Source organism: Pseudomonas sp. PvP027 (genome assembly GCF_017833005.1).
Lineage (GTDB): Bacteria > Pseudomonadota > Gammaproteobacteria > Pseudomonadales > Pseudomonadaceae > Aquipseudomonas > Aquipseudomonas congelans.
Window position 1 is genome coordinate 807,403 of sequence record NZ_JAFIBK010000001.1, and the last position, 230,686, is coordinate 1,038,088.

At 59.1% G+C, this 230,686-nt stretch carries 188 protein-coding genes, 1 tRNA gene and 3 pseudogenes (2 of these 192 running past the window's edge); 79 read left to right on the plus strand and 113 right to left on the minus strand.

Annotated elements, in window-relative coordinates:
- Together JOE33_RS03075 and JOE33_RS03080 are read left to right on the plus strand one after the other, a co-directional pair.
- A protein-coding gene (locus JOE33_RS03075; RefSeq protein ID WP_054992975.1) for a TonB-dependent siderophore receptor crosses the window boundary here: on the plus strand, positions 1-858 show its 3' end. 1,254 nt of this gene lie to the left of the window's left edge; the window shows 858 of its 2,112 coding nt (coding positions 1,255-2,112); its start codon lies beyond the left edge, outside the window; its stop codon occupies positions 856-858.
- Positions 859-911: 53 nt separating this feature from the next.
- Complete coding sequence (locus JOE33_RS03080; RefSeq protein ID WP_096102323.1) at positions 912-1,640, plus strand: DUF4198 domain-containing protein; 729 nt, start codon at positions 912-914, stop codon at positions 1,638-1,640.
- A 97-nt stretch (positions 1,641-1,737) separates the two neighbouring features.
- On the opposite strand, the gene JOE33_RS26035 is transcribed toward JOE33_RS03080, so the two are convergent.
- Both JOE33_RS26035 and JOE33_RS03090 read right to left on the minus strand, forming a co-directional pair.
- Positions 1,738-2,352 carry a GAD-like domain-containing protein gene (locus tag JOE33_RS26035; protein WP_187626256.1) on the minus strand — a complete coding sequence of 205 codons (615 nt, stop codon included), beginning with the start codon at positions 2,350-2,352 and terminating at the stop codon, positions 1,738-1,740.
- Positions 2,349-3,839: a polymorphic toxin type 15 domain-containing protein gene (locus JOE33_RS03090; protein WP_187626257.1), complete on the minus strand. Its 1,491-nt coding sequence runs from the start codon at positions 3,837-3,839 to the stop codon at positions 2,349-2,351. Before JOE33_RS03090 ends, JOE33_RS26035 begins: the two co-directional genes overlap by 4 nt.
- A 218-nt stretch (positions 3,840-4,057) precedes the next feature.
- Between JOE33_RS03090 and JOE33_RS03095 the strand changes: the two genes are divergently transcribed.
- The 9 genes and pseudogenes from JOE33_RS03095 (at position 4,058) to JOE33_RS03135 (ending at position 14,673) form a co-directional block, all read left to right on the plus strand.
- The gene (locus JOE33_RS03095) at positions 4,058-5,038 is read left to right on the plus strand and encodes an IS5 family transposase (RefSeq protein WP_105223850.1); all 981 of its coding nucleotides are present in this window, start codon (positions 4,058-4,060) and stop codon (positions 5,036-5,038) included.
- A 216-nt stretch (positions 5,039-5,254) separates the two neighbouring features.
- Positions 5,255-5,455: pseudogene (locus JOE33_RS03100) on the plus strand (DUF4198 domain-containing protein); the annotation flags it as partial.
- A 276-nt stretch (positions 5,456-5,731) separates the two neighbouring features.
- The gene (purU, locus tag JOE33_RS03105; RefSeq protein WP_010436655.1) at positions 5,732-6,598 is read left to right on the plus strand and encodes a formyltetrahydrofolate deformylase; all 867 of its coding nucleotides are present in this window, start codon (positions 5,732-5,734) and stop codon (positions 6,596-6,598) included.
- Positions 6,595-7,497 carry a bifunctional methylenetetrahydrofolate dehydrogenase/methenyltetrahydrofolate cyclohydrolase FolD gene (gene folD / locus JOE33_RS03110; protein WP_187625799.1) on the plus strand — a complete coding sequence of 301 codons (903 nt, stop codon included), beginning with the start codon at positions 6,595-6,597 and terminating at the stop codon, positions 7,495-7,497. The genes purU and folD overlap by 4 nt, the downstream gene beginning before the upstream one ends.
- Positions 7,479-8,720, plus strand: coding sequence for an FAD-dependent oxidoreductase (locus JOE33_RS03115; RefSeq protein ID WP_054992978.1), 1,242 nt, complete (start codon positions 7,479-7,481; stop codon positions 8,718-8,720). Before folD ends, JOE33_RS03115 begins: the two co-directional genes overlap by 19 nt.
- A gap of 13 nt (positions 8,721-8,733) precedes the next feature.
- On the plus strand, positions 8,734-9,039 hold the full coding sequence (locus tag JOE33_RS03120) for a sarcosine oxidase subunit delta (RefSeq protein WP_010436663.1): 306 nt from the start codon (positions 8,734-8,736) through the stop codon (positions 9,037-9,039).
- Complete coding sequence (locus tag JOE33_RS03125) at positions 9,036-11,942, plus strand: 2Fe-2S iron-sulfur cluster-binding protein (protein WP_187625800.1); 2,907 nt, start codon at positions 9,036-9,038, stop codon at positions 11,940-11,942. Before JOE33_RS03120 ends, JOE33_RS03125 begins: the two co-directional genes overlap by 4 nt.
- A 3-nt stretch (positions 11,943-11,945) precedes the next feature.
- The gene (locus JOE33_RS03130) at positions 11,946-12,518 is read left to right on the plus strand and encodes a sarcosine oxidase (protein WP_187625801.1); all 573 of its coding nucleotides are present in this window, start codon (positions 11,946-11,948) and stop codon (positions 12,516-12,518) included.
- 214 nt (positions 12,519-12,732) lie between these two features.
- Positions 12,733-14,673 (plus strand): methyl-accepting chemotaxis protein, encoded by a 1,941-nt coding sequence (locus JOE33_RS03135; protein ID WP_096125880.1) that lies wholly within the window; start codon positions 12,733-12,735, stop codon positions 14,671-14,673.
- Between the two features lie 224 nt (positions 14,674-14,897).
- On the opposite strand, the gene JOE33_RS03140 is transcribed toward JOE33_RS03135, so the two are convergent.
- Positions 14,898-15,794, minus strand: a complete 897-nt coding sequence (locus tag JOE33_RS03140; protein ID WP_239986385.1) for a LysR family transcriptional regulator — start codon at positions 15,792-15,794, stop codon at positions 14,898-14,900.
- 107 nt (positions 15,795-15,901) lie between these two features.
- Between JOE33_RS03140 and JOE33_RS03145 the strand changes: the two genes are divergently transcribed.
- The 3 genes from JOE33_RS03145 to JOE33_RS03155 all read left to right on the plus strand — a co-directional run bounded on the left by JOE33_RS03145 (position 15,902) and on the right by JOE33_RS03155 (position 17,845).
- A complete protein-coding gene (locus tag JOE33_RS03145) occupies positions 15,902-16,777 on the plus strand; it encodes an MBL fold metallo-hydrolase (protein WP_187625803.1) in 876 nt (291 codons plus the stop codon).
- 122 nt (positions 16,778-16,899) lie between these two features.
- Positions 16,900-17,298 (plus strand): hypothetical protein, encoded by a 399-nt coding sequence (locus JOE33_RS03150; RefSeq protein ID WP_032614647.1) that lies wholly within the window; start codon positions 16,900-16,902, stop codon positions 17,296-17,298.
- A gap of 61 nt (positions 17,299-17,359) precedes the next feature.
- Complete coding sequence (locus JOE33_RS03155) at positions 17,360-17,845, plus strand: GNAT family N-acetyltransferase (RefSeq protein WP_032614646.1); 486 nt, start codon at positions 17,360-17,362, stop codon at positions 17,843-17,845.
- Positions 17,846-17,918: 73 nt separating this feature from the next.
- On the opposite strand, the gene JOE33_RS25975 is transcribed toward JOE33_RS03155, so the two are convergent.
- The 6 genes from JOE33_RS25975 to JOE33_RS03180 all read right to left on the minus strand — a co-directional run bounded on the left by JOE33_RS25975 (position 17,919) and on the right by JOE33_RS03180 (position 26,017).
- Positions 17,919-18,044: a hypothetical protein gene (locus JOE33_RS25975; RefSeq protein WP_003315538.1), complete on the minus strand. Its 126-nt coding sequence runs from the start codon at positions 18,042-18,044 to the stop codon at positions 17,919-17,921.
- Between the two features lie 55 nt (positions 18,045-18,099).
- Positions 18,100-19,587 (minus strand): chemotaxis protein CheW, encoded by a 1,488-nt coding sequence (locus JOE33_RS03160; RefSeq protein WP_187625804.1) that lies wholly within the window; start codon positions 19,585-19,587, stop codon positions 18,100-18,102.
- On the minus strand, positions 19,584-21,710 hold the full coding sequence (locus JOE33_RS03165) for a PAS domain S-box protein (RefSeq protein ID WP_209924034.1): 2,127 nt from the start codon (positions 21,708-21,710) through the stop codon (positions 19,584-19,586). Before JOE33_RS03165 ends, JOE33_RS03160 begins: the two co-directional genes overlap by 4 nt.
- A 770-nt stretch (positions 21,711-22,480) precedes the next feature.
- A complete protein-coding gene (locus tag JOE33_RS03170; RefSeq protein ID WP_187625806.1) occupies positions 22,481-24,151 on the minus strand; it encodes an amidase in 1,671 nt (556 codons plus the stop codon).
- An 88-nt stretch (positions 24,152-24,239) separates the two neighbouring features.
- Positions 24,240-24,872, minus strand: coding sequence for an ANTAR domain-containing protein (locus tag JOE33_RS03175; protein ID WP_003407311.1), 633 nt, complete (start codon positions 24,870-24,872; stop codon positions 24,240-24,242).
- Positions 24,869-26,017 (minus strand): transporter substrate-binding domain-containing protein, encoded by a 1,149-nt coding sequence (locus JOE33_RS03180; RefSeq protein WP_004412535.1) that lies wholly within the window; start codon positions 26,015-26,017, stop codon positions 24,869-24,871. The genes JOE33_RS03175 and JOE33_RS03180 overlap by 4 nt, the downstream gene beginning before the upstream one ends.
- Before the next feature lie 728 nt (positions 26,018-26,745).
- Between JOE33_RS03180 and urtA the strand changes: the two genes are divergently transcribed.
- The 11 genes from urtA to JOE33_RS03235 all read left to right on the plus strand — a co-directional run bounded on the left by urtA (position 26,746) and on the right by JOE33_RS03235 (position 36,655).
- Positions 26,746-27,927: an urea ABC transporter substrate-binding protein gene (gene urtA / locus JOE33_RS03185; RefSeq protein WP_032614641.1), complete on the plus strand. Its 1,182-nt coding sequence runs from the start codon at positions 26,746-26,748 to the stop codon at positions 27,925-27,927.
- 66 nt (positions 27,928-27,993) lie between these two features.
- Positions 27,994-28,896 carry an urea ABC transporter permease subunit UrtB gene (urtB, locus tag JOE33_RS03190; protein WP_003432973.1) on the plus strand — a complete coding sequence of 301 codons (903 nt, stop codon included), beginning with the start codon at positions 27,994-27,996 and terminating at the stop codon, positions 28,894-28,896.
- A gap of 1 nt (position 28,897) precedes the next feature.
- Complete coding sequence (urtC, locus tag JOE33_RS03195) at positions 28,898-30,040, plus strand: urea ABC transporter permease subunit UrtC (protein WP_010430657.1); 1,143 nt, start codon at positions 28,898-28,900, stop codon at positions 30,038-30,040.
- Entirely contained in the window at positions 30,037-30,774 is a 738-nt protein-coding gene (urtD, locus tag JOE33_RS03200) for an urea ABC transporter ATP-binding protein UrtD (protein ID WP_003367067.1), read from the plus strand. The genes urtC and urtD overlap by 4 nt, the downstream gene beginning before the upstream one ends.
- Positions 30,775-30,776: 2 nt before the next feature.
- Positions 30,777-31,466, plus strand: coding sequence for an urea ABC transporter ATP-binding subunit UrtE (gene urtE / locus JOE33_RS03205; RefSeq protein WP_003432976.1), 690 nt, complete (start codon positions 30,777-30,779; stop codon positions 31,464-31,466).
- A gap of 22 nt (positions 31,467-31,488) precedes the next feature.
- Positions 31,489-31,929, plus strand: coding sequence for an urease accessory protein UreE (ureE, locus tag JOE33_RS03210; RefSeq protein WP_032614639.1), 441 nt, complete (start codon positions 31,489-31,491; stop codon positions 31,927-31,929).
- A complete protein-coding gene (locus JOE33_RS03215; RefSeq protein WP_054992991.1) occupies positions 31,926-32,657 on the plus strand; it encodes an urease accessory UreF family protein in 732 nt (243 codons plus the stop codon). The genes ureE and JOE33_RS03215 overlap by 4 nt, the downstream gene beginning before the upstream one ends.
- A 33-nt stretch (positions 32,658-32,690) precedes the next feature.
- The gene (locus JOE33_RS03220; RefSeq protein ID WP_096130922.1) at positions 32,691-33,386 is read left to right on the plus strand and encodes an urease subunit beta; all 696 of its coding nucleotides are present in this window, start codon (positions 32,691-32,693) and stop codon (positions 33,384-33,386) included.
- 3 nt (positions 33,387-33,389) lie between these two features.
- Positions 33,390-35,102: an urease subunit alpha gene (gene ureC / locus JOE33_RS03225; RefSeq protein ID WP_122693856.1), complete on the plus strand. Its 1,713-nt coding sequence runs from the start codon at positions 33,390-33,392 to the stop codon at positions 35,100-35,102.
- 27 nt (positions 35,103-35,129) lie between these two features.
- Positions 35,130-35,801, plus strand: coding sequence for an urease accessory protein UreG (gene ureG / locus JOE33_RS03230; protein WP_010430637.1), 672 nt, complete (start codon positions 35,130-35,132; stop codon positions 35,799-35,801).
- Positions 35,798-36,655 (plus strand): urease accessory protein UreD, encoded by an 858-nt coding sequence (locus JOE33_RS03235; RefSeq protein ID WP_010430634.1) that lies wholly within the window; start codon positions 35,798-35,800, stop codon positions 36,653-36,655. Before ureG ends, JOE33_RS03235 begins: the two co-directional genes overlap by 4 nt.
- 41 nt (positions 36,656-36,696) lie before the next feature.
- Here JOE33_RS03235 and fabF read toward each other — a convergent pair whose 3' ends face one another.
- The 4 genes from fabF to JOE33_RS03255 form a co-directional block, all read right to left on the minus strand.
- Positions 36,697-37,986 carry a beta-ketoacyl-ACP synthase II gene (gene fabF / locus JOE33_RS03240; RefSeq protein WP_122528940.1) on the minus strand — a complete coding sequence of 430 codons (1,290 nt, stop codon included), beginning with the start codon at positions 37,984-37,986 and terminating at the stop codon, positions 36,697-36,699.
- Positions 37,987-37,988: 2 nt separating this feature from the next.
- Positions 37,989-41,108: an efflux RND transporter permease subunit gene (locus tag JOE33_RS03245; RefSeq protein ID WP_187625807.1), complete on the minus strand. Its 3,120-nt coding sequence runs from the start codon at positions 41,106-41,108 to the stop codon at positions 37,989-37,991.
- Positions 41,105-42,208 carry an efflux RND transporter periplasmic adaptor subunit gene (locus JOE33_RS03250; protein ID WP_187625808.1) on the minus strand — a complete coding sequence of 368 codons (1,104 nt, stop codon included), beginning with the start codon at positions 42,206-42,208 and terminating at the stop codon, positions 41,105-41,107. The genes JOE33_RS03245 and JOE33_RS03250 overlap by 4 nt, the downstream gene beginning before the upstream one ends.
- Positions 42,209-42,284: 76 nt before the next feature.
- A complete protein-coding gene (locus JOE33_RS03255; protein WP_032614630.1) occupies positions 42,285-42,899 on the minus strand; it encodes a TetR/AcrR family transcriptional regulator in 615 nt (204 codons plus the stop codon).
- Positions 42,900-42,986: 87 nt separating this feature from the next.
- Here JOE33_RS03255 and JOE33_RS03260 point away from each other — a divergent pair, with 87 nt between their 5' ends.
- The gene (locus tag JOE33_RS03260) at positions 42,987-44,459 is read left to right on the plus strand and encodes an efflux transporter outer membrane subunit (protein WP_187625809.1); all 1,473 of its coding nucleotides are present in this window, start codon (positions 42,987-42,989) and stop codon (positions 44,457-44,459) included.
- Between the two features lie 38 nt (positions 44,460-44,497).
- Here the strand turns inward: JOE33_RS03260 and JOE33_RS03265 are convergent, their stop codons facing one another.
- Complete coding sequence (locus JOE33_RS03265; RefSeq protein WP_010430619.1) at positions 44,498-45,589, minus strand: NADH:flavin oxidoreductase/NADH oxidase; 1,092 nt, start codon at positions 45,587-45,589, stop codon at positions 44,498-44,500.
- 59 nt (positions 45,590-45,648) lie between these two features.
- Here JOE33_RS03265 and JOE33_RS03270 point away from each other — a divergent pair, with 59 nt between their 5' ends.
- Positions 45,649-45,984: a helix-turn-helix domain-containing protein gene (locus JOE33_RS03270; RefSeq protein WP_010430616.1), complete on the plus strand. Its 336-nt coding sequence runs from the start codon at positions 45,649-45,651 to the stop codon at positions 45,982-45,984.
- 279 nt (positions 45,985-46,263) lie between these two features.
- On the opposite strand, the gene JOE33_RS03275 is transcribed toward JOE33_RS03270, so the two are convergent.
- The 17 genes and pseudogenes from JOE33_RS03275 to thrS form a co-directional block, all read right to left on the minus strand.
- The gene (locus tag JOE33_RS03275; protein WP_032614624.1) at positions 46,264-47,886 is read right to left on the minus strand and encodes a methyl-accepting chemotaxis protein; all 1,623 of its coding nucleotides are present in this window, start codon (positions 47,884-47,886) and stop codon (positions 46,264-46,266) included.
- 577 nt (positions 47,887-48,463) lie between these two features.
- Positions 48,464-49,786 carry an MFS transporter gene (locus JOE33_RS03280; protein ID WP_010433508.1) on the minus strand — a complete coding sequence of 441 codons (1,323 nt, stop codon included), beginning with the start codon at positions 49,784-49,786 and terminating at the stop codon, positions 48,464-48,466.
- 83 nt (positions 49,787-49,869) lie between these two features.
- Positions 49,870-50,748, minus strand: coding sequence for an SMP-30/gluconolactonase/LRE family protein (locus JOE33_RS03285; protein ID WP_187625810.1), 879 nt, complete (start codon positions 50,746-50,748; stop codon positions 49,870-49,872).
- A gap of 47 nt (positions 50,749-50,795) precedes the next feature.
- The gene (locus JOE33_RS03290) at positions 50,796-51,728 is read right to left on the minus strand and encodes a 3-keto-5-aminohexanoate cleavage protein (RefSeq protein WP_010433502.1); all 933 of its coding nucleotides are present in this window, start codon (positions 51,726-51,728) and stop codon (positions 50,796-50,798) included.
- 90 nt (positions 51,729-51,818) lie between these two features.
- Entirely contained in the window at positions 51,819-52,607 is a 789-nt protein-coding gene (locus JOE33_RS03295) for an SDR family oxidoreductase (RefSeq protein ID WP_010433500.1), read from the minus strand.
- On the minus strand, positions 52,604-53,326 hold the full coding sequence (locus JOE33_RS03300) for a GntR family transcriptional regulator (RefSeq protein ID WP_054993000.1): 723 nt from the start codon (positions 53,324-53,326) through the stop codon (positions 52,604-52,606). Before JOE33_RS03300 ends, JOE33_RS03295 begins: the two co-directional genes overlap by 4 nt.
- Before the next feature lie 697 nt (positions 53,327-54,023).
- Complete coding sequence (locus tag JOE33_RS03305) at positions 54,024-54,716, minus strand: DUF4225 domain-containing protein (protein WP_187625811.1); 693 nt, start codon at positions 54,714-54,716, stop codon at positions 54,024-54,026.
- 96 nt (positions 54,717-54,812) lie between these two features.
- Positions 54,813-55,307: pseudogene (locus tag JOE33_RS03310) on the minus strand (type VI secretion system tube protein Hcp).
- Between the two features lie 297 nt (positions 55,308-55,604).
- Positions 55,605-55,681: transfer RNA gene (locus tag JOE33_RS03315), tRNA-Pro, on the minus strand.
- Between the two features lie 88 nt (positions 55,682-55,769).
- A complete protein-coding gene (locus JOE33_RS03320) occupies positions 55,770-56,126 on the minus strand; it encodes a MerR family transcriptional regulator (RefSeq protein WP_003315559.1) in 357 nt (118 codons plus the stop codon).
- Positions 56,107-56,409: an integration host factor subunit alpha gene (ihfA, locus tag JOE33_RS03325; RefSeq protein WP_002553164.1), complete on the minus strand. Its 303-nt coding sequence runs from the start codon at positions 56,407-56,409 to the stop codon at positions 56,107-56,109. Before ihfA ends, JOE33_RS03320 begins: the two co-directional genes overlap by 20 nt.
- Positions 56,410-56,412: 3 nt before the next feature.
- Positions 56,413-58,791: a phenylalanine--tRNA ligase subunit beta gene (gene pheT, locus JOE33_RS03330; RefSeq protein WP_187625812.1), complete on the minus strand. Its 2,379-nt coding sequence runs from the start codon at positions 58,789-58,791 to the stop codon at positions 56,413-56,415.
- A 27-nt stretch (positions 58,792-58,818) separates the two neighbouring features.
- Entirely contained in the window at positions 58,819-59,835 is a 1,017-nt protein-coding gene (pheS, locus tag JOE33_RS03335; protein ID WP_003367019.1) for a phenylalanine--tRNA ligase subunit alpha, read from the minus strand.
- A 104-nt stretch (positions 59,836-59,939) separates the two neighbouring features.
- Positions 59,940-60,296: a 50S ribosomal protein L20 gene (rplT, locus tag JOE33_RS03340; protein WP_002553161.1), complete on the minus strand. Its 357-nt coding sequence runs from the start codon at positions 60,294-60,296 to the stop codon at positions 59,940-59,942.
- A 29-nt stretch (positions 60,297-60,325) separates the two neighbouring features.
- Positions 60,326-60,520, minus strand: a complete 195-nt coding sequence (rpmI, locus tag JOE33_RS03345; RefSeq protein ID WP_002553160.1) for a 50S ribosomal protein L35 — start codon at positions 60,518-60,520, stop codon at positions 60,326-60,328.
- 60 nt (positions 60,521-60,580) lie between these two features.
- A complete protein-coding gene (gene infC, locus JOE33_RS03350) occupies positions 60,581-61,132 on the minus strand; it encodes a translation initiation factor IF-3 (protein ID WP_170846037.1) in 552 nt (183 codons plus the stop codon).
- Positions 61,132-63,054, minus strand: a complete 1,923-nt coding sequence (gene thrS, locus JOE33_RS03355; RefSeq protein ID WP_187625813.1) for a threonine--tRNA ligase — start codon at positions 63,052-63,054, stop codon at positions 61,132-61,134. The genes infC and thrS overlap by 1 nt, the downstream gene beginning before the upstream one ends.
- A gap of 349 nt (positions 63,055-63,403) precedes the next feature.
- Here thrS and JOE33_RS03360 point away from each other — a divergent pair, with 349 nt between their 5' ends.
- Together JOE33_RS03360 and JOE33_RS03365 are read left to right on the plus strand one after the other, a co-directional pair.
- Entirely contained in the window at positions 63,404-63,709 is a 306-nt protein-coding gene (locus JOE33_RS03360; protein ID WP_096124784.1) for a hypothetical protein, read from the plus strand.
- Between the two features lie 295 nt (positions 63,710-64,004).
- Positions 64,005-64,217: a cold-shock protein gene (locus JOE33_RS03365; RefSeq protein ID WP_003315566.1), complete on the plus strand. Its 213-nt coding sequence runs from the start codon at positions 64,005-64,007 to the stop codon at positions 64,215-64,217.
- Positions 64,218-64,283: 66 nt separating this feature from the next.
- Here JOE33_RS03365 and JOE33_RS03370 read toward each other — a convergent pair whose 3' ends face one another.
- On the minus strand, positions 64,284-64,625 hold the full coding sequence (locus JOE33_RS03370) for an I78 family peptidase inhibitor (protein ID WP_032614614.1): 342 nt from the start codon (positions 64,623-64,625) through the stop codon (positions 64,284-64,286).
- A 309-nt stretch (positions 64,626-64,934) separates the two neighbouring features.
- Between JOE33_RS03370 and JOE33_RS03375 the strand changes: the two genes are divergently transcribed.
- Positions 64,935-65,129, plus strand: coding sequence for a hypothetical protein (locus tag JOE33_RS03375; RefSeq protein WP_003315568.1), 195 nt, complete (start codon positions 64,935-64,937; stop codon positions 65,127-65,129).
- Positions 65,130-65,151: 22 nt separating this feature from the next.
- Here JOE33_RS03375 and JOE33_RS03380 read toward each other — a convergent pair whose 3' ends face one another.
- From JOE33_RS03380 to JOE33_RS03415, 8 genes are all read right to left on the minus strand, one after another.
- Positions 65,152-66,177 carry a nucleoside hydrolase gene (locus JOE33_RS03380; protein WP_010433473.1) on the minus strand — a complete coding sequence of 342 codons (1,026 nt, stop codon included), beginning with the start codon at positions 66,175-66,177 and terminating at the stop codon, positions 65,152-65,154.
- Positions 66,178-66,359: 182 nt separating this feature from the next.
- Entirely contained in the window at positions 66,360-66,764 is a 405-nt protein-coding gene (gene rbsD / locus JOE33_RS03385; protein ID WP_024639017.1) for a D-ribose pyranase, read from the minus strand.
- Positions 66,761-67,681, minus strand: coding sequence for a ribokinase (gene rbsK / locus JOE33_RS03390; protein ID WP_122528933.1), 921 nt, complete (start codon positions 67,679-67,681; stop codon positions 66,761-66,763). The genes rbsD and rbsK overlap by 4 nt, the downstream gene beginning before the upstream one ends.
- A gap of 30 nt (positions 67,682-67,711) precedes the next feature.
- Positions 67,712-68,728, minus strand: a complete 1,017-nt coding sequence (locus JOE33_RS03395) for a substrate-binding domain-containing protein (RefSeq protein ID WP_010433291.1) — start codon at positions 68,726-68,728, stop codon at positions 67,712-67,714.
- 1 nt (position 68,729) lies between these two features.
- Positions 68,730-69,722 carry an ABC transporter permease gene (locus JOE33_RS03400; protein WP_010433294.1) on the minus strand — a complete coding sequence of 331 codons (993 nt, stop codon included), beginning with the start codon at positions 69,720-69,722 and terminating at the stop codon, positions 68,730-68,732.
- Complete coding sequence (locus tag JOE33_RS03405; protein WP_096131388.1) at positions 69,719-71,272, minus strand: sugar ABC transporter ATP-binding protein; 1,554 nt, start codon at positions 71,270-71,272, stop codon at positions 69,719-69,721. Before JOE33_RS03405 ends, JOE33_RS03400 begins: the two co-directional genes overlap by 4 nt.
- A 53-nt stretch (positions 71,273-71,325) precedes the next feature.
- Positions 71,326-72,285 carry a sugar ABC transporter substrate-binding protein gene (locus JOE33_RS03410; protein ID WP_122693850.1) on the minus strand — a complete coding sequence of 320 codons (960 nt, stop codon included), beginning with the start codon at positions 72,283-72,285 and terminating at the stop codon, positions 71,326-71,328.
- A gap of 183 nt (positions 72,286-72,468) precedes the next feature.
- Positions 72,469-72,693: a YgdI/YgdR family lipoprotein gene (locus tag JOE33_RS03415; protein WP_010433300.1), complete on the minus strand. Its 225-nt coding sequence runs from the start codon at positions 72,691-72,693 to the stop codon at positions 72,469-72,471.
- Between the two features lie 139 nt (positions 72,694-72,832).
- Here JOE33_RS03415 and JOE33_RS03420 point away from each other — a divergent pair, with 139 nt between their 5' ends.
- The 3 genes from JOE33_RS03420 (at position 72,833) to JOE33_RS03430 (ending at position 74,250) form a co-directional block, all read left to right on the plus strand.
- Complete coding sequence (locus tag JOE33_RS03420) at positions 72,833-73,084, plus strand: DUF1654 domain-containing protein (RefSeq protein WP_003416220.1); 252 nt, start codon at positions 72,833-72,835, stop codon at positions 73,082-73,084.
- Positions 73,085-73,088: 4 nt separating this feature from the next.
- Positions 73,089-73,790, plus strand: a complete 702-nt coding sequence (locus tag JOE33_RS03425; protein ID WP_032614603.1) for an endonuclease I family protein — start codon at positions 73,089-73,091, stop codon at positions 73,788-73,790.
- A gap of 223 nt (positions 73,791-74,013) precedes the next feature.
- Positions 74,014-74,250 carry a DUF6555 family protein gene (locus JOE33_RS03430; RefSeq protein ID WP_025990999.1) on the plus strand — a complete coding sequence of 79 codons (237 nt, stop codon included), beginning with the start codon at positions 74,014-74,016 and terminating at the stop codon, positions 74,248-74,250.
- A gap of 74 nt (positions 74,251-74,324) precedes the next feature.
- On the opposite strand, the gene map is transcribed toward JOE33_RS03430, so the two are convergent.
- The 4 genes from map to JOE33_RS03450 form a co-directional block, all read right to left on the minus strand.
- Positions 74,325-75,116: a type I methionyl aminopeptidase gene (gene map / locus JOE33_RS03435; RefSeq protein WP_010433306.1), complete on the minus strand. Its 792-nt coding sequence runs from the start codon at positions 75,114-75,116 to the stop codon at positions 74,325-74,327.
- The gene (locus JOE33_RS03440) at positions 75,113-75,370 is read right to left on the minus strand and encodes a ParD-like family protein (protein WP_032614602.1); all 258 of its coding nucleotides are present in this window, start codon (positions 75,368-75,370) and stop codon (positions 75,113-75,115) included. The genes map and JOE33_RS03440 overlap by 4 nt, the downstream gene beginning before the upstream one ends.
- 87 nt (positions 75,371-75,457) lie before the next feature.
- Positions 75,458-75,655: a hypothetical protein gene (locus JOE33_RS03445; RefSeq protein ID WP_096103502.1), complete on the minus strand. Its 198-nt coding sequence runs from the start codon at positions 75,653-75,655 to the stop codon at positions 75,458-75,460.
- Between the two features lie 102 nt (positions 75,656-75,757).
- Positions 75,758-76,789 carry an Ldh family oxidoreductase gene (locus JOE33_RS03450; RefSeq protein WP_010433313.1) on the minus strand — a complete coding sequence of 344 codons (1,032 nt, stop codon included), beginning with the start codon at positions 76,787-76,789 and terminating at the stop codon, positions 75,758-75,760.
- Positions 76,790-77,062: 273 nt separating this feature from the next.
- Between JOE33_RS03450 and JOE33_RS03455 the strand changes: the two genes are divergently transcribed.
- Together JOE33_RS03455 and JOE33_RS03460 are read left to right on the plus strand one after the other, a co-directional pair.
- A complete protein-coding gene (locus tag JOE33_RS03455) occupies positions 77,063-78,091 on the plus strand; it encodes a FecR family protein (protein ID WP_187625814.1) in 1,029 nt (342 codons plus the stop codon).
- 225 nt (positions 78,092-78,316) lie between these two features.
- Positions 78,317-78,709 (plus strand): hypothetical protein, encoded by a 393-nt coding sequence (locus JOE33_RS03460; RefSeq protein ID WP_010433319.1) that lies wholly within the window; start codon positions 78,317-78,319, stop codon positions 78,707-78,709.
- 33 nt (positions 78,710-78,742) lie between these two features.
- Here the strand turns inward: JOE33_RS03460 and JOE33_RS03465 are convergent, their stop codons facing one another.
- Entirely contained in the window at positions 78,743-78,931 is a 189-nt protein-coding gene (locus JOE33_RS03465) for a hypothetical protein (RefSeq protein WP_003393013.1), read from the minus strand.
- A gap of 246 nt (positions 78,932-79,177) precedes the next feature.
- On the opposite strand from JOE33_RS03465, the gene JOE33_RS03470 reads away from it, so the two are divergent.
- Positions 79,178-80,986, plus strand: a complete 1,809-nt coding sequence (locus tag JOE33_RS03470) for a monovalent cation:proton antiporter-2 (CPA2) family protein (protein WP_010433322.1) — start codon at positions 79,178-79,180, stop codon at positions 80,984-80,986.
- Positions 80,987-81,023: 37 nt separating this feature from the next.
- Here the strand turns inward: JOE33_RS03470 and JOE33_RS03475 are convergent, their stop codons facing one another.
- The 3 genes from JOE33_RS03475 to moaB form a co-directional block, all read right to left on the minus strand.
- Positions 81,024-81,950 carry a glycosyltransferase gene (locus JOE33_RS03475; RefSeq protein ID WP_096125298.1) on the minus strand — a complete coding sequence of 309 codons (927 nt, stop codon included), beginning with the start codon at positions 81,948-81,950 and terminating at the stop codon, positions 81,024-81,026.
- 89 nt (positions 81,951-82,039) lie between these two features.
- The gene (gene glp / locus JOE33_RS03480; RefSeq protein ID WP_122528929.1) at positions 82,040-83,251 is read right to left on the minus strand and encodes a gephyrin-like molybdotransferase Glp; all 1,212 of its coding nucleotides are present in this window, start codon (positions 83,249-83,251) and stop codon (positions 82,040-82,042) included.
- A 6-nt stretch (positions 83,252-83,257) separates the two neighbouring features.
- On the minus strand, positions 83,258-83,797 hold the full coding sequence (moaB, locus tag JOE33_RS03485) for a molybdenum cofactor biosynthesis protein B (RefSeq protein WP_002553131.1): 540 nt from the start codon (positions 83,795-83,797) through the stop codon (positions 83,258-83,260).
- A gap of 75 nt (positions 83,798-83,872) precedes the next feature.
- Between moaB and mobA the strand changes: the two genes are divergently transcribed.
- Together mobA and JOE33_RS03495 are read left to right on the plus strand one after the other, a co-directional pair.
- A complete protein-coding gene (gene mobA, locus JOE33_RS03490; RefSeq protein WP_096126064.1) occupies positions 83,873-84,478 on the plus strand; it encodes a molybdenum cofactor guanylyltransferase MobA in 606 nt (201 codons plus the stop codon).
- Between the two features lie 96 nt (positions 84,479-84,574).
- A complete protein-coding gene (locus JOE33_RS03495) occupies positions 84,575-84,799 on the plus strand; it encodes a YgdI/YgdR family lipoprotein (protein WP_010433334.1) in 225 nt (74 codons plus the stop codon).
- Positions 84,800-84,876: 77 nt separating this feature from the next.
- On the opposite strand, the gene JOE33_RS03500 is transcribed toward JOE33_RS03495, so the two are convergent.
- Positions 84,877-85,767, minus strand: coding sequence for a pseudouridine synthase (locus tag JOE33_RS03500; RefSeq protein WP_187625815.1), 891 nt, complete (start codon positions 85,765-85,767; stop codon positions 84,877-84,879).
- Between the two features lie 185 nt (positions 85,768-85,952).
- Between JOE33_RS03500 and JOE33_RS03505 the strand changes: the two genes are divergently transcribed.
- Positions 85,953-86,807: a shikimate dehydrogenase gene (locus JOE33_RS03505; protein ID WP_187625816.1), complete on the plus strand. Its 855-nt coding sequence runs from the start codon at positions 85,953-85,955 to the stop codon at positions 86,805-86,807.
- A 3-nt stretch (positions 86,808-86,810) separates the two neighbouring features.
- Here JOE33_RS03505 and JOE33_RS03510 read toward each other — a convergent pair whose 3' ends face one another.
- Both JOE33_RS03510 and quiC read right to left on the minus strand, forming a co-directional pair.
- Positions 86,811-87,467 carry a TetR/AcrR family transcriptional regulator gene (locus JOE33_RS03510; protein ID WP_096103509.1) on the minus strand — a complete coding sequence of 219 codons (657 nt, stop codon included), beginning with the start codon at positions 87,465-87,467 and terminating at the stop codon, positions 86,811-86,813.
- Between the two features lie 107 nt (positions 87,468-87,574).
- Complete coding sequence (quiC, locus tag JOE33_RS03515; protein ID WP_096126063.1) at positions 87,575-89,482, minus strand: 3-dehydroshikimate dehydratase QuiC; 1,908 nt, start codon at positions 89,480-89,482, stop codon at positions 87,575-87,577.
- A gap of 634 nt (positions 89,483-90,116) precedes the next feature.
- Between quiC and JOE33_RS03520 the strand changes: the two genes are divergently transcribed.
- Positions 90,117-91,445: an MFS transporter gene (locus JOE33_RS03520; protein WP_096103511.1), complete on the plus strand. Its 1,329-nt coding sequence runs from the start codon at positions 90,117-90,119 to the stop codon at positions 91,443-91,445.
- Between the two features lie 635 nt (positions 91,446-92,080).
- On the opposite strand, the gene JOE33_RS03525 is transcribed toward JOE33_RS03520, so the two are convergent.
- Positions 92,081-92,968, minus strand: coding sequence for a DMT family transporter (locus tag JOE33_RS03525; RefSeq protein WP_010428081.1), 888 nt, complete (start codon positions 92,966-92,968; stop codon positions 92,081-92,083).
- Positions 92,969-93,204: 236 nt separating this feature from the next.
- On the opposite strand from JOE33_RS03525, the gene JOE33_RS03530 reads away from it, so the two are divergent.
- Positions 93,205-94,461 carry an OprD family porin gene (locus tag JOE33_RS03530; RefSeq protein WP_032614578.1) on the plus strand — a complete coding sequence of 419 codons (1,257 nt, stop codon included), beginning with the start codon at positions 93,205-93,207 and terminating at the stop codon, positions 94,459-94,461.
- A gap of 58 nt (positions 94,462-94,519) precedes the next feature.
- Here the strand turns inward: JOE33_RS03530 and pcaC are convergent, their stop codons facing one another.
- The 8 genes from pcaC to JOE33_RS03570 all read right to left on the minus strand — a co-directional run bounded on the left by pcaC (position 94,520) and on the right by JOE33_RS03570 (position 101,552).
- The gene (pcaC, locus tag JOE33_RS03535) at positions 94,520-94,918 is read right to left on the minus strand and encodes a 4-carboxymuconolactone decarboxylase (protein WP_003416189.1); all 399 of its coding nucleotides are present in this window, start codon (positions 94,916-94,918) and stop codon (positions 94,520-94,522) included.
- Positions 94,915-96,276 (minus strand): 3-carboxy-cis,cis-muconate cycloisomerase, encoded by a 1,362-nt coding sequence (locus JOE33_RS03540; RefSeq protein WP_054993018.1) that lies wholly within the window; start codon positions 96,274-96,276, stop codon positions 94,915-94,917. The genes pcaC and JOE33_RS03540 overlap by 4 nt, the downstream gene beginning before the upstream one ends.
- A gap of 24 nt (positions 96,277-96,300) precedes the next feature.
- Positions 96,301-97,650, minus strand: coding sequence for an MFS transporter (locus JOE33_RS03545; RefSeq protein ID WP_032614574.1), 1,350 nt, complete (start codon positions 97,648-97,650; stop codon positions 96,301-96,303).
- A gap of 87 nt (positions 97,651-97,737) precedes the next feature.
- Positions 97,738-98,340: a protocatechuate 3,4-dioxygenase subunit alpha gene (pcaG, locus tag JOE33_RS03550; RefSeq protein ID WP_096139017.1), complete on the minus strand. Its 603-nt coding sequence runs from the start codon at positions 98,338-98,340 to the stop codon at positions 97,738-97,740.
- An 11-nt stretch (positions 98,341-98,351) separates the two neighbouring features.
- A complete protein-coding gene (gene pcaH / locus JOE33_RS03555; RefSeq protein WP_187625817.1) occupies positions 98,352-99,071 on the minus strand; it encodes a protocatechuate 3,4-dioxygenase subunit beta in 720 nt (239 codons plus the stop codon).
- Positions 99,072-99,208: 137 nt separating this feature from the next.
- Positions 99,209-100,129 carry a pca operon transcription factor PcaQ gene (gene pcaQ / locus JOE33_RS03560; protein WP_010428089.1) on the minus strand — a complete coding sequence of 307 codons (921 nt, stop codon included), beginning with the start codon at positions 100,127-100,129 and terminating at the stop codon, positions 99,209-99,211.
- A 52-nt stretch (positions 100,130-100,181) separates the two neighbouring features.
- Positions 100,182-100,424: a glutaredoxin family protein gene (locus JOE33_RS03565; protein WP_010428091.1), complete on the minus strand. Its 243-nt coding sequence runs from the start codon at positions 100,422-100,424 to the stop codon at positions 100,182-100,184.
- Between the two features lie 57 nt (positions 100,425-100,481).
- A complete protein-coding gene (locus JOE33_RS03570; RefSeq protein ID WP_032614570.1) occupies positions 100,482-101,552 on the minus strand; it encodes an acyltransferase in 1,071 nt (356 codons plus the stop codon).
- A 247-nt stretch (positions 101,553-101,799) separates the two neighbouring features.
- Here JOE33_RS03570 and JOE33_RS03575 point away from each other — a divergent pair, with 247 nt between their 5' ends.
- From JOE33_RS03575 to JOE33_RS03605, 7 genes are all read left to right on the plus strand, one after another.
- Positions 101,800-102,114, plus strand: a complete 315-nt coding sequence (locus tag JOE33_RS03575) for a DUF883 family protein (RefSeq protein WP_003315618.1) — start codon at positions 101,800-101,802, stop codon at positions 102,112-102,114.
- Between the two features lie 4 nt (positions 102,115-102,118).
- The gene (locus tag JOE33_RS03580; RefSeq protein WP_002553117.1) at positions 102,119-102,511 is read left to right on the plus strand and encodes a phage holin family protein; all 393 of its coding nucleotides are present in this window, start codon (positions 102,119-102,121) and stop codon (positions 102,509-102,511) included.
- Positions 102,508-102,864, plus strand: a complete 357-nt coding sequence (locus JOE33_RS03585) for a hypothetical protein (RefSeq protein WP_010428094.1) — start codon at positions 102,508-102,510, stop codon at positions 102,862-102,864. The genes JOE33_RS03580 and JOE33_RS03585 overlap by 4 nt, the downstream gene beginning before the upstream one ends.
- 178 nt (positions 102,865-103,042) lie before the next feature.
- Complete coding sequence (locus JOE33_RS03590; protein ID WP_003433027.1) at positions 103,043-104,374, plus strand: deoxyguanosinetriphosphate triphosphohydrolase; 1,332 nt, start codon at positions 103,043-103,045, stop codon at positions 104,372-104,374.
- A gap of 250 nt (positions 104,375-104,624) precedes the next feature.
- The gene (locus tag JOE33_RS03595; protein WP_010428096.1) at positions 104,625-105,017 is read left to right on the plus strand and encodes a response regulator; all 393 of its coding nucleotides are present in this window, start codon (positions 104,625-104,627) and stop codon (positions 105,015-105,017) included.
- A gap of 357 nt (positions 105,018-105,374) precedes the next feature.
- On the plus strand, positions 105,375-106,001 hold the full coding sequence (locus JOE33_RS03600; protein ID WP_003423744.1) for a response regulator transcription factor: 627 nt from the start codon (positions 105,375-105,377) through the stop codon (positions 105,999-106,001).
- Positions 106,002-106,009: 8 nt separating this feature from the next.
- Positions 106,010-109,630 (plus strand): transporter substrate-binding domain-containing protein, encoded by a 3,621-nt coding sequence (locus JOE33_RS03605; protein WP_080009179.1) that lies wholly within the window; start codon positions 106,010-106,012, stop codon positions 109,628-109,630.
- A 93-nt stretch (positions 109,631-109,723) separates the two neighbouring features.
- Here JOE33_RS03605 and JOE33_RS03610 read toward each other — a convergent pair whose 3' ends face one another.
- Complete coding sequence (locus JOE33_RS03610) at positions 109,724-110,068, minus strand: 50S ribosome-binding protein YggL (RefSeq protein WP_003346101.1); 345 nt, start codon at positions 110,066-110,068, stop codon at positions 109,724-109,726.
- A 338-nt stretch (positions 110,069-110,406) separates the two neighbouring features.
- Between JOE33_RS03610 and dacB the strand changes: the two genes are divergently transcribed.
- The gene (gene dacB, locus JOE33_RS03615) at positions 110,407-111,873 is read left to right on the plus strand and encodes a D-alanyl-D-alanine carboxypeptidase/D-alanyl-D-alanine-endopeptidase (RefSeq protein ID WP_010428104.1); all 1,467 of its coding nucleotides are present in this window, start codon (positions 110,407-110,409) and stop codon (positions 111,871-111,873) included.
- A gap of 52 nt (positions 111,874-111,925) precedes the next feature.
- On the opposite strand, the gene JOE33_RS03620 is transcribed toward dacB, so the two are convergent.
- Positions 111,926-114,316, minus strand: coding sequence for a diguanylate cyclase (locus JOE33_RS03620; RefSeq protein ID WP_187625818.1), 2,391 nt, complete (start codon positions 114,314-114,316; stop codon positions 111,926-111,928).
- A 202-nt stretch (positions 114,317-114,518) separates the two neighbouring features.
- Entirely contained in the window at positions 114,519-116,771 is a 2,253-nt protein-coding gene (rlmKL, locus tag JOE33_RS03625; RefSeq protein ID WP_010428108.1) for a bifunctional 23S rRNA (guanine(2069)-N(7))-methyltransferase RlmK/23S rRNA (guanine(2445)-N(2))-methyltransferase RlmL, read from the minus strand.
- A 588-nt stretch (positions 116,772-117,359) separates the two neighbouring features.
- On the opposite strand from rlmKL, the gene JOE33_RS03630 reads away from it, so the two are divergent.
- Entirely contained in the window at positions 117,360-117,575 is a 216-nt protein-coding gene (locus JOE33_RS03630) for a ribosome modulation factor (protein ID WP_002553055.1), read from the plus strand.
- A 144-nt stretch (positions 117,576-117,719) separates the two neighbouring features.
- On the opposite strand, the gene JOE33_RS03635 is transcribed toward JOE33_RS03630, so the two are convergent.
- Positions 117,720-118,751 carry a quinone-dependent dihydroorotate dehydrogenase gene (locus JOE33_RS03635; RefSeq protein WP_010428110.1) on the minus strand — a complete coding sequence of 344 codons (1,032 nt, stop codon included), beginning with the start codon at positions 118,749-118,751 and terminating at the stop codon, positions 117,720-117,722.
- A 252-nt stretch (positions 118,752-119,003) separates the two neighbouring features.
- Here JOE33_RS03635 and JOE33_RS03640 point away from each other — a divergent pair, with 252 nt between their 5' ends.
- Both JOE33_RS03640 and JOE33_RS03645 read left to right on the plus strand, forming a co-directional pair.
- The gene (locus JOE33_RS03640) at positions 119,004-120,215 is read left to right on the plus strand and encodes a CmpA/NrtA family ABC transporter substrate-binding protein (protein ID WP_032614563.1); all 1,212 of its coding nucleotides are present in this window, start codon (positions 119,004-119,006) and stop codon (positions 120,213-120,215) included.
- 14 nt (positions 120,216-120,229) lie between these two features.
- The gene (locus tag JOE33_RS03645) at positions 120,230-120,805 is read left to right on the plus strand and encodes an ANTAR domain-containing protein (protein ID WP_010428114.1); all 576 of its coding nucleotides are present in this window, start codon (positions 120,230-120,232) and stop codon (positions 120,803-120,805) included.
- 59 nt (positions 120,806-120,864) lie between these two features.
- On the opposite strand, the gene JOE33_RS03650 is transcribed toward JOE33_RS03645, so the two are convergent.
- Complete coding sequence (locus tag JOE33_RS03650) at positions 120,865-122,112, minus strand: glycoside hydrolase family 68 protein (protein WP_032614561.1); 1,248 nt, start codon at positions 122,110-122,112, stop codon at positions 120,865-120,867.
- 905 nt (positions 122,113-123,017) lie between these two features.
- Here JOE33_RS03650 and JOE33_RS03655 point away from each other — a divergent pair.
- From JOE33_RS03655 to cobA, 5 genes and pseudogenes are all read left to right on the plus strand, one after another.
- Complete coding sequence (locus JOE33_RS03655; RefSeq protein ID WP_187625819.1) at positions 123,018-124,229, plus strand: nitrate/nitrite transporter; 1,212 nt, start codon at positions 123,018-123,020, stop codon at positions 124,227-124,229.
- Between the two features lie 7 nt (positions 124,230-124,236).
- Positions 124,237-125,898, plus strand: coding sequence for a bifunctional protein-serine/threonine kinase/phosphatase (locus JOE33_RS03660; protein ID WP_122578546.1), 1,662 nt, complete (start codon positions 124,237-124,239; stop codon positions 125,896-125,898).
- Between the two features lie 276 nt (positions 125,899-126,174).
- Positions 126,175-127,374, plus strand: a pseudogene (locus JOE33_RS03665) (FAD-dependent oxidoreductase); the annotation flags it as partial.
- 26 nt (positions 127,375-127,400) lie between these two features.
- Complete coding sequence (locus JOE33_RS03670; RefSeq protein ID WP_209924035.1) at positions 127,401-130,121, plus strand: nitrate reductase; 2,721 nt, start codon at positions 127,401-127,403, stop codon at positions 130,119-130,121.
- 10 nt (positions 130,122-130,131) lie between these two features.
- The gene (cobA, locus tag JOE33_RS03675; RefSeq protein ID WP_032614554.1) at positions 130,132-130,893 is read left to right on the plus strand and encodes a uroporphyrinogen-III C-methyltransferase; all 762 of its coding nucleotides are present in this window, start codon (positions 130,132-130,134) and stop codon (positions 130,891-130,893) included.
- Between the two features lie 87 nt (positions 130,894-130,980).
- Here the strand turns inward: cobA and JOE33_RS03680 are convergent, their stop codons facing one another.
- From JOE33_RS03680 to ppsA, 8 genes are all read right to left on the minus strand, one after another.
- Positions 130,981-132,015: an OmpA family protein gene (locus JOE33_RS03680; protein WP_003392951.1), complete on the minus strand. Its 1,035-nt coding sequence runs from the start codon at positions 132,013-132,015 to the stop codon at positions 130,981-130,983.
- 105 nt (positions 132,016-132,120) lie between these two features.
- The gene (gene sigX / locus JOE33_RS03685) at positions 132,121-132,711 is read right to left on the minus strand and encodes an RNA polymerase sigma factor SigX (RefSeq protein WP_003315686.1); all 591 of its coding nucleotides are present in this window, start codon (positions 132,709-132,711) and stop codon (positions 132,121-132,123) included.
- A gap of 82 nt (positions 132,712-132,793) precedes the next feature.
- Positions 132,794-133,618 carry a mechanosensitive ion channel domain-containing protein gene (locus JOE33_RS03690; protein WP_010428133.1) on the minus strand — a complete coding sequence of 275 codons (825 nt, stop codon included), beginning with the start codon at positions 133,616-133,618 and terminating at the stop codon, positions 132,794-132,796.
- A gap of 2 nt (positions 133,619-133,620) precedes the next feature.
- Complete coding sequence (locus JOE33_RS03695; protein WP_003383654.1) at positions 133,621-133,869, minus strand: crfX protein; 249 nt, start codon at positions 133,867-133,869, stop codon at positions 133,621-133,623.
- A gap of 85 nt (positions 133,870-133,954) precedes the next feature.
- The gene (locus JOE33_RS03700; RefSeq protein WP_122578543.1) at positions 133,955-134,950 is read right to left on the minus strand and encodes a zinc transporter ZntB; all 996 of its coding nucleotides are present in this window, start codon (positions 134,948-134,950) and stop codon (positions 133,955-133,957) included.
- 11 nt (positions 134,951-134,961) lie between these two features.
- Entirely contained in the window at positions 134,962-135,450 is a 489-nt protein-coding gene (gene rraA / locus JOE33_RS03705; RefSeq protein WP_003315690.1) for a ribonuclease E activity regulator RraA, read from the minus strand.
- 98 nt (positions 135,451-135,548) lie between these two features.
- Positions 135,549-136,538, minus strand: coding sequence for an alpha/beta fold hydrolase (locus JOE33_RS03710; protein ID WP_032614550.1), 990 nt, complete (start codon positions 136,536-136,538; stop codon positions 135,549-135,551).
- 189 nt (positions 136,539-136,727) lie between these two features.
- Positions 136,728-139,103: a phosphoenolpyruvate synthase gene (gene ppsA / locus JOE33_RS03715; RefSeq protein ID WP_187625701.1), complete on the minus strand. Its 2,376-nt coding sequence runs from the start codon at positions 139,101-139,103 to the stop codon at positions 136,728-136,730.
- 220 nt (positions 139,104-139,323) lie between these two features.
- On the opposite strand from ppsA, the gene JOE33_RS03720 reads away from it, so the two are divergent.
- Together JOE33_RS03720 and JOE33_RS03725 are read left to right on the plus strand one after the other, a co-directional pair.
- A complete protein-coding gene (locus tag JOE33_RS03720) occupies positions 139,324-140,142 on the plus strand; it encodes a pyruvate, water dikinase regulatory protein (protein ID WP_003347114.1) in 819 nt (272 codons plus the stop codon).
- A gap of 189 nt (positions 140,143-140,331) precedes the next feature.
- Positions 140,332-147,573: a hypothetical protein gene (locus JOE33_RS03725; RefSeq protein WP_187625727.1), complete on the plus strand. Its 7,242-nt coding sequence runs from the start codon at positions 140,332-140,334 to the stop codon at positions 147,571-147,573.
- Positions 147,574-147,634: 61 nt separating this feature from the next.
- Here JOE33_RS03725 and prpF read toward each other — a convergent pair whose 3' ends face one another.
- The 5 genes from prpF to JOE33_RS03750 all read right to left on the minus strand — a co-directional run bounded on the left by prpF (position 147,635) and on the right by JOE33_RS03750 (position 154,509).
- Positions 147,635-148,822 (minus strand): 2-methylaconitate cis-trans isomerase PrpF, encoded by a 1,188-nt coding sequence (gene prpF / locus JOE33_RS03730; protein ID WP_187625702.1) that lies wholly within the window; start codon positions 148,820-148,822, stop codon positions 147,635-147,637.
- 136 nt (positions 148,823-148,958) lie between these two features.
- Complete coding sequence (gene acnD, locus JOE33_RS03735) at positions 148,959-151,547, minus strand: Fe/S-dependent 2-methylisocitrate dehydratase AcnD (RefSeq protein ID WP_187625703.1); 2,589 nt, start codon at positions 151,545-151,547, stop codon at positions 148,959-148,961.
- 69 nt (positions 151,548-151,616) lie between these two features.
- Positions 151,617-152,744, minus strand: coding sequence for a 2-methylcitrate synthase (gene prpC, locus JOE33_RS03740; RefSeq protein WP_187625704.1), 1,128 nt, complete (start codon positions 152,742-152,744; stop codon positions 151,617-151,619).
- A 155-nt stretch (positions 152,745-152,899) separates the two neighbouring features.
- The gene (gene prpB, locus JOE33_RS03745; protein WP_122528656.1) at positions 152,900-153,793 is read right to left on the minus strand and encodes a methylisocitrate lyase; all 894 of its coding nucleotides are present in this window, start codon (positions 153,791-153,793) and stop codon (positions 152,900-152,902) included.
- Positions 153,790-154,509, minus strand: coding sequence for a GntR family transcriptional regulator (locus JOE33_RS03750; protein WP_010429381.1), 720 nt, complete (start codon positions 154,507-154,509; stop codon positions 153,790-153,792). The genes prpB and JOE33_RS03750 overlap by 4 nt, the downstream gene beginning before the upstream one ends.
- A gap of 297 nt (positions 154,510-154,806) precedes the next feature.
- Here JOE33_RS03750 and JOE33_RS03755 point away from each other — a divergent pair, with 297 nt between their 5' ends.
- The 4 genes from JOE33_RS03755 to pabB all read left to right on the plus strand — a co-directional run bounded on the left by JOE33_RS03755 (position 154,807) and on the right by pabB (position 159,279).
- Positions 154,807-155,343: an ATP-dependent zinc protease gene (locus tag JOE33_RS03755; protein WP_003366834.1), complete on the plus strand. Its 537-nt coding sequence runs from the start codon at positions 154,807-154,809 to the stop codon at positions 155,341-155,343.
- Positions 155,344-155,347: 4 nt separating this feature from the next.
- Positions 155,348-156,883, plus strand: coding sequence for an inactive transglutaminase family protein (locus JOE33_RS03760; protein WP_003416135.1), 1,536 nt, complete (start codon positions 155,348-155,350; stop codon positions 156,881-156,883).
- Positions 156,883-157,860, plus strand: coding sequence for an alpha-L-glutamate ligase-like protein (locus JOE33_RS03765; RefSeq protein ID WP_162091523.1), 978 nt, complete (start codon positions 156,883-156,885; stop codon positions 157,858-157,860). Before JOE33_RS03760 ends, JOE33_RS03765 begins: the two co-directional genes overlap by 1 nt.
- A gap of 75 nt (positions 157,861-157,935) precedes the next feature.
- On the plus strand, positions 157,936-159,279 hold the full coding sequence (pabB, locus tag JOE33_RS03770; RefSeq protein WP_122528657.1) for an aminodeoxychorismate synthase component I: 1,344 nt from the start codon (positions 157,936-157,938) through the stop codon (positions 159,277-159,279).
- Positions 159,280-159,311: 32 nt separating this feature from the next.
- Here pabB and thrH read toward each other — a convergent pair whose 3' ends face one another.
- Positions 159,312-159,929 carry a bifunctional phosphoserine phosphatase/homoserine phosphotransferase ThrH gene (thrH, locus tag JOE33_RS03775; protein ID WP_010429370.1) on the minus strand — a complete coding sequence of 206 codons (618 nt, stop codon included), beginning with the start codon at positions 159,927-159,929 and terminating at the stop codon, positions 159,312-159,314.
- A gap of 139 nt (positions 159,930-160,068) precedes the next feature.
- On the opposite strand from thrH, the gene JOE33_RS03780 reads away from it, so the two are divergent.
- Positions 160,069-160,803, plus strand: coding sequence for a phosphoadenylyl-sulfate reductase (locus tag JOE33_RS03780; RefSeq protein ID WP_010429366.1), 735 nt, complete (start codon positions 160,069-160,071; stop codon positions 160,801-160,803).
- Positions 160,804-160,881: 78 nt separating this feature from the next.
- On the opposite strand, the gene cysB is transcribed toward JOE33_RS03780, so the two are convergent.
- The 4 genes from cysB to JOE33_RS03800 form a co-directional block, all read right to left on the minus strand.
- Complete coding sequence (gene cysB, locus JOE33_RS03785) at positions 160,882-161,856, minus strand: HTH-type transcriptional regulator CysB (protein WP_010429364.1); 975 nt, start codon at positions 161,854-161,856, stop codon at positions 160,882-160,884.
- Between the two features lie 151 nt (positions 161,857-162,007).
- The gene (locus JOE33_RS03790; protein WP_032614535.1) at positions 162,008-162,502 is read right to left on the minus strand and encodes a universal stress protein; all 495 of its coding nucleotides are present in this window, start codon (positions 162,500-162,502) and stop codon (positions 162,008-162,010) included.
- 76 nt (positions 162,503-162,578) lie between these two features.
- Positions 162,579-163,499: a 5'-nucleotidase gene (locus JOE33_RS03795; RefSeq protein WP_003406772.1), complete on the minus strand. Its 921-nt coding sequence runs from the start codon at positions 163,497-163,499 to the stop codon at positions 162,579-162,581.
- A gap of 3 nt (positions 163,500-163,502) precedes the next feature.
- Positions 163,503-164,474, minus strand: a complete 972-nt coding sequence (locus JOE33_RS03800) for a putative 2-dehydropantoate 2-reductase (protein WP_010429352.1) — start codon at positions 164,472-164,474, stop codon at positions 163,503-163,505.
- Between the two features lie 232 nt (positions 164,475-164,706).
- Between JOE33_RS03800 and JOE33_RS03805 the strand changes: the two genes are divergently transcribed.
- Entirely contained in the window at positions 164,707-165,783 is a 1,077-nt protein-coding gene (locus JOE33_RS03805; protein ID WP_003315709.1) for a 3-deoxy-7-phosphoheptulonate synthase, read from the plus strand.
- Positions 165,784-165,868: 85 nt separating this feature from the next.
- Here the strand turns inward: JOE33_RS03805 and JOE33_RS03810 are convergent, their stop codons facing one another.
- A complete protein-coding gene (locus tag JOE33_RS03810) occupies positions 165,869-166,156 on the minus strand; it encodes a GNAT family N-acetyltransferase (RefSeq protein ID WP_010429350.1) in 288 nt (95 codons plus the stop codon).
- 461 nt (positions 166,157-166,617) lie between these two features.
- Between JOE33_RS03810 and JOE33_RS03815 the strand changes: the two genes are divergently transcribed.
- Complete coding sequence (locus JOE33_RS03815) at positions 166,618-166,869, plus strand: Lpp/OprI family alanine-zipper lipoprotein (RefSeq protein ID WP_003347084.1); 252 nt, start codon at positions 166,618-166,620, stop codon at positions 166,867-166,869.
- Positions 166,870-167,529: 660 nt separating this feature from the next.
- Here JOE33_RS03815 and JOE33_RS03820 read toward each other — a convergent pair.
- The 3 genes from JOE33_RS03820 to JOE33_RS03830 form a co-directional block, all read right to left on the minus strand.
- Entirely contained in the window at positions 167,530-168,495 is a 966-nt protein-coding gene (locus tag JOE33_RS03820) for a L,D-transpeptidase family protein (RefSeq protein ID WP_003423665.1), read from the minus strand.
- Between the two features lie 112 nt (positions 168,496-168,607).
- Entirely contained in the window at positions 168,608-168,889 is a 282-nt protein-coding gene (locus tag JOE33_RS03825) for a hypothetical protein (RefSeq protein ID WP_003315714.1), read from the minus strand.
- A 56-nt stretch (positions 168,890-168,945) separates the two neighbouring features.
- Positions 168,946-169,551, minus strand: a complete 606-nt coding sequence (locus tag JOE33_RS03830; RefSeq protein WP_010440639.1) for an arylesterase — start codon at positions 169,549-169,551, stop codon at positions 168,946-168,948.
- A 10-nt stretch (positions 169,552-169,561) separates the two neighbouring features.
- On the opposite strand from JOE33_RS03830, the gene JOE33_RS03835 reads away from it, so the two are divergent.
- Positions 169,562-170,245, plus strand: a complete 684-nt coding sequence (locus JOE33_RS03835) for an ABC transporter ATP-binding protein (protein ID WP_003406778.1) — start codon at positions 169,562-169,564, stop codon at positions 170,243-170,245.
- Positions 170,245-172,761, plus strand: a complete 2,517-nt coding sequence (locus JOE33_RS03840; RefSeq protein WP_187625705.1) for an ABC transporter permease — start codon at positions 170,245-170,247, stop codon at positions 172,759-172,761. Before JOE33_RS03835 ends, JOE33_RS03840 begins: the two co-directional genes overlap by 1 nt.
- Before the next feature lie 195 nt (positions 172,762-172,956).
- Here JOE33_RS03840 and greB read toward each other — a convergent pair whose 3' ends face one another.
- From greB to JOE33_RS03865, 5 genes are all read right to left on the minus strand, one after another.
- On the minus strand, positions 172,957-173,430 hold the full coding sequence (greB, locus tag JOE33_RS03845; RefSeq protein WP_010440634.1) for a transcription elongation factor GreB: 474 nt from the start codon (positions 173,428-173,430) through the stop codon (positions 172,957-172,959).
- Between the two features lie 47 nt (positions 173,431-173,477).
- The gene (locus tag JOE33_RS03850) at positions 173,478-173,807 is read right to left on the minus strand and encodes a hypothetical protein (RefSeq protein WP_010440631.1); all 330 of its coding nucleotides are present in this window, start codon (positions 173,805-173,807) and stop codon (positions 173,478-173,480) included.
- 103 nt (positions 173,808-173,910) lie between these two features.
- A complete protein-coding gene (locus tag JOE33_RS03855; protein ID WP_010440628.1) occupies positions 173,911-174,219 on the minus strand; it encodes a hypothetical protein in 309 nt (102 codons plus the stop codon).
- A 244-nt stretch (positions 174,220-174,463) separates the two neighbouring features.
- Positions 174,464-174,898 carry a DoxX family protein gene (locus tag JOE33_RS03860; protein WP_010440626.1) on the minus strand — a complete coding sequence of 145 codons (435 nt, stop codon included), beginning with the start codon at positions 174,896-174,898 and terminating at the stop codon, positions 174,464-174,466.
- A gap of 112 nt (positions 174,899-175,010) precedes the next feature.
- On the minus strand, positions 175,011-176,432 hold the full coding sequence (locus JOE33_RS03865) for a transglycosylase SLT domain-containing protein (protein WP_122578534.1): 1,422 nt from the start codon (positions 176,430-176,432) through the stop codon (positions 175,011-175,013).
- 180 nt (positions 176,433-176,612) lie between these two features.
- Here JOE33_RS03865 and JOE33_RS03870 point away from each other — a divergent pair, with 180 nt between their 5' ends.
- The 3 genes from JOE33_RS03870 to JOE33_RS03880 all read left to right on the plus strand — a co-directional run bounded on the left by JOE33_RS03870 (position 176,613) and on the right by JOE33_RS03880 (position 179,362).
- The gene (locus JOE33_RS03870; protein ID WP_122693813.1) at positions 176,613-177,452 is read left to right on the plus strand and encodes a TatD family hydrolase; all 840 of its coding nucleotides are present in this window, start codon (positions 176,613-176,615) and stop codon (positions 177,450-177,452) included.
- Between the two features lie 84 nt (positions 177,453-177,536).
- Positions 177,537-179,012 (plus strand): methyl-accepting chemotaxis protein, encoded by a 1,476-nt coding sequence (locus JOE33_RS03875; protein ID WP_187625706.1) that lies wholly within the window; start codon positions 177,537-177,539, stop codon positions 179,010-179,012.
- A gap of 107 nt (positions 179,013-179,119) precedes the next feature.
- Positions 179,120-179,362 (plus strand): hypothetical protein, encoded by a 243-nt coding sequence (locus JOE33_RS03880; protein ID WP_187625707.1) that lies wholly within the window; start codon positions 179,120-179,122, stop codon positions 179,360-179,362.
- Positions 179,363-179,374: 12 nt separating this feature from the next.
- On the opposite strand, the gene JOE33_RS03885 is transcribed toward JOE33_RS03880, so the two are convergent.
- The 12 genes from JOE33_RS03885 to kdpF all read right to left on the minus strand — a co-directional run bounded on the left by JOE33_RS03885 (position 179,375) and on the right by kdpF (position 193,832).
- Entirely contained in the window at positions 179,375-180,172 is a 798-nt protein-coding gene (locus JOE33_RS03885) for a thioesterase family protein (RefSeq protein ID WP_187625708.1), read from the minus strand.
- A 119-nt stretch (positions 180,173-180,291) separates the two neighbouring features.
- The gene (locus JOE33_RS03890; RefSeq protein ID WP_010440615.1) at positions 180,292-181,044 is read right to left on the minus strand and encodes a CHAD domain-containing protein; all 753 of its coding nucleotides are present in this window, start codon (positions 181,042-181,044) and stop codon (positions 180,292-180,294) included.
- A 33-nt stretch (positions 181,045-181,077) separates the two neighbouring features.
- Positions 181,078-183,087 carry a DUF3488 and transglutaminase-like domain-containing protein gene (locus tag JOE33_RS03895; RefSeq protein WP_010440614.1) on the minus strand — a complete coding sequence of 670 codons (2,010 nt, stop codon included), beginning with the start codon at positions 183,085-183,087 and terminating at the stop codon, positions 181,078-181,080.
- A complete protein-coding gene (locus JOE33_RS03900; RefSeq protein ID WP_122528665.1) occupies positions 183,084-184,067 on the minus strand; it encodes a DUF58 domain-containing protein in 984 nt (327 codons plus the stop codon). Before JOE33_RS03900 ends, JOE33_RS03895 begins: the two co-directional genes overlap by 4 nt.
- Complete coding sequence (locus tag JOE33_RS03905; protein WP_010440612.1) at positions 184,037-184,954, minus strand: AAA family ATPase; 918 nt, start codon at positions 184,952-184,954, stop codon at positions 184,037-184,039. The genes JOE33_RS03900 and JOE33_RS03905 overlap by 31 nt, the downstream gene beginning before the upstream one ends.
- 504 nt (positions 184,955-185,458) lie before the next feature.
- Positions 185,459-185,737 carry a lipoprotein gene (locus JOE33_RS03910; RefSeq protein WP_003316607.1) on the minus strand — a complete coding sequence of 93 codons (279 nt, stop codon included), beginning with the start codon at positions 185,735-185,737 and terminating at the stop codon, positions 185,459-185,461.
- 96 nt (positions 185,738-185,833) lie between these two features.
- The gene (locus tag JOE33_RS03915) at positions 185,834-186,526 is read right to left on the minus strand and encodes a response regulator (RefSeq protein WP_032614516.1); all 693 of its coding nucleotides are present in this window, start codon (positions 186,524-186,526) and stop codon (positions 185,834-185,836) included.
- A gap of 55 nt (positions 186,527-186,581) precedes the next feature.
- Positions 186,582-189,245 carry a sensor histidine kinase KdpD gene (locus tag JOE33_RS03920; protein ID WP_096102381.1) on the minus strand — a complete coding sequence of 888 codons (2,664 nt, stop codon included), beginning with the start codon at positions 189,243-189,245 and terminating at the stop codon, positions 186,582-186,584.
- Positions 189,246-189,311: 66 nt separating this feature from the next.
- Positions 189,312-189,884, minus strand: a complete 573-nt coding sequence (kdpC, locus tag JOE33_RS03925) for a potassium-transporting ATPase subunit KdpC (protein ID WP_122528667.1) — start codon at positions 189,882-189,884, stop codon at positions 189,312-189,314.
- A gap of 54 nt (positions 189,885-189,938) precedes the next feature.
- Positions 189,939-192,029, minus strand: a complete 2,091-nt coding sequence (gene kdpB, locus JOE33_RS03930) for a potassium-transporting ATPase subunit KdpB (RefSeq protein ID WP_054993937.1) — start codon at positions 192,027-192,029, stop codon at positions 189,939-189,941.
- Between the two features lie 10 nt (positions 192,030-192,039).
- On the minus strand, positions 192,040-193,734 hold the full coding sequence (gene kdpA / locus JOE33_RS03935; RefSeq protein ID WP_122578528.1) for a potassium-transporting ATPase subunit KdpA: 1,695 nt from the start codon (positions 193,732-193,734) through the stop codon (positions 192,040-192,042).
- Between the two features lie 2 nt (positions 193,735-193,736).
- A complete protein-coding gene (gene kdpF / locus JOE33_RS03940) occupies positions 193,737-193,832 on the minus strand; it encodes a K(+)-transporting ATPase subunit F (protein ID WP_003406089.1) in 96 nt (31 codons plus the stop codon).
- Between the two features lie 243 nt (positions 193,833-194,075).
- On the opposite strand from kdpF, the gene JOE33_RS03945 reads away from it, so the two are divergent.
- Entirely contained in the window at positions 194,076-194,339 is a 264-nt protein-coding gene (locus JOE33_RS03945) for a helix-turn-helix domain-containing protein (RefSeq protein ID WP_010432849.1), read from the plus strand.
- 85 nt (positions 194,340-194,424) lie between these two features.
- On the opposite strand, the gene JOE33_RS03950 is transcribed toward JOE33_RS03945, so the two are convergent.
- The 5 genes from JOE33_RS03950 to JOE33_RS03970 all read right to left on the minus strand — a co-directional run bounded on the left by JOE33_RS03950 (position 194,425) and on the right by JOE33_RS03970 (position 211,583).
- A complete protein-coding gene (locus JOE33_RS03950; RefSeq protein WP_245227874.1) occupies positions 194,425-199,140 on the minus strand; it encodes an RHS repeat-associated core domain-containing protein in 4,716 nt (1,571 codons plus the stop codon).
- A 97-nt stretch (positions 199,141-199,237) separates the two neighbouring features.
- Entirely contained in the window at positions 199,238-199,732 is a 495-nt protein-coding gene (locus tag JOE33_RS03955) for a hypothetical protein (RefSeq protein WP_122578526.1), read from the minus strand.
- A gap of 40 nt (positions 199,733-199,772) precedes the next feature.
- Positions 199,773-204,914 (minus strand): hypothetical protein, encoded by a 5,142-nt coding sequence (locus JOE33_RS03960; RefSeq protein WP_187625709.1) that lies wholly within the window; start codon positions 204,912-204,914, stop codon positions 199,773-199,775.
- Positions 204,915-204,968: 54 nt separating this feature from the next.
- Positions 204,969-209,750 (minus strand): hypothetical protein, encoded by a 4,782-nt coding sequence (locus JOE33_RS25720; protein ID WP_240009393.1) that lies wholly within the window; start codon positions 209,748-209,750, stop codon positions 204,969-204,971.
- Between the two features lie 27 nt (positions 209,751-209,777).
- Positions 209,778-211,583 carry a hypothetical protein gene (locus JOE33_RS03970; RefSeq protein ID WP_187625710.1) on the minus strand — a complete coding sequence of 602 codons (1,806 nt, stop codon included), beginning with the start codon at positions 211,581-211,583 and terminating at the stop codon, positions 209,778-209,780.
- Positions 211,584-211,856: 273 nt separating this feature from the next.
- Here JOE33_RS03970 and JOE33_RS03975 point away from each other — a divergent pair, with 273 nt between their 5' ends.
- From JOE33_RS03975 to JOE33_RS03995, 5 genes are all read left to right on the plus strand, one after another.
- The gene (locus JOE33_RS03975; RefSeq protein WP_187625711.1) at positions 211,857-216,935 is read left to right on the plus strand and encodes an RHS repeat-associated core domain-containing protein; all 5,079 of its coding nucleotides are present in this window, start codon (positions 211,857-211,859) and stop codon (positions 216,933-216,935) included.
- Between the two features lie 347 nt (positions 216,936-217,282).
- Positions 217,283-217,834 carry a fimbrial protein gene (locus JOE33_RS03980; protein WP_010432867.1) on the plus strand — a complete coding sequence of 184 codons (552 nt, stop codon included), beginning with the start codon at positions 217,283-217,285 and terminating at the stop codon, positions 217,832-217,834.
- A gap of 107 nt (positions 217,835-217,941) precedes the next feature.
- Positions 217,942-218,703, plus strand: a complete 762-nt coding sequence (locus JOE33_RS03985) for a molecular chaperone (protein WP_096102389.1) — start codon at positions 217,942-217,944, stop codon at positions 218,701-218,703.
- Positions 218,704-218,734: 31 nt separating this feature from the next.
- The gene (locus JOE33_RS03990; RefSeq protein WP_187625712.1) at positions 218,735-221,248 is read left to right on the plus strand and encodes a fimbria/pilus outer membrane usher protein; all 2,514 of its coding nucleotides are present in this window, start codon (positions 218,735-218,737) and stop codon (positions 221,246-221,248) included.
- Between the two features lie 83 nt (positions 221,249-221,331).
- Positions 221,332-222,429 (plus strand): fimbrial protein, encoded by a 1,098-nt coding sequence (locus JOE33_RS03995; protein ID WP_240009394.1) that lies wholly within the window; start codon positions 221,332-221,334, stop codon positions 222,427-222,429.
- 25 nt (positions 222,430-222,454) lie between these two features.
- On the opposite strand, the gene JOE33_RS04000 is transcribed toward JOE33_RS03995, so the two are convergent.
- From JOE33_RS04000 to JOE33_RS04010, 3 genes are all read right to left on the minus strand, one after another.
- Positions 222,455-223,891 (minus strand): hypothetical protein, encoded by a 1,437-nt coding sequence (locus tag JOE33_RS04000; protein ID WP_187625713.1) that lies wholly within the window; start codon positions 223,889-223,891, stop codon positions 222,455-222,457.
- 147 nt (positions 223,892-224,038) lie between these two features.
- Positions 224,039-226,222, minus strand: a complete 2,184-nt coding sequence (locus tag JOE33_RS04005) for an autotransporter outer membrane beta-barrel domain-containing protein (RefSeq protein WP_187625714.1) — start codon at positions 226,220-226,222, stop codon at positions 224,039-224,041.
- 205 nt (positions 226,223-226,427) lie between these two features.
- Complete coding sequence (locus JOE33_RS04010; protein WP_187625715.1) at positions 226,428-228,440, minus strand: hypothetical protein; 2,013 nt, start codon at positions 228,438-228,440, stop codon at positions 226,428-226,430.
- Positions 228,441-228,715: 275 nt separating this feature from the next.
- Between JOE33_RS04010 and JOE33_RS04015 the strand changes: the two genes are divergently transcribed.
- A complete protein-coding gene (locus tag JOE33_RS04015) occupies positions 228,716-229,465 on the plus strand; it encodes a response regulator (RefSeq protein ID WP_010432884.1) in 750 nt (249 codons plus the stop codon).
- Positions 229,462-230,487 (plus strand): HAMP domain-containing sensor histidine kinase, encoded by a 1,026-nt coding sequence (locus tag JOE33_RS04020; protein WP_010432888.1) that lies wholly within the window; start codon positions 229,462-229,464, stop codon positions 230,485-230,487. Before JOE33_RS04015 ends, JOE33_RS04020 begins: the two co-directional genes overlap by 4 nt.
- A gap of 113 nt (positions 230,488-230,600) precedes the next feature.
- On the opposite strand, the gene JOE33_RS04025 is transcribed toward JOE33_RS04020, so the two are convergent.
- Positions 230,601-230,686: the 3' portion of an AI-2E family transporter gene (locus JOE33_RS04025; RefSeq protein WP_003406124.1), read on the minus strand. It continues 961 nt past the right edge of the window; only the last 86 of its 1,047 coding nucleotides appear in the window; its start codon lies beyond the right edge, outside the window — the gene reads right to left on this strand; it ends in the stop codon at positions 230,601-230,603.

Sequence of the window (230,686 nt, forward strand, 5' to 3'; positions counted from 1 at the left end):
CATGTCGAAAGTCGTGCGCTGAACCTGCAGGACCAGATTGTCTTTACCGACAAACTGCGCGGCATGATCGGGGCACGCTACGAACACTTTGATCAACAGGTCGATGATTTCACCACCAACGCCACCTCAGGGCAGCGCCAGGACGCTTTCACTCAGCGCGCCGGACTGCTTTATCAGCTCACCCCGCAGGTAGGCCTGTTCGCCAACGCCTCCACCTCGTTCAAACCCAACAATGGCCTGGATGCCGCCGGCAAAACCTTCGACCCGGAAGAAGGCGTCGGCTACGAGGTCGGCATCAAGAGTGAATTGTTTGACGATCGCCTGAGCACGACCCTCGCCGCCTTTCATATCGAGAAGGAAAACGTTCTCGCCCTGGATCCTGGCACCGACACCAATCGTGCGGTGGGCAAAGCTCGCAGCCAGGGTTTCGACCTGCAGTTTACCGGGCAGGTCAGCGAAGCCATTCGGGTCATCGGTGCCTTCGCCTACATTGACGCCGAAGTGACCAAGGGCGACCAGACCATTCCCACTGGCAGTCGCATCCTCGGCGTCGCCAAACACAGCGGCAGCCTGCTGGGCGTCTATGAGTTCCAGGAAGGCGCATTGCGCGGCTCGGACGTGGGCGCTGCGTACACCTACGTCGGCGACCGCTCGGGGCAGTCGGGCTCTGACTTCGAACTGCCGGCCTACCAGACCGTAGACCTGCTGGCGCATTACAAAGCCAGCGACAACGTCACGGTGGGTCTGAACCTGAACAACATTTTCGATGAAAAATACTACGAGCGCTCCTACAGCAACTACTGGGTCGCGCCTGGCGAACCGCGCAACTTCACGGTCAGCCTGACCCTCAGTCTCTGACGCCCATGACCACCCGATTCACAACACCCCGCTCCCAACAACAAGGATGCATCATGCTTTCAAGCAAACCTTTCCTGGCCCTGGGCCTGCTCGGCGCTTTGTTCGCCAGTCACGTCAATGCGCACGGTCTGTGGACCGAACAGCGTCGCGGCAATATCGAAGTGGTCTACGGTCATGGCGCGGAAGACAATGCCTTCAAGGCACAGAAGGTCAGCGGTGCGTGGGCCTACGACCTGCAGGGCAAAATGATCCCGGTGACGGTACAACGCCTTGAAGACCACGCGCGTCTGGTGCCGCTCAAGCCGCCTGCGGTAATGAGCGTAGCGCTGGATAACGGCATGTGGACGCGCAACGCCGAGAAGAAATGGATCAATGAAGGACGCAGCAAAGTGCCCAACGGCACCGACTCCATCCACACCTTCAAATACAGCGTGGCCATTTATGCCGAAGGCGCGCATCTGCCAGCATTCAACAAGCTGAATTTCGTGATCGTGCCGCAGACCGACCCCTTGAAAGTCGGCGCAGGCAAACCACTGCCGGTGCGCGTACTGATCGACGGCAAACCTGCCGCCGGTATCAAGCTGATCGGCGATTACCGCAGCGCACCGGACGTCGTCAGCGCCGAAACCGATGCACAAGGCCTGGCCAGCGTCATCGTGCGTAATGAGGGGCTGAATGTCATCGCGGCCGAGGTCACGCTACCCGTCAAGGACAACGCCGACATCGCCGAACGCGGCTTGTTTACCTCGCTGACGTTTGTCGGTGAGGCGCATCACGACTGACTGTGTTTTAACAGTGCATCTCAACACGATGAGTATTGAGATGCACTGTGCAGATAGCCCTCTAAAATCAAATATCTTTAAGACGTAAGAGAAACGACTACCGACTCAACTGATGGAGAATAGTCAGATGAACTTCCAGATCAAGTTTCACCAGATTCTGCAGTGTTACGGACCCTCCTAGAACCAACGCTGGCTGAAATCCGTACATCTCGTCGTCATTCAAACGCCCCAGCTTTTGTACCGCGCGCTCAAACAAAGGCATGCCGTCACTATCCTCCATATCGTAATCTTCCGGATCAGACATCGCGAAGAATGATTGAATGGCCTGGTCAGGATCATCGCATGGAACGTCGGCTTCATCCGCCAGTGAAACTATATAATCGCCCGGGCAAGACACGACGATTTTTCTGCCATATTTTTCTCCCCAAGCGTACAAATCACCGAACGCACTTCGTGCGACAACATGATAATTATCAATGCTGGAGAATTTTGTACCGGAAAGCCACATATCTAACAGGTGCTTATAATCATCCGGGTTTACGGTCCAGAACAAACCATCCGCATAACCACACCAGCCTTCGCTGCGCCAGTAATCAAGCAAGACATCCGGCAAAACACCTTTGTATTTCTCTATGACTGACTCCAACGCAGAACGAACCTTTACAGGCTCACCCATTGCCTCAACGAATATTTCAAAACTTTCGTCTCTCACGGCGCAGTTGCTCCCCTTAACACATTAAGCCTTACATTTAATTTCGCACTACCATTACCGTCAAGCATAGCACTTTCAACAGCATCATCCAAGGCACTAAGTCTGCTGGACCAACTTCCTCCTATAGAAGAGTTTACACTTGAGTCCCCCATCCTAACGGGATTCGGATTCAACCAACCGCCCGCAACCATATCCGGTTCATGAAGTGCAGCAACGGTTGACCTTACGTCCTTCGCTCGCGCTTTTGCCTGAATTATCGCCTCCCTGATGTCAACACCTTTTTTTACAAGCGTTTTTTGTATTTTCTCCGCAATCTCTCTTTCCAGCTGCTTGCCCATCCTCCGCTGCATAGCGTCAGCAGCAGGATTTCTACCAAAGCTTTTGTATGAGTCCCTTGCTGACTTGAACTCTTCGGCCGTCATATTGTTGATTGCATCTTGCTGTGCTTTTAACTGAGCACTGTAACTCTTTAAGAACTTTTGTTTCTCCACTGAAGACATTTCTTTAAAGCGCGGATTCTCATAGGGATTGAAGTCTTTTATGTTTAACTCTTCGAGCCTTTCGAGACGATTAGTTTTAGGCTTCGGCTTTGATGGTTCCGCGTCGCCTTCGGCCTGTTTAAAAGTGAACTTAGGTGAGTCTACAGGTTGAAAATCCGGGTGTACTAAAAGTTTCTGTTCGTTTTTGGCCAGCCAGTCTGCAAGCCTACGGTTCGAAATCTCGCTTCGGAGTTTTGCACTGCGCGCTGCTAGACTCTCTACTCCGCTCGTAAGGCCAGATTTAATCTGCCCGCGAGTCAAATATGTCACTATTGCAGTTAACAACAGCGTTACGAACTGCTCCTGCCCTCTCGCTAAAAGCCGAGAAGCTGAATCGATGGCGTACTCCCTACGCGCCCTGGCGCCGCCAGTTGGATCTACACCAACGGATGTTTCCCGATCTGCACTCCAAGCGGTGGTTATACCATCCTGAAGCGTTAATAGACATTCAGGCAGGCCTTTATAAAAATATTCAGCAATCGAATACAAACCCAGCCCGGAAAGAATTAAACTGCCGACTTGAAGCCCTACACCCCCTCCCACTACCAAGCCGGGTCCAGCGCCTGCTCCTAAGAAAAAACCTCCCGCAACACCGCCTACAATCGAGCCGATAGCCACGCTACCACCAAGTATTAAAGCTACCTCTCTCGAAATTTGCACCAGCACATCAACAATTTGATCAATATCAAGATCGACCCAGCGCCTTCTCAGACGCTCTAGAACCATCGGATATGAGTGATTAAGCGCCTCCCTGACCGAATCAATCCGCCCCCCACCCAAATAACCATAAGTTCTATCAAAGCCAGAACTAATACGTCTTGTAAAACCATGCCACTCCGGTTCAGCCTGAGCCCAAGACTGGTGAAACGCTTGATTCAGATCATCAAATTTATCAGTGAGGTTTCTCTCTATCTCATCCCAATGCGGGACATCTTTCAATATCATCATATGCGCAAATTATCCATTGCTAGACTGAAGACCCACATTTCCATGGCTAAATACCGCCTGAACATGATTAATACCTCAAAAAATAATTCAGGGCAAAGACACAGCTATATAAAACCGCTGCCTTCCTGAAAAATGTGAACATATCGATACTCTAGGGAATCTCCGAACAAGTCTTCAAATGTGCTGAAATACGCCTGACCACCTGATCCGAGCCGCCCATGAGCCAGATGAGCTTTTCCGATTTCGAATATGCCGGTAAGCGCAAGCAGACACGCCGCGAACGCTTCCTCGCCGAGATGGATCAGGTCGTGCCCTGGACAGGTCTACTGGGCCTGATCGAACCGTTCTACCCCAAGGCCGGCGGAGGCAGAAAACCTTATCCTCTGGAAACCATGCTGCGCATTCATCTGCTGCAGAACTGGTTCTCCCTGAGCGACCCGGCCATGGAAGAAGCGCTCTACGAAATCACGCCCATGCGCCAGTTTGCACGCCTGACCTTGAGCGCCCCGATACCTGAAGACACCACGATCATGAACTTCCGGCACCTGCTGGAAAAGCATCAACTGGCCCCTGCGATCCTCGCGGTCATCAACGGTTATCTGCAAGAGAAAGGCCTGTCCCTGCGCCAGGGCACCATCGTCGATGCCACCATCATTCATGCCCCTTGCTCGACCAAGAACGAGGAAGGAAAGCGTGATCCCGAGATGCATCAGACGAAGAAAGGTAACCAATACTTCTTCGGGATGAAGGCGCATATCGGCGCCGATGCGGAGTCGGGCCTGGTTCATCATGTTCATGGCACTGCGGCCAATGTGGCCGATGTCACGCAGGTCGCCGAACTGCTCCACGGCGAAGAAAACGCGGTGTATGCAGACGCGGGATACACCGGTGTCGAGAAGCGTGAAGAGCATGAAAATCGTGAGGTCATCTGGCAAATCGCTGCGCGGCGCAGCACGTATTCCAGGCTCAATAAACGCAGCGTGCTCTACAAGGCCAAGCGCAAGATCGAGTACTGCAAAGCTCAGACACGGGCCAAGGTCGAGCATCCGTTTCGCGTAATCAAGCGTCAGTTTGGCTACGTGAAAGTGCGCTTTCGTGGGCTGATGAAAAACACAGCTCAGCTGACCACGCTGTTCGCCCTGTCGAATCTGTGGATGGCTCGAAAACAGCTGATGGGTATGGGTGAGTTGCGCGTTTAACACGGAAAACCGGGCGGAAACGCCCTCAACGCGCGCTGCATCAGGCCATTTTCAGCAAATAGCGCTGGGTGCCGGGCAAATTGCGACTCGCCGCCGCTGCGCAGCAAGTTGATCGGAGCATCCCTAGATAAATTCTTTTATTTTCCCTGGCTCTTAGCTCCTAGCTCCCACAGCTAACGTGGGTACGTCGTTTCGCGACGGCATGTGAGGACAGCACTGATCGGCGATTACCGCAGCGCACCGGACGTCGTCAGCGCCGAAACCGATGCACAAGGCCTGGCCAGCGTCATCGTGCGTAATGAGGGGCTGAATGTCATCGCGGCCGAGGTCACGCTACCCGTCAAGGACAACGCCGACATCGCTGAACGCGGCTTATTTACCTCGCTGACGTTTGTCGGTGAGGCGCATCACGAGTAACCCCCCTTCCTGCTTTCGGAAAACGCCTGCTGCAGGCGTTTTCTGTCTTCAGGAGCGTGAGCCTGAGCTCCGCTCCCCCGGCTGCCTCGCCCCTCCATATTCCCTTTAGTAAACAAAGTTTCCAGAAACCTCTGGACGCTGGATTTCCTTTCGCCTATAAAACAGCCTTCAAGAATATTAAATTCCTGTAGAGAATTTTATTCATCGACGAAACACCTCTGCATCTGACCTTTTTCGCCCTGCGCCAAACTGCCGCCACCCTTCAGAGGACACGCCATGCAACACGAGAAGAACCATTTCATCCTGAAGATCAGCTGCCCGGCGACCTCCGGCATTGTCGCGGCGGTGACTTCCTACCTGGCTGGCAACAGCTGCTACATCGGTGAAATGGCCCAGTTCGACGATGAGTACAGCGGTACTTTTTTCATGCGCGCAGTGTTTCGCTTCAACGATGGTCATGAGGGCGACATCCAGCAGTTGAAAGCCGGCTTCGACGCTGTGGCCAACGACTTTGCCATGCAGTGGGAGCTGCATGACACGCGCCGGCCGATGCGTGTGCTGCTGATGGTCAGCAAGTTCGATCACTGCCTGACCGACCTGCTGTACCGCTACCACAAGGGCGAAATGGACATGACCATCACCGCCATCGTCTCCAATCACCTGGACCTGCGGCCGATGGCCGAACGTGAGGGTATTCGCTTCATTTACCTGCCCGTGACCAAAGAGACCAAGGCTGCGCAGGAAGCCGCGCTGATGAAGGTGGTCGATGAGACCGGCACCGAGCTGGTGGTGCTGGCGCGCTACATGCAGATTCTCTCCGACGACCTGTGCCAGCAACTGGCGGGTCGGGCGATCAATATCCATCACTCGTTTCTGCCGGGCTTCAAAGGCGCCAAGCCCTACCACCAGGCTTACGAGCGCGGCGTGAAGCTGATCGGCGCCACCGCGCATTACGTCACCAGCGACCTGGACGAAGGTCCGATCATCGAACAGGAAGTGCAGCGCGTCGATCACGTCTACCTGCCTGCCGATCTGGTCGCGGCGGGACGCAATAACGAAACCATTGCGCTCTCGCGGGCAGTCAAATATCACCTGGAGCACCGCGTGTTTCTCAACACGGATCGAACGGTGGTGTTCCGATGAGTGCACACATCATCGACGGCAAGGCCGCCGCCGCTCGCGTTCTGCAGCAGATCAGACACGACGTAGAAAACTTGAAGGCCGAAGGGATCGAACCGGCACTGGCGGTCATTCTGGTCAGTAACGACGCGGCCAGTGAAGTCTACGTACGCAACAAGATCCTGCGCGCCGAGGAAGCCGGCATTCGCTCGCTGGAACACCGTCTGCCGGCCGACAGCAGCCAGGCCCGCTTACTGGCGTTGATTGCCGAATTGAACGCCGACAACACGGTGAACGGCATTCTCCTGCAACTGCCCTTGCCCGCTCACCTAGAAGAAAACCGCGTCCTGCAGGCTATAGATCCGGGCAAGGACGTTGACGGTTTTCACAGTGAGAACGTCGGTGGCCTGAGTCAGGGACGCAATGTACTGACGCCCTGCACGCCCAGCGGCTGCCTGCACTTGCTCGAAGAAACCTGCGGCGATCTGAGCGGCAAGCATGCGGTGGTGATCGGTCGTTCCAACATCGTTGGCAAGCCCATGGCCGCCCTGCTGCTGCAAGCGCATTGCTCGGTGACGGTGGTGCATTCCCGAAGTACCGACGCCAGGGCCTTGTGTCAGTTGGCCGACATCGTCGTGGCGGCGGTTGGCCGTCCGCGCCTGATCGATGCCAGCTGGCTCAAGCGCGGCGCGGTGGTGATCGACGTCGGTATCAACCGCATCGAGGACCACGGCCGTAGCCGCCTGGTGGGCGATGTGGATTTCGACAGCGCCAGCGAAGTCGCTGCTGCCATCACCCCGGTTCCAGGCGGCGTCGGCCCGATGACCATCGCTTTTCTGATGAAAAACACCGTGACTGCTGCCCGGCAGCAGGCCCACGCGCAACGCAGCCAATCGGAGGCCGTATGCCTTTCAACCTGTTGAAATACGGGCTCAGCTCGGAGTACCCGGTAGAGGTAGATCTGCCTGCGCCCAAGGAACTCAAGTCCTCCTACGACGTGGTGATCATCGGCGGTGGCGGGCATGGTCTGGCCACCGCTTACTACCTGTCGAAATACCACGGCATCACCAATATCGCCGTGCTGGAAAAAGGTTACCTGGGCGGCGGCAATACGGCGCGCAACACGGCGGTGATTCGCTCCAATTACCTGACCAGCGAAGGCGTGAAGTTCTATGCCGAGTCGGTGAAGATGTTTCAGGGCCTGTCCAACGAGTTCGACTTCAACATCATGTACTCCGAGCGCGGCCAACTGACCCTCGCGCATACCGATGCCACGGTCCGCTCGTTTCGCCAGCGCGCCGAGGTCAACAAGCATTTCGGCGGCCGCACCGAGATGATCGACCGCCAGCAGATCCGCGAACTGGTGCCGAGTCTCAATCTGGACCCCGGCCATCTGCCGGTTCTGGCAGGCCTGTGGCACATCGACGGCGGCACCGCCCGGCATGACGCGGTTGCCTGGGGCTACGCCAAGCAGGCGGCCAAGCGCGGTGTGGAGATTCATCAACTGACCGAAGTGCAGGAACTGGTGATCGAGAACGGCACCCTCACTGCGGTGAAGACCAATCGCGGCACCATCCAGTGCGGATGCGCCGTGCAGGCGGTGGCAGGCATGAGTTCGCAGATGATGAAGAAGGCCGGGATTCGCTCGCCGATTCAGACCTTCCCCCTGCAGGCGATGGTCACTCAACCCTTCAAACCCTTCCTCGACCCGCTGGTGAGTTCGTCCGCCCTGCACTGCTATGTGCAACAGACCAGCCGTGGCGAAGTGGTGTTTGGCGGTGGCTCTGATCCCTACCCGTTGTTCAACAGCCGCTCGACGCTGGACCTAAAGGAAAGCCTGCTGGCCCACGCCATCGAGATGTTTCCGTTTCTGGCCAACGCCAAACTGATGCGCCAATGGGCCGGGATCACCGACATGACCCCGGATTACAGCCCGATCATGGGCCTCTCTCCGGTCAGGAATTACTACCTGGATGCGGGCTGGGGCACCTGGGGCTTCAAGGCGACGCCGATCTGCGGCAAGACCATGGCTGAACTGGTGGCCAGCGGCGGCAAGGTACCCGAGTTGATCAAGCCATTCGCGCTCGAACGCTTCTCGACCTTTCAGCAAGTCAACGAAATGGGCGCAACAGCGGCCAGCCACTGACGGAGAGCGACACATGAAAATCATGACCTGCCCGCTCAACGGGCCGCGCAACATCAGCGAATTCACCTACGGCGGGGAATTCAAACACATGCCCGACCCGCAAACCTGCAGCGACAGCGAGTGGGCCGATTACGTGTTCAACAGTGAGGACACGCTGGGCGTGGTACGCGAGTGGTGGATGCACACCCCCTCCAGCTACTGGTTCCTGGCCGAGCGCCACACCGGCAGCGACGAGATCATCCGCACTTTCGACCCACGAGAACTATTTACCGCACGTATCGACTTCGCCACTCTCGCCTCCAAGGAGATCGCAGGATGACCACCCCAGCCCGCCTGCCCGCGCCCATGGGCCTGCTGATCGATCGCACTCAGCCGCTCACGTTCAGCTTCGATGGCAAAACCTATCAGGGCCTGCAGGGCGACAGCATCGCCAGTGCCCTGCTGGCCAACGGTCGCTTCCTGCTTTCGCGGTCGTTCAAGTACCACCGTCCGCGCGGCCCGCTGACCATGGCCGGACAGGACGCCAACAGCCTGATCCAGTTGCCTCACGAGCCCAACGTAATGGCCGACACCGTTGCCCTGCAGGACGGCTTGCAGGCCTCCGGGCAGAACTTCAGCGGCTCGCTGGACAATGACCGGGACGCGTACCTGGGCAAGTTCTCGAAGTTCATGCCGGTGGGTTTCTATTACCGCTCGTTCTACAAGCCCAAGGGCATGTGGAAAGTCTGGGAACCGATCATTCGCAAGAAGGCCGGCCTTGGCGTGCTGGACCTGACGTTCCAGCCCGAGTACTACGACAAGGCCTACTTGTTCACGGATCTGGCGGTGATCGGCGCGGGACCTGCCGGCATGCAGGCGGCACTGAGCGCCGCAAAAGCCGGCGCCAAGGTGTTGCTGATTGAACAGCAGCCCATCCTCGGCGGCTCGCTGGCCTATGCACGCTTCGATGTCGACGGCCTGCGTGCCGAACAGCTGCGGCGTGAACTGGTCGCTGCGGTAGAAGCGCATGACAATATCGAGGTGCTCAAGCAAGCGACCTGCAATGCCTGGTTCACCGACAACTACCTGCCGGTGATTCAGGGCAAGCGTTTGTACAAGGTGCGCGCCACGCACTGTCTGGTGTGCAGCGGCTCGCTCGATCAGCCGGTGATTTTCCGCAACAACGACCTCCCCGGCGTCATGCTGACCAGCGCCGTACAGCGTCTGATCAAGTTATACGCCGTCAAGCCCGGCAAACGCGCGGTGGTGCTGACCGGCAATGATGACGGTTACCTCGCCGCACTGGATTTGCACGATCAAGGCGTCGACGTGGTCGCAGTTGCCGACATGCGCAGCGGCCCGTCGGACCGGACGCTGCGGCTTGCGCTGGAGAAGCGCGGGATCGTCTGCCACGTGAATACGACGGTTTATGAAGCGCTGCATGAGAAAGGCATGCGCCATGTGAGCGGCGCCGAACTGCGCAAGATCACCGGCCAGGGTCAGGTGTCGAAAAGCGGCTCGCGTGTCGACTGCGATCTGTTGTGCATGTCCGGCGGCTACATGCCGGTCTACCAGTTGTTGTGTCAGGCAGGCGGCAAGCTGGCCTATGACGATCAGCAGGCCGAATTCGCCATCAGTGGCCTGCCGCAGAACCTGGGCATCGCGGGCTCGGTCAACGGTTACCACGCGCTGGACAACGTGCTGGCCGATGCGGCCCATGCCGCCGCCAGCGTGGTATCGGCACTGGGTCTGGAATCGGCTGACGCCCCTGCCCCCCTGCGCAGTGAAGCGCAGGTCAATTTCGCCTGGCCGATTTTCCCGCATCCCGACGGCAAGGATTTTGTCGATTTCGACGAAGACCTTCAGGTACGCGATATCGTAAATGCCACGCGCATCGGCTATCGCGACATCCAGTTGGTAAAACGCTATTCCACGGTGGGCATGGGGCCGTCACAAGGCCGTCACTCGGCACTGCCGACTGCACGACTGGTGGCCGCGTCGACCCAGCGCAGTATCAGTGAAACCGGCGTGACCACGGCCCGTCCGCCCTTCGAGGCAGAGAAGCTGGCACACGTTGCAGGCCGTGCCTTCGATCCGTATCGGCAGACGCCCATGCACCAGCGTCATCTGCAGGCAGGTGCGAAGATGATGCCGGCCGGGATCTGGCAGCGTCCGGCGTTCTATGGCAAACCCTCGCAACGCGATGCCTGCATGCAGCAGGAAGCGCTGCACGTGCGTAACAAGGTCGGCATCATCGACGTGTCGACACTCGGTGGCCTGGACGTGCGCGGCCCCGACGCCGCCGAGCTGCTCAACCGCCTGTACACCTTCGCCTTTCTCAAACAGCCGGTCGGGCGTTCGCGTTATGCGCTGATGACCAACGAGCAAGGCGTGGTCATCGACGACGGCGTTTGCGCGCGCTTTGCCGAACAGCATTTCTATGTCACCGCCACCACCAGCGGTGTGGATCGCATTTATCAGCAGATGCTCAAGTGGAATGCCCAGTGGCGTCTGAACGTGGACATCACCAACGTCACGGCGGCCATTGCTGCGGTCAACCTGGCGGGTCCGGATTCGCGCAAGGTGCTGGAGCAGGTCTGTACCGACCTTGATCTGTCTGCCGCAGGTTTCCCTTATCTTGGCGTGCGCCTGGGCACTGTTGCCGGCATCAAGGCGCGGCTGTTGCGGGTCGGCTTCGTCGGCGAACTGGGCTACGAGATCCACGTCCCCGCTCGTCACGCGCTCAGACTCTGGGATGCGCTTGTCGAGGCTGGCAAGGCATTCGACATGCGTCCGTTCGGCGTCGAGACGCAACGTCTGTTACGTCTGGAAAAAGGTCACGTCATCATCAGCCAGGATACCGACGGCATGACCCATCCGGCAGAGATCGATATGGGTTGGGCCGTCAGCCGGAGCAAGCCTTTCTTTGTTGGTCGCCGCTCGGTGGACATCCTCGAGGCTCAGCCGCAAAAGCGCAAACTGGTTGGCTTCACCCTGCCCAAGGCCAGCCCGCTGCCACTTGAGGGCCATCTGGTGCTCAAGGGCCCGGACATCAGTGGCAACGTGACGTCCTGCGAGTACTCCTCGACTCTGGGCATGATCATCGGCATGGCCTATGCCGCGTTCGACCAGAGCACTCCCGGCCAGCAGATTCCGATCCGCGTCGAAGACGGTGTGGTGGTTCAGGCCACCGTCGTGAAACTGCCCTTCTTCGACCCTGAAAACCAGCGCCAGGAGCTCTGACCCATGACCAGCCTTATCCAGGACCGCCCTGTCGGCGCCAACGCGCGCGCCTTGTGCACACTGCAAGACCTCACCGATCGGCCACGCGTGGGATTTCGTGGTACGCAAAGCGCTGAATACCTGACGGCACGCGGTTTCAACCTGCCCGACGCACCGAACAGCGCCGTCACGCAGGCGGACGGCAGCCATGTCGCACGCCTTTCGCAGACCGAATTCCTGCTGCTGGGCAGCCCGCTTGATAACGGGCAGCGCATTGCCGATGAAGAAGCTCGCTGGGAGCTGGACCACAGCGCCAATTACCTGCTGCCTCGCGAAGACAGCCATGCCTGGCTGCAACTGAGTGGCGCTTGCATCTCCCGGGTAATGTCCAAGCTGTGTGGCGTGGATCTGCGCCCGGAGGCTTTTGCAGCCGGCTCGGTGGCGCAGACCTCGGCGGCGCGCATCAATGTGATCGTCATCAACCTCGGCGTGCAGACCGAACCCTGTTTCCAGATTCTCTTTGATCGGGCTTCACTGGCTTACTTCAAGGATGCGATGCTGGATGCCATGACCGAGTTTGGAGGGCGCTATTTATGAACCCCGGGTTACTGCGTTACTGAGCAAAGGTCGTGTCGTGCTCATAAACGACAACAAGTGTCTGTTACCGCCAAGCCAGTTAAAGAATGCCGGCAAAAAGCCGTTGACCTCTTGGTAGACCATAAGAGTGACCCTCAGCTCAATGCCCCGGGTCGCAGACTGCATACATGCAGCGCCCAACACTTGCGGCAGTAACGGACATCCCGGAGCTCAAATGAATATCAAACAGAAATTGACGTGGGCGTTCGCAGTCATTGCGTGCTTGCCCATACTAGTCGTCGCCGCCATCGTGATCGTAAACCTGCGTGACAAGGCGACCAGTGATTTCGCGGACAGCAGCGCGCGAGAAATTCGCCAGGTCGACAATGCCATGCAGCTGTTTTTCGACGGTATTACGCAGAACGTCAATTACATCGCGGCGCACCCGCTGATCGCCGGGGCGAGCGATGATTTCCGCAACTACATGGGTGCGACGCCTACCGCGCAGTCCGAGAATGACAGGCAGGCGACCGAGCTGTTCGCCAGTATCGCCAAGGCTCACCCAGCCTACTCCTACGTCTCTTATGGTCTGATCAACGGCAGCTACATCATGACGCCGGAAGACCCGAAAATGAGCAACTACGACCCGCGTGTGCGGCCGTGGTACAAGACGGCGATGGCCAATGCCGGCAAGACCGTGCGCAGCGATGCCTATTACTGGGCCAACGACGACGCTGTGCTGGTCAGCACCATCCGGGCGATCCCCAACAAGCTGGGCAACCCTGGCGGCGTGGTCAATATCGACGTATCGCTCAAGCAACTGACCAACATCGTCAAGCAGATCAAACTGGGCGAAAGCGGCTATCTGATGCTGATGGAAAAGAACGGCACCGTGCTGGTCGATCCCAAGCAGCCCGAGCATAACTTCAAGAAACTGGGTGAGCTGGGCGACGGCTTCAGCGAGCTGGCCAAAACTGCCAGTGGTCTGGTCGAGGTCACACTCAACGGCGAGCGTTACATGGCCAATGTGTACTCATCCGAGCAGCTGGGCTGGAACTTCATCGGCCTGATCAAACAGGACGAAGTGATGGCTTCGGCCACCCGCCTGACCTGGTTGATCGGCATCATCGCTGCCGTGCTGGCGCTGGTTTTCGCCATCGTCGGTGCCAGTTTCGCCAGCGTCATCGTGCGCCCGATCCACAGCGTTTCCAGCGGGCTGGAAGGCATTGCCGGTGGCGAAGGCGACCTGACCCAGAACCTCGCCGTGCGCGGCAAGGATGAAACCGCGCAACTGGCAGGCTGGTTCAACAAGTTCCTGACTGCGATTCGCAGCCTGATCCAGCACATCGGCCAGGCCGCGGGGAAGATTCTCGAAGCCTCACACAGCTCGACACGTGTCTCCAACGACATGGCCGAAGCCGCTGGCCGGCAGCGCGAAGCAGTGGACATGGTCTCCACGGCGTTTCATGAAATGGTCGCCACTTCCAATGAAGTCGCCCGCTCCTGCAGCCAGGCCGCCGACTCGGCCGACAACGGTCAGCAACAGGCGCGTGAAGGTCAGCGTCAGATCGACGATGCGGTGCGCAGCGTCGACCAGCTCAGCGAGGAACTCACCCGCTCGGCCAAGGACATGACACAACTGGAAAAGGACAGCGCAGGCATTCAGTCGATTCTCAACACCATCCGCTCGATTGCCGAGCAGACCAACCTGCTGGCGCTCAACGCCGCCATCGAGGCAGCACGTGCAGGCGAACAGGGTCGCGGCTTCGCCGTCGTAGCCGACGAAGTCCGCGCACTGGCCAAGCGTACGTCGGACTCGACCGCCGAAATCGACAACCTGCTGGGCAACCTGGCCAAACGCACGGCGTCGGTGGCGCAGCAGATGCATGCCAGCCTCGACGTCTCGCAGCAATCGGTGACCAAGATCGGGCAGGCACGCAGCAGCTTCGGGCAAATCCGCGAGTCAGTGGATGTGATTCGCGACATGAACACCCAGATCGCAACCGCCGCCGAGGAACAGCATCAGGTGGCCGAAGACATCAACCGGCACATCAGCCAGATCCATGGCGATGCGCAGTTGATCGCCGAACTCTCGGACTCGGCCCGCGCGGATTCCAGAAGTCTGGAGATCCTGTCCAGCGAACTGGACGGTCTGGTGCGCAAGTTCAAGACCTGATAATGCATACGCGGAGCGTGAGAAACGCTAGGTATCCGCACACCCCTATCGTGCCCATGCTCTGCGTACGCAGTGCAGATCTGTGGCGCGGAGCGTTACCCAGGGCATTCCCACGCTGGAGCATGGGAACGATAGGTGTCTGGATGCCCTTCATCGTGCCCATGCTCCGCGTGGGCATGCCGTTCCGGACGCTCTGCGTCCTGTCCGCAGTAGGTGATCTTGTCTCAGGGCTCTGCGCCCTCCCTCTCAAACCACTCAGTCAAAAAAGTCAGAAAAGTGCGCAGCGTTGCCGACTGATGGTGCCTTGAGGTGTAGATGGCGTGTATCCCCAGAGCCCGTGGCTGGTACTCCGGCATCAGGGCGATCAGCTTGCCGCTCGCAATCAGCGGCGCCGCCGAATGCACCGGCTGCAGGCTGATGCCGGCTCCAGCCACTGCGGCCTCCAGCAGCACCACTGAATCGTTGGCACTGAGGTTGCCGCCGACCGGCACACTGAGCGGCAGTTGCTGATGGGTGAACTCCCACAGGCTTTTGCCGAAGTACGAATAGGTCAGGCAGTTGTGGGCAGGCAGTTCCTGTGGCCTGATCGGTGTGCCGTGCACAGCGAGATAGGCTGGAGAAGCACACACCAGCGAAGCGCACTGCCCCAGCGGACGGGCAACTACATTAGGGTCCAGCTGATTGGTGATGCGGATCGCCAGATCGATTCGCTCGCTGACCAGATCCACGGCCTCGTTGCCGATGAGCAGGTCTGCCGAGGTACCGGGATAACGTTGCAGGTAAGCCGTCACCGCTGGCGCCAGAACGGCCAGGGCCAGTGACTGCGAACAGGCGATGCGCAGCATGCCGCGTGGCTCGTCGACGTGCGTATCGGCCGCCAGCGGCACCGCGTCGGCCAACTCGATCAGTTGCTGACAACGCAACAATGTCACTTGTCCGGGTGCAGTCAAGCCGAGCTTGCGTGTGGTCCGGTGCAGCAGTCGCGCTCCGGCCCAGCTCTCCATCTGCGCCAGATAACGCGTGACCATGGCCCGCGACATGTCCAGCGCCTCGGCTGCGGCGATGAGGCTACCCCTTTCGTTGATGGCGATGAATACCCGTGCAGCTATGATCCGATCCACGATTCGTCCGATATAAGCAATCAATAGTTGCCAATACTGAGGCTTTTGTTTCACTTCGGGCAACCTAAGATAATGACCTCAGCCCAGCCCAGACAAAGGTCCTACCCATGTTGCGCACATCCCTACTTGCCCTGTCTTTCGCCGCTCTGCTCCCTCTCGCAGCCCAGGCCGCCGCCCCCTTGGCAATCGAGGTATACAACCCGGCCGAAAAAGCCGTCTTCCCGGTGTCATCCGAACTGATCACCGGCAAACATGATGCGGTGCTCATCGATGCGCAGTTTCAGCGCAACGACGCCGAAGCCTTGGTGCAGAAGATCAAGGCCAGCGGCAAACAACTCACCACGGTCTACATCAGCCACAGTGACCCGGATTACTACTTCGGCCTGGACGTCATCAAAGCCGCGTTCCCCGAAGCGAAGATCGTCGCCAGCGCGCCTACCGTGAAAGCGATCAAGGCTTCGATGCAGGGCAAGCTCGCCTACTGGGGCCCGATTCTCAAGGACAATGCGCCAGCCAGCCTGGTTGTGCCGGAAGTGCTCAAGGGCGACCACCTGACGCTTGAAGGCCAGCCGTTGCAGATCAAAGGCCTGAACGGCCCGGCCCCCGAGCGCAGCTACGTATGGATTCCGTCCCTTAAAGCCGTGGTTGGCGGTGTCGTGGTCTCCAGCGGTATTCATGTCTGGGTCGCGGACACGCAAAGCCCGAAATCGCGTCAGGACTGGCTCGCGACACTCAAAAGCATCGAAGCGCTGAAACCGGCCACCGTGATTCCGGGCCATTACCTGGGCGAGGTCCCGGCAGGCACCCAGGCAGTGACGTTCACCGCCGACTACCTGAAGTCCTTCGAAGAACATGCCGCCAAAGCCAAGGATTCCGGCACCCTGATCGACGCCATGCAGAAAGCCTGGCCGCAACTGGCCGAACCGGCTTCGCTGGAGATGAGCGCAAAAGTCATCAAGGGCGAGATGAAGTGGCCGAATTGATCCGGCACCTATAGGCCCCAGCGGAGCGACGCGAACCATAAGGAGGGGCCAGGCTTTTACATGCGCTGCGCACATGCACTCAGCTATGGTCAGACGCCCATATCAGTCGCTATGCTGCGCCCATGAACGCCCCTCTGAAAATCCGTAACCCCTGCCCGCCCGGCGCTTGCGACTGCAAGCGCGAGCTGCTGGACGCGGAAGATGCAGACCTGCGGATTCTGCTGCTGACCCGCGACGCGGAAAAAACCCTGCTGGATCGCCTGGAGCGTATCGAAAGCCTGGAAGATCTGGAGCACATGCAGCGCAAGATTTCCCAGCAACTGGGCGTGCGTGTCGACGTCGCGCCGGGCTTCAACGAAGTGCGCACCATGCGCGGCATCAACATTGTCGTCGGGGAAAAGGCCGGGCTGTGCCGCAAGACGCGTCAATCGATACCTGCCGCCATCCGCCGCGCGCTGGAGGCACGTCCACAGATCGCCTATCAGTTGCTCAACGCCAACGACCTGCTACGCGACGCCTGACTATCGAGCGCCTGGCGAGTGCGGCTATCATGCTGCGCCCATTAGCCAAGGAGTGCCCTGCGTGTCCCTCGAAATCCGCCCAGCCATTGCCTCTGATGCCAGTCAGATTCTGGCGTTCATCACCGAACTTGCCATCTATGAACGCGCCGGGCACGAGGTCAAGGCCAGTACCTACGATATTCAACGCAGCCTGTTCGCCGACAACGCACCTGCCAAGGCGTTGATGTGCCTGGATGACGGCAAGCCCGTCGGCTATGCCGTCTATTTCTACAGCTACTCGACCTGGCTGGGACGCAATGGTGTGTATCTGGAGGACCTGTATATCACGCCGGAAAAACGCAGCATCGGCGCTGGACGTACACTGCTTCGACATATCGCTCGCGAAGCGGTAGCCCACGATTGTGGCCGCCTGGAGTGGAGCGTTCTGGACTGGAACGAGCCAGCCATCCGGTTCTACGAAGCCATCGGCGCTGCGCCGCAAAGTGAATGGGTTCGTTACCGGATGGAGGGTGCCGGGTTGCTGGACTTCGCCAAGGGCGGCGACTGAAACACAAGGGCCTGATACGAAAACGCCCGGCCTGCAAAAGGCCGGGCGCTTCGGGAAAAGCATTCAACAGCTGTCAGCAAACCCCAGGCGGGATGCCGTCCTTGTTGAAGTCTTTCAGACGTTCCTTTTCCTCCGGCGTCGAATGCGCAGGCACATCGCTTTGCGGTTCCGGTTTTTTCTCGTCTTTCTTGTCAGTCATGGTCGTTGACTCCGCTGGTGGACACTCAAATAAGGCCACGCGCGGAGCATTCGGTTCAGACTGATTGCACGGCGCGGCGCTGATTGACGTTGCATTCCAGTTGCCTGGCCAGGCCCTGCAGATCGAGCAGGGTCGCGCGCCAACTGCGCTCCTGAGTGCCTACGCTGACCAGCGAACGGACCCGGTCATTGACCGAAATGCCCTTGCCGGTATTGGCTTGCCAGCCCTGTTCCAGCATGGCCGGATCGAACTGATTGAACGCGTCAATCGCATCGACACGGTTCACTGCAAAACCAAAGCACAGCCGCTCGCCACGCACGATCAATACCCGCGACGCTTCAACCTGGACCTGCGCCCCTTCGCCCAGCAGGCTGCTCAGACAGATCAGCGGCACCTGTTCGCCGCGCAGATTGAACTGCCCCAGCAAATGCGTTTCCGGCTGCGACAGGCCGATCAGTTGCGGCGGCATGCTCATGATCTCCACGATCTGACTCAGCGGTGCGACGAAGCGGGTCGGCGCATCGAACAACAGGCAGGCGTGGCGCAGCATGGCCTTGGTCACATCATGCGAAGCCTGGGCAGGTTTGACGTCATGCTGGTAAACCTGGGTGTAGCTTTTGACTTCCGGACGCTGCAACAGCATCGGATGGTCAAGCAGTAAGGCCTGCTGCCCCTCCTCCAGGTTCATTACCCCGGCCAGCAACTCTGGATGCGGCAGGCCGTAACCCGGTGCCGCCAACAGGCTGTCCGGATCCTGACGCTGAATGGCGACCATGCGGTCGTAGCCAAACCCGCACACCCGCCCGTCCGGCGCAGTCAACAGCAGTAACTGCGGCTTGGACGTCTGACGCTGATGGTCAAGGCCAAGCACCTCGGACAGATTGAGCGCCGGCACCTTGGTGCCACGCACCGAGGTGACGCCAAAGCAGCAGTCACTGGCAAAATCCGACGCCGTGATCTCGGGATCGTCCACTAACTCGGTCACAACGCTGGCATCGATACAGAAGTTACGGCCGTCGCACTCGAACACCAGGTAGTGCAGCAAGCGGCTCTTGGCGGCCAGCGCCTCGTCCTTGAGCACTTGCGCGTTCGGATCGGCAGCGAACAGTACGCCTGGCAAACCACTCATGAAGGCAAGGTCGAGCTTGTAGATCATCCGCGACTCTTCAGCGCCGAGCAGCAGAGAGGGCAGCAGCCCGACACTGCTGCCAGATGGTCCCAGCGGACTGAACTGAGAATCACGGGCCTTGAGAATGTCGCACACCGCGTCGATCGCCAGCCCGAGGTAACCACCGCCGTACTTGAGAATCGCCACCAGCGGCGTCGGCGAAGACATATCGCCGCCCTCCGCCAGTTGCGCCCGCAGGTCGACCAATGGCACCGGTTTGCCGCGCAAGGTAAACACCCCACGCAGCGCACCCCGGGTCAATGGATGAGGATGCAGATCAGCAGGCCAGTGCACGGCCTCCATCAACGCATCGGCAACCACCGCCAGGTACACACCATTGATCTGCACGACGCCATAGGCATTCAGGCCGCTCATGCAGGCTGTCCGATGGATACCTTGTCCAGAGTTTCGGTGTAGCCGGTCAGGTTGGCTTTATGCAGCTCGACGATCAGTGCTTCCACTTCCTGCGCCGACAGGCGTTGTTTCTCGGTCGCTGTGTTGATCCCGTCGATCGCCTGGGTGGTCTGCATCACGCCTTCCACGATGTGTTCGAAGGCTTCGCCGGCACTGCGCGAAATCTCGTTGCCCGACTCGATCCGGCTGACCGTTTCGAGAATCAGCTTGTTGATTTCCTTGGTCGCACGCGAGGACTTCTCGGCCAGCTTGCGCACCTCGTCGGCCACCACCGAGAATCCCAGGCCGTGCTCACCGGCCCGGGCCGCTTCGATAGCCGCGTTGAAGGCCAGCATGTTGGTCTGGCTGGCGATCTCGCTGATCACCTGAATGATGTCCTGAATGCCCTCGGCGGACTTGGCAATCATGCCCATCGCGTCGGATGCCTTGACCAGCGTCTGCGAACCGGCACTGGCCTGCTCACGCGTCATTCTGGCCAGATCGGTGGCCGTCTCGGTACTTTTTGCGACGTAGGAAATGGCGTTCATCAGTGCTTTCACCGAGTCGCCCATGGCGCGGGTCTTGGCCTCTATCGCCTGTTCCATCTCGACCTGACGGGTAATGTCAGAGGCGAATTTCACCACTTTGAACGGCAAGCCGTCGTGGTCGAAAATCGGGCTGTACGTCGCCTGAATCCAGATCTTCTGCCCGTACTTGCTGACACGCATGAAGCGCCCGGAGTAGAACTCGCCCTGCCCCAGCCCGTGCCAGAATTCACGGTACTCGGTGCCGCGCACGTATTCTTCCTCACAGAAGATACGGTGATGCTTGCCTTTGATTTCCAGCAGGCCGTAACCCAGCGCTTTGAGGAAGTTGGCATTGGCGGTGATGATGTTGCCGGCCATGTCGAATTCGATGACGGCCTGGGCGCGGTCGATGGCATTCACCTTGCCCTGGTCCTCGACGCTGGTTTCCTTGGCCCCAGTCACGTCGAGCGCGAACTTGACGATCTTGTAGGGTTTGCCCTGTGCATCGAAGATCGGGTTGTAAGTCGCCTGAATCCAGATCTCCTTACCGTCCTTGCGCTTGCGCTTGTATTCGTTGGCGTCGTATTCGCCGCGCCCCAGCTTCTCCCAGAGCTCACGATACTGCAGGCTGCTGACGAATTCCTCGGAGCAGAACATGCGGTGGTGTTCGCCGACGATTTCGTCGAGATCGTAGCCGAATACCGCCAGGAAATTGCGGTTGGCGTGCAGCACCTTGCCGGTCAGATCGAATTCGATCACCGCCTGGGAGCGCTCGATGGCCGTCACCTTGCCTGCGGACTCGGCCTGGCGAATGCGGCTCTCGGTGACATCGTTGGCGAACTTCACGACCTTGTAAGGACGACCATCCGGGTCAAAGATCGGGTTGTAAGTGGCGCTGATCCACAGCTCGCGACCGTTCTTGCCGATGCGCTTGTATTCCCCGGAGTCATACTCGCCACGTTCCAGCTTGGCCCAAAAGGCACGGTAGGCCGGACTGTTCAGGTAGTCGTCTTCGCAGAACATGCGATGGTGCTGACCCTGAATCTCGTCCAGACGATAGCCCAGGACCTTGAGAAAGTTTTCGTTGGCGTTGAGCACGCGACCGTTCAGGTCGAACTCGATGATGCCCTGCGAGCGATCAATGGCCGCGACCTTGCCTTCGTACTCGGCATTGGACTTGCGTTGCGCAGTGACGTCCGTGGCGAACTTCACCACCTTGAACGGATTGCCCTGCTCGTCGAACACCGGGTTATAAGTCGCCTGCAACCAGATCTCGCGCCCGTTCTTGCCCAGGCGCTTGTACTGCCCTTCGTCGAAAGCGCCCTTGCCCAGCTTTTCCCAGAACGTTGCATATTCGAGGCTCGACGCATGTTCCGGCGTGCAGAACATACGGTGATGTCGACCCTGAACCTCATCCAGCCGATAGCCGACGCAATCCAGAAAATTGGTGTTGGCCCGCAGGATATTGCCTTCGAGATCGAACTCGATCATCGCCTGGGAACGGTCAATGGCCGTCATCAGCGAGTGAAGATCAAGTTCCAGCCCGGCCCTGTGGGTGCTTTCAATGGTGGTCGACATGTGGAAATACTCTGCGAGTAAGCATCTATGGAAGTATTGTTATGAAGCGCCGGTCTCTGCGAGCCCTGTCAGACACACCGATGAGTGGACTATGAAGGCTGCCGATCAAGCCGGTTAATCGTCTTTCTCAATGCCGTCCATAGCGCAAACTGTCAGTTCATCAGCGACGGATGGAACGACCGATCCCATTTGGCAAATAGCTACAGTATTAACATCGGCATCAAACAGAACAGCTTTAGGGCCACTGGTTAGCCACCATGCACGCAGGCACGCGTTGGCCTAGCCGGTGATCGGCCGAGAGCACCTGGTACACCATTCCTTTAATTGCTTTGAACAACTCGCGGTCATCAGTAGTAGAACCAGATGACGAGAATGACGGCGCCAGTCCAGCCCAGGGTCAGCAAGAAGGAAAGTCCAGCAAGACGCGGATCCATGGAACTCCTGTTCTAGAAGGCTTAGGTAGGCTGAGGGCTGCATACGTAGGCCTATATCGGCCGGATCACCGACATATCAACTATTTTCGTCACATTGGAGCACTGTAGACGAGCAGGTTTTGCCCTGGATCAATTTTTGTTCGTTGCGGGCCGGCCAGGTCCATGAGCAAGTCGTAGACCTAGCCGTGAGGGGCTGATAATCAAGGTCTGGGATGACGTGCAGGTCGTCAGTGCATTCTTCGCACCCGACCTGCTTTACAAGGCGCGGAGTGTGGAGGTGTCACGGATGCATACACACTCACATCGAGTAATGTATGCCCCGTTCAAACGCTGAACTCAAACACCCGGCGGCGTGGGAAACGCTCCGCGAGCGCTTTCATAAGCCTGCGCGACACGCAACGCCAGGGCATCCTTGAAGCGTGGCGCAACGATCATCATGGCGACCGGCAGTCCCTCGGCCAGGCCTGCGGGGACTGACGTGGCCGGGTGGCCGGTCAGGTCGAAAGGTGCAGTGTTGGCCAGCATGTTCAACGCGCTGTGCACGTACTCTTCAATCGGCGCGTCGGCGGCGGTCAATGGGGTGGCCACGAACGGCATGGTCGGCATTACCAGTACGTCGAAGTGCTTGAAAGCTTCATCGTATTGGCGGGTGAGCTCCGGCACCAGCATCCGCGCCTTGGCGTAGTAAGCACCGTGCAGGTTTTTCAGGCTGTAATGCCCGGTGAGCGCCGCGGCACGCACGCTGCTGGACAACGCATTTGCGTGTTCGCGACGTTTGGCGCCGAAGTAACTCATGATGTCGGGATCGTAGTACCCGTCGACGTTCATGCCATAACCGTTGCCTTGCAGCATCTGGTAGGCCGCGCCATCAGTGGCAATGACATTCCACATGTCCAGTGCCACTCCGCGGTGCCAGGGCGCACTGGCGTCACCGACCGTCGCACCGAGACCTTCCAGTTGCGCCACGGCGGCGCGAATCAGTGCATCAACCTGCGGCTCGGACATGCCGGGAATCGCAAACCCCTCACGCAGCAGACCTATTTTCAAGCCCGCAACGCCCTGATCGAGGGTCGCGACGCAGCTGACGGCTGGCGGGTTTTTCTGTCGTGAATCGAGCCCGTCGGCGCCGGCGATCACATCGAGCATGATCGCGCAGTCGCGTACATTGTTAGCCATCGGCCCGACATGGTCGATGGTCCGTTCAATCGGGAAGGCGCCGGTGTAAGGCACCAGGCTGTAGGTGGGTTTGTGTCCGACGATGCCGCTCCAGGCCGACGGCATGCGGATCGACCCACCCTGATCGCCGCCGATGGCCATGTCTACCTCCTGCAGGGCAACCAGCACCGCGCTGCCGCTGGATGAACCGCCTGCGTTGCGGGTCAGGTCCCAGGGGTTTTTCACCGCGCCGGTGGCCGAGGTAAAACTGGCTCCAGAGAAACACAGGTCTTCGCACACCGACTTGCCAACGACCGTCGCACCGGCAGCCAGCAGGCGCTTGACCACCGTGGCGTCTTCGGACGGCACGTAACCAGCAAGGCTCAGCGAGCCATTGGCCATGGGCACACCGGCCACCGAGACGTTGTCCTTGATGACCACCGTTCTGCCTGCCAGCGGGCCGCTGGCAGCACCGGCAATGTGTGTCTTGACGTACCAGGCCCCATGCAGGTTCTCGGCCGCAGCCGGCGTGCTGTGTTCGCGCAACGGCGCAGGCTGGGCGACATGGGCAGCGTACAGGGTATCAATGGCTTCGTAGGAACCCAGAGTTTCGTCTGCAAGACTGAGGAACGACTCCATCTGGCTGTCTGACAGGTCGTATCCATGGTCCTGGGCGGCAATCAGAAAGTCGGCTTTGCTGGGGCGTTTTACGGACATGGTGTTCTCCAGATAACGGTAAGGACAGCCCGGGTTCAGGCAGTCATTGACTGGAGCCGCCTGCGCAGGGCGCACAGGCCTGGGCTCGATCCGGAGGACGTCGTTGTCCGCGCCGGTCGCCACGCGGTGTTCCATACCTGCCAGTTCAGGGCGTATGGCAACCGTCCGCGCAGAAGAGGATCAGGCCCTGGAGGGCCGACACTCGAAGCTTGTCTGCAAGCTGTCAGGAACAGGCTTGTTGAAACAGTTCATGGGCCTTGACCAGCGCCTCGGCGATTTTTTCCACCGGTTCGCGCTTGGCCATTGCCTGATCACGCAACGCGTTGTAGGCGTCCGTCTCGGACAGGCCCTTGGTTTCCATCAGGATGATCTTGGCCTGCTGCACGGTGCGCATGACCGCCATGCGCCCTTCCAGGCGCTTGACGTGTTTTTCCCGTTCCCGCGTCTTGCGGGCCTGGCTGAGGGTGATGGCCAGGGCGGTCAGCAAGCCGAACGACCGGACCGGCGACGGAATCACCGAACAGGCGTTGAGCTGCACCAGCGCCTCGACGATGATCGGGTTTTCATAGGCGATCACAGGAATGATCGGTGGCGTCGAGTGGTGCAGCAGCCAGGGCGTGTTGGTCGACAGGCTCTCCGGCGATACCGCCAGTACGATCACATCAGCCTCGCTGTGCAGACGCTCGGGGATCGGCCATTGCACCCGCACCTGACAACCGATGCGCTGCAACTGAGCGATCAGGTTGCGACCGTCTTCGTCATCGGGATGCATCACCAGCACGCTGATATCGCGCAGGTCCTTGATGCCGCCTGCACTGTCGTTGCGCAAACGTTTCTTGGCGGCACGCAGGGTCATGGACGCCTCCCGGTCAGGCTGGACCAGCCATTGAAGTCAGGCGCCACCGCATAAGGATCGGGCTTAAGCGCTTTCTGACTTTCGTAAAGGATGTCGAACTGCCCGTCGGCATTGGCACGGCCGATCCGCGAGTACAGGTAGGTATGGTGATTGTGCTCATCGATACGCACCCGTCCCTGCGGTGCGTCGTATTCCAGACCGCGCATGGTCTGCAACACACTCTCCACTTCGGTACTGCCTGCACGGGCGATCGCCTTGGCCAGCAGATGGACCTGAAAGTAAGCAGCCTCCCAGCAGCGGTCGGTCACCTGATGCTGGCCAAACATTTCCCGGTACTGGGCGATGCACTGGCGGTTGAGCGGCGTGTCGATCGACTGGAAATAGGTCGCTGCCGAAATGTGCCCGGTGCCCAGATGGACGCCCATCTGCTGAATATCGGTTTCGCTGGTGGTGACACTGGCGATCGGCATGACCGCAGGATCGAAACCGGCATCAGCGTAGGCCTGATACAGGTGCGCCATGGTGTCGCCGACCACTGTCGAAAAGATGAACGAGGGTTTCAGCTCCCTCGCCTTGACCATGAGCCTGGCGAAGTCCTCTGCCCTGGCGTTTTTCAGTGGCAAGTAGTATTCACCCAGCTTGCTGCCGCCCCGCTCGTAAAGCAGGTCGCTCATCAACCGGTTGGTTTCGTACGGGTAGACATACTCGGAGCCGATCATCAGCACGCGACTGCCGAAGTGATCGAACATGTAGCTGCCCAGTGGCACTGCGTTGTGGTTCGGCGTGGCGCCGGTGTAAATGATGTTGCGCGAATACTCGAAGCCCTCGTAGTACACCGGATAGAGCAGCAGTGCGTTGTAGCGTTCGACGACAGGCAATACGGCCTTGCGCGCCGCCGAGGTGTAGCAACCGAAGAAAAACCGCAGGTTCTCTTCGCGAATCAGCGATTCGACATGCATGGCAAACAGCGCAGGCGTGGAATCCGGGTTGCGGGTGATCAGTTCCAGAGGACGGCCATTCACGCCCCCGGCCGCATTGATCTGATGAATTGCAAACTGTGCGCCGCGCATTGTTGAACACTCACCGGCAGCGGTGACGCCGGTATTGGAAAACAGACCTCCTATGCGGATCGACGGGTCAGTCATGCCTATAAACCTTTCACGTGAGATGAGACGCCCGCAGGTGGCCGGGAGCCTGAAAAGAAGACTGAGCGAATAACCGTGGATTCAACGGTGGCTCTCAGGCGGTTGTGCCTGGGGCTGGCGTGACAGCAGTGTCAGGACCAGTCGTGCGAGGGGCCTTCCACACCTGCCGAGAATGGGCGTGTGGCAAGAGACCCTGCGAGGGTGTCAGGCAGGCTCATGCAGGGAGCGGGCCATGCGTGACGCGGCGCGTCGGGGAAAAGCAAATTCGTTGGCGAAGACGGGCGTACATTCTTGGGCTTCATGTCGCCCTGAACAGTGCCTTCGCGAACAAGTTCGCTCCTACAAAAGCACAATATTTCAGTGCCTGAACGAGTACATATCGCGAAAAAAAAGGGGCTTCTGCGTCACGCTTTTGGTGCGCAGGAGCCCTGTTCGCGCCAAAGCGGCGCATGTCGGTTTGTGCGTGCAATTAATGTAGGGGGGCTCTGCCTGTGGGTTTGGAAACGCGCGCAAAGAGCGGTTTCGCCAGTTGGCATTGCCCTTGCTAAGTTCCTCCTGAGACATCGCGCCAGCTGTTTGCCCTACGCCCCTCTCGGCAAGTAGGGAAACACCTCGCGTACGACTGGATCGGACGCAGTTGTCCCGCCAGATTCGGCACAAAAGCCTGACCTCCCGCCCATTGATTTGGCCGGGACGTCGGGCTTTTTTTATTCCTGGGAGATAAGTGAATGCACAACGACAAACGCCGTTTGATCAAGCATGCTCTGTTGCTGGGTGCTATCAGCCTGCTGCCGTTTTCCCTGATCGGTCAGGCGCAGGCGAACGAGGCCGTGAAAGTCGGCATCATCCACTCGCTGACCGGCACCATGGCCATCAGTGAAGCCTCGGTGGTCGACGCAGAAAAACTGGCCATCGAAGAAATCAACGCCAGTGGCGGCGTGATGGGCAAAACCATCGAACCGATCATCGAGGACGGTGCCAGCGACTGGCCGACCTTTGCCGAGAAAGCCCGCAAGCTGCTGGAAAACGACCACGTCGCGGTCACCTTTGGCGCGTTCACCTCGGCCTCGCGCAAAGCGGTGCTGCCGGTCTTCGAGCGCAACAAGGGCCTGCTCTACTACCCGACCTTCTATGAAGGGCTGGAGAAATCCCCGGCCATTATCTACACCGGTGCCGAGGCCTCGCAGCAGACCCTGGCGGCCGTTACCTGGCTGATGGCCAATAAGGGCAAGAGCGTCTATCTGGTCGGCTCCGACTACATCTGGCCACGCACCACCAACAAGCTGGCGCGGGCATCGGTGACCAAACAGGGCGGTTCCATCGTCGGCGAAGATTATCTGCCGCTGGGGGCCATCGAGTTTTCCTCGGTGATCAACAAGATCAAGGCAGCCAAGCCGGACATCGTACTGTCGACCATCGTCGGCGGCTCCAACGTGGCGTTCTACAAACAGCTCAAGGCCGCGGGTATCGACAGCACCAACCAGACGCTGATGGGGCTGGCGATCACCGAAGAGGAAGTCACCGGCATCGGTGCGGAAAACCTCGTCGGCTTCCTGACCTGCATGAGCTATTTCCAGAGCCTGAAAAACCCGGTCAACGAGAAGTTCGTTCAGGCGTTCAAGACGCGCTATGGGCAGCAGCGCGTCGTCGGTGATCCGATGGCGGCGGCGTACACCGCGGTGTACCTGTGGAAAAAAGCCGTTGAGAAGGCAGGCAGTTTCGACGTGCCGAAAGTGATCGCCGCATCCTCGGAACTGACCCTCGATGCGCCTGAAGGCGAGATCAAGGTGCACAAGGACAACCACCACCTATGGAAGCGTGCGCGCATCGGCACCCTCAATGCGCAGGGCCAGGTCGACGTGATCTACGAGTCGGCACCGATCGAGCCCAACCCCTTTCCGAAACTCTGATCCCGGCCCGGGCGCGATCCGCTTCGCGCCCGCTTTCGTCAATGTGCAGCAACAGGTAGCGACGGCATGACTCTCGATACGCTGGTAATGCAAGTCTTCAGCGGGTTCTCGCTGTTTTCCGTGCTGGTGCTGATGGCACTCGGGCTGACCATCGTGTTCGGCCTGATGGGCGTGATCAACATGGCGCACGGCGAACTGATGGCGATGGGCTCATACATGACCTACGTCACCTCAGTGGTGTTTCAGCGCTACTTTCCCGAGCTCATGGGCTGGTATTTCATCATCGGCATCGGGATGGCCTTTGTGGTGACCTTTGCTTTCGGTCTACTGCTGGAGCGCTGCTTCATTCGCTTCATGTACAACCGACCGCTCGACACCCTGCTGGCGACCTGGGGGCTGTCTCTGGTCCTGCAGCAGCTGTTCCGTCAGGTCTTCGGCCCCAAGGAAGTCAGCGTGCCCACCGTGCAGTGGTTGCAGGGCGCATGGAAAATCAGCGATGGGCTGGAACTGCCCCTCAACCGGATTTTCATCATCGGTCTGACCTTCGTGATTGCTGCTGCGGTGTTCCTGTTTCTCTACCGCAGTCGCTGGGGCCTGCGCATTCGCGCAGTGACTCAGAACCGCGCCATGGCCGGTGCGGCCGGGATCAATACCGCGCGAGTCGATTCGGTGACCTTCGCGCTGGGCTGCGGCCTGGCGGGCATTGCCGGCAGTTCGTTCACCATGCTTGCGTCCACCGGCCCGGTCAGCGGTCAGCAGTACCTGGTGGACACCTTCATCGTCGTCGTATTCGGCGGCGTGGAAAGCTTGCTGGGCACCTTCCTTTCGGCGTTCGCCATCGGTCAGACCCAGGTTTCGCTGGAATACCTGACCACCGGTTCCATGGCCAAGGCGATCACCCTGCTGGTGGTCATCGTGCTGCTGTTCTTCCGCCCCAACGGCCTGTTCGCCACGAAAGTGAGACGTTGAGATGAATGACATGACTGAAAAGCCGACGCTCCGGCCGCAGGCCAATGTGTCTGGCCCCGGCAAGCCAGCGGGTGGCTGGTTGACGCTGATTGAGCGCTACAGCCTGATCTGGCTGTCGCTGCTGTTGCTGGTGGCGTTGCCATTGATGCTAGGCGATTTTCGCCTCGGTCTGGCCGGCAAATACCTGAGCCTGGCGTTCTGCGCAGTGGGCATGGTGATGATCTGGGGCTACGGCGGCATCCTCAGTCTCGGCCAGGGGATCTTCTTCGGCCTGGGCAGCTACATGATGGCGATGTACCTCAAACTCGAAGCCACCGCCACGGACGAAGCGGCCAGCGCCCTCGCCGCTTTCTACGGCTCGGCACTGCCGGACTTCATGATCTGGAACAGCGTTGAAGCCCTGCCTTGGTGGTGGAAGCCGTTCGAGTCGGCAACCTTTACCCTGGCAGCGATCCTGATCCTGCCTGCGCTGCTGGCGTTTCTGTTCAGTTATGCCTACTTCAAAAAGCGCGTGGGCGGCGTGTACTTCTCGATCATTACCCTGTCACTGGCCTCGATCATGTCGATCATGATCATCGGCCAACAGGGCTACACCGGCGGCGTGAATGGCCTGACCGATTTCAAGACTGCCTTCGGCCTGAGCCTGCAGACGCCCCAGACGCCCTGGATTCTCTACCTGATCACCACACTGTTGCTGCTGGCCAGCGTCGCGATGTGCGGGTTCATTCTGCGCAGCCGTCTGGGCAAGGTGATCGTGGCGATCCGTGATCGCGAAGACCGGGTACGTTTCTCCGGCTACAACACTGCGCTGTTCAAGGCCTTCATTTTTGCCGTGGCCGCACTGATTTCCGCGCTGGGCGGGGTGATGTTCACCTTGCAGGTCGGGCTGGCGTCGCCCTCGCTGGTGGGCATCATTCCGTCCACCGAGATCGTCATCTACGCCGCGCTGGGTGGACGCCTCTCTCTGGTGGGTGCGGTGTACGGCACGCTGTTGATCGGTACGGCTAAAACCTGGCTGTCGGAAAACTTCGTCAGTTTCTGGCAGTACTTCATCGGTTTCCTGTTCATGGCCGTGGTGCTGTTCCTGCCCACCGGGCTGGCCGGGCTGCTGCAGCGGCTGAGCAACAAGGAGACGCAGTCATGAGCGCGATGTTACTGAGTGTCGAAGACCTGACCGTGTCATTCGACGGTTTCAAGGCGGTCGACAACCTCAATTTCTATGTCGAGGAAAACCAGGTGCATGTGGTGATCGGGCCCAATGGCGCGGGCAAGACCACCCTGCTCGACATGATTTGCGGCAAGACCCGCCCGAGTGCCGGCAGCATCCGCTTCAAGGACCTGCAACTGGCGAACATGATCGAGTACCAGATCACCCGCGCAGGCGTGGGCCGCAAGTTTCAGAACCCGTCAGTCTACGAAGACCTCACCGTGCGCGAAAACCTCGACATTTCCTCGCCGGACAAGCGCGGCATCTTCAACTGCCTGTTCGCCGGCAAGAACGCAGCGCTGAATGCCGAAATCGATCAGACCGCCGAAATGATCTTTCTCAAGGACCAGTTGGGACGCAAGGCCGGGCTGTTGTCCCACGGCCAGAAGCAGTGGCTGGAGATCGGCATGCTGTTGATGCAGCGTCCGGAACTGCTGCTGCTCGACGAGCCCGTCGCCGGCATGAGCGCAGGCGAGCGGGAGAAAACCGCAGGCCTGCTCAAGCTCATCGCCAAGGGTCGCGCGATGGTCATCATCGAGCACGACATGGAGTTCGTGAAATCGGTGGCCGACAAGGTCACCGTCCTGCATCAGGGCAAGACCCTGGCCTACGGCTCGATGGATCAGGTGCAGAACGATCCTCGCGTCATCGACGTCTACCTGGGGCACTGAACATGCTGAATGTCTCTCACCTCAATGTGTATTACGGCGACAGCCACGTGTTGCGCGACCTCAGCCTGGAGCTGGCGGCAGGCGAGTCACTCGCGGTCATGGGCCGCAACGGCATGGGCAAGACCACGCTGCTCAGAAGCCTGGTCGGCATGTTGCCGACGCGCAGCGGCAGCATCACCCTGGCCGGGCAGGAACTGACCGGCAGCAAGAGCTACGAGCGGGTCGCCGCCGGGGTCGGCTTCGTGCCTCAGGGGCGGATGATTTTTCCCTACCTGAGTGTCGAGGAAAACATCCTGACCGGCATGCAGGGTGCGCCCGCCGCGCCGATTCCCGACTACATCTTCGAATACTTCCCGGTGCTGTTCGAGATGCGCCGACGCAAGGGCGGCAACCTGTCCGGCGGCCAGCAACAACAATTGGCCATCGCCCGCGCGCTGGTCTCCAACCCCAAGGTGTTGATCCTCGATGAGCCCACCGAAGGCATCCAGCCTTCGATCATCAAGGACATCGCCAAAGCCCTCAACCTGCTGAAAAAGGAACGCGGGTTTTCGCTGATTGTTTCCGAGCAGGTGTTGTCGTTCGCCATGGCGGTGGCAGACCGCTACCTGATCATCGAAAAAGGCGAATTCGTCCACAGCGAGGTCCGCGAAACCGTCGACCGCGAGCGCATCCTGCGCTACCTGACAATCTGAACAACGCACAGGAGCCATCGCCATGCTGATACTCGACCGCATTCTGGGCCAGGCCAGCGACCCCGCCCTCGCCGACCGCCTGCATGACCTGAGCCACGCCGGTCAGGTCGAAACCCTGAGCCTGTCCGGCAGTGACATTCAGCGCCATCGCCTGCGCCTGGCCAGTGATCGGGGCACCGATTGCGCGATTCGCCTGGAACGCCATCAGCAACTGCGCAACGGCTCGGTACTGATGCTCGACAGTCAACGCGCCATCGTCGTGCAAATGCAGGATCAGGAATACCTCGACCTGCAACCGCGCGACGCGGCCGCCGCGCTGGAACTGGGTTATTTCGCCGGCAACATGCACTGGGCGGTGCGCTTTGCCGGAAACACCTTGCAGATCCCGCTCAACGGTCCGGAAGCTGACTACCTCGAACGTCTGGCGCCCATGCTCGCGGACGGCCGGGTGCAACGCGCATGAACGCCTCGAGCAGCCTGTTGCTGGCCCTGCAGCAGGCCGACAGTTTCTTTCCCGGCGGCGCAGTGGCGTGGTCGTGGGGTCTGGAAACGCTGGTCGCTGACGGGCACCTTGGCCACGGCGAAATCGTCGCGCCACGACGCCGGCAACGGACTGTTCGCCATAGCCGCAGTGCCGAGGTGCACGGCTTCGTCGAAGGCCAGTTGCGCCATCGCTGGAACAGTTTTGATCGAGTGTTTCTGCTCGCCGCCTGGCACGCGGCTGATGACCAGCCAGAGTTGATGGCTCTGGACGCCCGGATCGAAGCGCTGACCCTGGCCGAAGAACTGCGCCAGGGCTCACGACGTGTCGGCCAGGCATTGCTGGGCGTGCATGTCGCGCTGGGCACATCGGGCGCGGCGTCCTATCAGCAGCAGATTCTGGCAGGTCACACACCGGGCCATTTGCCCGTGGTGCAGGGCTTGCTGTGGAACCACCTGGGCATGCACCGCGATCACTGCCAACTGGCTGCCGCGCACGCTTTGTGTACCGGGCTGGTCAGCGCCGCCGTACGGCTCGGGGTCATGGGCCACATCGATGCGCAACGGGTGCTGACCGATATTCAACCGCTGATCACCGAGTTGCTGGCGCAGGAGCCGCCTGAGCCGGACGACGCGTGCGGCTTCACACCCATGGCCGAAATCGCCGTGATGCGTCACGAAACCCAGGACCTGCGCCTGTTCGCCAATTGACCGGCCGTCTACTGACCGCTCTGGAGCCCCCTCATGCTGCTGACCCCTACCGAACTTGAACGACTCACGCTGTACACCGCCGCCGAACTGTCGCGCAAACGTCGCAACAAGGGCCTGCGCCTGAACTTCCCGGAAGCCTCGGCACTGATCGCCGACGAAATCCTCGAAGGTGCGCGTGAAGGTCGCAGCGTCGCCGAGCTGATCGGTTTCGGCTCGACGATCCTCAATACCGATGACGTGATGCCAGGGGTCGCCGAGTTGCTGCCGGTGCTGCAGGTCGAGGGCACGTTTGCGGACGGCACCAAACTGGTCACCGTGCATCAACCGATCCGGCCGGGCCGACTGCCGCTGGCGGTCATGCCCACACCGGGGGAGATTCTTTCACCTGACGGCGATATCCACCTGAACGGCGACCGCCCGACCGCCACCCTGCGCGCGATCAATACCGGCGACCGGCCGGTGCAGATCGGCAGTCACTATCATTTTTTCGAGGTCAACAAGGCGCTGGATTTCCCGCGTGAAAGTGCCTTCGGCATGCACCTGGATATTCCCGCAGGCACGGCGGTGCGATTCGAACCCGGCGAGCTGCGCGAAGTGCATCTGGTGCAGTTTGGCGGTACCGGCGACATCCACGGCTTCAGTGGCCTGACCAACGGCAACCTGCACGATCCGGCCTGCAAGCTCGCAGCGCTGGAACGTGCCCGCGCCCAATACTTCAAGGGGGCCTGAGGCATGGCGACGATGACGCGCAAGGAATACGCCGCCATGTACGGCCCCACGACTGGCGATGCCGTGCGGCTGGGCGACACCTCGCTGCTGGCCGAAGTCGAGTTCGACCACTCGGTGCCCGGCGATGAGTGCCTGCATGGCGGTGGCAAGACGCTGCGCGACGGCATGGGCCTGATGCCCGGGCATGACAGCGCCGACGGTGCCCTCGATATGCTGATCTGCAACGCGCTGATCATCGACCCGGTGATCGGCATCGTCAAAGGCGACATCGGCATCAAGGACGGCAGGATCGTTGCCATTGGCAAGGCCGGCAACCCGCAGATCATGGACGGCGTACACCCGCAACTGATCTGCGGCGTCGCCACGACCGTACGCGATGCCGAGGGCCTGATCGTCACCCCCGGCGGCATCGACGTGCATGTGCATTTCGACTCCGCGCAACTCTGCGATCACGCGCTGGCAGCAGGTCTGACCACGCTGATCGGCGGCTCGCTGGGGCCGATCACGGTCGGCATCGACTGTGGCGGGGAGTGGAACGTCGGCAAGATGTTGCAGGCTGCCGAAGCCTGGCCGATCAACTTCGGCTTTCTGGGGCGCGGCAATTCCAGCAAGCCCGAATCGCTGCTCGGGCAACTGCGTGGCGGTTGTCTGGGGCTGAAGATCCACGAGGACTGGGGCGCCATGCCGGCGGTGATCGACACCTGCCTGAAAGTCGCCGACGAATACGATTTTCAAGTCCAGTTGCACACCGACACGCTCAATGAATCCGGTTTTCTCGAAGACACGCTGGCGGCCATCGGCGACCGCACCATCCACATGTACCACACTGAGGGTGCAGGCGGCGGACACGCGCCGGACATCATCAGCGTCGCTGGCAAAAGCAACTGCATCCCCTCCTCGACCAACCCGACCAACCCCTACACCGTGAACACGTTCGACGAGCACCTGGACATGATCATGGTCTGCCACCACCTCAATCCGGATGTGCCGGAAGACGTAGCGTTCGCCGAATCGCGGGTGCGCCCGCAGACCATCGCCGCCGAGGACATCCTGCACGACACCGGCGCCATTTCGATCCTGGGCTCAGACAGCCAGGGCATGGGCCGTATCAACGAGGTGATCTGCCGGACCTGGCAACTGGCGTCGAAAATGAAAGACCAGCGCGGTCGCCTGCCAGAGGAAAACACAGCGCAGGGCGACAACGAACGGATCAAGCGCTACATCGCCAAATACACCATCAACGCCGCGCGGGTGTTCGGCATCGACAGCTACATAGGTTCTCTGGAGCCCGGCAAGCTGGCCGACTTGGTGCTCTGGCGACCGGCGTTCTTTGGCATCAAGCCGGAACTGGTGGTCAAGGGCGGCTTCATCGTGCACGCCGTGATGGGTGATTCCGCCGCCTCGCTGTACACCTGCGAACCCTTGGTGATGCGCCCGCAATGGGGCGCGTTTGGCGAGGCGAAACAGGCGCTGTCGGTCAACTTCGTCAATCGTCTTGCCGTCGAGGCCGACACCGCCGCGAGACTGGGGCTCAAGAAGCAACTGCTGCCCGCGTTCGGCACTCGCACCCTGCGCAAGTCCGACATGCTGCACAACGATGCCTGCCCGGACATCCGCGTCGACCCGCAGACTTTCGACGTGTACGCCGACGGCGAGCGTCTGCACTGCGAGCCGGTCAGCGAAGTGCCGCTTGCGCAACGCTACATGCTGCGTTGAAACCCTATCCGCACAGGAAACCCGCCAATGAACCAAACCACGAATGCTCCCGCTCCATCTTCCGAACATGCCGCTGCCCACCCGCATCCCGGCGCAGCGCGTGTCGGCATCGGCGGGCCGGTCGGCTCGGGCAAGACACGTCTGCTGGAACAACTGATCCCGCGCTTCATCGCGCGTGGTACAGAGCTGGCGATCATCACCAATGACCTTGCGACCCGTGAGGATGCCGAGCGTGTACAACGCAGCGGGCTGATCGACCCACAGCGGGTTCGTGCGGTGGAAACCGGCGCCTGCCCGCACACGGCCATTCGTGAAGACCCGACCCTCAACCTGCAAATGGCCGATGAGCTGGAAGCGCGTTTCGGCAATCTGGATCTGGTACTGATCGAATCCGGCGGCGACAACCTGGCCTCGACCTTTTCGCTGGATCTGGTGGACTACTGGATTTTCGTCATTGATGTGGCAGGCGGCGACGATATCCCGCGCAAACGCGGCCCCGGCGTTTTGAGCTGCGACCTGCTGGTGGTCAATAAATACGACTTGGCACCCTATGTGGGTGTCGACCTGCCGCGCATGCGACGCGAGTCGGCGCAGGCGCGCAACGGCCAGCCGGTGCTGTTTACCAACTGCAACACTGGCGAGGGCGTCGACGCGGTGGTTGAAGCGATAAGCCGTGCCGTGTTGTTTGACCGCATATGAACGCCCATCAATCGGCACTGCCTGCACAGACCAGAAGCACGGCGCATATTGCCTTCAGCAAGGCGCCTTCCGGGGCCAGCTATGTGTCTCGTCAGGAAGTCGGCTACCCCTTCCATCTGGGGCGTACCCTGACCCTGCCGCAAGACCCGCCCGGCATGGCAGCGGTCTACCTGCAATCGTGCTCGGGAGGCCTGTTCGCCGGGGAACAACTGCACCTGCATCTGCACGCAGGGCCAGGCACACAAGTGCACGTCAGCACCGGCGCTGCGACGGTCGCGCACAGCATGCTCGAGCAGTCGGCGCGGCAGACCGTGACACTGGTCGCCGAACCCGACGCGCTGCTGGAGTACCTGCCGATGGCTACCATCCTGTTTCCACAGACGCGGCTGCACAGCCAGGTGGACGTGACACTGCACCCCGGTGCGCGGGTGCTGCTGTGCGATGCATTCTGCCTGCACACACCTCCTGGCAGCGAAGGGCTGCCCGGCTTTTACCGCGCCGATCTGCAGGTTTATAGCCCGGCCGGAAAACTGCTGGCCGGTGACCGACTGGCAATGACCGGGGCAGACCTGCAACGCCGACTGCCCGGCGTGAGCGGACAACGGCAAGCCTTGGCAACGTTCATGCTGGTGGGTCAGGGTTTACCGGTAGAGAGTTTGAAACGGGCGTTGCGCGAGGCATTGCATGACGTTGCCGATAGCTACCAGGGCGTCAGCGCATTGCCGAACGATTGCGGCGTGTCCGTACGCGTGATGAGCGCCGATGCAGTGGCGTTGCGCAATGCCCTGCACCTGGCCTGGGCATGCGTTCGGCAGCAATTGACAGGACTTGCGCCGCGGGTGCGGCGCAAGTAATCCGCCAGGCGGTTGCAAAGCACTTTCCAGGCTCAAATGACTTACGGCCTGCCTTCCCAGCGACGAAAGAGAACGCTGGCATTGACCCCGCCAAATCCGAACCCGTTTGAAAGGGCATGAACGATCGGGGTCTCTCGGGCGACCATGGCCACCAGGTCAAGCCCTTCGGCAGCCTCATCGGGGTGGGTGAGGTTCAATGTGGGGGGCACGATCTGGTCTCTTAATGCCAGCACCGTGAAAACTGCTTCGACTCCGCCGGCAGCACCCAGCAAATGTCCGGTGGCCGATTTCGTAGAACTGATGGCGACGCCTGATCGAGTGCCGAACAATGAGCGAATCGCAGCCAGCTCACCCTTGTCACCGACAGGCGTGGAAGTGGCGTGAGCATTGATATGCTGCACCTCATCAACCCCTGCGCCACCTTGATGCAGTGCCTGCGCCATCGCCCTGCGGGCACCGCCACCGTCTTCCGGTCCGGCGGTCAGGTGATAGGCATCCGCACTGGTGCCATAGCCTGTCAGTTCCGCCAGCGGCGTCGCGCCCCGCGCCAGAGCATGCTCCAGTGATTCAATGACCAGCAGGCCTGCCCCTTCAGCCATGACGAAACCGTCACGGTCCCGGTCAAACGGTCGTGAAGCTTCTTGCGGTCGACCCGCAAAGCCGGTGGAAAGCGCACGGGCCGCAGCGAAGCACCCCAGGGTGACGCGATCAATGGCGGCCTCGGCACCACCGCAGATTGCAATGTCGGCCTCACCGCTTCTGATCAACCGCGCTGCGTCGCCAATGGCTTGCACGCCGGCTGCGCAAGCAGTCACGGGTGCACCCAGCGGCCCTTTGAAACCATAACGGATGGAAATCTGTCCAGCCGCCATGTTCGCCAGAAAGGATGGCGCAGTGAATGGCGACAGCCTGCGAGGTCCACGGGTATCCGTGACACGCACAGCTTCGGCAATGGCGCCAAAACCGCCAACCCCCGACGCAATAACGGTCGCCGTGCGCTGTTGTTCCACTTCAGAGTCAGGATGCCAACCCGCCTGCGCGAGCGCTTCGTGAGCAGCAACGAGCGCGAACTCGATGAAGCGGTCCATCTTCTTGCGCTCTTTCATCGGGATCACGCTATCCGGGGCGTACCCGGCAACCGGGTCTTCTCCAAGGGTCGGCACCTGACCTGCGACGGAAACACCGGTGCCGTCACTGACGCTGCCCGGCAGCAAGCCAATGCCTGAGCGGCCACCCAACAATCTGTGCCATACCTTTTCGACCCCGCACCCCAAGGGACTGACTATGCCGCAACCGGTTACGACAATCCGCTTTTGGCCATATTGATTCATGATCAGATCCTCTTCATCTCTGTGCCAGTTGAGGCGTGACTGCTGGAGTTTCGGGGCTGCGTTCCTCTATCCGGACGGATTTTGAACCAGATCGAATACATGGCCGGCAGGAAGACCAGCGTCATGACAGTCCCGCCGAGGGTGCCTCCGATCAGCGTGTAGGCAAGCGTGCCCCAGAACACCGAATGGGTCAGAGGGATGAACGCCAGGATCGCCGCCAGTGCCGTGAGCAGTACCGGGCGTGCTCGCTGTACGGTCGCTTCGACCACCGCACGAAACGGGTCGAGCCCTTGCTTTTCGTTATGGTCGATCTGCCCGATCAGGATCAAGGTATTGCGCATCAGAATGCCGGACAGCGCGATCAGCCCGACGAGAGCGTTGATGCCGAACGGCTGATTGAACAGAAGCAGTGTCGGCACAACGCCGATCAACCCAAGCGGCGCAGTGAAAAACACCATCATCATCGCCGACATCGAACGCACTTGAAGGATGATGATCAGCAAGGTGACGGCAATCATGATCGGAAACAGCGGGGCCAATGCCACAGTGGCCTTCGCCGACTCCTCTATTGATCCGGCCTGCTCGATCCGATAGCCCTCCGGCAGGCTGTCGATGATCGGCTGCAGTTCTTTCATGATTACGGCGGAGACATCCGGCGGCTGCAGATCTTCCGCAATATCACCGCGCACGGTGATGGTCGGCACACGATCTCTGCGGCGCAGAATCGGGTCTTCCATACGCACTTCGACCACTCCGGTCTGCGACAGAGGAATACGCTGACCGGCAGCCCCCACCAGCGTGAAACCCTCGATCTTCGCAGGGTCCAGGCGGATGTCACCCGCCGCCCTGCCCATCACGTCCACTGAACGGATATCTTCGCGCACAGAAGTGACAGGGACACCTGAGAGCAGGAACTGCAATTGACGGGCAACTGCGCTCGAGGTCAGCCCGACGGCCTGCAAGCGATCCTGATCCAGAGACAAGTGCAGCGTGGGTGCTCGTGCTCCCCAATCGCTGTTGACGGTACGCATCATCGGACTCGCCGCCATCACGGCTTCGACCCGCCCGGCGATCTCGCGCAATGTGTCAGTGTCTGGCCCGCGCACGCGATACGCCACGGGAAACGGTGAATAAGGACCGAACACGAGCTGTGTGACCCGCACCCGGGCCTCGGGTGCAAGCCCGTCAGCAACCGCTTCACGAATCCGCAGCTTGAGCGCCTCACGTGCGTCCTGGCTTTCAGTCAGTACAACGATCTTTGCAAACGATGGGTCCGGCAGCTCCGGCGCCATTGCCAGATAAAAACGTGGCGAGCCCTGGCCGATGTAGGACGTGACGATCTTCGCGGCATCCTGCTTTTGCAGCCACGCCTCGACCTTGGCGGTGGTGGCGCTGGTCTGCTCGATGGATGTGCCGTAGGGCATCTGCACTTCGATCAGTACTTCCGGGCGATCGGAGGTCGGGAAGAATTGCTTCTTGACCGCTCCCATCCCGAGAACCGCCACCACAAATGCAGCGATCACCGCACCCGACACCCACCACTTCCTGGCAATGACATGGGCCAGAATCCGCCTGAAACGATTGTAATGCGCAGTGTCGTAGATGGCGGCATGTCCGCCTTCAACCGGCTTGATTGCCGGCAGCATCTTCACCCCCAGATAAGGTGTGAAAACCACTGCAACTATCCAGGAGGCGATCAAGGCGATGCCGACAATCCAGAACATGTTGCTGGTGTACTCGCCGGCAGTCGATTGCGCAAAACCGTTCGGCATGAAGCCGACAGCGGTCACCAGGGTACCGGCAAGCATGGGCGCAGCTGTGTGACTCCAGGCATAGGCTGACGCCTTGATCCGGTCGTAGCCTTCCTCCATCTTCACCACCATCATTTCGATAGCAATGATTGCGTCGTCCACCAACAGGCCCAGCGCCAGGATCAGTGATCCCAGGGTAATACGATCAAAGTTCTTGCCTGTCGCTTCCATCACGACGAAGACAATGGCCAGCGTCAGCGGTACGGCTGCAGCGACCACCACACCGACGCGCCAGCCCATGCTGAGAAAGCACACCAGCATCACCACAAGCAGGGCGACGAAGAATTTGATCATGAACTCGTCAACGGCCGAACCGATGTTCACCGACTGGTCAGTGACCTTCGAAAGCGTCATTCCCAATGGCATGCCTTGATTGATTCTGACGGTTTCTGCGTCCAGCGCTTTACCCAGGTCCAGTCCGTTCCAGCCGTCGCGCATCACAATGCCCAGCAACAGGGCAGGTTCCCCCTGGTTGCGGACCAGAAAGGTCGCCGGGTCTTCATAGCCGCGCTCCACTGTCGCCACGTCCTGGAGCTTCAGCGTTTTACCCCGCGCCACAATCGGCGTGTTGCGGATTTTCTCAAGGGTGTCGAAGGCACCGTCCAGACGCAGAAACACCTGCGGCCCGCTGGTTTCAATCGAACCGGCAGGGGTCAGGACGTTCTGGTCGTCGAGCGCCGAAAAAATATCCTGGGGAGCGATACCCAATGTTGCCAGCCGCTCGTGGGAGAACGACACGAAAATTCGTTCGGCCTGTTCGCCGATGATATTGATCTTCTTCACGCCCGGCACATGCAGCAGACGCTGGCGCATTGACTCGGCATCGCGTACCAGCAGCCGCTGCGGTTCACCTTTGGCTTTCAACGCAAACAGCGCAAAGGTCACGTCCGAGAATTCATCATTGACCATCGGACCAATGACCCCCGCAGGCAACGACTTCGCGGCATCGCTGAGTTTCTTGCGCGCCTGATAAAACTCTTCCTGCACCTGAGAAGGTGGGGTCTTGTCCTGAAATGAAACCATAGTGAATGCCAGACCCGGCCGGGTGTAGGTCTCGCTACGGTCGTACCACTTCAATTCCTGCATGCGCTTTTCAAGCGGCTCGGCGACCTGATCCTGCATCTCCTGAGCGGTTGCGCCAGGCCAGGCAGAAATGACGGTCATTTGCTTGACGGTGAAAGGCGGATCTTCCGCACGCCCCAGTTTGAAAAATGAAAGCGTACCGGCCACGCCGATCAAAATAATCAGAAAGAGTGTGATGGCGCGTTCGCGAACGGCCAGTGCAGAAAGATTGAAGCGTCCCGGATTCATGGTCGTGCCTCAGCGGTGATAACACCCTGCTGCACGCGCACTTCCTCACCGTCGTGAAGCAAATGCGTGCCCAATGCCACGACCTGCTCACCGGCCTGGAGACCGCCACTCACGTTTGCCAAATCGTCACTCACACCCAGCAGTTGCACGGCGCGCCAGGTGACTTTGGCAGGCGTACCTGCAATGACCCAGACACCCGGGCCTTGACCCGGGTCATGCAGAGCGGCAATGGGTACCGCCAGCGACTGCCGGGCTGCCTTGCCCGCAGCGATATCGAGGGACACCGTTGACCCCAGAGGCGCACTGAGGTTTGAGCCTTCAAGCACATACCTGGCTTCAAACGTACGCGTCAGCGGGTCTGCGGCGTCAGAGAGCAGCCGCAGCCTTGCCGGTATGACGCGCGCACTGTCGCCATACAGTCTGGCCTCAGCCCGATCACCAATAGTCGGCCGCAAGGTTTCAGGCAGATGGACAATGGCTTCGCGTGGCCCCGCCTTTGCCAGCCTGACCACGGGCTGGCCTGCGCTGACAACCTGTCCAGGCTCGACCAGCGTATCGACCACAACGCCGTCGGCGTCCGCCAGTAAAACAGCGTACCCGCTTGCGTTGCGCGCCACGCTGGCCTGCGCTTGTGCAGCACTCAGTTCTGCCTTGGCGGTGTCGGCCAGGGATTTGATCCTGTCGTAGGCGGAAGCGGATATCGCACCAGCGACGACCAGGTCACGGTTACGCGCTTCGTCATCGGCGGTCTGCCTGGCTCGTGCCACAGCGGCGGCAACCGCCTGCTGTTGGGCCTGAGCCTGAAGCCCAAGGTCAACGGGGTCCAGGCGCATCAGTGGCTCACCGCGCTTGACGGTCTGGCCGGTATCCACCAGGCGCTCGAGCACCTTCCCGGAAACCCGAAACCCCAGGTCGCTCTGAACCCGAGCGACCACAACCCCGGTGAACAAACGGGAGGCTTGATCAGCATTTGCAACAGTGGCCGCCCTTACCAGAGGCGGCTGGGTACGTGGATCGCGCACCCCGGACGACTCGCTGCACGCAGTCAAAAAGAGAGGCAATAACAACAAGGCAGTGGTTTTGTGTCTGGACAGGAGCATGGGATCCCTACTTGAAATCAAGTGAGCAGGGATACGATTCTCCGTAAAGTGACCAAATTAGTCAATGGTCACAAATTCAAGGCGCCAGACTTCGTAGTATCAACGCCGACAAATGGACCGGGGCTGTCGCCACAATGTCGAGGTTATATTGCAATTGCACCGGGTTGATGTACGGACGCATGACCAGGTGAATGGCCTGAACGGCCTCGTCCAGAGGTGTCTTGCGTTCGAACTCTCCCGACTCCCTGCCTTCAAGAACGATTTGCTGGATAAGCTGGCGAATGCGCTCGTCGTGCGCGGCGGCAGAAGGCCACTGATCGCGGCCTGCAACAGCGGCTATGTCATACAGCTTCCGGTCGTGAAAAAACAGATCGCTACCGGCCTCCACAAGCGAGCGGAACAGGCGGCGCAACCTCTCCGACGCCGTTGGCGCTTCGCTGATGGCCGAGTTCACCAGCGCCATGATCATCGCCAGCCGGTTCGAGCAGATCACTTCGCCGATGGCTTGCTTGGAGTCGAAGAACTTGTAGATGTAGGCCTTGGAAAACCCAATGGCCTTGGCCAGATCGGAGACCGTGGTTTTCTCATAGCCGTAGTGGCCGAAATGCTGTGTTGCCGCTTCGACAACCTGGTCGCGAACGCTGTGGTCGGAGGGACCGCGCACTGGCGATGTCTTGATTTGTTTAGTCATATTTCCAGCTTAGCTAGGTGAACACTTATTGACAACAAGTGACCAAATCGTAATATAGTCACAACCTGATCACCTCAAGGAATTTCCATGCGCCCGCTTTGTACGTACGTACTGGTCATGAGCACCGGTCTGCTGTCGGGCTGCGCCGTGGGCCCGGATTACCGGCGTCCAGATGCGCCCCTGCCTGACCGCTATCTGACTCAACCCCGTGGCGCTGCGAATATTACCGCGCATCCGCTTGTCAGTGCCGCGTGGTGGGACGGTTTTGATGATCCGTTACTGAGCAGCTTCGTGTCACGCGCCCTGGCGCAGAATCTCGATCTCGCTCAAGCCAGCGCGCAACTTGCTCAGGCACGCGCCGGAGCAGATGCAGCGACCGCCGCCCTACTCCCGGCGGGCAACATCGATGCACAGACGGCTCGCGCTCATCAATCGGTGGAGACTCCACTCGGTCAGGTCCTGAACTCGGCACCTGGCTACGACCGTTATGGCAATTCCTATGAAGCCAATCTGACGGCAAGCTGGGAGCTGGACGTTTTTGGCGGTTTGAGACGCAGCCGACAGGCTGCACTGGCTGAATATCAAGCTTCGCAGGCAGGTGTTGCGGCTGCCAGGCTCGCTGTGGCAGCCCGGACCGCCGATACCTACATCACCATCCGTGGCCTGCAAGCCAGGCTGGCGATCACGCGCCGACAGGTTCAAACCCGGCAAGACCTGCTGGAAAAAGTCCAGCTTCTCTATGAGCGTGGTCTGTCCCCGGAATATGAAGTCCGTCAGATCGAAGCAGAGCTTTTACAAGTGCAGGCAACAGTGCCGATTCTGCAAACTGGTCTCGACGCGGCGATGAACGCGCTCGACGTGATGCTGGGTGTACCGCCTGGCACTCATCGAAGTTCATTGGCTGAAGCAGGTCCAATCCCGCACACACCTGAGCTCGCGTCGACAGGAACGCCAGCCGATCTTCTACGTCGCAGACCCGATCTGATTGTGGCCGAGCGGCGCCTCGCCGCTTCGAACGCGCGTATCGGCGTGGCGATCAGCGAGTATTACCCGAAACTTTCACTCAGCGCATTGCTGGGCAGCGCCACAGCTGTGTCGAGCGGCAATCTGTTTACCGGCGGTGCCAGTCAGTCAGCAGGTGTTTTGGGGCTGCGCTGGAGGCTTTTCGATTTCGGCCGGGTGAACGCCCGGATCAGTCAAGCCAAAGGACAAGAGGCAGAGGCTTTGGCGGCTTATCGACAGTCAGTTTTGCGTGCCACTGAGGACGTTGAAAACGCTTTCTCTTCGTTGGCCAACCGCGGAACTCAAGCTGCAATGCTGGATAAAGGCGAAGCTGCACTTGCTTCGGCCCGGCAATCCTCATTCGCAAGCTACAGCAAAGGTGCTGCCAGTTTGATCGAGGTTCTGCGCGCCGACGAGAAAATGCTACAGGTCGCCGACGCCAATGCGCAGGCGAAAGTCGAATCCGCGCAAGCGGCGGTCGCCGTCTTCAAAGCGCTGGGTGGTGGTTGGCAAGCGCCGCCCACCACTCCAGAGGAAGAGAAGATACACATGCTGTAGATGCCACCAACGCATGCATATCTTCAGGTCAGGCGTGCTCAGCGATAACGTTCAAGCCAGTGAGCGTAAGGCGCAGGCAGGGTCCAGGCGGATTTTTCCACGCCCAGTTCTTTCGCTGCGAAGTAGGCCCAGTGCGGATCGGCCAGATGCGCACGGCCAATCGAGACCAGATCGAGCTGGCCTGACTTGACCGCCTCTTCAGCCAGCTTCGGCTCGCCGAAGCCCCACGCGCTGGTCACCGGAATATCCGCTTCACGACGCACACGCTCGGCAACAGGCCCCATGAACGCAGGCCCCCATGGAATGTTGGCGTCCGGGGTACTGAAACCGACGCTGACACTCAGCAGGTCCAGACCGCCGGCCTTGAAGCGGCGCGCCAGTTCGATCGACTCTGCAAGCGTCTGCTCGTCGCGACCGTCATATTCGATAACGCCAAAGCGTGCGGTGAGCGGCAGGTTCTCAGGCCAGACCTCACGTACTGCGGCCAGGGTTTCCAGCAGGAAACGGCTGCGGTTATCAAAACTGCCGCCGTACTCATCGGTGCGCTGGTTGGAGTGCTCGGAGAAGAAGCTCTGTCCCAGGTAGCCGTGGGCAAAATGCAGCTCGATCCATTCAAAGCCCGCATCGCGAGCGCGACGGGCAGCATCGACAAAGTTCTGGCGAACACGAGCGATGTCTTCCAGGGTCATGGCGCGCGGGACTTTCGGCAGATTGGCACCGAACGCGATGGCGGACGGAGCGATGGTGTCCCAGCCGCGCGAATCGGAAGCCGCGATATGGTCATCGCCTTCCCACGGACGGTTGGCGCTGGCCTTGCGGCCGGCGTGGGCAATCTGAATACCCGGCACGCACCCTGCAGCCTTGATGGCTTTGACGACAGGCACGAATGCCTGCGCCTGTTCGTCATTCCAGATACCAGTGCAACCGGGGGTAATACGCCCTTCCGGCGCGACGGCGGTAGCTTCGACCACCAACAGGCCCGCACCACCGCGTGCCATGCTGGCCAGATGCACGTGGTGCCAGTCGTTGATAACACCTTCGGTTGCCGAGTACTGGCACATCGGAGGAATGGCGATTCGGTTGCGCAGCGTCACGTCTTTCAGTTTGAAGGGTTCGAACAATGCAGACATTGGAAAGCTCCCGTAGGCCAGATGACTTTTGATTTCAGTTGTTCGATGGTAATCGAACTATGGCAATAAACGGAAGCCTTGATATCATCCCCACCATGCGAACCTTCCAACACCCCGATCCTGAAGACCTCACACTCGAACGCGTGCTCTATGCCTTGAGTGATCCCGTTCGCATGGGAATCGTGCGCTGCCTGGCCGGCGTTGCAGAGGCCACCTGCGGCGAACTGGACGGCGGACGTCCCAAATCCAGCATGTCCCATCACTTCCGCGTGCTGCGCGATGCCGGGCTTGTACAGACGCGCAACGTGGGCACCACGCACATGAACTCGCTGCGTAAACAGGTCTTGGAAAGCCGTTTCCCGGGTCTGCTGGACAGTATTCTGGCTCAGCATTGACGTAAAAAGGTATCAGTCCTGAGACAGCCTGCGCTGCCATTTCATTGCATGAATTCCGATGTACTGCTCATCCTTGCCCTGCCGGACGACCTGAAAGCCCGCAGGGCATCACGCTTGGCACCCCTTTTGACCGGTTCTGACGACCTCCACGGGTATGTCATCAAGGCACCAAAGGTTAGGTGCGTTTTTTAAATATGCCAGAAAAAACCCCGGGATTAGCCATAGACCAATACCGGGGTTTTCAGCAGCGTGAGCGGGTTGACGAGCTTTCTTCAGACCTTATAGCCGAAACTTGCCCACTTCCGTCTGCAGGCTGGTGGCGAGGATCTTCAGGCCGCCGCTGGTCTTGAGCAGTTCCTGAACCGACATGTTGTTCTGTTCAGCCATTTGCGCAGAGCGCTCGACGTTACGTGCAACATCCTGGCTGGCGGCGGTTTGCTCACGCAGCGCGAAAGATATCTGGTCGACCACCTGCAGAACCTTGCCCGAACTGTCGCGAATCTCAATGATCGCTTGACCGGCAGTGCCCGCCATTTCCACGCCTTCGTTCACTTCCTGAACGCCGCTGCGCATGCTCTCGACGGTTTCCCGTACGCCCGCCTGAATTTTATCGATCATCCCGGCGATTTCCTTGGTGGACTTGCCGGTGTTCTGCGCCAGCAGGCGTACTTCGTCGGCAACCACTGCGAAGCCACGTCCCTGTTCACCGGCACGCGCCGCCTCGATGGCAGCGTTGAGGGCCAGCAGGTTGGTCTGATCGGCAATGCCCTGAATCACGCTGACGATCGACGAAATGTGCTCGGAGTGCTGACCCAGTCCTGCGACCTGAGTAGAAGACAGCTGCACTGTCCGGGCGATGCCATTCATGCTGGACAGGGTATTTTCGATGACCTGCGCACCGTCCTTCGACTGCTGCCCTGAGCGGCTGGCGAGTTCATGCGCCTCATCGGCGTTTTCGGAAACGTGATGGATGCTGACGGTCAGTTCTTCGATAGTAGCCGCCATCGCCGAGGCGGACGTCGACTGTTCCTGGATAGCACCGGACAGCTGTTCGGAAGCACCGGAAATCTGTTGCACGGCGACGACCAGTTGATTGGCGGCCTGGCTGATCTGTTGAATCATCTCGCGCAGGCGATTCTGCATACGATCAAAGGCTTTCGGCAGTTCATCGTGACTGCTGGTGTCGATCACAGTGTCCAGCTTGCCATTGGCAATTGCCGTTGCGGCATCAATGGCCAGTTGCAAGCGCGCCGTGGTGCTGCGCCCCAATACAGCGGCAAGGATCATCGCAAGAACAGCCGCGGCCAGGCCGCCGCACATCAGAATCATGATCGCAAACCGCTTGGCATCGGACATTTCCTGACTGCGCTGAACCAGCAACTTTTGCTCAGTACCGCTGATTTCAGCGAGCAGAGCACGCATGCTGTCCATCTTGGCTTTGTCGGCCCCCGAGGTGATGCGTGCATCCAGCTCATCATCAGGCATATTGCGTGCAGTCAGATCGCGGCGCAGGGCGATGATCGGATTGATATCTTCATCGAGCCAGCGCTTCTGGGTATCACCCAGAGCGGCCAGGCGGCGCTGCTGCTCCGCATTGTCAGCTGTCAGGCGCTTGAGCGAATCGAGTTCTTCGTTGAAACGCCTCTCCCCCGCCACCAATGGCTCCAGGAACGCATCCTTCGAAGCGATGACAAAGCCTCGCATCCCGGTCTCGATATTGATCAGCTGTTCAAGGGCAAGTTGCGCTTCGCTCAGCACCTGGTACGTATGAACATTGCTGTTTGTAGCCTCTTCGACCTGCTCGAAACCTCTGTAAGCACTCGCGACAAGGACGACGATAAGCACGATGATCGCGGCAAAGCTGAAGTAAAGCTTTTGCGAGATGCTGAGTTTGCTGAACATGATGTCGGTCCTGAACTAGCCATTCCGTGGCTTGCATGGTGGGCGCTATCACTCGTAAAAATGGGCTGAACCAACTTTTATGATTGATGTCATTGAGATAGTACTCATGTCGCCCGCCAGCTCAGTAACTTTAGAAGCTATAAGCTTACAAAACCTGAATAAAGGCTCTAAACCAAGCTAAGGCAATGATATTTAAGGATAAAAAATTTTTATTACACTTGGCATTCAATACTCTATACAACTCGAAAAACTTGACGCCCGAAGATTTCTGACGTCGATTTTTTGCCTGTGTTAGTCAAGGTATGTTCTGATTGCGACAGCTCAGATGTCGCTGAATAGCAAGTAATGGAGGGAAAAGTCATACTTTATCTTCGCTATTGAATCGGTTTACCGGCCCGAAAAGCGCTTGCGACCCCTTTTAAAGTGAAGTTTTCCGGTTGATACGGGGACAGATTTTGAGCGCTTACGCTGTCTTTCCGGTCCCCGCAGGCTGACGCATTAGTCCAGATACCGAGCATCCCTACAGAGCGGCTTACGGCTATTTCAGATCAAAACCAAGTGACATCACTGCCCGTCCTCACACGCTCCGCTGCACCGTCAGCAACTCTGGACGGTGAGAAAACAGCTGCAGGAACGCCCCGCCCAATGCGCAACCGGCCATTACGAAAAAGCACACGGTATAGCCGCTGAGGCTGGTCCAGCCACCGCCCATGGAAATCAGCGTTCCCATCAGCACCGGGGCGATACCGCCGCCGATGAACATCGCTGTGGTGATGATCCCGTTGGCTGTGGATGTCGCCGAAGGTTGCGCCGAGTCGGAAGCGACCGCGTAGTAGATGGGCCAGACAGCATTGGCGACCAGGCCGAACAGCAACTGCACGGCGATGACGATCAGGATGGTGTTGGCGAAGTAAAAGGCCCCGACGCTGACCGCCATCCATATGCCGCAGATGATCAATGTGATGCGCCGACCGATGATGTCCGACAGCGATGGCCAGATCAATTGCCCGAGGATGCCGGTCAGGGTGAACACCACGCTCATTCCCGCCGACTCGGCCAGCGACAGGTTGAGGATGTTGTACAGATAGGCTGGCAGGACAATGTTGACGCCCATGTACACCACTTGGGTGAGCATGGTGTTACCGGCAGTCAGGGCGATGTTGCGGTTGCTCAGGGTTGCCTTCACCGACTTCCAGACCTGGCCTTTTACGTTGGTCGACGGCGTGCTGTCCGGCGGGGTCATGCCTTTGGCAGCGATGTCCACGTACAGTTGAGTGATGCGCTCGGCCGTCGAGTAGCGTGCCCAGAAAATCATCAGCGGCAGCGCTACGACGAAGGCGAAGAAGAATACATAACGCCAGTTTTCCTCTCCGTAAGTGCTGATCACGAAACTGGCGACAATGCCGCTGAGCATCGCGCCGATGGGGTAACCGGTATGGTGCGCGCCCAGAGCAAAACCGCGACGTTCTACTGGCCACCACTCGGCAGTATTGCTGACACCGACAGGCTCGCCCCAGCCAGCGCCCAGATTCACCCCGACGCGCAAGGCGATGAAACTGGCCAGGCTGCCACTCAATGCCTTGAAGCCCGACAGAAACGACAGCGCGGTGTAACCCAGTACCAGCGGCACCTGAAAGCGCGCCCTCTTCCACCCACCGCCGTAGCGATCACTCCAGATAGAGCCGGGAATATCGAGAACGGCCAGTGCCAGCATGACCACCGTTGCCACCGTCCCCCACTGATCCGCAGACAGGTCGAAATGCTTGGAAATCGTCGGCCCCAGGCGCAAGACGATCTCGCGATCGTAGGCGTTCAAAATCCAGATCATCCAGCAGACCAGCAACGACACCCACGAAAAACGATGAATCTTGCCCAGCGATGCATTCTTGTTATTTGGCATGGGAAATCTCCAGGCGTGTCGCGCACGCCCCAGCGAGAAAGGGTTCAGTCGTCCTTAACGTTCAGGTTCGGTCTGTTGGTGGGTTAACTGGCAAAGCGCCGCTCGGCAATGCCTTTCACACCCAGCCCGGTGATGGCGAACAGGGCACCGCGCTGCTGGCCATCTTCCGGGAAACGCGGCAACGGCGGCTTGGCCATGGAGGTGACAAACAGTGTGTCCAGATTCGGGCCGCCGAAGGTCAGACTGGTCACTTTCTTCACCGGCATGTCGATGATGCGATCCACCCGCCCGTCAGGGGTGTAACGCACCAGCTTTCCGGCATACACCAGCGCTTGCCACAGACAGCCTTCGGCATCCACGGTGCAGCCATCCGCCGCGCCCCCTGCCGAGGTGTCGACCTTGGTAAAGGTGCGTCTGTTGGCGACTGCGCCGCTGGCGTTGTCGTAATCGTAGGTCCAGATCTCTCCTGACCAGGTGTCGGCGAAATAAAAAGTTTCCCCGCCCGGACTCCAGCAAGGGCCGTTGGACACGATGATGCCCTCATCCAGGGTGTGCAGGCTCAGGTCCGGGTCGAGGCGATACAGCTTTGCGCTGGCCTGATCCTCCTGCGTGTCCATCGAGCCCACGATGAACCGTCCCTGCCGATCGACCTTGCCATCATTGAGCCGATTGTTCGGCAAGCCGGGTTCAGGGTCGACGATCAGCTCGAGATCGCCGCTCGGCAGGTCAAGGTTGTAGATGCCGGTCTGCAACGCGACAAGCGCCGCGTCGCCATGCTTGCGCAAGGCCATGGAACCGATTTTCTGGCCGACATCCCAGGCGCGCAGTTCGCGCCCGTCGTCCGTGCAACGCAGGACACGGCCGTCGAAGCTGTCGATCCAGTACAGGCGCTGTTGCTCGACATCCCAGACCGGACCTTCGCCTAGCGTGGTCTTCACGTCGACAACGATTTCGATACGCATTTTTCACCTCTGTCTTGTTGTTATTGAGATGACGCATTTTGCGGCGACTAGAAATTAACCTTGTCCTGCCCCTTCAGGTCGAGCATTTCACGGGCTTCATCCGGCGTCGCCACCTGCCCGCCCAGCGCTTCGATCACCGTGCGGATACGCTTGACCTGATCGGCATTGGACGCCGCCAGCTTGCCCGGCCCGTCCCACAGCGAATCCTCCAGGCCGACACGCACATGACTGCCCATCGACAGGCCCATGGTGCCCAGCGGAATCTGATTGCGACCGGCCCCCAGGATCGACCACTGATAGGCATCGCCAAACAGGCGGTCAGCCGTACGGCGCATGTGCGCCAGGTCTTCAGGATGCCCGCCGATACCGCCGCGCAAACCGAATACCGACTGGATGAAAATCGGTGCCTTAAGCAACCCGCGCTGCAGAAAGTGCGCTGCGGTGTACAGATGACCGATGTCGTAGCATTCAATTTCAAAGCGTGTGCGGTTCTCGGCGCATGTATTGAGGATGTGCGCGATGTCGCGGAAGGTGTTACGGAAAATCCGGTCGTCGCTCTCGGCCAGATAGGGCCGCTCCCAGTCGTGCTTGAATTCGCTGTAGCGATCCAGCATTTCGTACAGCCCGAAGTTCATTGAGCCCATGTTCAACGAAGCGAGTTCCGGCTTGAGCTGCGCCACCGGTTGCAGGCGCTCTTCCACGCCCATGGTCGGCGCGCCGCCAGTAGTGATATTGATCACCACGTCGCTCTTTGCCTTGATCTGCGGCAGGAACTGCCGAAACAGATCGACATCCTGACTGGGCCGCCCGTCACGTGGGTCGCGGGCGTGCAAATGAACGATCGAGGCCCCGGCCTCGGCGGCACCGATGGCTGCATCGGCGATTTCCTGCGGCGTGATCGGCAAATGAGGCGACATCGACGGCGTGTGGATCGCCCCCGTGACGGCGCAGGTGATGATGACCGGACGTTTTTTGGGCATGAGCATTCTCCATTCTTGTTGTTGGCGAGAAGTCTGATGTGGAACATGACTCGGACGGTGTCCGGTCATGGTTGCTATCGGGCCGAATCCTCAGAGGTACTCGACGTTGCCATCCACACTGATGGCCTGACCCGTGACATTGCGGGCGGCGGGCGAGCATAAAAACAGCGCCATTGCGGCAACGTCCTCAGCGGTGACCATGCGCTTGAGCGAAATCTTTTTCAGGTACTCCTCGCGCATCTCCTCCTCCGGCACATTCATCTGTTGCGCTCGCGCCCGAATCACTCCGTCCATGCGCGGACCTTCGACGATACCGGGCAGCAAGGCGTTGACGCGGATATCACTTTCCCCCAGCTCGGACGCCAGCGACTTCATCAGCCCGACAATCGCCCACTTGGTCGCGGCATACGGGGTGCGCCAGGCATAGCCCAAGCGACCGGCGACCGAAGCGATATGGATCAGGTGAGCATTGGGTGAGGCCTTGAGCAACGGCACCGCGTGATGAGCGAAACGGTATTGCCCAGTGAGATTAATGTCGATGGTCCGCTGCCACTCTTCTTCGCTAATGGCATCGATGCCTGCCGTCGGACCGGCAATCCCGGCGTTGTTGATCAGCACATCAAGACCACCGAATTGCTCGCGCTGCACCTTGAATACCACTTCGATCTGCGCCGGATCAGCAACGTCTGCGTGGGTGGCGACACTGCCTGGATGGCGATCGAGGAATGCCGCAATGGCCGCCTCGCTGACATCGCACACATGTACCTTTGCCCCCGCTTCCAGGTAAGCCGCCGCCAACACCTCACCGATCCCGGCTGCACCGCCGGAAATAAGGACACGCAGACCTGCATAGGGAACCAGCCGATTGAGAACACTCATACTTTTTTCACTCCCGAGACACGCGACCTGGAGCGGTCGCTCTTTGCGATCAGGCGTGTCAGAGAGTCGGCAGCCTGCATGATGTCGTCGGTGACAGCTGCACGAGCCGCCGCCCCATCACGCGCCGCCAACGCCTCGACGATACGGTTGTGCGCCTCCATCGAACGCTGAAGATGCGCCCGGTCAGGCGCAACCAACGCGAAACACGGACCGATGTGCAGCCAGAAATTCTCCACTGCTGCCACGATGAGCTCAGCCTTGGCTACCGCATAAATGCGCCGGTGAAAGGCAAAGTTGGTCCACAGATAGAGCGCGACATCAACGCTGTCAGCAGCCTTCTGCATCTGCCCACAGAGCTGGCTGATGTCGGCAAGATCGGCGTCGTTGATCAGAATCACGGCTTTCTCGGCCAACAGACCTTCCAGCGCCACACGCGCATCGCGAATCTCGCGCAGCCGCTCCGGGGTCATCATGGGCACACGCAGCCGGGCGGTTTCGGTGACTTCGAAGGCGTTCTCTGCACTGAGACGATTCAGTGCTTCGCGCACCGGCATCGGACTGGAACCCAGCGCCTCGGCCAGACCACGGATCGTCAGCTTCTGACCCGGCTGAAAGCGCCCGCTCATCAGTGCTTCACGAATCTGCCGGTACACCTGATCCTGGAGGGTATCGCGAGAAACCTGCCGCATGGCGGGCAGGAGGATGGGACGATCTGTCATGGGGAGTGACTCATATTGGCTTTCTTATGGCACGAATATGTGATCACAAATAACATATGTCAAATTATTTTTTTGGAGACAGTGGGTGCTTTGGTGGGAGCTCGTGTCGCGGGCCTAGGGGCAAAGCGTTCGTGTGGGGGAAGGTCGCCACGATTTTAGGTAACAGCTATTGGCTATTCCGAGTGGCTGGATGAGGACGCTGGCACGGGACTGCGCCTCTTCTAAAAAGCGCCAGGTCTTTATATGTGCAAGCAAGGAGGTTTCAGCCAATACCAGACGAGCAGAACTAGCAAAGGCAACAACCCTAGATACTCAACCCCGACGCCGGGTTAAAGGATACGTTTCTCGGGGGCAAGGTCACCTCTCGATCAGCCCTGAAATCGACAGTATTGGACATGGACAGGCGTACGTAATCGGTATACTGATCAACTCATCATTGAGCCTCTGATTAATTCAGAAAATCTGTATATTGCCGACCATGCAAATCAAAGCCTGTTTATTTTTTGATGGAATAATTTTATGCAAAAAAAAGAAATTATAATAAAAATTAGCGCACCTACAAACCTGGCCACGAAAACATTGAGATCAAAAAAATAATCAAGAAGAAGCAATATCCATACCGAATGAAAAGCAGCGCACGCAATCGCAAATAAATAGACTCTTGCGTTTGAAAAAAATCGTCCAGCTTTTTGTCGGCTCACTGTTTCTGTATCCCGTCTACTGTGATGGCGTCGGCGGCTCTATCTATAACTAACACAGGTACTGACGTGTTTCTATATGCACGAACATAGTCAGTTCTAATATATCTAAATAGCCGCCAAGAATCTGGTTTTAAAACCAGCTTCGTGACACCGTATACAGACATCGCAAGGTCAGCTGACCCGTAGGCCATATTACCTTCTCGTGCCCCGTAACCAACTGCTTTCGCTGCTGCCTGGTATCCCTTTCTTACTGGGCCTTCTGTATCAATACGCCCCTCCCAAAGGTTGCGCCCGTTTTCATAAACGTTATTTGCACCATGAGCCATAATTGGCACACCTGCAACGAGGCACAACGTACCGACAGAGCCATAGCAAATGCCCGCACCCGCTACGACTTGCATTGCTCCGGCGACTGCTCCAACGCCTTTTTTGGCAACCTCCCATGACTGGGCAAACAAGCTATCTTGTTCATCCTTTATTTCTTTCAGGCCCTGCTCAGGACTTTTCTTACCTTCAGAAACATCATTAACAATACTTCTGGCGTAACAGGCGACTTCACGGTTGAATTGCAATCGCAGTGTGCCATTATTAATATGCTTAATACCTAATGTACAGGCTTGCTCTCCTAGCTTCTCGGCGGCAGTACTGACCAGCAAATAGTTTGTGCCGTTCTCGTCTGTTGGTTTCATTCTTCATTCCCTCTGGGCAACGTATGTGCGGTTAGTCATACATCCCCCCATGAGATTAAATTTTCCATTTTATCTGTTGGCACTCAATCCATTCATTTACGCAAATGGCTTATTCGCAGTCCTGTCCCAGCCCCCAGAAACGATGCCGGCACTACCACCATCAGCGCGACGTTGTTGTGAGTATTCAAATTTAATGCGGCCGTAATTCAGGTTTACTACTTCTACGGGGAAACCTGACTGGTCGGCACCTTGACCGCTGACTAATGAGATCAGAACTTCTTAAAGTACGATGTCCATATACTTGAATTTTTCAGTTCCTGCACGATGGATTCGAATAGTCACATTTTTGATATGCGACCCCCTACAGCAAAGCTCAAATAGCTTAGGGGTGGCTCTATCTACATATTTGCTGATCTGGAAATCGCCAAGGGAAACCCCTCCAGCAGTAGCTCCCCCACTCGAGCTGGCAGTCTGACTGATGGACTGCATGGCGTTGTAGTGGTAGGAAAGCAATTCGACCCAACCTTTGTGCCCATCGTCAAGAGACTCGCCCTCAACACCATCAACCTTCATAAACGCATCAAAAGACATAGAACTCCCTGTTCTTCAAAAACAAAAATGCAAAAATCAGTCACATGTTAGTACCTCTGTGGAATCAGTACCACTGCAGAATCCTGCAATCACCTTCCTTGTCCTATCCGTCCCTCCGCAGGACCAATGCTCGGATCACCTGACCTAGGCTGCAAACATGGTGTCAGAAAATGATCACACGGAGTGGTTGTGACAATTTGCAAAGGGTGACAACCATCGAGAGACAGCGAATCAATCAAAACTCACGCGCATGAAAAAGCCCAACCTTCTCAGATTGGGCTAAGTCATTGAATTATATGGTCGGGACGGAGTGATTCGAACACTCGACCCCTAGCACCCCATGCTAGTGCGCTACCGGACTGCGCTACGCCCCGACTAGGCGTGTATCTGTTTTGCAAAGTGCGAAAACGTTGAGGAATATACCCTAAGCATTTGAATTTTGGAAGTATCCTGACTGCTCAATTACGCCTTGAGCATGACGAGAACGTCTTCCAGCTCCGCAATCATCTCGCGAATCATCTGCTTGTACTGCTGGGTGTCATCCTTCGGTTCACCGCTGGTAAGACGAAGTCGGGCGCCACCGATGGTGAAGCCCTGATCGTATAGCAGGCCGCGGATCTGGCGGATCATCAGCACGTCCTGGCGCTGATAATACCGACGGTTTCCGCGTCTCTTGACGGGGTTGAGTTGAGGAAACTCCTGCTCCCAATAACGCAGAACGTGCGGTTTTACCGCGCAGAGCTCGCTCACCTCACCGATGGTGAAGTAGCGTTTGCCGGGGATCGGCGGCAGCTCGTCGTTATGACTTGGTTCCAGCATATGCCTCAACTCGGGCCTTCAGCTTCTGCCCTGGACGAAAGGTGACCACACGGCGCGCCGTAATCGGAATCTCTTCACCGGTCTTGGGATTTCTCCCAGGCCGCTGGCGCTTGTCTCGAAGGTCGAAGTTGCCGAAACCTGACAACTTCACCTGCTCGTTATCTTCCAGAGCGTGCCTGATTTCTTCAAAAAACAGTTCGACCAGTTCCTTGGCTTCCCGTTTATTCAGGCCCAGCTCTTCGTACAGACGTTCGGCCATCTCAGCTTTCGTCAGAGCCCCCATACGCTACTTCCTTAACGTGGCGTTTAACCTCTCCTCAAGCGAGGTGAGGATAGCAAGTGTCGTTGCGTTTACCTCATCGTCATTAAGAGTGCGTGATGGATGCTGCCAGGTCAAGCCGACTGCAAGGCTTTTTCTATGCGGATCAATGCCTTTACCCTGGTAAACATCAAATAACCTGAGGTCTGTGAGCCACTCGCCTGCATTTTCACGAATAACGTCCAGAACCGCACTGGCCGAAACATCCCGATCGGCCAGCAGTGCCAGGTCGCGACGCACTTCAGGGAAGCGCGACAACTCGTGGAATTTCGGCAGACGGCCGGTCGACACTTCGGCCAGAACCAGCTCGAAAACAAACACTGGACGATCCAGGCCGAGGGTTTTCGACAGTTCCGGGTGAATGGCGCCCAGGAAACCGACTTCACGGCCATCACGCTCGATGCGAGCCGTCTGGCCTGGGTGCAAGGCAGGATGCTGACCCGGCGTGAAGGTAAACTCGCCCAGCGCACCGGCAAAGCCCAGAACCGCTTCAACGTCAGCCTTGACGTCGAAGAAATCGACTACGTCGCGACCTTGCGCCCAACCTTCCGGCAGGCGGCTGCCGCAGACCACGCCAGCGAGCATCGGCTCTTGCTTCAAGCCGTCGAGCTGACCGACGAAGCGCAGGCCGCTTTCGAACATGCGTACGCGATCCTGCTGGCGGTTGAGGTTGTGCTGCAGCGCCTTGACCAGACCTGGCCACAACGAGGCACGCATGGCCGCCATGTCATTGGATATCGGGTTGGCCAGCAGCAACGGCTTGGCGCCCGGAGTGAACAGTTCAAACCACTTCGGATCGATAAAGCTGTAAGTGATCGCTTCCTGATAACCGCGGGCAACCAGCAGGCGGCGCAGCTCAGGCAGATCGCCCTTGGCTTCGGCCTTGGCCTGTGGAGCCAGACGGGCTTGCGGGTAGCGGACCGGCAGACGGTTGTAGCCGTACAGACGCGCCAGCTCTTCGATCAGGTCGACTTCAAGGCTGATATCGAAACGATGACTTGGCACTTCGACACGCCATTGCCCATCGGCTTCGGCAGTCACAGCCAGACCGAGACCTGTCAGCAGGCGTTCGATTTCGGCGTTTTCGATCACCAGACCGAGCATCTGCTCGACGCGGCTGGCGCGCAGCGTAACCGGGGCGATCGACGGCAAATGCTGCTCGCTGACCACTTCGATCACGGGGCCGGCTTCGCCACCAGTGATTTCCAGCAGCAGGCCAGTGGCTCGCTCCATGGCTTCACGGGCCAGTTGCCAGTCCACACCACGCTCGTAGCGGTGCGAAGCGTCGGTATGCAAACCATAGGAACGCGCCTTGCCAGCCACCGAAATGGTGTCGAAGAACGCGCTTTCCAGGAAAATATCGCGAGTACCGGCAGTCACACCGCTGTGCTCGCCACCCATGACCCCGGCGATTGCCAGCGCGCGCTGATGATCGGCAATGACCAGGGTGTCGGCACGCAGGCTGACTTCCTGGCCGTCGAGCAGAACGAGCTTCTCGCCCTCCTCGGCCATGCGCACGCGAATCCCGCCGTTGATTTCGGCCAGATCGAACGCATGCAGAGGCTGACCCAGCTCCAGCATCACGTAGTTGGTAATGTCGACAGCGGCATCGATGCTGCGCACATCGGAACGACGCAGACGCTCGACCATCCACAGCGGGGTCGGACGCGACAGGTCGACGTTGCGAATCACGCGGCCCAGGTAACGTGGGCATGCAGCCGGAGCCAATACTTCGACCGGGCGCACTTCGTCATGCACAGCGCTGACAGCAACGACCTGCGGACGGGTGACCTCAGCGGCGTACAACGCGCCGACTTCACGCGCCAGACCAGCCACCGACAGGCAGTCGCCACGGTTCGGGGTCAGGTCGACCTCGATGCTGGCATCGTCCAGGCTCAGATAGACACGAATGTCCTGACCAACCGGCGCATCAGCAGCCAGTTCCATCAGGCCATCATTGCCCTCGCCGGCCTGCAACTCGGCAGCGGAACACAACATGCCGTTGGACTCGACGCCGCGCAGCTTGGCTTTCTTTATCTTGAAGTCGCCCGGAAGCTCGGCGCCGATCATGGCGAATGGAATTTTCAGACCCGGACGCACATTTGGCGCGCCACAGACGACCTGAAAGGTTTCACTGCCATTGCTGACCTGACACACGCGCAGCTTGTCGGCATCGGGGTGTTGCTCGGTGCTCAGCACCTCGCCCACCACCACGCCGCTGAAAACGCCGGCGGCCAGCGTCACGCTGTCAACCTCAAGACCGGCCATCGACAGACGAGCAACCAGCTCGTCGCGGGAAACCTGCGGGCTTACCCAGCCGCGCACCCATTGTTCACTGAATTTCATCCTGCTCTCCTGAAAGGTTCGTACGACTTAGCGAAATTGCGCGAGGAACCGCAAATCGTTGTCGAAGAACAGGCGCAAATCATTGACGCCGTAACGCAGCATGGCCAGACGCTCTACGCCCATGCCAAACGCAAAGCCCTGAAACTCTTCAGGGTCGATGCCGGACATGCGCAGCACGTTCGGGTGGACCATGCCGCAACCCATGACTTCAAGCCAGCCGGTCTGCTTGCAGACGCGGCAGCCCTTGCCACTGCACATCACGCATTCCATATCCACTTCCGCCGAGGGCTCGGTGAACGGGAAATACGAAGGACGGAAGCGCACGGCCAGCTCTTTTTCGAAGAACACACGCAGGAATTCTTCGATGGTGCCTTTCAGATCGGCAAAATTGATATCGCGATCGACCAGCAGACCTTCGATCTGGTGGAACATCGGCGAGTGGGTGATATCCGAGTCGCTACGGTACACACGGCCTGGACAGACGATGCGGATCGGCGGCTGCTGCGATTCCATGGTGCGTACCTGTACCGGCGAGGTATGGGTGCGCAGCAGCATGTTCGCATTGAAATAGAAGGTGTCGTGCATCGACCGGGCCGGGTGGTGGCCTGGGATGTTGAGCGCCTCGAAGTTGTGGTAATCGTCTTCGACTTCAGGGCCTTCGGCGATGCCGTAGCCGATGTGCGTGAAGAATTGTTCGATACGTTCCAGAGTACGGGTAATCGGGTGCAGACCACCTGAGGTCTGACCGCGGCCCGGCAGGGTCACATCGATGCATTCAGCTGCGAGCCTGGCAGTCAGTTCCGCCTGCTCAAACGATGCCTTGCGTGCATTGAGAACCTCTGTGACACGTTCCTTGGCAACGTTGATCAGCGCACCGACTTGCGGACGCTCTTCAGCTGGCAGGTTCCCCAGGGTCTTCATCACCTGAGTCAACTCGCCTTTCTTGCCGAGGTAGTGAACCCGGATTTGCTCCAGGGCATTGATATCTTCGGCGCTTTGCACAGCCTCAAGAGCTTGAGAGACCAGCGCGTCCAGGTTTTCCATGTACAGACTCCAGATACAAAATAGGGGAAGAGCTGAAGGCTCTTCCCCTATTTATGACGTTTAACACCGACCCCGGAGAACCGGGGCAAGTGATTGTCGGGGACTTAGGCCAAGGTGGCTTTAGCTTTCTCGACAATCGCAGCAAACGCCGCTTTTTCGTTCACTGCCAGATCAGCCAGAACCTTACGGTCGATCTCGATGGACGCTTTTTTCAGGCCGGCAATGAAACGGCTGTAGGACAGACCGTTAACACGAGCACCAGCGTTGATACGAGCGATCCACAGAGCGCGGAACTGACGTTTTTTCTGACGACGGTCGCGGTAGGCGTATTGGCCTGCCTTGATTACCGCTTGCTTGGCAACACGGAATACGCGTGAACGCGCGCCGTAGTAGCCTTTTGCAAGTTTCAGAATTTTTTTGTGACGCTTACGGGCAATGACGCCACGCTTTACACGAGCCATGAGTTACTTCCTCTATATCTTGATCAAAATTAACGAAGGCGCAGCATGCGCTCGACTTTTGCCACGTCAGACGGATGCAGCAAGCTGCTACCGCGCAATTGACGCTTACGCTTTGTCGACATTTTGGTCAGGATGTGGCTCTTGAAAGCGTGCTTGTGCTTGATGCCGTTGGCGGTTTTCAAAAACCGCTTAGCTGCACCACTTTTAGTCTTCATCTTTGGCATGTTCGGATACTCCGCATTCAGTTGATAAATATAACCGCAAGGCCTGCCGTGCCCTGGTGGTTATTTCTTCTTTTTCGGGGCGATGACCATGATCAGCTGGCGTCCTTCCATCTTAGGATGCTGTTCGACGGAACCGTATTCGAGCAGGTCACCTTCAACCCGCTTCAACAGCTCCATACCCAGCTCCTGGTGGGCCATCTCACGACCGCGGAATCTCAACGATACCTTGGCCCTGTCCCCGTCACTCAGGAAACGTACCAGGTTGCGTAGTTTTACCTGGTAATCCCCTTCCTCCGTCCCTGGACGAAACTTGATTTCTTTAACCTGGATCTGCTTCTGGTTTTTCTTCGCTGCAGCAACCTGCTTCTTCTTCTCGAAGATCGATTTGCCGTAATCCATCACACGGCAGACCGGAGGGACTGCGTCGGCAGAAATCTCTACCAGATCCAGCTTAGCCTCTTCGGCAATACGAAGCGCTTCATCAATCGAGACGATGCCAATCTGCTCGCCGTCAGCGCCAATTAAACGAACCTCGCGGGCCGAGATATTTTCATTGATCGGGGCCTTGGGTGCAGCTCGTTTATCTTGTCTCATTTCACGCTTAATAATAATTACTCCGTATCTTGGCGACCACGCCGGGAAACCGCTTGTGCGAGGAATTCAGCGAATTGGGCGACCGGCATCGAGCCAAGGTCAGCGCCTTCACGTGTACGCACAGCGACAGTTTGCATTTCAACCTCCCGATCTCCAATCACGAGGAGATAAGGAACCTTGAGCAAAGTATGCTCGCGGATTTTAAAGCCGATCTTTTCATTTCTCAAGTCGGACTTGGCACGAAACCCGCTTTCGGCCAGAGTTTTTTCCACTTCGAGGGCAAAATCGGCCTGTTTGTCAGTGATATTCATGATCACTGCCTGAGTAGGCGCAAGCCATGCAGGGAACGCCCCCTCGTAATGCTCGATCAGAATTCCGATGAAACGCTCGAAGGACCCAAGAATTGCGCGGTGCAACATGACCGGATTCTTGCGGCTGTTGTCTTCGGAAACGTATTCGGCACTCAGGCGGATCGGCAGATTGAAGTCCAGCTGCAAGGTGCCACACTGCCATACGCGACCGAGACAATCCTTGAGGGAGAACTCGATTTTCGGGCCGTAGAACGCGCCTTCACCCGGCTGCAGATCATAAGGCAGACCTGCGCTATCGAGTGCAGAAGCCAGCGCCGATTCGGCACGATCCCAAAGCTCGTCGGAGCCTACACGCTTTTCAGGGCGAGTGGACAATTTGAGTTCGATATCCTTGAAGCCGAAATCGGCGTAGACATCCAGCGTCAGCTTGATAAACGCGGCGGACTCGGCCTGCATCTGGTCTTCGGTACAGAAGATGTGCGCATCGTCCTGAGTGAAGCCACGTACGCGCATGATGCCGTGCAAGGCGCCCGACGGCTCGTTACGGTGACAGGCACCGAACTCGGCCAGACGCATCGGCAGCTCGCGGTAGCTCTTCAGGCCCTGATTGAACACCTGCACGTGGCAAGGGCAGTTCATCGGCTTGATCGCGTAGTCGCGACTTTCGGACTCGGTGGTGAACATGTTGTCGGCGTAGTTGGCCCAGTGCCCGGATTTTTCCCAGAGCGAGCGATCGACTACTTGCGGAGTCTTGATCTCGAGGTAGCCGTTTTCACGCTGCACTTTGCGCATGTACTGCTCGAGCACCTGGTACAGGGTCCAGCCCTGCGGGTGCCAAAAGACCATGCCAGGCGCTTCTTCCTGAGTATGGAACAGGCCAAGACGCTTGCCGATCTTGCGATGGTCGCGTTTTTCGGCTTCTTCGATGCGCTGAATGTAGGCTGCCAGCTGCTTCTTGTCAGCCCAGGCGGTGCCGTAGACGCGCTGCAGTTGCTCGTTTTTGGCATCGCCACGCCAGTAGGCGCCAGACAGCTTGGTCAGCTTGAATGATTTGAGGAAGCGCGTGTTCGGCACGTGCGGACCGCGGCACATGTCGACGTATTCTTCGTGGTAATACAGGCCCATGGCCTGCTCATTCGGCATGTCTTCGACCAGACGCAGCTTGTAATCTTCGTGACGGGCGGTGAACACCTCGATCACTTCAGCGCGCGGGGTGACTTCCTTGATGACGTCGTAATCTTTTTCGATCAACTGCTGCATGCGCTGCTCGATCGCCGCCATATCGTCAGGCGTGAACGGGCGCTCGTAGGCGATATCGTAATAGAAGCCGTCGTCGATCACCGGGCCGATGACCATTTTTGCAGTCGGATACAACTGCTTGACCGCGTGCCCTACCAGGTGCGCGCAGGAGTGACGGATGATTTCCAGTCCTTCCTGATCCTTGGGGGTGATGATCTGCAGGCTGGCATCGTTTTCGATCAGGTCGCAGGCGTCGACAAGCTTGCCGTCGACCTTGCCGGCGACGGTGGCCTTGGCCAGACCGGTACCGATTGAAAGCGCGACATCGGCTACGGAAACCGCATGATCGAATGAACGTTGACTGCCGTCGGGAAGAGTAATAGTTGGCATGGCGCCTCCTCTCCTAGTGGTGACCCCTACCAAAGGTCACGTGGGTTGGGATGAGCCAGTACGTGATCCGGTGGTATACCTGCCTCACAGTGGCAGGAGCCTTGGGGCCAACCTTGAACCGGACCAGATGACTGGAATGTACGAAAAAACCTGCCTGCGCTGCACCGAGAGCCATTGGCCATGGGGCGCTTGAAAATAACAGGACGCGCATCCTAACACAGCCAGACCGGCCGGGATGCACATCCACGTAAATGAAGTGGAATTAGCATGCTGCCTGAACTGGCACGCTTCACGGGCGTCAGAAACCCTCGAGACCCCACACGTTTTTTCCAGCAATAAGGAGAACACCATGAAGTTTTCACGCCTGACCAGCCTCCTCGTGTGCAGCGCCGCCCTTATCCCTCTGGGCGCTCACGCCGCGATGGACGGAGCGACACACAACACCTTCACCCAGGAATGCGTTGCTGCGGCCAAGAAACAGGGGCTGGATGACAAGACCGCAACGAGTCACTGCGAATGCGGTGCAAAACAGGTGAACAGTCATTTCACCGACAAGGAAATAGCCTCGCTCAAGGACACCAAGACAGCGCCACCTGCCGCATTGACGGCAAAACTGCAAAAACTGGTCGCAGAAAACTGCACAGCGACAAAATAATCATTTTTTTCAGCCGGGGTAAAACGCGCGCGCCGAGCAATGGTAGCAGTTGGCCCCGGCTCTTCTGAAAGCCAGTGAAATCATGGCTTTAAGCGCTATTGATACAGCACATGCAGTACAGGGTTTGGCACCCCGGAAGGCGGTTTGCAGAGTATGGTGAACCGCATATACGGGACCTTTACGCAAAGCGCCCACCTTAATAGCTGTTTTTTTGCCCATTTCGACTATGATAGCCCGGTGTGCCCAGTTGGCCTGAGCAGCACGTTACTGAAAATTATGTTTCTGGAGATACACCATGTCTAATCGCCAAACCGGCACCGTAAAATGGTTCAACGATGAAAAAGGCTTCGGCTTTATCACTCCACAAGGTGGCGGTGACGACCTGTTCGTACACTTCAAAGCAATCCAGAGCGACGGTTTCAAAAGCCTGAAAGAAGGCCAGACCGTTACTTTTGTTGCTGCTAAAGGCCAGAAAGGCATGCAAGCAGAAGAAGTTCAGGTGGCCTGATTCGCCTGACACAAAAAAAACCCCGTCACTGACGGGGTTTTTTTATGCGCAAAAGAAAGTACCGGCTCAACCGCAATTGATACGGGTCACCTTCCCCGAAGCGTCAGTATTGACGTTTACCCGCTCGGATCGGTACTCCAGCGTGACCATGTCGTCAGGACCGAGAATGCGCGCGTCCTGCGAACCGGAACGGGCGCGGACTTGAGAAAGGAGGTCTATGGACGCCTGCTTGCCAATGGCGAACTGGGCGAGCCCCGCATCACAGCGGCCTGGTATCGCGTTGCTGGCTGGCGCGTCGGCTTTGACGGGCGCTTCGGCGCTGGCATTGCTATCAGATGCGGTACTGCTGCAGCCTGCCACCAATGAAGCCACGACCATAAAACCCAATGTTGCGAATTTCCGGGGCATACACCCTCCTCTGCCAATGAACATTTCCAGACCTGTCCGACCGCGCTAAGGCGCGTTGGTTGCACGATCCGACCGACACGCCGTGTGTAACCTGTTGATCTGCCTGGAACGGAAGTCTGCCTTGGCCTGGCACAGGGCGCGTGGGGAAATCGTCACAAAACATTTATCGCCAGCGCTCATTGAACCGGGCTATCAGGATCATGTGTAAGTAGAAGTGTCAAAATGCGCGCGGGATGGTTTACTGCCAGAGACACAAGCGCCGGGACGCGAGCAGCGTGTACGTGGCCCTTCACTGGAGATCAGACAGACATGACAGCCATAACCCTAGACGCCGACATCAAGGCCAAGTGGCCTCAGGGCCACTGCTCGCACAGCCCCGGGAATCCGGAAGAGCTGATGATCATCGCAGTCGACCTGCTGATCAAGGAACTGGGCACCGAGGGTGCCCGTTCCTTCATCAGCCAGGTGCTGAGCCGCTATGCGGCGGCAGGACTGCCCGCCTGATAAGCGACTTCAGAATGCGTGACTACTTGAGACGCGCCAGTCGCTCGGTCAGCAGATCGAAGAAACCCTGAGCGTCGCCGTTCTCGACCCAGAATACGTTCTGCGGCTGCTTGAGCGTGCCGTACCAGTCGGCCACTGTCTGACCGAAACCGATGCCCTCACGGGTGTCCACTGCCACGTTGATCTGCCGTCCGGAAAACAACTCGGGCTTGAGCAGCCAGGCAATCACGCTGGCGTCGTGTACCGGTCCGCCGGGCAAACCGTAATGCTCCATGTCCAGTTTGACGTATTCATTGAGAATGCCGTCGACCAGCTTGCCAGCATTGTTGCCCAGTGCAGCGATCTGCTTGAGGCGCTGTTCGCTGGTGAGAATCTTGTGGGTCACATCCAGCGGCACATACGTCAGCTTCACGCCACTGGCCAGAACGATCTGCGCGGCGTGCGGGTCGGCGAACAGATTGAATTCGGCAACCGGGGTGATATTACCGCCGTTGAAATGCGCGCCCCCCATAACCACCACTTCCTTGATGCCCTGAGTGATTTCCGGAGCCTGCACCAGCGCCAGTGCCAGGTTGGTCTGCGGGCCGAGCATGGCGATGGTGATGCTGTGCGGCTTGGCCTTGCTCAGGGTGCGAATCAGGTAATCGACGGCATTGCCTTCGGCCAGCCCTTTGGCGGGCTCGTGCACGGGCACACCCGGCAGGCCTTCCTGACCATGAACGTTCTCGGCATAGATCGGTGTACGTACCAACGGCTTGGGCGCACCGGCATATACAGGCACCTCTTCGCGCCCGGCCCATTCCCGCGCCAGCCTGGCGTTGCGCGACGTCTTGTCGAGCCGCACATTGCCGGCCACCGTGGTGATAGCCATCACATTCAGCTCTTGAGGTGACGCCAGCGCCAGCAACAGCGCGACGACATCGTCCGCACCTGGATCGGTATCGATGATCAGATCGCGCTTTTCAGCCGCCTGCACAGCAGCAGTACCGAGAATGGACAAGAGCAACGCTCCACGAATGAACTGTCTGGAAAACTGTATCAATGTCATATGAAACTCCCTTTCTTGAATAACTAGGCTTTTTGCGAAAAGTCGGCGAGCGAAGGTCAGGCAAGGCAAAAACAGGCGAGGAAGCGGAGTCTACGTGTTGTAAATGAGCATTCCGATTGGACTCGCATCCGAGCCTGTTTTTAACGCAGCATCACCGAGCGCAGCCACTTTTTGCACATAGCCTAGAAGACGACTCCGGACACCAGCGCCACATTACTGTACGGCTGACATTCTCCGGTACGAATGATTGCCTTGGCCTTGCGACTCAAGACCTTGAGGTCTTCATGGCTTATCCAGCGCTGCTGCCCCAATTGGTCGTCGAGATTCAGGCTTTCGATCACCTGCAACGCAGGCGGCTTGACCTCGGCCATCTCGTTGGCCAACACATGGCTTTCAACCTGCATTTCACTCAGCACGACATCCAGCACACTGATGAAATCCGGCACACCACGGGTCAACGCGAGGTCGATCAGTTCGACGCCTGCCGGTACTGGCATCCCGGCGTCGACGATCATCAGGATGTCGCCGTGGCCCAGCGATGCGATCACGCGGGACAGGGCGATATTGAGTAACGGGGTCTTTTTCATAGCGAATTGAATTCCTGTACTTCCTCGAACGTCGGGATGGACGGCTGGGCACCCGCTCGGGTAACGGAGATGGCCGCCGCTGCCTGACCGAAACGAATTGCCTGCAATTCGTCCTGGCCTGCGGACAGCGCCGCCGCAAAACCGCCGACAAAGGTATCACCTGCAGCGGTGGTGTCCACGGCCTGCACTCGACGCGCTGGAATATGCTCGACGCCAGACGCATTGGCAAACAGGGTTCCGCGCTCGCCGAGAGTAATGATCACGTTGCGCGCGCCGGCCGCCAGCATGGCCGATGCAGCGTTTTCAGCGGCTGCCGGTGAGTCGACGTTCACACCGGTCAGGGTCTGTGCTTCGCTTTCGTTCGGAATCAGGTAGTCGATCAGGGCATACCAGTTTGCCGGAAGAGGCTCGCTGGCCGGGGCAGGATTGAGAATGACGGTCTTGCCCAGCGCACGCGCGCGCGCCAGGGTGTGGAAAACGGTCTCGGTCGGCACTTCGAGCTGGCAGATGACGATTTGCGAATCCGCCAGCAACGTGTCGAAGCGCTCGATCAATGCCGGACTGAGCCGACCATTGCCACCTGCCACAATGACAATGGCGTTCTGGCTGTTGGCGTCGACCACGATCGAGGCGATCCCGGTGGACACTCCATCAACGACGGTGACCGCCTGACAATCGATATGCTCGGCCAGCAGCGCTGCACGCAGTTGCTCGCCATAGGCATCGGCTCCGACACAACCGATCATCGCCACGCTGGCGCCCAGCCGTGCCGCAGCGACTGCCTGATTGGCGCCTTTGCCGCCCGGCACGGTGTCAAATGTTTCCCCGCTCAAGGTCTCGCCGGGACGCGGCAGACGCTGGGCGCGGATGACCAGATCCATGTTCAGACTGCCGACTATCACTATTTTTGCTTGCATGGCTCATTAATCCGTTGCTGTACGTGCGCATCATTCGTTAGACAAAGTGTTTGGCACTGCCGTGGACTCGCGCACCACGACGCAGGGCGTCACGAGCCTTTTTTCGACAGGAACCGCATGAGGTGTGGCGATTCTGCTCAGCAGCATTTCTGCAGCGGTTTCGCCCAATTGCATGATCGACTGCCCCACGGTGGTCAGCGCCGGATAGACATAGCGACTCATCTGGATATCATCGAATCCGATCACCGACAGGTCCTGAGGCACGCGAATCAAGCGCTCGGCGGCGGCGCGCAGCACACCGATGGCAATGACGTCGTTGCCGGCAAAGATCGCGGTCGGCGGGTGCGCTGCCAGAAGCTGACAGGCTGCCTCATGACCGGCAGAGCTGGTGAACTCACTGTGCAGCGCCCATTCGGCCCGGACCTGAACAGACGCCTGCTGCAGGGCACGCCGGTAACCCGCCAGGCGCATCTCGGCCACTGTGCTGTGGAATGGCCCGCCAATGCAGGCAATGGAGCGATGCCCTAGATCCAGCAAATGCCGAGTCGCCAGATAAGCGCCCTGCTCATGGTCGATACGGACCATGTCGGCATCGATGCCGTCCAGTTCCCGGTCAACGATCACCAGCGGCGTACGTACCTCGGCAAGACCGCCTGCAACACCGGCATCGCCACCCACCGAAGAGACAATCAGGCCGTCTACGCGTTTTTCCAGCAACACGCGCAGATAGCCGCGCTGCTTCTCCGGATTGTCATCGGAGTTGCAGAGGATCACGCAAAAGCCATTGCGCTCGCAGTAATCCTCGATGCCCCGCGCCAACTCGGCGAAATACGGGTTCATGCCGTTGGGAATCAACAGACCGATGGTCGAGGTGGTCTTGGCCTTCAGCGAGCGCGCCACTGCACTGGGCACATAATCGAGCTGTGCAATGGCCGCTTCGACCTTGAGCCTGACCGGCTCGCTCACTGGCCGGGTCTTGTTCAACACGTGGGAAACCGTGGTGTACGAGATCCCCGCCAGGGCCGCGACATCCTTGATGGTTGCCATATCAGCCCTGGCGCCGAGCCCGATGGCTGCGATAGGTGTCGAGTACCACCGCGATCACGATCACCGCACCGGTGATGATCCGCTTGGTCGGCTCGGTCGCACCGATCTGCGCCAGGCCTGCGGCCAGCACGGAAATGATCAGCACACCGAAAAAGGTGCTGATGATCGAACCACGTCCGCCCATCAGGCTGGTACCACCAATCACCACTGCTGCAATGACCTGCAGCTCAAGCCCGGCACCGGCATTCGGATCGGCCGCTTCCAGCCTGGATATCTGGAACAGTGCCGCGACACCGGCCAGCAGCCCCATCAGCGAGAACACCAGAATCTTGTAAGGCTTGGGATTGATACCTGCCAGACGCACGGCCTCTTCATTGGTGCCGATGCCGATCAGATAGCGACCGAAAACGGTCCGGGTCAGTACCGCCTGAGCAACGAAGATGATCAGCAGCGCAATGATGAAAGACGGCGCAATGCCAAAGGCAATCGGATCGGACAACCAGGAGAACGAGTCACCGATGTAGGCAGTACGCGAATTGGTCATCTGATAAGCCGCGCCACGGGCCATTTCCAGCACGCCCAGGGACACGATGAAGGAAGGGATGCGCCAGGCAACCGTAATCGAACCGGTGATCGTACCTGCCAGCGTCGCACAGGCGATGCCCAGCAACGCAGCCGGAAACACACTCCAGCCCCAGCCGAGGGTTGCCACACTGACCGCCGAAGCGGCCAGGGCCAGCACCGAGCCTACCGAGAGGTCAATGCCACCGATGATGAGGATCAGCGTCATGCCGACCGACAGCACCATAAGGTCCGGGATCTGGTTGGCGAGCATGCTGAAGGTCTGGTAGGACAGGAAGTGATCGCTGAGCAGCGAGAACAGCACGATCATCACCAGCAACGCACCGGCCAGCCCGATGTAGGTACCGAGACCAAAGTAAGTGCCGCCGCGACGGACCGGTACGGTCAACGTCGGAGAAGGAGTATTTTTCATGAGTCGTTCCTGGGCGCCGCATCATTGAGCAGCGCGTCACGTTTCTGATAACCGGCGAAGGCCGCGGCCAGCAATTGGTCCTGGGTCCAGCTGTCGCGCTCGAACGTGTCGATCAGGCGACCGGCAGACAGCACGCCGATACGATCACAGATCAGCATCAGCTCGCGCAGATCACTGGAAACCACCACCAGCGCCCTGCCCTGACGGGTCAATTCGGCCAGCAGCGCGTAGATATCGAACTTGGCACCGATGTCGATGCCCCGTGTCGGCTCGTCGAACAGCATCACGGTGCAGTCACGTTCCAGCCAGCGACCGATTACCACCTTCTGCTGATTGCCCCCCGACAGCTCGGAGACCAGTTGACCCGGGCTGGAGCTGCGAATGCGCATGGCCGCCACCTGGCGTTGCGCCAGTTTCAGCTCGTCGTCGCTGTTGACCACGCCTGCGCTGGAGATCGAATGCATGTTGCCCAGCGCAATGTTGGCGCTGATCGATTGCGACATCAGCAGGCCCTCGCTCTTTCGATCCTCCGTGATCAGAGCGATACCCTGCTCCACCGCGTCGGATGGCGAGCGAATGCTGACCTTCTGCAGCGGCCTGCCGACTTCGATGTCACCGCTGTCGGCAACATCTGCGCCATAGATCAGCCGCAACAACTCGGTACGTCCGGCACCGATCAGCCCGGAAATACCGAAGATTTCACCTCGACGCACGTCGAACGACACATCCTGAACCTTGCCGGCACGACTGAGGCCCTTGACTGACAGCGCCACCTCGCCAATCTGCCGGGCGCCCATGTCGATGTGCTCGCCAAGCTCACGGCCGACCATCAAGGTCACCAGTTGCTCACTGTTGTATCGGGAAATCGGCTCGACACACACCAGCTTGCCATCGCGCAGTACGGCGATGCGCTGAGACACCCTGGCAAGCTCTTCAAGCCGATGGGATATGTAGATGATCGAGACGCCGCGCGCCTGCAGCCGGGTGATCTGCTCGAAGAGCATTTCCACTTCGCGCGAAGTGAGCATGGCAGTGGGTTCGTCGAGAATCAGCACGTGACAGTCGCCGATCAGGTTTCGCGCAATCTCGACCATCTGTTGATGACCGATCCCCAATTCGCCAACCAGCGTGTCAGGATCAATGGCGTCCAGCCCCACTTGAGCCATGGCCTCGATCGCGTTTTCGCGCAAGCGCTTGCGGTCGATCCAGCCGGCCCTGCGAGGCAGGTCATGAAGAAACAGGTTTTCGGCCACGGTCAGGGTCGGCAGCAGGTTGAGCTCCTGCATAACCATGCGAATGCCGAGCTTTTCGGCCTGGGTACGACTTGCAGGCTGATAAGGCTGGCCCTGGAATTCCATATTTCCGGTGGTAGGCGTTACCAGCCCGCCGATGATTTTTGACAAGGTGCTTTTACCGGCACCGTTTTCCCCGGTCAGGGCCAGCACTTCACCACGCATCAACGTCAGGTCGACGTCACCGAGTACTGGCTGTGCGTAGGTTTTGCCGATGCCACTGACCGAAAGAACAGCTGTCTGAGCAGACGCTGACATACATTTCTCCCAGCGCCCGTCCTCTGCGGACGGGCACCTTTACACGGCGTGGTTCAAGGTTGGGTAACGAGCTGTACCGGCGTTTCGATCACGCCTTTGTCGTTATTATCGACCTTCTCGCCCTTGACCAGCTTGAGAGCAGCTTCGATGCCGAAGACCGCCTGCTTGGCTGCGTACTGATCGGCTGTGGCCAGAACCCGGCCATCCTTGAGCATCGGCTTGATCGCATTGATGTTGTCGTAGCCCACGACCATGACCTTGCCAGCCTTGCCTGCGGCACGCACTGCGGAGACTGCGCCCAGCGCCATGCTGTCGTTACCGGCCAGCAATGCCTTCAGGTCAGGGTATTCATTGAGCATCGCCGAGGCCACCGCATTGCCCTTGTCGATTTCCCAGTTACCGGACTGCGTGGACACCACTTTCATTTTCGCTTCGTCCATGGCGTCCTTGAAACCGGCGGTGCGTTGCTGAGCGTTAGTGGTGGTCGACACACCTTCGATGATGCCCACCTGGTCGCCAGCGGTCAGTTTCTTGGCCAGATAGTCGCCTACCAGCTTGGCACCCTTGCGGTTGTCAGGTCCTACGAACGGGATTTGCAGCTGCTTGCTTTTGAGCACATCGACATCGAGCTGGTTGTCGATGTTGACGACCTTGATTCCGGCATCGGTAGCTTTCTTGAGCACCGGCACCAGCGCCTTGGAATCGGCTGGCGCGATCACCAGCGCACTCACGTTGGAGGCGATCATCTGCTCGACGATGCGGATTTGCGCCGATGTGTCGGACTCATCCTTGATCCCGTTGGAGATCAGGTCGAATTCGTTGGCGTGTTCTTTCTGGTAGGCCTTGGCACCGTCTTCCATGGTCAGGAAGAACTCGTTGGCCAACGACTTCATGACCAGTGCGACCTTGGGTTTTTCAGGCGTCTGGGCATAAGCGGCAGAGAGGGGCATGACTGCCGTGACGGCAGCAAACATGGCGACAGCGAGAAGGCGTCCAGCGAATGGCAGCTTCATGAGTTCATCTCCGATATTGTGATTATTGTTCGGGCGAACGGCGCAGAATCGATGCTGGGCATCGCCGCGCAAACGTTTGCGAGGAGCGAACTATGGAAAAAGCTGCAGGCTTTGTCAATCCACCGGAAATTAAATCTGCCCGTTCCCCCAGCGCGGGGAACGAGCATTACGATAAGGGGGGGTTCACTCTTCGGGTTTGACCGTCGCCACTTCATCGGCCTTGATGCGGATTGTCTTGCCGGAGATGTCCTCGAACTCGTAGAAGCCGTCGCGCGTTTTGGTCTTGGGCATGTCTTTGGTAACGTACTGAGTACCGTTTTGCAGCGTGACCACCGAGGGCGTGGAACAGCCTGCCAGCAGCACAACTGCCGAGGCCAATAACGGAAATGCCAGTGACTTGATATTCATGCGTGACTCCGTAAACGTCAGGTTGTTTTTTCAAGGCAATAGTGTGCCACTTGCAACGCTTAATCTTACATAGATGTTGCGAAAGATCCGACACTCAAATACTGTATGCCCGTACAGCAATATTCAGGAACCTTTTTCCGTGGCAAAACAAAGCGCAGCGACCCCCTCCACTCCAGGCCCTTACGAGCGCATGGGCATGCGGGTACAGAAGATCATCAACTCGCCCACCGCGCAGAAATCCAGGGCTGCCCTGCTCTTTCGTCAGCCGGACGAGGCAGAAGACGACTGGGCGCAACTGCTTGAAGAAATAGCCGAGAACGATAATGTCACCCTCGCCTGGCGCGACGACGGTGGCGTGCAAATATTCTGGACATTGCCGAAGGAAGATTGACGGCATGATGTTTCGATTTTCCAAACTGCTTTGCACCACCCTGCTCATCAGCGCCTCATTCGCCGCACAGGCCCAAGCCCCGCGCACCTTCAGTGAAGCCAAGAAAGTTGCCTGGGGCTTGTATGCGCCGCAGTCGACCGAGTTTTACTGCGGCTGCAAATACACTGGCAAGCGGGTCGATCTCGCTGGCTGCGGCTATGTACCGCGCAAGAGCGCCAAGCGCGCCAGCCGCATTGAGTGGGAACACATTGTGCCTGCCTGGCAGATCGGCCACCTGCGCCAATGCTGGCAGAACGGCGGGCGCAAGAACTGCACACGAACCGACGCGGTTTACAAACGCGCAGAGGCTGACCTGCACAATCTGGTGCCCAGCATCGGCGAGGTCAACGGTGACCGCAGCAACTTCAGTTTTGGCTGGATACCCGAGCAAAAGGGCCAGTACGGCTCCTGCCTGACCCAGGTGGATTTCAAGGCCAAAAAGGTCATGCCGCGCCCCTCGATACGCGGCATGATCGCGCGCACTTATTTCTACATGAGCAAACAGTACAACTTGCGCCTGTCGCGCCAGGACCGACAGCTTTATCAGGCCTGGGACAAAACCTATCCGCCCCAGGTCTGGGAGCGCCAGCGTAACCAGCAGGTCGCCTGTGTCATGGGGCGTGGTAATGATTTTGTAGGTCCTGTAGATCTGAAGGCGTGTAAATAAATCAGCGTTATTGAAGGCCGGGCACCCTCGCACGAGGGTCAGCCCGGCCATTTATCAACGCATTTGGGTGAAGCAAACGCCACTCATCGGACAACTGTTAACTCAATCCGAAATGATACTATTTTCGTTCTACGCTCTGAAAACAAGGGAATGATCGGGAAGAGCTTTGTCGTACGCACGCCGAAAATAGTCAGACTAATTATCACGTTCGCGGGCAGGGAAGATGGATCATCAAGCGGAATTTGAAATTCACTATCAGTTCAACGGCGAGCCTCGTTGCTTCCTGCACCATGCAAGACAGCTTTGCCAGAGCGACGCCCTGCACTGTGCAACGCTGCATGCAGGTGTCGGAACCGTAAGCGGTAATATATCTGCTGGCCCGATAAGCGTGGCAACCCTTCAGGCCAGTCGTTTCGGCGTGACGCAGGTGCATTGGAGACGGTCTTCGCTGCAAGCCTGAGGCATCGTTCTGTTCAACAAAACAATGGCCTTCGAAAAGGCCATTGTTCATATGCATTGTCAGACCACCGCAGATCAAATGGCAGGGTAATCGCCTGTGCCATCAGGCCACGGCGTCAGCAGCTCGAAACCGGTCGAGGTGACGGCAACCATATGCTCCCACTGCGCAGACAGTGAAAGGTCACTGGTCAGAACCGTCCAGCCATCCGGCAACGTCCGGGTGCCCGCCCTGCCCGCATTGATCATCGGCTCGATGGTAAAGACCATGCCAGGCTTCAGTCTGAGGCCTTTGCCCTGCGCACCGTAGTGCAGAACCTGCGGTTCTTCATGGTACTTGCGCCCGATGCCGTGTCCGCAATATTCACGCACCACGCTGAAGCCTTCGCGATGAGCGACGCTCTGGATGGCGTAACCGATGTCACCCAGGGTTGCCCCTGGGCGCACTGCGTGAATACCGGCGCGGGTTGCCTCATAGGTCGTCTCGACAAGACGCCTGGCCAGGGGGCTGACCTCACCGACCAGGTACATACGGCTGGTATCACCGTACCAGCCGTCCTTGATCACCGCGACGTCGATATTGACGATATCGCCTTCCTTGAGAATATCGGTAGCCGAAGGTATGCCATGGCACACCACTGCATTCGGAGAGATACAGGTGGTTTTGGTAAAACCGTGATAGCCCACATTCGCGGGAATCACTTTCAGCTCTTTGACGATGTATTCGTTGCAGATGTCGTCGAGCGCTTCGGTGCTGACGCCGGCCTTGACGTAAGGCTTGATCATCGCAAGTACATCGGCAGCCAGTCTGCCGGCTACACGCAAGTGCACGAGATCCTGTTCGGTCTTGATACCGATAGCGCTGCTCATGAGGCCGCCTTGGACAGGTTGGAAGCTGCAAGCTCGGAGACATTGAAGTTCGAAGCAGTGAGAACGGTCTCACCGGCATTTTCGAGACGGATCAGCATCTGGCAGATCTCGCTGTAATCCAGCGTCGGGTGCAGTTCAGCGAGCATACCGACACGCATCCAGTGCTCGGCCTGCGCATTGATGGAGCGGCTGAGCGCAACGCTGGCAGAGCGCAGATTGGCGTGCATGTTTTCGGAGATTTTTACCAGACCCATGATTCACCTCAAGTTGAATATATGAAGCATATACGTTACGTATACTCACAATCAACTCGAGACTTGCCGTGGTCGCGATCAGCCACGCTATTCCATGGCGCTGGCCTGGCGGTATTCACCGCTCGCGCGGGCGGCCGCGATGACTATCGACACCTCCGGTTCATAGGCATTGAACTGGCGCAGTGCGGCCGCCAGCCGGAGAAAATCCTCGCGTTGCATTTCATTTACTGCAGAGAGAGTGCGATGCTGCTGAGCAACCGGGCTTTGCGCTGACTTAAGGGACATGACAGACCTCATTCGTTCTTTACTGTTCATGCATACAGTATTTTGAACAGCGCGTTGATACAAGACCGGTCGCGACGAGTGGTCAGTGAATTTGCAAGTGGCTCAAAGACCCGCCAAGGCCTGCAGGCGCTCCAGGTCAGCCTGGGTAATGCTGATACCGTACGCCATTGATCGCGCGCGTTCGCTGTAACGCCGATCCCCCGGCAAACGCTCCTGCCCTGCCCCATGGAGCTGTCGTACCAATTCCTCGCTGCGCTGTGCAAACGACTGACCGCTGCCCTTGTCAGGATCGATGACGATCAGCAACTGACCGGTCCAGGGCGTCTGTGCTCCGGGATGCTTCGACCAGTCGAATTCGAACGAGAAATTGCCTCCTGTCAGCCCTGCGGCCAGCAGTTCGACCATCATCGACAGTGCCGAGCCTTTGTGCCCGCCGAAGGGCAGCAGCGCGCCACCCTCGAGAATGGCGCGAGGATCTTCGGTGGGCTGGCCGGCGCAATCGACACCCATGCCTGCTGGCAGCAGTCGCCCCTCACGGGCGGCGATCTGTACGTCACCGTGGGCGATGGCGCTGGTCGCCAGGTCGAAAACGATGGGCGCGCCGCCTGCACGGGGTGCAGCGAACGCAATCGGGTTGGTACCGAACAGGGGCTGACGCGCGCCATGCGGCACAACGCAGGTCATGCTGTTGACCATGCTCAGGGCCACCAGCCCCTGTTCGGCGAAAGGTTCGACATCCGGCCATAACGCAGCGAAGTGATGAGAGTTGCGGATGGCCAGAATCGCAATCCCGGCGCTGCGCGCCTTGTCGATCAACAGTGCTCTGGCCGCCGCCAGTGCAGGCTGGGCAAAGCCGCCCCCGGCGTCGGCCCGGACAAACGCAGCACCGACATCCTCGACCACTGGCACAGCCTTGCCGTCCACCCAGCCGCTGGCCAGCGATGAGAGATAGCCGGGGATGCGAAAGATGCCATGGCTATGCGAGCCATCACGCTGGGCGCTGGCGCAGTTCTCGGCAAGCACGTCGGCAACCTCCGCGCTGGTGCCACGAGCGACAAAGATTCGACGCAACAGCTCTGTCAGTTGCTCAAAGGAAACGGTCCGGGTCGGCTGGTCGGTAGGGTTGGCGCGCATCTGAAACTCCTGTTAATGGCAGTAGATCGAGGACGATAGCGAGAAACGACAAGGCGAAAGCAGGCCCCCGAGAGTAGCGCTGCGGATTCTGCAAAGACACTCCCGATGCGATAACTTCATTGCCTTGAGCTGACTGTCGCAGGGCAGATTTCAATGAGAGCAGCTTGCATTCACCAGAAAATACGCAGCACCTTGGTGGGTAATGGCCTGCAAATATTCTCTCTCCCTGAAATCCAAGGGTAGAATGCGCCGAAGGTATAGGCCGGAGCGCCCATGAGCGACCCTCTTTTCAGCAAGGCAGAACACGATGCGATCACCGATGCCGCTGCGCATTGGTGCATGCGCCTGCATGCCGAAGACTGTACCGCCGCAGAACGAAAGGCTTTCGAGCAATGGTTGAAGGCCCACCCCCTGCATATGGTCGAATACAACGCCATGCTCGAGGTCTGGGATATCACCGGGCAAATCGATCCGCTCAACCCGGCACCTATGCCCCAGGTCGAGGCTGCCCCGCACGATCTCGTTCGGCCTCGTCGCAGTCGCCGCCGGGTACAACTGGCCGCAGCGGCAGCGGTCGTTGCCCTGGCGCTGCCGGTTGCCGGATACGTCGGCTGGCATCAGGGCTGGCTGCCTGATGCTTACCAGACTTACAACGCCGATACCACCACACGGCTGGTCATGCTGGAGGATGGCAGCCGCGCCGAGCTGAATCTGGGTACCGAACTGACCTATGCCAATTACCGGGATCGACGCAGCGTCACCCTGAAAAAGGGCGAGGCATTCTTCGAGGTCAGCCACGACAGCACGCACCCCTTTGTAGTCGATGCCGGCGCAGGCAGCATCAAGGTCACAGGCACACGCTTCAATGTATGGATGTATCAGGATCAGGTGCGCGTGACGCTGGTCGAGGGTTCGGTTCAGGTCAACAGTGATCGTGCACATGCCTCTTCAAGCCACGCCCTGGCCCCCGGCATGCAGGCCAGTTACAAGGCGGGCGACGACGCTCCACTGATCAGCCAGACCGAAGCACGCGATACCAGCCTGGCGTGGCGCAATGGCAAGCTGATCTTCAATGATCTGCCGCTCAGCCAGGCACTGCCGCTGATCAATCGCTACCTGCAAACACCTATTCTGCTGGCGGACAGCGCAACCGGCGCCATGCGTCTGGGCGGCAGTTACAACACCCACGACCTGTCGAACCTGGTGGGCTCCCTGCCCAAGGTGTTGCCGGTGTATGTGACACAGAATCAGAACGGCAACCCGGTACTCAATCGCCGCCCCTCCGCCACACCGAAAGGCTGATCGCACTCGCGGTGTTGCTGATGCGCAGCCATTTCGGCTGCGCCTATCGTCAGAGCAATCCCACTCGCGCCCGACGATTGTTCATCTAACCTCAAGCGCACAACGCTGCAGCGAGTCTGTACGTATTGGGCCGCGTATTTTTTTCCGCTGATAACTGAGGTTTTGCCGGGCTCGTTCGTCTTAGTAATTGAGAGTGTTTAAAAAAGCCTGAAAAGGAGTTTACGGATGTTCAATCGCCAAGGAATCACGACTCGCACCCTGCTGCGGCAAACCGCACTGGCTGCGCAGGCACAGTCGCCCGCACTGGAGACCGAGCGCCCCGGAAACGAGCACATCCGGATGCTCCTGAAAAGCTTTGGCTTGCGCACCAGCCTGGTCAGGCTCAAGGTGCTCGATGCACTACTGGTCTCGAGCGAGGACGGCCATCCTCTGGGCGTGCGAGGTGTGCACAGCCAGTTGCTCAGGCTTGATGTACCGCTATCGTTTCTGAGTGTGCGCGAGGTCCTCAAGCGTCTGTGCGACGAGGGCGTGATTCATCTCAACGATGACAAGACCTACAGCCTGCATCCTCGCGCCCGGGAATGGCTGGGAGAAGTCGGCAAGGACAACGCCCGGTAAACCCGGCGCCGTTGTCGCACCGGTCAACAGCGCTTAGCGCTTGACCTTGCGACGCATGATCCCGTTGAGGATCACCACCAGCACCGCCACGCTGATGGCGATGTACTGAAAGGTCTTTTCGGTGATAGCACCGCTGTTTTGCAGATGCGACAAGCCCAGCATGATCGCCAGAACGCCGAGGGCGATCAGAATCGAGTAAATCAAACGCTGCTTGTTGGTCATAACGGTTTCCTGAATGCTCATGAGCGGGCAACTGACGCTGCCTGTTTGCGGGCATATCTTACGCCGATACGCAACGGATGGCATCGTCACCCGCCTCGCCTCACATCCCTGCCCGCCCTTTCCTGCACGTTCTATCAACGACGTTGATTATCGTCATGCCGCGATGAGCGTTGCCGTGTAAAACTCCCATGCTTTAATACCGCCCCTGCTTCAACAGTGTGTTCAATTATTACCAAGGAGTTTTACATGCCCCATGAAGGCAGCCTGCTGCAGGTCGCAGTGGTATTTCTGCTCGCCGCCGTGCTGACTGTGCCACTGGCCAAGCGGCTGAAGCTGGGCGCAGTGATCGGCTATTTGTTCGCCGGCGTGATCATCGGCCCATCGGTCCTGGGCCTGATCGGCGATACCGAGAGCGTCAGTCACATTTCCGAACTTGGCGTGGTGCTGCTGCTGTTCATCATCGGCCTGGAGCTTTCGCCCAAGCGTTTATGGGTCATGCGCAAATCCGTGTTTGGCGTCGGCATGGCGCAGGTGCTGCTCACCGGCCTGATCATCGGCGGGGTGGCCTTCTCTGCTTTCGGCCAGCCGCTGAACACTGCGGTCATTCTGGGCCTGGGCCTTGCCCTGTCCTCCACGGCCTTCGGCCTGCAAAGCCTGGCGGAACGCAAACAGCTGAACAGCCCGCACGGCAGGATGGCGTTCGCCATTCTGCTGTTTCAGGACATTGCGGCGATCCCGTTGATTGCCATGGTGCCGTTTCTGGCTGGGGCCGATCACGCGATGGACACCGGCGAAAGCATCAACCACGGCCTGCGCGTGCTGGGCAGCATTGCCATTGTGGTGATTGGTGGACGTTATTTGCTGCGCCCGGTGTTTCGTATCGTTGCCAAGACCAAAATCCAGGAAGTCTCGACCGCCACGGCCTTGCTGGTAGTGATAGGCACGGCGTGGCTGATGGAGCTGGTCGGAGTGTCCATGGCGCTGGGCGCGTTTCTCGCCGGCCTGCTGCTGGCCGACTCCGAGTACCGTCACGAACTGGAAGCGCAGATCGAACCGTTCAAGGGATTGCTGCTGGGATTGTTCTTTATCAGCGTCGGCATGGGCGCCAACGTCGGCCTGTTGCTCAGCTCGCCGTTGATCGTGCTGGGCCTGACGCTGTTGCTGATCGCAATCAAGCTGCCGATGCTGTTCCTGATCGGTCGCACCCTTGGCGAACTCAACAACCGCAGCGCGCTGCAGCTGGGTCTGGTACTGGCCGCAGGCGGCGAGTTTGCCTTTGTGGTGTTCAAGATCGGCAGCGCTCAGGGGCTGTTCGAGGCCGGGCTGTACGACATGCTGGTGTTGACCATCACGTTGTCGATGGCGATCACGCCGTTGCTGTTCATTGCCCTGGCGCGCTGGATCAAACCCAGGATCAAACCCGTCGAGGTGCCGGACGAATACCGCGATATCCAGACCGACAAACCACGGGTGGTCATCGCCGGCATGGGCCGTATGGGACAGATCGTCGCGCGTATCCTGCGCGCGCAGAAGATTCCTTTCATCGCCCTGGACACCGCCGTCGAGTCCATCGAGTTCTCGCGCAGCTTCGGCAATGTCCCGGTCTTCTATGGCGACCCGCTGCGCCCGGAAATACTGCGTGCCGCCAAAGTCGATGAGGCCGAATTCTTCGTCATCGCGACGGATGATCCCGACACCAACATCAAGACCGCCGAGCTGATCCGCAAGCTGTACCCACACATGAAGATCATTGCCCGCGCACGTAACCGCCAGCATGTTCATCGGTTGATGGACCTGGGCGCTCACGCGGTTCGCGAAACGTTCTACTCAAGCCTGGAAATGAGTCGCCAGACCCTCATGGGTCTGGGCCTCAGCGAAACACAGGCCGACGCGCGCATCAGTCGCTTCAAGCGTCACGACGAACAGGTGCTGGCCGCTCAGCATGAGGTGTATGACGACGACGCCAAGGTCCTGCAGACCGCCCGCGAAGCCAGGGCCGACCTGGCGCAACTGTTCGAAGCAGACCGTCTGGACGAAGAAGCCGCGAAAGGCTGACCTGCTCATGCGCCGCAGGCCTGGCTTGCGGCACGACTCAGGCGTAAGGGCTGTCCCAGTAGCGCGCGTACATGCCGAGTTTCTTCTTCACGCCGCGGGGCAAGCGCTTTTCCTGTCGGCTCAGCTTGTAGGCCAGTAGCTTCAGCGCATTACGCACGAACGACACAGGCCACCAGAGGATTCGCCGGGGACCGAGGAATTTCAGCTCGGACCTGACGTAACGCATGCCCTCGCCACCGATGCCGCCAAAGGTTTCGTAGATCCAGGCTTCACGGGCCTGGAACACGCCGATGTCAAAGTAACGGCGAAACTCTTCGCGCAGGCTGTAATTGTGGGAATGACGGCATACTGCCGAGCCTTCGTAAGCCGCTTTCCAGCCATCGATGAGCATTTTCGCGGTGACGTACATGTCTTCCGAAAGAATCACATGCCGCGGAAAACCGCCAATGGCCCGCAACGCTTCACCTCGATAGGCCGCAAACGAGTTGGACATGAATGGCGTCTTGATGCCCAGTGTGCCGGCGTCGGCGAGGGTCTTGATCTGTGAGGTCGGCGGGTAATTGAACAGCCGCGCATGCTGGGCCAGCAGGTTGGCGTCCCTGTGCGGCAACTGCCGCCCGCAAACGGCACCGACTTTCGGGTCGGCGAAGGGCAGCAGAATGTTGGCGATGGCATTGATGTCTTCAACGTACGCATCCTGGGTCATGAAGACATACACGTCGTAGTCGGGATGCAGATCGACCATCATCTGCCGGGTACCGCCGTGGTTGAAATCCTTACTGTCGATACGCAGCACATTGGCACATCGGGATCGCGCCAGCTCCAGCGTGCCATCCGAAGAACTGGAGTCCACGATCAGCGTATCGAAGCTCGCGGTCTGCGCAGCCAGTGAATCCAGCAGACGTTCCAGATCCTTGCGTCCGTTATAGGTCGGGATCACACAAGCCACTCTCAATGGCGCCATAACAATACTCCAGGGCGAAGTCCGGTTGCCCATTGTGTCAGCGTTGTTGAGAGTAGCTCATGCGTACCCGCCCCACCATTCGAATGCAATCAGCCCAACACTTCACTCAATGGGATGAAGTTGACCCAGTCGCCTTCAGCTACGGTAGAGCCTTCGCGGACCTCGATCAGACCATCGGCCCACGCAGCGCTGCGCAGTACCCCCGAACTCTGATTGCGGTACGCCACGGCCCGGCCCTGCTCAAGACGACCGCGCAGGTACTCGCGACGATTGCCCGGACGCGTCCAGACAAACCCGGCGGGCACCGGAAACTGCAAGGGTGCGACGTCTATCACGCCCTGGCGACGCAGCAGGTAAGCCCTGGCCAGCAAGGCGAAAGTGACCAGCGTGGAGGCCGGATTGCCAGGCAGACCGATCACCGGCACACCCCGAAAATGCCCGAAGGTCAGCGGCTTGCCAGGCTTGATGGCCAGCTTCCAGAGCGTCAGCTCGCCCTCTTCCCGCAATGCGTGGCCGAGGAAATCCGCTTCGCCCACGGACACTCCGCCCGTGGAAAGAATCAGATCGACACCCTGCAGATTCCCCAGCGCAGCGCGAGTCTTTTCCAGATCGTCCGGCAGGATGCCAGCATCCACGACCTCGCATTCGAGCCGCTTCAGCCAGCTGCACAGCAACACACGGTTGCTGTTATAGATCTGCCCCGGCCCCAACGGCTGACCGGGCTCGATCAGTTCATCGCCCGTGGACAGCACCGCGACCCGCACGCGGCGAATGACCTCCAGCTCGGCGAGGCCCAGCGAGGCCGCCAGCCCCAGCTCGATAGGACCCAGCCGCGTACCGGCAGCCAGCACGGTATCGCCGACCCGGGTTTCCTGACCTTGCGGACGAATATTCTGCCCGGCGCCCAGCGGTTCGTTGAACCGCACACGCTGATCCGCCAGGACCTCGGCGTTTTCCTGCATCTCGACGCAGTCAGCGCCTTCGGGCATCGGCGCGCCGGTGAAGATACGCGCACAGGTGCCAGGGGCCAGAGGCTCGGGGGCCTGACCGGCGAAGATACGCTGACTGACCGTCAACGGCTCGCCATGCCAGTCCGCCACGCGCAAGGCATAACCGTCCATGGCGCTGTTCGGCCAGGGCGGCAGATCCAGCGTGGAGACCAGATCCACTGCCAGCACCCGGCCTTCGGCGTCGGCCAGCGAGACCCTTTCGCGCTCGGTGACCGGCGTGGCCTCGGCCATCTTCAACAGACGCGCGATGGCGTCTTCAACCGGCAGCAGGGTTTTCGGCTCGTTGTTCATGAGCACTCAACCACGGGTCGCACAGGGCTCGGCCTGCTTGAGGTGAGGCACAAAGTTGCAGGGCCGGAAGCGCGAGTCCAGTTGCTGGGCAAGAATGCCGTCCCATGCCGTACGCACCGCATTGGTGGACCCTGGCAGGCAGCAGACCAGCGTGCCATTGGACAGGCCGGCCAGCGCGCGGGACTGAATGGTCGACGTGCCGATGTCCGGCACCGATATCTGCCGGAACAGCTCGCCGAAACCATCGACCTGCTTGTCCAGCAGGCAGGCCACGGCTTCAGGCGTGCTGTCGCGGCCGGTAAAGCCGGTGCCACCGGTGATCAGCACGACTTGCACCTGATCATCGGCAATCCAGGTCGCTACCTGAGCGCGGATCTTGTACAGGTCATCCTTGAGCAGCACGCGCTCGATCAGGCCGTGGCCTGCGTCGGTCAGGCGGTCGACGAACATCTGGCCCGAGGTATCGGTTTCACGAGTGCGGGTATCGCTGACGGTCAGCACGGCGATATTAAGGGGTACGAAAGGTGTGTCAGCCTTGGCTTTCATGGCCTCATCCAGTTGTTAAGAAAACAGGCGGGTGTTATATCACAGCACTCCTTTTGACTGCCCGACGAGTGTTTGATGAATGTTCCTGCCACACTGCCGCCCTGCTCGATTCTGCTGCTGGCCGGAGGCCGGGGGCAGCGCATGGGCGGGCGTGACAAGGGCCTGATCGAATGGCAGGGCACCGCGCTGATCGAACATCTGCACCGGCTGACCCGGCCGCTGACCGATGACCTGATCATTTCCTGCAATCGTAATATCGATCGCTATGCGCGTTACGCCGATCGCCTGGTGCAGGACGACGATACCGATTTCAACGGCCCGCTGGCCGGAATACGCGCCGCACTGCCCATCGCGCGGCATCGATGGTTGCTGATCCTGCCCTGCGACGCACCTTTGGTCGATGAAGCGTTACTGCAGGCACTGCGTGAAAAAGCGTCTGAATACCCGGAGCGACCGATAATGGTGCGTGAAGGCCAACACTGGCAGCCGCTTTTAGGTATTATCCCTGTCGCTCACGCCGCAACGCTGGAAGCCGCATGGCAGGCCGGCGAACGCAGCCCGAGACGGGCTCTGGAGCCGCTGCAACCCGTTGCTCTGCAACTGGAAGCTGGCGATTCACGCCTGGCCAACCTGAACACTCCCTGTCTGTTGACCGGGATCAGCGAAAACCGCAACAAGTGACTGGTCATTGAAGTTGCTGCGGGTGTATACGGAACTTGCTGACGGTGTATCCGTCTGAGAGTTCAGTAAATCAAGAATCCATCTGGAGACACAGTAATGAAACAACGGACCCTTCCCGCTGCCTTCCTGCTTGCATTGAGCATTGCCTCCCTCGCCGGCTGCGCATCGCCCACTGTGATCACCTTGAACGATGGTCGTGAAATCCAGTCTGTCGACACGCCAAAATACGATGAAGACTCGGGCTTCTACGAGTTCAAGCAACTCGACGGCAAGCAGACCCGCATTAACAAGGATCAGGTACGTACCGTCAAGGATCTGTAATCCGGGCGTCGCGCTACTGACTTGAAAAAACCCGCCGAGTGCGGGTTTTTTTTGCCTGTCATTTCGCGATCCCGATACTACCAGTCGAGCGTCAACAGGCTCTCGAAGTGGCGCTGTTCGCCGTTGAGCGGGTCGACGAAACGCAAGCTGCTGGCCAGCAGCTTCAAAGGATGGCGATAGTCGTCCACCGGGTCTTTCACCACGTCCGGGTAAAACGGATCATTGCAGATAGCAGCGCCCAGCGAGGCCATGTGCACACGCAACTGATGCTTTTTGCCGGTCACCGGATAAAGCCCGTAGCGCCACAATTTGTCCTGCCGTTCGAGCACCTCGATCTGCGTACGGGTGTTGCTCGCGCCGGCGCCTTCCTGCATGCGAAAGAACGGTTCACCCTCGACCAGTCGGCTCTCGTGCAGACGCGGAAAGGCCAGCCCCGGCAGCGCTGGCGCAATGGCCTGATAAAACTTGTCGATGCGCCGGGTGGGGAACAGAGCCTGATAAGCCGAGCGCGTCTGCCGGTTGGCGGAAAACAGTACCAACCCTGCGGTGTGCCGGTCGATGCGGTGCAGCGGCACCAGATCAGGATTGCCCAGGCGATGGATCAAGCGGCGCAACAGGGTTTGTTCGACGTACTCGCCGGCGGGTGTTACCGGGAGAAAGTGCGGCTTGTCAGCCACCACCAGATGCTCATCGGCGTAGAGGATCGTTTCGACTACCGGGATCGGCGTTTCGTTGGCAACCTCACGAAAATAGTGGACCCGCAGCCCCTCCCGATACGCCAGATCAGGCGCGATGGCCTTGCCGTTTTCATCCAGCACCCGGCCGCGAGCAAAACGATCCAGCCATTGTTCACGACTGATGGCCGGAAATTTAGCGCACAGGCAATCAAGCACCGTGGCCCACGAGCCCGGGGGCAGATACAACGTACTGGCTTGCTGCTGTGCGGCGCTGAAGACGGACTCGGACATGCGGGGACTCGAACTCGTGTAAGCCTGAAGCGGCTGGCCGTGGATTATCACTGATTAGTGCGATCACCGCACAACATCGCTGCGTGGTAATCGACTCCTGCCTGCGGCACTATTAACCATCTGGTACATTCCGCTTAGCACCTGCCGCCAACCGGGCAGTGACACAAAAACAAGAGACGTATTTTATGACTCACGCTGAAAAACCTTCCATCCTTGCCGGTCTGATCGGCTCGGGCATCCAGGCCTCTCGGACACCTGCCATGCACGAGCGTGAAGGCGATGCGCAAGGCATGCGCTATCTGTATCGGCTGATCGATATCGACGCCCTGCAACTGGACATCGATGCCCTGCCCCGGCTGCTTGAGGGCGCCCGGCAGTGCGGCTTCACTGGCCTGAATATCACCTTCCCCTGCAAGCAGGCGGTCATCCCGTTACTGGATGAGCTGTCCGATGAAGCGCGCGGTATCGGTGCGGTGAATACGGTGGTGTTCAAGGACGGCAAGCGCATCGGTCACAACACCGACTGCCTGGGTTTTGCCGAAGGCTTTCAGCGCGGCCTGGACAAGGCCCCGCGCCAACAGGTGGTGCAGATGGGTGCAGGTGGCGCGGGAGCGGCAGTGGCTCATGCGCTGCTGAGCGCAGGCGTCGAACGCCTCACGGTGTTCGAAGTCGAGCCGCAACGCGCCGAGAGACTGGTGAACAACCTCAACCAACACTTCGGTGCCGAGCGCGCTCAGGTGGGTAGCGACCTGCCTGCGGCGATGGCCGAAGCGGACGGACTGGTCAATACCACACCGGTCGGCATGACCAAACTGCCGGGCACGCCGTTGCCGGTCGAGTTGCTGCGGCCTGCACTGTGGGTGGCGGAAATCATTTACTTTCCGCTGGAAACCGAACTGCTCAAACAGGCCCGGGCACTGGGCTGCCGAACCCTGGATGGCAGCACCATGGCGGTGTTTCAGGCGGTCAAGGCGTTTGAGCTGTTCAGCGGCCGGTCCGCCGATGCAGAGCGGATGATGGCGCACTTCCACACGTTGTAAGCCTCAGCGCTTGAGATAACGCAATACAGCGTCGCAGATCATCGCCTTGTGACGCTGTTTGACCTCCTCGCTCCACAGCTCGATCTGGAAGATTTCGCTGAAGGTATGGCGATTGGAGATCCGGTAGAAGCAGAACGAGCTGATCATCAGGTGCAGGTCCACCGGATGAACGCCATCACGGAACAGGCCGCTGGCTTCACCGCGACGCAAGATGCCGTCGAGCGCACTGATGATGTTCTGGCTCTTGGCCTGAATCGACTCGGACTGTTTGACGTTCTCGCCGTAATGGATGTTTTCGATGCACACGATGCGCACGAAATCGACATTGCTGTCGTGGTGATCGAAGGTGAACTCGACCACGCGATGAATCGCCTCCACCGGCTCGAGTTCGGACAGATTGAGCTGGCTCTCGGTGTTGCGAATCGCGCCGTAGAGTTTTTCCAGCACTTCGACGTACAGCTGCTCCTTGCTGCCGAAGTAGTAATAGATCATCCGTTTCGAGGTTTTGGTGCGCTCGGCAATGGCATCGACGCGCGCGCCCGACAGGCCATGGGCTACAAACTCGGCAACGGCGGCCTGCAGAATGTCTTCGCGGGTCTTTTCCGGATTGTTCTTGCGCCCTTTCGACGCAACGGCAACAGAGTCGTCAGTTGTTTTCATTGTTGGCTCATGACCACGAGTGATGCGCGGAGTATGAAGCCGACCGGCAACCGAGGGAAGCCGCGAGGGCGTCGCACCCTCGCAGCAGCGTTGCAATCGGATTGGCCTTACAGACGCGCCTGACGTGCTGCCACATTGCGCGCCTTGGCCATCGCAGCCAGACGCACCGGGACGTTGGCCGCGCCGTACCCTACATAGCCGTTCTTGCGCTGCAGGATTTCGAAGAAGAAGCGCCCGTCGAACGCATCGGTGTAGACGTGGAACAACTCGCCACCCTGCGCATCGCGGTCATAGAGCACGTTGTAATACGCCAGCTCGCTGAGAAACTCTTCGTCGAAATCGAAGCGCGCCGCCAGGTCATCGTAGTAATTGAGCGGGATGTCCAGCAACGGTACGCCAGCTTCCTTGGCCCGGCTTACTTCGGCGAAGATGTCTTCGCAGGAAAATGCGATGTGGTGCACACCCGAGCCGCGATAGCTCGACAGCGCATGGGAGATAGCCGTATTGCGATTCTCGGAAATATTCAGCGGCAAGCGCACGGTGCTGCAACGGCTGCGCAGCGCACGGCTCTTGACCAGACCGTACGGGTCGGGCAAGACCACTTCGTCGTCAGCTTCGAAGTCCAGAATGCTTTTGTAGAACAGCACCCAGCTGTCCAGACTGTCGGCCGGCAGCGCCATGGCCATGTGGTCGATACGCTGCAACCCGCCCTTGGCGACTGCCTGCGGATCGACGACAAAATCACTGTCGTAGATCGATTCTCCCGGCGCCGCGTTATCCACCAGATAGATCAGACTGCCGTCGGGTGCGCGGACCGAAGGAATCTCCCGTTCATTAGGGCCGACCAGCCCGCGATACGGCTGGCCCTTGAAGGCACGCGCACGTTCCAGCGACTGATGACCGTCGTCGACGCGCAAGGCGGTGGCGCACAGTGACGGGCCGTGGGCCTCGAAGAAGCTGTGGGCGAAGGAATAGGGCTCGGCATTGAGCACAATCCTGATATCGCCCTGCCCCAGCAGGCTGACCGCTTTCGAGCGATGCTGACCCAGCTTGGCAAAGCCCAGCCGTTGCAGCCAGCCCGAAAGGCGAGCGCCATGGCTCTCGTCGACTGCAAACTCGAGGAACTCGACGCCATTGTAGGTACTGGCAGCAGGTGGGTTGAAGAGGATTTCGGGAGCCGCAGCCGGCTCGTCACGCGCCATCAACTGGCGGGTTTTCTCTTCCAGATAGAGCAGCGAACGCAGACCGTCCGCAGCATTGGCACGCGTCGGCGCTGCACGGAAGCCGTCGTTGAACACTTCCAGCGACAACGGACCGGTGTAGCCACTGCGCAGGATCGGCGCAAGGAAGCCGGCCAGATCGAATTCACCCTGGCCCGGGAAGCAGCGGAAATGGCGACTCCATTCCAGTACATCCATCGCCAGAAGCGGCGCATCGGCCATCTGCACGAAGAAGATCTTGTCGCCCGGGATCTGTGCGATGGCGCTCGGATCGCCCTTCAGCGACAGGGTATGGAAACTGTCGAGCAACACGCCAAGCGCCGGGTGGTCGACCTGACGCACCAGGTTCCAGACCTGTTGCCAGGTGTTCACATGCTTGCCCCAGGCCAGCGCTTCATAACCGACGCGCAGGTGACGGGCACCCGCGCGTTCGGCGAGCAGGCCCAGGTCATCGAGCAGAATGTTTTCGTCGCCCACCGAATCGGCAGATGCATTGCTGCAGACCAGCACCAGATCAGTGCCCAGTTCCTGCATCAGATCGAATTTGCGTTCGGCACGGTCAATATTGCGCTGCAGACGATCACGGCGGCAGCCTTCGAAATCGCGGAATGGCTGGAACAGGGTGATGGCGATGCCCAGGTCGGCACACATCTGCCTGATGTTGCGTGGGCTACCGTCGTAATACAACAAGTCGTTTTCGAAAATCTCGACGCCGTCAAAGCCGGCTGCGGCGATGGCTTCGAGCTTTTCGGGCAGAGTACCGCTCAAGGATACGGTAGCAATTGAACGCTGCATGCTTTTCAGCTCCTGGATGAACGCGACCTGCTTGGGTCGCGACTGGACAGCACCGCATTCCTGGCCTTTCCCGGCCTTATTCAGAGGTGCGAGTAAAGTATTTGCCTGCGGAAATACTACAGCAACATAAAGTGTACGAACCGGTTAGTTTTACGTTCGATTATCGAACAAAAGCCGTTTTACTCAATTGACGCTGTATCTCGCAATGCTCAACATCAACATCAACATCAACATCAGCATCACATTGCAGGATAGACCCGCAGTCCGACATTTGATCTTCGCTTCATCAGCAGCAAACCCATAACAATTCAAAAAACAGGAACATTGCTCATGTGCACCCTTCTCGCTTCGCTCGCCCGCTCACCCGTCCGTCTTACCAGACGTCATGTTCGACGAACCCGCCCAGCCAAAAGCCCGGCCACGGTCTGCGTCGCCTGAAACATTCCAACACACTTACGCGGCCCAGCCTGTAAATTGTCGGCCCGACGGATCGTTTCGAGGACAGCCTGAGTCTACAGGCCAGTCGAATCACGGTTCTACGACTTCACTTTACCTGCACAACGCCTGCATCGAGTGGACTTCTCAGTCCGACTGTTGCCAGCAGCACAGTCCTGGAACGGATGGTTAGAACATCATGCTTAACACCCAGACCAACCCTGTCGCCCAGGCCGCCCGTGCCGGGATGGGCGAAAAGATCCGCGGCGCGCTCGCCGTGGGCAAGACTCGCTGGGGCATGCTCGCCCTGGTGTTCTTCGCCACTACACTGAATTACATCGACCGGGCCGCGCTCGGCGTCATGCAGCCTATCCTCGCCAAGGAAATGAGCTGGACGGCGATGGACTACGCCAACATCAACTTCTGGTTTCAGGTCGGTTATGCGGTCGGCTTCGTGCTGCAGGGCCGCTTCATCGACAAGGTCGGCGTGAAGCGCGCGTTCTTCCTCGCGGTGCTGCTGTGGAGCCTGGCGACTGGCGCGCATGGCCTTGCCACCTCCGCTGTCGGCTTCATGGTCTGCCGCTTCATTCTGGGCCTGACCGAAGCAGCCAACTACCCGGCCTGTGTGAAGACCACCCGCCTGTGGTTCCCGGCAGGTGAACGTGCGGTGGCCACCGGTATCTTCAACGCCGGCACCAACGTCGGTGCCATGCTGACCCCGGCCCTGCTGCCGGTGATCCTCACTGTCTGGGGCTGGCAGGCCGCCTTCGTGGCGATGGGCTCGCTGGGGCTGATCTGGGTCATCACCTGGCGCCTGAAGTATTACAACCCCGAAGAGCATCCGACCGTCAGCAAGACCGAGCTGGATTACATCAATCAGGAAGTCGAACCGGCTCCGGTCAAGGTACCGTTCACCGGCATTCTGAAGATGCGCGGTACGTGGGCATTCGCGCTGGCGTATGCGATCACCGCTCCGGTGTTCTGGTTCTACCTGTACTGGCTGCCGCCGTTCCTCAATCAGCAATACAACCTGGGGATCAGCGTTACGCAGATGGGTATCCCGCTGATTCTGATCTGGCTGACGGCCGACTTCGGCAGTGTCGGTGGCGGCATTCTGTCGTCCTGGCTGATTGGTCGCGGCATGCGTGCGACGACTGCGCGCCTGTTGTCGATGCTGATCTTTGCCATCACGATCTGCAGCGTGGTGTTCGCTGCCAATGCCAGCGGGCTGTGGGTGGCGGTACTGGCCATTTCGCTTGCCGTGGGTGCGCATCAGGCCTGGACGGCGAATATCTGGAGCCTGGTGATGGACTACACCCCCAAGCACATGATGAGTACCGTGTTCGGCTTCGGCGGCATGTGTGCGGCCATCGGCGGTATGTTCATGACGCAGATCGTGGGTGCGGTGCTGACCGCCACCAATAACAACTACAACGTGTTGTTCACCATGATCCCGGCGATGTATTTCATTGCCCTGATCTGGATGTACTTCATGGCTCCTCGCAAGGTTCCGACACTCAGCGAGTAATCGTCTGACACCATCAAAAAGGCCCGGCTCACTCAGTGACCGGGCCTTTTTGCTATCGTCCCTGCGCTAGTGATCTCCCGGAGACCTCTCGTTCCTCACGCTCCGCGTGGGAATGCAGTTCGTGACGCTCCGCGTCACACGGCGGGTTTTCTTTGTCAGATGGATTGGGGTTCGGCTCAGGTCACCTTTTGACTATCGTGCCGACGCTCCGCGTCAACGTTCTCTGATGCGAAAACAATGCTATGACTTACCCACCATTCGCTGCCAACGAAGTGCTTTTCGAGCGCGATGGTACTGACGACGCAGAGTGCGACGTAAGTGACGGCTGAGTCCTGGCGCTGATCCGGGGGTAGCCTGGCAGGACGCCAGGCTAGCCGCACCGGGCCATGGATGGCCCGTTGCGGCGACCCCCGGATCAGTGACAGGGCGAAGGAACCCGACGAAGTCGGGCCGGAAACGGAGCCTGGGGGTTTGCTTACTTTGGCCCCATCAAAGTAAGTCGCCGAGGGGCGAAAAGGTGACCTGAGCCGAACCCCAATCCGCCTGACAAAGAAAAACCGCCATGTAACGTGGAGCGTCACAAACCTTATGCCAACGCTGAACATTGGCGTCAATCAAAGCTTCAGCGCCGCAAATTACCCACCTTTACGCCGCTGTTGCCAAGCCGCCGCCAGACCGCTGAGGCAGATGATGGCAATGCCGGCCTGGGCAGTGGGCGATGGCATGTGATCGAAGAACAGAAACCCCAGCAATCCGGCGAACACGATCTGGCAATAACTGAAAGGCGCAAGCATGGCCGGAGCGGCGAAGCGGAAGGCCTGGGTCAGCAGCAAATGCGCCGACATGCCACACGCACCAAGCGCCAGCAGAAACGGCAGGTGCTTGAGCGCCGGCACTTCCCAGAAGAACGGTACCAGCGCACTCATCAACAGGGTATTGAACAGCCCCGCGAAAAAGTTGCTGGTGGTCGGACTGTCGAACGGGCTAACCAGCCGTGTCAGGAGTTGATACAGCGCAAAACACAAGGCTGACGACAGCGGCAGCAGAATCGCCGGGGTAAACAGCTCGCCGCCCGGATGAATGATGATCATCACCCCGACAAACCCGACCACCACCGCTATCCACTGCCCGCGCGTCACACGCTCGTGCAGCAGCGGCACCGATAACGCGGTGACCAGCAACGGCGCAAGAAAGTTGACCGCCGTCGCCTCTGCCTGCGGGATGAACATCAGGCTGCTGGTAAACAGCAGGCTGGTACCCAGCAGCGCCAGTGCGCGCAAGACCTGCAGGCCGGGACGCTTGGTGCGCAACACCCGCAATCCCGATGACGGCATGAAGATGCAGGCCATCAGCAGCGTGTGCACCAGATAGCGCGCCCAGACCACCAGAATGATCGGATAGAAGCCGGACAGGTATTTGGACAGGGTGTCGTGACTGGCAAACAGAAAAGTCGCCAGAAGAATGAAGCCAATACCTTTGAGAGGTTTATTGACGCCGGACAACGGCGTGCTGGCAGTGCTCATTGCGCTTCCTTGTTCAAGTTTCAGCAGCCCGACGCCATGGCCGAACGCACTCTCTACCCATATTGACCCGTGAGCATCGCACACACGTTTGCAGCATCTCGAAGAAAATGTTCTAACCGGTTCATTAACGTTCGATAATCGCCCGAAACAACTATTTCACAATTGCACGGCGCGTTGCGCCATTTCACTATCGCAGCCAGCTACACGACTCAATAACTACAAAAAAGGTCTGTTCCATGCGCGTGAATTCCCCCTGCAAACTCCTTTGCGGTCTGTCGGCGGCCGTCGCTGCAAGCCTGACGCCCATCAGCGGCCAGAGTGCCGGATTCGTCGAAGATGCCAAGGTCAATCTGAACCTACGCAACTTCTACATCAACCGCAACTTCGTCGACCCGGCCAACGCACAGAACTACGCCGAGGAGTGGACGCAGAACTTCATCCTCGACGCCCGTTCCGGGTTCACCCAAGGCACTGTCGGCTTTGGTGTCGACGCACTGGGCCTCTACTCGCTCAAGCTAGACGGCGGCAAGGGTACCGGCGGCACACAATTGCTGCCCATCCATAGCGATGGACGCCCGGCCGACGACTTCGGCCGTCTGGCAGTGGCCGGCAAGGCACGCTTCTCGAAGACCGAATTGAAGGTCGGCGAGTGGATGCCGGTACTGCCAATCCTGCGTTCGGATGACGGCCGCTCACTGCCGCAAACCTTTCAGGGCGGGCAGATCACCTCCAAGGAGATCGACGGCCTGACCCTCTACGGTGGCCAGTTCCGTGGCAACAGCCCGCGCAACGACGCGAGCATGGAAGACATGTCCTTGAATGGCCGCACCGCGTTCACTTCCGACCGCTTCAACTTTGGCGGCGGCGAATATGTGTTCAACGAAAAGCGCACCCAGGTCGGCGTGTGGTACGCCGAGCTTGAAGACATCTACCACCAGCAATATTTCAACCTGCTGCACAGTCAGCCGCTGGGCAGTTGGACGCTGGGAGCCAACCTCGGCTACTTCCAGGGCAAGGACGACGGTCAATCGCTGGCCGGCGATCTGGACAACAAGACCTGGTCAGCGCTGCTTTCGGCACGGTACGGCGGCAACACCTTTTACCTGGGCCTGCAGAAAGTCAGCGGCGACAGCGCCTGGATGCGCGTCAACGGCACCAGCGGCGGGACCTTGGCCAACGACAGTTACAACTCCAGCTTCGACAACGCCAGGGAGAAGTCCTGGCAGTTGCGCCATGACTATGACTTCGTAGCCATGGGCGTGCCCGGTTTGACCCTGATGAACCGCTACATCAGCGGTGACAACGTACACACCGGCGCCATCACCGACGGCGAAGAATGGGCGCGGGAAACCGAGCTGGCCTATGTATTCCAGAGCGGTGCGTTCAAAAGTCTTTCAGTCAAATGGCGCAACTCCACCATGCGTCGCGACTACAGCACCAACCAGTTCGACGAAAACCGCCTGATCGTCAGCTACCCGTTGTCGCTGCTCTGATCCGCACAGGACGCCGCCGTGGCCGATGGCGCTGCGGCGGCGTTCTCAATCAAAGCGCTCAGTGGTCCTGCAACGACTCCACGCCCATTTCGTCCCACACCGCTTCCGCCAGGTGGAACGTCGCATTGGCCGCCGGAATGCCGCAGTAGATAGCGCTCTGCATCAGCACTTCCTTGATTTCCTCACGGGTCACGCCGTTGTTTTTGGCGGCCTTGAGGTGCAGGCGCAATTCGCCTTCGCGATTCATGCCGATCAGCATTGCGATGGTGATCAGGCTGCGCGTATGGCGCGGCAATCCTGGACGTGTCCAGATATCCCCCCAGGCGTGACGGGTGATCATCTCCTGGAATTCTTCATTGAACGGCGTCAGTTTGCTCAGGCTGTTATCGACATGCGCGTCGCCCAGCACCGCACGGCGCACTTGCATGCCGGCTTCGTAACGTTCGTCTTCGGTCATCGGGAAATCCTTGTGTGTTCGGCCACGGCGCGCTCGACCCAATGGCGAGCCTGGCCAAGGTAATGGGCCGGATCGAGCAGGCGATCCAGCTCGTCGGAAGAAAACTGCTCGCTGACCTGCCGGGTTTCGCCGAGCACCTGACGCAAATGCGCACCCTGCTCCACCGCACGCCGGCAGCACTGTTCAACCAGATGGTGGGCAGCATCGCGCCCGATGCGCTGAGCCAGCGCAATACTCACTGCTTCGGCTAGAACCAGCCCTTTGGTGGATTGCAGATTGATCGCCATGCGCTCGGCATCCACCTGCAGACCGGGTATCACCTGCAACGCCTGCTGAAGAGAACCGGAAACCAGACAGCACAGCTCCGGCAAGGTCTCCCACTCGGCATGCCACAGGCCCAGGCTGCGTTCATGCTCCTGCGGCATGGCCGCCAGCATCGTGGCCACCAGCCCCGGTGCGCGGGTGGCGGTGCTGATCATGACCGCAGCGCCGACCGGGTTGCGTTTGTGCGGCATGGTCGAAGAGCCGCCCTTGCCGGGTGCCGATGGCTCGAAGACCTCGCCCACTTCGGTCTGCATCAGCAGGCTCACGTCGCGCCCCAGTTTGCCGAGACTGCCGGCGATCAGACCCAACAGACCGGCAAACTCCACCAGTCGGTCGCGCTGGGTGTGCCAGGGCTGCTCGGGCAACGTCAGTTGCAATTCACCCGCCAGCGCTTCGGCCACCGAAAACGCCTGATCGCCCAGCGCCGCAAGGCTGCCGGAAGCACCGCCGAACTGCAGGCACAGCAGGCGCGGCTTGATCTCGTTCAAACGCTGTCGATGACGCGTGACCGCGCCCAGCCAGCCAGCGATTTTCATCCCCAAAGTGACCGGCGTAGCCTGCTGCAGCCAGGTGCGTCCGGCCAGCGGCGTGCCCGCATGACGCTGCGCCTGCTCAGCCATCGCATCGGCCAGCCGGGTGAGGTCACGCTCAAGCAGCACGACCGCTCGACGCAGCTGCAGGATCAGCCCGCTGTCCATCACATCCTGACTGGTCGCGCCCATGTGCACGTAGCGCTCGGCTTCAGCGCTGCGTGCGGCAATCTGTTTGCCCAGCGCCTTGACCAGCGGAATCGCCGAATTGCCGGCACTGCCGATGGCAATTGCCAGCGCGTCGAAATCGAACAGCCGTGCGTCGCAGCTCAGCTCGATGTCGGCGACCACCTCGGGCGGGATCAGGCCGACGCGTGCCTGTGCACGAGCCAGCGCAGCCTCGAAATCGAGCATGCCCTGCACCCGGCCCTCATCCGAAAAAATCTCGCGCATTTCGGGTTGCATGAAGTAGGCATCGAAAAGTTGATTGCTCGCTCTGTTCACATCACCACTCCAGATTGAAAGGTTTCAGGTGGCGTCCGAATGACTGACCCAGCCCTTGATCAGCACGGCTATCGCGGCCAGCGCCGCCGGGATCACCAGCGCGGTCAGCACCTGCTCGAACGTCCAGCCCAGGCCCAGCAGCGTGGCACCGGCCCAGGCGCCGAGAATGGCGCCGAAACGGCCGATCCCGAGCATCCACGACACGCCCGTGGCACGCCCCTGGGTGGGGTAAAAACGCGCGGCCAGCGACGGCATTGCCGACTGCGCGCCGTTGATACACATACCGGCGAGCAACACCAGTGTGGCCAACAGCGCGACGTTACCCAGACTCTGCCCGACCAGCCAGGCGAATACCCCCGCCAGTGCGTAGGCACAACCAATGACCTTGTGCGGGTTGTAACGATCCATCGCCCAACCCACGCCCACAGCGCTCAACACCCCGCCGAACTGAAACAGCGCGCCGATGAAGGCGGACTGCTCCATGCTTGCGCCGCTGTCGCGCATCAGCGTCGGCAGCCAGCTGGTCAGCAGGTAAACGATCACCAGGCCCATGAAATAGGTCAGCCACAGCAACAGGGTGCCGGCACTGTAGTTGCCGGAAAAAATCACTTTCAGCACGTTGCGGCTGCTGACTGTTTTCTGTTCGGGAACGCTGAAGTCAGTGATGCCGGCCAGCGCCTTCGGCGCAATCGGTGCCAGCACCTTGCGAATCCGCTCCGCACCGCGATTGCGTACCACCAGAAACCGCGCCGACTCCGGCAGCCAGACCATCAGCACCACCGCCAGCAGGATGGGCAGGATACCGCCCAGCATCAGCAGGCTGTGCCAGCCCATGCTCGGGATCAGCTTGGCCGACACAAAACCGCCGCACGCCATGCCCAGATTGAAACCGCAGAACATGCTCGTCACCAGCAGCGACTTGAGCCGCTCGGGAGTGTATTCCGACAGCAACGTGGTGGCGTTGGGCATCGCTGCGCCAAGCCCCAACCCGGTCAACAGGCGCAGTACCAGCAATTGATCGATGTTGCTGCTGTAGGCTGATGCCAGGCTGAAAAGACCGAACAGCAGCACCGCGACCACCAGCACCACCTTGCGCCCGAAGCGGTCGGCCAGCGGGCCTGAACCCAGCGCGCCGAACACCATGCCGATCAGCGCGGCGCTCATCACCGGCCCCAGACTGGCCCGGTCGATCCCCCAATCCTGACTGAGTGCGGGTGCAATGAAGCCCATTGCGGCAGTATCGAGGCCGTCGAGAAACACGATCAGAAAACACAGCGCAACCACTCGCCACTGATACCCGGACAGCGGTTGCGCATTGATGAAGGCCTGAACGTCGAGCGTACTCGACGCGGGGCTGCTGGCGGAAAGCGTCATGAAGGTGTCCTTTTATTTTTATAGGGTCGCCTGCCGATGCAGGCGCCTTGAAACGCACGCACATTGATTTCGAAATCGAAGAACGATTCAGAAATCGAAAAACACTGTCTCGCCTTCACCTTGCACACGGATATCGAAACGATAGGCCGTCTGCCCCTCGTGCGCGCAGCGGCGCGCTACCAGAGTTTCGCGGCGCGGGGGCTGCTCGATCAGATTGAGCACCGGGTCCTGCGCATTCGCCTGGGCTTCATCATCGAAATACAAACGTGTCTGCAGATGAATATTGATGCCACGCGCAAACAGCGAAACGTTGATGTGCGCCGCCATCGGCACACCCGCCGCATTGCGTGCCGAGCCTGGCTTGATGGTCTTCAGGATCCATTGGCCATCGTCCGCGGTTGCAGTGCGACCAAAGCCGTTGACCGGCCTGTCCGGGTCGAATTCACTGTGATACGCGCCTTGATGATCCGCCTGCCAGAATTCCAGGTAGGCATCGCGGATCAGATGACCGTTGCCGTCGAAGACGTTGCCAAGCAATACGATGTGCTCACCGGGCGCCTCGGGCCTGGCCATCTCGTTCCAGATTTCCAGCTCGCGGGTGGGGTTGCCGGCCACTTGTGGTGCAAGACCGATGTGGACGTAGGGGCCAGCGGTTTGCGAAGGGGTTTCCTGCAGCAATTGAACGGGCATGTCGGGCCTCCTCAGCAGTTTTCGAAGTGAGTCTTGCGCTGGCCGCGCAACACGATATCAAAGCGGTACGCCAGACAATCCATCGGGTTGCCCATGCCCAGATCGAGCCTGGCAATCAGGCTTTGCACGGCGTCGGGATTGGCGATGGCCTTGACGATCGGGCAGATCGGAATCAGCGGATCGCCTTCGAAATACAACTGGGTGATCAGGCGTGTGGCAATCGACGGGCCGCTGATCGACACATGAATATGTGCCGGGCGCCAGTCGTTGGGACCGTTGCGCCATGGGTAAGGCCCGGGCTTGACGGTACGGAAGCTGTAAATGCCTTCGCTGTCGGTCAACGCACGTCCGACACCGCCGAAATTGGGATCGATGGGCGCCAGATAGGCATCGCGCTTGTGGCGATAACGGCCACCGGCATTGGCCTGCCAGATCTCCACCAGCGTATGCGGTATCGGTTTTCCGTACTGATCACAGACCCGTCCGGCCAGCAGGATACGCTCACCGATGGGCAGCCCACCGTTGTTGAAATTGAGCAGCAGGTCATTGTCGTGCTGACCGAATTTCAAATGCGAGAAATCCGGGCCGGTGGTTTCGGAAATGGACTGCGGGATACTGACCAGGGCCTGGCGCGGCGAGCGCAGGATCGAGGTCTTGTAGTCAGGTGTCAGGGCTTTGGGATGCCAGTTTCGGTCACGAATGACGAAGCGGCTGTTGTCCGCGGCAGACATGGCGTTCTCCTCGTTTTTCTTATGGGGCGCGCAGGCGTCGGTCACATGCGCTACAGGCTGCGGCGAAGTGTCGCGCGATCCATGCTTACAGAGAACTGAAATAAACCCCATGATCCATAACCAATTGGTTATGGATACTAGGCATTGCGATAAGCCTCTCCAAGACTGCGCAGCTCGTCCACACACCACTGCGCCGCGCGCGTCAGTGGCAAGGCCGGGTTGCTGCACAAACCGACCGAGCCGCCCGGCTCACGAATACCCATGTCCAGCTCGACCAGCGTGCCGCCTTGCAACTCCAGCGACACGGCATCCAGCGGCGCGATCCAGACTGCATCGCTGCATTGCACATAGCGGCGGCTGAGGGTGAGCGAGAGGGTTTCAAGGCGTTGGCGCGGCATGCGGATACCGCACTGCACGAACAGACTGTCGGCAAACTTGCGGATGGTCGTGCCTGCCAGCGGCAACACCAGCGGGAATCGCTCCAGACTCTCCGGCTTGAGCGGCGCAGCCAGCAAAGGGTGATCACTGCGTACCACCAGTGTCATCGACTCGTTGTACAGGTGCTCGAACGTCAGACCCTGAATCTGCGGACTGTCAGTCATGCGCCCGACCACCAGATCCAGCTCCCCTACCCTCAATTGCGACAACAGATAGGCACTGGGCCCGGTCATCACGCTGACGATCAGCGCCGGGTGCCGCTGGTGCAGGCGATGAACCACTTCGGGCACCAGCAGGCTTTCGGCCGTCGACAGTACGCCCAGACGTGCAGTGACGGTGTCATGCTCACCCGAGCGCAGGCTGCTGACGCCCTCGCGCAGGGCCTGAACGCTGGGCCCGGCAAAACGCATGAACGCCACGCCCGCGTCGGTGAGTGCCGCGCCGCTCTTGCTGCGCACGAACAAGGTGGTGTCGAGCAGGATTTCCAGCTCTTTGAGACTTTTCGACAGTGCAGGCTGACTGATCGCCAGAACGTCGGAAGCACGCGCCAGGCTGCCCTGCCGGGCCACTTCGAGAAAGCAGACCAGATGACGAAATTTGATGCGTGTATCGATATTCACTGCGCGTCGTGTCCGATAAATGAAAGGGCATGCAGCTCGACGACAAGGCAGCTCAGCGACTCAGAAAAGACGCCACTTGAGGTGCGTCGAATGGCCATTCCAGCTCATCACCGGTGTCGGCTCGACGCAACACAGGAACGCGCAACTCGTAGCGTTCAAGCAGTTGCTCATCCTCGCAGATGTCGACCAGCTCAATCAGCAGGCCGTGCTCGATGGCGAACGGCAGCAAAACCGCTTCGGCAACCTCGCACAGCGGGCAGCCCGGGGTGCTGAACAGCTGGCATTCGGGTGGCATGAGTCGATCCTCGGCGAATCCTCGGTAACCGGAAATCATTCTAGGCGCGCACCGGGATCACGTCGACACCCGGAAATGCGCCTTGCTGAACGCATTGGCGCGGTCCAGTACCGGTTTCTCGAAACAACGATAACCGACCCAGCCATAGCACACCGCTGCCGCCATCATCAGCAGAGCGAAAAACAGGTTGTCCAGATAGCTTTCAGGCCAGGGCCCCACCAGACTCCAGACCCTGCCGATCACCCCCAGCACCAGCAGATGAGACAGGTAGATCGTGTAGGACATGTCGCCCACGGCAACCATAAACGGCGGCACCAGCAGCTGTCTGCGTCGTTCAAGCAAGGCCAGCGTCACGACCAGCACGCCGAACGTTCCACCAACCATGAGCATGCGCAGCAGCCCCTGACTCTCATACAACCGGTAATAGCCGATCAGGGGCACCGCCGCCATCAGCGCGACACCGAGCAGCAACCAGACCGCAGCGGTGGGCACGCGCGCACAGTGGCGCCCGTAAAAGAACAGTGCCAGCGCAGCACCCAGCACGAACTCGAGGGCATAGGGATGCAGGATGATCTTCACTGCCGGGGAATAGTCCTGCCAGTCTGCCAGTGTGTTAAACACCACGATGATCAGACTCCAGGCGCCAAGCAGAAACGGCAGATTGCGCTCGCGAAACAGCAGGAAGCCTGAGAACACCACGTAGAACCACAGCTCGAACAGCAGCGACCAGGCCACCATTACCAGCAGCACCTTGTCGTTGGGCAACAGCAGGAACGACATGATCAGATTGGACGAGCCATGACCGCTGTTAACCATGCCCGGCTGCACCAGATAAACCGCCAGGGTGATGAAAAAGTACAACCAGTACGTGGGGTAGATCCGCGATACTCGATTGAACAGAAAGCGCTGAGCCTCGGGTGCACTCTGAAAACGGCCACGACTGACAATCACCATCACAAATCCGCTGATGACGAAAAACAGATCGACGCCCAACTGAAAAAAATCGAGCCAGGGCGGCAGAAGGATATCGCCACCGGAAAACTTGCTCTCTACCGACATCATGTGAAACAACACAACGCCAAGGACCGCTACGCCCCTGAGCCCCTGCAGGGAATACAGCCGCTCCATGCCTCTCTCCATTCAACCGATGTCGCGCGCGCCAGGCCATCCCGTGGTCACGCGTGTGGAGCATAGCCAATGGCCAGAAATACGGAACCCCAATCTTCCGGTGCTTGTGGTTTTTCCTGGCAGATACTTTTGGAGTAAGGTGCAGCGGCAGTGTGAAGCCTGATCGAACACGATACGGCAATCGAAGTGAACCTTCAGGAATCACCTGTACTCGAAACATTTATACGCCCACCAAACGGAGAACATCATGGCCCGCGAAACTGCACAGAATGCTCAGGAAATCCTGAGAGCCGACTTCCAGGTACTGGTTGCCGATACTGAGAAATTGCTGGCGCATACCGCCTCTCTCGCTGGTGATCAGGCCGATGAACTGCGCGCCCAGATCCGCGAAAGCCTGTTGCGTGCCAAGGAAACCCTGAAGACCACCGAGGATTCGTTGCGCGAGCGCGGCGAAGCGGCAGTGGTCGCCACCGAAGATTATGTTCAGAACAACCCCTGGCAGTCAGTCGGTATCGCCGCAGGTGTCGGCTTTCTGATCGGTCTGCTGGCTACAAGGCGCTAACATCATGACTCTGGGAACGGAATCAGCACCGCCCGAGGGAACTCCGGGCTCTTCACCGCGGCGCCTGGGCGCTGCATTCCTTGGCCTGTTGCACACTCACGTCGAGCTGTTCGGCATCGAATTGCAGGAACAGAAAGCGCGAACCGTCAGCTTGCTGCTGTTTGCCGGTCTGGCACTGGTTTTCGGCCTGCTGCTGCTCACCGGGCTCTCGGCCTTGCTGCTGATCGTTCTGTGGGACAGCTATCGCCTGGCGGGCATTGTCGGCCTGTGTACGTTTTACCTGCTGGCCGCGATCTTCTGTGGATTGCGCCTCAAGGCAGCGATCTTCGACGAGTCTTCGCCCTTCCATGCGACTCTCGAAGAACTGGCCAACGACCGTGAGCGATTGATGCCATGAGTGAACCCAAGTCGCACCAGAGCAATACCCGTCGAGAACTGCGCAAGGCATTGATCCGTCTGCGCATGGAAATGCACCGCCAGGAAATTCGCCACGAATCGGCGCAACTGATGCAACCGTTGCAACGCTTTCGCGGCATCCGCCACGACTGGAAAAGCGCGCTGGGCTTTCGCCACGCGCCGCTCTGGGGCGTGGGCTCGGTCGCCCTGCTGGGCTTTCTGAGCGGCAAACGTGCCAAGACCGGACGCACCAGCCTGCTGGGCCGCCTGTTGAAGCTGGGCATCACGTTGACGCCGGTGGTCAAGGTCGCCATGCAAGCGCGCGCCCTGCAGAATCGCAATCGCAAGATCTGATTGCGCCATGCGTTTCGCATGATCATGGCCTGACTGTACTGGCCTGAATATAAATGCCTGCTCCGGTAACCGGAGCAGGCATTTGTTTTTCTACGAGGCCTGTTTTCATCAGTGCGCCCCTTGCGGCAGGCGTGTCGAACCGGGAAGCTACGCCCCTATTACTGACGGAGTGAACGCATTGGATTGGCAAACACTGCTTAACCGCGAACGACTGGGCAAGACCCTGCACAGCCCCGAGGAACTGGGGCGCAGTCCGTTCCACAAGGACCATGACCGGATCATCTTTTCCGGGGCCTTCCGCCGCCTGGGACGCAAGACCCAGGTGCATCCGGTGTCCAGCAACGATCACATCCATACGCGCCTGACCCATTCGCTGGAAGTCAGTTGCGTCGGTCGCTCTCTGGGCATGCGCGTCGGCGAAACGCTGCGCTCCGCCCTGCCCGACTGGTGCGATCCCAGCGACCTGGGCATGGTTGTGCAATCGGCCTGTCTGGCGCACGACATCGGCAATCCGCCTTTCGGCCATTCGGGCGAAGATGCGATTCGCAACTGGTTCAATCAGGCGGCCGGGCGTGGCTGGCTCGACGCGATGAGCGACACCGAGCGCAATGACTTCCTCAATTTCGAAGGCAATGCCCAAGGGTTCCGGGTGCTGACGCAGCTGGAATACCACCAGTTCGACGGCGGCACCCGCCTGACCTACGCCACACTGGGCACTTACCTCAAATACCCGTGGACCGCCCGCCACGCAGACTCGCTGGGCTACAAGAAGCATAAGTTCGGCTGTTACCAGAGCGAACTGCCGATCCTTGAGCAGATCGCCGGCAAGCTGGGTTTGCCGCAGCTCGAAGATCAGCGTTGGGCGCGCCATCCGCTGGTCTATTTGATGGAGGCGGCCGACGACATCTGTTACGCCCTGATCGACCTGGAAGACGGTCTGGAGATGGACCTGCTCAACTACGCGGAAGTGGAATCACTTCTGCTCGGGCTGGTCGGTGATGATCTTCCGGAAACTTACCGACAGCTGGGCCCGGGCGACTCACGGCGGCGCAAGCTGGCGATCCTGCGCGGCAAGGCCATCGAACACTTGACCAATGCGGCAGCCAGAGCCTTCGTCGAGCAACAGGACGCCTTGCTGGCCGGCACCCTGCCTGGCGATCTGGTCGAGCACATGCATGGCCCGGCCAAACGCTGTGTGCTCAACGCCAAGGACATGGCGCGCAAGAAAATCTTTCAGGACAAGCGCAAGACGCTGCACGAAATCGGCGCCTACACCACGCTGGAGATCCTCCTCAACGCGTTCTGCGGTGCGGCCGTCGAACAGTTTGGCGGCAGAACGCCATCCTTCAAGCATCGCCGTATCCTCGACTTGCTGGGTAACAGCGCGCCTGATCCCAAGGCACCGCTGCATACCTCGTTCCTGCGCATGATCGACTTCATCGCGGGCATGACCGACAGCTACGCCAGCGAAATGGCCCGGGAAATGACCGGCCGCTCCGGACAGATATAGCCTCCATCGACCGGCCCGCTGCCTGAACAGACGCAGGCAAAGGGCTGGTCAGACCTGATTACCTCGCGAAACTCAGACAGGCCCTACATGCATGTCAGACGAGTCCTATCGCAGCTTTTCTTGCATCCCTCAATAATTCCAGCCACTTCAACTGCCATCCGGCACCTCATCCATCCGCCAGCGAAACTTGCCGGCCCGCACGCCGCCTGCCGATGCCTGAACGCCTCGTCAGGGCCTTTCCGGAACACTCATGTCCACACATAGCCTGCGCATCCTCCTGGTAGAAGATCACCCGTTTCAACTGATCGCCACCCAGGTGCTGCTCAACAATCATGGCTACTTCCTGCTGACGCCAGCACTTACGGCCGCGGAGGCACTCGCTGCCATGCAACGCAGTGAACATCCCTACGGCCTTGTGCTGTGCGATCAGTGCCTGCCGGACATGTCAGGCCTGGACCTGATTGATGAGGCCTCCCGGCAAGGCTGGCTGCACCAGGCCATTCTGCTCAGCGGCTTGCCGGACACACAGCTTGAAAGTCTTCAGCAGCTCGCCAGGCGGCGCAATCTGCCCCTGCTCGGTTGTCTGAGCAAGCCCCTGCATGGCCCCGACCTCAGCCGTCTGCTGGGAGAGATCACTGAATGACGTCGGCAAGTCGACTTCATTCGGTTGCAGCAATACCGGCGAAATACCTGCTTTCATTACCCTGTGAAAATGGATCGATTGTGAATCCACGTTCAGACTCGTAGGAAATCAGCAGTCAACATGAATGATGATTCCAGAAAGTAATAAACACCCGGCGTATCAGTTGCCGAACACACAATGAAATAAGCGTTAACGTTTAAATACACTTATGTTTTACGTAGGCTTTTACGTACTCCGATACGCTAATTATTGTAGGACTTTTCCTATATATGCCTGCCGAGCAAGTCTCTTTATGTGCCTGCCCGAACATCTGAGCTAAGGTGCGCGCTTTCTTCACTGCTTGTTATGGAATGGAATATGAACTCAGTTTTCATCATCGACGACCACCCGGTTATCCGGATGGCGGTAAGAATGCTCTTGGAGAACGAAAATTATGAGGTAGTCGGCGAAACCGATAACGGTGTCGACGCCATGCAGATGGTCCGTGAATGCATGCCCGACCTGATCATTCTCGACATCAGCATTCCCAAGCTCGATGGCCTCGAGGTGCTGGCTCGCTTCAATACGATGGGGCTGCCCTCCAAGATTCTGGTGCTGACCTCGCAAACCCCCAACCTGTTCGCCATTCGCTGCATGCAATCGGGTGCCTCGGGTTATGTCTGCAAGCAGGAGGACCTGAGCGAACTGCTCAGTTCGGTGAAAGCGGTATTATCCGGCTACAATTACTTTCCCAGTCAAGCGTTGACGTGTGCGGTTCGCGAAGATGGTCAGACCAACGAGCTCGAGCTATTCAAGTTGGTCAATGACCGCGAACTGATGGTATTACAGTTATTTGCCCAGGGCCGCTCCAACAAGGAAATAGCCAAGGGCATGTTTCTCAGTAACAAGACCGTCAGCACTTACAAAACACGGCTTATGCAAAAACTGAAAACCAGAACCTTGGTAGAACTTATCGAGATGGCAAAACGTAACGCGCTAGTGTGAGAAAACGGATGCCCAAGCGCTTCAGACAATTATTAATACTGGCCATAAGCCTGTGCATAGGCTGGGGTGCTCAGGCCGGACTCTATGCGGCCGATCATTACACCCTGCTCGGTCGCTCGAGCCCGGCGCACATGGACGTGAAGCTGGACAACAGCCAATGGCAATGGGTACGTGGTAAACGTGAACTGATTCTCGGCACCTCGAACCCCGATTACCCACCCTTCGACATCACGATATCCGGCAACGATTACGAAGGCATCACTGCAGACTACGCAGGGATCATTTCGGATGCGCTGGACCTGCCGGTAAGGGTGCAGCGTTTCGAAACGCGCGACGCAGCGATCAAGGCGCTTGCCGCAGGTCAGATCGACCTGCTGGGCACCGCCAACGGTTTTGAAGCCATTGATCGCAACATCAGACTGTCCCAGCCCTACTCGGTTGATCAGCCCGTTCTGGTCACGCGGGTCGGAGACACGCGCCCCCTCAACGAAGGCCTCAAAGGCATGCGGCTGAGCATGGTCTATCACTACCTGCCGCCTGCCGAGGTCGAGGCGTCCTATCCGGGCGCAACGCTGAAGACCTACCCTTCTTTTCAGAACGCCATCAATGCAGTCGCCTTCAATCAGGCGGATGTGTTTCTGGGCGATACGATTTCCACCCAATACATCATCAACAAGGGTTATCTGAACAACGTGCAGATGTCGAATTTCGGCAAGCACGAGCCCAACGGTTTCAGCTTCGCCGTCAGCAATGAAAACACGCAACTGCTGGGCATCATCAACCAGACGCTGAAAGCCATCCCTGTCGATGAACGCATCAATATCTCCAGACGCTGGAGCACTGGCAGCGACCTGATGCTCACCGACCAGAAGCTGCAACTGACGCAACGCGAGGAGCGCTGGATCGCTCAGCACCCGACCGTGCGCGTGGTCGTCAACGAAGCGTACGCACCGCTGACCTTCTTCGACGCCAAGGGCAACTTTCGCGGCATCACCGCCGACCTGCTTGAACTGGTGCGCCTGCGTACCGGCCTCAGGTTCGACGTCAAACGTTCGCCCAGCCTGACCGACATGCTGAGCCAGGTCAGCGAGGGCCAGGCCGACATGATCGGTGCGCTGGTGTCCAGCGATGTGCGTGAGGATCGATTGAGCTTCAGCCGCCCGTACATAGACAACTCGTTCGTGCTGGTCACCCGCAAGGATCAGGGTGCCCCCAGCTACCTCGAACAGATGGACGGCAAACGTCTGGCAATCACCCAGGGCAGCCCGATGCTTGACTGGCTGGGCCGCAAATACCCGAGGGTCGTGCCACTGGAAATCGACAACCCGTTCCAGACGCTGGACATGTTGTCCCTGGGCAGAGCGGAAGGTGCGGTCGTCTCGCTGCTCAGCGCAGATTACTTTCTCTCTTCCGGCATCTTCGAGGACCGCTTGCAGATGACCGCCACTGTCGGTGAGGACCCAGCGCTGATCTCCATGGCAACCTCACGCAATGCCATCGAGCTGAGTTCGATTCTCGACAAGGCGCTGGCGAGCATCGCGCCCCAGGATTTGGCAGCGATCAACAACCGTTGGCGCGTTTACACCCCTTCAAGCGCCAACTGGCATGACTATCAACGCCTGATCTACCAGATTATTGTGGGTGCGGGCCTGTTGCTGCTGGGTCTGCTGGCCTGGAACGCCTGGATGCGACGGCAGATACGTCAACGCGAAGCCGCAGAACGAGCCCTGGGCGATCAGTTCGAATTCATGCGCGCGCTGGTCGAAGGTACGCCCCATCCGATCTACGTGCGCGATCGCGAGGGTATGCTGCGCATGTGCAATGACAGCTACCTCAAGGTTTTCTCCGCGCAACGCGAAGACATCATCGGCAAGAGCGCGACCGAAGGCGGCCTCGGCAATGCCTTCGAAGCCCGCGAGTACGCTGCCGACTATCAGCGGGTCATGGCCAGCGATACCGCACTTATCCTCGACCGACCGCTGCACATCGGTGAACGAGAGCTGACCATCTATCACTGGATCCTGCCGTTTCGTGACTCCCTGGGTGAAGTACAGGGCATCATCGGAGGCTGGATCGACATCAGCGAGCGCCGCCAGCTGATCGAGGACCTGCAGGCCGCCAAGGAACAGGCCGACGCCGCCAGTCGTGCCAAGAGCACCTTCCTTGCGACCATGAGCCATGAAATCCGCACACCCATGAATGCCGTGATCGGCATGCTGGAGCTGGCGCTCAAACGTGCCGAACACGGCGAACTGGATCGTTCCGCCATCGAAGTCGCCTACAGTTCGGCCAACGACCTGCTGGATCTGATCGGCGATATCCTCGATATCGCACGTATTGAATCCGGGCGGCTGTCACTCAACCCCGAACGCGCGAATCTGCGTCGACTGGTGGAGTCGGTGCTCAGGGTATTCGACGGTCTGGCCCGGCAGAAGGACCTCGAACTGGTGCTGGAACTGGACAGCAGGATCAACGCCGACGTACTGATCGACCCGTTGCGCTTCAAACAGATACTGTCCAACCTGGTCAGCAACGCCATCAAGTTCACCCCGATGGGGCGGATCAAGGTCGTATTGCAGGCAGCCGAAAGTCCGGACCCGCAACTGCTGCATCTGCACATCACCGTTCAGGACAGCGGCATCGGCATCAGTGTCGAAGACCAGCAACGCTTGTTCGAGCCGTTCGCCCAGGCCGATAACACCGGACAGATGGCGCGTACCGGAGCCGGACTCGGGCTGGTGATATGCCGCAGCCTGTGCATGATGATGGGCGGCAATCTCTCGCTCGACAGTACGCCGGGGCACGGCACCCGGATCAGCATGAACCTGGTGCTGACCACACTTGAAGCGCTGAGCGGACAGCCCGTGGCAGAGCAACCGGTAGCCGTCGCTCACCAGACGCTCAGGATCCTGATCGTCGACGATCATCCTGCCAACAGGTTGTTGCTTTGCCAGCAGCTAGGCTATCTCGGTCATCACTGCGAAATGGCTGAAAACGGCGCGCGAGGGCTTGAGCGCTGGAAGGCCGATGACTTTGATCTGGTCGTCGCGGATTGCAACATGCCGATCATGAACGGCTACGACATGACCGCTGCCATCCGCAGACAGGAGCGCGCATCCGAACGGCAACGCTGTCCTGTCTGGGGATTCACGGCCAACGCGCAATCCGACGAGATCGAGCGTTGCCGGACCGCAGGCATGGACGATTGCCTGTTCAAGCCCATTGGCCTCTCGATGCTCAGCGAACGACTGGCAGCCATTGCTCCGCTGGCGCACACGCGTACGCTGCCCTTCAGCCTCGCCAGCGTCAGCAACCTGACCGGTGAACGTCCTGAAATGGTTGAGCGCCTGCTCGCACAACTGCTGCACAGCAACCATGAGGATAGGCTGGCGCTGGCCAGACTGACACCGGAAAAGGATCGCCGGAAAACCCGCGATCTGGCGCACAGGATCAAGGGCGCAGCCCGGATCATCACGGCTTCAAGGGTGGTTGATGCCTGCGATGCGCTGGAACTGGCCTGCGACCCGGACACACCGGATGAACAGTTTCGTACCTGCCGGCAGGCGGTCGAACTGGCAATGATCGAGCTTGAAGACGCACTGATCCTGCAACAGGCAAGGCCTGAATGAGCGAGTACCAAAGACGGTATGACGAGAGGGGGAATACGAAGGGATGTACTGGAGAAAATCAGGGAAGCAGGCGCTGGCCTGCTTCCCGTTACATCAGGCGGCCGGATTGATTTCTTTTTCCGGGTACCAGACGTCGATCAGCGGGCTGACAGTGACTTCTGTCAGTTCGCTGCGGCCTTTGAGCCAGGCTTCGACAGCAGCACGCTGCTCTTCGCTGACCGAGCCACGCTTGCTCAGGCAAACCAGACCGAAGTCATCGCCGCCCACATAGCCAAGACCGTTGGCTTCCATTGCTTCTTTCAGGAAAGCGTCAAGGAAAGCATCGATTGCCTTGTCGTCCAGCTCTTGCTTGAAGTCCAGGTTCAGTTCAAAACCCAATTCCTGGAACTCGTCCACACACAGTTTTTTGCGCAGACGGCGGGAGCGGTTAGTGGCCATGGGACAATCCTCATCAATAAATATCGGGCGGCACTTTACCAGCTTGGCGATTTAAAAGCCCGACAATTGCGGCGTGTGGTGGATATCCGGCTTTGCGACGGCCTTGGATGCCGAATCAATAAAAAATAGCATTTACCGGCTTGCCCCCCGGTCACAAGCCTGCCCGGCTTGGGGCATAATGCGGCTCGTTTCATGCGTGGCATTCTGTGTTACAAAAAAAGCCCGCCGCGCATTCACTACTATAGTTACCGAAATCGAATCGACATTTGCAATAGTTACCGAGGGAATTCATCCATGCCCTCTTTTTCGTTTCCCTCTTTGCAGTAGGGTTTTAGTCAATGATCAAGTCGCTACGTCCATTGTTGCTCGCGTCACTCCTTTTGCCCCTGGCTCTGCCCTCCTACGCCGCCGTCATCAACACCACGCTGCCCCCCAAGGTTCAACAGGCCATGAAAGCCAGCAAACTCGGCGATGACGCACTGTCGCTGGTGATGTTGCCGCTCAATGGCCCCGGCACGCCGACCGTGTTCAACGCCGACGTCTCGGTCAACCCGGCTTCCACCATGAAGTTGATCACCACCTATGCGGCCCTGGAAATGCTCGGCCCGACCCACCAGTGGAAAACCGAATTCTTCACCGACGGCACCCTGAGCAATGGCGTGCTGCGCGGCAATCTTTACCTCAAGGGCGGCGGCGATCCCAAGCTGAATATGGAAAAGCTCTGGCTGCTGATGCGTGATCTGCGGGCCAATGGCGTGCAGCAGGTGACCGGCGACCTGGTGCTGGACCGCAGTCATTTTGTGCAACCGCAATTGCCGGTGTTCAACGATGACGGCAATGACGACAACAAGCCGTTTTTGGTCAAGCCCGACGCGCTGATGATCAACCTCAAGGCGCTGCGCTTCGTGACCCGCAATGACGACGGCAGGATTCTGGTCTCGGTCGAGCCGCCGATTGCCAGCATTCGCATCGATAATCAGGTCAAGGCAAGCGCTTCGAAGCAATGCACCGGGGATGTACGCTATAACCCGGTCACCCAGGCGGATGGCAGCGTCAACGTGACGGTCACCGGCCAGCTGGGCAATGGCTGCAACTCACAGACCTACCTGTCACTGCTGGACCACCCGACCTATGCGGCCGGCGCAGTGCGGGCCATCTGGCAGGAACTGGGCGGCACCATTCAGGGCAAGGACCGCGTCGGCGTGCTGCCCGGCAATGCCAAGCTGCTGGCCAAAGCCTTTTCCCCGGACCTCGTGGAAGTCATTCGTGACATCAATAAATTCAGCAACAACACCATGGCCCAGCAACTGTTCCTGAGCCTCGGCGAAGAGTTTCGCAACGACGCTGACGGTGACGACGGCAAAGCCGCGCAGCGGGTAATCCGTCAGTGGCTGGCGAAGAAAGGCATCACTGCGCCGCATCTGGTCATGGAGAATGGCTCCGGGCTGTCGCGGGCCGAGCGTGTCAGCGCGCGTGAAATGGCGGTGATCCTGCAAGCGGCGTGGCGCAGTCCCTACGCTGCCGAATTCATGAGCTCGATGCCGCTGGCCGGCCTTGACGGCACCATGCGCAAGCGACTCAAACGCACCCCGCTGCTCGGCGAGGCGCACATCAAGACCGGCACCCTGAATACCGTGCGCGCGATTGCCGGTTTCAGCCGCGACAGCAACGGCAACACCTGGGCAGTCGTGGCGATCCTCAACGACCCGCGTCCGTTCGGCGCATCCTCGATACTCGACGAGGTACTGGTCGATCTGTATCGACAACCCAAACTGACCAACACCACGGTCTCGATCCAACAATAACCAACCGATACCGGCCATCGGCAGACCCGCTTTCGCAGCGGGCCTGTCTGCATCAGCCCTGCTCGGGCTCTACCCGGTCGCGGCCGGCCTGTTTCGCGGCGTAGACACCCGAGTCGGCGCGCAGCAACATCGCGTCGATCCCCTCACCCTCGCGCCAGCTGGCGATCCCGAAGCTGCCCGTGACCACCTGATCGACGCCTTCGATAACCTGTTTGCGCAACTCCTCGCGCAGACTCAGTGCCAGTTGATAGGCCTGGGCACCGCGCGTTCCCGGACAGATCACCATGAACTCTTCGCCACCCAGACGGCAGAACACATCGTCGCTGCGCAGCCGCTGGCTGATCTTTTCCGAGATGGCCTTGAGCACCTGATCACCTGCGGCATGCCCGAAGCGGTCATTGATGCGTTTGAAGTGATCGATATCGAGCATGATGATCGACAGGTTACCGCCGTGCCGGTCGATTCTTTTCAACTCGGCCTGCATCCGGTCCTGAAAGTAGCGCCGATTGTAGGCACCGGTCAGCACGTCGGTGACCGACAGCGCACGCAACTCCTGCTCGACGCGCTTGAGGTCGGTGATATCGGACACAAAACCATGCCACAGCACGCTGCCATCGGCCAGGCGCTCAGGCGTCGACGCCGCGCGTAACCAGCGCTGCCCCTTGCGTGGCAGCTCGACGCGGTACTCTTCGCTCCACGGTGTCAGGTGTTCGGCACTGATCAGAATGGAGCTTCTGACTCGCACCAGGTCCACCGCATGGATCCGCCGCAGGATAGTTTCGGAATCGCCCAGCAACTGCTCTTCGTCCACTTCGAACAGCTCGCACATGCCAGCGCTGGCGTACCTGAAACGTGCGCTGCCATCGATGGCCAGGTGGTACTGGTAAATACCGCCGGGCACTTGCGAGCCAAGCTTTTTCAGCAACTGCCCCTTCTCGGCCAAGGCCTGATTGACGCGCTTGTGCTCGGTGACGTCGATGCACACCGCCAGATACCCGGTCCAGAGCCCCTGATCATCACGCACCGCAGTGACCAGCATGTTCACCACCAGCGTGCTGCCATCGCTGCGCTGCAGGGTCCACTCCTGCGAAGGGTGGTTACCGTCCTGCACGGCGTCGAGAAACATTAGTTGCGAAGCGCTGATCGTTTGTCCGCGGCTCTTGCTCATGCGGCTCGCGCGGGCCTCCAGATCGGCAGACTGGTAAAAGTCCATGAGGCGGAACCTGCCCAGCACGTCCTCCTGCGCATAGCCGAGCATTTTCTGTGCACCGACATTGAAGGTCTTGATCAGCCCGTCCAGATCGGTCGCGACGATCGCCACTTCGGTCGCCGCGTCCAGCACACTGCGCAACTGCCCGTGCGCGGCCCTCAATTGCTGCTCGCGCTGGCGCAGCTCGCGGGTGCGCTGCGCCACCCGTTGCAAGGCGCGCTGACGCTGACTGATCAGGCTGTAGAGCAAGGCACTGAGCATCAGACTCAAAAGCCCTCCAAGCCATAACACCCGGCCAGGCATCATGATCTGGTTGTTCAGGCTGAAAATCTGCGTAGGGCGAACCTCGACCAGATAATCCCTGTCGCCCAGGCTCAGCAGGCTGCTGGCATACAGCTGATTACCTATTGCAGGGAGAGGCGACTGGTAGACCTGCTCGGGCGTTTCCGGCGAACTGAGGTCGAGCATGGTCACGGCAAGGTTGTCCTGCTCTGCCGTGCCGATGTTCATCAATTGCGTCAGGCTGATCACTGCGGTGACGTAGCCCCTCAATTGTGGGACCGGTTGGCCAAGCGAGAACACCGGCGCGACCAGCAAAATGCCGTAGGTGTCGGAAGGTTCCAGGGACAGCAGGCGGATACGAGGCGTTGCGACCGTTCGTTTCAGCAAGCGCGCACGTTCCAGAGCGGCGCGGCGAATCGGCTCCGAGGCAATATCGAAACCCGCGGGCGTGGGAATGTTGCTGAGGCTCTGGATGAATCGAACCGGGAAGTACTCATTTCGCACGGCAGCGATTTTCAAGGTGCCGTTTTCATCCATCTCGCGTATGGCATACCCGGGCGAGCCTTCCTCACGCGACTGCCTTTCAAACATCGCCCGTTCGCCCTGCAGCACCCTCGGATTCCAGGCATACGCCTGGGTGCCAATCAGTAACGGCGCGACAAACCCGTCGAATTCGGACAGTTCAACCTGATGGGAGTAGATAAAGAAGCGAGCCAAGGTGTCGAGCCGGGTAACCTGCCTGTCCAGACGTTCCTGCAGGCGACTGAAGCGCTCCGCGGCAACCGTATCGAAACGCTGACGCAACTGGCGTTGATACAACTCGTTGTCGGCCAGCGACAGCATGATAGTAAGTGCTGCGCCGACCAGCAATGCCAGGACGGCGATAAGCCACGCTGAAAGCTGGCCATTGATGAAACTCAGAACTCTGAGTTTGAACCGTTTCACTGTCATACACACAAACTCATGACGCCAACATACGGAAGCGTCAGGCTGGCTATGACTTCTGTTATAGCTATTCGCCAGTAATTTTCATAGGTTTATGACTGTTTCGGGATGATCCGCTGGTCTGTCCGCGAGGACATGCGAACGAGTGCAGGACGTGTCGCGACGCGCGATGAACGGACCGTTAGCGATCCGTTCATCGCGCACCGGATCAGCTACGCGCCATTATTTTCCAGGCACGGTGGATCTTGCCGTTACGGGCAAAGTCCTGGTCGATGGTTTGCGCAGTAATATCCTCGACCGCATAGCGCTGACTCAGGTTTTCGTCGAGCACAAACTTGCGGAAGTTGTTGGAGAAGTACAACACGCCCCCCGGCGCCAGACGTGCCATGGCCAGATCGATCAGCTCGACCTGATCACGCTGGACATCAAAAATGCCTTCCATGCGCTTGGAGTTGGAGAACGTTGGTGGGTCGATGAAGATCAGGTCGTACTCGTCGCGATTAGCCTGCAGCCAGGCCATCACGTCGCCCTGCTCCAGGCGATTCTTGTCGGAGAAACCGTTCAACGACAGGTTGCGACGCGCCCAGTCCAGATAGGTCCGCGACAGGTCGACACTGGTGGTGCTGCGCGCACCGCCCTTGGCAGCATGCACACTGGCCGTGGCCGTGTAGGCAAACAGGTTCAGAAAGCGCTTGCCCGACGCCTCGCGCTGGATACGCATACGCATCGGCCGGTGGTCGAGAAACAGTCCGGTATCCAGGTAGTCGGTCAGATTGACCAGCAGCTTGACGCCGCCTTCGCTGACCTCAAGAAACTGACCCTGGGCGCTCTGGCGCTCGTACTGCTTGGTGCCGCTCTGACGCTCGCGACGCTTGATTACCACGCGGTTCTTGTCGATGTTCAGAGCTTGCGGAATGGCCGCCAGCGCATCGAACAGCCGCGCTGACGCCTTTTCCGGATCGATGGACTTGGGCGCTGCGTATTCCTGAACATGCACCCAGTCGTGATACAGATCGATTGCCAGCGAGTATTCAGGCATGTCGGCGTCATACACGCGGTAGCAATCAATCCCTTCGCGACGTACCCACTTGCCCATCAGCTTGAGGTTCTTCTGCAGGCGGTTGGCAAACATCTGCCCGCCTTCGCTGAGGCGTGCCTGCTCGACCACCACCGGTTCCGGTTTGATCGGGTTGCCGTTCTTGTTGAGTTTCCGCTCAACGACTTCAACCTCGACAGGGTTTTCGCGTTCGATCTGACGCTGCTCGGGTGTGCGTCGCTCGCCGGTCACGAACTGATCAGGTGTGACCTTGATCAGCAGCAGCTTGCACGGCAAGGCGCCGTTCCAGAACGAATACTGTTTGTGGCTGCGAATACCCATGCGCTTGCCCAGGTCAGGCGCGCCGGTGAACACCGCTGCTTCCCAGTTAAGGCAGGCCTGACGCAGGCGCTCACCGAGGTTCTGGTAGAGATACAGCAGGCTGGCTTCATCTCCCAGACGCTCGCCGTACGGAGGGTTGCAGATCACCAGGCCTTTCTGGTTCTGGTCGGGACGCGGTTCGAAGGTCGCGACTTCGCCCTGATAGACCTTGATCCAGTCGCTCAGACCGGCACGTTCGATGTTGTTACGCCCAGGCTGGATCAGCCGCGGATCGGCTTCGTAACCGCGAATCCAGGAAGGTGTCTTGGCCAACCCGGCCTCGGCGCGGGCCAGCGCTTCGTCGTGCAGCTTGCGCCACAGCGCCGGGACGTGGCCCAGCCAGGCCGAGAAGCCCCAGCGTTCACGCTTGATGTTCGGGGCGATGTCGGCGGCGATCATGCCGGCCTCGACCAGGAACGTACCGACACCGCACATCGGGTCAGCCAGCGCGCCCCCCTCGGCAGCGATGCGCGGCCAGCCGGCGCGGATCAGGATAGCGGCGGCGAGGTTTTCCTTCAGCGGTGCGGCCCCCTGCTGCAGGCGGTAACCGCGCTGGTGCAGGCTGTGCCCGGACAGGTCGAGAGACAAAATCGCTTCGCCGCGATCCAGACGCAGGTGCACGCGCAGATCGGGGTTGATCTTGTCGACCGACGGACGCTCGCCATCCGGGGTACGCAGCTTGTCGACGATCGCATCCTTGACCTTCAGTGCGCCGAAATGGGTGTTGTCGATGCCCGAGCCATGACCACTGAATTCCACCGCAATGGTGCCGTCGGATTCGAGATGATCCTGCCACTCGACATCCAGCACGCCGTGGTAAAGGTCTTCCGCATCCTTCATCGGGAAACGCTTGAGCACCAACAACACGCGGTTGGCCAGACGCGACCAGAGACACAGCCGGTAAGCGGTCTCCATGTCGGCCGAGCCGCGAATGGCTGAAGTGTGCTCGCGGGTCTCTTGCAGACCCAGCGCAGTGGCTTCCTCGGCAAGCAGGCCTTCAAGGCCCTTGGGGCAAGTGAGGAAAAGTTCGTAGCGATCCGACATGTGTATTCCAGGGCCTGAGCCGTCTGCGGCGGGCAACGCATTGCCCTGCCAGATTTGAACAGGCGTCTTTCATCGAGAACGCCTGCGTGGCACGTGATGTGTGCCGGTCCACCGCATGATCCTGTCATGTCATTGCGGCAGTTTTGGCGCGTATTAGAACAGATATCAGGCAAAGCGATGTCGGCAATAAAGACGCGCAATCAAAAGTCTTGTTTTGAAAAGTCACATTTTTGCAGCCTTACTGTGACCCTTCGTCGCTTAAGCAGCCAAGGCATTGAGCCAGTATATGAGCCTGATAAGCGATCTCAATTGGCTCGCAAACCCTCATGTTCAAGGGCCTGCAGAAAATATCATGGTTGAAACAGGTCACCGCTTATTGCTCGACAGACCTGAATGTGACGTGCTTATGACAAAACGATCATTCACACCGCCCTTCGCTTTGGTTAGAAATCGTCTCAGGTCATCGCCGCAATGGTGATGGCATCAAGGCCCGCGACGCCGGCAGCGGGCCCCAACGGCAGAAGATTCTGCCCGACCTCAACACGGGGTCTCAGGGATATTACAGTCAACAGACGAGGGCATTACCCTATGAGAAGACTTAAGCGTGATCCGTTGGAAAGAGCATTTTTACGCGGTTATCAATACGGCGTTCATGGCAAATCCCGTGAGCTTTGCCCTTTTACTCTACCGTCAGTACGCCAGGCATGGATCAATGGCTGGCGCGAAGGACGCGGCGACAACTGGGACGGTATGACCGGCACTGCGGGCATCCACAGACTCAACGAACTTCACGCGGTCGGATGAGGCGATTCAAATCAAAGACATTCAGGCCTCTGTCGGGCCACACACATGATTGACTGATTCACACCTGCACCATGCACGCCCGACCCGGGCGGCGGGCCAACGCCCAGGGGCTCTCTCGGAGAGCCCCTTTTTTTACCCCCGGGTTCAGTGTGCGACGCGAGGCATCGCCGCAATGGCATCCACCGACTCGCGAATCAGCGCAGGGCCCTTGTAAATGAAACCCGAATATATCTGCACCAGACTGGCACCCGCAGCGATTTTCTCGGCGGCATGCCGGCCTTCGGTGATCCCTCCGGCGGCGATGATCGGCAGACGGCCCGCGAGCTCACCGGCCAGCACCTTGACGATGTGCGTGCTTTTTTCCCGAACCGGCGCGCCGGACAAGCCACCCGCCTCGTCACCGTGCGGCAAACCTTCGACACCCTGGCGGCCGAGCGTGGTGTTGGTGGCGATGACTGCGTCCATACCGGATTCGATCAGGGCTGCGGCCACCAGCACGGTTTCTTCGTCGGTCATGTCCGGGGCAATCTTGATCGCCAGCGGCACACGCCTGCCATGCCGTTGCGTCAGCTCCTGCTGGCGCAGGCTCAGCGCCTGGAGCAGTTGCTTGAGCGAATCGCCGAACTGCAGGCTGCGCAGCCCCGGCGTGTTGGGCGAACTGACATTGACCGTGACGTAGCTGGCATGGGCATAGACCTTGTCCAGACAGATCAGGTAATCGTCTACCGCGCGCTCGACCGGCGTGTCGACGTTCTTGCCGATATTGATACCCAGAACGCCGCGATACTTTGCTGCTTCGACACGGGACACCAGGTTGTCGACACCCAGATTGTTGAAGCCCATGCGATTGATGATCGCCTCGGCGTTGGGCAGGCGGAAAATACGCGGCTTGGGATTGCCCGGCTGCGGACGTGGCGTCACCGTGCCGATCTCGACGAAACCGAAGCCCAGTTGCGCGAAGCCATCGATGGCCGCGCCATTCTTGTCGAGACCCGCTGCCAGCCCTACAGGGTTGGGAAACTCGAGGCCCATCACGCTGACCGGCAACTTCGCCGGGGACTTGCTCAGCAGGCCATTGAGGCCCAGCCGTCCGCCTGCACCGATCAGGTCCAGCGACAGGTCATGAGAGGTTTCCGGGGAAAGTTTGAACAGTAACTGGCGGGCCAGGTTATACATGGCGGGATGGGCTCGTGAGCAGCTGAATTCAGGGTGGCGATTATAGACGTGTGCGGGCCTGTCAGGCGAGGCGCGCGACAAACTTGTTGCTCGCCCTCCCCCCGCGATGGCATATGCCTTGCTTGAAACCGCTATCGGCACTCACTCCAACGGCGGAGCGGTGCATGGACAACGGCGTCGCTTCGACACTTGCATTGGCAATGGGTCGGACGACGCCTTTTTTCTGGACGGACCTTTGATGAAGCACGCGCGATGAAAGAACGAACCGGTAATGCGCTGGACTGGGTGGCCGGTAGCGACGCCCCGGAAATGAACAGCCTGGACGTGGGCTTCATGGCATTGACCGACTGCGCTCCGCTGGTGGTCGCGGCCACCCAGGGCTTCGCCCAGCCTTACGGCCTGAGCCTGAACCTGGAGCGTCAGACCTCCTGGGCCGGGCTGCGCGACAGACTGGTCAGCGGGCAGTTGCAGGCGGCACACAGCCTGTACGGCCTGATATATGCCGTGGAACTGGGCATCAGCGGTGGCCCGGCGACCGACATGGCCATCCTCATGGGGCTCAACCAGAACGGCCAGTGCATCAACCTGTCCCGCGAGTTGCAGCAGGCAGGCGTGATCACTCCTGAAGCACTGGACAAACGCGCGCACCAAAGCGGCTCAAGGCTGACCTTCGCGCAGACATTCCCCACCGGCAACCATGCCATGTGGCTCTACTACTGGCTGGCCAGCCAAGGCATTCATCCGCTCGATGATGTGACCAGTGTCGTGGTGCCACCCACGCAAATGGCGCAACACCTGCAGGCCGGTCGCATCGACGGTTTCTGCGCCGGCGAACCCTGGGGCGCCAGCGCCGTACAGCAGCAACTGGGCTTCACCATGGCGACCAGCCAGTCGATCTGGCCGGATCACCCGGGCAAGGTGCTCGGTTGCACCCGTGAGTTTGTCGAGCAGAACCCCAACACTGCCAGAGCGCTGATCATGGCCGTACTGGAAGCCAGCCGCTTCATCGAGGAAAACGACGATAACCGGCGCAGCACCGCGCAACTGCTCAGCGGTGCCGATTACCTGGACACCTCGGTGGACTGCATCGAGCCGCGTTTGCTCGGCCAGTACAGCGACGGTCTCGGCAATCGCTGGCAAGACCCTAACGCCGTCAGCTTCCATGCTCAGGGACAGGTCAACTACCCCTGGCTGTCCGACGGCATGTGGTTCATGACCCAGTTCCGACGCTGGGGCCTGTTGCGCGAAGACCCGGATTACCTGGCGGTGGCCAGTCGCGTCCAGCAACTCGACCTGTACCGTCAGGCAGCCAGTGCGCTGGGCATCGACGTACCCGCCGCAACCTTGCGCAGCAGCCAGCTGATCGATGGCAGGGTCTGGGACGGCAGCGATCCGGCAGGCTACGCGCGTAGCTTCAGGCTCCACTCGCTGGCCGACGACGTGCCCGCTGTGGCCAGTCGTTGACGGAGAACGTAACCATGCTGCGTATCCTGCTTATCAATGACACTGCCAAAAAGGTCGGGCGCCTCAGGTCGGCCTTGATAGAAGCCGGTTTCGAAGTGATCGACGAATCCGGACTGATCATCGACCTGCCCGCACGCGTTGAAGCTGTGCGCCCAGACGTCATCCTGATCGACACCGAATCGCCAGGTCGCGATGTGATGGAGCAAGTGGTGCTGGTCAGCCGCGACCAGCCACGGCCCATCGTGATGTTCACCGACGAGCACGATCCAGGCGTGATGCGCCAGGCCATCAAGTCCGGGGTCAGCGCTTATATCGTCGAGGGGATTCAGGCGCAACGGCTGCAACCGATTCTGGATGTGGCAATGGCCCGCTTTGAAAGCGATCAGGCGCTGCGCGCGCAATTGCATGCCCGCGACCAGCAACTGGCCGAGCGCAAGCGCATCGAACTGGCCAAGGGGCTGCTGATGAAGATGAAGGATTGCAACGAAGAGGACGCTTATACGCTGATGCGACGTCAGGCAATGAGTCGCCAGCAGAAGCTGATTCAGGTGGCCGAGCAGATTATCGCCATGAGCGAACTGCTGGGCTGAAGCCACGAAGAACGCCTGCCTGCACAGGCGTTCCTCAGGGGTTACAGGGGCGCAGCCAGTCAGCTCAGTTGCACATCCTTCATCGCCGGCACGTAGCCGTAGTCATACTCTTCCTGCACGAACGAGCGGTCGCCCTCCAACAGGATTCTCACCGTCGGCGCCTCGGTGCCGCCGATACGGTAGTCATCGCCGCTGGTGGGCACGCTGTCGATGAACGAAGTCACCAGGCCGTTCGGCATCACGCAGTGAGAGTACGTCTGGAAAGGCTGTGCAGGCGGATTGCCCAGCACCAGTCCGGATGCGTTCATCGGCCGGTAAGGCCCGAACAAATGCTCGCCCACAAAACCGTAAACGCCATCCGGCCCGGTCACACCGTCGGCATATGTAAACTTGTGGCTGATGGTGAACAAATAATACTTGCCGTCCTGAAAGACATAATGCGGACGTTCGGTCTGATCATTGACACCCACCGCTGTCACCAGTGGCGGCAATATTTCCCACTCTTCACCGCTGAGATCTTTGGCAACCGCCAGACCGATACAGCCCACTTGAAAACGCGCACCGCCCACTTCTTCATGGCCGGGTGGCACCGGGCCAAGTTCCGCAGCGCCCACTGAATGCGTACCGCGCTCTCCGGCGACATTACCTTCAAAGACCATATACAACTTGCCATCATTGGGATCAATAAACGGACTGGGGTCGCGGAAGTTCCACGTCGAGTTCTGCGCTTCGGTTTGATAATAAGTGCCGTCGGCCTCGAACAGTTTTTTGACCTGGGTAAAGTCTTTCAACTCCACGCCCTGATCGGACGTTACAATACGACCGCGGACTTTGGCAATTGTCGCCCCCGGTGTCACGCAGGTGTAGTAAAGATCAATATCACCCTTGTCATTCAACAGTACCGGTGTGCCCGCCCACTCGCGGGTGGTGGGCGACACGCCTTCGGCCATGACCCGGCCACCGAAGATCCAGTTCTTGCCGGTCCGCGAATACCAGTAGCACATGCGCGCCCGCCCGTGACGATCTTCCCAGTCGCGCTTGATGTCGTAGCGGCCGTTGGCGCCGAGATACTGCGGGTCGTCGGGGTGGCGATCGGCGGTCAGCGTGACAATGACCGACCAGCCGTTGACTGAAACCACCGTGCCGTCAAGCTCGCGCAACGGCATGGTGTCCCAGATGAAGACCTTATCACTCATGACCGGGAAGTCCGGTTTTACCAACGGTTGCGTGGTGGTCGGGTCATTTTCATTGACCTTCAACGCATCGGCACGGGACCAGATGGTAGGTGCGTAATTGATGTTACTCATGATGATGATGTCCTTTGCAGGCGCCTGTACAAGCAGCGCGGATAGGAAGGCAACACGGCAGGCATGCGTGCAATGCCGAGGTGCAGAGTGTGTCGGGCATTCAGGTGTCGAGGACAACCGGAAGCCGATAAAAGAGCGAGTAGCCGATGACTTCTTTCAAAGTAAGCATTTATCGAAATTGACTGGCAAACTGCAACTACAGATTACCGGATTGAAAAGTGAAATCACTTCTTTTGAATAAGCGTCACAGGTTGCGACAGAAGCGATGCTCTCAGACATACCACGCAAAGTAAATTAAATATTTGCAGCATTGTTATCGTACAACTCTGCGAGCTGCGTATTAACTTATATACATTAAGGTCATCATAGCTGCGTATCGAAACAGCATCACAATGACAGTACTTACACGTAAAACTGATGGCACATTAAATAATATTAAATAGTTTGAACTTTAATAAAATATTCTTGAATCCTGTTAACTGCCTGTTTCTGTTGACTGATACGGACTGTGCAAGCCGTTATCTGGCTTTTCGCCGCCACGCCCTTTTTTGCAGCGCGCCTGCCGACCCACGCCCGGTTCGAGGTCATACATCAGTCTGCTCGCAGATCCTGAAAGCCATACAACCTGCCTGCGACGTAAGGCTGACACGCTTGCACCGCCCTTGGCCCATCTATTGCTAAAGCAATCGCACCGGTAGCCAACGGCGGCTATCACCTTTTACGACAAAGACGTCGCTCATCTCTTTCCGCACCCATGGACAGAGAGGCGACGTTTTTGCGTTTTGGCCCCGGCGCAGGGGCCGGTGGAGTCGCCGTCATTCGGAACCCTCCACCACAGCGTCTGAACAACCCGTGTCGCGGTCATGGCCCGACTGACTAACCAACAGATGAGATGAGGTGTTCACATGGATACAAGCTTCTGGAAGGCAGGCCACAAACCGACCCTGTTCGCGGCCTTTCTCTATTTCGACCTGAGCTTCATGGTCTGGTACCTGCTTGGCCCGCTGGCGGTGCAGATTGCCACTGACCTGCACCTGACCACCCAGCAACGTGGCCTGATGGTCGCCACGCCGATTCTGGCCGGTGCGGTGCTGCGGTTTTTCATGGGACTGCTGGCCGACCAACTGTCGCCCAAGACAGCCGGGATCATCGGCCAGGTGATCGTCATCGGCGCGCTGCTGGCTGCGTGGCAATTGGGTATTCACACCTACGGCCAGGTGCTGGTGCTGGGCCTGTTCCTCGGTATGGCCGGTGCTTCGTTCGCTGTCGCGCTGCCCTTGGCGTCACAATGGTATCCAGCCCAGCATCAGGGCAAGGCCATGGGCATCGCCGGCGCGGGCAATTCGGGCACTGTACTGGCGGCACTGATCGCGCCGGTACTGGCCGCCAGCTTCGGCTGGGGCAACGTCTTCGGCCTGGCGCTGATCCCGCTGATTCTGACCCTGATCGCCTTCACCCTGATGGCACGCAACGCCCCGCAACGCAGCAAACCCAAATCCGTGGCGGACTACCTCAAGGCGCTGGGTGATCGTGACAGCTGGTGGTTCATGTTTTTCTACAGCGTGACGTTCGGTGGTTTCATCGGCCTGGCCAGCGCCCTGCCCGGCTATTTCAACGACCAGTATGGCTTGAGCCCGATCACTGCCGGTTACTACACCGCTGCCTGCGTATTCGGCGGCAGCCTGATGCGCCCGCTGGGTGGCGCGCTGGCCGACCGTTTCGGCGGGATTCGCACGCTGACCGTGATGTATGCGGTTGCCACCATCGGCATTGCCGCCGTGGGCTTTAACCTGCCGAGCTCGTGGGCGGCTTTGGCGCTGTTCGTAGCCGCCATGCTGGGCCTGGGTGCTGGCAACGGCGCGGTGTTCCAGCTGGTACCGCAGCGTTTCCGCAAGGAAATCGGAGTCATGACCGGCTTGATCGGCATGGCGGGTGGCATCGGTGGCTTCCTGCTGGCGGCGGGCCTGGGCACCATCAAACAGAACACCGGCGACTACCAGTTGGGCCTGTGGCTGTTCGCAGGCCTGGCGGTACTGGCCTGGTTCGGCCTGCTGAACGTCAAGCGTCGTTGGAGAACCACCTGGGGTTCGGCTGCAGTCACGGCGGCTCGGGTCTGAAGCGCCGATGACCCTGCAACTGCAGTTTGCGCAGTTCAGCGCCAGCGGACCGCGAGCGGAGAATCAGGACGCCGTGCGCCTGGTCACTCCAGTCCCGGCGCTGGCCGCCAGCAAGGGCTATCTGTTCGCCCTTGCCGACGGCGTCAGCCAGTGCGCCGATGGCACACTGGCCGCGCAGTCGACCCTGCAGGCACTGGCCCTCGACTATTACGCCACGCCGGAAACCTGGGGCGTGACGCAGTCCCTGGATCGCCTGCTGCTGGCGCAGAATCGCTGGCTGCTGGCCAACGGTCTGCTGACCACCCTCAGCGCTCTGGTACTGCGCGGTCGGCGCTTTACTCTCGCCCATGTCGGCGACTGCCGGGCTTATCGCTGGCAGAGCGGGACGCTCAAACGCATCAGTGAAGATCACGTCTGGGAACAGCCCGACATGCAGCATGTGCTCAAGCGTGCGCTGGGTCTGGATCAGTACGTGGTCATGGATTACCTGGACGGCGAGCTGTGTGAGGGCGAGCGCCTGCTGCTGGTCAGCGACGGCGTCTGGGCGACCCTGGGGGATGCAAGTATTCGCTCGATTCTGAGCGAACAGAACGACCTCGACTCGGCGGTGAAAACACTGGTCAGCGCGGCACACCTGGCCGGCAGTCAGGACAATGCCAGCGCTCTGGTGATCCAGGTCGACAAGCTCGGCGAGGACGATCTGGGGGATACGCTGCTGCAATTGCAGCAATGGCCGCTGCCACCCGCGCTCAAGGCCGATCAGACATTCGAGGGCTGGAAAGTCGGCAGCATCGTGGCGCAATCACGCCAGTCCGTCGTTTATCGGGTCACCGATATCCATGAGCAACCCTGGCTGCTGAAAACCCTGCCAGCCAGTCGCCATGAAGAGACAGGCGCCGGTCAGGGTTTGCTGCTGGAGGAATGGTTTCTGCGCCGGGTCGCCGGGCGCTTCTTTCCAGAAATACACCCACTGACAGACCGTCAGCATCTGTATTACGTGATGCGCGAGTATCGCGGACACACTCTGGCGGAACTCTTCACTGACAAGGGCCCGTTGCCACTGGTCCAGTGGCAGGACCTCGCCACGCGGCTGCTACGGGCCACGGGCCTGCTGCATCGACGCAACATCATCCATCGCGATATCAAACCGGAAAACCTGCTGCTGGCCGACGACGGCGAGCTGCGCCTGCTGGATTTTGGCCTGGCGTTCTGCCCGGGCCTTTCGGCGGTCAACACCGAAGACCTGCCCGGCACACCGAGCTATATAGCACCGGAGGCTTTCAACGGTGCCGAACCGCATCCGCAGCAGGACCTGTACGCGGCAGGTGTCACCTTGTATTACCTGCTGACAGGGCAATACCCTTACGGCGAGATCGAAGCCTTTCAGCACCGTCGCTTCGGCACGCCGATACCTGCCAGCCGTTACCGGCCGGATCTGCCGCAGTGGTTGAGCCACAGCCTGGACAAGGCACTGCACGCCGACCCGCACCAGCGTTACGAAACCGCCGAACAGTGGTTGCTGGAACTGGAGCAGGCCGAGCATCGCCCGCTGGTGACCAAACCGCGTCCGCTGCTGGAACGCGAACCGCTGAAAGTCTGGCGAACGCTGGCGCTGCTCTCGCTGCTGTTAAACCTGGTGCTGGTGATCTGGCTGATGGGTCGCCATTGAGCCCTTGCGCCCCGCTTCTGTGCAGCGCGCCTCAACGCAGTGCAGAAAGGGCCTGCGCTATCGACCGCACGCCGCGCAGGCCGGCAAATCCGAGTTGGCACAAGCGCTGCATGGCACATCGCAGATAATTCATAACACGCAGCCCTCAACGATGAAGGCTGCGTCTCCCGAGAGAACGGGACCGGACAAAGGCGTCCTTGTCAGGCCACTGACGGGACGCCTTTTTTTGTTTGCGCGAAACGTGTCGAGCACGCGCTGCAGTGACTCGGAGGCAAGATGACCAAACTCAAACTGGTGATGATCGGCAACGGCATGGCCGGCGTGCGCACACTCGAAGAGTTGCTGAAACTGAGCGAAGACCTATACGACATCACGGTCTTCGGCGCCGAGCCACACCCCAACTACAATCGCATCCTGCTGTCGCCAGTACTGGCCGGGGAACAGAATTTCGAAGACATCGTGCTCAACGATCTCGACTGGTACGAACGCAACAGTATCCAGTTGTTGCTCAACCGTCGCGTGGTGAAGATCGACCGCATCAGACGCGTGGTGATCGCCGATGACGGCACCCAGGCCCATTACGATCGGCTGCTGATTGCCACCGGTTCGCGGCCGTTCATACTGCCGATCCCCGGCAACACGCTGAACGGTGTTATCGGTTATCGCGACATCGGCCACACGCGGCAGATGATCGACACCGCCGTCACGCACAAGCGCGCAGTCGTCATCGGCGGCGGACTGCTCGGCCTGGAGGCAGCCAACGGCTTGAGCCTGCGCGGCATGCACGTCACGGTGATTCATAACGGCCAGACGCTGCTGGAGCGCCAACTGGACAAGACCAGCGGGCGGATGCTGCAAGCGGCGCTGGAAAAGCGCGGCCTGAGCTTTCGCCTCGACGAGCAGACCAACGCCCTGCTCGGCGATGATCAGGGCCGCGTAACTGCGGTGCAGTTCAACAACGGCGACAGGATCGACGCCGATCTGGTGGTCATGGCCGCGGGCATTCGACCCAATACGGAATTGGCCGAGCAAGCTGGCCTGCCCTGCAACCGGGGCATCCTGGTCAACGATACCCTGCAGACCTACGATCCGCGCATCTACGCGATTGGCGAATGCGTCAGCCACCGGGGCATTGCCTACGGGTTGGTGGCACCGCTGTTCGAGCAGGCGCGGGTCTGCGCCAACCACCTTGCGCAACTGGGCTTTGCGCGTTATCCGGGCTCGGTCACCTCGACCAAGCTGAAAGTCACCGGCATCGACCTGTTTTCCGCCGGAGATTTCCTCGGCGGTGAAGGCACTGAAAGCATCACTCTTTCCGACCCCATCGGCGGTGTCTACAAGAAGCTGGTCATCAAGAACGACGTACTGGTCGGCGCCTGCCTGTACGGCGACACCGCCGACGGCAACTGGTACTTGCAGCAGATCCGTGATGGCCAGGGAATCGATGCCATACGCGACCACCTGATGTTCGGCAAACCCGTTGCCCCGGAGGCCGCCTGCGCATGAACAGCCTTGCCCTTCACGCCCCTCGCGTCACGGCGTCTACCTGCTGCTATTGCGGCGTGGGCTGCGGCGTACTGATCGAGCATGACGGCGAGAATATTCTCGGCGTCAGTGGCGATCCGAAGCACCCGGCCAACTTCGGCAAGCTGTGCAGCAAAGGTTCCAGCCTGCACCTGACCGGTGACATCGAAGCCCGCGCGCTGTACCCGGAACTGCGCCTGAGCAAAAGCCTGGCGCGTAGTGTCACCGATTGGGACACCGCGCTGGAACACGCGGCCAACGTGTTCGCCGAGAGCATTCGCGAACACGGTCCCGACAGCGTCGCCTTCTACATTTCCGGCCAGTTGCTGACCGAGGACTACTACGCCTTCAATAAGCTGGCGCGCGCACTGATCGGCACCAACAATATCGACAGCAACTCACGGCTGTGCATGTCCTCGGCCGTGGCTGGCTACAAGCGCAGCCTTGGCGCCGACGCACCGCCATGCAGTTACGAAGATATCGAACTGAGCGATTGCGTGATGATCGTCGGCAGCAACATGGCGTACGCGCACCCGATTCTGTTTCGTCGTCTGGAAGAGGCGAAAAGTCGTCGGCCGCAGATGAAACTCATCGTCATCGACCCACGGCGCACCGATACCTGCGAACTGGCCGACCTGCACCTGGCGATTCAGCCCGGCACAGACGTCGCGCTGTTTCACGGCATCCTGCATATCTTGATGAGCGAACGGCTGATCGACCCGGCGTTCATTGCCGCGCACACCCAGGGCTACGAGGAACTGGCCACGCTGGCCGGTGATTACCCGCCCGAACACGTGGCCGCCCTCTGCGGCATCCCCCTTGAACAACTGCACACCTGCGCCCGCTGGGTGGGCGAAGCTCCGGCTTTTCTGTCGCTATGGTGCATGGGGCTGAATCAGTCCACGGCAGGCAGCGCGAAAAACAGCGCACTGATCAATCTGCACCTGGCGACCGGACAGATTGGCAAAACCGGCGCAGGGCCCTTCTCGCTCACTGGCCAGCCCAACGCCATGGGCGGACGTGAGACCGGCAGCCTGTCCAACTTGCTGCCTGGCCATCGTGACGCGGCAAATCCTCAACACCGCCACGAGGTTGCAACCTACTGGGGTGTCGACAGCCTGCCTGCCAGCCCCGGCCTTTCAGCCATCGAACTGTTCGAGCAATTGCAAAACGGAACAATCAAGGCCCTGTGGATCGCCTGCACCAACCCGGCACAGTCACTGCCCGACCAGAACCGCATCAGGCAAGCGCTGGAAACCTGCCCGTTCGTGGTACTTCAGGAAGCTTTCACGACCACCGAAACCGCGCGTTATGCCGATCTGTTGCTGCCTGCTGCCAGCTGGGGCGAGAAAGAAGGCACGGTGACCAACTCCGAACGGCGCATATCCAACGTGCGCAAGGCCATCCAGTCGCCTGGCGAAGCGCGCTCCGACTGGGCAATCACGGTGGATTTCGCCCAGCGCCTGCAAAAACGCCTGCGACCCGACGCCCCTGCGCTGTTCGATTTCACTACACCCCAAGCCTTGTTCGATGAGTTCAAGGGCCTGACGGTGGGGCGCGATCTGGACATGTCCGGAATCGACCGCGAGCTCATCGACCAGCAGGGCCCGCAACAATGGCCCTTCCCGCGCGGTGCCGGCAGCGGCACGCCGCGCCTTTACTGCGATGGTATCTTCCCCACCGATTCAGGCCGGGCGCAGTTTCTGTCCGAGCCTTACATCGCCGCCAGGGAATTGCGCGATGCCGACTACCCGCTGACACTCAACACCGGCAGGCTGCGCGATCAGTGGCACGGCATGAGCCGCACCGGCACCGCTGCCCGCTTGTTCGGGCATGTCAACGAAGCTGTGCTGAGCCTCAATCCACAGGACATGCTCAGCCATGACCTGCAACCCGGCGACCTGGTCAGACTGATCAGCCGGCGCGGCGAACTGCTGTTGCCAGTCGGCAGCGAGGACAGCGTTGCAGTCGGCCAAGCCTTTGTGCCGATGCACTGGGGCGACAGGTTTCTCAAGGGGGGTATCAACGTTCTCACCCAGCCAGCCTTCGACCCGGTCTCGAAGCAACCGGAACTCAAGCACGCCGGCGTCAGGATCGAAAAAGCCCACCTGCCCTGGCAGTTCTTTGCGCTGGTCGAGGGCAACGTGCAGCAACGAATGGAAAAGCTGCGCCCCTTGTGCGAGATCTTCACTTACATGAGCATGGGCCTTGCCGGACGCGAGCGACCGGCTCTGGTGATACGCGCCGCCAGCGCAGAAGCACCCGATTCAGGGCTGCTGCAGCAGATTGACCGTGTACTGGGCCTGGATGAAGGACCGGTCATGGCGTATGACGACCCCAGACGCTCGATCGGCAAGCGGGTACGGATCGACGACGGACGTATTACCGCGATTCGCCTGGCCGGTGAAACACTTGCCCGGCATTGGCTGCAGACGTTATGGCTGGAAGAGCGAGTCGATGCTTCATTGCGGCGCTGGCTGTTGGCACCGCTGCGCAGTGAACCGGGCAAAGATTCGACACAGACTCGCGACAAGACCCTGTGCAACTGCATGAACGTCAGCCAGAGCGCGGCAATGAGCGCTATCGAGCGTGGCCTGAACCTGAATCAACTCAAGACACAGTTGGGCTGCGGCACCCAGTGCGGCTCCTGCGTGCCAGAAATAAGAAGACTGATCAATACCGTGACGGTTACAGAATGAGGAATGCGGCATGAGCGCAAAAGTATGGCTGGTAGGCGCGGGCCCCGGTGACCCGGAATTGCTGACCCTCAAGGCAGTACGTGCCTTGGGTGAAGCCGACGTGGTGCTGATTGATGATCTGGTCAACACCGCAGTGCTGGAACATTGCCCGGGAGCGCGGGTCATTGCGGTCGGCAAGCGCGGCGGCTGCCGTTCGACGCCGCAAGCGTTTATCCATCGCCTGATGCTGCGCTATGTGCGTCAGGGCAAATGCGTCGTCCGCCTCAAAGGCGGCGATCCGTGCATCTTCGGACGTGGCGGTGAAGAGGCGCAGTGGCTGCAGGAACGCGGCGTGGCCGTGGAGCTGGTCAACGGCATTACAGCGGGTCTTGCCGGTGCAACACAGTGCGGCATTTCGCTGACCCTGCGCGGTATAAGCCGTGGCGTGACGCTGGTCACCGCCCACACTCAGGACGACAGCACCCTCAACTGGCAGGCACTCGCGCAAGGCGGAACCACCCTGGTGGTTTACATGGGCGTGGCGAAACTGGCGGAAATTCGCGAGAGCCTGCTGGCAGGCGGAATGAGTGGCGAGATGCCGGTGGCGATGATCGAAAACGCTTCGCTGCCGTGGCAGCGCGAATGCCGCAGCACCCTGCATGACATGCAACAGGACGCAGCCGCTTTCCAATTGAAGAGCCCCGCCATTCTGGTGATCGGCGCGGTTGCTGCGTACAGCAATGAGATGCTGAACCAAACCCTGATGGACCACGCGCAGCTGAATGCCGGCTGACTGCAGGCCCGCCTGAACAGACGCAATGCCAAATCGCAGGCAAAGAAAAGCCCGGCCTAAGCCGGGCTTTTCAGTACAAGCGGCTAATTACTTAGCTTGAGCTTCTACTTCTGCTTCTACGCGACGGTTAACTGCGCGGCCAGCTTCAGTTGCGTTATCAGCAACTGGCTTGCTTTCGCCGTAACCAACCGAGTTTACGCGGCTAGCGCCAACACCGTACTGGTTGACCAGGACCTGTTTAACGGCGTTTGCACGACGCTCGGACAGTTTCTGGTTGTAAGCGTCAGGACCGACGGAGTCAGTGTGACCTTCAACAGTGGTGGTGGTCTGTGGGTACTGCTGCATGAAGTCAGCGAGGTTCTTGATGTCGCCGTAGCTGTTAGGCTTGACTACGGATTTGTCGAAATCGAACTTCACGTCCAGCTCAACACGAACCACTTCGGCAACTGCTGGGCAGCCATCAGCGTCAACGGTAACGTTGGCTGGGGTGTCCGGGCACTTGTCGACGTTGTCGCACACGCCGTCGTTGTCGCTGTCGGAGCACACTTCAGCTACTGGAGCTGGAGCTGCTTCTACTTTCTTGCTGCCGCCGCCGAAGTTTACGCCGATACCGACGCTAGGCGCCCACTCGGTGTTGCCTTGGTCGATGTTGTACTGAGCTTCAACGCCTGCACGGGCATAGAAGTTGTCAGTGAAGTACAGCTTGGCGCCGCCGCCGATGTTGGCGAAGGTGGAACCGTCACGGCCACGGCGGGCGTCTTGACCGATGCTCTGGTCAGAGAAACCGGCAGATACGTATGGACGCAGCATGTCGCCTGGGTTGTTGAAGTGGTACAGAGCGTCCAGAGCGGTGTCTGCGCCCTTGATGTTCTTGCCGCTGTCGCTACGGACGTTGTGGACTTCGTCGTAGCCCAGACGCAGTTCAACATCGTCAGTCAGGAAGTAGCCAACGGAGCCGCCGAACAGGTTGCCGTCGTTTTTGAAGTTACGATCGCTGTCGTAGTATTCTTTCTTGGCGAAGCCTTCGATTTCGACCGCGCCTTGGCCTTGAGCCAGAGCGCCGAACGACGTTGCGGCAACAATAGTACCAATGGCCAAGCCCAAGGTGTTTTTCAGTTTCATCCGTTAAATCCCCATCTGATGATTATTAAGCAGTCCCACACATGGGGACAACTCAGCGGCAAGTCTAACAGACCTTGCCAGTTTGTTAGAGATATTTGCACCGTATTAAGTTTCGGCGATTCCCGCAAATTTCTCTCGTAATTTATCTAAAGCCCGCTTGTAACGCATTTTCGTTGCGCTCAAGCCCATGTGCATGATGTCAGCGATTTCCTGGAATTCAAGTTCTGCGACAAAACGCAGGACCAGAATCTCCCGATCGATCGGGTTCACATACACAAGCCAGCGATCAAGTCCGCCCCGTTCTTCAGGTTTGGGCGCCTTTTCTTCCGACGCTTCCTCAAGTGGATCCAGACTCAGCGCGTCCATCAAGCGACGCTTACGCCGTTCCTTCCTGTACTGCGTGATGCATTCATTGTAGGTGATGCTGTACAGCCAGGTTTTAAATTTAGATTTACCTTCAAAATTTTTCAACCCATACAACACTTTAAGCATCACCTCCTGACAGACATCGTCAGCATCGCGATCGTTCCCCAGATACCGCGCGCACACGTTAAAAAGTGTTCGCTGGTAACGGCGCATCAATTCTTCGTAGGCCCGCGTCACGTTGAACAGCTCGACGTGGGCGCGCGCGACCAGCTCCTCATCTGAGAGCTCACGTGGGTCGTAGCGCGTCGAAAACGGTTGAGGTTTATTCAAAACAAATCTTGCCGACAGTCAGGTCAATGTCCGCCATGCCCTGTATCGGCAACGTGGCGGCATACATTAGCAGGTTAACCGCTTAACGGCTGCTTACTCTCTGCTCGAGCAGGATGCGGTTTGAAAATGACACCAGCTCCCCCTCGTCTGTCAGTAGCGTTGTCTTGACCGTACCGATTTCCTCGATCTGCCCTTCCGTATCCCCAATCTGTACCTGTTGCCCGACCTGAAACAGCTCGCGGACGTAGATTCCGGCGATGATCTGCCCGGCAATTTCGCGACTGCCGAGGCCCAGGGCAAGCGCCACTGTCAGACCAACGGTAATCAGCGCAATCACAATAACGTGATTCAGCAGGTCGGTCTTGACCTCGAGCTGGCTGATGGCGACCGAAATACTGATGATAATGACCAGCCCCTGGGCAATTCGCCCCAGGCCGGCAGAGTAGTCTATCCCTACCCCTTCGGCAGCGCCGCGCACCAGGCCATTGACCAATTGCGCCAGCAGTACACCGACCAGCAGCACCAGTGCTGCACCAAATACCTTGGGCAAATACAGCGCCAGCATGTCCAGCGTAGCCGAGACCCGCTGCAGGCCCAGTGATTCAGCAGCCGATACGAGGAAGATAAGCAGAACGAACCAGTAGACGACCTTGCCGATCAGCGTGGAGACCGGCACCTTGACGCCAGCGCGGCCGATGATCTTGGTCAGACCGGTACCGCCGACCAGACGATCAAGGCCCAGTTTGGCCAGCAATTTGGAAAGCAGTGTGTCGAGCAGCTTGGCGACGACAAAACCGAGCAGCACCACAACCAGGGCGCCGAACAGGTTGGGGATGAAGTTTGCGACTTTGGTCCACAATGCAGTCATTGCAGCAAGAAGGCTCTGGGTCCAGAGATTCAATTCCATGCTCAATCAGCCTTATCGATAGAACGCGCACCGGTCGAGGTGCGGCGAGAAACGGGAGATACATGGGCCGAGCCGTTGTTCACGGCGATCATCAGCGCCTCCGACCAACGGCCCAGCAACCCGAACAACACACCGGCGCCGACCTGGCGATTGGCGGTCTTCAGGACGCGTCCCAGACATGCGTCATCATCCCGGCTGGAGGATGAAGAATTGAGCATGTCGCGTAAAGATTCTTCAAACGGATCGTGCATCAGGCACCTCACGTAATGTCATTCAAAGACGCGACGCGAAAACAACAAGTCACACAGGCTCATCAAAAAACCATCCGGGCTCGCCCTATACCCAACGCAAACGGCGGAACAGCCACCACTGCCCTGCGCCCAGTGCGACGATCAGCAGACAGGCCACCAGAAAGCCGTACGAACTGGCCGAACCCGGAATGCCGCCAACGTTGATCCCCAGCAGACCGGTGAGAAAACTCATCGGCAGAAAGATACAGGTAATGATCCCGAAGCGGTACATGGTGCGGTTCATGTGCTCGCGCAGGCGCCGGTCCTCGGACTCCAGCAGCAACCCCACCCGTTCGCGGGTCAGCTCGAGCTCTTCCAGATAACGGGTCAGGCTGTTGTTCAGCTCATTCCAGTAATCAGCGTCGTCATGAGCAAACCAGGAAAGCTTGATGCGTGAAAGCTGGCCATAAATATCCCGCTGCGGCCCAAGGAACCGGCGCAGGCCGGCGGCGCGTCGACGGATATGCAGCAGCTTGCCATGCTCAGGACTGTACCGTTCGTCGGCGTCGTTCTTTTCTTCCTCTTCATCGACCGACTCGGTCAGTTCACCCACCAGATCCTGAACCTTGTCAGTGAGGTGCTGCGCCAGGTGCAGGATCAGCTCCGAGGCGCTTTTCGGACCCTTGCCCTGCCCCAGCAGCTCAATCAGTTCTTCGGTGGCACGCAGCGGACGCAGGCGCAGCGAGATCACCCGCTGCGCGGCGGCAGAGATACGTACCGAGACCATGTCTTCCGGTTCGGCACCTGGGTTCAGGTTCACACCGCGCAGAAACAGCAGCAACTCCTGCTCCGGCAACGGCAGCAAACGCGGCCGGGTGTTCTCTTCCAGCAACAGGTCGCAGGCAAACTCGCTCAGACCGCTGCCGGTGCGCAGCCAGGCATGTGTCTGCGGGTGGCTACGATCCCAATGCAGCCAGACACTTTCTTCTGGCTGCAACACAAGGTCCTGCAACTCGGTTCGAGCAATGAAACGCGCCCCACCCTTACCGTCCAAAACGAGGGCATGGACCAGCCCCCACTGCGCGTTTGCTTCATCGAACATGGATACTTCGCTTATTCCGGCATGGTCAGGGGTGATGGGGAAATGATGACGCCATTGTTGTCGGCATACAGGTACTCACCCGGGCGGAACGTCACGCCGCCAAAGGTCACCGGCACATTCAGTTCGCCTATGCCGCGCTTCTCGGTTTTCTTCGGATGACTGGCGAGCGCCTGGACACCCAGATCGGTCTGGGCGATGACGTCCACGTCACGGACGCAGCCGTAGATCAACATGCCTTCCCAACCGTTCTTTGCAGCCTTGTCTGCCAGCATGTCACCCAGCAGCGCGCAACGCAGCGAACCACCGCCGTCGACGACCAGTACCTTGCCCTTGCCGTCGAGCTCGACCTGCTCCCTGACCTTGGAGTTGTCCTCGAAACATTTCAGCGTGACGATCTGGCCACCAAACGAATCGCGGCCGCCAAAATTGCTGAACATCGGCTCCACAACCTGAATCAGGTCCGGATAGGCGTCACACAGATCGGGGGTGAGGTAGTGCATGGGACAACTCCTTTCATCGGCTATTGGGACGCGACTGATGCGGACGGTTTAGTGAAAAAGACACGACCGGATGAGGCTAACCATAGCGACTTTACCGGCTAACTGCCTACCGCGACCTGAAACTCTGCAACCTGTTCAGGAACGGAACGCTCGCCCAGCCATTCGATCACGCGCGGCCAGACCTGCTGCTGCGCGGCCTTGCTGACCAGCATCTGCACATGGTCGAAATCCTCGCTGAAGCCGTGTTCGCGGCCCAGGCAGAGGAATTGCCTGTGTTCGCTGCCGATCTGCTCGAACAGTTCACGGCAAGCCCACACCGGGTCCTGATGGTCGCCGACCGCAGCGACAGCCAGAAGCGGCACCTGAACCGCGCTCAACCCTGCCCACCAGTTATTGTCACGCTCACCGAAACGTCCGAAAAGCCCGTGCCAGCGCATGCTTTCCAGAACCAGGCCGATCGGCTCGTCTTCGGGACCACGCTTGAAACGCGGTCCGGAGACATGCTCGAAGGACCTCAGCAACAACTTCGCAGACCATTGCAGCGGCGGGACTTTCAGCGGCCAGTAGGTACGGCTGACCTGACTGCCGAACAGCGCCACCGACGCCGCAGTATCAACACCCAGATACTGACCGCCCAAGGCTGCCGCCAGGCTGGTGCCACCCAGCGAGTGGCCGATCCAGTGCGGTATCTGACCACTTTGCTCGACGACGAACGCGGCAATGGCTGGCAAATCGAAACGCGCGTAGTCGGCCACGCAATTGCTGCGATAACTCAGGTTGCGAGCCGACAAGCCATGGCCGCGCATTTCAGGAATCCATACGTCATAGCCAGCACGCGCCAGATACGCGCCCAGACCGATGCCCTTGGGCGAATACCAGAAGCGCCGGTTGGAAAAGCTGCCATGCAGCAGTATCACCGGAGTGCCACGCACATCAGGCTGATCGACGCGCCCCAGTCGGGTCACCGCCAGTTCGACACTGGCGTCGGGACTGTTGGCAGGTTTGAGACGGTAGACGTCCTCGACCAGATCGCCACGACGCTCGGCACTGATCAAGGCAACGGGAAAAAGCTGGCTGCTGCTCTGCATATCACTCTTTATCTGGTTTGACAGACGGGATGAAACCACATGCTCCGGGGTCTCGCGGTGCGCCATAAAAAAGGCGGCTTCCGAAGAAACCGCCTCATTCAAACACCTGAAGCACATGACGGCTCAGGCCGCGTTCGCGTCACAAGGAAGCCCGGTCTTGCGAGGACCGCGCCTCATGCGAGCCGCCTGTCAGACAGGCGCCTGTGCCTCGGCAAGGAAGAACCAGGTTTCCAGCACCGAATCGGGGTTGAGCGAGACGCTCTCGATCCCCTGATCCATCAGCCAGCGCGCCAGATCCGGGTGATCGGAAGGCCCCTGCCCGCAGATACCGATGTACTTGCCGGCCTTGTTGCACGCCTGAATGGCGTTGGACAGCAGCTTCTTGACCGCCGGGTTACGCTCGTCGAACAGGTGAGCGATCACGCCGGAGTCACGATCGAGGCCGAGCGTCAACTGGGTCAGGTCGTTGGAGCCGATGGAGAAGCCATCGAAATACTCCAGGAACTCTTCCGCCAGAATCGCGTTGGACGGCAGCTCGCACATCATGATGATGCGCAGGCCGTTTTCGCCACGCTTCAGACCGTTGGCCGCCAGCAGATCGATGACCTGGCTCGCCTCGCCCAGGGTGCGGACAAACGGCACCATGATCTCGACATTGGTCAGGCCCATCTCCTCGCGCACACGCTTGAGCGCACGGCACTCCAGCTCGAAGCAGTCGCGGAAGTTCTCGCTGATATAGCGCGAAGCACCGCGGAAGCCCAGCATCGGGTTTTCTTCTTCGGGTTCGTAGAGCTTGCCGCCGATCAGGTTCGCGTACTCGTTGGACTTGAAGTCCGAGAGGCGCACGATGACCTTCTTCGGCGTGAACGCGGCGGCCAGGGTACTGATGCCCTCGACCAGCTTTTCGACATAGAAACCGACCGGATCGTCGTAACCGGCGATGCGCTTGTCGACGCTGTCCTTGATTTCCGGTGGCAGCACCGAATAGTTGAGCAGCGCCTTGGGGTGCACGCCGATCATGCGGTTGATGATGAACTCCAGACGCGCCAGACCGACACCGGCATTGGGCAACTGGGCGAAATCAAAGGCACGGTCCGGGTTGCCGACGTTCATCATGATCTTGAACGGCAGATCAGGCATGGCATCGACCGAATTGGTCTTGATGTCGAAGCCCAGCTCGCCTTCGAAGATATAACCGGTGTCGCCCTCGGCGCAGGAAACCGTTACACCCTGGCCATCCTGGAGGGTCTGCGTGGCGTTGCCACAGCCGACCACTGCCGGGATGCCCAGCTCACGGGCGATGATCGCCGCGTGGCAGGTACGACCGCCACGGTTGGTGACGATTGCGCTGGCGCGCTTCATGACCGGTTCCCAGTCCGGGTCGGTCATGTCCGACACCAGCACGTCGCCGGGCTGGACCTTGTCCATCTCGGACACGTCCTTGATGATGCGCACCTTGCCCGCGCCGATGCGCTGACCGATGGCACGGCCTTCGACCAGCACCTTGCCGGTCTCCTTGAGCAGATAGCGTTCCATGACGTTGGCCGAAGCACGGCTCTTCACCGTTTCCGGACGCGCCTGGACGATGTACAGCTTGCCGTCGTCACCGTCCTTGGCCCACTCGATGTCCATCGGGCACTTGTAGTGCTTCTCGATGATCATCGCCTGTTTGGCCAGCTCGGACACTTCGGCATCGCTCAGGCAGAAACGCGCGCGATCGGCAGGCTCGACGTCGATCACCTTGACCGAACGACCGGCCTTGGCTTCTTCGCCGTAAATCATCTTGATCGCCTTGCTGCCCAGGTTGCGACGCAGGATCGCCGGGCGGCCAGCCGCCAGCGTGTCCTTGTGCACGTAGAATTCGTCCGGGTTGACGGCGCCCTGCACAACCGTCTCGCCCAGGCCGTAAGCGCCGGTGATGAACACCACGTCGCGGAAGCCGGACTCGGTGTCGAGGGTGAACATGACACCAGCCGTGCCGGTTTCGGAGCGCACCATGCGCTGCACGCCCGCAGACAGCGCGACCAGCTTGTGGTCGAAGCCCTGGTGCACGCGGTAGGAAATAGCACGGTCGTTGAACAGTGAAGCGAAGACTTCCTTGGCCGCGCGGATCACGTTCTCGACGCCGCGGATGTTCAGGAAGGTTTCCTGCTGGCCTGCGAACGACGCATCCGGCAAGTCTTCGGCAGTTGCGGAGGAACGCACGGCCACGGCCAGGTTCGGATTGCCGGCAGACAGCTCGGCAAACGCAGTACGAATCTGGGCGTTGAGCTGCTCGGGAAACTCGGCTTCCATGATCCACTGACGAATCTGCGCACCGGTGCGGGCCAGTGCATTGACGTCATCGACATCAAGGACGTCCAGCGCAGCATGGATCTGCTCGTTCAGGCCGCTGAGCTCGAGAAAGTCACGGTAGGCCTGGGCGGTAGTCGCGAAGCCGCCGGGCACCGAAACACCAGCACCTGCGAGGTTGCTGATCATCTCGCCGAGGGACGAGTTTTTGCCCCCCACGTGCTCTACATCATGGACGCCGAGCTTATCGAGGGAAACTACGTACTCTACCAAGGTGATCTCTCCACTAACTGTGTTTGTTGTTGGGAAAAGCTCATTCACCCGAGCCACAAGCTATGTGGCTTCAGGCGTGTCTGCCCGGACGTGCAAATCGGGCGTTCAAAACCATGCTTCAAAACCGGGCTTGTAAAAAAGCAGCATCTGCAGGCCCTCAGGACCGGCAAGCACGCCTATGATAGCCAGAATTCGTCAACTGCTTAAGGCCTGGGCAAAAATGAAACGATCCGCTTTCTTCATCTCGGACGGCACGGGTATCACCGCCGAAACCCTGGGCCAAAGCCTGTTGGCACAATTTGAAAACATTACTTTCAACAAGTTCACCAGGCCCTATATCGACAGCGTCGAGAAGGCGCGGGCGATGGTACAACAAATCAATAATGCCGCCGACAAGGATGATGTGAGGCCGATCATCTTCGATACCATCGTCAACCAGGACATCCGCGAGATTCTGGCGACGTCCAACGGCTTCATGATCGATATCTTCTCGACCTTCCTCGCCCCGCTGGAGCAGGAGCTTAGTTCACACTCGTCCTACTCCGTGGGTAAATCGCATTCCATCGGGCATAACTCCAATTACATGGAGCGCATCGAGGCGGTGAACTTTGCGCTGGACAACGATGATGGCGCACGCACGCACTATTACGACAAGGCCGACATCATCCTCGTCGGCGTCTCGCGCTGCGGCAAAACCCCGACCTGTCTGTACATGGCCATGCAATTCGGCATCCGGGCGGCCAACTATCCGCTGACCGAAGACGACATGGAGCGCCTGCAACTGCCGGCCGCGCTCAAGCAGCATCGCGAAAAGCTGTTCGGCCTGACCATCGACCCGGATCGCCTGACAGCCATCCGCCACGAGCGCAAGCCCAACAGCCGCTACTCCAGCTACGCGCAGTGCGAATTCGAGGTGCGCGAGGTGGAAAGCCTGTTCCGCCGCGAGAACATTGCACACATCAACTCGACGCATTTTTCGGTGGAAGAGATCTCCGCCAAGGTCCTCGTGGAGAAAGGGGTGGAGCGACGCTTCAAATAGGCTGATCCACGCCTTTCAATCAAGAGCTGGCAGGTTGTACCTATCAGTTATGCCAGTATTCATTCGTCCCTGCTTGCTTAAAGATGATCCCGACACCCCTTGACGCCAGCACGGCGTGGGGACGGATCGATACAGGCAGCAATACCACTCGCCATGTGCGATGCAAACAGTCATCAGGGACGATGAAACATGAACCTCACAGCCTTATTGCCAACGGCCTTCGCGCTAGCACTGCTAAACCCTGCATACGCCGGGAGCGCACCACCGGCGTCGAATCTCAAGAACAACACGCAGCAAGCAGGTCACTCTGCGCAGATGGTTATGAAGGGCGCCGCAAAGCACCAGGCCGGCACCTATGAAAATCCGCTGCAACTGAAAGACGACAGCTCCGCTGCTGGTCTCATTTACGCGCTCATCGACTCTACCGGCCGGCGGCGTTTTTACGAGTCCCGATTTGTCGGTGCACCGGCTGAACATGAACTTCCACCCTTACCTGATGGCTACTCGGATTTTCCAACTTACTCCATCCCGGCCGTCCAGAACGAGTCCTGGGTCTATCGAGGTACTCATGCGGGAACTTACGCAGACCCTAAAATCGCATGCGAAGCCACCTACATGGGCGCCATCAATAAAGTTACCGAGACTAACGGATGGTTAGCTTTTTATAGCACACGGCGTGAAGAGAACGGCAGGACATGCATCACCTCCGGGCTGCCTGCTACCCCAGGGTCCAACACTGACTGGGCATACATCGGATCAACTCATACGCCCGGCACTTTTGAGGCCCCTAAAGGCGACCAGACGGTGGCGGATCTCACATGGAAAGGTGCCGTCCATCTTTTCAAGATGTCCAACGGCGCCGAGGCGTTCTACTCGTCAAAGCAGGACGGCAATGTGTCTCCCGCCTGGACTGCACCCGATTCCCGAAAACGAGAAGATAACGATTACTGGAAATACATAGCAGACCGCGCTGACGACGCTCATGCTGGAACCTACGAAGACCCTAAGCACTTCAACGAGCGCAGTCATGCCGTTGGCTCCATTTACACTACCCTTGATTCAACAGGCCGGCGGCGTTTTTACTCGTCGAGTTTTATCGGTTATCCGGGTGATAGGGAACTGGGGTTCCCGCCTTTGCCAGACGGCTATGTGGACTTTTCAAGAACGACCATTCCAGCCGTCAAAAATGATTTCTGGGTATACCGAGGCACCCATGCGGGAACGTACGCGGACCCTAAAATCGCGTGCGAAGCCACCTACCAGGGCGCCATCAATAAAGTCATCCAGACTGACGGAGTGTCAGCTTTTTATAGCACTCTGCTTGAAGAGGACGGAAGGACATGTATCAACGGCGGGTCACATACCATCCCCTTCTCCGACTCCGACTGGAGGCTCCTGGCATCCACTGACACACCAGGCACTTTTGATAGGCCTAAAGGTGACCAGACGGCGGCGGATTTTACATGGAAAGGTGCCATCCATCTTTTCAACATGGCTAATGGCGCTGAGGCGTTCTACGCATCAAAACAAGAGGGTACAGTGTCGCCCGCCTGGACGGCACCAGCCCCTGAAACGCGAGAAGATACCGCTTACTGGGCATATGTAACAGACCGCAACAAGGGCGTTCATGCTGGAACTTACGAGGACCCCAAGCCTATTGATGAGCGCAGTAATAGCGTTGACTCCATTTACGCTACCCTTGATTCAACAGGCCAGCGGCGTTTTTACTCGTCGAGATTTATCGGTTATCCGGCTGACAGGGAGCTGGGGTTCCCACCGTTGCCCGATGACTACGATGACTTTTCCAAAACGACCCTACCCGCCGTCAAAAATGATTTCTGGGTATACCGAGGCGTTCATAAAGGGACTTACGCAGACCCGAAGATTAACTGCGAAGCCACCTACCTTGGTGCCATCAACCGAATCGAAATCAATCCAGTCCAATCAGGCAAAGAGAGGTACGCTTTTTTCAGGACCGACTACGAAGGCTATGGCGATACATGCTGGACACCTTTACCCTCTGGCCCCGCGAGCGAGGAAGGCTGGACATATCTGGCGAGCACCTTCCATCTCGGCACATCCAGCGACCCCAAAGGCGACGAAACCATCGCGGACTTCACCTGGAAAGGTGCCATCCATCTTTTCAACATGGCGAATGGTGCCGAGGCGCTCTACGCATCAAAGCAGGAGGGTACGGTGTCGCCCGCGTGGACGGCACCGCGCCCCCATACGCGAGAAGATACCGCTCACTGGACATATATAGCGGAACGCAACATGGGTGTTCATGATGGATCTTACGATGACCCCAAGCACATCGATGAGCGCAGTGATAACACCGAAACCATTTACGCTACTCTTGATTCAACAGGCCAGCGGCGTCTTTACTCGTCAAGATTTATCGGATACCCGGCTGATCAGGAACATGTATTCCCCCCCCTGCCAGATGATTACGAGGATTTTCCCGGCACGCCCACTCAAGCCATCAAGAATGATTTATGGATCTATCGGGGCGTCCATGCAGGGACTTACGCAGATCCGAAGATTAACTGCGAAGCGACCTACCGAGGGGCCATTAACCGAATCGAAATCAATCCGGATCAATCAGGTAAAGAGACGTACGCTTTTTTCAAAACCGACGAAGAAAGCGACGGAGTTACATGCAATAAACCTTTGCCCACTGGCACCGCGAGTGAGGAAGGCTGGACATATCTGGCTGGCACCGCGCATCTCGGCACGTACAGCGACCCAAAAGGCGACGAAACCATCGCGGACTTCACCTGGAAAGGTGCCATTCATGTGTTCCGCATGGCTGAAGGCCTGGATGCCCACTACACACCACAGCAGGATGGCACGGTATCGACAACATGGACCCGCCCTGACCCGCTATACAGGGACGATACAGAGTACTGGAAATATATTAACAACCGGACGAAGGCAACGTTCGAGTATCCCGCACAGGGGCTGGACCCAAGAAATCTGTCCTGGATTGGTGCCGTTTATAACTTCCCCATCGACGGCCAGCCCACTTACTTTATTTCCCGATTTGAAGGTCTGAATTCGGCAGTCAACCCCACTGCACCTGAAACGGCCGAAAGCAACGAGTTCTTTAGTTATGTCGGTCCTATTGATCAAAGTCTCGGCACTCTGGAGCACCCTAAAGGCTGGCATGATCCGACGTGGCCAGGACAAATCCATGCGTTCAACCTGCCGGATCGCAAAGTGTATTACGAGGCACATTTCGAGGGGTTTCCATCGGAGCGCTATGATTCGGTGGACGACATAAAAGCCGACACTGTGAACTGGACGTACAAAGGTGAAAGCAGGCATGCAGGCATTTATGCGGACCCCAAAACGCTCGAAGACCTGACCTGGCCGGGCGCTGTCCACAAGCGGGACGGGTATTTCGAAGGCTCAACCCCGTTGTCTGTTTACTATAGGTCGACATTCTTGGGGACAGCAGTCACGCTCGGCATTGATTACCCGCAAGACGGCCTGCACAGTGACAAGCAATGGACATATCTGGGTGTCTCACGAAAAGCCGGGACATTTCAGTCTCCCAAAGATGATATCGAAGTCACTTGGCCGGGTGCCGTTCATGCCTCGCGCACATCAGGACTAGAGCCTGAAAACTTCTTCGTTTCAAAGGTTGAAGGAATGGACTATGGCCGCCCCTTCCCCCCAAAGGGTCAGGACAGCGAAGCCTGGAAATACATTGGCACCAGAGAACACCAAGGCACCTTCACCAACCCAAATACAGAGCACAATTTCACCTGGCCAGGCGCGATTCATATGGTCGAGGAACGCGGACGCTTGAGGTTTCTCTCCTCCACTTTCTGGGGAGTGCCTCCTTCGCAACAGGGCTGGGAGTATCCCAAGGGCAATACCAGCAACGAAGACTGGACTCATATCGGTATCGGTCTACACCGTGGCACGTATGGAGACCCCAAACCTTGGGATGACATGACCTGGCCGGGCGCTATTCATGACCATTTCTCCAAGGCAGGACATCTGTATTTCATAGCACGTAAACAAGGCGTGCCCTCAAGAATGGGCTGGGGCTACCCTTCGGAAGCTGTCGACAATGAACACTGGTTGTTTGCAAGAACGGAGAAGTATCAAGGCACCTTTGATGAGCCCAAGGAAGCCGATGACGATGTGACCCGCGTCGGAGCCATTCACAGGACGGTCGATGGGACGGGAGCGAGCCTGTATTTCTCATCGCTGATGCAGGGCCTGCCCGCTGATTTGGGCGCCAGCGTTCCCCACTTTGCTCAGAGCACCAAGTTTTTTTCTTTCATCGCTATGAGCAAACACGAAGGAACCGAAAAAGATCCGAAAGACTGGGACGATCTCACCTGGAAAGGCAGGATCCATCGCTACGAGCACGCAGATGATGTTTTCCTGTTTGCGGCGAAAGCCACCGGAGTGCCCTCCGAAAAGCATTGGTATTACCCGACAACCGGCATCTCCAATAACCATTGGACATTCATCGCCGAAAGTAAAAATCCAGGCACGTATGGTGCGCCCAAAGACTGGGAGGATATTACATGGCCGGGTGCAATTCATGCCTATTCAGGCGATGGTGTGCGCCGCTTTTACGCAGCCAGGGGAAACGGTACGCCATCAAAAGAGAACTGGACCTACCCTGTGGGCGCGACTGACAACCAATACTGGACTTATCTAGCGTCGCAAAAACATCAAGGCACCTACGCCGACCCCAAGGAGCTGGACGAGCCTACCTGGCCGGGTGTTATTCACATGAGCCAAGTCGAGAATGTGCGCAACTACTACAAGAGCCGCAATGATGGCATTCCATCGCAACAGGGTTGGGTATATCCGGAAGGAGCCGTCAGCAACAACAACTGGATTTATATCGCATCAGCAACACATGCGGGTACGGCTGCGGACCCCAAATCATTGAGCGAGCCAACCTGGCCGGGCGAGGTCCATCTACACCTGGATCAGGCAGGCACGTACTTCTACTACACATCGATTACCGAGGGTTTGCCCTCAGAAGACGGATGGGATTACCCGGCGGGCGAGGCCAGCAATGAGCATTGGACCTACAGAGGCACCGGTCGCCACTCGGGCATGGCCTATGATGCCAAGGACTGGGACGAATTTACCTGGCCTGGCGCTTTGCATTTTTCGACAGTGAACAATCTGCGTGTGTTGTTTGCATCAAAAAATGAAGGCGTGCCATCACAACATGCCTGGCACTACCCGCTCACAGCGAGTGACGACGCAAACTGGACCTTCGCTGGCGGAAGTCATGCAGGTACCTTTATTGACCCGCGAGATTGGACCGAGCCAACGTCGCCAGGCGCGCAGCACGTGATCCTGAGAGATAGGATTCCTTACTTTTATACCGCGAAGTTCACGGGCACTGCCCCCGCGCATAACTGGTATTTTCCTGTGGGAGAGGTCGATAACGATCATTGGATCTATGCCGGCAAGCACTACGGTACATTCGACAGCCCGAGAACCAGTACTGAACAGGTGTGGCCGGGTGCTATCACCTTGCTAGCCAATGCAGGGGGTCAGCACTATTACGAAGCCCGAAAGGACGGTAAACCCGCTGATGCTGGATGGCCACTCCCAGCTGACAACTCGAGCAATGAGTACTGGATAGACAAAGGTATCCACGCAGGCACGCTGGCCGATCCGAAGGATTGGGATGAGGTGACCTGGCCGGGTGCCATACACCGGTACATACAGCCTGACCGAACTTATTTTTATACAGCTCAAGTCGCAGGCCTCCCAAGCGCGCACTATTGGTATTACCCCAGCGGAAGTACCAGCAACGCCTGGTGGACACTTTTCGCCGATTGGGAACAGACAGCGCCGGGTATCAACGATTTTTCCCGCCCCTTCAACCAATACACATGGGCAACGGCACACAACGCCTACCTCAACAGCATCAAGGAGCAGTTGGAGCGAGGCATAAGAGGCTTCATGCTGGATTTGTATCCACGAACCCGCGATGACGGAACGCCTTTTATAAAACTCTGCCATGGGTGGGATGAGGACGACTGTTATCAGGTAAATAGTTTGAATGACGAGTTAGTCAAGACTCTAAACGACGTCTATCTACCGTTTCTGAAGGCCAATCCGTCAGCCGTCATCACGCTTATGCTGGAGTCACAGGTGGAGCGAGAGCTGTTCGAACACGAGTTGGAACAGGTATCCCCCGAGTTTCTGTCAATGGTGTTCGACACGGCCGATTACTCCACTGCTCGGTGGCCTATACTTGGCGACATTATCCGGAAAAACAAACGTGTCATCATACTTGCCGACCAGACCGAATTGACCGGCAAGCTCGAGATTAACGGCCTTGATGTGCGAATCCTCAAGAACACCGATATAGCGGTCGAAAACACCTACAATCTGGGACTTGTCACGAACCACGACTGGGCCTGCGAAACCCGAGACATGGGTCATCCTCTGGAAACAGTGCAGGCACCCAGCTCAAAGGGCTGGCCGCCGTTGTTTGTCATGAATCAAATTCACTCATTCGCCAGCAGTGCGGCTCACGCCGGTGACGTCGACAACAACCTGACCTGGCTGCAGCGTCGCGTGCTGGACAACTGTATGCCCAAGGCTAACAAGTACCCCAACTACATCGCCGTGGATTACAACCAGACGGGCGATACCATTCCTTACGCTGCGGCGCTGAGCCAGGGAGGCATTTACTTGTATGAAAAAGCAAACGCCGATCGTAGTGGGGATACCGTTTGCGTACTGCCGTCCCTGCACGATTACAGCTTCAGACTGCCAGCGCATGGCTGTGAAAACGATGAAGTCAGATCTGTGCAACTGGCCGGCGTTGCCCGCGGCACACGCATCACGCTGTATGACTCGCCGGATGGCAAAAAATCAGACGATTTTGTCTACATAGACGTCAAGAAAACCATGCCGATCAATGCGTTTGTGACGATCCACTCGCTCGAACGCAGCTTCTCAAATGATCAAGTGACTGTGACTGCGTTGCGCAACAACGGTATAGACGGCAAAGTCTCCCGTATCGTCGTTGGGGCTTCACCTGCTGATAGCGATTTTTCGGGCGCGGAAATCGTTTTCCATGAAGGCAATGGCGCAACCGAAAACACTGTCTGCACGGTTCCATTCGCCAAACATGACCAGTTCAAGATGGGAGCAGGCAATAATCCGTATGGCTGTGACAACGATGAAATAAAATCTGCAACTATCGTCAGGGCCAAAAAGGGCTCGCAATTCTCCCTGACGGGTAATCCGGACGGAACCTTCGATCAGGGCATAACCTACGTAACAATAATGCAGGACATCATCGTGCCTCACGTCATTCCCAGCTTTAATGAGGCGTACAACGATGGCTTCATCAAGGTTCGAGTCACCGACTGGGGCAGCATGGACGGCAAGAGTTCCTACGGCTATTTCCAACCACTGCAATAAACCTGAGATGTTGCGCCTGCCTGGCAGGCGCAACACTCGATCAAGCGTATCCCGCTTGTTGCTATACGCCTTCCGGCACTCGAACCCACCCCTCCATCAAAACGCGCGCGCTGCGGCTCATGATCGCCTTGGTGACGGTCCATTCGCCGCCCTCCTCAAGGGCCTGAGCACCCACGCGCAGCGTGCCCGATGGATGACCAAAACGGACTGCTCTGCGTGCATCGCCACCCGCTGCCAGATTCACCAGCGTTCCGGGAATGGCCGCCGCAGTGCCGATTGCCACTGCAGCAGTACCCATCATCGCATGGTGCAGCTTGCCCATCGACACGGCGCGTACCAGCAGGTCGATATCCTGCGCAGCCACAGGCTTGCCACTCGACGCCACGTAATCGGCGGGCGCAGCGACAAAAGCCACCTTGGGCGTGTGCTGGCGTGCGGCAGCTTCATCGATGTTGCCGATCAGGCCCATGCGTACAGCACCGTAGGCGCGAATGGCTTCCAGACGGGCCAGCGCCTGCGGATCACTGTTGATATCGCCCTGCAGCTCAGTGCCGGTATAGCCGATGTCGGCGGCGTTGACGAAAATCGTCGGGATGCCGGCATTGATCATGGTCACCTTCAAGGTGCCGATGCCGGGCACCTCAAGATCATCCACCAGATTGCCGGTGGGAAACATCGAGCCGCCCGCGCCCTCTTCGTCCGCCGCCGGGTCCAGAAACTCAAGCTGTACTTCCGCCGCCGGGAAGGTCACGCCATCCAGCTCGAAATCGCCGGTTTCCTGCACCGCGCCTTTGCTGATCGGCACGTGGGCGATGATGGTCTTGCCGATATTGGCCTGCCAGATACGCACCACCGCGACGCCGTCCTGCGGAACACGGCCAGGGTCGAGCAGACCACTCGTAATCGCGAACGGCCCCACGGCCGCTGACAGGTTGCCGCAATTGCCGCTCCAGTCGACAAATGGCTTGTCGATGGACACCTGGCCAAACAGGTAATCGACATCGTGCTCGGGCCTGCTGCTGCGCGACACAATCACGCTCTTGCTGGTACTCGACGTCGCACCGCCCATGCCGTCGATCTGTTTTTCGTAGGGGTCGGGGCTGCCGATGACTCGCAGCAGCAACGCATCTCGCGCATGGCCCGGAATCTGTGCAGCTTCGGGCAGATCCGTCAGCCTGAAGAAAACACCCTTGCTGGTGCCGCCACGCATATAGGTGGCGGGGATACGGATCTGTGCTGAATGAGCCATGAATTCGTTGTCCTGTTCAAAGAGCGCGCTGCGCGCTCAAAATCGGACGCAGAGCGTCCAGAACTGCATGCCCACGCGGAGCATGGGCACGATAGTGCTCTTGCGCACGCTTATCGTTCCTCACGCTCCAGCGTAGCTATGATGCAGTAGCCTCCAGAAAGTCCTGGGCAAAGCGCTGCAACACGCCGCCCGCCTCATAAATAGAGAGTTCTTCGGCGGTGTCCAGACGGCAGGTCACCGGCACCTCGACGCGCTCGCCGTTACGGCGCTGAATCACCAGCGTCAAGGTCGCGCGCGGTGTGCGCTGGCCGATCACATCGAAGGTTTCGCTGCCGTCGATACCCAGGGTCAGACGACTGGTGCCAGGCTTGAACTCCAGCGGCAGCACGCCCATGCCGACCAGGTTGGTGCGATGAATACGCTCGAACCCTTCTGCAGCAATCGCTTCGACGCCCGCCAGCCTGACGCCTTTGGCCGCCCAGTCACGGGACGAGCCCTGTCCATAGTCGGCGCCGGCAATGATGATCAACGGTTGCTTGCGCGCCATGTAGGTTTCGATGGCTTCCCACATGCGCGTGACCACGCCTTCGGGTTCGATGCGGGTCAGCGAGCCTTTTCTGACCTTGCCATCGACCACCGCCATCTCGTTGACCAGTTGCGGGTTGGCAAAGGTCGCGCGCTGAGCGGTCAGGTGGTCGCCCCGATGGGTTGCGTAGGAGTTGAAGTCTTCCTCCGGCAGGCCCATTTTCGCCAGGTACTCGCCCGCCGCACTGTCGAGCATGATCGCGTTGGACGGCGACAGGTGATCGGTGGTGATGTTGTCCGGCAGCACGGCCAGTGCCCGCATGCCCTTGAGCGTACGCTCTCCGGCCAGCGCGCCTTCCCAGTAGGGCGGGCGGCGGATGTAGGTACTCATCGGACGCCAGTCGTACAGCGGCTCGACCTTCGGCCCGGTGTGTTCTTCGATGGCAAACATCGGGATATAGACCTGACGAAACTGCTCTGGCTTGACCGACGCCTGCACCACTGCGTCGATCTCTTCGTCGCTGGGCCAGATGTCCTTGAGGCGGATTTCCTTGCCATCGGCAATACCCAGCACATCATTTTCAATGTCAAAACGAATGGTCCCGGCAATCGCGTAAGCCACTACCAGTGGCGGTGAGGCCAGAAAGGCCTGCTTGGCGTAAGGATGAATGCGCCCGTCGAAATTGCGGTTACCGGACAGGACTGCCGTGGCGTACAAATCACGGTCGATGATTTCCTGCTGGATCAGCGGATCAAGCGATCCGGACATGCCGTTACAGGTGGTGCAGGCAAACGCCACCACGCCGAAACCCAGTTGCTCCAGCTCTGACGTCAGCCCGGCGGCATCCAGGTACAGCGCTACGGTTTTCGAGCCGGGTGCCAGCGATGACTTGACCCAGGGTTTGCGCAGCAGCCCCAGGCGGTTGGCATTGCGTGCCAGCAGACCGGCGGCAATGACGTTGCGCGGGTTGCTGGTGTTGGTGCAACTGGTGATCGCAGCGATGATCACCGCGCCGTCGGGCATCTGCCCCGGCACTTCGTGCCATTGCCCGGCAATCCCTCTGGCCGCCAGATCGGCGGTAGCGACCCGCGCATGGGGGTTGGAGGGTCCGGCCATGTTGCGCACCACGCTGGACAGATCGAAACTCAGCACACGCTGGTAGTGCACCTCACTCAGGCTGTCCGACCAAAGACCGGTGTGCCGCGCGTACAGCTCGACCAGCTTGACCTGCTCGTCCTCCCGGCCTGTCAAACGCAGGTAGTCGATGGTTTGCGAATCAATCGAAAACATCGCCGCCGTCGCGCCGTATTCAGGCGCCATGTTGGAGATCGTCGCCCGGTCGCCCAGGGTCAGACTCGACGCACCTGCGCCGTAAAACTCCAGATAGGCGCCGACCACCTTCTGTTGGCGCAGGTATTCGGTCAGCGCGAGCACCAGATCGGTGGCGGTAATGCCTGGCTGATGGCGTCCGGTAAGTTCGACGCCGATGATGTCCGGCAGGCGCATCCACGAAGCGCGCCCGAGCATGACGTTTTCGGCCTCGAGCCCACCCACGCCGATGGCAATCACGCCCAGCGCGTCGACATGTGGCGTGTGGCTGTCCGTGCCCACCAGTGTGTCGGGGAAGGCTACGCCGTCGAGTACCTGCACCACCGGCGACATTTTCTCCAGATTGATCTGGTGCATGATGCCGTTGCCGGGCGGGATCACTTCGACGTTCTTGAACGCCTGTTTGGTCCAGTCAATGAAATGAAAACGGTCTTCGTTGCGGCGGTCTTCGATGGCGCGGTTCTTTGCGAACGCCTGCGGGTCATTACCGTCGGACTCCACTGCCAGCGAGTGGTCGACGATCAGTTGCACCGGCACCACCGGGTTGACCAGCGCAGGATCGCCGCCCTGCGAAGCGATCGCGTCGCGCAGCCCGGCAAGGTCGACCAGCGCGGTCTGACCCAGAATGTCGTGGCAGACCACGCGTGCCGGGAACCAGGGAAAATCCAGATCACGCTTGCGCTCGATGAGCTGGGTCAACGAGGCATTCAAGGTCGCCGGATCACAACGGCGCACCAGGTTTTCGGCCAGCACCCGCGAGGTGTAGGGCAGCGTGGCATAGGCACCGGGCTTGAGCGCCTCGACGGCTGCCCGAGCGTCGAAGTAATCCAGTCGGGTGCCAGGAAGCGGTTTGCGAAATTCACTGTTCATTGCGGGACTCGATCACGGAGTGTTCGGAATACGGGTGGGGAGCTCATCGGCGGCTCCCCTGCCCCCTTTTCAGCGCTGTTCCAGGGGTACGAACGCGCGCTGTCCGACGCCGATGTATTCGGCGCTCGGGCGAATGATGCGGTTGTTGGCGCGCTGTTCGAAAACGTGAGCGGCCCAGCCGGTCAGGCGTGAGCAGACGAAGATCGGCGTAAACAGCTTGGTCGGGATGCCCATGAAGTGATAAGCCGACGCGTGATAGAAGTCCGCGTTGGGGAACAGTTTCTTCTGCTCCCACATGACCTTGTCGATGGCCTCGGAGACCGGGAACAGCACAGTATCGCCCACTTCGTCGGCAAGTTTCTTCGACCAGCCCTTGATCACCTCGTTGCGCGGGTCGGATTCCTTGTAGATCGCATGGCCAAAGCCCATGATCTTTTCCTTGCGCTCCAGCATGCCCAGCGTGCCCTTGGTGGCCTCTTCAGCCGAGGCGAAGCGCTGAATCATTTCCATTGCAGCCTCGTTGGCACCGCCGTGCAGCGGGCCGCGCAAGGTGCCGATGGCTGCCGTGACGCAGGAATACAGATCCGACAGGGTCGAGGCGCAGACGCGGGCAGTGAAGGTCGAGGCGTTGAATTCGTGTTCGGCGTACAGAATCAGCGAGACGTCCATGACCTTGCGGTGCAGTTCGCTGGGCGCCTTGTCCAGCAGCAGGTGCAGAAAATGCCCGCCGATGGAGTCTTCGGCCGAGGTGCAGTCGATACGCTTGCCGTCGTGACTGAAGCGATACCAGTAGCACATGATCGCCGGGAACGCCGCGAGCAGGCGGTCGGTTGAGTCGCGCTGCTGATCGAAGCTGCGCTCGGGTTCTAGGGTGCCGAGCATGGAGGCACCGGTGCGCATGACATCCATCGGGTGAGTGTCGGCGGGTATGCGCTCCAGCACTTCCTTCAAGGCCTGCGGCAGATCGCGCAGGCGCTTGAGTTTGTCCATATAGGCAGACAACTCGGTCTGATTGGGCAGTTCGCCGTACAGCAGCAAATAGGCAACTTCTTCAAAACGCGCCTCGGCGGCCATGTCACGCACGTCATAGCCGCGATAGGTCAGCCCGGCACCGGCCATTCCCACAGTAGACAACGCCGTCTGCCCGGCAACCTGCCCACGCAGTCCGGCACCACTCAATACTTTTGCTTCAGCCATGGTTTTCTCCAATTTTGTTTTTGTGTGATGGGGCGCGAAGACTGTGGTTCAGACGGTACATCTTCGGAGAATATACCGGCCCTTTCGCGAACAAGCGAAGCGTCGCCCGGTTCGCTCCTACGGCCTGCGGCCAGAAGCCCTGTATTTCTCAGGCATCACCTTTTCTTCTGCGCAAACAGCGCATCCAGCTTCTGTTCGAATGTGTGGTAATCGATTGCGTCATACAGCTCCATGCGCGTCTGCATGCTGTCGATCACGTTTTTCTGGCTGCCGTCACGGCGGATGGCGCCATAGACATTTTCCGCCGCCTTGTTCATCGCGCGGAATGCGGAAAGCGGATACAGCACCAGCGAGACGTCCGCCTCGCGCAGCTCATCGACCGTAAACAACGGTGTGGCGCCGAACTCGGTAATGTTGGCGAGGATCGGCACGCCTGCACGGTTGGCGAATTGCTTGTACATCGCCAGTTCGGTGATGGCCTCGGGGAAGACCATGTCCGCGCCGGCTTCAATACAGGCAGCGGCACGCTCCAGCGCCGACTCCAGCCCTTCAACCGCCAGCGCATCGGTACGCGCCATGATCACGAAGCTGTCGTCAGTCCGGGCATCCACGGCAGCCTTGATACGGTCGACCATTTCCTGTTGGGAGACAATTTCCTTGTTGGGACGATGCCCACAACGCTTGGCGCCGACCTGGTCCTCGATGTGAATCGCCGCAGCCCCGGCCTTGATCATCGAGCGCACGGTACGCGCCACATTAAAAGCGGAAGAACCGAAACCGGTGTCGACGTCCACCAGCAACGGCAGATCGCAGACGTCGGTGATGCGTCGCACATCGATCAGCACGTCTTCAAGACCGGTGATCCCCAGGTCCGGAATGCCCAGTGACCCCGCAGCGACTCCGCCGCCAGACAGATAAATGGCCTTGAACCCGGCACGCCTGGCGAGCAGTGCGTGATTGGCATTGATCGCGCCGACCACCTGCAGCGGCTGTTCACTGGAGACTGCATCGCGGAAACGCTGGCCGGGAGTGCTGTTGTTATGACTCATTGTTTACCTCGGTCGGAAGTCGTCTGGGAAGCCGCCTGATAGTGGCGCTCGATGTTGCGTCTGGACGCGCCGATATGGCGGCGCATCAACAATTCAGCCAGCTCGCCGTCGCGGTCGGCGATGGCGTCGAGAATGCGGTGATGCTCGGCAAAGGCCTGGCGCGGCCGGTTGGGCGTGGTGGAATACTGAATGCGGTACATGCGCACCAGTTGGTAAAGCTCGCCGCAGAGCATCTGGCTGAGGGTGCGATTGCCGCTGCCCTGGATGATGCGGTAGTGAAAGTCGAAATCACCCTCTTGCTGGTAATAGCCAATCCCTGCCTGAAAGGCGGCATCGCGCTCGTGGGTATCCAGCACGCCGCGCAGCTCGTCGATTTCGGCCTGGGTCATGCGTTCGGCGGCCAGACGGCAGGCCATCCCCTCCAGAGACTCGCGAATTTCATAGAGTTCGATCAGTTCGGCATGACTGAGCGACACCACCCGGGCGCCCACATGCGGCACACGAACCACCAGTCGCTGCCCTTCGAGCCGGTGAATCGCCTCACGCAGCGGCCCGCGACTGATGCCATAGGTGCGGGCCAGTTCCGGCTCGGAAATCTTGCTGCCGGGGGCAATCTCGCCTTTGACGATGGCGGATTGAATGCGTCGGAAAACGTTCTCGGAGAGGGTTTCCGAGTCGTCGGCAACCATCATTGTCTTTTCGACCACATTCAGCATTGTCGACACCTCATGACTATATGCGCTCAAATCTAGTCAAATTTGATCGATCCGTCAAAGCCAAACCCTGAATTGTCGACAATCAGCCAGCGCGAACAACCTCTGTTCGACACAGCAACCTGAACAGCTGCGCAGGTTGATCACTGGCAGCCGCAGGGCTTCATGCTAGAATGCGTCGCGTCCGTACAGCGCGCTCCGCAGCGGAGCCAGCGACTGCGAACCGCCTGCCCTACCATCATCAGGTCAATTCCATTTGCGCCCTGACCCTGAAGTTGTTCGCTCATCGCGCCAGGATTTATGAGACTGACTACCCTCCCCACACTGCTCAGCCTTCTGTTTTTGCCCGGCCTGACCCTGGCCGCCAACAAGACAGTCTATGGCCTCAACGAATACGCCAGGCTGATCGAAATCGATATCGAGATCGCCGCCAAGCTCGACACCGGCGCCAAGACCGCCTCCCTGAGCGCCCGCGACATAAAACATTTCAAGCGCGATGGCGAAAGCTGGGTGCGCTTTTATCTGGCCAGCGACAGCAAGCATGTACACCCCATCGAGCGCCCTCTGGCGCGGGTCAGCAAGATCAAGCGGCGTGCCGACGATCTCGACCCGGATGACGACAATCGGTATTCGTCACGCCCGGTGATCAGCCTCGATATCTGCATGGGCGAATCTTTACGCACCATAGAAGTGAACTTGACTGACCGAAGTGCTTTCCAATACCCGCTTTTGATCGGCTCCGAAGCCTTGAAACGCTTTGATGCGCTGGTCGATCCAAGTCTTAAATATGCGGCAGGGAAGCCCGGCTGCGCTTCCGTCGCTCAAAACGCAGAGTAAATCCATGCGCTCTCTTACACTCCATCTGAAGATCCTGATCACTGCCTTGGTGACCCTCGGCATCGCGATCACGGCCTATCAGATCCTGGCGCTCGGCATACCCGTCAGCGAAGACGAAACCGATGATCTGTGGAATATCGACGCCAAAGTCGAGTTCGTCGCCAATCCCAAGGATTCGGTGAAGGTGCAGATGTTCGTGCCGCCGCTGGCCCACGACTACATCAGCCTCAATGAAAGCTTCATCTCGAACAATTACGGCGTCAGCGTCAACCGCGCAGACGGCAACCGCAAGGTCACCTGGTCGGCCCGTCGCGCCACCGGCAATCAAACCCTCTACTACAGACTGGTGCTGACCAAGCGTTACAGCGGTGAGAAACCCAAGGTCAAAGGGCCTATCTTTCGCGACAGCATGACCGTCGAAGGCCCGGAAAAGATAGCGGCGGAAGCGCTGCTGGCGCCCATTCGCCAGCATTCTGCGGACGTCGAGACGTTCATCACCGAGGCCATCAAGCGCGTCAACAACCTGAACGACGATAACGTCAAATTGCTGCTGGCCGGCGATAACTCGGCGTCCAACAAGGCCCGGGTCACCGAGCTGCTGCTGTCGATAGCCCACGTACCGCTGGAAAAAGCCCACACCATTCGCCTGGATGCCGAGCAGCAGACACCGGAGCTCTGGCTGCGCAGCTTCAACGGCAAGGAATGGCTGTACTTCAATCCCGACACCGGCGAAGCCGGCCTGCCGGACGATCGCCTGCTCTGGTGGACAGGCGAAGAAGGTCTGGTCAGCGTCGAAGGTGGCAAGAAGGTGCAAGTCACGTTCAGCCTCAACAACAGTGAAATGAACGCAATGCGTCTCGCCAAACTGACCGACGCCAGCACCGATTCGGACTTCCTGGCCTATTCGCTATATGGCTTGCCGCTGCAGACCCAGCAGACCTTCATGATCATGGTCATGATCCCGATTGGCGTACTGGTCATCCTGATCCTGCGCAACCTGATCGGCCTGCAGACACTGGGCACCTTCACCCCCGTACTGATTGCGTTGGCCTTCAGGGAAACGCAACTGGGCTTCGGCATCGCACTGTTTACCGTGATCACCGCGCTGGGCTTGTCGCTGCGCTCGTATCTGGAGCACCTGAAACTGCAAATGCTGCCGCGCCTGTCGGTGGTACTGACCTTCGTCGTGGTGCTGATCGCCGCCATCAGCCTGTTCAGCCACAAGCTCGGGCTGGAACGCGGGCTGTCTGTTGCGCTGTTCCCGATGGTGATTCTGACCATGACCATCGAACGCCTGTCGATCACCTGGGAAGAGCGTGGCGGCAGCCATGCCATGAAGGTCGCCATCGGTACGCTGTTCGCCGCGTCGCTGGCGCACCTGATCATGAGCGTGCCGGAACTGACCTATTTCGTCTTTACCTTCCCGGCAGTGCTGCTGGTGCTGGTCGGCTTCATGCTGGCGATGGGCAGATACCGTGGCTACCGACTGACCGAACTGGTGCGCTTCAAGGCATTCCTGAAAGAGGAAAAGGCCAAGTGATCGGCTGGTGGAAAACCTGGAAGGCGCTCGAGGCCCGCGGCATCATGGGCATCAATCGACGTAACGCCGACTACGTGCTCAAGTACAACAAGCGCAGCCTCTATCCGGTCGTCGATGACAAGATCATCACCAAGGAGCGGGCCATCGCCGCAGGCATTCACGTGCCGGAGATGTACGGCGTGATTTCCACGGAAAAGGAAATCGACAGGCTCGACGAGATCATCGGCGCGCACAGCGACTTCGTGATCAAACCCGCACAGGGCGCAGGCGGCGATGGCATTCTGGTGATCGCCGACCGTTTCGAGGAGCGCTTTCGCACCGTCTCGGGACGCATCATCAGCCACTCGGAAATCGAGCACCAGGTGTCCAGCATCCTCACTGGCCTTTATTCGCTGGGTGGCCACCGCGACCGCGCACTGATCGAGTACCGGGTCGTGCCGGACCCGATCTTCAAAAGCATCAGCTACGAGGGCGTACCGGACATCCGCATCATCGTGCTGATGGGCTATCCGGTAATGGCCATGCTGCGCTTGCCTACCCGCCAATCAGGCGGCAAGGCCAACCTCCACCAGGGCGCCATTGGCGTGGGTGTGGACCTGGCCACCGGCGTTACCCTGCAAGGCACCTGGCTGAACAACATCATCAGCAAGCACCCGGACACCACCCACTCGGTGGATGGCGTGCAATTGCCCAACTGGGACGGCTTCATGAAGCTTGCCGCCGAATGCTACGAGTTGTGCGGCCTGGGCTACATCGGCGTCGACATGGTTCTGGACCAGGACAAAGGCCCGTTGATTCTGGAGCTAAACGCCCGTCCCGGCCTGAACATTCAGATTGCCAATGACAGTGGCCTGACCCATCGCACTCAGGCCGTCGAGGCACGTCTGGAGCAACTGGCTCTCGAAGGACGTCAGGAATCGGCGCAGGAACGGGTCAGCTTTGTCCAGGACCTGTTCGGTCACGTGCCCGGCGTCTGAACCGACATACCGCTAGGACTGCCGCATCGGCAAGGCTACAATCGCCAGCCGCGTTTCCAAGACCGATATTCGACGATGCCGATCTGCTCGCTACATCCCCTGCCCTACAGCGCCGACCCGATCGCGTTCTTTGCGCGAATCCGCGAAGCGCCGGGGGCGGTGCTGCTCGACAGCGGCAGGCCGGCAGCCGTGCGCGGCCGACATGACCTGCTCAGTGCATGGCCGCTACAGGAACTGGGCATTGCCGATGGCGAGGACGGGGCCGCCTATCTCCAGCGCTTGCGCGACAGTCTCAAGGCGCTGGGCACGGCACAGCTGCCTGACGGATGCGAGCTGCCCTTCGCTGGCGGCCTGATCGGTTATCTGAGTTATGAGTTTGGTCGACGCCTGGAGCCTTTGCCGGATCAGGCCATTGACGACCTGCAACTGCCTGAGGCCCGTCTGGGGCTCTACGCCTGGGCGCTGATCAGTGATCATCAGGAGCAGACCAGCCAACTGATTTTTCACCCGTCCCTGGCCTCAAGCGAGCGCAAACGGCTGATTGAGCTGTTCTCTGTCGATATCCCTGAGCCGCACACGGAATTCCGCCTCAGCCAGCCGTTCCAGGCCAGCATCAGCGCGGATAGCTATCGCCAGGCCTTCGAACGTATTCAGGCCTACATCCAGGCCGGTGATTGTTACCAGGTGAACTTCGCACAACGCTTTCAGGCGCAGTGCGTGGGTGATCCCTGGGCCGCTTATTGCGCGTTGCGAGCAGCTTGCCCGACGCCGTTCGCGGGCTACCTTAGCCTGCCGGGAGCCGATGCGATTCTGAGTCTTTCGCCAGAGCGCTTCGTACGGGTCAGCGACCGGCAGGTCGAAACCCGCCCGATCAAAGGCACGCGGCCACGCAGCGCGGACCCGGCGCAGGATGCCGTTTTCGCCAGCGAACTGCTGGCCAGCGACAAGGACCGCGCAGAGAACCTGATGATCGTCGACCTGCTGCGCAACGACCTGGGCCGCAGTTGCCGCATCGGCTCGGTGAAAGTCCCCGAGCTGTTCAGCCTCGAAAGCTACCCCAACGTGCACCATCTGGTGAGCAGCGTGACCGGAGAGCTGGCCGCTGGCAACGATGCACTGGACCTGATCGGCGGCAGCTTCCCCGGCGGTTCCATCACCGGCGCGCCGAAGATCCGCGCCATGCAGATCATCGACGAACTGGAACCGACCCGGCGCAGCCTGTATTGCGGCTCCTTGATGTATCTGGACGTGCGCGGCGAAATGGACAGCTCGATCGCCATCCGCAGCCTGCTGGTCAAGGACCGACAGATTTCCTGCTGGGGCGGTGGCGGCATCGTCGCCGATTCCGACTGCGAAGCCGAATATCAGGAAACCTTCACCAAGGTTCGCGTGCTGCTGGAGACGCTTGAGGCGCTCTGAGATCGAGCTTCTGAGGGAGCTAACCGCTGCGCCTAAAGCACCAGATCCCGATTCGAGGCCTTGATGAACTCTTTCTTCAGGTCATCAAAAGTGTGCACCGCCGGAAACTGCGGGAATTCGCGGATCACGTTGTCGGGAGCGTGGAACAGGATGCCGGCATCGGCCTCGCCCAGCATGGTGGTGTCGTTGTACGAATCGCCGGCAGCGATGATCCGGTAATACAGGCTCTTGAAGGCCAGCACCGACTGACGCTTGGGGTCTTTCTGGCGCAGCTGGTAACTGACCACCCGGTCGGTCTCGTCAGTGATCAGGCGATGACACAGCAGGGTCGGAAAACCCAGTTGCCGCATCAATGGCTGAGAGAACTCGTAGAAGGTGTCCGAGAGAATCACCACCTGAAACCGCTCACGCAGCCAGTCGACGAATTCCACAGCGCCCTCCAGCGGTTTGAGGGTGCCGATCACTTCCTGAATATCCGCCAGTTTCAGACCATGCTCATCAAGAATGCGCAGGCGCTGCTTCATCAGCACGTCGTAATCGGGAATATCACGCGTGGTTGCACGCAGCGATTCGATACCGGTTTTTTCGGCAAAGGCGATCCAGATTTCCGGGACCAGCACACCCTCCAGGTCCAGACAGGCAATTTCCACAGCTCACTCCTCAGACCATTCACTTGCAACGGAAGCGGCACTCTAGCCGCTGGCAACGGCCACTGAACAGCGGATTTTGTTACCATTGCCGCCATCACGAGCGCTTAAGCGCCACTCTTGCATTTTAGGAAGCCGCCTGATGAGCCAACCTTTCGACGTCGCTGAACTGGCGACGACCTATGCGAACAAATCTGCACAAGACATTCTGAAACTGGCCTTCGAACATTTCGGCGACGAACTGTGGATCTCTTTCAGCGGTGCCGAGGACGTGGTTCTGGTCGACATGGCCTGGAAGCTGAACAAGAACGTCAAGGTCTTCAGTCTGGACACAGGGCGCCTGCATGCGGAAACCTATCGTTTCATCGAGCAGGTCCGCGAGCACTACAAGATCGAGATCGAGATCGTTTCGCCCGATCACAGCAAGCTCGAACCTTTCGTCAAGGAAAAGGGCCTGTTCAGCTTTTACCGGGACGGCCATGGCGAATGCTGCGGCATCCGCAAGATCGAGCCACTGCGGCGCAAACTGTCCGGCGTCAGCGCCTGGGCAACCGGCCAACGCCGTGATCAGAGCCCCGGCACTCGCAGCGCGGTTGCCGCAGTGGAAATCGACAGCGCCTTTTCGACAGCCGAGCGCACGCTGTACAAATTCAATCCGTTGGCACAGATGAGCAGCGAGGAAATCTGGGGCTACATCCGCATGCTGGAGCTGCCCTACAACAGCCTGCACGAGCGCGGTTTCATCAGCATCGGCTGCGAACCCTGCACCCGCCCGGTATTGCCGAACCAGCACGAGCGCGAGGGTCGCTGGTGGTGGGAAGAAGCCACGCAGAAGGAATGCGGACTGCATGCGGGCAACCTGATAGCACGCAACTGAACCCGCTAGAGGCAAGCCTCTAATTGCAGGCTAAAAGTCAAAGCGCGTACGGCTCTGACTGATAGTCTGCAACTGCTACTAGTGCACCGGCAACTCGACGTTGGCAAACAGCTCTTCCATTTCCTGTTTGTTATGGCACTGAATCGCCTTGGCCATGACTTCGCGGGTCAGGTGCGGCGCAAATTTCTCGATGAAATCGCACATGAAGCCACGCAGGAAGGTGCCGCGACGGAAAGCGATTTTTGTAACGCTGGACTCGAACAGATCACTGGCATCGAGCACCACCAGGTCGCTGTCCACTGTTTCGTCTATCGCCATTCTTGCCACGATGCCGACGCCCAGGTTCAGCCTGACGTAAGTCTTGATCACGTCGGCATCCGCCGCCGTGAACACGACCTTGGGCACCAGCCCGCGATGACTGAACGCCTCGTCCAGCTTGGAACGGCCGGTGAAGCCGAAGACGTAAGTCACGATCGGGTATTCGGCCAGCAGTTCCAGCGTCAGCTTCGGCGCCTTGGTCAGCGGGTGACCCTGCGGCACGACAATGCAACGGTTCCAGCGATAGCACGGCATCATCACCAGATCACTGAACTGCTCGAGGGCCTCGGTGGCAATGGCGAAATCAACCGTCCCGTCAGCGGCCATTTCGGCGATCTGCATCGGCGAGCCCTGGTGCATGTGCAGCGCGACATCAGGGTATTGCTTGATGAAGTTGCTGATCACCGGCGGCAAGGCGTAGCGCGCCTGGGTGTGAGTGGTGGCGATAGACAGCGTGCCTTTTTTCTCGTTGGAGAACTCCTGGGCAATCTGCTTGATGCTCTCGACCTTGCGCAGGATCTCGCCCGCAGTCGTGATAATGCGCTCGCCTGCAGGTGTCACACGCGTCAGGTGCTTGCCGCTGCGGGCGAAAACCTCGACGCCCAGTTCGTCTTCAAGCAGACGGATCTGCTTGCTGATGCCGGGCTGGGAGGTGTAAAGGCTCTGGGCCGTCGCGGAAACGTTGAGGTCGTGGTGCGCCACTTCCCAAATGTAGCGCAGTTGTTGGAGCTTCATATGTATCCCTCAAAGCAGATAAACCCTATGGGTATCGGCGACGGTATATAACTGGATTAATGGTGAGACGAATAATTCTAGAACTTTTTATCACCTTTGTAAGGCGATCGCACGCTCGATTTCATTAAAACCACCAATTGAACCTTCCCCCTTACCCCCGCCCCTTTTTCAACATCATCGGAACCATGTAAACCGGCACGTCGGAAAACTGCAGGACCCGTGCAGCCGTCCGGCCTATCGAGGTGCCCTCTTCCATCCCGCGACTGTGACTGCCAACCACAAGCAAATCCACGTTCAGCTTGTGCGCCTGTTCGAGAATCACGCTGGCTGGCTCGCCCTGAACGACACGCACCGTACGAATCAGAGAAAGGTCCGAGTGCCCTTCCCCCAGTTCTTCACGAAACCCGTCGAGCATTCGTTGCTCTATCCCACTCAAAAATGCATTCACACCTTTACCGTGAAGTTCTTCCAGCGCTTCATCGCCCAGGTAACTCTGCAGCACCGACTCGGCAAACAGGCCCAGAGGCTCGACAACATGGATGACATAAAGCTCGGCGTTGAATGTTCGAGCCAGCGCCAGCGCGTGCTGCGTTACATAAGGCGCATACAGACCGAGGTCTGCGGCATACAGCATCGAACGAACCATGCAACCTCCCATACAACCGGAATGGCGGAGATTGACTCAGCGTAGCAGCGCATCATCGGCTGCGACGGCGGACTTCTCAGCCTCCGTCGGCAAGCGGCACTATTTCGTTGCTGATACCGTGCGGAACGTGCCCCGTCGCCACCACGTCACGCGCTTTCTCGCAGTGGCCGGGTTGATCGTCGAAAAACACATCGGCGGCAAACGCCTCAAGGAAGGCCGACTTTTGCAAACCACCGAGAAACAGCGACTCGTCCAGGCGAATGTCCCATTCGCGCAAGGTACGGATCACGCGCTCATGGGCAGGCGCCGAGCGAGCCGTGACCAGCGCGGTGCGAATCGGGCAACTCGCGTCGGGAAACTCGCGCTGCAGTTGATTGAGCGCGGCGAGAAACGGCTTGAAGGGCCCGCCGCGCAATGGCTCGCGGGCCCACTCACGTTCGCTGGCCTGAAAGGCCGCCAGTCCGCCGCTCTGGTACACCCGCTCGGACTCGTCGGAAAACAACACCGCGTCGCCATCGAAGGCGATCCGCAACTCGGCGCTGGCTGCACGCCGGGCGCCGCCCGAAAGTATGGTCGCCGCTGCAAAACCGGCATCCAGGGCGCTGCGCACATCCTCGGCATGCGTCGAAAGAAACAGGTGACAGCCAAACGCTGCGAGATAAGGGTAAGGACTGCGCCCGCCGGCAAAGGCGGCGCGGCTGATGTCGAGGCCATAATGCTGAATCGAGTTGAAGACCCGCAGCCCGGTATCGGCACTGTTGCGCGACACCAGCACCACTTCGACGCGCGCCTTTTCCAGGCTGGCATTGAGGCTCAGCAGTTTTTCAACCAGCGGAAAAGCATCGCCCTGCGCAAGAATCTCATCCTCATGTTCAATCTGATACTTGCGGTAGGCCTCGACCCCATCGGCCATGTACACCTCATGACTGTCGCGCAGATCGAACAGTGCGCGCGATGAAATCGCCAGTACCAGCTTGTGGTCTTCAGCTTCTGTCATGAATCACTCCTTGCTTGCCGGGCGATTACCCCGATCGACGAACGCCAGTGCCTGATAAAGCGCCCGTACGCGAGGCATGTCAAACCCGGCGGCAAGCGCCGCTGCGAGGGGCCGGGCATAAATGGCCTCCAGCTCCAGCGGGCGTTTTTCGGCCAGGTCGTGGTACATGCTGGGCCTGTAATCCGGCATGCTTTCGGTCACTGCAAACAGATGCTGCGCGAAACCCGGCGGCAAGATATGGCCACAGGCCTCGGCGCCCTGCACAACCTCGTCCATCAGCGCCCGGATCAAGGCCTGGCTGTCAGGGTCGGCCATCAATCGGCCGGTACTGGTCTGCAACAAAGCCGACAACCCGTTGTAGGGCACATTCCAGACCAGCTTCTGCCAGCGGGCCTGCTGCAGATTGGCCATGACCGGGGCGTCGATGCCGGCCGTCTTGAACAGGGCTGCACAGGCTTCGACGATCGCCATGCGGCGCGCCTCGTTGTCCGCCGGCCCGCTGTGATAGCCGATGCTGACCGCGCCGAAGGCTTCATGGGCGACGACGCCGGGCGCAACCCGATTGACGCAGACGAAACACAGCCCGCCGAGTATGTGCAAGCTGTCGGGCAGGACGTTACGCAGCTGGTCTTCGACAGCCAGACCGTTCTGCAACAGCAGCACGCTGGCGTCCGGTGCAGCCGCCTGGAGAATGATCGGACCGAGCGCGGCATTGCCGGTGCTCTTGGTGCCGACCAGCAGCCAGTCACAAGGCGGCATTTCAGCCGCCGAACGATAGGCCTGAACGGGCTTGAGGGACAGCTCGCCATGCACAGCGCTTTTGACCTGCAAACCTTCGCGCGCCACCGTGTCAAACTCGCTGCGCAGCAGAAAATGCACATCGTATCCGGCACGCGCCAGCATCAATCCGTAAAAGCCACCGATGGCACCCGTACCGATGATGCCGACGCGCGGACGACGGAAATCAACACTCATGACCTCTCCCTTGACTGTCTCGCTATTTGCGGCCGTACACTATCCGTCGCAGCGGATTGTCTTGCAATAAGGCAGCACATCTCGGCCAGCGACCAGCCGATAGCTCGTTTACTTATTGTCGAACAACGCGATAACGCGCTAAGGTTCGGCTCCCCGCTGCGCTCAAACCTGCTGGGCACCGCCGCACGGGGGACCGTTGGCGGCCAGTACCCGCGACCTGATGAGTAACACGATGGCTGATTTACCGATTGACGACCTCAACGTTGCCTCCAACGAGACTCTGATCACTCCGGATCAGCTCAAGCGCGACATCCCCCTGACCGATGCTGCCCTGCAGACCGTCAGCCAAGGCCGCGAAGTGATTCGCAACATTCTCGATGGCCATGATCACCGCCTGTTCATTGTGATCGGCCCGTGCTCGATCCACGACCTGAAGGCAGCCAAGGAGTACGCCGAGCGTCTCAAGGCGCTGGCGGCAGAAGTGTCTGACACGCTGTATCTGGTGATGCGCGTCTACTTCGAGAAGCCACGCACCACGGTAGGCTGGAAAGGTCTGATCAACGACCCGTACCTGGATGACTCGTTCAAGATCCAGGATGGCCTGCATATCGGTCGCCAGCTGCTGCTGGATCTGGCCGAGATGGGTCTGCCCACCGCCACCGAAGCTCTGGACCCGATCTCCCCGCAGTATCTGCAGGACCTGATCAGTTGGTCGGCCATCGGCGCGCGCACCACAGAATCCCAGACTCACCGCGAGATGGCCTCGGGCCTTTCCTCGGCAGTCGGTTTCAAGAACGGCACCGACGGCGGCCTGACGGTTGCCATCAACGCCTTGCAATCGGTATCGAGCCCGCATCGTTTCCTGGGTATCAACCAGGAAGGCGGCGTGTCGATCGTGACCACCAAAGGCAACGCCTACGGCCACGTAGTGCTGCGCGGCGGCAACGGCAAGCCCAACTATGACTCGGTCAGCGTCGCGCTCTGCGAACAGGCCCTGAACAAGTCCGGCATTCGCCCGAACATCATGGTCGACTGCAGCCATGCTAACTCCAACAAGGACCCGGCCCTGCAACCGCTGGTGATGGAGAACGTCGCCAACCAGATCCTGGAAGGCAACGAATCGATCATCGGCCTGATGGTCGAGAGCCATTTGAACTGGGGCTGCCAGGCGATTCCCAAGGACCTGTCGGAATTGCAGTACGGCGTGTCCATCACCGATGCCTGCATCGATTGGGAAAGCACTGAAAAGACCCTGCGCAGCATGCACGCGAAACTCAAGGATGTGCTGCCGGCTCGCAAGCGCAAGTGATTGCCTGACCGACTGCACCGCAATAACGAAAACGCCGAGCAGATGCTCGGCGTTTTTCATGCTGACTGTTGGTAGTTAAAAAGCGTCAGAGTTTGGCGGCCTGAGACTGCAGATCATGCAGTTCCATGTAGCGCTCGACATAAGAGCAGGACGGTATGACGGAATAGCCCATGCTGTCGGCATAGTCGAGCGCCTCCTTGGTCAGGGCGGCGGCAATTCCGCGACCCCGCAAGGCGTCGGGCACGAAAGTCCGATAGAAATCCAGGGTCTGCTTGCCGAGATCCATGTAGGTCAGGTAGGCACGGTGGCCGTCGACAATAATTTCGAAATGGTGGCCGACTTCGTCATGGTGGATGGACAACGCCTCGCTCATCGCTACTCCTCGCGGGTCTTGGAATTTGACCCCTACCTTACCGGTCTTTTTCAGGCGAAGGAACATCTACGCCACCCAGTGTCTGTTTTCGACACCGGTAGAGCACTGCCGATCTCGACGAACATCACGTTGAGATAGTAGGCGCCATTGCCAACTATGCTCAAGCACAGGCGATGTAAAAACACCTGGAAATGCTCGTGTGCCGACCGACAGTCCATCAGGCAAGGGCTCACGCAAACTGTTCTGAACGCTTCAGCAAGGCGTGGGTCCAGTTAAAGTGGATAGTTTTTGTACAGAACGCTTGAGAAGTAACGCGGAACGCTTTCAAAGCGAGGAATTTTAGCAGCTTCTTGCGCCGGGTCCGTTTACTTACTACAAACAATGGGTACTATGTACGCCGGTCGTTTTCTCATTTTCGAGAGATGACTAATTTGAAAAAAAATTCCTTGAAGGTGAACACGATGAACAACGTTCTGAAATTCTCTGCTCTGGCTCTGGCCGCAGTTCTGGCTACCGGTTGCAGCAGCGTATCCAAAGAAACCGAAGCTCGTCTGACAGCTACCGAAGACGCAGCAGCTCGTTCGCAAGCACGTGCCGACGAAGCCTACCGCAAGGCTGACGAAGCTATGGCTGCTGCTCAAAAAGCTCAGCAAACTGCTGACGAAGCCAACGAGCGCGCTCTGCGCATGTTGGACAAAGCCAGCCGCAAGTAATAATCCCCCGGGATTATTGAAAGCCGACCCGGCAACGGGTCGGCTTTTTTTTGCCTGTTTTCTGGCTGGGTGAGTGTCTGCAAAAGCCTGAATGACTGTTCTGCTGTATCAGGAAGATAACTAATTTGTGCCAACGCGGAGCATTGGCATGCAGTTCGTGACGCTCTGCGTTACACGGCGGTTCTGCGATGTCACGCGGATGATTATCGTGCCGACGCTCCGCGTTGGCATGCCGTTCGTGACGCTCCGCGTCACAAGTCTTCAGTGCAGCACAACGTCATGCTGCGCCTGCAGGAGGCCGCCCTACGTGCTTTTCGATCACGATGGTACGAACAACGCAGAGTGCGACGTAAGTGACGGCTGAGTCCTGGCACTGATCCGGGGGTAGCCTGGCAGGACGCCAGGCTAGCCGCACCGGGCCATGGATGGCCCGTTGCGGCGCCCCCCGGATCAGTGACAGGGCGAAGGAACCCGACGAAGTCGGGCCGGAAACGGAGCCAGGGGCTTTGGTCACTTTGGCCCCTTCAAAGTGACTCGCCGAGGGGCGAAAAGGTGACCCGAGTCGAAACCCAATCTACCTGACATCGCATAACCGCTGTGTGACGCGGAGCGTCACGAACTGCATGCCCACGCAAAGCATTGGCACAAGAGCAGGCTGGATTATTGAAAAATCACCGGTTCTTCAGCATTCGCAGGCGCTTTGCCCGGCTCTGCGATTTCCACCGGCATGCCGTCTTCGGCCGCGACCACATCACGTACCACGTCCCAGTTCATGCGCAGGTTATTGGCCAGGTCGTCACGCTTGAGCAGCGCATTGATCACCGCAGTGTGCTTGTCGACCACCGACGGGTTGCCCAGGTCATCAACCGGCGTGTGCGCTTCGAGGTAAACCTTGCCACCGCTGATGCCGAACTTGTAAGGCTCGCTGATGATGCGCACGGTCGTACCGACCGGGGCCATGTCGGCCAGTTCCAGCACGTTATTGTTGTACATGCGGAAACAGCCATGGCTGGTGCGCATGCCGATACCGAACTTCTTGTTCGAGCCGTGGATCAGGTAGCCGGAAAGCCCCAGACCGAACTTGAACGGCCCCAGCGGGTTATCGGGGCCAGCCGGCACCACGTCCGGCAGCGGATCGCCATCGGCCGCATGCTCGGCCTTGATCGAGGCCGGCGGCGTCCAGGTCGGGTTCGGCGTCTTGGCCGTCACCTTGGTTACGCCGATCGGCGAACCCCAGCCTTCACGGCCGACACCCAGTGGGTAGGTGTGCACGACATTCTGCCCCTTGGGGTAGTAATACATGCGGTATTCGGCAAGGTTGATGACAATTCCTTCGCGCGGACCCGGCGGCAGAATGAAACGGGTCGGCAGCACGATGTCCTTGCCGGCGCCCGGCAACCAGGGATCGACACCAGGGTTGGCAGCGATCATTTCCAGGTAGCCCAGATCGTATTGGGTGCCCAGATCGGCGAAGGTGTCTTCGTATTTGGCCTTGATGACCTGCACCTGCCCCACGATGTCTTCGCCGGGCGGCGGCAACGGAAACTCCAGTGCATGGACAGAGCTCGCCGCGCACAGAGCAGCAAGCGACAGACAGCGGGTAACGGCTGGAATGCGCGACAACATCCGGGAAGATCCTTCGGGTAACGACTATAGAGATGAAAACAAGAACTGGAGTGTACACCGGCACTTGCCGGATCGGGGATATCTGCGGCCGGCATTCAGGCAGTCATGACAGCTAGAGTTCAGGCCAGATCGGATTCATCCCCCTGCGCTGAGCGTCCATGATGGCCTTGCACAAGGGGCACAGACGCTCATCGCGCATGGCCTGCAGTTCGACGGCGCGCATTTGCGGCTGGGCCGGCAACAACGTGCCACACAATGTACGGTCGATCGAACCGCCCAGCTCCAACTGGCGAGCGATCAGATGGACGCGCACTTCCTGACAGGCGAACAGATCCAGCTGCTCATCGGGTTCAAGCATTTGATAGGCATACAGGGACCAGGCGGGACGCGGCATGGGGGGCTCCAGATCGGGGGCGCCACATTAGCCGAAAGCCCCCGCCCGGGAAAGCCTCAAAGCAGCGGTTTCAGGCTCGGCCAGACATTTTCCAGCAACTTGCCCTGAGCGGTAGCCGCCGGATGCAGACCATCAGCCTGCATCAGTTCAGGAACCCCGCCTACACCTTCCAGAAAGAAGGGCACGAAGGGGACCTTTTTCTCCTTCGCCAGGTTGCTGTAAACCTCTTCAAAGGCCTTGGTGTAACGTGGCCCGTAGTTGGGCGGGATACGCATGCCCAACAACAGCACCTTGGCACCCGCCGCCTGCGAGCGGTCGATCATCGATGAAAGGTTTTGTTGCAATTGAGCGGGCTGCTGGCCGCGCAGGCCGTCGTTGCCGCCCAACTCCAGAATAACCAGTTCCGGCTTATGCTCTGCAAGCAGCGCAGGCAGACGCGCCTGGCCGCCTGCACTGGTGTCGCCACTGATCGACGCATTGACCACCTTGTCGTCGAATCCCTCCTTGCTCAGACGCTGTTCCAGCAGGCTGACCCACCCCACGCGGGTATCCAGCCCGAAAGCCGCACTGATACTATCCCCAACGATCAATACCGTGCCCGCCAACGCGCCCTGTGACAGCAGCAGTAACCCCAGGCCAGCACTTAAAAACAACGCACGCATCGGATTCTCCATGAGTGAAAGTATTCTCAGTGCCCAAAGCCTCAGCAAAGTAGTCCCCAGCACCGAAGGTGACCTGACCATCCTGCACGAACTCTCCCTGGAACTAAACAAGGGCGACACGCTGGCCATCGTCGGCGCCTCCGGTTCGGGCAAATCTACCCTGCTCGGCTTGCTAGCCGGGCTGGACCTGCCCAGCGCCGGTTCGGTCATCCTTTCGGGGCGCAACCTCAGCGAACTGGATGAAGACCAGCGCGCCAGAGTGCGGGCCGAGCACGTCGGGTTCGTGTTTCAGTCGTTCCAGTTGCTCGACAGCCTGAACGCGCTGGAAAACGTCATGCTGCCGATGGAGCTCGAAGGCCGCAAAGACGCCCGCGAAAAGGCTCGCGACCTGCTGGAGCGGGTGGGCCTTGGCCAGCGCCTGACCCACACGCCGCGTCAGTTGTCCGGTGGCGAACAGCAACGGGTCGCCATTGCCCGTGCCTTCGCTGCCGACCCCGACGTGCTGTTCGCCGACGAACCCACCGGCAACCTCGACAGTCACACCGGCGAACGCATCAGCGACCTGCTCTTCGAACTGAACAAGGAGCGCAACACCACGCTAGTGCTGGTCACTCACGATGAGCGTCTGGCGCATCGCTGCCGTCGCCTGATCCGTCTTGAAGGGGGCCGACTGGTCGCCCCGCTGGAGCCTTGATGGCACGTTTGCCTTTTGCCCGCCTGCTGAGCCTCGCTGTCCGCCAACTGATGCGCGATGCCCGCGCAGGAGAGTTGCGGGTGTTGTTCTTTGCCCTTCTGGTCGCCGTGGCGGCGAGCACCGCCATCGGTTATTTCGGCGCCCGTCTGAACGGCGCGATGCTGCTGCGGGCGACCGAGTTCCTGGGCGCCGATCTGATTCTTGAAGGCTCGAGCCCGGCGCGTGCCGAGCAGGTCGAAGAAGGCAAACGCCTGCAACTCAAGCATGCGCAGATCGTGGTCTTTTCCAGCGTGATTGCGACCGATGCGGGTATCCAGCTGTCGAGCATCAAGGCGGTGGACGACGCTTACCCATTGCGCGGCGAACTGAAAAGTGCCGCAGACTTGTACCAGCCGGAACAGGCTGGCAGCGGTCCGCAACCGGGTGAAGCCTGGGTCGAGGCACGCCTGCTTCCTGCGGTCGACCTGAAGGTCGGAGACGACCTCGACGTCGGCTCCAAAACCTTGAAACTGACCCGCATACTGACTTATGAGCCAGACCGGGCAGGCAACTTCTACAGCCTGACGCCGCGGGTGATGATAAACCTGCAGGACCTCGCTGCCACCGGTGTGGTGCAGCCGGGCAGCCGGGTCACCTATCGGGAAATGTGGAGCGGCGCGCCGCAGGCACTGGCAGCCTACCGCAAAGCCATCGAACCGGGTCTTGAGCCGCATCAGGAAATCAAGGACGCCCGCGATGGCAGCCAGCAGATTGGCGGCGCATTGGGCAAGGCCGAACGTTATCTGAATATGGCAAGTCTGGTCGCCGTCTTGCTGGCGGGCGTTGCCGTGGCGCTGTCGGCATCCCGATTCGCCGCACGGCGCTTCGATGCCAGCGCCCTGCTGCGCTGCCTTGGACTGTCGCGCGGTGAGGCGATGACCTTGTTCAGCCTGCAACTGGCGATCATCGGCTTGCTGGCCAGTCTGAGCGGTGCCTTGCTGGGCTGGCTTGCACAACTCGGGCTGTTCGCGCTGCTGCAGAATCTGCTTCCGGCGACCGTTCCGCCAGGCGGTGTGTTGCCTGCGCTGGCCGGCATGGGCACCGGGCTCGTAGCGCTGGCCGGCTTCGCCCTGCCGCCGCTGGCTGCACTGGGTCGCGTACCGCCGCTGCGCGTGTTGCGCCGCGACATGCTGCCAATCCCCGCCAGCTCCTGGCTTGTGTATGGCGCAGCGCTGCTCGCGCTGGGCCTGATCATGTGGCGCCTGAGCCTGGACCTGGTGCTGACCTTCGCCCTGCTGGGTGGCGGTATCGTCGCTGCGCTGCTGCTCGGCAGTCTGCTGTTACTGGCGCTCAACAGCCTGCGCCGTCTGCTCTCCGGTGCCTCGCTGCCCTGGCGGTTGGGCCTGGGGCAACTGCTGCGTTACCCGCTGGCCGCTGCCGGCCAGTCACTGGCTTTCGGTCTGATCCTACTGTCGATGGGCTTGATCGCGCTGCTGCGCGGTGAGCTGCTCGACACTTGGCAAAATCAGCTGCCCAAGGATGCACCGAACTATTTCGTGCTCAACGTACTGCCGGCCGATAAAGAAAACTTCGCCCAGACCCTGAGCAAGCTGTCCACCCACGCGGCCCCCCTTTACCCGGTGGTGCCAGGACGTCTGACCAGCATCAACGGTGAACCGGTCAGTAACTTCGTGACCAAGGATTCGCGAGGTGAAAATGCCACGCGTCGCGACCTGAGCCTGACCTGGGCCGCCGAACTTCCCGAGGGCAACACCCTGACTGCCGGCAGTTGGTGGAAGGCGCTGCCTGCAGCCGGGCAAAGCGACGCAACGCCCGGTGTCTCGATCGAGGCCAAACTGGCCGACAGCCTGAAAATCAAACTGGGCGACCGCCTGAGCTTCATTGTCGGCGGACTGACCCGCGAAGCCGTGGTCACCAGCCTCAGAGACGTGAACTGGGATACCTTCCAGCCCAACTTCTTCATGATTTTCCAGCCGGGCACCCTCGCCGACTTGCCGACTACCTACCTGACCAGCTTCTACCTGCCACCCGGTCAGGACAAGCAGATCGTCGAGCTGTCACGCGCTTACCCGTCCATCAGCATTCTGGGTGTAGAAGCCCTGCTGGCACAGGTACGCAGCATCCTCGATCAGGTCACCCTGGCCGTGCAGTTCGTCCTGCTGTTCGTGCTGGCCGCCGGTATCGCTGTGCTGTTTTCCGGATTGCAGGCCACGCTGGACGAACGCATCCGGCAAGGCGCACTGCTGCGCGCACTGGGCGCAGAGCGAGCACTGCTGATCAAGTCACGACGCATCGAATTCGGGTTGCTGGGGGCCGCCAGCGGCGTACTGGCGGCCCTGGGTTGTGAACTGGTGAGCTTCGTACTGTACCGCTACGCCTTCTCACTGGAATGGCAACCGCACCCGTGGCTGCTGCTGCTCCCGGTCATCGGCGCCCTGCTGGTCGGTGGTGCAGGCGTATTCGGCACCCGTCGTGCACTCAACGTCAGCCCGCTGACCGTGCTGCGCGAGGGTTGAGGCTGATAACTGGTCTGTGACGCGGAGCGTCAAGAACAAGAGTTGTCCGGCTGGGCGCTCATCTTTCCTGTGGGGAGTGACCGGGGCGGCGATCCGTATTGCTCACGAAGACGATGGTGCAGACGCCCCATTTCGGGTGCTGCACCGGCCTCTTCGCGAGCAAGCTCGCTCCCACGGGGCGTGTACGCGGGGGCTTCACTTCACGTAATCAATCGAATTCACGAACCACAGCTTCTCGCCCTCAGGCGTATTGACCAGCACCTCGTCGCCCACTTCCTTCTTCAGCAAGGCGCGCGCCATGGGCGAGTCGATGGAGATGTAGTCGTTGCGCCCATAGATCTCGTCATAACCGACAATGCGGAATTTCTTGAGATCGCCCGCTTCGTTCTCGATCTCGACCCAGGCACCGAAGAACACCCGCCCTTCCTGCTCCGGCGAATACTGCACCACACGCATGTCTTCGAGACGCTTGCGCAGGTAGCGCACGCGTCGGTCGATCTCGCGCAGCAGCTTCTTGTTGTACTGATAATCGGCGTTTTCGCTGCGATCCCCGAGCGATGCCGCCCAGGCAACCTTTTGAGTGATGTCGGGCCGGTGCTCTCGCCACAGATAATCGAGTTCTTTCTTCAGGGCTTCATGCCCGTCGCGGGTGATGATCTTTGTACTCAAGAAGTTTCTCCAGCCCTGCGAAAATCAGTTCGACAGGCAATAAAGATTCAGCGTCGCGCCACCTCGTGCTGGATGCAGCCGTCGTAATAGACCTTGGTCACTGCATCGGGCTTCAGCCGCGACTCGCTGTCGTAGGTCTGCTCCGTGATACGCAATGCCATGGGCCGCATCCATTGTTTGGCGAACTTGCGCGCCTGCAGTTTCTGCCGCGCGCCATAGCGGGTAACGCCTGACAGCTTGGAGGCCTGTGCACCGCCCGCAATGGTCGAGCCCCAACGACACAGATAACGCTCGTTTTCCGTCGCATTTCTGGCCTGAACGGAAAAAGCCAGCCCGGAAAGCGTCAGGCACGCCAGAGCACAATAGACCAAACGCATGCGAAAACCACCTAATCCTTTGATAAGGCGGCGATTTTGCCTGTCCGCTCACGCGTCGGGGGCCAGCAATATGCCTTCTATGCCAATTGGCTGACTCAGGCGTTCAACCCAGCGTAATCAGGCCCTGCCGGGCAATGCGGGTCAGGTCACGAATCACCTGCCCGACATCGTCTGCCTGCGGCGATTGCACCACGGCGAGGTCGAACTGATCGTCGGCAAAATGGCTCAGCGACTGATGGGTCTCGACGAACTGGATCAGAAATGCACAGGAGCCGCCACGCCGACGGGGCCAGCCGTCGAGATAGCGCAACAGCGTGGGCTGATGGGAGCCGCTGAGGAGGATCTTCGGATTCTTGCGTGACAAGACCGTGCTGATCGGGGAAAGACGAATGAGGGGGCGCAGGTTGTTCATGGTTGTTTCTCTGCCTCGCAAGATCCGCTGGGCAGCGGTGAGAGGCAACACCGAACCAACGTTTTAGCGGTATTTCGACAAGACTTCAGCCTTGCCAGGCGCCCCGCAAGTAGTTGTTAAATCGGCGCTTGAGCACGCATCCTAGAGAAACGTCCCATTCATTGTCAATTGCCATTCATGGCGGGTGCCTGCAAACGCACAAGGCCCGCTACAAGAGCGGGCCTTGCAGAGCAAGCGTAGCCGGTTATCTAGCGATGATACGGTCCAGCGACAACTTGCCTGCTCCTTCGATGAGTACCGCCACGGCCCCGCCGAGCAGCGCCAGCGCGTACTCGTAGCCGTTATTGGCCATAAAGAAGCCGTTGTGGATATGCACGGTAAAGATCGCCACCAGCAACAGCAGGATTACCACTATTGCAGCCGGACGAGCCAGCAGCCCCAGCAGCAAGCCCAGACCGCCAAAGAATTCGGCGCTGCCCGACATCAGCGCCATCAGGTAACCCGGCGTCAGGCCCAGGCTTTCCATGTACTGCGCAGTGCCCTCCAGGCCATAACCGCCGAAGGCGCCGAACAGTTTCTGGCTGCCGTGCGCGATGAACGCGATACCGACGATGACGCGCAGGATGGTCAGGCCGTAACCGGCGCGAGTGGTGAGGACCGATTTGATCAATGTGTTCATGGAGGACTTTCCGTGAGTGATGAGTGATTAACCGCGAGTGGCGCCATGATAATCAAATTCACTCATATAAGAACCGCAAATAACGGCGCATAAAAATCGAAGATATCGATAGTTAGCGTTTTACCGCAGATTTCGGTCCGCTCTTTTCCAGCGAGTCGCGCTCGCGGTCAAAGGCCAGGTAGTACTTGTTCACGCTGTTCACGAACGCCACGACGTTGGCACCGCCCTGCTCCATCGCCACACGCTCGGTCTGGAAAAACCACTGGTTCGGATTCAGCCCGCGACGCCGTGCCTCCTCGCGCATACCCTGCACACGTTCCGGCCCCAGGTTATAGGCGGCCATGACGAATGCCATACGCTCGCGTTCGTTGACCCGGTTACTGGAGAAATACTTGCGCTGGATCAGCGCCATGTAGCGCGAACCGGCCCGGATGTTGTCGTCAGCGCTCTGGATGCTCGGCACGCCCACGCTTTTTGCTGCCGACGGAGTGATCTGCAACAGGCCTGTCGCGCCGCCACTGCCCTTGGCAGTCGGGTCGAGTTTGGATTCCTTGAACGCGAGGGCAGCCAGGTCGAGCCAGTCCATGCCCTGCGCATCGGCATGGCGCTGCAGCATCGGACGCAGTTGCTCCAGTCGCTGCAGGTTATTGCGCACCAGCGGGTTGTTGACCTTGTAGGTATTCTTGTACGCCTGGGCGAACACCTGATCCTGCTGGGCCGACGGCTTATAGTCTTTGAGGAAATCATCGACACTGGCGCGCAGCTGGGTGGCGTTGTCACGTACGAACCAGCTGATATCTCCGTGGGTGGGCAGGGTCAGGCCGCGTTCGATGCGCAGTTTGGGCATGATCCTCGCCCAGCGCTCGGCAATCGGCTGCTCGACCAGCGTCATCGGGTAAATCCCGGCCTGGACCATCTCCAGTACATCCTCGACGGCCAGACTGGGGTCGACCCATTCGATTTTTGCCAGGGGCAGCTTGCGCAGCTCCAGTTGTCGATTGACCTGATGCAAGGCTTCGTCGGCAGCACTGCCGGTGGGCAGGCTCAGTGTCTTTCCAGACAACTGATCCACACGCCGCACACTGCGCTGACCACGAATGCCGACCAGCACCAGAGGCACGTCATGAACGATCGGTGCGCTGGCCTGAATGCCCTTGGCGTCGCTGACATCGAGCAGCTCGCCGGGCGCGATCATGTCGCCTTCTCCGCGCTGCAAAGCGGTGAGCAGCTGGTTCTTGGCCTTGGGGATGACCTTGATCGTGACCTTCTGCCCCGCACGGGAATGACTGTTGAGGTACTGTTCGAAGGCTTGCAGGCGATGGTATTCGACACCGATTTCCTGACCCTTGACGTCGCCGGAGCTGTTACGACTTTGATTGACCAGCACACGCAGCACCTTGCTGCTGCGAATCGCCGGCAAATCGCGCACCTGCACAGTGTGCTGCACGACCTCGGGACCGGTCTGACGAGCAGAAACCTGCAAGGGCAGCAGCGGTAACAGACACAGCAAAGACACAAGCGCGGATCGGATCATTCACTTCCCCAGGGCAATGCCGGAAAGAAACAGGAAAAAGGAAATCTTGAGGTCACGCAGCAGCATCGAGCAGCGAAGAAAATCGTTGAACCTTCAGGTTCAATCGCTTGAATACCCAGCGTTTTCTTGTTGTGGCCAGAGCTCTGGTATGCTCGACAGCCTTCAGCTGGAGGTAGCACCATGCAACTCATCGACATCGGCGTCAATCTGACCAACGCAAGCTTCGCCTCGCAGCGACAGGCGGTACTCGACCGCGCCTATGCCGCAGGCGTCGAGCAACTGGTGGTAACCGGCACTAGTGTCGAGGGCAGCGAACACGCGCTGCAGTTGTGTCACGAGCTGGATGAAAGCGCGCAACGCCTGTTCTGCACGGCGGGTATCCACCCGCATTCAGCCAGCGATTGGACCGGCGACACCGAGAAACAGTTGCATGCCCTGCTCAAGGAAAATCGCGTTCGCGCCGTGGGTGAGTGCGGTCTGGATTACAATCGCGATTTCTCGCCTCGTCCCCAGCAGGAAAAGGTTTTGGAGGCGCACCTAGCCATGGCCGTGGAACTGCAATTACCGGTGTTCCTCCACGAGCGCGACGCCAACCAGCGGCTGCTGGAGATTCTGCGCGACTACCGCGACCGCCTGCCGGCGGCGGTCGTGCACTGCTTTACCGGCGAGCGCACTGCACTGTTCAGTTACCTGGACCTTGACCTGCATATCGGCATCACCGGCTGGATCTGCGACGAACGACGCGGCACCCACCTGCACGCGCTGGTGGGCAACATCCCTCGCGGCCGGTTGATGCTGGAAAGCGACGCGCCCTACCTGCTGCCACGCAGCCTGCGCCCCAAGCCGAAAAGCGGTCGCAACGAACCGGCATACCTGCCGGAAGTCTTGCGCGAAGTGGCCTTGCACCGAGGCGAAACGCAGGAAGACCTCGCACGCCACAGCACCGATTGCGCACGGCAGTTTTTTGCCTTGCCAGTGCTGAAGAACACCTCAGAGGATGAAAATCTGCAGCTTTCTTGACCCGCATCAAGGCTCTCTTCGTTGGCTGAGGCACAGTGATGGCATCTTGCTGCTATCTCAACCGATTACCGAAGAAGACCACTCATGGGCTCATGGCTTGGCAACCTGTCACTGAAATATAAGTTCTGGGCCGTCAACGCGGTCGCTTTCGTCACCACCCTGTTGCTGGTGCTGTACGCCATGCAAACTGAACAACAGGCGCGCACGGATGCGTCGCGTCAGGCAGCACAAGCGCAGGCGCGCCTGCTCGCCGCCTGGCCCGTCGACGCTGCCCTGCCCTCCAGCGATGCATTGCTGACTTACCGCCAGGGCCAGACACCGGTTTTCGATAGCCTTGCGCTGCCGGAACTGGCTGACGCCCGCGACTGGGTTGCGCTGGAAAAACCCGCCGGCGATCGATGGCTGAGCGGTGCGCAGATCATCACCCGCGGCGCCGAACAACGGATTGCGCTACTGGCATTCACCCCGACCTTCATGCAGATCCTGCTGGATCGCTTCACGCATTACGCGATTGCGGTTTTCGTGCTGATGTTATTGATGCTCTGTGCCTCGCAACTGCTGATCCGCTTTCTGCTCAGCCAGCTCAACGCGCTCAAGGATGTGATGCTGCACGTGGAAAAAAGCGGTGACCTGGCTGCCCGTGTTCCCAACCGCAGTGACGATGAGGTCGGGCAGATGGCCAAGGCTTTCAATGCCATGCAGGCCGGTTATCAGCGAGTGGTCAACACCGTTTCGCAAACTGCTGGCCGCCTCGATCAGGGCGCCGCGCATCTGGCCGCGGGCATGAAGGAGGTGCGCCTGGGCATGCTCGGCCAGCAAAGCGAAACCGATCAGGTGGCGACGGCCATCAACGAGATGACTGCCACTGTCCATCACATTGCCCAGCACGCTACGGCCACCCGTGATCAGTCGCAGACGGCTGACGCGCTGGCAGGCAGCGGCAAGGTGGTGGTCGACCGCGTGCAGGTGTCCATCGCGGGGCTTTCCAGCGGCGTGCAGCAAACGGCGGAAATGATCCAGCGCATGGCCGAAGACAGTCAGAAGATCAACAGTATGGTCAACGTCATCCACAGCATTGCCGAGCAGACCAACCTGCTCGCCCTCAACGCAGCCATCGAGGCCGCACGCGCCGGGGAAATGGGTCGGGGTTTTGCCGTGGTCGCCGACGAGGTACGCAATCTGGCGAAGCGGGTGCAGACCTCCACCGATGAAATCACCACGATGGTCTCGACCCTGCAAAGCGGCACCCGCGATGCCGTGGATTTCATGCAGGAAAGCTCGTACAAGGCCGATGAGTGCGTGCAGCAGGCCCGGGAAGCCGGTGATGCACTGGCGGCGATTGCCGGTGCCGTGGCCCAGATGCGCGAAAGCAACACGCAGATCGCCGTCGCTGCCCAGCAGCAGAGCCAGGTCGCCGAGGAGATGAACCGTGCGGTGGTGAGTATCCGCGATGTTACCGAACGCACGGTGATCCAGACGGTTGACTCGGCCAGCACCAGTGACGAACTGGCCACGCTGGCAGGCGAACTGAATGCCGCCATAGGCCAACTCAAGCTGTAACAGGCTATCACCGCGATAGACAGGCTTGACTCGTCAGCCACCTGCGCGCGGGCCTACCCTTCAGGCATTGAACGACGCTTTACGCGTTACCTGAAGAGGACCGCATCATGAACAAGCCACTTTCCGATCTGCAGTTGAATCAATGGCGTGACAGCAACAATAGTCAGGAGCACTCGACCAGTCTGGCCCTGTACCTGATCGCCGTACCGCTGTTCATTCTGGCGGCCCTGCTGATCCTCAACGGCCTGTTTTCCGAAAGCCTTTCATCGGTTGCCATCGGCGTGATCGGCCTGGTGGCGGCGCTGGGTTTCCAGCGTCAGGACGCCGCGCGGGCCGCTCGCAAGCCTTGATGAGGATACCGGTCAGCCAAACACGGTGACCGTCTGGCGACTGATTGCGATCAGCTCGCCGTCGGGGCTCCACAATGCCGCGGCGGTATGACCATAGCCATCGCGGGCATGCTCGATGACTGCGCGGTAGCTGCACCACTGCTGGGTATCGAGCGACGGCTGGGGCTGGACGAACTCAATGGTCCAGGTCAGTGAACTGCCGGGTGCCGGCTTGTCCAGGTGCGGCAACACCGCAGGCGGCCAGGTGTCCACCAGGGCCAGAATGTGCGCTTCGCTCATGGGCGTGGCGTGCGGTTCATCGCGAAAGCGCACGTAGCCGCCAATCGCCGGTGATGGGGTATTGCTGAACGGCATGCCGCCCAACGCCCAGCGGATATCCATGAAACGCAGGTAATCAGGCATCACGCCGCTGGCGAAAGGCAGGTCCGGGCATTCTTCCACCGGTTTGAGGAGCGGCGCGGCCTCTGCGGCAAAGGTGATCATTGATTCCCGAGGGGCACCGAAGCTGCCTTGTATCAGGGTCATCACCTGACCGTTCTGCATAGCGCGTCCAAGCACCTGACTGACTGCTTTGCCATGGCGCAGGATGTCGACCTCGAAAGCGATTGGCACTTCGGGGGCAGCCGGCCCGACAAAGGTAATTGCCAGCGAGCGAACCGGCCGCCCTTCGGGCACCTCTGCACGCATCGCTTCGTAGGTCAGCGCAGCCATCAGCCCGCCAAAGCAGGCACGCCCCTGCGACCATTCGGCAGGGATCGTGACAGAGCGCGGATCACGACGCAGCGCATCGATCAGTTCGGAAAAGGTCATGCTCACTCCACACGTCAACACACAAGGGGATGGATGATAACCATCCTCTTAGTTGACGACAGGCCGCATAATGGCCATTTTTGCGGCCTGAATGACTTGCCTCACGACAAATTACCGGATCAGAAGCAGGCCTTGGCCAAGCGTTTCAGCGACGCTTCGGCCTTGCGTTCGGCACGGACTATGCCGATTTGCCAGCCCGGTATGCAGAGTGCCAGATCGGGTTGCTCCGCAGCCTGCGCCAGCCATTGCAGATGATCGTGCCAGTCGCCCAGTTCGCCTTGTGCGGATTTGAGCCGGGCGCGCATATTTTTGGGCTGATGGCTGAGTTGCGGATAGGCTTCGGCAGCGTATCGCACGCGCTTGATCAGCAAACGCAGGTCATGCCGATCGTGCCCGGGCTCGGCGATGGCCACACGCAGCTTGTGCCATTGCTTGTCCATGCGCTTTTCGATGGTCTTGCGCAGGCCACGCAACATGCCCTGGCGCTGCTGCAGGCGCAGCATTTCCGGGAACCGGTCAATCAGCTTGAGCAGACGGGTCAACTCGGGCGAGCTGGCGACCTTTGGGCAGGCGGTTTCCAGGTAGCGGTTGCGTGTAAACGCGGCCTCGTTCAAACCCTGCTCTTCAAGAAACCCGGCGAGCACCTGCATGTCACGCAGCGGCGTGGTCAGTTGGCCGACCGCCTTGGCCGCCTCTTCCAGCTCTGCCGCACTCGGATTTTCCCGCAGGGGCCGCAGTACGCTGCGCAGACGGCGCACCGTGGTACGTAAATCGTGCAGCGCTTCGCTGTCAGTCGAAACGGCAAGACGTGCCTGACACGCGAGCAATTTGACATCCAGCGCCAGCACTTCGGCGACCAGATGATCCACCATTGAAGACATGCAATTCCCCTTCGACATACTGATTCATGAATGCCTGTCCCTGACGGCTGACAACCTCCATGGCAGACCACGGCGCAGTGTACTCAGTGCCTGCCTCAAGCGGCTTGCCGAGGCCAGCCGCCCAGCGTAGCGCTGCGCCTGAAATTCGCGGATGAAACCTTCAATGGCCTCGGCATGCTGCGGAAAATGGAGCACCGCCCTGCGGCAGAATGCGTCAGCGCCTTCACCCGGCATACGACGCAGACCATGGCGGGCGAGCAAGCGTTCAAAGGCGTTGAACACGCGCAGTTGCGAGTCGCTTTCGCGTTGCCAGGGTTTGAACAGCCATAACGCCACCAGGCCCAGTGAAAACAGGGTCCCCAGGATAAAAGCCGGCGCCTGGAACCCTGAAAACCAGCGGCCGAGAATTTGTAACTGCTGTTGTCCCTGATAGCCCAGCACCCAGCGCTGCCAGCCGTAATTAAGGTTATCCCAACTGAGGCGCAGGGCGTTGACCCAAGGCACGTTACGGTAGCGCAACGCTGAATAGGGCGAATCCTGCAGAAACGCTTCGTCCGCCGCCAGCGCCTGCTCCAGACCTTGCTCGATACGTTGCGGCGCCACGGCTGCAGTCGGGTCGACGCTGCGCCAGCCCACGCCCGGCTGCCAGTATTCCACCCAGGCATGCGCGTCGAACTGGCGGACAGTCAGGTACTGCCCGTCAGGGTTCACTTCGCCGCCCTGATACCCGGCCACCACCCGTGCCGGAATGCCCGCCGCGCGCAGGACAAAGGTCATGGCACCGGCGTAGTGGGCGCAAAAACCCTGACGACTGGCAAACAGGAATTCATCGATGCTGTCATTGCCCAGTGGCACCGGCTTGAGGGTGTAGTGAAACGGCTGATCGCTGAAGTAGCCGAGCATCGCCGTGACCATGGCGTCAGGAGTGGCGTAGCGGCGGCGCAGTTCATCGGCCCATTGCCGCGCCTGATCGTTGCCCTTGGCAGGCAATTGCAGGTCCTGACGCTGGATCTGCTCGCTGGACAGCGGATCACGGACACTCTGCGGCCATGAGTTGACGGCGTACAACAGCGACTGCTCGACGGGGCGTCTGCGCTGCAGGCGGAAGTCGCTCATCTGCCGCACGTCCGGCAACGTGGTTTCTGCCACGTCGAGGCTCGGCAACCAGGGCCGGCCGCTGGCTTCCATGACAACGCTGTAGACCAACGGCTCACCGCGCTTCTCCCACTGCGCAATCTGTACGGTCTGGGCGCGGGCCGACTGCGACCAGCGACGCCCATCGAACTGCTCAAGGGTCAGACCGCGCCAGTACAGCTGATTGCGCGCCGGGATCGGCCCTTCAAAACTGGCGCGAAACACCAGCGCGGGCGATTTGCTCAGCTCCGCCATGTCGCCGGGTGCCATGTTGTCCGAGAGGCCGGTGACGCCTTTGTTGCTCGGCTGCGGCAGCGACCAGAGGGGGTCCAGACGCGGAAAGAACAGAAACAGCAGGAGCATCAACGGCAGTGCCTGCGCCATCAGCTTGAATGCCAGCTTGAGCGTGTCCGCCGACCTGCTGGCCAGGTCCGAGTGTTGCAGGCCGATCAGCGCTGCCAGCAGTGCGCCGACCGGCAGCAGACTGAAGAGCGCCCACAGCAGGTTGTCTTCAAACAGATAGCCGACCGCCACGCAGAAGAAGCCGAGAAAAATCAGCACGCGCGCGTCACGGCGATTGTTCATTTCCAGCATTTTCAGAACGAATGCGGCCACCAGTAACGCAGCCCCTGCATCCAGCCCGACCAGGCTGCCGCGTGCCAGATAAACGCCACCTGCGGTGCCTACCAGCAACCCGGACTTGACCCAGGTGCCGGGCAATCGCACGCGCATCCTGAACGCCTGAACGCGCCACACCGTGCAACCGAGCCAGAGGATCATGATCGACACCGGGACATGCAACGCGAACGGCAACACCACCAGTGCCTGCGCTACCAGCAGCCAGGTAAGGCTGACACGCGGAATGGGCGTGGCGGCAACTGCCTTGACCTTGGCGTTCATGATCGATGGCCGTACAGCGCAAGGGCGCGCAGGCAGACTTCGCGGTGCGCATCACCGCTGTCCACCGCCGACAGAAAGCCCGGCAGCCGCAGGGCAAACGGCTGCTGCCGCTGCGACAGCTCCAGCACCCAATAACACAGGCGCGACAGACGCTCCTCGATACCCCCGCCCAGCGCCATGAAGTCCAGGCACAGGTCATGACCACTGAGGTCGGTGAAATCCTTGATCAGCAGCCCCTGCCCGCGGGAATACGCTTTCCAGTGCAGACGACTGCGATTGTCACCCGGCTGGTAGCTGCGCAGGCCCTGATAATCATCGACGCCGGCCCCTTGAGTGGCATGGCCATCGTCCTCGGCATGCGGTTGCACGCCCTTGAGCAGCGGCATGGTCCCGGACAATGGCCGAGGATAGATCAAGGCGCTCAGCTCCAGGTCGAGCCAGCTCCAGGCGCGAAAGATGCCCAGCGGAAACACGCTCTCGATCCGCAGCCTCGGCGCATGCAGCCAGCCGCGCTTTTCGGCGGGCAGAGTCAGTTCCAGGTCGGTCAGCGCCCTGGGCAGTACGTCGCCTGACTGCAACGCTGTCGCGCTCCAACCCAACCCCAATGCATGGTGAGCCTGACCGGCACTTTCCAGACGCAGGCGCAATTGCACCGGCTCGCCGACGAATACCGAACGCGCCACGCCTGCACTCAGAATCAGACCGCTGACGTTGCGGTAAGTGTGCAGAATGGCCAGCACGCCTATCGACAGCAGTAGAAAGGTCAACCCGTAGGCCAGGCTGTTCTGATAATTGATCGCCACCAGCAGCATGAGCACCAGCACTAATGCGTAAATCATGCCGGTGCGTGTCGGCATGATGAAAATGCGCCGGTGGTCGAGGGTAACGCGTGACGCTGGAGGAATTCGCCTCGACAGCCAGCGTTGCCAGAGCGGTTTGAGCGGTTCGATCAAAGCGCGGGCACCTCGCGCAACAGCCACTGCACCAGCGCACCGCCGCCATGCCCGGTCGGATCGCTGCGTTCACGCAAGCGGTGGCCGATCACCGATGGCAGCACCGCCTGCACGTCCTCGGGAATCACATACTCACGCCCCAGCAACATCGCCCACGCCCGTGCTGCAGCCAGAACCGCCAGGCTCGCCCTGGGTGAAAGTCCGTAGGCGAACTGCGGCTGACTGCGCGTCGCCTCGACCAGTCGCAGGACATAATCAACCAGCGCGTCACTCGCGCGCACCTGCCGCGCCTGCGCCTGAAGCTGACCAAGCAGGGCGTGATCCAGAATCGGTTGCAGACGCGGCAACAGCTCGCGTCGCGACTCGCCCAGCAGCAAGGCTTTCTCTGCGGCTCTGGCCGGGTAGCCCATGGAAATGCGCATCATGAACCTGTCCAGTTGCGACTCGGGCAAGGCAAAAGTGCCGCCGGAACTGAACGGGTTCTGAGTCGCAATCACAAAGAATGGATCGGGCAACAGACGCGTCGCGCCTTCGATGGACACCTGCCCTTCTTCCATGGCTTCCAGCAACGCGCTCTGGCTCTTGGGCGTGGCGCGGTTGATCTCGTCGGCGAGCACCAGCTCGGCGAAAATCGGCCCCGGGTGAAAAGTGAACTGGCCACTGTCCCGATCAAATACCGAAGTCCCCAGAATGTCACCCGGCAGCAAGTCAGAAGTGAACTGAATGCGCTGATAACTCAGACCGAGAATTTTCGCCAGCGCATGACTCAGGGTGGTCTTGCCCATCCCCGGCAAGTCCTCGATCAGCAAATGCCCGCCACCGATCAGACACGTCATCGCCAACCGTACCTGCGCCTCCTTGCCCAGCACCACTTCATTGATCGCGCTCAGGCACGCATCGAGTTTTCTACCCATCAAAAGCCCCTTCCGGCAACTGCGTCATGACTGTGGGACTGCAAGCGATGCTAGTGTCCGAACACTTTAAAGTGAGCGTAGGCCGTTTCGCCAGAGTTGGTTAGGCCTACTGTCTCGCCAGGCTGAAGATTTGTGACGCGGAGCGTCACGAACGGCATCCCCACGCGGAGCCTGGGGACGATAATCATCAGTTCCCGAGCCGTGCCTTTAGCCCAATTGCTCTAAAGCGCTTTTCGACCACGATGGTACTGACGACGCAGGGTGCGACATGAGTGACAGGGCGAAGGAACCCGACGAAGTCGGGCCGGAAACAGGAGCGAAAGGCTTTGGTTACTTTGGCTTCATCAAAGTAACTCGCCGAGGGGCGGAAAGGTGCCTTGAGCCAGATGGAGAAATCACTGAAGCGACAGAACCGCTGTTTGACGCAGAGCGCCACGAACCGCATTCCCGCACGGAGCGTGGGAGCGATAGCCAGTGCTCCCATGCCCCGGAATCGTCAATTTATCAACGGCCAGCGCGGGACTCACGGATGTAGAAGCGGGCTTTTTCGGATTTTTCGGTGCAGCCTTCAAACGCTTCAAACTGCTGCTGAGTCTTGGCGCCCGTCAGCAGCGACAAGGCCTTGGAGTAACTGACCGTTCCGGCGAAGCCTTCAGCCTTGGCCAGATCAAGCTCATGCCAGGCAGCGTCGAGCTGAGTGGCACAGCTGTCGCGATATCCGGTCTTGCCAGCACAACCTGCAAGAACCAAAACAAGCAATGGCAGACAGATAAGGGCTTTCATGCGGGTGTTACCTCAAGAGTGAACAGGGAGTGTGCGGCTTTGACGGTGCGGGGCAGTAAAAGTGCCGCAGCACGGGGCTATGCTCGCTTTTTTCATCTAGTGATCAGCCAGCAGACGATACCCTATTCCAGGCTCGGTGAGGATGAATCGGGGAGCGGTCGGATCGTCCGCCAGCTTCTGTCGCAAATGCCCCACCACGATACGCAGATAGTGACTGTCTTCGGTGTGCGTAGGCCCCCAGATATCCTTGAGCAATTGTTGCTGGGTAATGACACGTCCGGGATGCCGCGCCAGTTGCGCCAGCACCGCGTATTCCTTGCGGGTCAGCGCCACTTCCTGCTCATCGAGCAGCACGCGGCGGTAAGCCAGATCCACCGTGAGCGGACCGAAGCGCAAGGCAGACTCGGGCTTGTCGTTGCCAGACACCTGCCTGAGCAATGCGCGGATCCTGGCCAGAAACTCCTGAATGCCAAACGGCTTGGTCACGTAATCGTTGGCCCCCGCGTCCAGCGCCTGGACTTTCTGTGCCTCGCTGGCACGTACCGAAAGCACCAGCACGGGCACTGCCGACCACTCGCGAAACTCGCTCAGCACTTGCTGACCGTCCATGTCCGGCAGCCCAAGGTCGAGCACCAGCAGGTCCGGCTTGTTCAGCGCTGCCTGGGTCAGCCCCTCTGCGCCTGTCGCGGCCTCCAGTACCTTGTAGCCCTGGGACGCGAGACTGATGCGCAGGAATTTGCGAATCTGCGGTTCGTCGTCGATCACCAAAATAGTTGCCGTCTGACTCATGATCACCGTGCCATTTCAATGCAGCCAATGGGCATTAGCGTAACCGATGATCGACTCAAGCTGGCTCCTCCATTTCGGCATCCGGCTGCGCCTGTAATGGTAGAAACAGGGTGATGCGCGTGCCCAGTCCGTCGATACCTTCCTCGACAGTCAGTCGCCCGCCATGCGCACCGATCATGCCCTGACAGATCGCCAACCCTAGCCCGGTACCCTGCCCGCCACGGTCACCGCGTGCGGCGGTGTAAAACATGTCGAAGATTTTCGCCCGCTCGTCCTCGGGGATGCCCGGCCCTTCGTCACTCACCGAGAAGAACAGCTCGCTGTCAACCACGCCCGCCGCCACGTGCAAGCGCCCGCCAAGAGGAGAAAAGCGTGCGGCGTTCTCAAGCACGTTGACCAGCGCCTGCTCGATCAACGCCGCGTGGACGTACAGCAACGGCAGCTCGCCGGTCACCTGGGTGCTGACCTGCAATGGCGCCAGTACGGCACGCAGCCGGTTCAGCGCGCTACCGACGATATCGGCGGGCGACACCCAATCGCGGGCGAGCTTCAGGGCGCCATGCCCCAGACGCGTCATGTCCAGCAGGTTCTGGATATAGCGGTCCAGGCGCTCGGCTTCGTCACGAGTACCTTCCAGCAGCTCGCGGCGGTCCTCCAGTGGAATGGCTTCACCCAACGCCAGCAGGCTGTCGATGCTGCCGCGCATCGAGGTCAGCGGCGTGCGCAGGTCGTGGGACACCGAAGCCAGCAAGGCGCTGCGCAGTTGCTCGGTTTCGCCGTGCAGACGCGCGGCTTCAAGCTCTTGGGCCAATTGCGCACGGGCCAGGGCCTGCGCCAGTGGCTGGGTGAGCGCGGCCAGCAGACGTCGATGCTGCGCGGTGAACGACTGGCCTTCGCGCGCGCAGACCCCCAATAGAGCCAACGGCCCTTCTTCTGCGGTGATCGGCCACCACCACCAGCGTCCAGACGGCAAGGTGCCGGTGCCGCTGCCAGCCGGTTGATCATGCTTCCAGGCCCAGTCGGCGGCAGCACGCTCGGCTTCAGAGAACGTCAGCGGGCCGCCGGTTTCGACCACCCAGCCGCCCTCTGCGTCGCGGTCGACCAGGCACAGGTGCAGTTCCTTCCAGCCGGAAAAATGCTGTTCGGCGGCGCTGAACACCGCTTTGCCGTCAGTGGCGGCGGTCATCTTGCGTGACAGGTCGAGCAGTTCGCTGGTTTGCTCCTGGGTATCGCGCAGCGCTTGCAGTTGCCTGCGTTGGCGCGCCGCCAGTTTGCCGGTCAGGGCCGACATCAGCAGGAAAAACAGCAGTGTCAGCACGTCTTCTTCGCGCTGGATATTCAGCGAAAAACTCGGCGGAATGAACAGGAAGTCATACGCCAGGAACGATAACCCGGCACACGCCAGCGCCGGGCCCATGCTGCTGCGCACAGCGACCAGCAATACCGCGGCGAGAAAGATCAGGGAAATATTAGGCAGCGCCAGCACGCCTGCAACTCCCCAGGCGACCAGGCTGGCGACCAGCGTAGCGATGACTGCCAGGCCGTAATCGAACCACACCACTTCGCGAGCCGGGCGCGCGCGCGGCGGTTGATCAGGCAGCTCTTCGCTGTCGTCGAGCACCGAGATTTCCAGCCCGTGCCCTTCACGCAGCAAGCGCGCGGCAACACCGCCGCCGAAGACCTTGCGCCGCCAGTGCCGGCGCGACTGGCCGACCAGCACCACACTGGCGCGCCGCTCGATGGCGTGCTGCACCAGCGTTCGGGCAACCTCCCCGGCACGCAACGAAACCGCCTCGCCGCCGAGCCGCTCGGCCAGTTGTTGAGCGCTTTGCAGACGCGCGCGGGACTGCTCGTCCAGCGTCTGCCCGTCGTCGACGTGCACCGCACTCCACGGCAGATGGCGACGCTGGGCAACCCGGCTGGCGTGGCGCACCAGACGCTCGGCGTGCATGTCGCCATCAATGCCGACCAGCATCCGCCCGCGCACCGCCGGAGCGGACTGACCCAACTGCCGATAACCCTGCGCCAGATCGTTATCGACCTGCGCCGCTGCCGTCTGCATGGCCATTTCGCGCAGCGCAGTGAGGTTGGTCTGGGTAAAAAAGGCGTCAATGGCCGCGCGCGCCTGCTCCGGCACGTAGACCTTGCCGTCGCGCAGGCGCTCCAGCAGTTCACGGGGCGGCAGGTCGATCAGCACCAGATCAAAGGCTTCCTGCAACACCCAGTCCGGCAGCGTTTCGCGCACCTGCACGCCGGTGATGCCGCGCACCTGGTCATTCAGACTTTCCAGGTGCTGGACGTTGACGGTGGTATACACATCGATGCCGGCGGCGAGCAGTTCCTGAATATCCTGCCAGCGTTTCGCGTGTCGACTGCCGGGCGCATTGGTGTGCGCCAGTTCGTCGACCAGTACCAGGCTCGGCGCAGCCTTGAGCAGCGCGTCGAGGTCCATTTCTTCGAGGGTCATGCCGCGATAATCAGTGCGCAGCAAGGGCTGTTGCGGCAGACCGTTGAGCAGCGCCTCGGTTTCCGCGCGGCCATGGGTTTCCACCACGCCCGCCAGCACCTTCACGCCCTGACGCAGCTGCGCGTGGGCTGCCTGAAGCATTGCGTAGGTCTTGCCTACGCCTGGCGCAGCGCCGAGGAAAACCTTCAGCCGCCCGCGCCCTTCGCGGGGCAACTGGGCCAGCAATGCATCAGCTCGACCGGAATCACTCAAGTGGGTTACCGCCTTTTCTTTATTACTGTCAGCATAGTTAATCTGTTGCAGGCACCGCGCCGTTTGTTACAGCTGCGCGTTGCGTGGTGCAGACGGTAACTGATTCAGGCTCATATTCAAGGCCAATACGTTGACCACTGGCGGGCCGATCAGCGGACGCTGAGTATTGGCGTCGATCAGCGCCTGCACCTTGTCCAGCGGCAACTGGCGCGCGGTCGCTACCCGGCCGGCCTGCCAGGCAACCGCTTCAGGCGACAGGTGCGGGTCGAGTCCGCTGCCGGAGGTGGTCAGCAAGGCCATTGGCACCGGCCCCTGCGAGTCGTTGGCCAGTTTCGCGGCGTCCTCTTTAACGCGTGTCGCCAGCGCCGGATTGCTCGGTGCGAAGTTGCTTGCACCACTGGCCACGGTCGCGAATGCGCCGGCCGAAGGGCGCGACTGAAACCACTCATCACCGGTGAACGACTGGGCGATCAGTGCCGAGCCGCGCACCTTGCCTGATGCGTCATACACCAGGCTGCCATTGGCCTGCGCCGGAAACGCCACTTGCGCAACACCGGTGACCACCAGTGGGTAGGCCACGCCGGTGATCAGGCCCATCAACACGATCAGGCTCAAGGCCGGACGCAATACATTGGACATCTGCACATCCTCAATCAGGTGAGGCTGCACGCCGACCGGCGTGCAGCACAGGCTTCAAACAAGGCCCAGAGCGACCAGCAGCATGTCAATCAGCTTGATACCGATAAACGGCACAACGATGCCGCCCAGGCCATAGATCAGCAGGTTGCGGCGCAGCAAGTGAGCGGCGCTTGCCGCCTGAACGCGCACACCACGCAGGGCCAGCGGGATCAGTACGACGATGATCAGCGCATTGAACACGATGGCCGAGACAATCGCGCTCTGCGGGCTGGCCAGCTTCATGACGTTGAGCACACCCAGTTGCGGGTAGATCGAGGCAAACAGCGCGGGCAGTACGGCGAAGTACTTGGCCACGTCGTTGGCAATCGAAAAGGTGGTCAGCGCACCGCGGGTGACCAGCAACTCCTTGCCGATCTGCACCACGTCCAGCAACTTGGTCGGGTCGCTGTCGAGGTCAACCATGTTGGCCGCTTCGCGAGCGGCCTGGGTGCCGTCGTTCATCGCCATGCCGACGTCGGCCTGGGCCAGTGCAGGTGCATCGTTGGCACCGTCGCCACACATTGCCACCAGTCGCCCTTCGCCCTGCTCCTGGCGAATTCGCTCCAGTTTTTTCTCCGGCGTGGCTTCGGCCAGAACGTCGTCGACACCAGCCTCGGCAGCAATCGCTGCGGCAGTCAGCGGGTTGTCGCCGGTGACCATTACGGTACGAATACCCAGTTTGCGCAGTTCTTCGAAGCGTTCGCGAATGCCCGGCTTGACCACGTCCTTGAGATGGATCGCGCCCAATAGCCGCCCGTTGGCGCACACCAGCAACGGTGTGCCGCCGGTCTTGGCGATCTTTTCGACCTCACGGGCCAGTACCGGCGGCAGCTCGCTGCGCTGCATGTCGATAAAGGCCAGCAGCGAATCCACCGCGCCTTTGCGGTAAACGTGGCCCTGGTAATCAACGCCGGACAGACGTGTGTCAGCGCTGAACGGTACGGCAGTCACCGAGCTAAGGGTCGGCTCGTTCATCGGGTGCAGGTTGCGCAGGAACTCGACGATGGATTTGCCTTCTGCCGTATCGTCGGCCAGCGAGGCCAGCAAAGCACCCTCGCCCAGTTCCTTCGGGGTCACGCCCGGCGCTGCATACACAGCCGCGCAACGACGGTTGCCGAAGGTGATGGTGCCGGTCTTGTCCAGCAGCAGCACATGTACATCGCCCGCGGCTTCCACGGCACGACCGGATTTGGCGATCACATTGAGGCGCACCAGGCGGTCCATACCGGCGATGCCGATGGCCGACAGCAGGCCGCCAATGGTGGTCGGAATCAATGTCACCAGCAGCGCCACCAGAAACACCAGCGGCAGGCTGCCACCAGCGAAGTGGGCGAATGGCTGCAAGGTGATAACCACCAGCAGGAAGATCAGCGTGAGGCCGATCAGCAGAATATCCAGCGCCACCTCGTTAGGGGTTTTCTGCCGTTTGGCACCTTCGACCAGCGCGATCATGCGGTCCAGCGTCGATTCGCCGGGGTTGGCGCTGATGCGAATCAGCAGCCAGTCGGAGACCAGCCGGGTGTTGCCGGTCACGGCCGAGCGGTCGCCGCCGGATTCGCGAATCACTGGCGCGGATTCGCCGGTAATCGCGGCCTCGTTGACCGCAGCGATGCCTTCGATGACTTCGCCATCACCGGGAATCATTTCGCCGATTTCGACGCGTACCACATCGCCCTTGCGCAACTCGCTGGCATTGATGATGCGCAAGCTGCCGTTGTCGTCCCTGATACGGGCCTTGAGCCCTTCACTGCCCGCCTTGAGGCTGTCGGCGCGCGCCTTGCCACGGCCTTCGGCCAGCGCTTCGGCGAAGTTGGCGAACAGCACGGTGAACCACAACCACAGGGCAATCTGCACGCAGACCGAAGTCGGCACCTGCGGGTTGGGGATCACACACAGTACGGTGGTCAGGATGGCAGTCAGTTCCACCACCAGCATGACCGGTGAACGTTTGAGCTGGCGTGGGTCGAGCTTGACGAACGCCTGCACCAGCGCCGGACGCCACAGGGCAGCGATGCCGGTTTTTGCCGACTCGGTGGCCTGCGATTCAGTGGCATTCGCAGCAGCATTTTTTGCAGCGTTATTTGCAGGATTAATAGGTAAATTCATGATCGGTTCCTCAGAAACCCAGGCTCAGGTGTTCGGCAATCGGCCCCAGTGCCAGGGTCGGCAGGAAGGTCAAGCCACCCACCAGCAGAATCGTGACGGTCAGCAGCGTGACGAACAGCAGGCCGTGGGTCGGGAAGCTGTTCTGGCCCTGCGGCGCAGCCTTCTTCACGGCCAGGCTACCGGCCAGGGCCAGCACCGGCAGGATGTAGCCGAAGCGGCCGATGAAAATCGCCAGGCTGAGCATCAGGTTGTGGAACACGGTGTTGGCACTGAAACCGCCGAACGCCGAGCCGTTGTTGGCCGTCGCCGAGGTATAGGCGTACAGCAACTGACTGAAGCCGTGCGGGCCAGGGTTGCTGACGGCACCGGCCGGGCCGGGCAGGCTCGCGGCAATTGCGCCCAGCACTAGTACGCCGACCGGCATCACCAGCAGGGTCGCAACCAGCAGCCGGACCTCCTGCGCCTGCAGCTTCTTGCCCAGGTATTCCGGTGTGCGGCCAATCATCAGACCTGCAAGGAACACGGCGATCAGCACGTTGAGCAGCATGCCGTTGAGGCCGACACCGACGCCGCCGAAGATCACTTCGCCGACCATCATGTTGACCAGCGCGACCATGCCGGTCAGCGGGTTGAGGCTGTCGTGCATGCCGTTGACCGAGCCATTGGACGCGGCTGTGGTGGCGACCGACCACAGCACCGTGCCGGTGGTACCAAAGCGGGTCTCCTTGCCTTCCAGCGGTGCGGTCTGCTCGACACCGGCGATGTTCAGCGCCGGGTTGGGCTGGTACTCGGCCCACAGCGAGACCGCGCCGCCGATCAACAGCAGCGCCAGCATGCAGCCGAGGATGGCGCGACTCTGGCGCATGTCCTTGACGTAATGGCCAAAGGTGAACACCAGCGCGGCCGGGATCAGCAGGATCGATACCAGCTCGAACAGGTTGCTCCAGGCAGTCGGGTTCTCGAACGGATGCGCCGAGTTGACGCCGAAGAAGCCACCGCCGTTGGTACCCAGTTGCTTGATGGCGATCTGACTGGCCGCAGGGCCCATTGGCAGGCTCTGGTCAGCGCCTTGCAGGGTCAGTGCATCGATGTAATGGGCGAAGTTCTGCGGTACGCCCTGCCAGACCAGAAACACCGCCAGTACGATACTGATCGGCAACAGGCCGTAGAGCGTGGCACGGGTCATGTCGGCCCAGAAGTTACCCAGGCTGTGCGAAGAACGACGACTGATACCGCGACACAGCGCAACCAGCACAGCGAGACCGGTGGCGGCGCTGACAAAGTTCTGGACGGTCAGGCCGACCATCTGGCTCAAGTAACTGAGCGAGGCTTCGCCACTGTAGGCCTGCCAGTTGGTGTTGGTGACAAAGCTCATCGCGGTGTTGAAGGCCAGCGACCACTCCATGCCCGGCAATTGCTGCGGGTTGAGCGGCAGCATGCCTTGCAGCATGAGGATCGCGAACAGTACGACGAAGCCCGCCAGGTTGAACGCCAGCAAGGCCCAGGCGTATTGCTTCCAGGACTGCTCGGTTTTCGGGTCGACGCCGGAGATTCGGTAGCAGGCCCGCTCGACCGGCCCCAGTACCGGGGTCAGCCAGGTGCGCTCGCCTTCCATGACCCGATAATAGAAACGTCCCAGCCATGGCGCGGGCGCCAGCAGCAGGACCAGAAAGGCCAGGATCAACAGATAATCGTAACTGTGCATGATCACTCCTGGCTCTGGTCGGCGCGCAACAGCGCCACCAGCAGATAGATGAACAGCCCGACTCCCATCAGCAGAGAGATACCATCCATAACGCTCATTGAAAATTCCCCCATCAGGCAAACACCGATATGGCGCAGGCCGCATGGGGAGCATTGTCGAGAGCCTGGGTGTAAAGGCGCGAGATCGAGAGTCGTGGCGGGCCGTAAAGAAATTGTAAAAAAGCTGTACAGGCCAGACGGTGCAGCGCATGCGTAGCTGCCAGCGCTGTCATTTCTGTCAGGTTCGCGGACTGGCGCTCAGGGGTATCGTGGTGCGGCGATCTTCAGGGAAAGGACTTGACCATGCATCGCGACAAGGAAGAACCGTCCGGCGCCATGCCGCCCGGCCCGACCGCTCAGACGCTTGTCCAGTTGACTGTCAAGGAACGACAGATTCTGGAGTGGGCGGCGATCGGCAAAACCGCGTGGGAAATAGCACGCATACAGAAGTGTTCGGAAGCGACCGTGCACTTTCACACCAGTAATATCCGCCGCAAGTTCGACGTGCATTCGTTAAGTGCGGCGCTGGTCATAGCGATCAGGCAGGGCGTTATTTCGGTGGAGTGATATAAAAGTACACTTCAAGCTTCTGAGTTAAACCGGGCAACGGTAAAGCCATTGTTGCCCGGTTATGCTAAAGCTCTGTATGTCATTATTGATTACTGACACCTAAGTAATTTTTTGGCGCTTTGGGATCTACTTGTGTGGGATTTCGTATATCTTTCATATACCGATCTGCCCTTTTTTGCCGAGCGGTGATAGCCTCATCAATATCAAACTGTTTCGCATTATTTTTTAAGACAGACCTGACTTCCTTGGTAATAATCCGCTCTCCCTTATGGTCCGCCGCGTATTCATAGTCCTTTTTTGCCTGTCCGTAATCGCGACCACGAATACTAAAGTTTTCTTTAGCGCTGCTGTGCTCCGCCACAAGACGATTCGACGTACGTTTACCGCTCGCCGCAGCGGATTGAAGTCTGTCTTCGTATACTTTTAGATTACGTTCTGCCTCCTTTAATGCTCTCTCTTTTAATATGGCCCTTTTCTCGAGGTGCTTTACGGTAGAGGTCGTCATCCTCCTCAAGCGAACAGGTGTGTCCTTGCTACTATTAAGCAGCGCCTTCGGGATAGATGAGTTCGCTGCTGTATTGAAAGGTGCCTTTGTAAAAAATCTGATGAACGTACCGAAAAGGCCATGCCCCGTCGGATCGGCTCCATTCACCGGATCCCCCTCGACATACGCATACGCGTTCAACCCACCCTCGCCAAACGGACTCATACTGTCCGGGCTGTGAAAGCGCATCAACACCGGGTTGTAAGCCCGATAGCCGTTGCCCAGCATTTGCCAGCCGGTGTCGCGCTCGGCAAGTTCGCCGTTATAGCCCAGCCTGCCGACCGCTGCACCCTCACTGTCCGCCTGGCCGTACGCCGTATAACTTCTCCGGTCGACCTCATTAGCGTGGACTTCACTCAGCACGCTGTCGCTACCATCGGTGGCCAGCAGCAGCGCCTTATCACTTTGCTGTTCAGCCAGCAGGTAGCCATCGCCGCGCATGAAGGTACTGCTCTGACTGCCACCGAGCTGATTGGCCAATGCTCCGTCGCGATAAAAACGCTGATCCTGGTCGCCGTCTCGGGTCTCGCCAGCCAATTGGTCCTGCGGGTCATAGCGATAATGAATGCCTGCACCCGGCGTGCTCACTTCGATCAGGCGGCCTAACGGATCGTACGTAAGCGTACGTCCCGCCTCATCGAGGATCAGGTTGCCGTCCAGGTCATAGACCAGTCGGAGCTCTTCCGGCGTATAGACGGTATTCGTGACCCGGGTCAGTTGTGCAGGGTCAGCGCCTTCGTAAAAATATCGGGCGCGGTTGCTTTCACCCTCGAACATGGTCATGACCAGCGTCAGGTTGTTAATGCCATCGAAACTGAAAATCTGCCCTGTGATGTGATTGCCGTAAGCGTCGACGGGCTGCTGTGGTCCTGCGCAATCATAGCCGACCAGCCGCCCGCGTTTGTCGTAGCGATAATCCTCGTCGCGCAGGGTACCGGCCCCATCGCTGAGCGTGCGCTTGATCATGTCATCGACATCATTGTAGGCCTGAACCATGCATTGCTCGGTGCCATTGAGGTCAAAGGTGCGCAGTACTTCCCTGCCCAGTTCGTCGTACTCAAGGTTGATGGCGACGTGTTGCCCGCCAGCGCTGTCATGAGTGGTGATACTGGCCGTACGGCCCAGAGCGTCGTAGGTGAAATCCGAACAGAGCGTGCCCAGCGAGGTTTGCGTCAACCGCCCCTTGTCGTCGTACTGGTTAGTCTGCTCCTGTCCCAGCACATCGGTGTAGGACAGCAATCGGCCCAGACGACTGTATTGGTAGTGCATGGTGTACTCGCTGCCCTCGGAGATACGCTTCTCGCTTTTCAACAGTCCGGTGCTGTAGTAATCACGGTCCAGCTGTTCGCCCTGCTCATCGGAATGCAACAGGCGCGCATTGTGCTGGTCGTACTTGTAATTGGCGGTCGCGCCGAAGATCTTCCTTTGCAGAGGTTCGCTGCCCAATTGTGGCTGGTAGTCATAGTCAATGACCTGTCCGCTTGGCGTTGTCACCTTCTTGGGCTGTGGCTGACCAGGGTCAAAGACAAATGTGCGCTCGCGCCCGCCGGTAATGGTTTTGACCATGCGGTCCAGACCGTCATAGACCTGTTCACCCAATACCGAAAGCTTGCCATTGTGCTTGACGCTGACACTGACAGGCAGATCTTCGCTGCTGTGAGCGGCGAACGTATGGCTTACGATTGAATCGTCCGGCAGGGTGGTTTCAATCACCCGGTCAAACGCGTCATAAACGTATAGTGTCGAGCGCTCAAGATCGGGATGGCCCACGATTTCTTCAACACTGCGGCCCAGTCCGTCATAGTGGTAACGGCTCAGGCTGAGCGCCTCACCTTCAAGGTCCAGACCCAGACGTACGCTGCGGACCGGTTTATCAAACAGATTCAGCCAGGTTTCGCTGACGCCGGTCTTGATGACGGGCTCGCCCGTGCTTTCGGTCCAACTGCGTTGAATCGGGCCTTGAGACTCAAGCGTGCCGACAGGGTCGGTTTCCTCGACAGTCTTCACGCCATCGGGACCGGTAACGCAACGTTGCTCACCCCAATCGTCGTACTCCAGCACATTGGCGAGCGCCAGTGACTCATCTCCTTTCCAGTCGTATTCGGTTTCGCTAACCAGATGCCCCCATGCGTCATACACGGCGGCATATGTCTGGCGTGCAACGCCAGCGCCTGCAACATAGACAGGGCTGTCGACATCGTCTCGTTCTTCGTAAATCACTCGCTGCAAACCGTCGAAGCGGCTGCAGGTCTGCACGCCCTTGACGTCGAACAGGTGCTGCTCGGCAAAGTCGGTCGAGGCGGCGCACAATTGATATTCATAGCGACGGGTGGCTTCATAATCGGTGTCCGGCGCGACCGTCTCGCTCAGCACACGCCGAAGGTTGTCGTAGACGTAACGGATTTCGACATCATTGTCGTCACGGTTCAGCAGCGGTTCGCCGTTGAGCAACGAATGCTCCAGCGTGATGGTTTTTTTCGCGTCGTCAAAACCGGTTACGGTCTGCACCGTACGCAGCACGCTTTCACCAAAGTCAGGGCTCATGAGTGTGCTGTACACATACTTCGTGGCGGTGACCTGTTCGCTAATGGTCAGTTCCTCCAGACTGACACGGCCATGCTGAAACGCATCGTCCGGAGTATTGATGTAGGTGTAGGTGGTCTGTTGCAAAACCTGCTCGCTCTCGGCACTCTCCTGTACCAATCGCCCGGGGCCGGAATCCAGTTGCACGAGGCTCTCGCTCTCCACGGTAATCCAGTCTTCACGTTCACTACCGGTTGTGGCAGCCAGCGAGATATAGCGATAGCGAGTGGTGAGTGTAGCTGCCTGCCCGTAATCGGAAGGTGCTGGCGTGACGGTCTTGCTCTTGATGGTGCGCACGAAACCTTCAGGGTCTGGAGGGCAGCCGTCCTCGCCTGCGGCCGGGTACCAGGTGCTGGTTTCGACCATTCCGTTGGCCTGGGTCCGGACCAGCAGGTTGCCATGGTTGTCATAGGTGCTGGCGACCGATTCACTGCGTAACGCCGATGGTTTGTCCAGCGATCGCCAGGTGGTCTTGACCGCCTTCGGCAACTGGCAGTAATTGAGCTGAGCGTAAAAAGGCTCCTCGGGCGACAGATAGTAGGCGGTCTCCACTGTAGAGCACGCATTGTTCTGAGTGGTGGTCTCGCTTGTCAGCAGGTGGAACTGATTGAAAACGCGCCTGATGCTGCGTACGTCCGCGTCTTCAACCCGGAGGGTTTCAGTGGATTGGTATTCATACACGTCTGAGCCCCTGTAGAGATAAAGGTTGTCCAGACCGTTATCCTCCCAGGCGATATCAAGGCCGGCCCCGAGAAAGTTGTGCTCGCGCCCCTGGCTGTCTGCGTAGGTGTAATGCACGTCCACCTCCGCCTGACCACTGCCGGGGGTCGTCAGGTGACGGGAGACACGTGGCAGCGGTTCACGCTTGGCCCTTACAGGAAACGCATGACCTGCGTCCTGATAAAAAATGGCTTCGTGTCCTCCGAGCGGAGTGTCCACTGCCGTCATGCACATGTGTTCGCGGACAAGACCGTATTCGAAACGCCAGGAAGCAGCGTTGTCGGTTGGCATCTCCACGCGGGTCACAGTTCGGTCCGACCCGCCCAGCGTCAGCACAAATTCCACGACTGCACCCTGTGCAGCAGAGAGGCGGATATACACCGCGGTCTCCTCGCGGCGGATGTCAAGCAGGACCTGCCCCTCATCATCTTTCACTTCGCTGAGCATCATGTGAGCGCTGTTGAACGGCACATAACTCAGGGTGACGCTGTTCCCCTCGGGCGCAAGAATGCGTGTCGGCATCGCCACCTTGTTCCCCGTGGCACCCAGCGTTTCGAAGACTTCCATCAGGCCGGACTTGTGCATCACCCGGTAATGCGTGTCGTCTTCCCTGTAGAAGTGGAAGCTATCAAGCTTTTTTTCCGACATCGTCAGTTGATCACCCTGCGCGCCGTCCACCTTGAACGTTTCGCCACTGCTCAGCGAGATAATCCCGCTGCCCGGCAGGTATTGCGACAGTTGCAAGTTCCAGCCCAGCCCGAAACCGCTGTCCTCGGTATTGAGCGGGTTGTAACTCAATACCAGTGGCACACCGGGCCCACGTAACCCGTTGGTTTTGATATCGGGCAATGTAAGGGACACCGTGTATTGACCCGTCCTGGGATCAACACCGTTCTGTATGAAACTCATGAAGTTGAAGGCGTTGGAGTGCACGGAAGTTGAAATCGTCATGATAAAGACTCCGAGAGTCAAGCAGTAGGTGATGCCTCATAAGCTATAGCAATAGCGCACGCCGCCGGGCGCGCGCACTGCCTACTCAGTTAGCCTATCAGTCGGAAATATTAATCCTGACGCAGGACAACTTCCCGGTGGTGTTTTCATCGTCGTTCCTTTTCTCCTGCATCAACACACCCGGAACAACGATGGCCCCTTCTGACTTATCGTCAAGATCATCGATCGCTATCAGGTCGGTGGTCACAGGATCAACGTAGGTCTTCAGGACAAAGACCCAACCGCCGCTATCGTCACAGTCTTTACTTTCCAGGGTGATGAGGGTAGCCGACCGGACATCATTCAATCTAAAGTAGCGCATCTCATCGTTTTCACAGTTAGACTCCTCGTCATTTAAATTAACAGTGATGTCCGAGTTTTCAATCTTGACGGTGCACGTGTTTCCACCCTCTTCGGTCTTCTCCCTGAACTCGATACTGCGGACCACTTCTTCTTTAGGCTTCACCGAAGCCGATTGCCCCGGGCTGTCAAGACTGAAGCCCGTCAGAGCGACAGCCAGCATGCAGACTGTCAACGTGTTTAAAACTTTCATGTTAATGACTCCCTGTCATTTAATGATCCGACGGTAACTATCAGGTAGGTGTATACAACGTGTGAACCAGACGATTCCGCCTGCCAATAGTGCCTTCCGACAGAAAACTGATTCGCCGTCTGTGAATATTACCCAGCTTATCAAGTAGACTGACCACTAGGGAACGGTACAACTTGTCGCGATCAGGATTGCCAGCGATGACAAACGGTACGCGGTCACTTCTGTGCAAGCTGATGGTAAACTTTCCAGACTCGAACACGCTCATGATTACAGGCAGGTCCAGAGGCTCCGCCTTGACAACGTACTCGACGGCCTCATCAAATTTAATCTTGTCCACATCTTCAGGGACACTCGGGTCATCAAAGATATACCCTGTCCAACTGAAAAACGTTTCAGCTTCCAGGTCGCTTTCCCAAAGAATCATTGAGGCGCTGATATCCGCTCCGCTCGCCGGTAAAAACTTAAACGCTACGAAACTCACAAAGGCTCCAGTTCCCGGGTATTGAACACTCAACTTCCAGTAGTCGGTGGTGCGAAAGTTCATCACGAAGGGGACGTCGGTCGTCCAGTCGTCAGGTGGCATTACCGTTGGATCTCCTCCGCTGCCTTGAGCCCGTTTCACATCGAACTGATAGTTGTTGGTATCGAAAACAGGAATGGGTAGCGGCGATATCAGTACTTTGCTGTTCGTATCTTCCTTCTCTACGGAGGTCCACCAACGGTCTGTATCGTCCTGCTGAAAGGTGGCGTGAAAGGTGCCTACGTAACTGGGCCTCGCCCGGCTGTGCAAATAGAAGTTCTGGATGGACATATTATCGGCCAACAACTCAGCCGCCACGGTACCTGGCAGAGATAGCTCGAAACGGTTCAAGACAGAGGCCAGGCTCCAGGTTTCACTACTGTCCTCAGGAATGCCATCAAGTGGCGGAATGACTGACGGGACGTATGCGCTGGATTCATTATCCACCAGACGCATTGATGCCCTCTCCGTTACACTCAACGAGTGCTCCTCCTCCATAGGCTGCGCCTTGATCTGTATCCTCAGTTGCTGATAGCCGTTAGGGTACAGACTGCCCGACCTTTGACCGTCCGGTCCGCCCGGCACAGTAACCGTGAACAGCGACAGATCCGTCCAGGTCGGCTCATCGACAATTTCGGACACCTCTATCACCGTATAGCCGCTGGCCAGCACCACCTCGTTATTGACAATTTCGCAACTGACGACGCTGCTGCCTATGTAGTCGGCTGGCGGTGTGAACAGCCCTTGCGCGTCAACCTCGCCCTCTCCACCCATCATCTTCCAGCGCCGTTCGAATTCGGGCAGCAGCGCAGTGTCGGCACGCAGCTGTACCGGGACGCCTTTGGGCGCTCTGGGAACGGAAGCAGGTTCGATGCGCAGCGCCTGCTTGCCGTTGGCGATCAATACGGTGGCCAGCCTTTTTTCTTCCCCTTCAACGGATAGCTGCTGGGTGCTCAATATTCGTTTTCCGGACCTGGCGTCCGGGGTGAACAGCATTCCGCCGTCGACCTTGCTCAACGTCCCTGCTTCTGTTCCCTGCAGCGCCAGGCCGACCTGCGTACCGTCCAGCGCCGTTGCCTTGAGTAACACGGGCTGGACGAGCGCCCCGCCCGCCACAACCATCACCCGCGGCGCTATTTCCATGGGCTCGGAGACCACACCAAGCAGCGCCGACGCGGTGCGGGTCTTGCCGCCATCGTCGTAGGTGGCGGTAACCACTACACGCAACGCGTCATGGCCCATCTGCGTCACGCTGGCTGCCGTGTAAACACCACTGGAGGTGATCATGCCGTGTACTACCGGGTTGTGACCCTGCAGGCTGATCACCTGCCAACTGTTCGCGGCGATTGGCTGCCCCTGCACGTCGCGCAAAGTAAAACTCTGCGTCTGTCCCGCCATGATGGTCGAAAACAAAGGCGTAATACTGGCCTGGGGTGCTTCAAACGTGCCGAACATCAGCAGATCATCCGCCACGCAGGTAGCCGGCGCAGCGAAAGGTGCTCCAGAACCGAACCGCAGACTGTCCAGCAGGGGCGGCCGATCCTGCCCTTCGCTGCATCGCATCTCCCTGGACAGTATCAGCGAAGCACCATAGGACTGCCCGAGGCGCGCTTTTGGATTGGCAGGAATCGGGTAGGTAAAGTCGCTGCTCAACGGAAACTGTCCATCGCCATGACCTCCACGCATCCGGATGAGCAGGACGAGGGCACCCTCGCCAAAATTTCTCGCTTCGGCATTTCGGGCCCCGGGCGCTGATTGGGTCACTACGCGAAAGCTTGCAGGCGACTGAGCGGTGTATCGATTGAGGTCGACACCCAACAAGACAAACACGGCACGATGCAGGGCGATCTGCTTGAACTCGTTCGCAAAGAACCCGGCCAGCAGTACATTGACGGGCTCGTCGACACCGGACAGATTGCAGGTGAAGTCAGACCCTTCTGTGAGATCCATGGTCACGTTACCCTCGCCGTCCACCTGCAGAGGTACGCTCATCTCTACCCGGAAGCCCATGGCCTCGATGATTTTGAAGCTCCCGGACACGGCTGTTGCTCCGCCTGCGGGCTGATGTGTTCTGGTGTAGCGCCCGGCCGCGAGACTCATCGTCACAGTCACGCTGGAGCTATCAGCTGCCAGCATGGAAATGGACGGTACCCCAAGCTGGACCCCTTGCAGCTTGACGACCTCGACCGCCTGCTCATCCAGCGCGACGGCGCCATTTAACGGAGGCAAAAACGACAGCTGTTGGTGACGCTCGACATATTGTCGTTCGAGCTGCTTGTTGAGTTCGTCGCGACTGACGGCGAGTATGGCATCCCAGCCTTGAGTAAGCGCTTCGGTGTTCGAAAGCTTCAGCAGACGATCCAGGGTGCTGACTTGGGGCAGCAGCAGTTTCCGCACCATTTCAGGAGAACGGTTCAAAGGCAACGGCAGGATCACGTGCCCCTCGTAGAAGAAGCCCCATTCAGTATCTTCGAACCGTGCGAAGATCACCACGAAAGGGTTCAGCGCATTGAGGTCACTTTTGTAGATATCCCCGTAGAAGCTACCGGGCATGCCATCCGGCTTCCACCACTCCACGTCGTCGAGTAGAGGCATGCCATTGGCCTTGGCCTGCAAGCGTATCTCGCCGTCGGGCAAGGTGCTGTCTTCGACCATCTCGATCGTCAAGATGGGATCAACCTGACGGACCAGCACCCAGGCCGACCGGGTGTGTTGACCGTCGCTGACGGCGATTTCGTCCAGCACGTAGGTTTTGCCGTTTACCTTTGGCCCAGCCACATAAATCTGTCCGCCCGCGCCATCCGCATCGGGTTCCAGTTTGCCGCTTTCACCGGTTACAGGGTCAACGATCGACCAGGTCAGCTTGCCATCACCTGGCGTTCCGGCCAGCAGACTGACGCGTTCGCCGTAACTGCAGACCTGAATCAGCGGGTTGATGCTCACGGCATAGGCCTGCACGGTCACCAGCGCCGTGCTGGTTTGAAGGGTTGCAGGGTCGCTTGCCGTTACAAGCACATGCTGAACGGCCTGCGTCATCTCTTGCGCGTCAGGTGCCAGGTAAATCCCCTGCCCTTCGAATTTGCCTGGGCTGCCGCTGCTGCCAGGCGGATTCACCGCGTTCCAGACCAGGCCGGCGCGCGCCGGCAGAGTGGTCATCTGCAGTTGCGCACCCGAGACCACCAGGGCTTGCTGCTCGACAATCCTGAACGCCGAGGCAGCGGAGTCGATCCTGCCGAACACGGCAAGATCATGGGGCATACCTGAGGTCAAACCTTTCAAGACCTGGCCATCGCCCAGATCGAAATGGCTCAGCACGCTTTCGTAGCCTTGGGCCTGGAGCGTACGACTAAGCGACTTCGTCAAACTGTGCTTGACGGTATGTGCCACGAAACCGTTGATCTGCCGTTGCTCCTGATCGGAAAGGCCGTCGAGTCGCCCCTCAACCGCGCTGGCTTCCTGATCGTGGTCATAGGGCACGTAAAAATGACCTTGCATCACTTGATCATCGGACTCGCCAGGGACCAGATGGAACTCGTACTCCAGATCGACGTTGAAGACTTCGCTGCGCGGTTGCCACTCCGTACTGCTTAAAGCTCTGTACTGAAAATCGACGGTGACCGGAAAACTCCAGCTCTGCATTGCCTGGCTGTAATCGAAGTCGATGGTCAGGGATTTCTGTGTGCTGACCGCCGGAATGCTGAGCGCCCTGGACTCGAATTCGAAGTCCGCAGTTTTATAGGTCTCTGAAGCGACCTCCAATGTACCGGCCTTTGCGACCATTCGTCCCAGCGGCTTCTCCGGTGGAAGAGTGAACTCGAATTCCGGACCTTGCATCGCTTGTATCATGGCATGACCCAGCGCAGCCCGGTGCAACGCATGCGAGGAGAACACCGCCGTTGCCGAGTAATCCTCCCCGGTATCGTTGGGGATCAGATAACGGAAGTCGGCAGCGTCGTCAGGAAATCCGCCCGTTACGCCATGCTCCAGCGTGGTGAACAGTAGCAGTGCTCCCCTGCCGTCACCCCCCTCAGCGTTTTCAAGTTGTGTGCGTGCATCAATCCTGCGTACGTTGAGCAGCGGATTACCCGGGTCGCCAAACACGCCCAGCGTAAACAACCGCTGCCGGTTCTCCGGGTCGAGCAACCACGCTTGCACGAACTTGCCCGCCTCGCGCCGTTCAGCGGGACTGCTGCCGGAAAAATCCAGCTCGACGTCTTCGCTCAGAGTGAGATCAACCGCCAGCGCCTGGCCCTGACTCGTCAACTGCGTATCCAGACGCAGACCTGCATTACCGGAAGGGTCGTAGCTGAACATCTTCAGGATACTGTCACGCCCCTGGTTGTTCTCCACGACAGTATGCATGCCGCTGAGACCAGACATTCGCCATGCCACTGACGCGCTTTCGAGCGAGCTGTTCTCGAAGGACAGCGCAGGCGGGCCAAGCATCAGACCCGAGAAATAGTGCGAAATATTCGTATCGGGAATGGTAATGCTTCCATCAGGGACGGGCTGCGCCAGCCCCTGACCTACTCCGATTTTATACGTCTGTGCAAGCAGGTCATTAACAGCTTTGCCGTCAATCGCTACTATCGCGTCCCAGCCTCTCAACCGGGTTGAACCTTGCATCCATGCCAACAGACTGTCTGCTGAATGACCGGCCATGAGCCCACCTCCTGTGGTACCAATGAAGTATTGAGTTGTGTGTTTAGTGAATTGTTATTCAGGGTTTGGATCAGTCAGCGGCAAAGGCAGAATGATGTGCCCTTGCAGCGTCCCCAGTTGGGGATGCTCGATGCTGGCGACAATCAAGACGAAATGCTTGTCGGTCTGCTCGGCAGCGATGTACACGCTGCCGTTCATCTCGCCCGGCCCTCCCAGCGGCCTCGACCAGAGGGCATCCTTCGCAGTTCCGTTGGCGAATGCCTGTAACCGCACACTCTTGATCTGTGTGCCTTGTTGCTCTTCTACCGTCGCCTGAACAGTCAGAAACGGGGCTTTCAGTTGAACCAGCACCCAGGCAGATGCACTGAAGGGTTGAGTAGAGAGGACGACCTCGTCCAGCACATAGGTCTTGTTGATCTGTTCACCTGCCGGAATGGCGACGTAGGTGTAGTCACCGTCAGGCAATGCGCTGGGTAATAGCTCGCCGCTCTCGCCCTCCACCGGATTTCTGATCGACACGCTCACCTCATCGGTACCCAGTACGCCGGCTGCCAGCTCGACGCTACTACCGGCATCACACACCTGAATCAGCGGATTCAGGCTCACTGAGCTGGCGACGACCGTCACCAGAGCCGAGCTGTGATAGTCAGTGGCTTTATCGGTGGCGGTGATTCTGACCCGGATAAAGGGCTCGTTCATTGCAAGGGCTTCCGGCGCGTAGTATTTGCCGTCGGTAGTGATCCCACCGGCATCTTCCGATGCGCCATGCAGTTTCTCTGCGTTCCAGTCCACCGCCATATTCGCAGGATATGTGACGAATGTGATCGAGCTGTCTACCGCCATCACATGCTCTTGCGGGCTGATGACAAAAGCGGTCGTGGCAGGAGCGACATAGCCGAACGCTGCAATATCACCAGGCGCACGCAAAATATCACTCACGATCGCCCGGTTGAAATTGAGTTGAATGCTTTCCTGGATAAATGCGCTGACCGGCAACGGAGTCGGAAGCACTTCATCAAGCCGTGACTGAATTTCCCAGACCATATCTTTTTGGTTCCGGCCAACGGCAATTGCAGTAATAATGATCAGTACATCTCGCACGTCGCCTACCGGCGTGGTGCCATCTGTTGCAACGAACGTCATCTCACCGACAAGGACGTCGGTGTTCAGTGTCGGCTTGAGCACCAGATCGTCGGACAACTCGGAAAACACATAGTCACACGTCACGTCAAAGCTGAATATGGTGGCTGCCACATACACTGGATAATCTGAGTCCAGGAGCTCCAGCGTGACGGCTCCGGACGCCTCCGATTTCCAGGTCAACAGCGCATTCCGATCACCGTCAAGTGTGATCGTTAAAGGTAACGAACCACTCTTTGCAGGGTATGACGCCCCCCATCTGACAACTCGGGGGATCACTGATTTACCGTCAAGCATTACTGGATTTAAATCCTCGGAGCTATAAGGGACAGTCAAACTCCCGTCTTTTGCCGTGGCTTTGATCACTCGACCGTTGGCGTCAGTGACGTACTCGAATTTAAGATTTTCAATCACAGCGGAGAGAGCGTCTGCCACGGTCTGGACAATGCTCACGGCCTTGTTTATACGCTCTTTGGCAAAAAGCACCGTGGCGGAATAGCCCTTCGAGTAGTACTCCGGAATCAGGTATCTGTATTCAATCGGTATATCACCGCCTGGCGAACCGTCTTCCATACAGATGAAGGTAAGAATCGCGCCGTCGCCGGCATTCCCTGCCCGTAGCTCCTGTTCAGTCAGCGGACGGGTCTGGGTGCGCAACTTGAATGACTCGGCGCGCATTGATGCATTGGAGCCGACCTCGATGACGCCCAATGTCCAGATGCGTTTCTCGTCCGGAAGCTGATTGAACAGGTCCTTGAAGAAATCACCACCCAGCTTTCTTTCATAGGCTGATTCGGCGAAGGTGAGAATGAAGTTGTCACTGTGCCGCAAGTCCAGTTTGACCCGGCCATCGTCGTCGACCAGGCCCGCAACCTCGTCCAGACTCAAGTCGAGCGTCAGCTTCGGTCCTTGCAGCGGGTCGATTCGGGTCAGCTTTACAAGGCCCCAGGTGTCGACATTCTTTTTCAGGGTCAACTGTGTGCCGCCCAAAATGACGCAGGTCAGGGTTGCATGAGAATTGCCCAGATCATCGTTCACAAAAGCCAGGCGCGGAGCGTCCAGCAGAAACTCATGAATGGATTCCATCCACTCGTTGACGACTGTGGGTACCTGACCGCTCACCGGAGGCAGGTAGGTGTTGGCCGAAAAGCGATGGATGTATTCCTGCAGCAACAGCGAATTGACCTTGCTGCGATCCATGGCCGCAATGGCGTCCCAGCCCAGCATGACGTTGTTGGCAGGGTTTGCCATCCAGTTGACAAGGCCGTCCAACGTGTTATTGGCAGAAGCCAGCGCGCTGTGCTTGGCGACGGACTTGGGCTTGTCTGCGGACAGTACGCTGACGGCGCTGGCATCATCGCCCATCAAGGTCAGTTCATCCTCGAAATCCAGCAACGGGAGCGGCAGGATGATGTGTCCTTGCATGTCGCCGAACATGTCGTCAAAGTAGGTGGCAAACACCAGCGCAAACCGCTCATGTATGCTGTCAGGTGCCTTGTACTTGCCGTCATCGGTGATCTCGCCGCGACTGCCCGCCGCCAACGTCCACACAGGCTTGATCTCAAAGCCGCTCAACAGCGCCTGCAAGCTGACCTCACCGGCCGACACGTCAACGACCAGAGGCTTGACGACCAAACCAGGTGGGTGCTGCACCACCAGCATCCAGGCCGAGCGAGCCCCTGAAGCGCCGGTGACCCTGACCTCGTCCAGCACATAGGTTTTGTCACTCACTTTAGGGCCGGCCACATAGGTATGATCACCGCCGGGCAATATGCTGGGCCTGACCTCACCGCTTTCACCCGGCACCTGATTACTTATCGACCACTGCAACGGCATGCCAGCAAGCCCTTTGGCGGCGAGTTCAATGGTCTCACCGGGACTGCAGATCTGAATCAGCGGACTGATCGTCATCGGGTTGGTCAGCACTGTGACCAGGGCAGCGCTGGAATTGCCTGTAGCCTTGTCTTCAGCGACTACTCGCACACGCAGCAGGCCATTGACCGCGTCGGCTTGCGGCGCCGTGTAAAGCCCGGCGGGCGAAATATCGACCTTTTCCCCTGACCCGCCTTCAAGCGCCTCTGCTGACCAGACGACGCCTGGTATGCTCGGTTCAGTGACGAACAGTTGACTGCTGCCAGCAGCCATCAGTGGCTGCAGGGGGCTGACAGTAAACGAAGTCAGCGTCGGGTTGACATGGCCGAAGATCACAACGTCCCTGGGTATGTACAGAACGTCGCTCTGAATCGACTCACCGAAACCCAGAGTGATCTGTTGACTCGTAAACGCTTCGAGTCCTGCACCAGCCCAAAACGTGTCTGCGAATATCGGGTCCACGCGCTCACTGATTATGCGCAGAATCTCATCACGGGCCATTTGGATCAGCGTCATGATTATCGCGAAGAGGACCACGCCAATCAGCTGACCGATAAGTTCATCCTCCCAGGATCTGCCCGAGGGCATAGTCAAGGTTTTATCGAGTGAGTATGACGCTCTCGTCCATTGCAAACCTGTCCGTTCATAGGTGATATCAAACGACAGGCCGACTTCAAACGTGAAGTCATACGCATCAGAATCTGTCCTGACTGTTAAACCGACCGGCGATCGGGTTGTCCAGTTCAGCTGGATTTTTCCAGACTCGAAATCCAGCGTGAGCGGTTGATCGACTGTGGAGCTGAAGATCATTTCACCGACGTCGGCATCCGTCCGGTCACCGGTCTCAGGATCAACCTTACTCACCGAGAATGGCTCAAACGCTAACTGCCCTGAAGTCAACCTGGCCTGCGAGAGCGTACCGTCCGCACTTTCAACGTACTCAAAATCACCGCTGCCTAATGCGTCTGCCATCGCATACAGCAACCCCAGGGGCGCTGCATTTGCGCCCATCAGCACACTGGCCGAGTAATCCAGGCCGGTGTCACCGGGAAGAAAGTATGGATAGTCAGCCGGGAGCGTATCGCCTGCCTCCTGACCCACCATACTGATGCACACCAGGAGCGCACCCTCGTGATCAGTCGCATCATGTGCATCCTGTAATGCCTGAGGATCTGCCTGGGTCTGCAGCCTGAAAGCCTGAGGCTTCATCAGCTCCACGGCTTCGTCTCCGGCATCGATACTGCCGAGTTCCCATATCCGCTGCTCGTCGGGCAACTGGCTTATCAGATCGCTGAAAACAGAACCTATCAGCTCCTGTTCTTCTTCAGTGCCGGCCCCTGTCAGCCTGACATCGTCACTGTGTTTCAAATCGAGAACGATTCGGCCGTCCCCGGAAACAACTCCCTGCGTCTTCATCAGGTCCAGATCCAGCAGTACTCTGGGGCCGAGCAGCGGGTCTATTTCTACAATGCTCTGGGTCTTCCACTGGTTATCTATACGGCTCATCCTGAGCCAGGCTCCGGCGTCCACGGAGCAGCTCAAGGTGGCATGATTACTGTCTGTACCGCCTTGCTCGAACGACAGCTGCGGCGTACCCAAACTGAAACCGCGGATGGCGTCCAGCCGTTTGTTAGGGATTGTATCGACCACCCCATTGACCAACGGTAACCAGGAGTCGGCTGTGGCACGAGCAATGTGTTGCTGCGCCAACAGTTCATTGACCTTCTTGCGTCCCAGGACGGTAATCGCGCCCCACCCGTGCATGACATTGTTTTCAGGGGCCTGCATCCAGGCCAGCAGACTTTGCAGCGTATTACCATCCATGGCTAATTATCCTTGCTTGGCTGTTGATCAATGGGCTCGCATCTGGTTCGTCAGGCTGAAGCTGATGAAAGGGAACGGCACGTACGTTGTGCCCTCGTCAAAGCTGACTTCAATCTTCACGGTAATAGTTTCGGTGTCGCGCTGCAGTCCCTCCAGAAAAGCCTTGGGTATGAGTCCAGAGACTTTACCGGCCTGATACTCAGCGACAGTGACAGGCTCGGCAGCGCCGGTCCGCACATCGAAGCTTTGCGGATCGCCATTTGAGGACAATCCAGTAACGATGATGCGTACCCGCTGGCCTGCAGCCATATACATCCAGGTGGCAAGACTGAGCCCGGCGCCTTCGGTGGGCACCTCGCCAAGCGAAAGCAAGCCATCATGGGTTGACGGCCGCACGTTCTGAACGACCGGCCAGCCGCTGTCGATACCTTTGACCTCCAGATCGAAAACCTTCGAGGTGCCGGGCGGTTCCAAAGCAGGGGTCACCTGGTAATACACGTCAACACGCTTGCCCATATTGGCGGGCACGGCCGTGGCTGGAATGATAAAAAGCTTTGGATCACCGGCCGAAGGGTCAGCGATGGAACTGCCGGTACTGCCGTAACCGTCCCAGTGCATTTGCACGGTATCGTCAGGGCCAATGACAGCGGTTTCTGGAATCCGCACCTCCACCCTATCAATCAGCGCCTGTGCAAAGACGTGACCTATGACACCCTCGCTGCCGTTGTCATCGACAATAGCGTGCGTGATTTCCGGCGGTGGCAGGTCAAGCGGCTGGCGTAGCAGGACGCCGCGAGCGATCGAGCTGCCCGCAGTACCCTGCCGTGCGTACTGGTACATGAACTCCACGTTCTTGCCGTTGTTGCTGACCAGCCAGTCCTGGTCCACCTTGAGCTCGAGCACTTGACTGTCGAGCGTCGATACATCGGTGCGCAGGGTTTTCACCAACTGGCTATCACTGCTGACGTAGATCACAACCTCATCGTTGACTTGCATGCCTGTGTACGGCTCGATCTTCAGGGTTATGCCGTCGGGATAGGATTGCGGATCCAGCGAGCCGCCGCTGAAGTCCTTGATCTCGAGCCTGGGCAAAAACACGATATCCGGGGCCACGATATCCAGGGTTTGAACAGGGCCCTGCGTGCTGAACGTGGTGCCTGCGTAGTCGATCTTCTGGCTCATGAGGGCGTAACCATCCTTGATTGCTAACAGGTCGTTTGGAGGAATTTTCCAGGTCAGAGGCTGACCTGCCTCGCCAGCGGTCACGCTATGAGTCCTGACCAAAGGCATAAAAAAAACGCCATCATCAAAGTACAGATCCAGCGTGAGTGTCACCTTGTCGCCCGCGCGCATGGCCTTGTACGGCGGCGTCACGAACGTGATTTCACCCGAGCGGAGCAGCTGCGGATCCAGCTTGAGGTCATGGGATTGTTTACATTGCGGTACAGCCAGTGGCGTGGCGCTGATCAGGGGGCGCCCTACATTGAAAAAGAGCCGCCTCGACTCGATTAGCGTGTCCGGGGTATTGCTGTCAGGCACGAAATACGAATAAAAAACCCACCCCTGATCAAGCCTCTTGAGTTTCTGATTGTCGATCATTACCGGCATGCCATCGGCCTCAAGACCGACGACTTCGATCAAGTCATCAAATATATCCACGACCTCACCTTGCGCACCGCAACCACGCCAATTGATGTAGAAAAAGCTTCCATTGACGATGCCTGGATAGTTGACGTAGGTCAGCAAATCCAGGCTCCCCAGTTGCTCGAGATCTATGTAGTTCCCGGGCTGTTGCAGTCCAGGGACTCCGGGTGCCGGATACTCAACAGCCATGAGTGCGCTCCTTTCACGCGAGTACGTGAAGTGATGAAATTTCTTTTCAGCCGTGTGGCAGCGCCGAATGGAGTCTTTGTAAGCCCGGGCGAATCGTCTGACTACTCGTACAATTGCTAGGTTACTGACTCACGGAGGAACGAGTAGGGTTGAGCGAGGCTTTCAGTGTCTCCGGCAGCCAGGAACACTGAATTCCTCCTATGACTCAGGCGCATGGATTGCACGCAGTCAACCGGTGCGCTCGTGTCGTTTTCAACCCACGAGGTATGCTCCATGACTGTTTCTACTTCCGTGCACTCCAATGCGCTCAATTTTATGAGTTGCCTGAAAAGCGGCGTTGATCCGCGCACAGGGCTTTATAACGTCTCTATCAATCTACCCGAGCTGCAGGGCAATGATCTGCTCGGCCCCGGAATCACACCCGCGCTCTCCTATAGCCCGCTCAATACGCAGGACAGCGGCTATGGTCTGGGCTGGGGCCTGCAGCTGTCGCACTACGATCCCGGCACTAATATTCTGTCGCTGAGCACTGGCGAAACGTTCTGCATAGATGGAAGCGCAGGCAGCAAAGGTAGCGAACGGACCACCCGTGTCGGGCGGCTGACGATGTCGGAACAAAAACTCGACACCTTTCATTTCTACAAGCTGGATGAAAACCGCTTTCGAGTAGTGCACAAGTCCGGCCTGACAGAAATCCTTGAAGTGCACCGCAGTGGTGACAAGCGCATGGCCTGGCCTGTTCGGATCATCGCGCCGTCAGGTCATAGCCTCCGACTCGAACACAAGCCGTTCAACAGCACTCAATTCATGCTGGAATCGATCAAGGACGATCAGGGCCAGCCCCTGCTGAATATCACCCGCACCAGTACCAGCGTCGAGATCACGTTGTACCCGGAAGCCGCAACAGAGGATGGACAACTGGCACGTTTCGTCATGTCCCTGACGGGCACTGACAAGCGTGTTTCCCGGATCACGCTGCCCACGGAAAACGCGGCCTCGTGGCGGTTCGAATACGGTTTCGAGAACGACAGCCAGCTGTGCATCAAGCACGTCGAAACACCGACGGGAAGCCAGGAAGACGTTTATTACCAGGATGCCGGTCATGAGTTTCCTGCCAGCGCCAAACGCCCGGCACTGCCAAGGGTAACCCGGCATATCGTCGATCCCGGGTTTGCCCAGCCAAAGGTCGATGTCCGCTATACCTATAAAGACAGTCAACAGCGCTCGCGTAATTTTCTGGGCGCAGGTCTGAGTATTTACTGGGAAGACAACGGTCTGGACAACCTCTACAAATATGTGAACCCCTATGATTATGTCTGCACCGAAAGCCTGTGGGTCGATGACAAATCGGTGCGCAGTATCGAGCGTACGTTCAACCGGTTTCATTTACAGACGCTAGAGGTCACTACCCAGAACGAACACCGGCAGACCGTCGAGACGCTTTACTTTATCGAAGAAGGCGTACCGTTCGACAGCCAACTCAGCTACTGCCAGTTGCCCAAGGAAATCAACACAAGCTGGACGGTATTGAGTGAGCCTGGACGCGTACGCAACGAGAAGCAAAGTAACACCTATGACAGTGCTGGAAATCTGCTTGAGCACACCCGCGCCGACGGTATCGTTGAAACCAGCACCTGGTACCCGGCAGAAGGCGTCGAGGGCGATTGCCCTGCAGACCCGGAAGGATTTGTCAGCCGTTTGCGCACCAGGACCACTACCCCCGCCCAGTCAGACGAGGTCGACGCACCCATCCTGTCAACCCACTATCGCTACGCTGAATTTCCCGCGCTGACCGATAGCGAGATGCCGATCGGGATCATCCCTGAAACCGAAACGCTGGTGCAGATCGATACCGAGGGTGCGGGTAACGATGTGGAGTTGCGGCACACCCGCCTGACGCATTTCAACCGGCCTGATGAGCCGTTCCTGCATGGCCGTGTCGAGCGTCAGAGCCTGCGCCTGAACGGTCAGTCGACTCACATCGACTATGCGTACAGCAACCTGGACAGCCCGCAACTGGAAGTACCGGTGCAACAGATCACTCAAACGCTGAGCACTGACTTCGACAGCGTGACCAGCGTTACGGTCCGTCAGCTTTCGCCCCTGACCGGGCAAGAGCTGCTCGCCCTGGCCGAAGGCGTGGAAACCCGCTATGCATACGATGCGCTCAACCGGATGACCCGGGAAGTGGTCGCTTCAGGTCAGGAATTCGAGGCCAGCCGCGAATATCAATATGTCCTCTGCGCCACTTCAGGAGAACAGGCAGAACAGGTGACGATTAATGCCCGTAAGGTCATGACTCGCTCCCGGATGGACGGGCTGGGCCGAGTTATCTACGAAGAACAGGATCACATCGACGCCGACAATCTGACCGCCGTGCTTCAGATCTACGCCGCTCAATACAGCACCTGGAATAACGTGGAACAGGAAACCACTTACGACTACCTGGGTCATGAACCGTTGATACTCAACCGTCGCTTCACCTATGACGACTGGAATCAACAATGTGTGGTAACCGGAGACGACGGCGTACAAAACCACCAACATTTCGACCCCATCGGCAGTGACGACTACGCCGGGCCAATCCAGCGCAGCTGGTTACAATGTGGCAGCGACACGCCGGAAATCAGCAACTGCAGCGAAACCTGGCTGAACCTGTTCGGCAAACCGCAACAGATCAGCAGCCTGGACAGCAGTGAAAAGGTCACGGGCACGCAGTCATTCAAGTACGACGGGCTGGGTCGCTGCACGTGTCAGACTGACGAAGCCGGCTACAGCACGCAGTTCAGCTACGACGCCTGGTCGCGCATGATTACCACCACCCTGCCAGACGAGAGCGTGATCAATCGCAGTTACGCCACGCACAGCAGCGACGAGTTGGCGACGACGCTTGAGGTGGTTCACAGCGACGGTACGACCAGAACATTGGCAGGCAAACAGAACTTCGACGGTTTGCAGCGACTCACCAGCAGCACCGTCGGTCCGCGCGTGGAAAATTACGCGTATGAAGGTGACCGAAAACAGGTCAAGACCCGCACGACCGCCAAGGGAGAAGCGATCAACTTTACGTATAACCTGGCACTCACTGATCAGGCGCTTACCAGCACTGCGCCGGACGAAAACGCCGAATACGATTACGACGCCAAGAGCGCACGCTTGATCCGCGCTCATAATGATCAAGGCACACGCACTTACGATTACGATGCGCTCAACCGTCTGCAAGTGGAAAGCTGGATCGACAACCAGGGAACACCCTGGAAAACCCGCTATCAGACCTCCCTGCAAAAACGTCCGCTCAAGCGCACAGAGCTTGAAGAAGGTGCCAGCACCGGGCTCGATACGCTTTACCACTACGATGCTTTCGGCAGGCTCGACTGTATCGAACAAGGGACGCTGAAGGCTTCGATCACGTACGACGATTTTAGCCGGCCCGGCTCCGTTGTCACTCACGACCTGACCGCAGGGACGGCGCTTGCGACCCGCTTCGAATACGATCATCAGGGACGGGAAACGCTCAGGGCTCAGGCACTGAATCAACAGCCCGAGCGAATTCTTGAACAGGTCTGGCAAGCCGATGGTTTGCTGGCAAGCCGGCATTTGCAACAGGGCAGTGAAAGCCTGCTTCTGGAGAACTTTACCTATGACGCTCGCGGCCGCCTGACCTTGCACGAATGTTCAGGCAGTACGCTGCCCAGAGAAACCTGGCATCCCGTCGACACAGAGCCGCGGGAGATTATCCGCCAGCTGTTCACCTTCGATTCGCTGGACAACATCACTCTGGCCACGACCACGTTTGCCGACGATACGATTGAGCGGGCGTTTTTCACCTATGCCGTGCAGGACCCTTGTCAGTTGTCGGGCGTTACCTACCGCCCGTCCAGGGTCAGAAAAGATCCGATCACGCCGATGCTGGATCCGACATTCCGCTATGACGAAAATGGCAATCAGCTTAACGACGAGCAAGGACATACCTTGAGCTACGACAGCCAGAGCCGCCTGCTGGGTGTGCTGGACACTGCAGGCAGGTCGCTGAGCGAATACCGCTACGACAGCCATGACCACCTGGTGACGTCGCGACACGGCAGTGACAGCGAAACCCTGCGTTTTTATCAGGACCAGCAACTCAGCTGCAGCGTGCAAGACGACCGGCGCACGCACTACTTGTATCTGGGCGAGCAATCTCTGGGGCAGCAATGCGAAAACCAAGAGGACGAAACCCTGCTGCTGCTCACCGATCCGAACAACAGCGTGCTGGGCGAATGTCAGCAAGACACCCTCAGAACAGCCGTTTACAGTGCCTATGGCAATCGTCACAGCGATGAACCGCTGCTCACCACGCTGGGCTTCAACGGTGAAGTACGCGATGCCTCCAGCGGTTGGTATCTGCTGGGCAGAGGCTATCGGGCCTATAACCCTGTCCTTATGCGCTTTCACAGCCCCGACTCCCTGAGCCCTTTCGCAGCGGGTGGCGTCAATCCCTACACCTATTGCCTGGGTAACCCTATCGCCCTGCGCGACCCCACTGGCCACGATGCCAGCGTTCAAAGCGGTCGCTTGCGGCGGCCGGATGAGGGCGAGTTGTATCCAGGGTCGGCGGGTGGCGGAGGAGTAATGGGTTGGGTAGGCGTGGCAGTCGGTGCGTTCTTTACGGTAGTGGGTGTTGCATCGCTGGCGATGACAGCGGGTCTGGCGGCACCTGTTTCAATACCACTCATCGGCCTGGGAGTGGCCGAAACGACATCAGCGACCGTCGCCCTGGTTGCAACGACAGCGCTCACGGCAGCTTCCACTGCAGCAGGTGCGGTCAACGCGACCAATGGTGATCAGACTGCCGGAAGCATTGCCCTGTGGACAGGCGTGGCTGCTTTTGGAGTGGGCTTGGGCACAGGCGCTGCAAGTTCAGCGATGCGCGCGTTGAGCAAGCCTGTAAACGACAAGGGGATAAAAAACCTGATTCTTGTGGGAGTGTCGCGCGCGCCCAGCCCGGCAGGCTCACCAGGCTTAGCGGCGCGCGCGTCAAGCCGAATCCCCCAATCAGGCTCTCCAGCAGGATCTCTCTCAGCCGCCCCGGTAGCGGTCACGGCACCGGGCGTATCAAGTACCAGTGCCATTACGAGACCGGCTATGGACCCCACCCTGCTGGCGGGTGCCAAAGCAAAACTGCGCCCCGCCGCGCCGACACAGGCAGCGAACGCGGGGGGGCTGGATGAATTAAAACTGGCCACTCAAGCGCGCCTGGAGGGCAAAACTGCCAGTCAGGCAATAAAGGCGGCAGCCGCTGCTGAAGGGCCATCGGCAACATTGCTAAATGCTATCGCCAGGCATGCTGCGACCAGGGTAATAAGAAGCTGAGCACACTCATCAGTCAGGTGAGGATGATGACGCACCCTCACCTGACTGCTGTTCCGGCCTGCTCCGCATTTGGGCGGCCCGCAATGAAATGCAGGCACTGGCACCTGAAAACGTATCACGTTAAAAGCATGGCATATGAATTTACGCCAAAACATATAAGACATTTCCTACAACATTAGTCATAAAACCAGCTCATAAGACACCTGTGTTTGTGAGTGACTTCACACTAAACTCCCGCCCCGTCATGACAGTTAACACAAACAAAGCAATTGAACGACATCAATAGTTACATACACGCTGTGTAACTTGAAAATATATGTAACTTAAAACACCCTCAGGTATTTATCGTGAAAACAACTTTCTCTGCACTGGGCATTGCCCTGGCTGCTGCGCTGGCTGGCACCTCGGCGTTTGCAAATACTGGCACTATCAACTTCGAAGGCAAGATCACCAGCAGCACGTGCCCTATCGAAGTCGTCAACCCTGGCGATGGCGCAATTGGCAGTCAGGTGAAAATGGGCAGCGTCGACGCCTCCCGCTTTACCGCAGTCGGCCAGGAATACAGTGGCAAAACCTTCGTCCTGCGTTTGAATGACAAGGGCAACTGCAACCTGACCGGCACCGACGACTTTGCAAAAGTCACCTTCAACGGCGCTACGGACACCTCCGGGGACTACTTCGGGGTTGCATCGAGTACCGATGGCGCCAAAGGCGTTGCCATCGTGATCAAGGACAACAAGGGAAGTCCCATCAAGCCTGGCGAAGAGTCAGCGCCTTACAAGCTGATCGCCGGTGGGGTGACCGACATGATTTTCAACGCCTACTACCGCTCGACCGCAACGACTGTCACTGCCGGTGCTGCTTCGGCAGACGTGCAGTTTGTCGTTGCCATCAACTGATACTCCCCCTTTCGCTTGCCGTGTAGTGGCGCCCCGCGCGCCCTTATCGAAAGCATCGTCAATGCATCCAGGCCTCCACGGGGTCTGGATGCACAAGGTAAATTCTCATGTTCGGCACCCTCTGCAAGCAAGCTCCTGCTCCTGCCGTGCGTGCACGCGGCATCTGCATGACGTTGTTCATGCTGACCGCCTGCATGCCCGCAGCTCAAGCGGCATTGACCGTCAACGCGACTCGCGTAGTGTTTGCCAGCGACAAACGCAGCACATCGGTGATCATTTCAAACCCCAGCGACAGGCCGTTCGCGGTTCAGACATGGGTCAACACATCGGCCGACGACGCCACCACGCTGGTACCGTTCGCGCCATCGCCGACCCTGTTCCGCCTCAATCCCGGCAAGGAGCAACAGGTACAGATCAACGGCCTGCCCAATGATCTGCCTGCTGACCGCGAATCACTGTTCTATTTCAATGTGCAGGAAATACCTCAGGCCGACAGCGCGCAAGGCAACGTGCTGAATATCGCTCTGCGCACTCGTCTCAAGATGTTTTATCGCCCTGCCCGGTTGACCGACAACCCCACTGCACGACTGAAGGATCTGCAATGGTCGATCGAACGAACTTCAGACAAAACACAACTGACCGCCACCAACCCGTCCCCCTTCCACGTCTCCTTCATTCGCCTGGAAGTCACCGCTGGCGGCAAGACCGAAAAGATCAGCCAGCCCGTGATGCTCGGCCCGATGACCTCGCAGACCTATGAACTCAACGAGCTGCGCGCATCGCCTGGCACGCAGGTGGTGTTTTCCGCGATCAACGACTACGGCGGCTACAGCACGCCATTAACCCTCCCGGTCCGGCTGATCCCGTAAGACAGCGTCGATTTATTCCAGGACATTGAACATGCCCCTATTACCTGAACCCGGGTTCATACCAGTGCGCCTGCGTTTTATGCGTTCGTTGCTGGCTTATGGCAGCGGCGCGCTTATGCTGGATCCCAGTCCCGCGCTGGCCGCCATTTCGTTCCAGTCCGGCTTCCTGCGCCAGGGTCCGGGTTATTCAAGCGATGCGGCAGCCCAGGCACTTGATACGCTGGCCAATGCGCAGGACCTCGCACCTGGCAACCACTGGGTAGAAATCCATATCAACAGCCGTTACTTCGGCCAGCAGGAACTGCGCTTCGAAACCGACCCGCGGGGCGAGCAGCTGTTGCCGTGCCTTTCCCGAGCAATGCTCGAGCAGATGGGCTTGCGTCTTGAAGGCCTCGCCGATCCGGCATTGCTGGACGCCTCGTGTGTCGATTTGCTCGGGCTGGTCCCGGGATCACAGATCGATTTCGACGGCGGCAGGCTGCAATTGTCGATCTCCATTCCGCAGATCGCCATGCGCCGCGACACGTCCGGCCAGGTCGATCCGGCGCTCTGGGATTACGGCATCAATGCAGCATTTTTCAGCTATCAGGCCTCGGCACAACAGACTTCCGGTGCTGAAAGGGGCCGACGCAACAGCGCGGACCTGTACCTCAACAGCGGCATCAACCTCGGCAAATGGCGGCTGCGAAGTAATCAAAGCGTGCGCCATGATGAAGAAGGAAGGCGTGAATGGACAAGGGCCTACGCCTATGCTCAACGCGATCTTCCCGGTACTCATGCAAACCTGACGGTTGGCGAAACACACACTGGCGGCAATGTCTTCCCGAGCCTGCCGATCAAGGGCGTGCTGATCAACACCGACGAAGAAATGCTCCCCGATGCGCTGCAAGGCTACGCGCCGGTCATCCGCGGAGTGGCGCAAAGCAGAGCCAAGCTGGAAGTGCTGCAGAACGGTTTCCCGATCTATTCAACCTACGTCAGCGCAGGCCCTTACGAGATCGATGACCTGACTACCGCAGGCAGTGGTGAACTGGAAGTCGTGCTGACCGAAGCCGATGGCCAGGTCCGGCGCTTTACCCAGCCCTACTCCACCCTTGGCAACCTGTTGCGTGAAGGCGCCTGGAAATACAGCGCAGCCATGGGTCGCCATAACGGCATCAACGCAACCGAACAACCCTGGCTATGGCAGGGCACGCTGGCAGTGGGTACCGGCTGGAGCTCGACGCTCTACGGTGGCCTGCTGACCAGCGACATTTACCGCGCCACAGCCCTGGGGATATCCAGAGACATGGGGGGGCTGGGTGCATTGGCATTTGACGTGACGCATTCGGATGCGCAAATCGACAAACCCGGCCAGGCTAGCGTGCAAGGCATGAGTTACGCGTTCAAGTACGGAAAGGCATTCGCGACCCGGACCCACCTGCGCTTCGCCGGTTATCGCTATTCCACCCAAGGGTATCGGGACTTTAACGAAACACTGCGCCAGCGCAGCGACAGCACGATGTTCAAAGGCAGCCGCCGCAGTCGCCTTGAAGCCTCCCTTCATCAACGACTCGGAGACCGCAGCAGCGTCAGCCTGACGCTGTCCCGGCAGGATTACTGGGGCATCAACCATGAGCAACGTCAGTTCCAGTTCAACGCCAATACCCGGTATGCAGGCGTTACCTACAACTTCTATGCGTCGCAGTCGCTGAGCGATGCATTTAACAGTGGCAACGACATGCAAGTGGGGCTTAGCGTGTCGATGCCTCTGAGCATCGGGCGCTCAAGCAATGCGACCTTCGATTTGCAAAAAAGTGGCGACCGCCACAGCCAACGCGCCAGCCTCAGCGGAAGCCTGGACGACAATCGCCTGAGTTATCGTACGAGCCTGAGCAACGAAGACGGCCGCCGACAGAGCGCAGGTATCGCGGCAAGCTATCAGGCCCCGTTCGGCAGCATCGGCGCAGGGATGACCCAGGGCAGTAATTACCGCAGCACGTCGGTCAACGCCAGCGGTGCCGTGTTACTGCACGCCGATGGCGTTGAACTGGGCCCCAACCTGGGCGATACCATCGCATTGGTTCAGGTTCCGGATACGCCGGACGTCGGCGTTTTTAACGCGATCGGGGTCAGGACAGACAACCGGGGCTACGCGCTTGTCCCGTACCTGCGCCCTTATCGTTACAACCAGATCGCCCTGCTGACCGATCAACTTGGCCCCGAAGTGGAAATCGACAACGGCAGCACTCAGGTCGTGCCGGCTCGCGGCGCTGTGGTCAAAACCGTCTTTGCCGCGCGTGAGGTCACTCGATTGATCATCAACGCACGGGCCAGCGATGGCCAGCCACTGCCATTCGGTGCGCAGGTCAGTGATGAACATGGAAATCTCATGGGTATCGCAGGCCAGGGCGGGCAGATTCTGCTGTCCACAGGCATGCAACCGCAAAGCCTCAACGTGCGATGGGGCAATCAATCAGCCCCCCAATGCCGCCTGCACATCGACACCGCCCGCATGCCTGTGGCCAAAGGTTATCGAGTGCAGGAACTGACGTGCAACCCATGAAGGCAGTGAAGGTGCAGTCACGTTACCGTCCCATCAGGAAAACGCTTATGAACACCGCTTCTCAATGCCTGGCCTATGGTCTCATGGCCTTGGGCGCCAGCCATTTCAGCATCGCAATGGCCGGTGAACCCCAACAAAATCCAAGCAACGAATGCTACTGGCGCACAGCCCCGGGAATGAAAGACTTTCGTCGAGACATCGGTGCACTTTATGTCGCCAGGGACGCAAAAATCGGTTCGGTAATCGGCAGCGTCAACATGAGCGCGATCACACCGGATCCAGCTGGCCTGGAGGTGGCATGCATCAATGACGGCACCGCGCTGCTTGAGTTCCGGGCAGTTGCAACGGCACCCGTGTTTCCTGGCGTGATAGACCCGATCAACGGGGAGGATGTGACCGGCAAGATATTACAGACCAATATCCCGGGCGTCGGCGTGCGGACCAGACTGGGCATTCCATTAACCCCCCCTCCCGGTGGCCCGTGCAACAACTGTTTCATCCCTGTGGACGGCGACCCGACAGTGCCCTACCTTGGCATTCACGATCATCGGCCAATGATAAGTGCTATGAGGATTCTGCACCTGAGACATGAGGTCACGCTGGTAAAGACCGGGCCTATCCCCTCCGGCCCGCAGTTACTGGATGGCGGCGAGCTGTGGAGCGGCAGTGTTACGCCGCTGGGCAAGATCATGAGTTTCGGCCTGACAGGCACCGTTCACCAGGCCCAATGCAGCGTCGGTGCCAATGCGGTGAGCGCCGATCCTGTCCAGCTCGGGGAATGGGACAGCGCGGACTTCACCGGCCCTGGCTTTACCACCACGGCGGTACCTTTCAGCATTGCCCTGAGCAATTGCGAAACCGATACCGCCCCTGGCACAGGTTTCGTCGCTACCGCTCATATCCAGCTCGATGGCGTTCAGGGATCAATGCCGGTAGAACCGACTAATAGCGGTGTTTTCAGTCTGACCAGCGACTCTACTGCCCAGGGCATAGGCATCCAGATCCTCAAAGCAGATGCCATCACGCCGATGGAGCTGCTAACTGAAGTGCCGTTGTCTGCAATCAGTCCGGGCAACACCGTGCTCAACTTTCACGCCCGTTTCTATCAGACCGATGCCAACAGTGCGATCCGGCCAGGCCTGGCCAAAGGGGCGTTGAGTTTCACCATGACCTATAAGTAACCCGCCAGCACAACTGTGTTTACCGTCAGGGATAAAGGGTCGGCGTCAAGGAAGGAAACCGCTGCCAGGTGAGTTTCGCATCGAAACTCACCCTGACTCTAACCTCGAGCACACCGCCAATTTTAAAGCGTTGCAGGTCCGCCTTGAAAATATGGCCGACCGCGATAGTGGTAGCCTCTCCCGGTACTGGATACTCCGTCACCACCGGAACCACTACCAGAGCACCGGCGTTGTCAGTGCCACGCACTTCAATACTGACGAACTGATCAGGCCCCATGAATGACCACCTGGCGAGTGTGAAACTGGCCTTTCCTCCAGTGGCAATGCCGCCCAGACTCAGCTGCCCGCCCGTTACCTTGTCGCACTGCACAACAGGAAAACCCTCGATTTTCGACACGCTTAAGGTATGTACCCTTGACACATGCGGAAGTTCGACACCGCTTTCAAACACCTCGTAGTACACAGGAATCGACTTGTCGAAATGCTGCGCAATGTGTGTGGAGGGAATGGTGAACAGGGCTGATTCTGCCGGTTCTGTGCGATAGGCGCCCACAGTACCCGGCTCTCCCCATTGCACACGGACGGTTTCACCGGGGTAGATCACAGCGGCGTCAGGTATTTCCACATGAGCGCCCTTCAGCGCGTCATAGGGGTTGAGCGTGCTTGAACTCGACCCTGACGTTTCGGTGATGCGGGGTGCAGGCAGTACCCGTGGAACGGGCTGAGCCGAAACCTGGAGCAACGCCGGCTGTGAAAATGCGCTGACATTCCCTGCCCGGTCCCTGAGTGTGTAGAAGGCGTAACGCTCCCCGTCGCCACTGGCAATAATCATGCTGCCAGGATATTCAACAGACAGTGGCTGGGTTTCACCACGTAGCAAAAGCCGACTATCCACCTCATCGCCAGGCTGTACATTCAACGGATTGCTATTCCAGTACCACGTGATGACATCGCCCGGCTTGCAATCCTGATAAACAGGGACCTCTGCGACCAGCTGCTGGCCGTGGTCGGTCAGGTATTGCTCCGTGACAGTAGTCGTGTCGAATTTCAATCGTTCAATGACAGCGGTAAGAGGTGGCGTGAGGTCGATCGTGATGGCTTTTTTTTCGGACTCTGAAGTCTCGCCATTAGTCGTTGTCAGTTGATACCAGACGTCGTGAATGCCTTGAACCAGATAGAGGGTCGGCACTTCAAACACGCGACTGTCTGGAGGAATCACAGGGTAATCCTCGCTTTTAAACTCTCGCTCCTCAATCACATGAGTGCTGATCCCGGTGCGCCAATACAACGTCAGTAGCGTCTTGGTGCCGGGGATGGGGATGTATTCCCATTCGGGAATTTCAACAGGCAAATCCCTGACAGCCGCGCCTGCAGGTAGCAGATTCGTTTCATCCCAATCGGCGCTGTCAGGTAGCAACGCAGCCACCACCGGGGGTGGCAGAACTTGTTCCGTGTTCGTCATTTTGAACGCTCCATGTATATCCCCTGAGAGGGATCCTTATCCTTTACCAGAGCTCATTTAACACCCTAGCCCTGCATGACGACACTGTCAGAATTGCGAGGTTCTAAAGCCGCAAAAAAAGGCCATGACGACCTTTTTTCAATAGTCTTACCAGTTATAACGCAAGCCTACCGTGGCACCCCAGGGTTGCTCTATACGATTGCCGCGGCTGTAATCGACATCGGCATGAACCTGCCACTTTTCCGATACTGACATCGCGACGCCCGCTCCCAGTTCGCCACGGGAACCCGACAAGTCGTTATTGAAGCGGTTGTCATTGACCCGCACTTCATTTCGATCCATGAACTCATGAGCCAGTGCCGCACGGATGTAGGGCTGCAGAACTCGCCCGTCGCCTACGTCGAAGTTGCGTCCTGCCGTTGCCCCCGTTTTGGCCAGCAAGGATCCGGTTCGCTCGCCTTCCGCACGCATGCCGTTGGACAGTTGATAATCCTTGCCGCTCAAAACCAGGCCAGACACCTGACCGAACGGCTCGATGAAGTACCCATTCGCCAGATTGATATGCCGACCAAATTCCAGAGAGGCGCCCAGACCATTGGTGTCGTAGTCGCTTCTGGCCTGCTGCCCGTCACTCATGCTGACATCGGCCGTGTTGCGCAGGTGATTCAACTTCACCACACCGTCAAAATAATAGCCGCTCTGCTGATCCAGCCAGGTTGCGTAAGCCCCGGCATAGTAGCTGTCGACCTTCGCGCTGGTACCGCGCTGCAGGTCCAGATCCGATTTGCTGTAGCCTGCCATCAACCCTACCAGCCATTGCCCGTCACCGAATGGCAGCGGCGCGTCAGCACCGAGGCTCACACCGCTCATGGACTGTCGATAACCTACACCTGCACTTTGTTCGACATCGTAGCGGCTGCCATAAGCGCGCATCCAGCCCCCGGCATTTCCGGGACTGCTGCGCAATTCACCCATGCGGGTGCGCAGTGTAGTCAGCTCGCCATACCAGATCGTCGGTGCAGCATTGAACAGTGCGAGAACCGAGCTTGCGCCTGGGCTGATGATCTTCTGCGACGCATCCAGATACCAGTCATTACCTTGCTGTACCAGATCGTAGGACCAGGTTCCCTGATCGACCGGCCCGCCCAGCAGGCTGAATTGCGCATCACCTGCGCCAATATGCACCATGTGCAGACTGGCCTCGCTCAACGGTTCTTCACCGCTGGCGGTCACCGCGAGTTGATGGCTGCCACTGGCGTTGCCAGTGACTTCCAGATAATCATTCAGTTTTTGAGCAAAGTCGGCCTTCATGGCGAAAGTGCCGCTTCCCGACAAATTGTCCACCGACAATGTGTAGAAAGCGTTCGATTCGCCAAAGCGCACCGAACCGCCCGCCATTGACAGATTTTCCACCTTGCCGTCGCCGGTCATGATCCATTGTGCGTTGCTGTTGATCGCAACACGCTGCACGTTTTGCAGGTTGCCGGTCAGGGTGGCGGAATTCTGCAGAACCAGATTGGCAGTGGCGCCCTGTTGCGCAACCACGTCCCCGATCAGGCGGCTGTTGTCCACCTCCATGTTCGCAGCCGCGATGCCGGTGACGTCCAGCAAGACCCCGTTTGCCCCCTGTAAAGTAGAGCCGTTGTTCACGTAAATCTCGGCGATTGTGGACTCCAGACCATAGTCGCCCACCAGAATGGCCGCGCCAGTCGTGCCTTGCACGGTCGCGCCGTCGAGAATCAGCTTGTTGGGCATCGACAGATCATTACCAGGGTTGATGCCCACACCGTTGCCACCACTGATCGTGCCGCCATAGACGGTCGCAGACCCGTTACCCATCTGCAAGCCCACGGTGCCGCCACTGATCTGAGAGTCGCGCGCGGTGAACTCGCTCCGCGAACCAAGCTGTACGCCAATCAAGTTACCGCTGATGGTGCTGGCCTGGACAGTGGCGCTGGAGCCTGTCGGATCGGTGCTGACGCGACCTATCGATAATCCCGTCGTTGTACCTGTAATCGTACTGCCGACAACGTCGGCAATGGAGTTGAGCAATAGAACACCTGAACCGGTACCGGCTACGCTGGAGCCATTGAGCACCACGGCCGACCCCTGCTCGACAACGACATTGAGCGTCCCTGCACCATTGGCCGTCAGCGTGGCCCCGCTTGAAACACGATAATCGGTTACCGGGGTCGTACCATCAATGGTCTTGTCAGACCTGACGGGCTCAGCAAAGACCTCCTGGCCGGACAGCAGGAGTGGCAAAAAAGCCAAAGGCCTGAATAAAAACAAAAGGATCAGGCGACCACCAGGCAGCGGGGGATTGTTCATTTAAGGCATCTCCAGACTACGAAATGCTGGCCCACCCTCAAGCGAACCAGTCAATAACGAAAGGGTGCCAATAGTAGATAGATCCTCCCCTATCTTCTGTCGGACCGGTCCATATTACTTGTGGGACTTCTCCTACAAGTAAAATGCTATTCAAATGATGGTCTGCCGGGATCATCCTGCCCGACAGACTTTTTCGCTATAACACTCAGGGAATTTCTGGCAGTGAAGTTATGTTACATGTTCCACTCGCTTCTTCCAGGCCCTGAATGCCGACAATGGTATCGACGTACTGTGACTCAACTTCTCCATTGTTGATATTAAGCGTGTAAACCACACGAGCGTAGGCCCAGCCGTTCGCCGAATCCTCCTGTGCTGGCAGAATGTACTGATCATACGGTTGTACAAACCATTCTATGCCGGCCAGATCTGCACCTTCTGCAATTTCAATCTTCTCGGTCAGCTCAGTGCCGAGTATGTCCGCAATCTGGTCTGCCTCTTTCAACACCCATTTGAGGGTGATCTCTTGTTTTGCGACCAAAAAGCCGGAGGGTGGAATACTGACCCTGTAACCAATAAAGCCATCACTTTGACGCTTACGCAAAGACGCGCAATTAAGCATTGAAGCAGAGCCGACAGCGGAAATATCGGGAAAGGTAGCGGCGATCAATATGATCGGCACTGCGTCAACCAGTACTGGCGTTTCAGCTGACCTCTGAATATTAATAAAATCCGGATGAGTCACAGTGTAGTACACCGGTACGGTCCCTGGGCCACCGACCTCAATCTCATTCCACGTAATGTTCAGCTCGATTTCATCTCCAGCGCTTTCATTGCCGTTCAGCGTAGCCGTCTGCGCAATTGCCACCCCCTTCCAGTACATCGTAATGACTTCACCGGATCTGGTCGGGCTATAGAGCGTCACTATAGCCTTCGCATCCTTATCCTTGTCGGCGGCAATCAGGTGGTTATCCTCGCCCGACTCACCCCTTACAAGTACCGGGAGAAGAGCGGGATTGACCGGATTCGGATCCGTCGGGTTCACCGGACCCGGGTGGGCAAGGTTGACGGTTACTTCGATCGCAAGGGGATCCGGCAACGCAAAAGGCGTCGTGCCGCGCATGACCGTGTAGGTGACCGGAACGCTAACGTCGTAGGGGGTTACGGCGGGCATCGTGTATTCGGCATTCAGATGCTCCCAACTGACATCTACCGTTACTGGAAAAGGGTTGTCTCCTTCACCGATGCGCTTTGCCGTCAACAGGGTTGCTCCCCAGGTGACCACGACTTGGTCGTCGGGATGGAATTGTTCAAAAGCAGGAATCTCTACTGCCACACCCCGATTGGCGTCTTCCAGGTCGACAAACCCGTCAGCAGCCAGTGGAACGACAGGCGATTTCAGATTGATGGGCAATGGCCCTCTGGCGACCCGAACGGTCCGCACCCGCGAAACACGACTGCGGTTTCCTGCCTTGTCGAACAGTTCATAAGCTACATAATGATCCCCGGAGGCGTAGCGTTCCACCAGGTCGCGGGGTATCAACATCTGTCGACTTGCTGGCAGGAGCTCGAATATATCCGGATTGATGGGTTGATCGGCAGGCGGGACCTTATCCGACCAGATGATCGCAACCTTGACAAAGTCCTTTTTGCTTTCCTCAAATTCAGGCACTGTCACTATGACGCCGCCGTTAGCGTCAAGAGAGGCATCGTTGACTTGTCCCGGATCCTCCATGGCAAGCGGATCTTCGTTGCCGTAAGGAGGAATACGGTCCAGCGTGATCGGCTGAGGATCAGCATACTGCACCTCGTTGTCGTTCCAGGGTTTGACCCCATGCCTGAAGTGCAGCAAGCCTTCGAGTTGCGCGAACTGGCTTTGCTCGATAGCTCTCTGCAAAGGAAACGTTTCCGTGATGGGCGTCGTCAACGTTTCTATCGAAATTGAAATGAACTCACTGACGGAATCGGGGCGCCACTCAAGATGAAGTTCTTCTGTGAAGCCGGCTGGCGGTTGGCTTTGCCGCCAGTCCCCCACCGTGATGGCGAGGTCGCTTGCAAGTGCGCTGACGGGCAGCAACCCGTCAGCATCTCCGTCAATTACATCGATGACGGTGACAGGTTGCAGTGGTAAATCAGCGTTCCTGTTCAGCACTCTTTTTTGCTTTGCGTAATTGTCGCGTACCTGCTGCGCAAGCAGCGGTTGGTATTTCTTCGAATCCATGATGAGCATCTCCTGAATGGCTTATCGCAGACGGCAGAAGCCTTGTGGAACGTGCCGCCTGGCATGCCAGTGGACAACCACTGCAAGCCAGGCACAACTCTCGAATTTGCTAGCTTGACAGCCGTGCAAATCTGGTCTCATCGAAGACACGGAAAAATGTGTCCGAATTGATACAGTGATGACATGCACACGACATTTCATATCGACACGATTGCGCACCGCGCGCCAGCCAGCCGATACCCGGTCACAGGCAGCCAGTGAGACAGCGAAGGCCTATGCAAGTACTTACCGACAGTCCGGCCGATGAATCGGCCACCGAACAGCGATGGACTACCCGCGCTCTGATCGTCGATGACGACGTAGCGATCCGTGAGTTGCTGTGCGATTACCTGAAGCGTTTCAACATTCAGGCACGCGGCGTGACTGACGGCGCCCAGATGCGCCTGGCCCTGGACGAAGAAAAGTTTGACGTAGTGGTGCTTGACCTGATGTTGCCCGGTGAAGACGGTTTGTCGCTTTGCCGCTGGCTGCGCAGCACATCCGACATCCCTATCCTGATGCTGACGGCTCGTTGCGAGCCGACTGACCGGATCATCGGCCTGGAGCTGGGCGCCGATGATTACATGGCCAAACCGTTCGAGCCGCGCGAGCTGGTCGCGCGCATCCAGACCATTCTGCGTCGGGTACGTGACGAACGCAGCGATCAGCGCTCCACCATCCGTTTCGACGCCTGGCGCCTGAACAGTGTCTTGCGTCAACTGACAGCGGCCGATGGCCTGGTTGTACCGCTGTCCAACGCCGAGTTCCGGCTGCTGCGCGTTTTTCTCGAAAGACCTCACCGGGTGCTGAGCCGCGAGCAACTGCTCGATGCTGCCCGAGGCCGCTCGATAGAAGCCTTTGACCGCAGCATCGATTTGCTGGTCTCGCGCTTGCGTCAGAAACTGGGGGACGACCCGAAAAATCCGCAGTTGATCAAGACCGTACGTGGCGAAGGCTATCTGTTCGATGCCAGGGAGCTGGGTTGATCCGCAGGTTCGATACGCTATTTGCCCGACTGTTCGGCGGAGCGCTGCTGGCGATCATGCTCGCGCACTTGCTGGCGTTCATCTGGTTCACGCAATACGGCATGCGCCCACCTCCTGAAGACCGCCCGGATGCGCAGCATGCACAGGACGATCGAGGGCAACGGCACAGGCCGCCGCCGGGTGGTCCGCTGGTGGTGCTGTTCTTTCAGTTCGTCACCCTGATTGTTGCCGCGTGGTACGGCGCCAAAGCGCTGGCCCGCCCGGTACAGCGCCTTAGCGAGGCAGCCGAGCGGCTCAGTGAAAATCTCGACAGCCCGGCACTGGAGATCATCGGCCCCAAAGAAGCCCGGCAGGCTGCGCAGACGTTCAACCTGATGCAGCGCAAGATCCGTGAACAGATGCAACAACGCGGACGCATGCTCGCTGCGGTATCCCATGACCTGCGCACGCCCCTTTCGCGGCTCAAGCTGCGCGTCGAACAGATTGAGGAACCGAAGCTGCATGGCCAGATGACTCAAGACCTCAACGACATGATCAGCATGCTCGACGCCACGCTCGCCTACCTCAACGAACATCGGCGAAACGAGGGCTTGCAGCAGTTCGACTTGCAGGCGCTGATCGAGTCACAGGCCGAGAATGCCCAGGACAATGGCGACGACGTGCAGTACGAAGGCCAGTGCAAGCCGCTCAAAACGCAGCCGATGGCACTGCGCTCGTGCCTGCAGAATCTGGTCGACAACGCGCTGCGCTATGCCGGTAGCGCGCATATCGTGATCGAGGACAGCCTCGAGCGCGTGCGCATATCGGTGGTTGATCACGGACCGGGCATCGCGCCTGAGTTTCACGAGACGGTATTCGAACCGTTCTACCGTCTGGAAAGCTCGCGTAACCGCAACTCGGGCGGTATCGGCATGGGCATGAGCATCGCCCGAGAAGCCGCCCGGCGGATCGGCGGTGATCTGACGCTGGCGCAGACGCCGGGCGGCGGCCTGACGGCGATACTGAACCTGCCACGTCTGTGACGCACTCTGTGAGTGCGAACAATGGCCAGCGTGATATCAGCAGTCTCTCCAGCCAAACCAGTTAGACCGTGCAACCATTCCGTGCTTGGAAACCACTGCGAAAACGTTCGCCGTCAGCGGCTGCGGGCACGCTCGCTGCCGACCCAGTCGGTCAACAGGCTGTACGCGACTGCCAGCAGCGTCGGGCCGATGAACAGGC

What these genes read in the sequence shown, in the direction of transcription:
- JOE33_RS03565 (WP_010428091.1), bottom strand. Translation starts at nt 100,424, where the DNA reads ATGCCACCCGAATGCCAGCTGTTCAGCACCCCGGGCTGCCCGCTGTGC.
- rbsK (WP_122528933.1), bottom strand. Translation starts at nt 67,681, where the DNA reads ATGCAAGCAAAAATAGTGATAGTCGGCAGTCTGAACATGGATCTGGTC.
- JOE33_RS03630 (WP_002553055.1), top strand. Translation starts at nt 117,360, where the DNA reads ATGAGAAGACTTAAGCGTGATCCGTTGGAAAGAGCATTTTTACGCGGT.
- JOE33_RS03915 (WP_032614516.1), bottom strand. Translation starts at nt 186,526, where the DNA reads ATGAGTCAGACGGCAACTATTTTGGTGATCGACGACGAACCGCAGATT.
- pcaC (WP_003416189.1), bottom strand. Translation starts at nt 94,918, where the DNA reads ATGACCGAAGACGAACGTTACGAAGCCGGCATGCAAGTGCGCCGTGCG.
- folD (WP_187625799.1), top strand. Translation starts at nt 6,595, where the DNA reads ATGAGTGCACACATCATCGACGGCAAGGCCGCCGCCGCTCGCGTTCTG.
- JOE33_RS03410 (WP_122693850.1), bottom strand. Translation starts at nt 72,285, where the DNA reads ATGAAGCTGCCATTCGCTGGACGCCTTCTCGCTGTCGCCATGTTTGCT.
- JOE33_RS03960 (WP_187625709.1), bottom strand. Translation starts at nt 204,914, where the DNA reads ATGGCCGGTCATTCAGCAGACAGTCTGTTGGCATGGATGCAAGGTTCA.
- JOE33_RS03860 (WP_010440626.1), bottom strand. Translation starts at nt 174,898, where the DNA reads ATGAACACATTGATCAAATCGGTCCTCACCACTCGCGCCGGTTACGGC.
- JOE33_RS03910 (WP_003316607.1), bottom strand. Translation starts at nt 185,737, where the DNA reads ATGAAAGCCCTTATCTGTCTGCCATTGCTTGTTTTGGTTCTTGCAGGT.
- cysB (WP_010429364.1), bottom strand. Translation starts at nt 161,856, where the DNA reads ATGAAGCTCCAACAACTGCGCTACATTTGGGAAGTGGCGCACCACGAC.
- JOE33_RS03720 (WP_003347114.1), top strand. Translation starts at nt 139,324, where the DNA reads ATGAAACGATCCGCTTTCTTCATCTCGGACGGCACGGGTATCACCGCC.
- fabF (WP_122528940.1), bottom strand. Translation starts at nt 37,986, where the DNA reads ATGAATCAATATGGCCAAAAGCGGATTGTCGTAACCGGTTGCGGCATA.
- JOE33_RS03440 (WP_032614602.1), bottom strand. Translation starts at nt 75,370, where the DNA reads ATGGGTCTGGTAAAAATCTCCGAAAACATGCACGCCAATCTGCGCTCT.
- JOE33_RS03800 (WP_010429352.1), bottom strand. Translation starts at nt 164,474, where the DNA reads ATGAGTGTTGATTTCCGTCGTCCGCGCGTCGGCATCATCGGTACGGGT.
- JOE33_RS04000 (WP_187625713.1), bottom strand. Translation starts at nt 223,891, where the DNA reads ATGACGAACACGGAACAAGTTCTGCCACCCCCGGTGGTGGCTGCGTTG.
- JOE33_RS03135 (WP_096125880.1), top strand. Translation starts at nt 12,733, where the DNA reads ATGAATATCAAACAGAAATTGACGTGGGCGTTCGCAGTCATTGCGTGC.
- JOE33_RS03425 (WP_032614603.1), top strand. Translation starts at nt 73,089, where the DNA reads ATGATGTTTCGATTTTCCAAACTGCTTTGCACCACCCTGCTCATCAGC.
- dacB (WP_010428104.1), top strand. Translation starts at nt 110,407, where the DNA reads ATGATCAAGTCGCTACGTCCATTGTTGCTCGCGTCACTCCTTTTGCCC.
- JOE33_RS03465 (WP_003393013.1), bottom strand. Translation starts at nt 78,931, where the DNA reads ATGACCAACAAGCAGCGTTTGATTTACTCGATTCTGATCGCCCTCGGC.
- JOE33_RS03265 (WP_010430619.1), bottom strand. Translation starts at nt 45,589, where the DNA reads ATGTCTGCATTGTTCGAACCCTTCAAACTGAAAGACGTGACGCTGCGC.
- JOE33_RS03880 (WP_187625707.1), top strand. Translation starts at nt 179,120, where the DNA reads ATGAACAAGCCACTTTCCGATCTGCAGTTGAATCAATGGCGTGACAGC.
- JOE33_RS03875 (WP_187625706.1), top strand. Translation starts at nt 177,537, where the DNA reads ATGGGCTCATGGCTTGGCAACCTGTCACTGAAATATAAGTTCTGGGCC.
- JOE33_RS03650 (WP_032614561.1), bottom strand. Translation starts at nt 122,112, where the DNA reads ATGAGTAACATCAATTACGCACCTACCATCTGGTCCCGTGCCGATGCG.
- JOE33_RS04010 (WP_187625715.1), bottom strand. Translation starts at nt 228,440, where the DNA reads ATGGATTCGAAGAAATACCAACCGCTGCTTGCGCAGCAGGTACGCGAC.
- JOE33_RS03090 (WP_187626257.1), bottom strand. Translation starts at nt 3,839, where the DNA reads ATGATGATATTGAAAGATGTCCCGCATTGGGATGAGATAGAGAGAAAC.
- JOE33_RS04005 (WP_187625714.1), bottom strand. Translation starts at nt 226,222, where the DNA reads ATGAACAATCCCCCGCTGCCTGGTGGTCGCCTGATCCTTTTGTTTTTA.
- JOE33_RS03610 (WP_003346101.1), bottom strand. Translation starts at nt 110,068, where the DNA reads ATGGCCACTAACCGCTCCCGCCGTCTGCGCAAAAAACTGTGTGTGGAC.
- JOE33_RS03855 (WP_010440628.1), bottom strand. Translation starts at nt 174,219, where the DNA reads ATGAACAACCTGCGCCCCCTCATTCGTCTTTCCCCGATCAGCACGGTC.
- JOE33_RS03475 (WP_096125298.1), bottom strand. Translation starts at nt 81,950, where the DNA reads ATGGCGCCATTGAGAGTGGCTTGTGTGATCCCGACCTATAACGGACGC.
- JOE33_RS03175 (WP_003407311.1), bottom strand. Translation starts at nt 24,872, where the DNA reads ATGACCCTGCGTGCCGCCAAGAAACGTTTGCGCAACGACAGTGCAGGC.
- JOE33_RS03180 (WP_004412535.1), bottom strand. Translation starts at nt 26,017, where the DNA reads ATGACTGACCCGTCGATCCGCATAGGAGGTCTGTTTTCCAATACCGGC.
- prpB (WP_122528656.1), bottom strand. Translation starts at nt 153,793, where the DNA reads ATGAGTCATAACAACAGCACTCCCGGCCAGCGTTTCCGCGATGCAGTC.
- JOE33_RS03950 (WP_245227874.1), bottom strand. Translation starts at nt 199,140, where the DNA reads ATGACGATTTCAACTTCCGTGCACTCCAACGCCTTCAACTTCATGAGT.
- JOE33_RS03245 (WP_187625807.1), bottom strand. Translation starts at nt 41,108, where the DNA reads ATGAATCCGGGACGCTTCAATCTTTCTGCACTGGCCGTTCGCGAACGC.
- JOE33_RS03215 (WP_054992991.1), top strand. Translation starts at nt 31,926, where the DNA reads ATGAACGCCTCGAGCAGCCTGTTGCTGGCCCTGCAGCAGGCCGACAGT.
- JOE33_RS03270 (WP_010430616.1), top strand. Translation starts at nt 45,649, where the DNA reads ATGGCAATAAACGGAAGCCTTGATATCATCCCCACCATGCGAACCTTC.
- pheS (WP_003367019.1), bottom strand. Translation starts at nt 59,835, where the DNA reads ATGGAAAACCTGGACGCGCTGGTCTCTCAAGCTCTTGAGGCTGTGCAA.
- JOE33_RS03820 (WP_003423665.1), bottom strand. Translation starts at nt 168,495, where the DNA reads ATGTTGTCGCGCATTCCAGCCGTTACCCGCTGTCTGTCGCTTGCTGCT.
- JOE33_RS03600 (WP_003423744.1), top strand. Translation starts at nt 105,375, where the DNA reads ATGAACTCAGTTTTCATCATCGACGACCACCCGGTTATCCGGATGGCG.
- JOE33_RS03780 (WP_010429366.1), top strand. Translation starts at nt 160,069, where the DNA reads ATGAGCCAACCTTTCGACGTCGCTGAACTGGCGACGACCTATGCGAAC.
- JOE33_RS03635 (WP_010428110.1), bottom strand. Translation starts at nt 118,751, where the DNA reads ATGTATAACCTGGCCCGCCAGTTACTGTTCAAACTTTCCCCGGAAACC.
- JOE33_RS03450 (WP_010433313.1), bottom strand. Translation starts at nt 76,789, where the DNA reads ATGCGCGCCAACCCTACCGACCAGCCGACCCGGACCGTTTCCTTTGAG.
- kdpB (WP_054993937.1), bottom strand. Translation starts at nt 192,029, where the DNA reads ATGAATTTACCTATTAATCCTGCAAATAACGCTGCAAAAAATGCTGCT.
- urtE (WP_003432976.1), top strand. Translation starts at nt 30,777, where the DNA reads ATGCTGAATGTCTCTCACCTCAATGTGTATTACGGCGACAGCCACGTG.
- ureC (WP_122693856.1), top strand. Translation starts at nt 33,390, where the DNA reads ATGGCGACGATGACGCGCAAGGAATACGCCGCCATGTACGGCCCCACG.
- purU (WP_010436655.1), top strand. Translation starts at nt 5,732, where the DNA reads ATGCAACACGAGAAGAACCATTTCATCCTGAAGATCAGCTGCCCGGCG.
- JOE33_RS03890 (WP_010440615.1), bottom strand. Translation starts at nt 181,044, where the DNA reads ATGGTGGATCATCTGGTCGCCGAAGTGCTGGCGCTGGATGTCAAATTG.
- JOE33_RS03970 (WP_187625710.1), bottom strand. Translation starts at nt 211,583, where the DNA reads ATGGCTGTTGAGTATCCGGCACCCGGAGTCCCTGGACTGCAACAGCCC.
- JOE33_RS03145 (WP_187625803.1), top strand. Translation starts at nt 15,902, where the DNA reads ATGTTGCGCACATCCCTACTTGCCCTGTCTTTCGCCGCTCTGCTCCCT.
- JOE33_RS03985 (WP_096102389.1), top strand. Translation starts at nt 217,942, where the DNA reads ATGTTCGGCACCCTCTGCAAGCAAGCTCCTGCTCCTGCCGTGCGTGCA.
- JOE33_RS03750 (WP_010429381.1), bottom strand. Translation starts at nt 154,509, where the DNA reads ATGCTGAATGTGGTCGAAAAGACAATGATGGTTGCCGACGACTCGGAA.
- JOE33_RS03505 (WP_187625816.1), top strand. Translation starts at nt 85,953, where the DNA reads ATGACTCACGCTGAAAAACCTTCCATCCTTGCCGGTCTGATCGGCTCG.
- JOE33_RS03170 (WP_187625806.1), bottom strand. Translation starts at nt 24,151, where the DNA reads ATGGAACACCGCGTGGCGACCGGCGCGGACAACGACGTCCTCCGGATC.
- rpmI (WP_002553160.1), bottom strand. Translation starts at nt 60,520, where the DNA reads ATGCCAAAGATGAAGACTAAAAGTGGTGCAGCTAAGCGGTTTTTGAAA.
- JOE33_RS03455 (WP_187625814.1), top strand. Translation starts at nt 77,063, where the DNA reads ATGAGCGACCCTCTTTTCAGCAAGGCAGAACACGATGCGATCACCGAT.
- JOE33_RS25720 (WP_240009393.1), bottom strand. Translation starts at nt 209,750, where the DNA reads ATGGATGGTAATACGCTGCAAAGTCTGCTGGCCTGGATGCAGGCCCCT.
- JOE33_RS03250 (WP_187625808.1), bottom strand. Translation starts at nt 42,208, where the DNA reads ATGCTCCTGTCCAGACACAAAACCACTGCCTTGTTGTTATTGCCTCTC.
- JOE33_RS03700 (WP_122578543.1), bottom strand. Translation starts at nt 134,950, where the DNA reads ATGTTCGATGAAGCAAACGCGCAGTGGGGGCTGGTCCATGCCCTCGTT.
- JOE33_RS03120 (WP_010436663.1), top strand. Translation starts at nt 8,734, where the DNA reads ATGAAAATCATGACCTGCCCGCTCAACGGGCCGCGCAACATCAGCGAA.
- JOE33_RS03520 (WP_096103511.1), top strand. Translation starts at nt 90,117, where the DNA reads ATGCTTAACACCCAGACCAACCCTGTCGCCCAGGCCGCCCGTGCCGGG.
- JOE33_RS03690 (WP_010428133.1), bottom strand. Translation starts at nt 133,618, where the DNA reads ATGGAATTGAATCTCTGGACCCAGAGCCTTCTTGCTGCAATGACTGCA.
- JOE33_RS03570 (WP_032614570.1), bottom strand. Translation starts at nt 101,552, where the DNA reads ATGGAGCGGCTGTATTCCCTGCAGGGGCTCAGGGGCGTAGCGGTCCTT.
- JOE33_RS03885 (WP_187625708.1), bottom strand. Translation starts at nt 180,172, where the DNA reads ATGACCTTTTCCGAACTGATCGATGCGCTGCGTCGTGATCCGCGCTCT.
- pabB (WP_122528657.1), top strand. Translation starts at nt 157,936, where the DNA reads ATGCCGATCTGCTCGCTACATCCCCTGCCCTACAGCGCCGACCCGATC.
- JOE33_RS03380 (WP_010433473.1), bottom strand. Translation starts at nt 66,177, where the DNA reads ATGACATTGATACAGTTTTCCAGACAGTTCATTCGTGGAGCGTTGCTC.
- JOE33_RS03235 (WP_010430634.1), top strand. Translation starts at nt 35,798, where the DNA reads ATGAACGCCCATCAATCGGCACTGCCTGCACAGACCAGAAGCACGGCG.
- JOE33_RS03710 (WP_032614550.1), bottom strand. Translation starts at nt 136,538, where the DNA reads ATGCAGAGCAGCAGCCAGCTTTTTCCCGTTGCCTTGATCAGTGCCGAG.
- JOE33_RS03430 (WP_025990999.1), top strand. Translation starts at nt 74,014, where the DNA reads ATGGATCATCAAGCGGAATTTGAAATTCACTATCAGTTCAACGGCGAG.
- JOE33_RS03115 (WP_054992978.1), top strand. Translation starts at nt 7,479, where the DNA reads ATGCCTTTCAACCTGTTGAAATACGGGCTCAGCTCGGAGTACCCGGTA.
- urtD (WP_003367067.1), top strand. Translation starts at nt 30,037, where the DNA reads ATGAGCGCGATGTTACTGAGTGTCGAAGACCTGACCGTGTCATTCGAC.
- JOE33_RS03620 (WP_187625818.1), bottom strand. Translation starts at nt 114,316, where the DNA reads ATGACAGTGAAACGGTTCAAACTCAGAGTTCTGAGTTTCATCAATGGC.
- JOE33_RS25975 (WP_003315538.1), bottom strand. Translation starts at nt 18,044, where the DNA reads ATGACTGACAAGAAAGACGAGAAAAAACCGGAACCGCAAAGCGATGTG.
- JOE33_RS03955 (WP_122578526.1), bottom strand. Translation starts at nt 199,732, where the DNA reads ATGAAAGTTTTAAACACGTTGACAGTCTGCATGCTGGCTGTCGCTCTG.
- JOE33_RS03405 (WP_096131388.1), bottom strand. Translation starts at nt 71,272, where the DNA reads ATGTCAGCGTCTGCTCAGACAGCTGTTCTTTCGGTCAGTGGCATCGGC.
- JOE33_RS03470 (WP_010433322.1), top strand. Translation starts at nt 79,178, where the DNA reads ATGCCCCATGAAGGCAGCCTGCTGCAGGTCGCAGTGGTATTTCTGCTC.
- JOE33_RS03130 (WP_187625801.1), top strand. Translation starts at nt 11,946, where the DNA reads ATGACCAGCCTTATCCAGGACCGCCCTGTCGGCGCCAACGCGCGCGCC.
- ureE (WP_032614639.1), top strand. Translation starts at nt 31,489, where the DNA reads ATGCTGATACTCGACCGCATTCTGGGCCAGGCCAGCGACCCCGCCCTC.
- JOE33_RS03445 (WP_096103502.1), bottom strand. Translation starts at nt 75,655, where the DNA reads ATGTCCCTTAAGTCAGCGCAAAGCCCGGTTGCTCAGCAGCATCGCACT.
- JOE33_RS03640 (WP_032614563.1), top strand. Translation starts at nt 119,004, where the DNA reads ATGAAAGAACGAACCGGTAATGCGCTGGACTGGGTGGCCGGTAGCGAC.
- urtB (WP_003432973.1), top strand. Translation starts at nt 27,994, where the DNA reads ATGACTCTCGATACGCTGGTAATGCAAGTCTTCAGCGGGTTCTCGCTG.
- JOE33_RS03500 (WP_187625815.1), bottom strand. Translation starts at nt 85,767, where the DNA reads ATGTCCGAGTCCGTCTTCAGCGCCGCACAGCAGCAAGCCAGTACGTTG.
- JOE33_RS03285 (WP_187625810.1), bottom strand. Translation starts at nt 50,748, where the DNA reads ATGCGTATCGAAATCGTTGTCGACGTGAAGACCACGCTAGGCGAAGGT.
- pheT (WP_187625812.1), bottom strand. Translation starts at nt 58,791, where the DNA reads ATGAAATTCAGTGAACAATGGGTGCGCGGCTGGGTAAGCCCGCAGGTT.
- JOE33_RS03850 (WP_010440631.1), bottom strand. Translation starts at nt 173,807, where the DNA reads ATGCGTTTGGTCTATTGTGCTCTGGCGTGCCTGACGCTTTCCGGGCTG.
- JOE33_RS03260 (WP_187625809.1), top strand. Translation starts at nt 42,987, where the DNA reads ATGCGCCCGCTTTGTACGTACGTACTGGTCATGAGCACCGGTCTGCTG.
- JOE33_RS03595 (WP_010428096.1), top strand. Translation starts at nt 104,625, where the DNA reads ATGTCCACACATAGCCTGCGCATCCTCCTGGTAGAAGATCACCCGTTT.
- map (WP_010433306.1), bottom strand. Translation starts at nt 75,116, where the DNA reads ATGAGCAGCGCTATCGGTATCAAGACCGAACAGGATCTCGTGCACTTG.
- JOE33_RS03795 (WP_003406772.1), bottom strand. Translation starts at nt 163,499, where the DNA reads ATGACAGAAGCTGAAGACCACAAGCTGGTACTGGCGATTTCATCGCGC.
- JOE33_RS03945 (WP_010432849.1), top strand. Translation starts at nt 194,076, where the DNA reads ATGCATCGCGACAAGGAAGAACCGTCCGGCGCCATGCCGCCCGGCCCG.
- JOE33_RS03395 (WP_010433291.1), bottom strand. Translation starts at nt 68,728, where the DNA reads ATGGCAACCATCAAGGATGTCGCGGCCCTGGCGGGGATCTCGTACACC.
- JOE33_RS03365 (WP_003315566.1), top strand. Translation starts at nt 64,005, where the DNA reads ATGTCTAATCGCCAAACCGGCACCGTAAAATGGTTCAACGATGAAAAA.
- JOE33_RS03660 (WP_122578546.1), top strand. Translation starts at nt 124,237, where the DNA reads ATGACCCTGCAACTGCAGTTTGCGCAGTTCAGCGCCAGCGGACCGCGA.
- JOE33_RS03755 (WP_003366834.1), top strand. Translation starts at nt 154,807, where the DNA reads ATGAGACTGACTACCCTCCCCACACTGCTCAGCCTTCTGTTTTTGCCC.
- pcaH (WP_187625817.1), bottom strand. Translation starts at nt 99,071, where the DNA reads ATGTCTGCCGCGGACAACAGCCGCTTCGTCATTCGTGACCGAAACTGG.
- JOE33_RS03360 (WP_096124784.1), top strand. Translation starts at nt 63,404, where the DNA reads ATGAAGTTTTCACGCCTGACCAGCCTCCTCGTGTGCAGCGCCGCCCTT.
- JOE33_RS03605 (WP_080009179.1), top strand. Translation starts at nt 106,010, where the DNA reads ATGCCCAAGCGCTTCAGACAATTATTAATACTGGCCATAAGCCTGTGC.
- JOE33_RS03495 (WP_010433334.1), top strand. Translation starts at nt 84,575, where the DNA reads ATGAAACAACGGACCCTTCCCGCTGCCTTCCTGCTTGCATTGAGCATT.
- JOE33_RS03585 (WP_010428094.1), top strand. Translation starts at nt 102,508, where the DNA reads ATGAGTGAACCCAAGTCGCACCAGAGCAATACCCGTCGAGAACTGCGC.
- acnD (WP_187625703.1), bottom strand. Translation starts at nt 151,547, where the DNA reads ATGAACAGTGAATTTCGCAAACCGCTTCCTGGCACCCGACTGGATTAC.
- JOE33_RS03805 (WP_003315709.1), top strand. Translation starts at nt 164,707, where the DNA reads ATGGCTGATTTACCGATTGACGACCTCAACGTTGCCTCCAACGAGACT.
- prpF (WP_187625702.1), bottom strand. Translation starts at nt 148,822, where the DNA reads ATGGCTCATTCAGCACAGATCCGTATCCCCGCCACCTATATGCGTGGC.
- glp (WP_122528929.1), bottom strand. Translation starts at nt 83,251, where the DNA reads ATGAACAACGAGCCGAAAACCCTGCTGCCGGTTGAAGACGCCATCGCG.
- JOE33_RS03280 (WP_010433508.1), bottom strand. Translation starts at nt 49,786, where the DNA reads ATGCCAAATAACAAGAATGCATCGCTGGGCAAGATTCATCGTTTTTCG.
- JOE33_RS03415 (WP_010433300.1), bottom strand. Translation starts at nt 72,693, where the DNA reads ATGAATATCAAGTCACTGGCATTTCCGTTATTGGCCTCGGCAGTTGTG.
- JOE33_RS03290 (WP_010433502.1), bottom strand. Translation starts at nt 51,728, where the DNA reads ATGCCCAAAAAACGTCCGGTCATCATCACCTGCGCCGTCACGGGGGCG.
- rraA (WP_003315690.1), bottom strand. Translation starts at nt 135,450, where the DNA reads ATGCACTACCTCACCCCCGATCTGTGTGACGCCTATCCGGACCTGATT.
- JOE33_RS03835 (WP_003406778.1), top strand. Translation starts at nt 169,562, where the DNA reads ATGAGTGAAAGTATTCTCAGTGCCCAAAGCCTCAGCAAAGTAGTCCCC.
- rplT (WP_002553161.1), bottom strand. Translation starts at nt 60,296, where the DNA reads ATGGCTCGTGTAAAGCGTGGCGTCATTGCCCGTAAGCGTCACAAAAAA.
- urtA (WP_032614641.1), top strand. Translation starts at nt 26,746, where the DNA reads ATGCACAACGACAAACGCCGTTTGATCAAGCATGCTCTGTTGCTGGGT.
- JOE33_RS03305 (WP_187625811.1), bottom strand. Translation starts at nt 54,716, where the DNA reads ATGAAACCAACAGACGAGAACGGCACAAACTATTTGCTGGTCAGTACT.
- JOE33_RS03865 (WP_122578534.1), bottom strand. Translation starts at nt 176,432, where the DNA reads ATGATCCGATCCGCGCTTGTGTCTTTGCTGTGTCTGTTACCGCTGCTG.
- JOE33_RS03460 (WP_010433319.1), top strand. Translation starts at nt 78,317, where the DNA reads ATGTTCAATCGCCAAGGAATCACGACTCGCACCCTGCTGCGGCAAACC.
- JOE33_RS03975 (WP_187625711.1), top strand. Translation starts at nt 211,857, where the DNA reads ATGACTGTTTCTACTTCCGTGCACTCCAATGCGCTCAATTTTATGAGT.
- JOE33_RS03840 (WP_187625705.1), top strand. Translation starts at nt 170,245, where the DNA reads ATGGCACGTTTGCCTTTTGCCCGCCTGCTGAGCCTCGCTGTCCGCCAA.
- JOE33_RS03575 (WP_003315618.1), top strand. Translation starts at nt 101,800, where the DNA reads ATGGCCCGCGAAACTGCACAGAATGCTCAGGAAATCCTGAGAGCCGAC.
- JOE33_RS03725 (WP_187625727.1), top strand. Translation starts at nt 140,332, where the DNA reads ATGAACCTCACAGCCTTATTGCCAACGGCCTTCGCGCTAGCACTGCTA.
- JOE33_RS03990 (WP_187625712.1), top strand. Translation starts at nt 218,735, where the DNA reads ATGCCCCTATTACCTGAACCCGGGTTCATACCAGTGCGCCTGCGTTTT.
- JOE33_RS03160 (WP_187625804.1), bottom strand. Translation starts at nt 19,587, where the DNA reads ATGAGCGGCCTGAATGCCTATGGCGTCGTGCAGATCAATGGTGTGTAC.
- JOE33_RS03165 (WP_209924034.1), bottom strand. Translation starts at nt 21,710, where the DNA reads ATGTCGACCACCATTGAAAGCACCCACAGGGCCGGGCTGGAACTTGAT.
- JOE33_RS03870 (WP_122693813.1), top strand. Translation starts at nt 176,613, where the DNA reads ATGCAACTCATCGACATCGGCGTCAATCTGACCAACGCAAGCTTCGCC.
- JOE33_RS03580 (WP_002553117.1), top strand. Translation starts at nt 102,119, where the DNA reads ATGACTCTGGGAACGGAATCAGCACCGCCCGAGGGAACTCCGGGCTCT.
- JOE33_RS03530 (WP_032614578.1), top strand. Translation starts at nt 93,205, where the DNA reads ATGCGCGTGAATTCCCCCTGCAAACTCCTTTGCGGTCTGTCGGCGGCC.
- JOE33_RS03825 (WP_003315714.1), bottom strand. Translation starts at nt 168,889, where the DNA reads ATGCCGCGTCCCGCCTGGTCCCTGTATGCCTATCAAATGCTTGAACCC.
- JOE33_RS03995 (WP_240009394.1), top strand. Translation starts at nt 221,332, where the DNA reads ATGGCCTTGGGCGCCAGCCATTTCAGCATCGCAATGGCCGGTGAACCC.
- prpC (WP_187625704.1), bottom strand. Translation starts at nt 152,744, where the DNA reads ATGGCTGAAGCAAAAGTATTGAGTGGTGCCGGACTGCGTGGGCAGGTT.
- JOE33_RS03680 (WP_003392951.1), bottom strand. Translation starts at nt 132,015, where the DNA reads ATGAAACTGAAAAACACCTTGGGCTTGGCCATTGGTACTATTGTTGCC.
- quiC (WP_096126063.1), bottom strand. Translation starts at nt 89,482, where the DNA reads ATGCAGCGTTCAATTGCTACCGTATCCTTGAGCGGTACTCTGCCCGAA.
- JOE33_RS03790 (WP_032614535.1), bottom strand. Translation starts at nt 162,502, where the DNA reads ATGGTTCGTTCGATGCTGTATGCCGCAGACCTCGGTCTGTATGCGCCT.
- JOE33_RS03125 (WP_187625800.1), top strand. Translation starts at nt 9,036, where the DNA reads ATGACCACCCCAGCCCGCCTGCCCGCGCCCATGGGCCTGCTGATCGAT.
- JOE33_RS03300 (WP_054993000.1), bottom strand. Translation starts at nt 53,326, where the DNA reads ATGACAGATCGTCCCATCCTCCTGCCCGCCATGCGGCAGGTTTCTCGC.
- JOE33_RS03095 (WP_105223850.1), top strand. Translation starts at nt 4,058, where the DNA reads ATGAGCCAGATGAGCTTTTCCGATTTCGAATATGCCGGTAAGCGCAAG.
- JOE33_RS03150 (WP_032614647.1), top strand. Translation starts at nt 16,900, where the DNA reads ATGAACGCCCCTCTGAAAATCCGTAACCCCTGCCCGCCCGGCGCTTGC.
- JOE33_RS03525 (WP_010428081.1), bottom strand. Translation starts at nt 92,968, where the DNA reads ATGAGCACTGCCAGCACGCCGTTGTCCGGCGTCAATAAACCTCTCAAA.
- JOE33_RS03080 (WP_096102323.1), top strand. Translation starts at nt 912, where the DNA reads ATGCTTTCAAGCAAACCTTTCCTGGCCCTGGGCCTGCTCGGCGCTTTG.
- JOE33_RS03905 (WP_010440612.1), bottom strand. Translation starts at nt 184,954, where the DNA reads ATGGGTAGAAAACTCGATGCGTGCCTGAGCGCGATCAATGAAGTGGTG.
- JOE33_RS03895 (WP_010440614.1), bottom strand. Translation starts at nt 183,087, where the DNA reads ATGAACGCCAAGGTCAAGGCAGTTGCCGCCACGCCCATTCCGCGTGTC.
- cobA (WP_032614554.1), top strand. Translation starts at nt 130,132, where the DNA reads ATGAGCGCAAAAGTATGGCTGGTAGGCGCGGGCCCCGGTGACCCGGAA.
- kdpA (WP_122578528.1), bottom strand. Translation starts at nt 193,734, where the DNA reads ATGCACAGTTACGATTATCTGTTGATCCTGGCCTTTCTGGTCCTGCTG.
- JOE33_RS03830 (WP_010440639.1), bottom strand. Translation starts at nt 169,551, where the DNA reads ATGCGTGCGTTGTTTTTAAGTGCTGGCCTGGGGTTACTGCTGCTGTCA.
- JOE33_RS03695 (WP_003383654.1), bottom strand. Translation starts at nt 133,869, where the DNA reads ATGCACGATCCGTTTGAAGAATCTTTACGCGACATGCTCAATTCTTCA.
- moaB (WP_002553131.1), bottom strand. Translation starts at nt 83,797, where the DNA reads ATGAAAGCCAAGGCTGACACACCTTTCGTACCCCTTAATATCGCCGTG.
- JOE33_RS03255 (WP_032614630.1), bottom strand. Translation starts at nt 42,899, where the DNA reads ATGACTAAACAAATCAAGACATCGCCAGTGCGCGGTCCCTCCGACCAC.
- rlmKL (WP_010428108.1), bottom strand. Translation starts at nt 116,771, where the DNA reads ATGTCGGATCGCTACGAACTTTTCCTCACTTGCCCCAAGGGCCTTGAA.
- JOE33_RS03645 (WP_010428114.1), top strand. Translation starts at nt 120,230, where the DNA reads ATGCTGCGTATCCTGCTTATCAATGACACTGCCAAAAAGGTCGGGCGC.
- thrS (WP_187625813.1), bottom strand. Translation starts at nt 63,054, where the DNA reads ATGCCAACTATTACTCTTCCCGACGGCAGTCAACGTTCATTCGATCAT.
- JOE33_RS03545 (WP_032614574.1), bottom strand. Translation starts at nt 97,650, where the DNA reads ATGACGCTTTCCGCCAGCAGCCCCGCGTCGAGTACGCTCGACGTTCAG.
- JOE33_RS03655 (WP_187625819.1), top strand. Translation starts at nt 123,018, where the DNA reads ATGGATACAAGCTTCTGGAAGGCAGGCCACAAACCGACCCTGTTCGCG.
- JOE33_RS03370 (WP_032614614.1), bottom strand. Translation starts at nt 64,625, where the DNA reads ATGCCCCGGAAATTCGCAACATTGGGTTTTATGGTCGTGGCTTCATTG.
- ureG (WP_010430637.1), top strand. Translation starts at nt 35,130, where the DNA reads ATGAACCAAACCACGAATGCTCCCGCTCCATCTTCCGAACATGCCGCT.
- JOE33_RS03275 (WP_032614624.1), bottom strand. Translation starts at nt 47,886, where the DNA reads ATGTTCAGCAAACTCAGCATCTCGCAAAAGCTTTACTTCAGCTTTGCC.
- JOE33_RS03670 (WP_209924035.1), top strand. Translation starts at nt 127,401, where the DNA reads ATGAACAGCCTTGCCCTTCACGCCCCTCGCGTCACGGCGTCTACCTGC.
- kdpC (WP_122528667.1), bottom strand. Translation starts at nt 189,884, where the DNA reads ATGTCCAATGTATTGCGTCCGGCCTTGAGCCTGATCGTGTTGATGGGC.
- JOE33_RS03320 (WP_003315559.1), bottom strand. Translation starts at nt 56,126, where the DNA reads ATGCTGGAACCAAGTCATAACGACGAGCTGCCGCCGATCCCCGGCAAA.
- JOE33_RS03815 (WP_003347084.1), top strand. Translation starts at nt 166,618, where the DNA reads ATGAACAACGTTCTGAAATTCTCTGCTCTGGCTCTGGCCGCAGTTCTG.
- ihfA (WP_002553164.1), bottom strand. Translation starts at nt 56,409, where the DNA reads ATGGGGGCTCTGACGAAAGCTGAGATGGCCGAACGTCTGTACGAAGAG.
- urtC (WP_010430657.1), top strand. Translation starts at nt 28,898, where the DNA reads ATGAATGACATGACTGAAAAGCCGACGCTCCGGCCGCAGGCCAATGTG.
- JOE33_RS03295 (WP_010433500.1), bottom strand. Translation starts at nt 52,607, where the DNA reads ATGAGTGTTCTCAATCGGCTGGTTCCCTATGCAGGTCTGCGTGTCCTT.
- kdpF (WP_003406089.1), bottom strand. Translation starts at nt 193,832, where the DNA reads ATGAGCGTTATGGATGGTATCTCTCTGCTGATGGGAGTCGGGCTGTTC.
- JOE33_RS03220 (WP_096130922.1), top strand. Translation starts at nt 32,691, where the DNA reads ATGCTGCTGACCCCTACCGAACTTGAACGACTCACGCTGTACACCGCC.
- rbsD (WP_024639017.1), bottom strand. Translation starts at nt 66,764, where the DNA reads ATGAAAAAGACCCCGTTACTCAATATCGCCCTGTCCCGCGTGATCGCA.
- JOE33_RS03510 (WP_096103509.1), bottom strand. Translation starts at nt 87,467, where the DNA reads ATGAAAACAACTGACGACTCTGTTGCCGTTGCGTCGAAAGGGCGCAAG.
- mobA (WP_096126064.1), top strand. Translation starts at nt 83,873, where the DNA reads ATGAATGTTCCTGCCACACTGCCGCCCTGCTCGATTCTGCTGCTGGCC.
- JOE33_RS04015 (WP_010432884.1), top strand. Translation starts at nt 228,716, where the DNA reads ATGCAAGTACTTACCGACAGTCCGGCCGATGAATCGGCCACCGAACAG.
- JOE33_RS03375 (WP_003315568.1), top strand. Translation starts at nt 64,935, where the DNA reads ATGACAGCCATAACCCTAGACGCCGACATCAAGGCCAAGTGGCCTCAG.
- JOE33_RS03760 (WP_003416135.1), top strand. Translation starts at nt 155,348, where the DNA reads ATGCGCTCTCTTACACTCCATCTGAAGATCCTGATCACTGCCTTGGTG.
- JOE33_RS03810 (WP_010429350.1), bottom strand. Translation starts at nt 166,156, where the DNA reads ATGAGCGAGGCGTTGTCCATCCACCATGACGAAGTCGGCCACCATTTC.
- pcaG (WP_096139017.1), bottom strand. Translation starts at nt 98,340, where the DNA reads ATGCCCGTTCAATTGCTGCAGGAAACCCCTTCGCAAACCGCTGGCCCC.
- JOE33_RS03400 (WP_010433294.1), bottom strand. Translation starts at nt 69,722, where the DNA reads ATGAAAAATACTCCTTCTCCGACGTTGACCGTACCGGTCCGTCGCGGC.